Annotated in this window: 188 protein-coding genes and 4 pseudogenes (2 of these 192 only partly in view); 98 read left to right on the top strand and 94 right to left on the bottom strand. The window is 67.7% G+C overall.

The window, feature by feature from the left end:
- A protein-coding gene (locus CFB89_RS21955) for a GTP-binding protein (protein ID WP_089469712.1) crosses the window boundary here: on the top strand, positions 1–896 show its 3' portion. Its footprint begins 367 nt before the window's first position; only the last 896 of its 1,263 coding nucleotides appear in the window; its start codon lies beyond the left edge, outside the window; it ends in the stop codon at positions 894–896.
- Positions 897–1,083: 187 nt separating this feature from the next.
- A complete protein-coding gene (locus CFB89_RS21950) occupies positions 1,084–1,671 on the top strand; it encodes a LysE family translocator (RefSeq protein WP_089469711.1) in 588 nt (195 codons plus the stop codon).
- A 12-nt stretch (positions 1,672–1,683) separates the two neighbouring features.
- Here the strand turns inward: CFB89_RS21950 and CFB89_RS21945 are convergent, their stop codons facing one another.
- The gene (locus CFB89_RS21945; RefSeq protein ID WP_089469710.1) at positions 1,684–2,529 is read right to left on the bottom strand and encodes an AraC family transcriptional regulator; all 846 of its coding nucleotides are present in this window, start codon (positions 2,527–2,529) and stop codon (positions 1,684–1,686) included.
- 159 nt (positions 2,530–2,688) lie between these two features.
- On the opposite strand from CFB89_RS21945, the gene CFB89_RS21940 reads away from it, so the two are divergent.
- Positions 2,689–3,483, top strand: a complete 795-nt coding sequence (locus tag CFB89_RS21940; RefSeq protein ID WP_089469709.1) for an SDR family NAD(P)-dependent oxidoreductase — start codon at positions 2,689–2,691, stop codon at positions 3,481–3,483.
- Positions 3,484–3,531: 48 nt separating this feature from the next.
- Here CFB89_RS21940 and CFB89_RS21935 read toward each other — a convergent pair whose 3' ends face one another.
- From CFB89_RS21935 to CFB89_RS21915, 5 genes are all read right to left on the bottom strand, one after another.
- Positions 3,532–3,906, bottom strand: a complete 375-nt coding sequence (locus CFB89_RS21935) for a hypothetical protein (protein ID WP_089469708.1) — start codon at positions 3,904–3,906, stop codon at positions 3,532–3,534.
- Positions 3,907–4,127: 221 nt separating this feature from the next.
- Entirely contained in the window at positions 4,128–5,198 is a 1,071-nt protein-coding gene (locus tag CFB89_RS21930; protein ID WP_089469707.1) for an AI-2E family transporter, read from the bottom strand.
- A gap of 141 nt (positions 5,199–5,339) precedes the next feature.
- Positions 5,340–6,449 carry an NADH:flavin oxidoreductase/NADH oxidase gene (locus CFB89_RS21925; RefSeq protein WP_089469706.1) on the bottom strand — a complete coding sequence of 370 codons (1,110 nt, stop codon included), beginning with the start codon at positions 6,447–6,449 and terminating at the stop codon, positions 5,340–5,342.
- A 137-nt stretch (positions 6,450–6,586) separates the two neighbouring features.
- Entirely contained in the window at positions 6,587–7,273 is a 687-nt protein-coding gene (locus tag CFB89_RS21920; protein ID WP_089469705.1) for a type 1 glutamine amidotransferase domain-containing protein, read from the bottom strand.
- 362 nt (positions 7,274–7,635) lie between these two features.
- On the bottom strand, positions 7,636–8,664 hold the full coding sequence (locus CFB89_RS21915) for a substrate-binding domain-containing protein (protein WP_089469704.1): 1,029 nt from the start codon (positions 8,662–8,664) through the stop codon (positions 7,636–7,638).
- Positions 8,665–8,851: 187 nt separating this feature from the next.
- On the opposite strand from CFB89_RS21915, the gene CFB89_RS21910 reads away from it, so the two are divergent.
- Both CFB89_RS21910 and CFB89_RS21905 read left to right on the top strand, forming a co-directional pair.
- Positions 8,852–10,450, top strand: a complete 1,599-nt coding sequence (locus CFB89_RS21910) for a glycoside hydrolase family 68 protein (RefSeq protein ID WP_089469703.1) — start codon at positions 8,852–8,854, stop codon at positions 10,448–10,450.
- A gap of 167 nt (positions 10,451–10,617) precedes the next feature.
- Complete coding sequence (locus CFB89_RS21905) at positions 10,618–12,255, top strand: glycoside hydrolase family 32 protein (RefSeq protein WP_089469702.1); 1,638 nt, start codon at positions 10,618–10,620, stop codon at positions 12,253–12,255.
- A 67-nt stretch (positions 12,256–12,322) separates the two neighbouring features.
- On the opposite strand, the gene CFB89_RS21900 is transcribed toward CFB89_RS21905, so the two are convergent.
- Both CFB89_RS21900 and CFB89_RS21895 read right to left on the bottom strand, forming a co-directional pair.
- Positions 12,323–13,072 (bottom strand): SDR family oxidoreductase, encoded by a 750-nt coding sequence (locus tag CFB89_RS21900; protein ID WP_089470567.1) that lies wholly within the window; start codon positions 13,070–13,072, stop codon positions 12,323–12,325.
- 122 nt (positions 13,073–13,194) lie between these two features.
- Positions 13,195–14,112 carry a LysR family transcriptional regulator gene (locus CFB89_RS21895; RefSeq protein WP_089469701.1) on the bottom strand — a complete coding sequence of 306 codons (918 nt, stop codon included), beginning with the start codon at positions 14,110–14,112 and terminating at the stop codon, positions 13,195–13,197.
- A 165-nt stretch (positions 14,113–14,277) separates the two neighbouring features.
- Here CFB89_RS21895 and CFB89_RS21890 point away from each other — a divergent pair, with 165 nt between their 5' ends.
- The 3 genes from CFB89_RS21890 to CFB89_RS21880 all read left to right on the top strand — a co-directional run bounded on the left by CFB89_RS21890 (position 14,278) and on the right by CFB89_RS21880 (position 16,726).
- Positions 14,278–15,762, top strand: coding sequence for a PLP-dependent aminotransferase family protein (locus CFB89_RS21890; protein ID WP_089469700.1), 1,485 nt, complete (start codon positions 14,278–14,280; stop codon positions 15,760–15,762).
- Between the two features lie 96 nt (positions 15,763–15,858).
- Entirely contained in the window at positions 15,859–16,296 is a 438-nt protein-coding gene (locus tag CFB89_RS21885) for a carboxymuconolactone decarboxylase family protein (RefSeq protein ID WP_089469699.1), read from the top strand.
- A gap of 10 nt (positions 16,297–16,306) precedes the next feature.
- Entirely contained in the window at positions 16,307–16,726 is a 420-nt protein-coding gene (locus tag CFB89_RS21880; RefSeq protein WP_089469698.1) for a cupin domain-containing protein, read from the top strand.
- 108 nt (positions 16,727–16,834) lie between these two features.
- Here CFB89_RS21880 and CFB89_RS21875 read toward each other — a convergent pair whose 3' ends face one another.
- Positions 16,835–18,049, bottom strand: coding sequence for a porin (locus CFB89_RS21875; protein ID WP_089469697.1), 1,215 nt, complete (start codon positions 18,047–18,049; stop codon positions 16,835–16,837).
- Between the two features lie 483 nt (positions 18,050–18,532).
- On the bottom strand, positions 18,533–19,597 hold the full coding sequence (locus CFB89_RS21870; RefSeq protein ID WP_089469696.1) for a phytoene/squalene synthase family protein: 1,065 nt from the start codon (positions 19,595–19,597) through the stop codon (positions 18,533–18,535).
- Positions 19,598–19,977: 380 nt separating this feature from the next.
- Here CFB89_RS21870 and CFB89_RS21865 point away from each other — a divergent pair, with 380 nt between their 5' ends.
- Complete coding sequence (locus CFB89_RS21865; RefSeq protein ID WP_089469695.1) at positions 19,978–21,120, top strand: glycerophosphodiester phosphodiesterase; 1,143 nt, start codon at positions 19,978–19,980, stop codon at positions 21,118–21,120.
- A gap of 70 nt (positions 21,121–21,190) precedes the next feature.
- Here CFB89_RS21865 and CFB89_RS21860 read toward each other — a convergent pair whose 3' ends face one another.
- Together CFB89_RS21860 and CFB89_RS21855 are read right to left on the bottom strand one after the other, a co-directional pair.
- A complete protein-coding gene (locus tag CFB89_RS21860) occupies positions 21,191–22,816 on the bottom strand; it encodes a rhodanese-related sulfurtransferase (protein WP_089469694.1) in 1,626 nt (541 codons plus the stop codon).
- Positions 22,817–22,921: 105 nt separating this feature from the next.
- Positions 22,922–23,488, bottom strand: coding sequence for a cysteine dioxygenase (locus tag CFB89_RS21855; protein ID WP_089469693.1), 567 nt, complete (start codon positions 23,486–23,488; stop codon positions 22,922–22,924).
- 62 nt (positions 23,489–23,550) lie between these two features.
- Here CFB89_RS21855 and CFB89_RS21850 point away from each other — a divergent pair, with 62 nt between their 5' ends.
- Positions 23,551–24,468 (top strand): LysR family transcriptional regulator, encoded by a 918-nt coding sequence (locus CFB89_RS21850; protein WP_089469692.1) that lies wholly within the window; start codon positions 23,551–23,553, stop codon positions 24,466–24,468.
- A 79-nt stretch (positions 24,469–24,547) separates the two neighbouring features.
- On the opposite strand, the gene CFB89_RS21845 is transcribed toward CFB89_RS21850, so the two are convergent.
- A complete protein-coding gene (locus tag CFB89_RS21845; RefSeq protein ID WP_089469691.1) occupies positions 24,548–25,903 on the bottom strand; it encodes an acyl-CoA dehydrogenase family protein in 1,356 nt (451 codons plus the stop codon).
- 244 nt (positions 25,904–26,147) lie between these two features.
- Here CFB89_RS21845 and CFB89_RS21840 point away from each other — a divergent pair, with 244 nt between their 5' ends.
- From CFB89_RS21840 to CFB89_RS21805, 8 genes are all read left to right on the top strand, one after another.
- Entirely contained in the window at positions 26,148–27,233 is a 1,086-nt protein-coding gene (locus tag CFB89_RS21840) for an LLM class flavin-dependent oxidoreductase (RefSeq protein WP_089469690.1), read from the top strand.
- A gap of 42 nt (positions 27,234–27,275) precedes the next feature.
- Positions 27,276–28,115 (top strand): class II aldolase/adducin family protein, encoded by an 840-nt coding sequence (locus CFB89_RS21835; protein ID WP_089469689.1) that lies wholly within the window; start codon positions 27,276–27,278, stop codon positions 28,113–28,115.
- Between the two features lie 22 nt (positions 28,116–28,137).
- Positions 28,138–29,172: an ABC transporter substrate-binding protein gene (locus tag CFB89_RS21830; protein ID WP_089469688.1), complete on the top strand. Its 1,035-nt coding sequence runs from the start codon at positions 28,138–28,140 to the stop codon at positions 29,170–29,172.
- Positions 29,173–29,176: 4 nt separating this feature from the next.
- Entirely contained in the window at positions 29,177–30,274 is a 1,098-nt protein-coding gene (locus CFB89_RS21825; RefSeq protein WP_089469687.1) for an ABC transporter permease, read from the top strand.
- On the top strand, positions 30,268–31,089 hold the full coding sequence (locus tag CFB89_RS21820; protein ID WP_089469686.1) for an ABC transporter ATP-binding protein: 822 nt from the start codon (positions 30,268–30,270) through the stop codon (positions 31,087–31,089). The genes CFB89_RS21825 and CFB89_RS21820 overlap by 7 nt, the downstream gene beginning before the upstream one ends.
- A 50-nt stretch (positions 31,090–31,139) precedes the next feature.
- A complete protein-coding gene (locus tag CFB89_RS21815) occupies positions 31,140–32,324 on the top strand; it encodes a cytochrome c (protein ID WP_089469685.1) in 1,185 nt (394 codons plus the stop codon).
- A 33-nt stretch (positions 32,325–32,357) separates the two neighbouring features.
- Positions 32,358–33,311: an ABC transporter substrate-binding protein gene (locus CFB89_RS21810; RefSeq protein WP_089469684.1), complete on the top strand. Its 954-nt coding sequence runs from the start codon at positions 32,358–32,360 to the stop codon at positions 33,309–33,311.
- Between the two features lie 117 nt (positions 33,312–33,428).
- Positions 33,429–34,295: an MOSC domain-containing protein gene (locus tag CFB89_RS21805; RefSeq protein ID WP_089469683.1), complete on the top strand. Its 867-nt coding sequence runs from the start codon at positions 33,429–33,431 to the stop codon at positions 34,293–34,295.
- A gap of 83 nt (positions 34,296–34,378) precedes the next feature.
- Here CFB89_RS21805 and CFB89_RS21800 read toward each other — a convergent pair whose 3' ends face one another.
- Both CFB89_RS21800 and CFB89_RS21795 read right to left on the bottom strand, forming a co-directional pair.
- Positions 34,379–35,779: a sensor histidine kinase gene (locus tag CFB89_RS21800; protein WP_089470566.1), complete on the bottom strand. Its 1,401-nt coding sequence runs from the start codon at positions 35,777–35,779 to the stop codon at positions 34,379–34,381.
- A 151-nt stretch (positions 35,780–35,930) separates the two neighbouring features.
- Positions 35,931–36,605 carry a response regulator gene (locus CFB89_RS21795; protein WP_089469682.1) on the bottom strand — a complete coding sequence of 225 codons (675 nt, stop codon included), beginning with the start codon at positions 36,603–36,605 and terminating at the stop codon, positions 35,931–35,933.
- Between the two features lie 301 nt (positions 36,606–36,906).
- Between CFB89_RS21795 and CFB89_RS21790 the strand changes: the two genes are divergently transcribed.
- The 4 genes from CFB89_RS21790 to CFB89_RS21775 all read left to right on the top strand — a co-directional run bounded on the left by CFB89_RS21790 (position 36,907) and on the right by CFB89_RS21775 (position 42,195).
- Positions 36,907–38,007: an ABC transporter substrate-binding protein gene (locus tag CFB89_RS21790; protein WP_089469681.1), complete on the top strand. Its 1,101-nt coding sequence runs from the start codon at positions 36,907–36,909 to the stop codon at positions 38,005–38,007.
- A 107-nt stretch (positions 38,008–38,114) separates the two neighbouring features.
- A complete protein-coding gene (locus tag CFB89_RS21785; RefSeq protein ID WP_089469680.1) occupies positions 38,115–39,887 on the top strand; it encodes an iron ABC transporter permease in 1,773 nt (590 codons plus the stop codon).
- Complete coding sequence (locus CFB89_RS21780; RefSeq protein ID WP_089469679.1) at positions 39,880–40,947, top strand: ABC transporter ATP-binding protein; 1,068 nt, start codon at positions 39,880–39,882, stop codon at positions 40,945–40,947. The genes CFB89_RS21785 and CFB89_RS21780 overlap by 8 nt, the downstream gene beginning before the upstream one ends.
- A gap of 156 nt (positions 40,948–41,103) precedes the next feature.
- Positions 41,104–42,195 (top strand): porin, encoded by a 1,092-nt coding sequence (locus CFB89_RS21775; protein ID WP_089469678.1) that lies wholly within the window; start codon positions 41,104–41,106, stop codon positions 42,193–42,195.
- A 148-nt stretch (positions 42,196–42,343) separates the two neighbouring features.
- On the opposite strand, the gene CFB89_RS21770 is transcribed toward CFB89_RS21775, so the two are convergent.
- Complete coding sequence (locus CFB89_RS21770) at positions 42,344–43,306, bottom strand: zinc-binding alcohol dehydrogenase family protein (protein ID WP_089469677.1); 963 nt, start codon at positions 43,304–43,306, stop codon at positions 42,344–42,346.
- Between the two features lie 31 nt (positions 43,307–43,337).
- The gene (locus tag CFB89_RS21765) at positions 43,338–43,589 is read right to left on the bottom strand and encodes a hypothetical protein (protein ID WP_089469676.1); all 252 of its coding nucleotides are present in this window, start codon (positions 43,587–43,589) and stop codon (positions 43,338–43,340) included.
- A 96-nt stretch (positions 43,590–43,685) separates the two neighbouring features.
- Between CFB89_RS21765 and CFB89_RS21760 the strand changes: the two genes are divergently transcribed.
- Positions 43,686–44,477, top strand: coding sequence for a helix-turn-helix transcriptional regulator (locus CFB89_RS21760; protein ID WP_089469675.1), 792 nt, complete (start codon positions 43,686–43,688; stop codon positions 44,475–44,477).
- 79 nt (positions 44,478–44,556) lie between these two features.
- Here CFB89_RS21760 and hpaI read toward each other — a convergent pair whose 3' ends face one another.
- From hpaI to CFB89_RS21725, 7 genes are read right to left on the bottom strand one after another with little or no spacing between them, the layout of a single operon-like run.
- The gene (gene hpaI, locus CFB89_RS21755; RefSeq protein WP_089469674.1) at positions 44,557–45,363 is read right to left on the bottom strand and encodes a 4-hydroxy-2-oxoheptanedioate aldolase; all 807 of its coding nucleotides are present in this window, start codon (positions 45,361–45,363) and stop codon (positions 44,557–44,559) included.
- Between the two features lie 12 nt (positions 45,364–45,375).
- The gene (hpaH, locus tag CFB89_RS21750) at positions 45,376–46,179 is read right to left on the bottom strand and encodes a 2-oxo-hept-4-ene-1,7-dioate hydratase (protein WP_089469673.1); all 804 of its coding nucleotides are present in this window, start codon (positions 46,177–46,179) and stop codon (positions 45,376–45,378) included.
- A gap of 20 nt (positions 46,180–46,199) precedes the next feature.
- Positions 46,200–46,592, bottom strand: coding sequence for a 5-carboxymethyl-2-hydroxymuconate Delta-isomerase (locus CFB89_RS21745; RefSeq protein WP_089469672.1), 393 nt, complete (start codon positions 46,590–46,592; stop codon positions 46,200–46,202).
- A 44-nt stretch (positions 46,593–46,636) separates the two neighbouring features.
- The gene (hpaD, locus tag CFB89_RS21740) at positions 46,637–47,485 is read right to left on the bottom strand and encodes a 3,4-dihydroxyphenylacetate 2,3-dioxygenase (RefSeq protein ID WP_089469671.1); all 849 of its coding nucleotides are present in this window, start codon (positions 47,483–47,485) and stop codon (positions 46,637–46,639) included.
- 47 nt (positions 47,486–47,532) lie between these two features.
- Positions 47,533–48,996, bottom strand: a complete 1,464-nt coding sequence (gene hpaE, locus CFB89_RS21735; protein ID WP_089469670.1) for a 5-carboxymethyl-2-hydroxymuconate semialdehyde dehydrogenase — start codon at positions 48,994–48,996, stop codon at positions 47,533–47,535.
- A gap of 25 nt (positions 48,997–49,021) precedes the next feature.
- Entirely contained in the window at positions 49,022–49,786 is a 765-nt protein-coding gene (locus CFB89_RS21730) for a fumarylacetoacetate hydrolase family protein (RefSeq protein WP_089469669.1), read from the bottom strand.
- Complete coding sequence (locus CFB89_RS21725) at positions 49,783–50,472, bottom strand: fumarylacetoacetate hydrolase family protein (protein ID WP_089469668.1); 690 nt, start codon at positions 50,470–50,472, stop codon at positions 49,783–49,785. The genes CFB89_RS21730 and CFB89_RS21725 overlap by 4 nt, the downstream gene beginning before the upstream one ends.
- Positions 50,473–50,625: 153 nt before the next feature.
- Here CFB89_RS21725 and hpaR point away from each other — a divergent pair, with 153 nt between their 5' ends.
- Positions 50,626–51,066: a homoprotocatechuate degradation operon regulator HpaR gene (hpaR, locus tag CFB89_RS21720; RefSeq protein ID WP_089469667.1), complete on the top strand. Its 441-nt coding sequence runs from the start codon at positions 50,626–50,628 to the stop codon at positions 51,064–51,066.
- Between the two features lie 49 nt (positions 51,067–51,115).
- On the opposite strand, the gene CFB89_RS21715 is transcribed toward hpaR, so the two are convergent.
- Positions 51,116–52,327 carry an SDR family oxidoreductase gene (locus tag CFB89_RS21715; protein ID WP_089469666.1) on the bottom strand — a complete coding sequence of 404 codons (1,212 nt, stop codon included), beginning with the start codon at positions 52,325–52,327 and terminating at the stop codon, positions 51,116–51,118.
- Positions 52,328–52,963: 636 nt separating this feature from the next.
- Between CFB89_RS21715 and CFB89_RS21710 the strand changes: the two genes are divergently transcribed.
- Both CFB89_RS21710 and CFB89_RS21705 read left to right on the top strand, forming a co-directional pair.
- On the top strand, positions 52,964–53,311 hold the full coding sequence (locus CFB89_RS21710) for a DUF3564 family protein (protein WP_089469665.1): 348 nt from the start codon (positions 52,964–52,966) through the stop codon (positions 53,309–53,311).
- A 415-nt stretch (positions 53,312–53,726) separates the two neighbouring features.
- Positions 53,727–55,625: a penicillin-binding protein 2 gene (locus tag CFB89_RS21705; protein ID WP_089469664.1), complete on the top strand. Its 1,899-nt coding sequence runs from the start codon at positions 53,727–53,729 to the stop codon at positions 55,623–55,625.
- A gap of 27 nt (positions 55,626–55,652) precedes the next feature.
- Here CFB89_RS21705 and CFB89_RS21700 read toward each other — a convergent pair whose 3' ends face one another.
- The 4 genes from CFB89_RS21700 to CFB89_RS21685 all read right to left on the bottom strand — a co-directional run bounded on the left by CFB89_RS21700 (position 55,653) and on the right by CFB89_RS21685 (position 61,519).
- Positions 55,653–57,368 (bottom strand): cation:proton antiporter, encoded by a 1,716-nt coding sequence (locus tag CFB89_RS21700; protein ID WP_089469663.1) that lies wholly within the window; start codon positions 57,366–57,368, stop codon positions 55,653–55,655.
- 208 nt (positions 57,369–57,576) lie between these two features.
- Positions 57,577–59,004 (bottom strand): cytochrome c, encoded by a 1,428-nt coding sequence (locus tag CFB89_RS21695; protein WP_089469662.1) that lies wholly within the window; start codon positions 59,002–59,004, stop codon positions 57,577–57,579.
- Positions 59,001–60,779, bottom strand: a complete 1,779-nt coding sequence (locus tag CFB89_RS21690) for a GMC family oxidoreductase (protein WP_011547848.1) — start codon at positions 60,777–60,779, stop codon at positions 59,001–59,003. The genes CFB89_RS21695 and CFB89_RS21690 overlap by 4 nt, the downstream gene beginning before the upstream one ends.
- Positions 60,779–61,519, bottom strand: a complete 741-nt coding sequence (locus CFB89_RS21685; protein ID WP_089436363.1) for a gluconate 2-dehydrogenase subunit 3 family protein — start codon at positions 61,517–61,519, stop codon at positions 60,779–60,781. The genes CFB89_RS21690 and CFB89_RS21685 overlap by 1 nt, the downstream gene beginning before the upstream one ends.
- 635 nt (positions 61,520–62,154) lie before the next feature.
- On the opposite strand from CFB89_RS21685, the gene CFB89_RS21675 reads away from it, so the two are divergent.
- Positions 62,155–62,694, top strand: coding sequence for an RNA 2'-phosphotransferase (locus CFB89_RS21675; RefSeq protein WP_089470565.1), 540 nt, complete (start codon positions 62,155–62,157; stop codon positions 62,692–62,694).
- A gap of 19 nt (positions 62,695–62,713) precedes the next feature.
- On the opposite strand, the gene CFB89_RS21670 is transcribed toward CFB89_RS21675, so the two are convergent.
- Positions 62,714–63,130, bottom strand: a complete 417-nt coding sequence (locus CFB89_RS21670) for a DUF3995 domain-containing protein (protein ID WP_089469661.1) — start codon at positions 63,128–63,130, stop codon at positions 62,714–62,716.
- Positions 63,131–63,416: 286 nt separating this feature from the next.
- Here CFB89_RS21670 and ald point away from each other — a divergent pair, with 286 nt between their 5' ends.
- A complete protein-coding gene (gene ald / locus CFB89_RS21665) occupies positions 63,417–64,532 on the top strand; it encodes an alanine dehydrogenase (protein ID WP_089469660.1) in 1,116 nt (371 codons plus the stop codon).
- A 270-nt stretch (positions 64,533–64,802) separates the two neighbouring features.
- On the opposite strand, the gene CFB89_RS21660 is transcribed toward ald, so the two are convergent.
- The 3 genes from CFB89_RS21660 to CFB89_RS21650 form a co-directional block, all read right to left on the bottom strand.
- Positions 64,803–65,195 (bottom strand): TraR/DksA family transcriptional regulator, encoded by a 393-nt coding sequence (locus CFB89_RS21660; RefSeq protein ID WP_089469659.1) that lies wholly within the window; start codon positions 65,193–65,195, stop codon positions 64,803–64,805.
- Positions 65,196–65,582: 387 nt separating this feature from the next.
- Positions 65,583–66,989, bottom strand: coding sequence for an undecaprenyl-phosphate glucose phosphotransferase (locus tag CFB89_RS21655; RefSeq protein WP_089470564.1), 1,407 nt, complete (start codon positions 66,987–66,989; stop codon positions 65,583–65,585).
- Between the two features lie 11 nt (positions 66,990–67,000).
- The gene (locus tag CFB89_RS21650) at positions 67,001–67,783 is read right to left on the bottom strand and encodes a Crp/Fnr family transcriptional regulator (protein ID WP_089469658.1); all 783 of its coding nucleotides are present in this window, start codon (positions 67,781–67,783) and stop codon (positions 67,001–67,003) included.
- 916 nt (positions 67,784–68,699) lie between these two features.
- Here CFB89_RS21650 and CFB89_RS21645 point away from each other — a divergent pair.
- From CFB89_RS21645 to CFB89_RS21620, 6 genes are all read left to right on the top strand, one after another.
- Positions 68,700–69,482, top strand: coding sequence for a Crp/Fnr family transcriptional regulator (locus tag CFB89_RS21645; RefSeq protein WP_179233509.1), 783 nt, complete (start codon positions 68,700–68,702; stop codon positions 69,480–69,482).
- A 179-nt stretch (positions 69,483–69,661) separates the two neighbouring features.
- Entirely contained in the window at positions 69,662–69,913 is a 252-nt protein-coding gene (locus tag CFB89_RS21640) for an acyl carrier protein (protein ID WP_179233508.1), read from the top strand.
- The gene (locus CFB89_RS21635) at positions 69,910–71,106 is read left to right on the top strand and encodes an acyl-CoA dehydrogenase family protein (RefSeq protein WP_089469656.1); all 1,197 of its coding nucleotides are present in this window, start codon (positions 69,910–69,912) and stop codon (positions 71,104–71,106) included. Before CFB89_RS21640 ends, CFB89_RS21635 begins: the two co-directional genes overlap by 4 nt.
- Complete coding sequence (locus tag CFB89_RS21630) at positions 71,103–72,077, top strand: amino acid--[acyl-carrier-protein] ligase (RefSeq protein WP_089469655.1); 975 nt, start codon at positions 71,103–71,105, stop codon at positions 72,075–72,077. Before CFB89_RS21635 ends, CFB89_RS21630 begins: the two co-directional genes overlap by 4 nt.
- Positions 72,074–73,129, top strand: coding sequence for a DUF1839 family protein (locus tag CFB89_RS21625; RefSeq protein WP_089470562.1), 1,056 nt, complete (start codon positions 72,074–72,076; stop codon positions 73,127–73,129). Before CFB89_RS21630 ends, CFB89_RS21625 begins: the two co-directional genes overlap by 4 nt.
- Positions 73,130–73,158: 29 nt before the next feature.
- Positions 73,159–75,612 carry a glycoside hydrolase family 2 protein gene (locus CFB89_RS21620; protein ID WP_256979737.1) on the top strand — a complete coding sequence of 818 codons (2,454 nt, stop codon included), beginning with the start codon at positions 73,159–73,161 and terminating at the stop codon, positions 75,610–75,612.
- Positions 75,613–75,653: 41 nt separating this feature from the next.
- On the opposite strand, the gene CFB89_RS21615 is transcribed toward CFB89_RS21620, so the two are convergent.
- Positions 75,654–77,045, bottom strand: a complete 1,392-nt coding sequence (locus CFB89_RS21615) for a sigma-54 dependent transcriptional regulator (RefSeq protein ID WP_179233507.1) — start codon at positions 77,043–77,045, stop codon at positions 75,654–75,656.
- 1,189 nt (positions 77,046–78,234) lie between these two features.
- On the opposite strand from CFB89_RS21615, the gene CFB89_RS21605 reads away from it, so the two are divergent.
- Complete coding sequence (locus CFB89_RS21605; RefSeq protein WP_089470559.1) at positions 78,235–78,813, top strand: drug:proton antiporter; 579 nt, start codon at positions 78,235–78,237, stop codon at positions 78,811–78,813.
- Positions 78,810–80,387 (top strand): mannose-1-phosphate guanylyltransferase/mannose-6-phosphate isomerase, encoded by a 1,578-nt coding sequence (locus tag CFB89_RS21600; RefSeq protein WP_089469654.1) that lies wholly within the window; start codon positions 78,810–78,812, stop codon positions 80,385–80,387. The genes CFB89_RS21605 and CFB89_RS21600 overlap by 4 nt, the downstream gene beginning before the upstream one ends.
- 77 nt (positions 80,388–80,464) lie before the next feature.
- On the opposite strand, the gene CFB89_RS21595 is transcribed toward CFB89_RS21600, so the two are convergent.
- Entirely contained in the window at positions 80,465–81,748 is a 1,284-nt protein-coding gene (locus CFB89_RS21595; protein WP_089469653.1) for a nitrous oxide reductase family maturation protein NosD, read from the bottom strand.
- A 291-nt stretch (positions 81,749–82,039) separates the two neighbouring features.
- Between CFB89_RS21595 and CFB89_RS21590 the strand changes: the two genes are divergently transcribed.
- The 4 genes from CFB89_RS21590 to CFB89_RS21575 all read left to right on the top strand — a co-directional run bounded on the left by CFB89_RS21590 (position 82,040) and on the right by CFB89_RS21575 (position 86,836).
- Positions 82,040–83,086, top strand: a complete 1,047-nt coding sequence (locus CFB89_RS21590; RefSeq protein ID WP_089469652.1) for a glycosyltransferase family 2 protein — start codon at positions 82,040–82,042, stop codon at positions 83,084–83,086.
- 317 nt (positions 83,087–83,403) lie between these two features.
- Positions 83,404–84,552: a glycosyltransferase gene (locus CFB89_RS21585; protein ID WP_089469651.1), complete on the top strand. Its 1,149-nt coding sequence runs from the start codon at positions 83,404–83,406 to the stop codon at positions 84,550–84,552.
- Positions 84,553–84,573: 21 nt separating this feature from the next.
- A complete protein-coding gene (locus CFB89_RS21580) occupies positions 84,574–85,653 on the top strand; it encodes a glycosyltransferase family 1 protein (protein ID WP_089470558.1) in 1,080 nt (359 codons plus the stop codon).
- 130 nt (positions 85,654–85,783) lie between these two features.
- Positions 85,784–86,836 carry an acyltransferase family protein gene (locus CFB89_RS21575; RefSeq protein WP_089469650.1) on the top strand — a complete coding sequence of 351 codons (1,053 nt, stop codon included), beginning with the start codon at positions 85,784–85,786 and terminating at the stop codon, positions 86,834–86,836.
- 72 nt (positions 86,837–86,908) lie between these two features.
- Here CFB89_RS21575 and CFB89_RS21570 read toward each other — a convergent pair whose 3' ends face one another.
- Genes CFB89_RS21570 through CFB89_RS21560 form a run of 3 tightly spaced genes read right to left on the bottom strand, consistent with a single transcriptional unit; the run spans position 86,909 to position 91,793 of the window.
- Positions 86,909–88,246: an oligosaccharide repeat unit polymerase gene (locus CFB89_RS21570; protein ID WP_089469649.1), complete on the bottom strand. Its 1,338-nt coding sequence runs from the start codon at positions 88,244–88,246 to the stop codon at positions 86,909–86,911.
- On the bottom strand, positions 88,243–90,516 hold the full coding sequence (locus CFB89_RS21565) for a polysaccharide biosynthesis tyrosine autokinase (RefSeq protein ID WP_089469648.1): 2,274 nt from the start codon (positions 90,514–90,516) through the stop codon (positions 88,243–88,245). The genes CFB89_RS21570 and CFB89_RS21565 overlap by 4 nt, the downstream gene beginning before the upstream one ends.
- 59 nt (positions 90,517–90,575) lie before the next feature.
- Positions 90,576–91,793, bottom strand: a complete 1,218-nt coding sequence (locus CFB89_RS21560) for a polysaccharide biosynthesis/export family protein (RefSeq protein ID WP_089469647.1) — start codon at positions 91,791–91,793, stop codon at positions 90,576–90,578.
- 77 nt (positions 91,794–91,870) lie between these two features.
- Here CFB89_RS21560 and CFB89_RS21555 point away from each other — a divergent pair, with 77 nt between their 5' ends.
- Positions 91,871–92,323 carry a hypothetical protein gene (locus CFB89_RS21555; RefSeq protein WP_256979736.1) on the top strand — a complete coding sequence of 151 codons (453 nt, stop codon included), beginning with the start codon at positions 91,871–91,873 and terminating at the stop codon, positions 92,321–92,323.
- A gap of 161 nt (positions 92,324–92,484) precedes the next feature.
- On the opposite strand, the gene CFB89_RS21550 is transcribed toward CFB89_RS21555, so the two are convergent.
- Complete coding sequence (locus CFB89_RS21550; RefSeq protein WP_089469645.1) at positions 92,485–94,338, bottom strand: serine aminopeptidase domain-containing protein; 1,854 nt, start codon at positions 94,336–94,338, stop codon at positions 92,485–92,487.
- Positions 94,339–94,895: 557 nt separating this feature from the next.
- Between CFB89_RS21550 and CFB89_RS21545 the strand changes: the two genes are divergently transcribed.
- Both CFB89_RS21545 and CFB89_RS21540 read left to right on the top strand, forming a co-directional pair.
- Positions 94,896–96,155, top strand: a complete 1,260-nt coding sequence (locus tag CFB89_RS21545; protein WP_089470557.1) for an oligosaccharide flippase family protein — start codon at positions 94,896–94,898, stop codon at positions 96,153–96,155.
- A 502-nt stretch (positions 96,156–96,657) separates the two neighbouring features.
- Positions 96,658–98,859, top strand: coding sequence for a glycoside hydrolase family 3 C-terminal domain-containing protein (locus CFB89_RS21540; protein ID WP_089470556.1), 2,202 nt, complete (start codon positions 96,658–96,660; stop codon positions 98,857–98,859).
- Positions 98,860–98,939: 80 nt separating this feature from the next.
- Here CFB89_RS21540 and CFB89_RS35450 read toward each other — a convergent pair whose 3' ends face one another.
- Positions 98,940–99,062 carry a hypothetical protein gene (locus tag CFB89_RS35450; RefSeq protein ID WP_256979735.1) on the bottom strand — a complete coding sequence of 41 codons (123 nt, stop codon included), beginning with the start codon at positions 99,060–99,062 and terminating at the stop codon, positions 98,940–98,942.
- On the bottom strand, positions 99,062–99,640 hold the full coding sequence (locus tag CFB89_RS21535; protein ID WP_089469644.1) for a DUF4865 family protein: 579 nt from the start codon (positions 99,638–99,640) through the stop codon (positions 99,062–99,064). Before CFB89_RS21535 ends, CFB89_RS35450 begins: the two co-directional genes overlap by 1 nt.
- Before the next feature lie 129 nt (positions 99,641–99,769).
- On the opposite strand from CFB89_RS21535, the gene CFB89_RS21530 reads away from it, so the two are divergent.
- Positions 99,770–100,627, top strand: coding sequence for a LysR family transcriptional regulator (locus CFB89_RS21530; RefSeq protein ID WP_089470555.1), 858 nt, complete (start codon positions 99,770–99,772; stop codon positions 100,625–100,627).
- A gap of 361 nt (positions 100,628–100,988) precedes the next feature.
- Here CFB89_RS21530 and CFB89_RS21525 read toward each other — a convergent pair whose 3' ends face one another.
- Positions 100,989–101,774: a helix-turn-helix domain-containing protein gene (locus tag CFB89_RS21525; RefSeq protein ID WP_089469643.1), complete on the bottom strand. Its 786-nt coding sequence runs from the start codon at positions 101,772–101,774 to the stop codon at positions 100,989–100,991.
- A gap of 219 nt (positions 101,775–101,993) precedes the next feature.
- Here CFB89_RS21525 and CFB89_RS21520 point away from each other — a divergent pair, with 219 nt between their 5' ends.
- The 6 genes from CFB89_RS21520 to CFB89_RS21495 all read left to right on the top strand — a co-directional run bounded on the left by CFB89_RS21520 (position 101,994) and on the right by CFB89_RS21495 (position 110,895).
- Entirely contained in the window at positions 101,994–103,676 is a 1,683-nt protein-coding gene (locus tag CFB89_RS21520) for a cyclic peptide export ABC transporter (RefSeq protein WP_089469642.1), read from the top strand.
- Positions 103,673–104,503 (top strand): ABC transporter ATP-binding protein, encoded by an 831-nt coding sequence (locus CFB89_RS21515; protein ID WP_089469641.1) that lies wholly within the window; start codon positions 103,673–103,675, stop codon positions 104,501–104,503. The genes CFB89_RS21520 and CFB89_RS21515 overlap by 4 nt, the downstream gene beginning before the upstream one ends.
- Positions 104,500–105,474 carry an iron-siderophore ABC transporter substrate-binding protein gene (locus tag CFB89_RS21510; RefSeq protein WP_089469640.1) on the top strand — a complete coding sequence of 325 codons (975 nt, stop codon included), beginning with the start codon at positions 104,500–104,502 and terminating at the stop codon, positions 105,472–105,474. The genes CFB89_RS21515 and CFB89_RS21510 overlap by 4 nt, the downstream gene beginning before the upstream one ends.
- Positions 105,467–107,491, top strand: coding sequence for a Fe(3+)-hydroxamate ABC transporter permease FhuB (gene fhuB / locus CFB89_RS21505; RefSeq protein WP_256979734.1), 2,025 nt, complete (start codon positions 105,467–105,469; stop codon positions 107,489–107,491). Before CFB89_RS21510 ends, fhuB begins: the two co-directional genes overlap by 8 nt.
- 180 nt (positions 107,492–107,671) lie before the next feature.
- Positions 107,672–109,846 (top strand): TonB-dependent siderophore receptor, encoded by a 2,175-nt coding sequence (locus CFB89_RS21500; RefSeq protein WP_089469639.1) that lies wholly within the window; start codon positions 107,672–107,674, stop codon positions 109,844–109,846.
- 461 nt (positions 109,847–110,307) lie between these two features.
- Positions 110,308–110,895: a YigZ family protein gene (locus tag CFB89_RS21495; protein WP_089469638.1), complete on the top strand. Its 588-nt coding sequence runs from the start codon at positions 110,308–110,310 to the stop codon at positions 110,893–110,895.
- A gap of 146 nt (positions 110,896–111,041) precedes the next feature.
- Here the strand turns inward: CFB89_RS21495 and ppk2 are convergent, their stop codons facing one another.
- Positions 111,042–111,992: a polyphosphate kinase 2 gene (ppk2, locus tag CFB89_RS21490; protein WP_089469637.1), complete on the bottom strand. Its 951-nt coding sequence runs from the start codon at positions 111,990–111,992 to the stop codon at positions 111,042–111,044.
- A 270-nt stretch (positions 111,993–112,262) separates the two neighbouring features.
- On the opposite strand from ppk2, the pseudogene CFB89_RS35445 reads away from it, so the two are divergent.
- A pseudogene (locus tag CFB89_RS35445) lies at positions 112,263–112,449 on the top strand (alpha/beta hydrolase); the annotation flags it as partial.
- 83 nt (positions 112,450–112,532) lie between these two features.
- On the opposite strand, the gene ggt reads toward CFB89_RS35445, so the two are convergent.
- Positions 112,533–114,254 carry a gamma-glutamyltransferase gene (gene ggt, locus CFB89_RS21475; RefSeq protein ID WP_089469636.1) on the bottom strand — a complete coding sequence of 574 codons (1,722 nt, stop codon included), beginning with the start codon at positions 114,252–114,254 and terminating at the stop codon, positions 112,533–112,535.
- A gap of 398 nt (positions 114,255–114,652) precedes the next feature.
- On the opposite strand from ggt, the gene CFB89_RS21470 reads away from it, so the two are divergent.
- From CFB89_RS21470 to CFB89_RS21455, 3 genes are all read left to right on the top strand, one after another.
- Complete coding sequence (locus tag CFB89_RS21470; protein ID WP_089469635.1) at positions 114,653–115,177, top strand: metal-dependent hydrolase; 525 nt, start codon at positions 114,653–114,655, stop codon at positions 115,175–115,177.
- 286 nt (positions 115,178–115,463) lie between these two features.
- On the top strand, positions 115,464–119,972 hold the full coding sequence (locus tag CFB89_RS21460; RefSeq protein ID WP_089469633.1) for a DEAD/DEAH box helicase: 4,509 nt from the start codon (positions 115,464–115,466) through the stop codon (positions 119,970–119,972).
- A gap of 140 nt (positions 119,973–120,112) precedes the next feature.
- Entirely contained in the window at positions 120,113–121,384 is a 1,272-nt protein-coding gene (locus CFB89_RS21455) for an APC family permease (protein WP_089469632.1), read from the top strand.
- Positions 121,385–121,598: 214 nt separating this feature from the next.
- On the opposite strand, the gene CFB89_RS21450 is transcribed toward CFB89_RS21455, so the two are convergent.
- The 10 genes and pseudogenes from CFB89_RS21450 to CFB89_RS21415 form a co-directional block, all read right to left on the bottom strand.
- Complete coding sequence (locus tag CFB89_RS21450; protein WP_144030146.1) at positions 121,599–124,322, bottom strand: hypothetical protein; 2,724 nt, start codon at positions 124,320–124,322, stop codon at positions 121,599–121,601.
- A 19-nt stretch (positions 124,323–124,341) separates the two neighbouring features.
- Positions 124,342–125,127: a hypothetical protein gene (locus CFB89_RS34425; RefSeq protein ID WP_144030145.1), complete on the bottom strand. Its 786-nt coding sequence runs from the start codon at positions 125,125–125,127 to the stop codon at positions 124,342–124,344.
- Positions 125,128–125,353: 226 nt separating this feature from the next.
- Complete coding sequence (locus CFB89_RS34420; RefSeq protein WP_144030144.1) at positions 125,354–125,716, bottom strand: hypothetical protein; 363 nt, start codon at positions 125,714–125,716, stop codon at positions 125,354–125,356.
- Positions 125,717–125,772: 56 nt separating this feature from the next.
- Positions 125,773–127,140 carry an HlyD family type I secretion periplasmic adaptor subunit gene (locus tag CFB89_RS21445; protein ID WP_256979733.1) on the bottom strand — a complete coding sequence of 456 codons (1,368 nt, stop codon included), beginning with the start codon at positions 127,138–127,140 and terminating at the stop codon, positions 125,773–125,775.
- Positions 127,141–127,148: 8 nt separating this feature from the next.
- Positions 127,149–128,942, bottom strand: a complete 1,794-nt coding sequence (locus CFB89_RS21440) for a type I secretion system permease/ATPase (RefSeq protein ID WP_089469629.1) — start codon at positions 128,940–128,942, stop codon at positions 127,149–127,151.
- A complete protein-coding gene (locus CFB89_RS21435; RefSeq protein ID WP_256979732.1) occupies positions 128,942–130,357 on the bottom strand; it encodes a TolC family outer membrane protein in 1,416 nt (471 codons plus the stop codon). Before CFB89_RS21435 ends, CFB89_RS21440 begins: the two co-directional genes overlap by 1 nt.
- A gap of 558 nt (positions 130,358–130,915) precedes the next feature.
- Positions 130,916–131,212, bottom strand: coding sequence for an XRE family transcriptional regulator (locus tag CFB89_RS21430; RefSeq protein ID WP_089470553.1), 297 nt, complete (start codon positions 131,210–131,212; stop codon positions 130,916–130,918).
- A gap of 74 nt (positions 131,213–131,286) precedes the next feature.
- Positions 131,287–131,646: pseudogene (locus CFB89_RS21425) on the bottom strand (type II toxin-antitoxin system RelE/ParE family toxin).
- A 131-nt stretch (positions 131,647–131,777) separates the two neighbouring features.
- Positions 131,778–132,764: a pca operon transcription factor PcaQ gene (gene pcaQ / locus CFB89_RS21420; protein WP_089469627.1), complete on the bottom strand. Its 987-nt coding sequence runs from the start codon at positions 132,762–132,764 to the stop codon at positions 131,778–131,780.
- A gap of 77 nt (positions 132,765–132,841) precedes the next feature.
- Positions 132,842–133,579, bottom strand: a complete 738-nt coding sequence (locus CFB89_RS21415; protein WP_050010837.1) for a helix-turn-helix domain-containing protein — start codon at positions 133,577–133,579, stop codon at positions 132,842–132,844.
- 120 nt (positions 133,580–133,699) lie between these two features.
- On the opposite strand from CFB89_RS21415, the gene CFB89_RS21410 reads away from it, so the two are divergent.
- The 3 genes from CFB89_RS21410 to pcaG all read left to right on the top strand — a co-directional run bounded on the left by CFB89_RS21410 (position 133,700) and on the right by pcaG (position 135,846).
- Positions 133,700–134,266, top strand: a complete 567-nt coding sequence (locus CFB89_RS21410; protein ID WP_089469626.1) for a YiiX/YebB-like N1pC/P60 family cysteine hydrolase — start codon at positions 133,700–133,702, stop codon at positions 134,264–134,266.
- Between the two features lie 275 nt (positions 134,267–134,541).
- Positions 134,542–135,249 (top strand): protocatechuate 3,4-dioxygenase subunit beta, encoded by a 708-nt coding sequence (gene pcaH, locus CFB89_RS21405; protein ID WP_006489685.1) that lies wholly within the window; start codon positions 134,542–134,544, stop codon positions 135,247–135,249.
- Between the two features lie 3 nt (positions 135,250–135,252).
- Positions 135,253–135,846: a protocatechuate 3,4-dioxygenase subunit alpha gene (gene pcaG, locus CFB89_RS21400; RefSeq protein WP_089469625.1), complete on the top strand. Its 594-nt coding sequence runs from the start codon at positions 135,253–135,255 to the stop codon at positions 135,844–135,846.
- Between the two features lie 424 nt (positions 135,847–136,270).
- Here pcaG and CFB89_RS21395 read toward each other — a convergent pair whose 3' ends face one another.
- Positions 136,271–137,050, bottom strand: coding sequence for a helix-turn-helix domain-containing protein (locus CFB89_RS21395; protein ID WP_089469624.1), 780 nt, complete (start codon positions 137,048–137,050; stop codon positions 136,271–136,273).
- Positions 137,051–137,192: 142 nt separating this feature from the next.
- On the opposite strand from CFB89_RS21395, the gene CFB89_RS21390 reads away from it, so the two are divergent.
- Positions 137,193–137,972, top strand: coding sequence for an alpha/beta fold hydrolase (locus tag CFB89_RS21390; RefSeq protein WP_089469623.1), 780 nt, complete (start codon positions 137,193–137,195; stop codon positions 137,970–137,972).
- Positions 137,973–138,007: 35 nt separating this feature from the next.
- Here CFB89_RS21390 and CFB89_RS21385 read toward each other — a convergent pair whose 3' ends face one another.
- The 8 genes from CFB89_RS21385 to CFB89_RS21350 form a co-directional block, all read right to left on the bottom strand.
- Positions 138,008–138,835 carry a M55 family metallopeptidase gene (locus CFB89_RS21385; protein ID WP_089469622.1) on the bottom strand — a complete coding sequence of 276 codons (828 nt, stop codon included), beginning with the start codon at positions 138,833–138,835 and terminating at the stop codon, positions 138,008–138,010.
- Positions 138,832–139,914 carry a P1 family peptidase gene (locus tag CFB89_RS21380; RefSeq protein ID WP_089469621.1) on the bottom strand — a complete coding sequence of 361 codons (1,083 nt, stop codon included), beginning with the start codon at positions 139,912–139,914 and terminating at the stop codon, positions 138,832–138,834. The genes CFB89_RS21385 and CFB89_RS21380 overlap by 4 nt, the downstream gene beginning before the upstream one ends.
- A complete protein-coding gene (gene gsiD / locus CFB89_RS21375) occupies positions 139,914–140,807 on the bottom strand; it encodes a glutathione ABC transporter permease GsiD (protein ID WP_089469620.1) in 894 nt (297 codons plus the stop codon). Before gsiD ends, CFB89_RS21380 begins: the two co-directional genes overlap by 1 nt.
- Before the next feature lie 7 nt (positions 140,808–140,814).
- The gene (gene gsiC / locus CFB89_RS21370; RefSeq protein WP_089469619.1) at positions 140,815–141,735 is read right to left on the bottom strand and encodes a glutathione ABC transporter permease GsiC; all 921 of its coding nucleotides are present in this window, start codon (positions 141,733–141,735) and stop codon (positions 140,815–140,817) included.
- Between the two features lie 67 nt (positions 141,736–141,802).
- Positions 141,803–143,365, bottom strand: a complete 1,563-nt coding sequence (gsiB, locus tag CFB89_RS21365) for a glutathione ABC transporter substrate-binding protein GsiB (RefSeq protein WP_089469618.1) — start codon at positions 143,363–143,365, stop codon at positions 141,803–141,805.
- 102 nt (positions 143,366–143,467) lie between these two features.
- Complete coding sequence (locus CFB89_RS21360; RefSeq protein ID WP_089469617.1) at positions 143,468–145,372, bottom strand: dipeptide ABC transporter ATP-binding protein; 1,905 nt, start codon at positions 145,370–145,372, stop codon at positions 143,468–143,470.
- 26 nt (positions 145,373–145,398) lie between these two features.
- Complete coding sequence (locus tag CFB89_RS21355; protein WP_089469616.1) at positions 145,399–146,388, bottom strand: isoaspartyl peptidase/L-asparaginase family protein; 990 nt, start codon at positions 146,386–146,388, stop codon at positions 145,399–145,401.
- Positions 146,385–147,329 carry a MurR/RpiR family transcriptional regulator gene (locus CFB89_RS21350; protein WP_089469615.1) on the bottom strand — a complete coding sequence of 315 codons (945 nt, stop codon included), beginning with the start codon at positions 147,327–147,329 and terminating at the stop codon, positions 146,385–146,387. The genes CFB89_RS21355 and CFB89_RS21350 overlap by 4 nt, the downstream gene beginning before the upstream one ends.
- A gap of 471 nt (positions 147,330–147,800) precedes the next feature.
- Between CFB89_RS21350 and CFB89_RS21345 the strand changes: the two genes are divergently transcribed.
- From CFB89_RS21345 to CFB89_RS21325, 5 genes are all read left to right on the top strand, one after another.
- Positions 147,801–149,072 (top strand): MFS transporter, encoded by a 1,272-nt coding sequence (locus CFB89_RS21345; RefSeq protein ID WP_089469614.1) that lies wholly within the window; start codon positions 147,801–147,803, stop codon positions 149,070–149,072.
- A gap of 27 nt (positions 149,073–149,099) precedes the next feature.
- Positions 149,100–151,520 carry a glycoside hydrolase family 31 protein gene (locus tag CFB89_RS21340; RefSeq protein WP_089469613.1) on the top strand — a complete coding sequence of 807 codons (2,421 nt, stop codon included), beginning with the start codon at positions 149,100–149,102 and terminating at the stop codon, positions 151,518–151,520.
- Positions 151,521–151,624: 104 nt separating this feature from the next.
- A complete protein-coding gene (locus tag CFB89_RS21335; protein ID WP_089469612.1) occupies positions 151,625–152,812 on the top strand; it encodes a porin in 1,188 nt (395 codons plus the stop codon).
- 307 nt (positions 152,813–153,119) lie between these two features.
- On the top strand, positions 153,120–155,141 hold the full coding sequence (locus CFB89_RS21330) for a BCCT family transporter (protein ID WP_089469611.1): 2,022 nt from the start codon (positions 153,120–153,122) through the stop codon (positions 155,139–155,141).
- Positions 155,138–155,449 carry a hypothetical protein gene (locus CFB89_RS21325; protein ID WP_089469610.1) on the top strand — a complete coding sequence of 104 codons (312 nt, stop codon included), beginning with the start codon at positions 155,138–155,140 and terminating at the stop codon, positions 155,447–155,449. Before CFB89_RS21330 ends, CFB89_RS21325 begins: the two co-directional genes overlap by 4 nt.
- Before the next feature lie 101 nt (positions 155,450–155,550).
- Here CFB89_RS21325 and CFB89_RS21320 read toward each other — a convergent pair whose 3' ends face one another.
- Complete coding sequence (locus tag CFB89_RS21320) at positions 155,551–156,399, bottom strand: class I SAM-dependent methyltransferase (RefSeq protein WP_089469609.1); 849 nt, start codon at positions 156,397–156,399, stop codon at positions 155,551–155,553.
- A 161-nt stretch (positions 156,400–156,560) separates the two neighbouring features.
- On the opposite strand from CFB89_RS21320, the gene CFB89_RS21315 reads away from it, so the two are divergent.
- The 3 genes from CFB89_RS21315 (at position 156,561) to CFB89_RS21305 (ending at position 159,790) form a co-directional block, all read left to right on the top strand.
- Positions 156,561–158,024, top strand: a complete 1,464-nt coding sequence (locus tag CFB89_RS21315; RefSeq protein WP_089469608.1) for a metallophosphoesterase — start codon at positions 156,561–156,563, stop codon at positions 158,022–158,024.
- Positions 158,021–159,415 carry a cytochrome-c peroxidase gene (locus CFB89_RS21310; protein WP_089469607.1) on the top strand — a complete coding sequence of 465 codons (1,395 nt, stop codon included), beginning with the start codon at positions 158,021–158,023 and terminating at the stop codon, positions 159,413–159,415. Before CFB89_RS21315 ends, CFB89_RS21310 begins: the two co-directional genes overlap by 4 nt.
- Before the next feature lie 96 nt (positions 159,416–159,511).
- Positions 159,512–159,790: a hypothetical protein gene (locus CFB89_RS21305; protein ID WP_089469606.1), complete on the top strand. Its 279-nt coding sequence runs from the start codon at positions 159,512–159,514 to the stop codon at positions 159,788–159,790.
- An 84-nt stretch (positions 159,791–159,874) separates the two neighbouring features.
- Here CFB89_RS21305 and CFB89_RS21300 read toward each other — a convergent pair whose 3' ends face one another.
- Positions 159,875–161,359, bottom strand: a complete 1,485-nt coding sequence (locus tag CFB89_RS21300) for a PLP-dependent aminotransferase family protein (protein ID WP_089470552.1) — start codon at positions 161,357–161,359, stop codon at positions 159,875–159,877.
- 213 nt (positions 161,360–161,572) lie between these two features.
- On the opposite strand from CFB89_RS21300, the gene CFB89_RS21295 reads away from it, so the two are divergent.
- Positions 161,573–161,923: a hypothetical protein gene (locus CFB89_RS21295; RefSeq protein ID WP_089469605.1), complete on the top strand. Its 351-nt coding sequence runs from the start codon at positions 161,573–161,575 to the stop codon at positions 161,921–161,923.
- 217 nt (positions 161,924–162,140) lie between these two features.
- Here the strand turns inward: CFB89_RS21295 and CFB89_RS21290 are convergent, their stop codons facing one another.
- From CFB89_RS21290 to CFB89_RS35440, 4 genes are all read right to left on the bottom strand, one after another.
- On the bottom strand, positions 162,141–162,503 hold the full coding sequence (locus CFB89_RS21290) for a DUF1493 family protein (RefSeq protein ID WP_089469604.1): 363 nt from the start codon (positions 162,501–162,503) through the stop codon (positions 162,141–162,143).
- A 3-nt stretch (positions 162,504–162,506) separates the two neighbouring features.
- On the bottom strand, positions 162,507–162,938 hold the full coding sequence (locus tag CFB89_RS21285; RefSeq protein ID WP_089469603.1) for an STM2901 family protein: 432 nt from the start codon (positions 162,936–162,938) through the stop codon (positions 162,507–162,509).
- A 78-nt stretch (positions 162,939–163,016) separates the two neighbouring features.
- Positions 163,017–163,811, bottom strand: coding sequence for a DNA adenine methylase (locus tag CFB89_RS21280; protein ID WP_089469602.1), 795 nt, complete (start codon positions 163,809–163,811; stop codon positions 163,017–163,019).
- 58 nt (positions 163,812–163,869) lie between these two features.
- Complete coding sequence (locus tag CFB89_RS35440) at positions 163,870–164,058, bottom strand: hypothetical protein (RefSeq protein WP_256979731.1); 189 nt, start codon at positions 164,056–164,058, stop codon at positions 163,870–163,872.
- Between CFB89_RS35440 and CFB89_RS35800 the strand changes: the two genes are divergently transcribed.
- Both CFB89_RS35800 and CFB89_RS21270 read left to right on the top strand, forming a co-directional pair.
- A complete protein-coding gene (locus CFB89_RS35800; RefSeq protein ID WP_373559874.1) occupies positions 164,053–164,424 on the top strand; it encodes a phage virion morphogenesis protein in 372 nt (123 codons plus the stop codon). The genes CFB89_RS35440 and CFB89_RS35800 overlap by 6 nt on opposite strands.
- Positions 164,312–164,683 (top strand): phage virion morphogenesis protein, encoded by a 372-nt coding sequence (locus tag CFB89_RS21270; RefSeq protein WP_179233506.1) that lies wholly within the window; start codon positions 164,312–164,314, stop codon positions 164,681–164,683. The genes CFB89_RS35800 and CFB89_RS21270 overlap by 113 nt, the downstream gene beginning before the upstream one ends.
- 164 nt (positions 164,684–164,847) lie before the next feature.
- Here CFB89_RS21270 and CFB89_RS21265 read toward each other — a convergent pair whose 3' ends face one another.
- The 7 genes from CFB89_RS21265 to CFB89_RS21235 form a co-directional block, all read right to left on the bottom strand.
- Positions 164,848–165,270 (bottom strand): DUF6691 family protein, encoded by a 423-nt coding sequence (locus CFB89_RS21265; protein ID WP_089469599.1) that lies wholly within the window; start codon positions 165,268–165,270, stop codon positions 164,848–164,850.
- Between the two features lies 1 nt (position 165,271).
- On the bottom strand, positions 165,272–165,706 hold the full coding sequence (locus tag CFB89_RS21260) for a YeeE/YedE family protein (protein ID WP_089469598.1): 435 nt from the start codon (positions 165,704–165,706) through the stop codon (positions 165,272–165,274).
- On the bottom strand, positions 165,696–166,046 hold the full coding sequence (locus CFB89_RS21255) for a helix-turn-helix transcriptional regulator (RefSeq protein ID WP_089469597.1): 351 nt from the start codon (positions 166,044–166,046) through the stop codon (positions 165,696–165,698). The genes CFB89_RS21260 and CFB89_RS21255 overlap by 11 nt, the downstream gene beginning before the upstream one ends.
- 322 nt (positions 166,047–166,368) lie before the next feature.
- The gene (locus CFB89_RS21250) at positions 166,369–167,637 is read right to left on the bottom strand and encodes an FAD/NAD(P)-binding oxidoreductase (RefSeq protein WP_089469596.1); all 1,269 of its coding nucleotides are present in this window, start codon (positions 167,635–167,637) and stop codon (positions 166,369–166,371) included.
- Positions 167,634–167,867, bottom strand: a complete 234-nt coding sequence (locus CFB89_RS21245) for a 2Fe-2S iron-sulfur cluster-binding protein (RefSeq protein WP_012338331.1) — start codon at positions 167,865–167,867, stop codon at positions 167,634–167,636. Before CFB89_RS21245 ends, CFB89_RS21250 begins: the two co-directional genes overlap by 4 nt.
- A gap of 127 nt (positions 167,868–167,994) precedes the next feature.
- On the bottom strand, positions 167,995–169,122 hold the full coding sequence (locus CFB89_RS21240) for an FAD-binding oxidoreductase (RefSeq protein ID WP_089469595.1): 1,128 nt from the start codon (positions 169,120–169,122) through the stop codon (positions 167,995–167,997).
- The gene (locus tag CFB89_RS21235) at positions 169,119–170,051 is read right to left on the bottom strand and encodes a 4-hydroxyproline epimerase (protein ID WP_089470551.1); all 933 of its coding nucleotides are present in this window, start codon (positions 170,049–170,051) and stop codon (positions 169,119–169,121) included. The genes CFB89_RS21240 and CFB89_RS21235 overlap by 4 nt, the downstream gene beginning before the upstream one ends.
- Before the next feature lie 251 nt (positions 170,052–170,302).
- On the opposite strand from CFB89_RS21235, the gene CFB89_RS21225 reads away from it, so the two are divergent.
- The 5 genes from CFB89_RS21225 (at position 170,303) to ilvD (ending at position 177,995) form a co-directional block, all read left to right on the top strand.
- Positions 170,303–171,223, top strand: a complete 921-nt coding sequence (locus tag CFB89_RS21225; protein WP_089469594.1) for a dihydrodipicolinate synthase family protein — start codon at positions 170,303–170,305, stop codon at positions 171,221–171,223.
- A gap of 226 nt (positions 171,224–171,449) precedes the next feature.
- A complete protein-coding gene (locus tag CFB89_RS21220; RefSeq protein ID WP_089469593.1) occupies positions 171,450–173,075 on the top strand; it encodes an APC family permease in 1,626 nt (541 codons plus the stop codon).
- A gap of 83 nt (positions 173,076–173,158) precedes the next feature.
- Positions 173,159–174,751 carry an aldehyde dehydrogenase (NADP(+)) gene (locus CFB89_RS21215; protein ID WP_089469592.1) on the top strand — a complete coding sequence of 531 codons (1,593 nt, stop codon included), beginning with the start codon at positions 173,159–173,161 and terminating at the stop codon, positions 174,749–174,751.
- Complete coding sequence (locus CFB89_RS21210; RefSeq protein WP_089469591.1) at positions 174,744–175,766, top strand: Ldh family oxidoreductase; 1,023 nt, start codon at positions 174,744–174,746, stop codon at positions 175,764–175,766. The genes CFB89_RS21215 and CFB89_RS21210 overlap by 8 nt, the downstream gene beginning before the upstream one ends.
- Positions 175,767–176,135: 369 nt before the next feature.
- On the top strand, positions 176,136–177,995 hold the full coding sequence (gene ilvD / locus CFB89_RS21205) for a dihydroxy-acid dehydratase (RefSeq protein WP_089469590.1): 1,860 nt from the start codon (positions 176,136–176,138) through the stop codon (positions 177,993–177,995).
- 108 nt (positions 177,996–178,103) lie between these two features.
- Here ilvD and CFB89_RS21200 read toward each other — a convergent pair whose 3' ends face one another.
- Positions 178,104–178,982 carry an SH3 domain-containing protein gene (locus tag CFB89_RS21200; protein WP_089469589.1) on the bottom strand — a complete coding sequence of 293 codons (879 nt, stop codon included), beginning with the start codon at positions 178,980–178,982 and terminating at the stop codon, positions 178,104–178,106.
- Between the two features lie 33 nt (positions 178,983–179,015).
- Positions 179,016–179,456 carry a hypothetical protein gene (locus CFB89_RS21195; RefSeq protein WP_089469588.1) on the bottom strand — a complete coding sequence of 147 codons (441 nt, stop codon included), beginning with the start codon at positions 179,454–179,456 and terminating at the stop codon, positions 179,016–179,018.
- A gap of 297 nt (positions 179,457–179,753) precedes the next feature.
- On the opposite strand from CFB89_RS21195, the gene CFB89_RS21190 reads away from it, so the two are divergent.
- Positions 179,754–181,283, top strand: a complete 1,530-nt coding sequence (locus CFB89_RS21190) for a sigma-70 family RNA polymerase sigma factor (protein ID WP_089469587.1) — start codon at positions 179,754–179,756, stop codon at positions 181,281–181,283.
- 180 nt (positions 181,284–181,463) lie between these two features.
- Positions 181,464–182,345: a helix-hairpin-helix domain-containing protein gene (locus tag CFB89_RS21185; RefSeq protein WP_089469586.1), complete on the top strand. Its 882-nt coding sequence runs from the start codon at positions 181,464–181,466 to the stop codon at positions 182,343–182,345.
- 147 nt (positions 182,346–182,492) lie between these two features.
- Here the strand turns inward: CFB89_RS21185 and CFB89_RS21180 are convergent, their stop codons facing one another.
- On the bottom strand, positions 182,493–182,918 hold the full coding sequence (locus tag CFB89_RS21180; RefSeq protein WP_089469585.1) for a helix-turn-helix domain-containing protein: 426 nt from the start codon (positions 182,916–182,918) through the stop codon (positions 182,493–182,495).
- A 140-nt stretch (positions 182,919–183,058) separates the two neighbouring features.
- Here CFB89_RS21180 and CFB89_RS21175 point away from each other — a divergent pair, with 140 nt between their 5' ends.
- On the top strand, positions 183,059–183,556 hold the full coding sequence (locus CFB89_RS21175) for a DUF2938 domain-containing protein (RefSeq protein ID WP_089469584.1): 498 nt from the start codon (positions 183,059–183,061) through the stop codon (positions 183,554–183,556).
- 116 nt (positions 183,557–183,672) lie between these two features.
- Here CFB89_RS21175 and CFB89_RS21170 read toward each other — a convergent pair whose 3' ends face one another.
- Positions 183,673–184,113 (bottom strand): MarR family winged helix-turn-helix transcriptional regulator, encoded by a 441-nt coding sequence (locus tag CFB89_RS21170; protein ID WP_011547936.1) that lies wholly within the window; start codon positions 184,111–184,113, stop codon positions 183,673–183,675.
- A gap of 135 nt (positions 184,114–184,248) precedes the next feature.
- Between CFB89_RS21170 and CFB89_RS21165 the strand changes: the two are divergent.
- Positions 184,249–185,778 (top strand): annotated as a pseudogene (locus tag CFB89_RS21165) (DHA2 family efflux MFS transporter permease subunit).
- 28 nt (positions 185,779–185,806) lie between these two features.
- On the opposite strand, the gene CFB89_RS21160 reads toward CFB89_RS21165, so the two are convergent.
- Positions 185,807–187,321, bottom strand: a complete 1,515-nt coding sequence (locus CFB89_RS21160) for an acetyl-CoA hydrolase/transferase family protein (RefSeq protein ID WP_089469583.1) — start codon at positions 187,319–187,321, stop codon at positions 185,807–185,809.
- A 654-nt stretch (positions 187,322–187,975) separates the two neighbouring features.
- Here CFB89_RS21160 and CFB89_RS21150 point away from each other — a divergent pair.
- The 8 genes from CFB89_RS21150 to CFB89_RS21115 all read left to right on the top strand — a co-directional run bounded on the left by CFB89_RS21150 (position 187,976) and on the right by CFB89_RS21115 (position 196,767).
- Positions 187,976–188,671, top strand: coding sequence for a CDP-alcohol phosphatidyltransferase family protein (locus tag CFB89_RS21150; RefSeq protein WP_089469581.1), 696 nt, complete (start codon positions 187,976–187,978; stop codon positions 188,669–188,671).
- Entirely contained in the window at positions 188,668–189,477 is an 810-nt protein-coding gene (locus CFB89_RS21145; protein WP_089469580.1) for a 2OG-Fe(II) oxygenase, read from the top strand. Before CFB89_RS21150 ends, CFB89_RS21145 begins: the two co-directional genes overlap by 4 nt.
- Positions 189,474–190,475, top strand: a complete 1,002-nt coding sequence (locus CFB89_RS21140) for an HpnL family protein (RefSeq protein WP_089469579.1) — start codon at positions 189,474–189,476, stop codon at positions 190,473–190,475. The genes CFB89_RS21145 and CFB89_RS21140 overlap by 4 nt, the downstream gene beginning before the upstream one ends.
- A 35-nt stretch (positions 190,476–190,510) precedes the next feature.
- Positions 190,511–191,278 (top strand): NTP transferase domain-containing protein, encoded by a 768-nt coding sequence (locus tag CFB89_RS21135; protein WP_089469578.1) that lies wholly within the window; start codon positions 190,511–190,513, stop codon positions 191,276–191,278.
- Positions 191,275–192,960 (top strand): phosphoenolpyruvate mutase, encoded by a 1,686-nt coding sequence (gene aepX / locus CFB89_RS21130; protein ID WP_089469577.1) that lies wholly within the window; start codon positions 191,275–191,277, stop codon positions 192,958–192,960. The genes CFB89_RS21135 and aepX overlap by 4 nt, the downstream gene beginning before the upstream one ends.
- Positions 192,957–194,138 carry a phosphonopyruvate decarboxylase gene (gene aepY, locus CFB89_RS21125; protein WP_089469576.1) on the top strand — a complete coding sequence of 394 codons (1,182 nt, stop codon included), beginning with the start codon at positions 192,957–192,959 and terminating at the stop codon, positions 194,136–194,138. The genes aepX and aepY overlap by 4 nt, the downstream gene beginning before the upstream one ends.
- Positions 194,138–195,202, top strand: a complete 1,065-nt coding sequence (locus CFB89_RS21120; protein ID WP_089469575.1) for a 2-aminoethylphosphonate aminotransferase — start codon at positions 194,138–194,140, stop codon at positions 195,200–195,202. Before aepY ends, CFB89_RS21120 begins: the two co-directional genes overlap by 1 nt.
- Positions 195,203–195,621: 419 nt before the next feature.
- Entirely contained in the window at positions 195,622–196,767 is a 1,146-nt protein-coding gene (locus tag CFB89_RS21115) for a branched-chain amino acid ABC transporter substrate-binding protein (protein ID WP_089469574.1), read from the top strand.
- Between the two features lie 95 nt (positions 196,768–196,862).
- On the opposite strand, the gene CFB89_RS21110 is transcribed toward CFB89_RS21115, so the two are convergent.
- The 3 genes and pseudogenes from CFB89_RS21110 to CFB89_RS21095 form a co-directional block, all read right to left on the bottom strand.
- Positions 196,863–197,792: an asparaginase domain-containing protein gene (locus CFB89_RS21110; protein WP_089469573.1), complete on the bottom strand. Its 930-nt coding sequence runs from the start codon at positions 197,790–197,792 to the stop codon at positions 196,863–196,865.
- An 11-nt stretch (positions 197,793–197,803) separates the two neighbouring features.
- A complete protein-coding gene (locus CFB89_RS21105; protein ID WP_089469572.1) occupies positions 197,804–198,949 on the bottom strand; it encodes a threonine synthase in 1,146 nt (381 codons plus the stop codon).
- 241 nt (positions 198,950–199,190) lie between these two features.
- Positions 199,191–199,567 (bottom strand): annotated as a pseudogene (locus CFB89_RS21095) (transcriptional regulator); the annotation flags it as partial.
- A gap of 415 nt (positions 199,568–199,982) precedes the next feature.
- Here CFB89_RS21095 and CFB89_RS21090 point away from each other — a divergent pair.
- On the top strand, positions 199,983–200,807 hold the full coding sequence (locus CFB89_RS21090; RefSeq protein ID WP_089469570.1) for a multidrug ABC transporter ATPase: 825 nt from the start codon (positions 199,983–199,985) through the stop codon (positions 200,805–200,807).
- A 29-nt stretch (positions 200,808–200,836) separates the two neighbouring features.
- On the opposite strand, the gene CFB89_RS21085 is transcribed toward CFB89_RS21090, so the two are convergent.
- Complete coding sequence (locus CFB89_RS21085; RefSeq protein ID WP_089469569.1) at positions 200,837–201,988, bottom strand: acyltransferase; 1,152 nt, start codon at positions 201,986–201,988, stop codon at positions 200,837–200,839.
- Between the two features lie 331 nt (positions 201,989–202,319).
- On the opposite strand from CFB89_RS21085, the gene pip reads away from it, so the two are divergent.
- Positions 202,320–203,252, top strand: coding sequence for a prolyl aminopeptidase (pip, locus tag CFB89_RS21080; RefSeq protein WP_089469568.1), 933 nt, complete (start codon positions 202,320–202,322; stop codon positions 203,250–203,252).
- 10 nt (positions 203,253–203,262) lie between these two features.
- On the opposite strand, the gene CFB89_RS21075 is transcribed toward pip, so the two are convergent.
- From CFB89_RS21075 to CFB89_RS21040, 8 genes are all read right to left on the bottom strand, one after another.
- Positions 203,263–204,159, bottom strand: coding sequence for a hypothetical protein (locus tag CFB89_RS21075; RefSeq protein ID WP_256979730.1), 897 nt, complete (start codon positions 204,157–204,159; stop codon positions 203,263–203,265).
- A 74-nt stretch (positions 204,160–204,233) separates the two neighbouring features.
- A complete protein-coding gene (locus CFB89_RS21070) occupies positions 204,234–204,506 on the bottom strand; it encodes a hypothetical protein (RefSeq protein ID WP_089469567.1) in 273 nt (90 codons plus the stop codon).
- 177 nt (positions 204,507–204,683) lie between these two features.
- Entirely contained in the window at positions 204,684–205,724 is a 1,041-nt protein-coding gene (locus tag CFB89_RS21065) for a transglutaminase family protein (protein WP_089469566.1), read from the bottom strand.
- Entirely contained in the window at positions 205,718–208,324 is a 2,607-nt protein-coding gene (locus CFB89_RS21060; RefSeq protein WP_089469565.1) for a circularly permuted type 2 ATP-grasp protein, read from the bottom strand. The genes CFB89_RS21065 and CFB89_RS21060 overlap by 7 nt, the downstream gene beginning before the upstream one ends.
- A gap of 214 nt (positions 208,325–208,538) precedes the next feature.
- The gene (locus tag CFB89_RS21055; RefSeq protein WP_089469564.1) at positions 208,539–211,952 is read right to left on the bottom strand and encodes a DUF2126 domain-containing protein; all 3,414 of its coding nucleotides are present in this window, start codon (positions 211,950–211,952) and stop codon (positions 208,539–208,541) included.
- A gap of 93 nt (positions 211,953–212,045) precedes the next feature.
- Complete coding sequence (locus CFB89_RS21050; protein ID WP_089469563.1) at positions 212,046–213,053, bottom strand: transglutaminase family protein; 1,008 nt, start codon at positions 213,051–213,053, stop codon at positions 212,046–212,048.
- Between the two features lie 8 nt (positions 213,054–213,061).
- Entirely contained in the window at positions 213,062–214,003 is a 942-nt protein-coding gene (locus tag CFB89_RS21045) for an alpha-E domain-containing protein (protein ID WP_089469562.1), read from the bottom strand.
- 64 nt (positions 214,004–214,067) lie between these two features.
- Positions 214,068–215,483, bottom strand: coding sequence for a circularly permuted type 2 ATP-grasp protein (locus CFB89_RS21040; protein ID WP_089469561.1), 1,416 nt, complete (start codon positions 215,481–215,483; stop codon positions 214,068–214,070).
- Between the two features lie 581 nt (positions 215,484–216,064).
- Between CFB89_RS21040 and CFB89_RS21030 the strand changes: the two genes are divergently transcribed.
- The 10 genes from CFB89_RS21030 (at position 216,065) to CFB89_RS20985 (ending at position 229,684) form a co-directional block, all read left to right on the top strand.
- Positions 216,065–217,060 (top strand): LysR substrate-binding domain-containing protein, encoded by a 996-nt coding sequence (locus tag CFB89_RS21030; RefSeq protein WP_089469560.1) that lies wholly within the window; start codon positions 216,065–216,067, stop codon positions 217,058–217,060.
- 584 nt (positions 217,061–217,644) lie between these two features.
- A complete protein-coding gene (locus tag CFB89_RS21025) occupies positions 217,645–218,070 on the top strand; it encodes a hypothetical protein (protein WP_089469559.1) in 426 nt (141 codons plus the stop codon).
- Positions 218,071–218,122: 52 nt separating this feature from the next.
- A complete protein-coding gene (locus CFB89_RS21020; RefSeq protein WP_089469558.1) occupies positions 218,123–218,902 on the top strand; it encodes a hypothetical protein in 780 nt (259 codons plus the stop codon).
- A gap of 104 nt (positions 218,903–219,006) precedes the next feature.
- The gene (gene pgaA, locus CFB89_RS21015) at positions 219,007–221,526 is read left to right on the top strand and encodes a poly-beta-1,6 N-acetyl-D-glucosamine export porin PgaA (protein WP_089469557.1); all 2,520 of its coding nucleotides are present in this window, start codon (positions 219,007–219,009) and stop codon (positions 221,524–221,526) included.
- A 13-nt stretch (positions 221,527–221,539) separates the two neighbouring features.
- Positions 221,540–223,633, top strand: coding sequence for a poly-beta-1,6-N-acetyl-D-glucosamine N-deacetylase PgaB (gene pgaB, locus CFB89_RS21010; protein WP_089469556.1), 2,094 nt, complete (start codon positions 221,540–221,542; stop codon positions 223,631–223,633).
- Entirely contained in the window at positions 223,630–224,901 is a 1,272-nt protein-coding gene (pgaC, locus tag CFB89_RS21005; protein ID WP_089469555.1) for a poly-beta-1,6-N-acetyl-D-glucosamine synthase, read from the top strand. Before pgaB ends, pgaC begins: the two co-directional genes overlap by 4 nt.
- A complete protein-coding gene (locus CFB89_RS21000; protein WP_089469554.1) occupies positions 224,879–225,367 on the top strand; it encodes a Biofilm PGA synthesis auxiliary protein PgaD in 489 nt (162 codons plus the stop codon). Before pgaC ends, CFB89_RS21000 begins: the two co-directional genes overlap by 23 nt.
- A 118-nt stretch (positions 225,368–225,485) precedes the next feature.
- Positions 225,486–227,309 (top strand): glutamine--fructose-6-phosphate transaminase (isomerizing), encoded by a 1,824-nt coding sequence (glmS, locus tag CFB89_RS20995; protein ID WP_089469553.1) that lies wholly within the window; start codon positions 225,486–225,488, stop codon positions 227,307–227,309.
- Positions 227,306–228,571: a hypothetical protein gene (locus CFB89_RS20990; RefSeq protein WP_089469552.1), complete on the top strand. Its 1,266-nt coding sequence runs from the start codon at positions 227,306–227,308 to the stop codon at positions 228,569–228,571. Before glmS ends, CFB89_RS20990 begins: the two co-directional genes overlap by 4 nt.
- 276 nt (positions 228,572–228,847) lie before the next feature.
- Positions 228,848–229,684, top strand: coding sequence for a cytochrome c (locus CFB89_RS20985; RefSeq protein ID WP_089469551.1), 837 nt, complete (start codon positions 228,848–228,850; stop codon positions 229,682–229,684).
- 35 nt (positions 229,685–229,719) lie between these two features.
- Here the strand turns inward: CFB89_RS20985 and CFB89_RS20980 are convergent, their stop codons facing one another.
- A protein-coding gene (locus tag CFB89_RS20980; protein ID WP_089469550.1) for a Zn-dependent hydrolase crosses the window boundary here: on the bottom strand, positions 229,720–230,686 show its 3' portion. It continues 290 nt past the right edge of the window; the window shows 967 of its 1,257 coding nt (coding positions 291–1,257); its start codon lies off the right edge, out of view — the gene reads right to left on this strand; the stop codon is at positions 229,720–229,722.

Below are 230,686 nucleotides of genomic sequence, written 5' to 3'. Positions count from 1 at the left end.
AGACGTTCGCGTTTCTCGACCGGGACGGTTTCAGCCTCAGCGAGCTCGCGCGGCTGGACACGCTCGTCACGGTGGTCAACGGCGAGACGTTCGAGGACATGATCGCGTCGGCCGAACCGGTCACGCGCGACGCCCCGCCCGCGAACGACGGCGATGCCGATCCGCCACGCAAGCTGTCAGACCTGCTGATCGAACAAGTCGAATATGCGAACGTGATCCTCGTGAGCCGACTCGACCGGATCGGCCACGCGGGTTTCGAGCGGCTGCGCGCAATTCTGGCGTCACTGAATCCATCGGCGCGAATCCTGCCGATGCAGCACGGCAAGGTCGATCCGTCGGACGTCCTCGATACGCGGCGCTTCGATCTTCCGGCGCTCGTCGAATCGCCGGGATGGATGCAACGCATGCAGGCCGACGAACGCCCGTCGGAATCGGACGCGTACGGGATCGCGTCGTGGGTCTATCGCGAACGTGCGCCGTTTCATCCGGCGCGCCTGCTCGCGTGGCTGCGCCGCCCCTGGACCAACGGCCGACTGCTGCGCTGCAAGGGATATGTGTGGGCCGCGCACCGATACGCCGAAACCGCCCTGCTCGTGCAGGCCGGCGACACGTTCCAGTGGGGCTACGTGGGCCGATGGTGGCGGTTTACGCCGCCGTCGGACTGGCCGCAAGACGACTACCGTCGCGAGGGTGTGCTCAAGCAATGGGAGGAGCCGGCAGGCGATTGCCGACAGGAAATCGTGTTCATCGGGCAGTCGATCGATCACGGCCGGTTGCGTCGCGAACTCGATGCATGCCTGCTGACGGTCGAAGAAATCGACGCAGGGCCGGAGTCGTGGCGCCAGCTTCCGGAAGCCGACGCGTTCGACGCACTTGCGACGCCCGCCCGTTCGTGAAGCGACACTCGATGGCTTCGGCCGCCACGCCTGCGCCCTGTCGCTTTCGGTCGACCCGCGAGCGTTGCGCCCGGTTCAGCGTGACGTGAATCGCGGCCGCGCCGCCAAGGGCAGTTTTCTTCAATACGGGCCGACGCAACGCCCGTAGTCTCGATGCGACTTTCAACATGTCGCATGGAGACACCTGATGAGCATGCTGGTTTCGATGGCCGCGTTCGCGCTGGCCTCGTCGATCACCCCCGGTCCGGTCAACATCGTCGCGCTCAGCGCGGGCGCGCGCCACGGCCTCGGCGCGAGCCTGCGCTACGCGGCCGGCGCGACGCTCGGCTTCGTCGCGCTGTTCCTGCTGATCGGCCTCGGCCTGCACGCGGCGCTCACGCGCTGGCCCGTGCTGACGACGGCCACGCAGTGGTCGGGGATCGCGTTCCTGCTCTACATGGCGCTGCGGCTCGCGCTCGACGACGGCCGGCTGTCGGCCGATCCGGACGTGGCCGGCCCGTCGGCGGCGGCCGGCGCGGCGATGCAGTGGCTCAATCCGAAGGCGTGGCTCGCGTGCGTGGCCGCGATGGGCGCGTATGCATCCGACGGCGACCGCGCGCAGGTCTGGCAGTTCGCCGCGCTGTATCTGGTGATCTGCTTCGCGTCGATCGCCTGCTGGGGCTATGCGGGCGCATCGCTGCGGCACCGGCTCGCGAACGCGCGGCGCATGCGCGTGTTCAACCGGTTGATGGCGCTGCTGCTCGCGGGCAGCGCGCTGTTTCTGCTCGACGTGTAGCCGCCGTCGCGTTCAGCGCATCGCGCTGCGGTACTGCCCCGGCGTCGCGGCCGCGATTCGCCGGAACGCGCGCTGGAAATGCGCCTGGTCCGCAAAGCCGGCGTCGAGCGCGACTTCGGCGATCGGCCGGCCGCGGCGCAACTCGGTGCGGCCGTATTGCACGCGCCGATCGATCAGGAACGCATGCGGCGTCATCCCGTAACGCGCATTGAACGCGCGGATCAGGTACGACGGCGACAAGTCGGCCGCCGCGCAGATCGCATCGAGCGTGACGGCCTCGCGGCAATGGGCGGCGATGTAGTCGGCCGCGCGCGCGAGCTTCGCGTTGTCGTCCCCCGGCCGCGGGGCGAGCGGTTCGCGATCGAGCGCGCCGTGCAGCGCTGTGAAGAATTCGACCGCCGCGCTCTCCTTGCCGAGCGCATCGAGGCCGGGCGACACGAGCGTGCGGTAGAAGCCGCCAAATTGCGCGAACAGATCGCCGCGCTCGGTCAACTTCGGCGAAAACCCGTGAAAATCGCGGTTCGGATCGCGGCCCAGCGAATGCTGCAGCCGCGCGAGCCACGGCACGTCGACATAGACCATCCGGTACGCCCACGCATCGGGGCCGTACGGATTGCATGCGTGCACCTGCTCCGGATCGATGATCACGAGCACGCCGCGCCCGACGTGAGCGTGCGTCGCGCCGTTCACGTACGTGCTCGTCCCGCCGACGATCGCGCCCACCGAAAACGTGTCGTGCGTATGCTTCGCGTAGCAGATCGCGCGCCCGTCGTCGACGGTGCGCGCCTCGATGAACGGCAGCGCGCCATCGCGCCAGAACGGCGACGGTGCGGCGGATCGGTTGGCGGTACGGGTCACGCGGCGGGCTCCAGGTTCGAACGGCGAACGCTCACCGTACAAGACTGGGCGGCGCCGCGCAACAGCGAGCCGACGCCCGGCGGCTGGATCGCCTAAGCTTTGAATTCGGCCGCCGCGGCAGACGCGGCGGGTTCCCTTTCTCTTCCAACCGGTACACTCATGCAGATCGATCTGAAAGGCAAGACCGCGGTCGTTACCGCTTCCACCGCCGGCATCGGGTTCGCGATCGCCGAAGGGCTCGCGCGCGCCGGTGCGCACGTCGTCGTCAACGGCCGCAGCGATGCGTCGGTGCAGTCCGCGCTCGGGAAACTGCGCGACGCCGTGCCCGGTGCAAGCTTCGACGGCGTCGCCGCCGACCTGTCCGACGCGGCCGGCGTCGCGCGCGTCACGCAGCACACGCCGAACGCCGACATTCTCGTCAACAACGCGGGCATTTACGGCCTGAAGGCGTTCTTCGACATCGACGACGCCGAATGGGAACATTTTTTCCAGATCAACGTGATGTCCGGCGTGCGGCTCGCGCGGCATTACCTGAAAGGGATGATCGAACGCAATGCCGGGCGCATCGTGTTCATTTCGTCGGAATCGGGCCTGAACATCCCCGTCGACATGATTCATTACGGGTTCACGAAAACCGCGCAGTTGTCGATCGCGCGCGGCCTCGCGAAGCTCGCGGCCGGCACCCACGTGACCGTCAATTCGGTGCTGCCGGGCCCGACGATGTCCGAAGGCGTGCGCGAGATGCTGAAGGCGCAGGCCGACGAAACGGGCCGCAGCATCGACGACATCGCCGTGGAGTTCGTGCGCAGCGAACGTGCGAGTTCGATCATCCAGCGGCCGGCGACGACGGAGGAAGTCGCGAACATGGTCGTGTACGTGTGCTCGCCGCAGGCATCGGCCACGACCGGCGCGGCGTTGCGCGTCGACGGCGGTGTGGTCGACACGATAGCGTGACGGCCGTGACGGCCATATGACCCGCCCGCGCGGCGCGTGGCCGCCGCGCTATCGCGACGCGCGCTTGCCAGGCTGAAGCGTGCCCTTGCGATCGGCGTCCATGCAGGTATCGAAGCCGGACTGCGTGACGACGCCGGCCTTGTCGAACACAACGAAGTACGCCCGGTGATCGTTGCCGTGCTCGATGAAGTAGTTGTAGCAGACGCCGCTGCCGTTGCGGACCATCCAGACGCTGCGCGGGTTGCCGGCGGCGCGGACGACGTCGGCACGCGTCGCGCCGTGCCGCGACGCGGCCCGTGCCAGCGGCGTGCGCGAATACGAGAACGGCAACCACGAGTCGAACCACGCACAGCCGTGCAACATCAGGCAACTGGCGGCCAGGGACAGCGTCGCTGCGGGACGGGCCATCGGAATCAATCGCATGCTCGGGAAATCTGCTGCGCCATACCGGCGTGATCGAAAGCCCCATGCTACTCGACCTTTGGGTCCGGATCGAAAAGAAATGTAGAGATCTTTATCCGAATCCCCGCGTTTGCGGGCGTGCGCGCCGGTCGAATCGTCAGCGATCGTTGCAGCCGGCCCATGCTTGCGCGCGCAACCGCATTGCCGTGCCGTTGCGTCGAACCGATGCAACGGCCTCCGCGTCACGCGATCCATTCGGCCCACAGCATCGTCAGCACCGTCATCAGCGCGGGGCCGACGAACAGCCCGATCAGGCCGAACGTCTCGGCGCCGCCGAGGATGCCGAACAACACGAGCAGGAACGGCAACCGTGTCGAACCGCCGATCAGCACCGGCCGCACGAAATGCTCGGCGATGAACACGACGATGAACCCGAGCGCCGCGACCACGACGGCCCACATGGTCGCCCCCTGCACGAACAACCAGAGCGCCGCGCCGCAGAACACGACCGGCGCGCAGAACGGCAGCATCGCGGCGACCGCCGTGACGAGCCCGAGCAGCGCCGCGTGCGGCACACCCGCGAGCGCGTAGGCGATACCGAGCAGCGCGCCCTCGCCGAGCCCGACGACGACGAGCCCCGTCACCGTGCCGTACACGGCCGCGACCATGCGCTCGATCAGTTCCGCGCCGTTACGCCCGAACGCGCGCCGCGCGCCCTGCAGCAACGCACCCGACAGCTTGTGGCCCGCGCGCAGGATCACGAACAGCGTGACGAGCATGAAACCGAATTCGAGCAGCACATGCGCGAGCTTCGTGCCGAATTGCCGGCCGAACGCGATGAATTTCTCGCCGTTGACGCCGTGCATCGCGGTGGCCGCATGCAGCGGATGGCCGAGATTGGCCTGCCACCATTCGGTGATCTGCGCCGCGCCGTACGGCAACCGGTTGATCACGTCCGGCAACGGGATGCCGTTGTCCTGGATCGTGTGCAGCCACTCGCGCAGGTCGTGCGCCTGCGCGAACGCCTGGGTCGTCGCGACCGCCACCGGCAGCACGACGAGCAGCGAGATCGCCGCCGTGATGACGGTCGCGATCAGCGTCGGCCGATTGCGGAACAGCCGGTGCGATTCGAAGCATTTCAGCAGCGGCCACATCGCGATGGCGATCACGCACGCCCATGCGATGGCGGGAATGAAGTCGCGGATCACCCACAGCGCGAGCACCAGCAGCGCCGCATACAGCGCGATGCGGGCGACCTGCTGCGCGCGCGGCCGCGCGGCGGAATCGGAAGACGACGGGACATGTGCGCCCATGGCACCTCAGTCGAAATGAAAAAAATGGCGGTTCGTCCAGGCAACGGGCCTGGACGAACCGCCATTCTATCCATCGGCGCCGGATCGGCGGCACGCGCGATCGAAGCGCGGGCCACCCGGCGCCGTGCCGACGCGCGCCGCTCAGGCCACCTTGTCGACGATCCGGTAGCGCTCGAGCCAGTGCGCATACGGCGCGGGCAGCGTCCACGACGGACGCTCGACGCCGAGCTGCTTGGCCGCGTAGTACGGCCAGTGCGGGTCGGCCAGATGCGCGCGGCCGACCATCACCAGATCGAGCTGCTCTTTCTCCACCACGCGGTTCGCCAGTTGCGGCGTATCGATTCCCCACGCGGACGACACCGGCAAGCCGGCCTCGCGGCGCACGCGCTCGGCGATCGGCGCGAGGAACGCCGGGCCCCACGGAATCTGCGCGTCGGGCGTCGAGAAGCCGACCGACACGCTCAGCATGTCGAGCCCTTCCCGCTTCATCCGCTGCATGAGCGCGATCGACTCGGCGAGCGTCTCTTCGTCGCGGCCGTCGTATTCGATCACGCCCAGGCGCGCGGTCAGCGGCAGATGCTCGGGCCAGACCTTGCGAACGGCCGCGAGCGTGTCGACGAGGAAGCGGCCGCGGTTGTCGGCCGAACCGCCGTATTCGTCGGTGCGCTGGTTCGAATGCACGGAGAAGAAGCTCTGGCCGAGATAGCCATGCGCGAAGTGCAGCTCCAGCCATTCGAAGCCGAGGTCGCGCGCCCGCTGCGCGGAGGCGACGAAGTCGGCCTGCACGCGCGCGATGTCGTCGTGCGTCATTTCGCGCGGCACCTTCGGCAGGTGCGCACCGAACGGCACGGCCGACGGCGCGATGGTCTGCCAGCCGCGCGGATCGCCTTCGGCGATATGGTCGTCGCCTTCCCACGGGCGGTTCGCGCTCGCCTTGCGGCCCGCGTGCGCGATCTGGATGCCGGGCACCGCGCCGGCCGCCTTGATCGCCGCGACCGACGGCGCGAACGCCTCGGCCTGCGCGTCGTTCCACAACCCCGCGCAGCCCGGCGTGATGCGGCCTTCCGGCGACACGTCCGTCGCCTCCGCGATCACGAGGCCCGCGCCGCCGCGCGCGATGCCGGCCAGATGCACGTGATGCCAGTCGTTGACGACGCCGTCTTCGGCGACGTACTGGCACATCGGCGGCACCGCGATGCGGTTGCGCAGCGTGACATCCTTGAGTTTGAACGGTTCGAACAGGGCAGACATCCACGACTCCTTTGCTGGGTTCTGCAAAACGGGGGAATGCGCCGTGCGGTGCGCACGGCGCAACGGTGCGGGCCGTCGGCGGGCCGGCTGCGCCCGGCGACGGCAAGGACGAGACGCCGGCCGGGCCGGCGCCATGTTCAGCGGTGGCCGAGCTTCGCGAGCAGCGCCTCGGCCGCGGGCGCCGACGACGCGGGGTTCTGCCCGGTGATCAGCAGCCCGTCGGCGACGACATGCGGCGCCCAGTCGGCGCTGCGCTCGAATTCGGCGCCGTTGGTCTTCAGCATGTCCTCGACGAGGAACGGCACGACCGCGGTCAACTCGACCGCCGCTTCCTCGCTGTTGGTGAAGCCCGTCGCGCGCTTGCCGCGCACGACCGACTCGCCGGTCTGCGGGTTCTTCACGTGGCGCAGCACGCCCGGCGCGTGGCAGACCGCCGCGACCGGCTTGCCGGCCGCCAGCGTGCGCTCGATCAGGGCGATCGAATGCAGATCCTCGGCGAGATCCCACAGCGGGCCGTGGCCGCCCGGGTAGAACACCGCGTCGTAGTCGTCCGCCGACACGTCGGCCAGCTTGCGCGTCGACGCGAGTTCGGCCTTGGCCGCCGCATCCGCGTCGAAGCGGCGCGTCGCGTCGGTCTGGGCCGTCGGGTCACTGCTCTTCGGGTCGAGCGGCGGTTGGCCGCCCTTCGGCGACGCGAGCGTCAGCTCGATGCCCGCATCCTTGAACGTGTAGTACGGCGCGGCCAGTTCCTCGAGCCAGAAGCCGGTTTTCTTGCCGGTGTCGCCGAGCGTGTCGTGCGAGGTCAGGACAACCAGAATCTTCATGATCGGACACTCCTTCGAAAATGAACGGGGGAACGGGGCCGCACGTCGACGCGGCGCGCCTGTCGGTTAGTCCGCCCACGCGCGACAACGTGCGATTCATTCATTCCCATGCGATATACGCCTATTAGACCAGTCGTCTAGAAGCAACCGAAATAAAACGACGGCGTCCCGCTGCATGAACCTGCGGAGACGTCGCCGCATTCAGAAGGATGGATCATATCCTCGAATTAGACCGGTCGTCTAGAGGAACGCGTATTCGCCCTTGCCGGTGTCATGGCCTTTGCGACGGGGGCACAGTTCGGTAACGGCGGTCATCACTTTGCCGGCCGGCGTGCCTCCGCCGCCGCGCCGGCTACCGCCCGCTACCCGCGCAACGGCCCGTCCGTGTCACCCGCGTCGATTGCAGGCGCTTCGAGCCGGTGGTCGCGCACGCCGTCGTCGAGCAGACGCAGCATCAGTTCCGCCAGCACGCGGCCCGATGCGTGCCCGGTCGGCTGCACGACCGCCGTGACACGATACGGGTGCGCGATATCGGGCGGCACACCGTCATAGACGATCAACGACAGATCGGCCCCCAGGCGCAGGCCGCTGTCGACCAGCGCGCGAAACGCGCCGCCGCCCGCGAGATTGTTGTCGACCAGCAGCGCGGTCGGCGGCTCGGCCCGCGCGAGCAACGCCCGCGCCGCCTGCTGGCCGCCGTCGTGCGTAAACGGACATTCGACGAGCAGCGCCGGATCGGCCTCGATACCGGCTTCGCGCAATGCCTCCAGATAACCGGCGCGCCGCTGCGCGGCGAAAGTCAGCGCCAGCGGCGCGTTGATCATCGCGATGCGCCGATGCCCGAAACCGATCAGCCGGCGTACAGCGTCGCGCGCACCCGCCTCGTTGTCGAAATCGAACCACGCATACGAGCCGGCCGCCTGCGTGCGACCGTACGCGACATACGGAAACGCGCTCGCATGCAGATACGCGATACGCGGATCGTCGACCTGCGTGCGCGCGACGATCAGCCCGTCGACGAGCTTGCCGTCGACGATCCGCCGATAGGTGTCCAGTTCCGCGTTCGGTCGCGCGGACGCGATGATGAAGTCGAGATTGCGCTCGGCGAGCCGCTCGGTGATGCCCGCGACGACCTCGCCGAACCGCGGATCGCCGAGATCGCCGGCGCCGAACGGATAGACGATGCCGATCATGTCGGCCCGGCCGGTCGCCAGCCGGCGCGCGGTCGGATCGGCCACGTAGCCCATTTCCCGCGCGGCCTTCGCCACGCGCTCGCGCGTCGCCTCGCTGACGTCGTCGTAACCGTTCAACGCGCGGCTGACCGTCGTCCGCGACAGACCCAGCGCATCCGACAGCGCCTTCAGATTCACCTTCACCGTCATTCCTCGCATTCGCCGATCCGCCCGGCCGCACGATGTCCGGGACGCGCCGACCGGGTAATTGTTTCCAGTTGGTAACGATTACCGTCAAATAAATATCTTTTGCGTTCCAAACCGGTTTGAAATAGCATCCAAACCGGTTTGGACATCGATGCCCACTCAGCCGTTCACTTTCACCTTGCCAGGAAACAACGACGAGATGACATACTTTCCCCTTTTCCGTCCGGTCGCGACCAAACGTCTGCTGCTCGCTGGCGGCGCACTCGCCGCCTTCGCGTCCGTCGCGCACGCGCAGTCCGGCGGCACGGGCACGGGCGCGCCCGTGCCCACGCCTCATACGCAGCAAGCCTACGACCCCGAAGGCAACTTCACGATGCGCTGGACGCGCGCGGACATCCGCCAGATCGTCGCGCAATCGCACACCGCCGGCGCCGACAAGAACTCGCTGCCGCAAGCGCTGACGATGCCGGACATCCCGCAGGATTTCCCGCTGATCAACTCGAACGTGTGGGTGTGGGACACGTGGCCGCTGGCCGACCTGCGCGCGAACCAGCTCAGCTACAAGGGCTGGGAGGTGATCTTCTCGCTCACCGCCGATCCGCACGCGGGCTACACGTTCGACGACCGTCACGTTCACGCCCGCATCGGCTTCTTCTATCGCCGCGCCGGCGTTCCCGCGTCGCAGCGCCCCGCGAACGGCGGCTGGACCTGGGGCGGCCACCTGTTCCCGGACGGCGCGAGCGCCCGGGTGTTCGGCACCGCGCCGATGACCAACAACGCCGAATGGTCGGGCTCCGCGCGCCTCACGAACGGCAGCAACGTCAGCCTCTACTACACCGCGACGTCGTTCAACCGCTCGGCCCCGGGCGGCGCCGACATCACGCCGCCGCAGGCGATCATCACGCGCGCCGACGGCCACATCCACGCCGACGACAAGCACGTGTGGTTCACCGGCTTCGACGATCACAAGGCGCTGCTGCAGCCGGACGGCAACTACTACCAGACCGGCCAGCAGAACACCTACTTCTCGTTCCGCGATCCGTTCGTGTTCACCGACCCCGCGCATCCGGGCAAGACCTACATGGTGTTCGAAGGCAACACCGGCGGCCCGCGCGGCGCACGCACCTGCACCGAGGCCGATCTCGGCTATGCGCCGAACGATCCGAACCGCGAGGATCTCAACGCGGTGATGAATTCGGGCGCAGTGTATCAAAAGGCCAACGTCGGCCTGGCGGTCGCAACGAACCCGCAACTGACCGCGTGGAAGTTCCTGCCGCCGATCCTGTCGGCGAACTGCGTCGACGACCAGACCGAGCGCCCGCAGATCTACCTGAAGGACGGCAAGTACTACCTGTTCACGATCAGCCACCGCACGACGATGGCGGCCGGCGTCGACGGCCCGGACGGCGTGTACGGCTTCGTCGGCAACGGCATCCGCAGCGATTACCTGCCGCTGAACGGCGGCAGCGGCCTCGTGCTCGGCAACCCGACCGACTTCTCGGCGCCGGCCGGCGCACCGTATGCGCAGGACCCGAACCAGAACCCGCGCGAATTCCAGTCGTATTCGCACTACGTGATGCCGGGCGGGCTCGTCGAGTCGTTCATCGATGCGATCGGCCCGCGCCGCGGCGGCACGCTCGCGCCGACGGTGAAGGTGAACATCAACGGCACGTCGACGACGGTCGACCGCGCGTATGGACGCGGCGGCCTCGGCGGCTACGGCGACATCCCGGCGAACCTGCCTGCGACGGGGGCCGGCCACAACGACGGCAACGGTCAGGGCAATAACCAACAATAACGATCGTCGGTAAAGGCACGAGGTTCAGGAGGCGCGTATCGCGCGTGCCGCGTGCACGCCTCCGCTTTTTTCTTTCGACGTTTCTTTCGACCGGCGCGCATGCCGTCGCTGCAGGCGGCCTGCGCCCTCCTTTCCCGCTTCGTCCGACGAAGCGCCTCCGGCACCGCATGAAATCGACGTCTTTCCGTTTTTCCGCCCGCATCGTCCGGCTGCTGCTCGTTTGCATGGCCTGCACGCAGGCCGCCGCCGCGCCCTGCCCGACGCCCGCCGAACACGGCACGCCGCAATGGCGGCCGGCCCTCCATTACACGCCGCAGCGCAACTGGATGAACGATCCGAACGGGCTCGTTTACGCGAACGGCCGCTATCACCTGTTCTATCAATACAACCCGCTCGGCAACGACTGGGGCAACATGTCGTGGGGCCACGCGACCAGCACCGATCTCGTCCACTGGCGCGAGCAGCCGGTCGCGATGCGCGCGAACGCCACCGAGGAAATCTTCTCCGGCTCGATCGTCGCCGATACGCTGAATACGTCCGGCCTCGGCACACCGGGCCACACGCCGCTCGTCGCGCTCTATACGAGCGTCTACAAGCCCGGCTCGGGTCACGCGCCCGGCATACAGGCGCAGTCGCTCGCGTACAGCCTCGATCAGGGCACGACCTGGCAGCCGTATGCGCACAACCCGGTGCTGACGCTCGATCCGGAATCGAAGCAATTTCGCGACCCGAAAGTGTCGTGGTATGCGGCGGGCGGCTACTGGTTGATGACGACGGTCGTCGCCGATGCGCACGTCGTGAAGCTCTATCGTTCCGACGATCTGATCCACTGGTCGTTCCTGAGCGACTTCACGCTGCCCGACGTGCCGCATGCGGGCGCGCTGTGGGAAATGCCGGACCTCATACCGCTGCCGCTCGACGGCGATCCGAAGCGAATCAAGTGGGTCATGATCGTCAACGTGAATCCGTGGTCGATCGCCGGCGGCTCCGGCGCGATGTATTTCGTCGGCGATTTCGACGGCCGCACGTTTACGCCCGACCGCGTCGCCCCCGCCGGCTCCGATCCCGCGCAATTCCGGTGGGTCGATCACGGTGCCGACTTCTATGCGGCCGGCACGTTCTCCGATGCACCCGGCGCCCGGCCGGTCGCGATCGCATGGATGAGCAACTGGGATTACGCGGCAAAGGTGCCGACCGCCCCGTGGCGCGGCGCGACCACGCTGCCGCGCGAACTGTCGCTGAAGGCGATCGACGGCAAGCCGACACTCATCGTCGCACCCGCCGCCGCGTTCGACGCCTGGGCCGACGGCCGGCCGGCCGTGCATGAAGGCGACGTCACGGTGGATTCCGCTACCCGCCCGCTATCGGCCGCCACACGCGGCGTGGTCCAGCGCATCACGGTGACGCTCTCGCCGCGGCGTGCCGCGCGCGCCGGGCTGATCGTGCGGCGTTCGGCCGACGGGTCGATCGGCACCCGGATCGTGTACGACACCGCGAAACGCACGCTGACGCTCGACCGCTCGCGATCCGGCGACGCGAATTTCGCCGGCACGTTCAGCCGCGAACACATCGTCGATCTGCCGCTCGAACAGGGAAAACTGCGGCTCGAAATCGTCGTCGATCGCGGCTCGGTCGAAGTGTTCGCGAACGGCGGCCGCGTCGCGCTCACGGACCTGATTTTTCCGCCGCTCGAGGCCGATCGCGTGGCCGTGTTTGCCGAGCAGGGCCGTGCGACGTTTTCGGGACTGACCGTGACGCAGCTGGGAACCGGCGACGATACGCGTGGCGCGTGTACGCCCCGGTAGGTGCGGGTGACGGAGCCGCTCGCCCGGCAGCGCACTGGCCGGTTACGCACCCCGCCCGCCTCGCCCCTTAGAGCAACCCCATCCCGCCCGACGCGATGATTTCCGCGCCGACGATGAACGCGGATTCCGGCGCGCTCAGGTGCAGCACCGTCGACGCGATTTCATCCGGCGTGCCGAACCGGCCGATCGGGACGAGGCCCTTGATCTTGTCGGCCGTCGCGTCGAGCGTCGCCGCATCGAGCCCGAGCTTGCCGTACAGCGGCGTCTGCACGGGCCCGGGGCTCACCACGTTCACGCGCACGCCGTGCGGCAGCAGTTCGGTCGACAGCGTCTTCGCGAACGAATTGACGGCCGCCTTGCTCGCCGCGTACACCGACGAGCCGGGCATCCCGACATGCGCGTTGATCGAGCCGTTGATCACGATCGACGCGCCGCGATTCAGCAGCGGCACCAGCGACTGGATCTGGAAATACGCGCCCTTCACGTTGGTGTTGAACACGAGATCCCACATCGCTTCGTCGCTGTCGGCGAACGGCGCGAGTTTCGCGACGCCCGCGTTGACGAACACGGCATCGAGCCGCGCGCCGGCTGCGGCGATCGCGTCGGCCAGCGCGCGGGCCGACGCGACGCTGCCGGCTTCGTTGCGAATCGCGAGCGCGCCTTCGCCGAGCGTTTGACGGGCGGCTTCCAGCGTTTCGGCGTCGCGGCCGGTGATGATGACCCGCGCGCCTTCGGCCGCGAATGCGTGGGCGGCCGCCAGGCCGATGCCGCTGCTGCCGCCCGTGACGAGGACCGTCTTTCCTTCGAAGCGTTGCATGATGTTCTCCTGTGAACCGGTGAGTTGACCGTAAACACAGGATGCGCGCGGCGCGCGGCGTTGCCGTACGACCGACGCGACGAACATGTTCGAAAACGTCGAACATGTTGGTGCGGGCGCGTTCAGCAGAGCACGTCGATCCCGTCAAGCAGCCGCCGTGCGAGCCGCGGCTCGCGCAATTGCTCCAGCCACCATTGCAGCGCGCGACCGTCTCGGTCGTCGTGCCACGCGACGTACAGCAGATTCGGCTCGCGCGGGTCGGCCGTCGGTTTCTCGACCAGTTCGCCGCGCGCCAGCAGCGACGCGACCCGCCGGCGCGGCACCCAGCCGACGCCGAGCGCATCGCGCTGCGCGAGGATCTTCGCGCGCATCGACGGCACCGCGAGCACGGCCTGGCCGCCGAGCAGCCCATACGCGCGGCCGGCCGCGCGCCGCGACGAATCGGCGACGACGACCGATCGGTGCGCACCGATCGCGTCGCGCGTCAGCGCCCCGCTCGCGGCCGCCAGCGGATGGCGCGGCGATACCGCGAACACCCATTCCATCGCACCGAGTTCGAACCACTTGAGGCCCGGAATCGCCGGCGGCTCGTTGGTCGCGCCGACGACGAGATCCGCGCGGCCGTCGCGCAACGCTTCCCAGGTCCCGCCGAGCACCTCGTGCGTGAAGCGCAGCGATACGCCCGAATCGAGCGCATCGAACGCGCGGACGACCGACAGGAGCGTGTCGAACTCCAGCACCTCGTCGCTGACGATCCACAGCCGGTCCTCCCAGCCGCTCGCGACCTGCCGCACGCGCTGCGTCAGCCGGGCGACGTCGAGCGCCAGCCGCGCCGCCTCGTCGGCCAGCAATTGCCCGGCCGGCGTGAGCTGCAGCCGGTAGCCGCGGCGATCGAACAGCAGCGCGTCGAAGCGCGTTTCGAGCTGGCGCGCCGCGTGCGACACCGTCGACGGCGCCTTGCCGAGCCGCGCGGCGGCACGCGACAGGCTGCCGGTGGCGCGGATCGCGTCGAGCAGCGCCAGTTCGTCTTCGGACAGCATGAGGTCGCTCCACGGTGAGGTTTGTCGTGGATCGTAAGGCAGCCGCGCACGGCGGTCCAATCGCGTGATGGCGGCTGCGGCTGCGAGCCTCGAACCGCCGCCGGCACGGTCGACTTCCGGTATGCTGATCGACGCAAAATCCCAGGAATCGAGGTAACCACTGCGATGGACATCGCGATCCGCATCGAAGGCCGTCACGACCTGACGGGGCAAATCTTCCGGCAACTGCGCACGGCGATCGTCGACGGGCGTCTCGAAGGCGGGGCGCGGCTACCGTCGACGCGCGACCTCGCGAAACAGCTCGGCGTGTCGCGCAAGACGACGCTCGACGCGTTCGAGCGCCTCGTCGCCGAGGGCTACCTGACGACGCGCGCGGGCGACGGCACGTTCGTCGCCGACGGCCTGGCGCGCGTGCCGCATGCCGCGGCCGCGTCCGCGCCGTCGATCGTCGACGAGATGCCGCGCATCGACGCGGTCGATGCACGCGCACTGTGGAACGACCTGCCCGACGCGCTCGCGATGCCCGCGCCGCAGGACTCGCCCGGCTTCGACTTTCGCGGCGGCGTGACCGACAAGACGCTGTTCCCGTTCGACGCGTGGCGGCGCTGCCTGCATCACGGGCTGCGCCAGCAGGCGCGCGGCCCCGGCCAATACCATGACCCGGCCGGCGATCCGCAGTTGCGCGGCGCGATCGCGCGCTACGTCGGATTCAGCCGTGCGGTCGCATGCAGCTGGGACGACGTGCTCGTCACGCAAGGCGCGCAACAGGCGCTCGACCTGCTCGCGCGCGTCGTCGTCCGACCGGGCGACGTCGTCGCGGTCGAGGATCCCGGCTATCCGCCCGCGCGCGCCGCATTCGCGTCGCTCGGCGCGACGGTGATCGGCGTGCCGGTCGACGCGCAGGGCCTCGTCACGGAACGGCTGCCCGACGACGCGCGGCTCGTCTACGTGACGCCGTCGCACCAGTTCCCGCTCGGCATGCCGATGACGCTCGATCGCCGCGTCGCGCTGCTCGAATGGGCGCAGCGCCGCCGCGCGGTGATCATCGAGGACGACTACGACGGCGAATTCCGCTTCGAGGGCCGGCCGGTCGAATCGCTGAAGAGCCTCGACCGCACGGGCCTCGTCGCGTACGTCGGCACGTTCTCGAAGACGATCTTCCCCGAGCTGCGGATCGGCTACGCGATTGCGCCACGCGCGCTGCGCGGCGCGCTGGCCAAGGCGAAGCAGATCGTCGACTGGCACACGTGCACGCTGACGCAGGCGGCGCTCGCGCGCTTCATGCTCGAAGGCGATTTCGCGCGGCATCTCAAGCGCGTGCAGAAGCACTACGACGCGCGTCGCAAGATGCTGATCGCGCACCTGCGCGGCGAACTCGCGCCGTGGTTCGACGCGACCGTGCCGAGCGCCGGCATCCATCTGGCCGCGCACCTGAAACCGGGGCTCGACGAAGCGGCGCTGGTGCGCGCGGCGCGCGCGCAGGACATCGGCCTGTACGGGATTTCCGCGTTCCACGTGGGCGTGCCGGTGCGCGCGGGCCTGCTGTTCGGCTATGGCGGGATCGACGCGCTGCGCATCGACACCGCGCTCGCGAAGCTGGCCGGCTTGCTGGATGCCGGCATCGCGGGCGGGTCGCCACTGGCTACCTGAATATCCATGAAATTGGCTATTCAAGCAGGCCATTACGACGCTTAAAGTGGGTCCTGTCGCGCCACCCCGGCGCTACCCAACCGAAAAGGACCTGCCATGCAACCGCGCCTGAACTTCTATGCCGCCAGCCCGAATGCGATCAAGGTGATGCGCAACGCCGAGGAATTCCTCGCGAAGAGTTCGATCGAGAAGCCGCTCGCCGAACTCGTCCGCCTGCGCGCGTCGCAAATCAACGGCTGCGCGTTCTGCGTCGACATGCACACGACCGACGCGCGCAAGGGCGGCGAAACCGACCGCCGTCTCGCGACCGTCGTCACGTGGCGCGAAACGCCGTTCTTCACCGAGCGCGAACGCGCGGCGCTGGAATGGACCGAGGCGTTGACGCTGGTGGCCAGCAACCATGTGCCCGACGCCGTCTGGGAAGCCGTGAAGCCGCACTTCACCGACGAGGAGCTGGTCGACCTGTCGATGCTGATCGCGACGATCAACGCGTGGAACCGCCTCGCGATCGCGTTCCGCAAGATGCCCGAGTAAGGCGGCGACGATGATCCGCTCCACACTCCATCGCGTCGCGCTGTGCGCCGGGCTCGCGCTCGCCGCGGCGCTGCCGGCCGCCGCCCACGCGCACGACGCCGGCGACAGCGTGCACGCGATCATGCAGCAGGCCGTGCCCGAAGCGCCGGCCAAGCGCGTCGTCGTCGCGACGGTCGACTATGCGCCCGGTCAGACGTCCGAAGCGCATCGGCATCTCGGTTCGGTGTTCGCCGTCGTGTCGAAAGGCGAAGTGCTGTCGCAGGTGAACGGCGGCCCGCTGCGCCGCTATCGCGCCGGCGAAGGCTGGTACGAGCCGCCCGGCTCGCGCCATCAGGTGTCGCGCAACGCGAGCGCGACCGAACCCGCGCAACTCGTCGTGTTCGGGTTGACGGGCGAGCATCAGCCGCTGAAGTCGACGATCGATCCGTGATTCGACGCGACGGATCGTGCATCGGCTCGCGACGTAAACGAAAAAACCGGCCCGAAGGCCGGTTTTTCATACCGCATGCCGTGAGCGGCGCTCGCGCGCCGCGCGACATCAGAAGCGGTGGATCAGGCCGACGCCGACGCCGATCTGGTTCTGCTTCGAACCTGCGCCCACGCCGTCGCCGATGGACGTCGTTGCAGCGATGACCGCCGCGCCGTTCAGCGTGTTGCCGCTCGCGTGCTGGTACGCTTCAACCGCGTACAGGCCCGTGCGCTTCGACAGGCTGTAGTACTGCGACAGCGTGACCTGGTGGTACTTGGCCGAGCTCGAGATGCCGTTCGACTCGGTCGCACGCGTGTACGAGTAGCCTGCGGCGAAGTCCCACTGAGCCGATGCCTTCCAGTGCAGCACGGCGCCAGCCGTGTTGAAGATCGCCGTGTTGCGGAACGACGAGCCCACGCCCGGGATGTACTGGACGTTCGAGTACGACGCCGAAATGTCCCACGACGGCGTGAACTGGTACCCAGCCGTCACCGCGACGCGTTGTTGCGACTGTGCCGACTTGTAGCCGTTGTTGATCGACGATACGGCCTGTTCCGCACCGTTGCCGCTCGTGTCCAGACCGTTCTGCGCGGTCGAGTTCGCGCCCCACACACCGCCGCCGAGCGTCGAGTTGTTGACACGCTGATAGCCGACCGCGATGCCTGCCGGGCCGTTCAGGTACTGGATCGCCGCGCTCCACGTCGAACCGCGGTTCGTCGCGCCTGCGACGCCGCCGAACGAGTACGAACCGCCGACCGTGAAGCCGTAGAACTTCGGCGACATGTAGACGAGCGAGTTGTTCGCGCGGTAGCTGGTATCCAGCGAATCGATATCGCCCGGGTGCGCGCCGTAGTAGCCCGTCAGCCAGGTCGTCGGGCTGTACGGCGACAGCAGCGTGTAGTACGCGGTGTACTGGCGGCCGGCCGTCAGCGTACCGTACGTCGGGTTCGTCATACCGACCCATGCCTGGCGCGTGAAGATGCCGCCCGTCCACTGCGACGAGCCGTTAGCCGTGTTGACGCCGGCTTCCAACTGGAAAATCGCCTTCGTGCCGCCGCCGAGATCTTCGCTGCCCTTCAGGCCGAAGCGGCTGCCTGCCCACACGCCGGTGGACATCTGCACCTTCGAGTGACCACCCGAGGTCGCACCGACTGCCGACGAGTTGTTCTGCCAGGCGATACCGTTGTCGACGATACCGTACAGGGTCACGCTGCTCTGGGCGTGGGCGGCGGTAGCGGCTGCGAGACCGACTGCCGTCATGGCAAAAGCGACGCGCTTTTTCATTGATTCTCCGTCCTCAAAGAATGTTTCTTTTCTGGTGTGGTTTTATGACCGACACATGTGCGAGTACATGCCGACGCGATTCTGACGGATTACCGATTGTTTCCCAACATGTGCGGTCGGTCATCGTATGATCGACGCAACGCGCGGGTTCACCAAACGGTTACATGACACCTCAAAACGCTTGTGCGGCGGGCGCCTCCGGCATTTGCCGGTGAAAACCCTAGCTTTACATTTTTACAGGTGCAACGCGACCGCCCGATGTCGTCAGACGCCTTCGGCGACAAAATGTCTTACAAATGCGGGATCGAAGCTGACGCTGCGATTCACGCCGCCGCGCAGGATCGCCGACGTTCATGACACCCGCATTTCGAGACACGAAATCATGAAAACGTTTTTAGTCGGCGTGCCGGAAACCGGACGGATACGGTCCGGCGAACGCGGACCGGGAGGCGATGCCGGCGCGTATCGCGCCGGCAATCTTCGCTATTGCGTGGCGGGGCGCGCGAGCCGCGCGGACACCGCGTCGGCGAGCGCGGTCAGGCGCGCGCGGATCGCCGTGTTCGAACCGACCAGCGCCAGTGACGCCGCCATGATCCGGTAGACGCGCTTTCTCGGCACCTTGGCCGGCGTCGCCGGATCGAGCCACCCCGCGTGGCCGGCCAGCAGCTCGAGCGTTTCGAGGCCGATCATGATCGGCCACAGGCACGCGAGCCGCAGCCGCACGAAACGGCGCGGGATCGCGAGCGTATACAGGCATGCGTCGCGATACTGGTCGAGCGCGACGCGCAGCAGGTCGACCAGCACGCCCCGCGCGCGCGCCGAAGCCTCGGGCTGCAGCAGGTCGGCCACGACGAGCCCATGCGCGGCCAGCACGTCGTCGGGCAGGTAGCAGCGGCCGATGCGCAGGTCCTTCGCGCAGTCGCGCAGGATATTGGTCATCTGCAGCGCCTTGCCGAAACGGATGCCCTTCTCGCGCATGGCCGGCAGATCCCAGCGGCGCGCGGCGCGCGTGTGCATCCCCGTCATGTCGGTCCAGAACTCGCCGACGCAGCCGGCGACAAGGTACGTGTAGCGGTCGAGCATCTCGCGCGTCGGCAGCGATGCGACCTGCCCCGACTGCTCGTCCGGAAACGTGCGCAAGTCGAATTCCATCCCCGCCGTGAGCGTCGCGACGACCTTGCGGATCGACGCGCGATCGGCGTCCGGCTGCGCGCGCAGCAGCGCGAGCATCGGCTCCATCGAACCGAGCAGCAGGTGTTCGTGCGAATCGGTCTGCATCCGCGTCACGTCGTCGAGCGAACGCGACGGCGCCGCGCCGTCACCGAGCCGCTCGATGTCGTCGCGCAGGTCGGTCAGCAGCGCCGCGCGGCGGTCGGGCGCGACGAGCGCCGTGTCGGCGATCGTGTCGGCCGCGCGCGCAAGCAAATACGCGAGGCCGACCGGGTCGCGCATGCCGCCGGGCAGCACGCGCAGCGTCAGGTAGAAGGAGCGGGAAACGTTCTTCAGCAGCTCGCCGAGCAGATAGGCGGGATCGGTATGGGTCGTCATGGGTCGGGAAAAATCGGCAGGCGCGGGCCCCGGACGCACACGGGCGCCGGGCGCCCGCGCCGGCCCGCGAGTCGCCGCATCGTCGCGCCAGGCGGGCGGCGGCCCCGGTGCGGCGATGCAAAATTCCCGCAAGTTTAGTGCATCCGGCGCGCGGCTTCGCTGTGACGGCCGGAATGCGAGGCGCGCCCGCCTGCCGTCACGCGCGCCGCCGTGTATGTCGCCCCATCAAAACGAAAAAGAAAGGTCAAAGTAATACATATGTAACTATTCGATGCGACGATCGCGCACCGTTCGACACCATAGCCGGCGCCCCTGCCGGACCGCCGGCGCGAGCGCCCTTTTCCGGCTCCTTTCCGACTCCGTTTCGAAGGTTCATCGACATGCTCCTCCAGCGCCCGACCTCCCTGCGTTACGTCCCGTTCGCCTGCGCCGCCGCGTTCCTGCTCGCCGCGTGCGGCGGCGACGATCTGACGCGCGATCCCACGCAGCCGATTTCCGCGAAGGTCCAGGTGGTCGGCCATCGCGGCGCGAGCGCGCTGCGCCCGGAACACACGCTCGCGTCGTACCGCAAGGCGATCGAGGACGGCGCGGACGTGATCGAGCCCGACCTCGTGTCGACCCGCGACGGCATGCTCGTCGCGCGCCACGAGAACGAGATCTCGGGCACGACGAACGTGTCGACGCTGCCGCAGTTCGCGAACCGCAAGGCGACCAAGACGATCGACGGCGCGCAGTTGACCGGCTGGTTCACCGAGGATTTCACGCTTGCCGAGCTGAAGACGCTGCGGGCGCGCGAGCGCATTCCGCAGGTGCGCCCCGCCAACACCGCGTACAACGACCAGTTCGAGATTCCGACGTTCGACGAGATCGTCGCGCTCGCGAAGCAGATGTCCGCGCAGACCGGCCGCACGATCCACCTGTATCCGGAAACCAAGCATCCGACCTACTTCCAGTCGATCGGCCTGCCGCTCGAGGACCGCCTCGTCGACGCACTGTTGAAGGACGCATACACGTCGCGCACGGCGACCGTATACATCCAGTCGTTCGAGGTCGCGAACCTGAAGACGATCCGCAACCGGATCAAGTCGAGCCAGCCGAACTGGAAGCTCGTGCAGTTGATGGACGAAACCGGCCAGCGCCCGTACGACTTCGTGAAGGCAAACGACACGCGCACCTACGGCGACCTGTCGACGCGCGACGGGATGCGCGAGATCGCGACCTATGCGAACGGCGTCGGGCCATACAAGACGTCGATCATCGCGGTTGCCGCGGACGGCACGCTGCAGCAGCCGACGCCGTACGTGCGCTACGCGCACGAGGCCGGGCTCATCGTGCATCCGTACACGTTTCGCCCGGAGAACAACTTCCTGCCCGCGTCGCTCAAGGACGGCGGCACGCCGGCCACGCGCAACACGGCCGGCTCGGTGCGCGAGATCCAGGCTTACCTGCGCGCGGGCATCGACGGCTTCTTCACCGACGATCCGGCCGTCGGCCGCACGGCCGTCGATACGTTCAAGCGCTGATACGAAGCGCCGACCCGCATCGCGACCGGGCGCCGCGTACGACGCGCCGCACCTGGCTGCATCGCATCGGTCAGATCACGTTGAAGTGATGCGTGCCGTCACGCTTCAACTGGTCGACGAGACCGTATTCCCAGTCGAGATACGCCTGCATCGCGGCGGCCGCATTGTCGGTGCCTTCGTACGGGCGCCGATAGCGGTCGATGCGCGGCGACGCGAGACGGGTCTCGCCGCTCTCCAGCGGCAATCCGGCGTCGATCCACGCGGCGGTGCCGCCGGTCAGCACCCGGATGTCGGCCGATGCCGGCAGCAGCGCGCGGGCGTCGTCCGCCGCGAACCGCGCGAGCAGGCTCGATCCACACGTGAACACGTAGCGCTTCGCGGGCGGAATCGCCGCCAGCGCGCCGCGCAATTGCGCGCGCACGGCAAACCACGCGCCCGGAATATGACGCTTCACGTAGTTCGCGCTGGCCGTCACGTCGACGATCGCGAGTTCGCCGGCCGCGGCTTCCTTCAGCCAGCCGGCGAGCGTCGCGGGCGACACGTCGGTCGCGGGCGGCGTCGCCGGCACGTCGCGCGGCGGCTGGCCGCGCTCGGTGAATGCCGCGGAGCCGGCCGGCTCGACGACGCGCACGTCCCAGCCCATCTGCGCGAGCCACGATGCGGTCATGTCCGCGCGCACGCCGTCGTCGTCGGCCAGCACGATCCGCGCGCCGCGCACGGCCGCGTGATGGTCGATCTCCTGCACGAGCTGGCCGCCCGGCGTGCTCAGGAAGCCCGGCAGATGCCCAGCTTCGTATTCCTCCGGCGTGCGCACGTCGAAGCGGTACAGCGTGCGGCCCGGCTCGTCGAGCGCGGCGACGTCGGCCAGCGCGATGCGCGGCACCCCGGCGCGCTCGGCCACCGCGCGGGCGGCCCGACGCGCGTCGGCGCGTTGCGTCGCGTCGATCTCGTCCGGAAAGCGCCGTGCGGCGCCGCGTTCGAGCGCCTGGCCGGCGAGCGTCCAGCCGATCGTGCCGTTGCGCAGCGCGGCGACCGGGTTCGGCAGCCCCGCGTTGACGAGCGATTGCGTGCCGATGATGCTGCGCGTGCGGCCCGCGCAGTTGACGATCACCTGCGTCTTCGGATCCGGCGCGAGCGCCCGCACGCGCAGCACGAGCTCCGCGCCCGGCACGCTGGTCGACGTCGGGATGTTCATCGTCTGGTATTCGTCGAAGCGGCGCGCGTCGACGATCACGACATCGGCTTTCGCATCGATCAGCGCCTGTACCTCCTGCGCGGACAGCGACGGCGTATGGCGCTCGGCCTCGACCCATTCGCCGAACGACTTGCTCGGCACGTTCACGTCGATGAACAGTTCGCCGCCCCCGGCGACCCAGCCCGCGAGGCCGCCGTCGAGCTGCCGCACGTCGGTGTAGCCGAGGCGCGCGAGCGTCGCGGCCGCGCGCGGCGCGAGATCCTCGCCGCCTGCTTCGCCGAACACGACGATCGGCGTGTCGCGGCGCGGAATCCGCGTCCACGCGTCGAGTTCGAGCTTCGACAACGGAAAGTTGGCGGCCCACAGCGGATGGCCCTGTGCGTACGGATCTTCCTCGCGGACGTCGATCAGCGCGATCTCGTCGCGGGCAAGCAGGCGTGCGCGTACGTCCTGGTACGACGCCACGGGAAAGCGGGAAAGGGAATCGGCGGATTGCGTCACGATGGCTCTATGTTGAATACGTTGAAGTCGGTGAAGAAAACGGAACGGGGCGATCCTGGCCCTGGCGGCGCGCGCCCGCGACGGGCCGCGCGAGCGGGCTGTGCGTCAGGCATTCGAATAGCCCGACACGAACGGCTTCACGGTACCGTCGTCCAGGTACACCGCGCGTTCGACCTTGCCGATGTTCGCGCCGTACACGTGGATGCTGATCGACACGCGGTCGGCGAACGCGTTGGTCACGCGATGCACGTCGCCGATGCGCGGCGATACGGCCTCGACCTCGCCCGGCCGCAACCGCACGGCATCGCCCGCCGGCACCGGCCTGCCGGCCGCGTCGAACCGGTACGGCTGCGAGAACTCGCCGCCGCGCAGCATTCCGATCAGCCCCCACACCGTGTGGTCGTGGATCGGCGTCGCCTGGCCGGGCCCCCACACGAAGCTGACGATCGAGAAGCGCTCGTCCGGGTCGAGATGCAGCAGGTACTGCCGATAGCGCTCGGGATCGGGCTGCGCGAACGCGTCGGGCAGCCAGTCGTCGTGTTCGACGAGGGCGGCAAGCAGCGCGCCGCCCTCGTCGAGAATGCGCGCCTCGTTCGCGCCGGACACGAGCAGCGCATCCAGACCGTCGACGACCAAACGTAGCGGCGTCTGTTGCAGCGAAAGCGTACTCATCGGCCGTCTCCTCGAATATGATGGATCGTCATGATGCACCCGAAAGACCATGCAGAACAAACATGAAAATTAGCGATATCGACGCTTTTGCAGCGGTCGTCCGCTGCCAGACCCTGAGCCAGGCCGCGGCCGAGCTCGGGATGACGCAGCCCGCGATCACGCGGCGCGTCCAGAATCTCGAGGAGGCGCTCGGCGTGACGCTGCTCGACCGCAACACGAAGCCGCCACGGCCGACCGACATCGGCCGGCAGGTGTTCGAGCAGTGTCGCGCGATCCTGCGCGAGGTCGACGCGCTGCGCGAACTGACGGCCGGCGAGCAGCCGCCCGCCGGCGAATTCCGGATCGGTCTCACGCAAGGGCTCGGCGAGCTGATGCTGCCGGGCCTCATCGCGGACCTCTCCGCGCAGTGGCCCGCGCTCGCGACGCAGGTCACGACCGCATGGGGCGGCCTGCTCGTCGAACGTATCGCCCGCCGCGAGCTCGATGCGGCGCTCGTCTTCCTCGCCCGCGAAATGGTGCTGCCGGCGCAGGTCGAGGGCGAACGGCTGCTGGCCACGCGGCTCGTCGCGGTCGGCCGCAAGGGCGACTGGCCGCGGCGCAGCTACCGGCTCGCCGATTGCCACGCTCGCGGCTGGGTGCTGAACCCGGACGGCTGCGGCTTTCGGGCGGGCCTGCGGCGCGCGCTCGACGCACAGGGCCTGCCGATGCCGGTCACGCTCGATGCGTACGGCCGCGACCTGCAACTGCAAAGCGTTGCCAACGGCTTCGGCCTCGGGCTGATGCCGCTGCCGCTCGTCGAAGGCAGCCCGCTGCGCGATGCACTCGACATCGTGCCGCTCGCCGATTTCAAGCCGCAGATCGATCTGTGGCTGCTGCGCCGGCACGATACGGCGCGCCTCGACGCGCCGCTCGCGGCCGTCGCCGCGCATGCGCGCACGGCGTTCGCGCTGCCCGAGCAATCGCACGACAAGGCTGCTTGACGTTGCCTCGATGGCCGCGGCGGTCGCGCGATGCCTGCGTCGCGCCGCGCCGTTGCCGTGCGCGGCAACCCGGCCCGGCTCACGCATCGCGTCGATCGCGTTCGATCCCGGTACGTGACGTGGCGTCCGCTCCCGCGCTCGTCTGGCCGCGCGTCGCCGCGTCGAGCACCGCGCGCCCCGCCGCCACCGCGATCGCATCGTCCTGCGGCGTATGCACGCGGCTGCACAGCACATCGCGATAATGGCGTTCGAGCGGATTGCCGCGGCTCAGCCCGTGATTGCCCGACAGCTTCAGCGCCTGCTCGACCGTCCGGATCGCCTGCTCGGTCACGGTGCGCTTGACGAGGCCGCTGGTCGTCAGCGACGGCGCATTGCCGGCGTCGGTACGCGCGATGTGATCGTCGAGCAGCACACGGTTCGCGTGCAGCCAGCCCTCGATTTCGCCGACCGCCTCCTGCACGCGCGGCAGCGTCGCGAGCGGCGCGCCAAGCCCGCTCGGCGCACGCGTCGTCGCGAATTCGACGAGCCAGTCGCGCGACGCTCGCGCCACCGCGTCGTACAGGCTGCCGAGCAGCACGACCATCCATGCCTGTTGGTCCGCCTGCGCGTCGGCATCCGCATGCGTGGCGGACGATACGGCCCACGCGTCCGGCGCGCGCACGTCGACCGCATATTCGGCCGGCAGCGGCACCTCGTCGAACACGACTTCGTGGCTGCCCGACGCGCGCAGGCCGAGATGATTCCAGCTTTCGATCACGCGGATGCGATCGCCGTCCGCCTCGGGGTCGCGCGGCACGAGAAACACGCCGACCCGGGGCGCCGCTTCGTCGGTGCGCGCCCACACGGCCAGCCAGCGCAACGCCGGAATCCCGGTGCTGTAGAGCTTGTGGCCCGACAACCGCCAGCCGTCGCCATCGCGGCGCGCGATGGTGTCCGGCAGCCCGCCGCGCGACGGCGAACCGAGCGCCGGCTCGACGCGCAGCGCGTTGATCAGCGCGCCGTGCGCGACCGCGCTGTCGAACACCGCGCGACGCACCTGCGCGGGCCAGCGGTTGTCCGCGCGGCCGAGCGCGCGGTGCTGCAGATACGTCATCGTCAACACGAGCGCCGTCGCGGGATCGGCCCGCGCGACGGCCGCGACGATCCGGCTCGCCCGCGCCAGCGTCGCCCCTGCGCCGCCATGCCCGCGCGGCACGACCTGCGCGATCAGCCCGGCACGATGCAGCCGCGCGAAGTGCTCGTGCGGAAAGCGGCCGTCGACGTCGTTGCGGGCCGCATCGGCGGCGAGTTCGGGCGCGAGACGCTCGAGCAGCGCGGCAAGGCGCGCGTCGTCGTCCGTCTCGTCGGCGGCGTCGGCGGGTTGAGCGGCGTGCGCAGGCAGCAGGCGCAGCGAAGATGGCGGTGGCGGCGAGGAAACGGCAAGGCTGGCGGACATCGAAACGGATTCCCTGGGTAGCTCGAACACGGCGGCGAACGCGTCAGCGGCGGCAAATACGGCGCCAACGCGCGCCCGATCATTCGCGAGCCCACAGCGTATGCGCAACGCATACGGCCCCAAACCATGCAAATCTGATATTCAAATCGGGATTGATTATTTCCATTCCGCATGATCCCGGCGTTAACCTGCGCTCCATTCCTGCCCGGCCGTGCGCCGGGACATCCCTGCACCGGAGACCCAGATGAGCGTCGAATTCATCGGCATGATCCAGAGCCAGAAGCAGTCGGAAATCCACCCGGCGTCCGGCCCCGCGGTCGATCCCGACTATGTCCGCGACTTTGCCCGCGCCCACGAAACCGCCGGTTTCGACCGGATTCTCGTACCGCATCACTCGACCGGCCCGTCGGCGACGCTGACGATCGCATTCGCGGCGGCCGCGACCGAGCGCATCCATTTCATGCTCGCGCATCGTCCGGGCTTCACCGCGCCGACGCTCGCCGCGCGCCAGATCGCGACGCTCGACCAGTTCAGCCGCGGCCGGCTCGCCGTGCACTTCATCTCCGGCGGCTCGGACAGCGAGCAGCAGCGCGACGGCGATTTCCTCGATCACGACGCGCGCTATGCACGCACCGACGAATACCTCGGCATCCTGCGGCGCATCTGGACCGAAGCGCAGCCGTTCGATCACGACGGCGCGCATTACCGCTTCAAGCAGTGTTTCTCGGAAGTGAAGCCGTTCCAGCAGCCGCACGTGCCGATCTACTTCGGCGGTGCGTCGGAAGCCGCGCTCGCGGTGGCCGGCAAGCACGCGGACGTCTACGCGCTGTGGGGCGAATCGCTCGACCAGGTGCGCGACCTGACGACGCGCGTGCGCGCCGAAGCCGCGGAGCACGGCCGCCAGGTGCGCTTCTCCGTGTCGTTCCGCCCGATCCTCGCGGCGACCGAGGACGAAGCGTGGGCGCGTGCGCACCGCATCCTCGACGAAACGCGCCGGCTGCGCGAAGCGGCCGGGCTCGGCGCCGGCGGCCCGCAGCAGAGCGAAGGCGCGCGCCGCCTGCTCGCCGCGGCCGAGCGCGGCTCGCGCGTCGACAAGCGGCTGTGGACCGAGATCGCGAAGCTCACCGGCGCGCGCTCGAATTCGACGGCGCTCGTCGGCACGCCCGAACAGGTCGCCGACGCGCTGCTCGACTACTACGACCTCGGCGTGACGACGTTCCTGATCCGCGGCTTCGACCCGCTGGAAGACGCGATCGACTACGGCCGCGAACTGATTCCGCGCGTGCGCAGCGCCGTCGCCGCCCGCGACGCGGCACGCCGCGCCGCCTGAGCCTGACGGCGTCAACGGAGCCCACTGGAGCCATACGCGATCATGTCCGCCGTCCTGTCCTCGCCCCACCGTACCGCATCGGGCCTCGTGCTCGCCGATACGCCGCGCCAGCACTTCTGGTTCGATCCGCCCGCGCCGCGCATCGACGTCGCCGCCGAGCGCCGCCACCGGCAGGAGCGGCTCGCGGCCGCGTTCCGCCTGTTCGCACGCTTCGGCTTCGCGGCGGGCCTCGCCGGCCACATCACCGCACGCGATCCGGAGCTGCCCGACCATTTCTGGGTGAACCCGCTCGGCGTGCATTTCTCGCAGATCAAGGTCTCCGACCTGCTGCTCGTCAACGCGCGCGGCGAAACCGCGATCGGCCAGCGGCCGCTGAACAAGGCCGCGTTCGCGATCCATGCGGCGATCCACGAAGCCCATCCGCACGTGGTCGCCGCCGCGCACACGCATTCGACCTACGGCAAGGCCTGGTCGACGCTCGGCCGCCCGCTCGATCCGCTCACGCAGGACGCGTGCGTGTTCTACGAGGATCATGCGCTGTTCGACGACTTCACGGGGATGGTCGTCGACACCAGCGAAGGCGCGCGGATCGCCGATGCGCTCGCGAAGCCCGACGGCACCACGCACAAGGGCGTGATCCTGAAGAACCACGGGATCCTGACGGCCGGCCCGACGGTCGAGGCCGCCGCGTGGTGGTACATCGCGCTCGACAACGCCGCGCACACGCAGTTGCTGGCCGAAGCGGCCGGCACGCCGCAGCCGATCGATCGCGCGACCGCGCGCCATACGCACGGCCAGATCGGCGGCCCCGACGGCGCGCTGCATGCGTTCGACAGCCTGTTCGCGCGCGTCGTCGCCGACGAACCCGATCTGCTCGACTGAGCGCTACACCGGAGACCAGACCATGACCCAAACCACCGCACCCACGCCCGCCGACGCGCACGACGGCCAACGCCGCCGGCTGCTGCGCGCGGCCGGTGCCGCCGCGCTCGCCGTGCCGGCGATCACGCTCGGCCGCAACGCGCGGTCCGCGCCGCCGCTGAAGAAGCTCACGTTCGCGTGGAACCAGAACGCGTTCTGCCTGACGCCGATCGTCGTCGCGCAGGAGCGCGGCTTCTTCGAGAAAAACGGGCTGCAGGTCGAGCTGATCAACTACAGCGGCTCGACCGATCAACTGCTCGAATCGATCGCGACCGGCAAGGCCGATGCGGCAGTCGGAATGATCCACCGCTGGCTGAAGCCGCTCGAAGCCGGCTTCGACGTGAAGATCATCGGCAGCTCGCACGGCGGCTGCGTGCGGCTGCTGGGCGCGAAGGCGGCCGGCGTCACGACGCTGCAGGCGCTGAAGGGCAAGACGGTCGGCGTCAGCGATCTGGCCGCGCCCGGCAAGCACTTCTTCTCGATCCTGCTCGCGAAAAACGGCATCGATCCCGAGCGCGACATCACGTGGCGGCAGTATCCGGCCGACCTGCTCGGCGTCGCGGTCGACAAGGGCGAGATCCACGCGATCGCCGACGGCGACCCGAACCTCTACCTGCTCGAAAAGCGCAGCAACGGCGCGTACACCGAACTCGCGACCAACCTGTCCGGCGAATACGCGCGCAAGGTGTGCTGCGTGATCGGCGCGCGCGGCGACCTCGTGCGCAACGACCGGCCGTCGGCCGCCGCGCTCGCGCGCTCGATCGTGCAGGCCACCGAGTACACGCACGACAACCCGAACGAAGCCGCGAAGGTGTTCGCGAAGTATTCGCCGAAGATCAGCCCCGAGGATCTGCGCAAGCTGTACGCGACGCTCACCTACACGCATCACCCGACCAGCGTCGACCTGCAGCAGGAAATCGCGTTCTATGCGGACGATTTCCGCCGCATCAGCGTGCTGAAGAAGAGCACGGACCCGCAGCGCTTCGCGCAGCAGGTCTATGCGAACGTACTGGGGTAACGCGATGTCGACGATCGAACACGCTTCCGCCGCACGCACCGCATCGGCCCCGGCCGGCGACGCCGCGCACGCTACCGCCACCGCGCGCGCAGCCTGCACGGCCTGCGAAGCCACGCTGGCCGCCGACGCCCGGCGCGCGCGCGCCTGGCCGACCGGGATCGCCGCCGCGCTCGCATGGGCCGCGCTCGGCGCGCTCACGCAGCTGTGGCCGAACCGGATCGTCGGCTTCAGCGACTGGGCGTACACCGACACGTTCGGCACGGCCGCGTGGACGATCGCCGCGCTGCTGCTCGTCGCCGCGACGCTCGGCCATCGCGTTCCCGCAACCCGCACGCGGCTCGCCCGCTTGCGACCGGCCGGCCCGTGGCTCGTCGCGCTGCCGCTCGTGCTCGCCGCGTGGGAAATCGTCACCGCGAAAACCGGCTGGCTGCCGACGCCGTTCTTCGCGCCGCCGCAGGCGCTGATCGAGGTCTACGTCGACGACTGGCCGCGCCTCGCCGGCAGCGCCGGCAATACGCTGAAGCTGCTCGCGCTCGGCTTCGCGTACGGCGTCACGGTGGGCTTCGCGGTCGGCGTGTCGATCGGCTGGTCGCGCCGGATCGGCTACTGGGTCCATCCGGTGCTGCGCGTGCTGGGGCCCGTGCCGACCACCGCGCTGCTGCCGCTCACGTTCTACTTCTTTCCGTCGAGCTATTCGGCGGCCGCATTCCTGATCGCGCTCGCCACCGGGTTCCCGGTCGCGGTGCTCACGTGGTCGGGCGTCGCGAGCGTGAACAAGCAGTACTACGACGTCGCGCGCACGCTCGGCGCGAATGCGCGCTTCCTCGTGCTGCGCGTCGCGATTCCGGCCGCGCTGCCGCACGTGTTCGTCGGCATCTTCATGGGGCTGAGCGCATCGTTCACGGTGCTGGTCGTCGCCGAGATGATGGGCGTCAAGTCGGGGCTCGGCTGGTATTTGAGCTGGGCGCAGGGCTGGGCGTCGTACGTGAACATGTATGCGGCGCTGATCGTGATGGCGCTGCTGTTTTCCGGGTTGATCGCGCTGCTGTTCACGGTGCGCGACCGTGTGCTCGCCTGGCAGAAAGGAACCGTCAAATGGTAAGCGCCGCCGTACTCGAATCGTCCGTCGCAACTGTCGCGGCGCCGGCTGTCACGCCGGCGCGCGGCGCGCGCATCGACATCCGCCGCGTGAGCCATGCATTCGACAGCCCCGGCGGCGCGCTGCCGGTGCTCGACGACGTGTCGCTGTCGGTCGCGGCCGGCGAATTCGTCGCGCTGCTCGGCCCCAGCGGCTGCGGGAAATCGACGCTGCTGCGGCTCGTCGCGGGGCTCGACGCCGCGCGGCAAGGCACCATCGCGCAAGACGGCGTGCCGATCGAGCGCCCCGATCCGTCGCGCATCGTCGTGTTCCAGGATCCGACGCTGTACCCGTGGCGGCGCGTGCGCGCGAACGTCGCGCTCGGCCTCGAAGCGCGCGGCGTGGCGCGCACCGCGCAGCATCGCGTCGACGATGCGCTCGCGCGCGTCGGGCTGCAGGAATTCGCGAACGTGTTTCCGCACCAGTTGTCCGGCGGGATGGCGCAGCGCGTCGCGCTCGCGCGAGCGCTCGTCAACGATCCGCGCCTGCTGATCCTCGACGAGCCGCTCGGCAAGCTCGATTCGCTGACTCGGCTCACGATGCAGGCCGAGTTGACCGCGCTGTGGCAACGCGACGGTTTCTCCGCGCTGCTCGTCACGCACGACGTGGAAGAAGCGCTGTTTCTCGCGCAGCGCGTGATCGTGTTCGGGCCGCGCCCGGCACGGATCGTCGCCGAACTGCGCGTCGACCTGCCCTACCCGCGCCATCGCGGCGACCTGCGCCTCGCCGAATTGCGTCACGACGCGCTGCGGCATCTCGGGCTCGATGCGAGCTGGTAGATGCCGAGTGCCGTTCGACGTTTGACTGCGGTACGCCGGAGACGCGCGCGATGAACGCGCCGCCGTTCGCCGACTGGGCCATCGCGTTCCTGCAACTGCTGTATGGCGCGCAAATCGCGCTGGCGCGCGGGCTGCACGCGATCGGCCTGACCGGCGACGCCGACGGCCAGGCCGCGTGGCCGTGGGCACACCGCATGGCGCTCGAAACGCTGCGCATCGACGCCGGGCTCACGCGGCAGCTCGCGTTCGCCTGTGGCGTGACGGCGCTGGCCGTCGTGCTCGCCTGCATCGCGCTGGTTTCACGCAAGCGGCGTATCGCGACGGCCATCGCCGCGCTGGCCGTCGCGTGGTTCGCGCCGTGGCCGCCCGCTTCGCTGTGGCTCGCGCCCGCCGTGCCGACGAGCTTCCAGCGCGGCCCCGCGCCGTTTTCCGTGTCGAGCGTGATGCGCGGCGCGCACCTCTATACGCAACATTGCGCGGCCTGCCACGGCACGGACGGCCGCGGCGAAGGCCCGCTCGCGGCCACGCTCGCGCAATGGCCGCCGACCTTCGCCGGCGCATTGCTCGCGCGTCGCCTCGACGGCGAACTGTTCTGGCGCGTGCGTCACGGCACGCGGGACGAGCACGGCGCATCGACGATGCCCGGCTTCGCCGCGACGCTCGGCCCGCAGGACACATGGGCCATGCTCGACTACCTGAAGGCGCTCGCCGCCGGTAGCGGCGCACAGGCGGAAGGCGCGTGGCCGGTGCCCGTCCCGCTGCCGGCGCTCGACGTGCGCTGCGGTGACGCCGCGCCCCAGGCGCTCGAGCACTGGCGCGAAGGCCAGCGCGTGCGCGTCGTCGCGCTTGCGCCGGGCGCGACGCCACCGCAGGAAGATGCGCGCTGGCAGACCTTGCTCGTCACCGAACGCGGCGCGCCGGTGCCGCCGTCGGCCGGTACGCGTGCGAACTGCGTCGCGACGACCGCCGATGCGTGGCGCGCGTTCGCGACGATTACCGGCGTCGCGCCCGATGCGCTCGGCGGCACGCAACTGCTCGCCGATCGGCGCGGCTGGCTGCGGGCGCGCGCGTTGCCGGGCAGCGCCGGCTGGTCGGATGCCGACCTGCTGTGCCGCTCGGATGCGGCGGCTGTCCGGCCGTCCACGCCGGCCGCCCGCGGCGATGCATTGACCGCCCTGCTGCTGCGCGTCGACCAGGAACCCGTGCGCGACGTACAGGCCGGGCTCCCGCATTGAACCCACGAATCCTTCCTTCGACCGAACTTCACGATGAATCCGACCCGACGCCACTTCCTCGCCCAGGCGAGCGCCCTTGCCACGATCGCCGCCGCCCCGGCCGCCGTGCGCGCGCAATCGGGCGCACGCCCGCTGCTGCGCGCCAGCGACCAGAAAGGCGGGCTGCGCGCGCTGCTCGAAGCGGCCGGCGAGCTGCACGGCCTCCCGTACGACATCGCGTGGACCGAATTCCCGGCCGCCGCGCCGCTCGCCGAAGCGCTGAACGCGGCGGCCGTCGACTGCGGCCCGATCGGCGACGCGCCGGTGATCTTCGCGCTCGCCTCGGGCGCCCGCATCAAGGTGATCGGCGCGAACCGTTCCGATCCGTACGGCACGGCCGTGCTCGTGCAACCCGACGCCGCGCTGAAAGGCGCGGCCGACCTGAAGGGCAAGCGCATCGGCACCACGCGCGGCTCGATCGGCCATTTCGTCACGCTGAAGGCCCTCGATGCGGCCGGCCTGCCGCCCGATGCCGTGTCGTTCCGCTTCCTGCCGCCGGCCGACACGATGCTGGCGCTCGCCACCGGTTCGATCGACGCGTGGGCGACCTGGGAGCCCTATACCGCACTCGCCGAAACGAGCGGCCGCGCGCGCGTGCTCGTGAACGGCCGTGGACTGTGGTCGGGCCTCAGCTATCTCGCGGCGACCGACGCGACGATCGCCTCGAAGCGCGACGTGCTGCACGATTTCCTGCGGCGCATCGTGCGCGCGCAGGTCTGGTCGTACCGGCACGTCGACGCGTATTCGGCGGCGCTCGCGCGCATCATCGGCATTCCGCCGGCCGCCGCGAAGCTGCAGTTCGAGCGACGCGGCACGCGCTGGCAGCCGATCGACGCGACGGTGATCGCCCAGCAGCAGCGCACGGCCGACTTCTACCTGAAGGCCGGCCTGCTGCGCCAGCCGCTCGACGCGCGCACGACGTTCGACCCGGGCTTTCCGCTCGCGTGACGCGCAGCCGGCCACACGGCACGCCTGCGCCGGCCCGCGGCGCGCAACCGCCCGAACGGCGCTCGCGTGATCTGGCACAATCGCGATTCGATCATCCCGCCTTTGTCAGCCAGCGTCATGCCAGCCATCTCCGAACTCTTCGTCTACCCGATCAAATCCTGCGCCGGCATCGCGCTGTCGCGCGCGCAACTGCTCGAAACCGGCCTCGCGTACGACCGCCACTGGCTGATCACGACCCCGGACGGGATGATGATCACGCAGCGCACGCACCCGCGGCTCGCGCTGATCCGCCCCACGCTCGACAGCGATGCGCTCGTGCTGAACGCGCCGGGCATGCCGGAGATACGCACGCCGCTCGACGGCGACGCAAGCGCTGCCACGCCGAAAATGGCCGCGACCGTGTGGCGCGACACCGTCGACGCGATCGACACGGGCGCCGAGACGGCCGCGTGGCTCACCGAATTCGTCGGCACGCCGTTGAAGCTCGTGCGCTTCGGTGCCGACGCGCGCCGCGGCTGCAACCGCAAATGGACCGGCGACATCGATACGCATACGCAGTTCGCGGATGGCTACCCGCTGCTGGTGATCGGCCGGGCGTCGCTCGACGACCTGAACGCGAGGCTCGCCGCGAAGGGCGCGCCGGCGATTCCGATGAACCGCTTCCGTCCGAACATCGTCGTGTCGGATCTGGACGCGTATGAAGAGGATTTCGTCGAACATCTCGACGCCGAAGGCGCGACGCCCGTGCGGCTGCGTCTCGTGAAGCTGTGCACGCGCTGTCCGGTGCCGACGATCGATCAGGCCACCGGCGCGCCGAATCCCGAATGGCCGCACGAGCCGACCGACACGATGCAGACCTATCGCGCGAACCTGAACTACGACAATGCGCTGACGTTCGGCATCAATGCGATCGTCGTCGAAGGCGCGGGGGCGTGGCTCGAGGTCGGGCAGTCCGTCGAAGCGGAAATCGGCTTCGGCGACTGAGCATGACGGCGGGCGGCGCGTCGTTTGCGTCGCCGCCCTACCACCGTTCAGAGCAGTTTCCGCGCCCGATCGAAGCAGCCCCGCTACTGCGCCACCGCCGGCAGCACCACCGTCACGATCAAGCCGCCGCCGGCCGCATCGGCGAGCGTCACGCTGCCCTGGTGCACCCGCGCAATCTCCCGCACGATCGACAGCCCGAGCCCGGTGCCTTCGACCGTCTGTGTCCTGCTGCCGCGATGGAAGCGCTCGAACACCGCGTCGCGCTCGCCGGCCGGAATGCCTGGCCCGTTGTCGATCACGTCGAGCCGCGCCTGCTCGCCGTCGCGCGACACGCGCACCGTGATCACCGCATGGTCGCCCGAGTAACGAATCGCGTTGTCGATCAGGTTGCCGATCATCTCGCCGAGCAGGTCGGACTGGCCGAGCACGTCGACGTCGGCCTCGTGCTCGAAGCCGAGATCGATGTCGCGCGCGCGTGCGACGGGCGACCAGTCGAGCGTCACGCTGCGTGCGAGCCGGTGCAGCGCGACCGGCTTGTGCGCGACCGCGTGACCGCTGTCCGAATCGAGCCGCGACAGCGACAACAATTGCTGGACGATCTTCGCGGCCTGCCGCACCGCGCCGTTCGCGCGCCGCAGGTGCACGTTCGCGCGCGGCTGCTCGTCGGGCCGCAGCGCAAGTTCGACACCCGCCTGCACCGCCGCGAGCGGCGTCTTCAACTGATGAGCCGCATCGGCGAAGAAGCGGCGCCGCGCCACCTGCATCCGCTGCGTACGGCCGATGTACTGGTTGATCGAATCGACGAGCGGCGCGAGTTCGCTCGGCATCGCGCCTGTGTCGAGCGGTGTCGTGTCGTCCTCTCTGCGCGCGGCGACGGTGGCCGACAGCCGGTTCAGCGGCCGCAGCCCGCGCCCGACGCCGAGCCACACGATGCCAAGCGCGAGCACGACGAGCAGTCCTTCCTGCAGCAGCGACCCGATCAGGATCTCGCGCGCGAGCGCCTGACGCGCCTCGATCGTCTCGCCGACCATCACCCACACGATGCGCGACTGCGCGGTCGGCACGTCGTGCACTGGAATACGCAACGCGGCCATCCGCAATTGCTCGCCGCGATACACGACGTCGTAGTAGCGCGTGACGAACAGTGCGCCGTCGCCGGCGTCGCGGCCATGCGGCAGCGGCAGATCGGGATAGCCGGTGACCGTGCGGCCGTTGTCCTCGCGGATCAGGTAGTAGATCTTGCCGCCGTCGCTCGATTCGAGCATTTCGAGCGCGAGATACGGCAGGTCGACCTCGATCTCGCCGTCGTTGAGCCGCACGCCTTCGCGGATCGACTTCAGCGACGACGACAGCGTACGGTCGAACGCGACGTGCGCGGCGCTCATCGCACGCTGGTACGTGAGCCACGAGTCGAGCGCGAGCAGGCCGAGCAGCGGGAGCAGCAGCCACAGCGCGACCTGCGCGCGCAGGTTCGGGCGGGTCATCGTGCGGCTCGCCGGGCCGCCGCGACGGGCATCGCGGAGCATTCGCGGCGCATCGCCCTGCGCTCGCGCAGGAGGCCGGCGTCGCGAAGCCGGCCGGGGACGGCATGCGCCCCCTCGACGGACGGCGAATGACGGCGAGCGCGAAGGCGGATCACGCTTGCGCCTTCGCTTCGAGCAGGTAGCCCAACCCGCGCAGCGTGACGATCGCGACGCCCGAGTTCTCCAGCTTCTTGCGCAGCCGGTACACGTAGATCTCGATCGCATCGGCGTTGACCGATTCGTCGAGCCCGAAGATCTTCTCCGACAGCGTCTCCTTGTTGATCGCGCGGCCGTTGCGCAGGATCAGCACCTCGAGCACCGAGCGCTCGCGCGGCGTGAGCGACAGCGGCTCGCCCCCGAGATGAAAGCCGCGGTCGATACTGTCGTACGAAAGCGGCCCGCACTCGACGCGCGCATGCTCGTGCCCGAGGCTGCGCCGGATCAGCGCGCGGGCGCGCGCCTCCAGCTCCGTCAGCTCGAACGGTTTCGCGAGATAGTCGTCGGCGCCGAGATCGAGCCCTTTCACGCGGTCCTCGACCGACCCGTGCGCGGTGAGGATCAGCACCGGCACCGGGTTGCGGCGCGCGCGCAGCCGCCGCAGCACCTCCAGCCCGTCGAGCTTCGGCAGCCCGAGATCGAGGATCACCAGCGCGTAATCCTGCGTGCGCAGCACGTGGTCCGCCGCCTCGCCGTCGGCCATGTGATCGACCGCGAAGCGCGCGGCGCTCAGCGCGTCGTTCAGCGACTGGGCCAGGTTCGGGTTGTCTTCGACGAGCAGCACACGCATGGGGATTCCGGTAGGGTCAGCGACAGCCCGCTACATTACATGATCCTTTCCGTCTCCACGCCTCGCGCAAACACGGGTTGCGCGGGTGCATCGAACCCGCCGCGCGGAGCGCCGGCGGTGGCCGCTCAGCGCTCGGCAGCCGCGCCGCGCGCCGCGAAACCCGCGGCCGCCGCCGCGTCGACCTCGGGAAATCCATGACGCGAACGACACGTTTGCGAACGGGAATGAAAGCGGGCTGAAAGTGCCCCGCCCTTAACATCCGCGTCACTCGAACAACATCGACGCATCACTGGAGGAAGACATGCCGTTTGCACCGAAGCACCTCGCCGCCGCGCTGGCGGCCGTTCTGGGCGCTGCCGCCGGCAGCGCCGCCGCGCAGGTTCCCGCCGGCTACCCGGGGAACTACCAGGGCGTGATCGACGCCGCGAAGAAGGAAGGCAAGCTGATCGTCTACTCGACGACCGACACGGGCCTCGTGCGTCCGCTGATCAAGGACTTCGAAAGCCTGTACGGCGTGAAGGTCGAGTACAACGACATGAACAGCACCGAGCTGTACAACCGCTACATCAGCGAGAACGCGGCGAGCAGCACCAGCGCCGACGTGCTGTGGAGCTCGGCGATGGACCTGCAGGTCAAGCTCGTCAACGACGGCCTGATGGCGTCCTATGATTCGCCCGAAAGCCCGAACGTGCCGCAATGGGCGCAGTACCAGAAGCAGGCGTACGGCACGACGTTCGAGCCGCTCGCGATCGTCTACAACAAGCGGCTGATCCCCGCGAACGAAGTGCCGACGACGCGCGCCGACCTGATCAAGCTGCTCACCACGCAGGCCGACAAGTTCAAAGGCAAGGTCACGACCTACGACATCGAGAAATCGGGCGTCGGCTTCAACTACCTGACCCAGGACGCGCACGTGAACGAGAAGGTCACGTGGGAACTCGTGAAGGCGATCGGCGCGACCGGCCCGAAGCTGCAGTCGAGCACGGGCGCGATGATGGAACGCATCTCGTCGGGCGAGAACCTGATCGGCTACAACATCATCGGTTCATATGCGTACGCGAAGGCGAAGAAGGACAAGTCGATCGGCTACGTGTTTCCGAAGGACTACACGCAGGTCGTGAGCCGCCTCGCCACCGTGTCGAAGAAGGCGAAGAACCCGAACGCCGCGAAGCTGTGGGTCGACTACCTGCTGTCCAAGCGCGGCCAGACGCTGATCGCGAACCAGGCGAACCTGTATGCGATCCGTGCGGACGTGACCGGCGAGACGTCGGCCGCGAGCCTCACGAAGGAACTCGGCGATTCGCTGAAGCCGATCCAGATCGGCACCGGCCTGCTCGTCTATCTCGACCAGTCGAAGCGCCTCGCGTTCCTGAAGCAATGGCAGCAGGCGATCAAGCGCTGATCCGCTGAGCCGCTGACCCAGGCCGCCCGCCGCGCGTCGCGCGGGCGGCCCCTTCCCCTCACCGACTTCCTTGAGGCGGCCATCCGGATGGCCGCAGGGGCGAACTCATGCGTTCAACCAGCACACGCGGCACGGCACCGGCCGTTCCGCCCGCCACCGGCCCGCGCGACGCGATTCCCGCGCTGCCGGTCAGCAGCCTGCAGCCGCTCGCCGGCATGCTGCGCTGGATCGTCGTCGCGGTCCTGACCGTCGCGGTCGCGCTGCCGCTCGGCTTCATCCTGTTCCAGAGCTTCCTGTCCGCGCCGTTCTTCGACGCGAACAAGACGCTCGGCATCGACGGCTTCCGCTTCATCTTCAGCGATCCCGACTTCTGGTCGGCCGTGAAGAACTCGTTCATCATCGCCGGCGGGATGCTGTTCATCTCGATCCCGCTCGGCGGCATCCTCGCGTTCCTGATGGTGCGCACCGACCTGCCCGGCCGCCGCTGGCTCGAACCGCTGCTGCTCACGCCCGTGTTCGTGTCGCCGATGGTGCTCGCGTTCGGCTACGTGGTCGCGGCCGGCCCGGTCGGCTTCTACTCGGTGTGGTTCAAGGAACTGTTCGGGGTGCAGAGCGTGCCCTGGAACGTGTATTCGATCTTCGCGATCACGGTGATCGTCGGCCTCACGCACGTGCCGCACGTGTACCTGTATTCGTCGGCCGCGCTGCGTAACCTCGGCTCGGACGTCGAGGAAGCCGCGCGCGTGACGGGCGCCCGTCCGTTCCGCGTCGCGCTCGACGTGAGCCTGCCGATGACGATGCCCGCGCTGCTGTTCGCCGGCGTGCTGGTGTTCTTCCTCGGTTTCGAGGTGTTCGGCCTGCCGCTCGTGCTCGGCGATCCGGAAGGCCACCTCGTGCTCGCGACCTACCTGTACAAGCTGACCAACAAGCTCGGCGTGCCGTCGTATCACCTGATGGCCGCGGTCGCCGTGTGCATCGTCGCGATCACCTTCCCGCTCGTGCTGCTGCAGCGCCGCCTGCTGAAGACCGCGAACCGCTTCGTCACCGTGAAGGGCAAGGCCGGCCGCGCGACGGTGCTGCCGCTCGGCGTATGGCGCTGGGTCGCGCTTGCGATCGTCGCGCTGTGGCTGATGCTGACCGTGATCGTGCCGATCTCGGGCATCGTGCTGCGCGCGTTCGTGACCAACTGGGGCGAAGGCGTCGCGCTCGCCGAAGTGCTGACGCTGTCGAACTTCATCGAACTGTTCGAGCAGGACAACCTGGTGCGCGCGATCGTCAACACGCTCGGCATCGGCGTGATCGGCGGCGCGCTCGCGATCGGCTTCTACTCGCTCGTCGCGTTCGCCGGCCACCGCCGCCCCGACTGGGCGACCAGGCTGCTCGACTACCTCGTGCTGCTGCCGCGCGCGGTGCCGGGCCTGCTCGCCGGTCTCGCGTTCCTGTGGATCTTCCTGTTCGTGCCCGGCCTGCGCGAGCTGAAGAACTCGATGTGGAGCATCTGGATCGCGTACACGGTCGTGTGGCTCGCGTACGGGATGCGGCTGATCCAGAGCGCGCTGCTGCAGGTCGGCCCCGAGCTGGAGGAAGCCGGCCGCAGCGTCGGCGCGACGCGCAGCCGCGTGTCGCTCGACGTGACGCTGCCGCTCGTGCGTTTCGGCCTGCTCGCCGCGTGGCTGCTGATCTTCATGATCTTCGAGCGCGAATACTCGACCGCCGTCTACCTGCTGTCGCCCGGCACCGAAGTGATCGGCGCGCTGCTCGTGTCGCTGTGGGCGACCGGCGCCGTCGACCAGGTCGCCGCGCTCTCTGTCATCAACATCGCGATGGTCGGCGCCGGTCTCGGCGTGGCCCTGCGCTTCGGAGTGAAACTTCATGGATAAGCTCATCGTCGACGATCTGCACCTCAGCTACGGCGCCAACCCGATCCTCAAGGGCGTGTCGTTCGAACTGAAGGCCGGCGAAGTCGTATGCCTGCTCGGCGCGTCGGGCAGCGGCAAGACCACGCTGCTGCGCGCGGTGGCCGGCCTCGAACAGCCGTCCGACGGGCGCATCCAGCTCGACGAGCGCGTGTTCTTCGACAGCGCGCGACGCGTCGACCTGCCCGTCGAACAGCGCTCGCTCGGCCTCGTGTTCCAGTCGTACGCGCTGTGGCCGCACCGCACCGTCGCCGACAACGTCGGCTACGGGCTCAAGCTGCGCCGCGTGGCGCCTGCCGAACAGAAGCGCCGCGTGCAGACCGCGCTCGACCAGCTCGGCCTCGGCCACCTCGCCGAACGCTTTCCGCATCAGTTGTCGGGCGGCCAGCAGCAGCGCGTCGCGATCGCCCGCGCGCTCGTCTACAACCCGCCGGTGATTTTGCTCGACGAGCCGCTGTCGAACCTCGACGCGAAGCTGCGCGAGGAAGCGCGTGCGTGGCTTCGCGAACTGATCGTGTCGCTCGGGCTGTCGGCCCTGTGCGTGACGCACGACCAGACCGAAGCGATGGCGATGTCCGACCGCATCCTGCTGCTGCGCAACGGCCGCATCGAGCAGGAAGGCACGCCGGCCGAGCTGTACGGCGCGCCGCGCTCGCTGTACACCGCCGAGTTCATGGGCAGCAACAACCGGATCGACGCGCGCGTCGCCGCGATCGACGGCGAATGCGTGACGCTCGCCGGCGACGGCTGGGAGTTGCGCGCCGTCGCCCGCGACACGCTCGCGCCCGGCCAGGACGCCCAGGCCGTGATCCGCCTCGAACGCGTGCAGGTCGCCGACGGCCCGGGCGCGAACCGGCTGCAGGCCGACCTCGTCACGTCGATGTATCTCGGCGACCGCTGGGAATACCTGTTCCATTGCGGCGACATGCGTCTGCGTGCGTTCGGCCATGTGCCGCGCGCGGCCGGCAAGCACTGGATCGAATTCCCGACCAACGACTGCTGGGCGTTCGCGAAAGCGAGCTGACCCGACCGCGGCGCCTCGCGCGCCGCCGCGTAGGCAGTCGAGCGCATTCCTTTGCGACCCGCAGCGGCGGACGCTTCATCGCGTCCGCCGATGGCGCGCTGCGTACCCGTTTTCCGTTTCACCCTGCCCAAAACAAACCAAGGAGACACCGTCAAAATGAAGTCACGCGCAGAACGTTCGATTCGAGCAGCAGTCCTCACCGGTTCGGCCGCGGCCGCCTGTCTCGCCGCGCCGGCCGCGCACGCGCAGTCGTCGGTCACGATATACGGGATCATGGATGCCGGCATCGAATACGCGAACCATGCGGCGCCGGATGGCGGCAATTCGTTCAAGCTGAAGTCGGGCAACAAGAACACGTCGCGCTGGGGCCTGCGCGGCGTCGAGGACCTCGGCGGCGGGTTGAAGGCGGTGTTCCGCCTCGAAAGCGGGATCGATCTGGCGAACGGCGCGTCCGACGACGGCCCCGACTCGATCTTCGCGCGCCGTGCGACGGTGGGCCTGAAAGGCAAATGGGGCGAGCTGACGCTTGGCCGCAACTTCACCGTCACGTACGACTACATGCTGCCGTTCGACCCGATGGGTTACGCGCAGAACTACTCGTGGGCGACCTCCTCGATGGCGACCGGCGGCCGCAAGGACGGCCTGTTCACGCGCTCGTCGAACGCGGTGCGCTACGACGGCGAATTCAGCGGCTTCAAGTTCGGTGCGCTGTACGGTTTCGGCAACGTGCCGGGCAGCGTGAAGACCAGCTCCAAGTACGATTTCGCGATCGGTTACGAGACGGGGCCGCTCGCCGCCGTCGTCACGTTCGACCGGCAGAACGGCGCGGCCGACAGCATCACGCCGGCCGATGCCGTCAACTATATTCAGGGCATCCATGCGGGCCTGAGCTACGACTTCGGCAACCTGAAGACGATGGCCGGCTATCGCAATTACAAGCGCACGTTCCGCACCGCGGCGGCGAACCAGTTGAGCGACATGGTTTGGCTCGGCGGGTCGTACCAGTTCACGCCCACGTTCTCGCTGATCGCGGCCGTCTATCACCAGAACATCAAGGGCGGCACGGATGCCGACCCGACGCTGGTGTCGGTGCGTGCGCAATACGCGCTGTCGAAGCGCACGGTGCTGTATGCAGCCGGTGCGTTCGCGATCGCGAAGCACGACCAGAAAGTCGGCGTGTCGCGCGATTTCAACGGGTACGGCACCACGCAGGTCGGGGTCACGGCGGGGATTCAGCAGCGGTTCTGATCCCGGCGTGGCGGGGCGGCGGCGGGCAGTCGGCCGCCCGCCTGCCCGCTCTCACGCCACGCGCGACGGCACGACAGAAAACGACCAGCCGCCGCTGCGCGGCCCGATCTTCACCTCGCATCCGGTCCGCCGTCTGCCGATGCGCCGCTCACTGGCCGCGTATCGTGAACACCAACCGTACGACGCTGCTCGCATCGCCCCAATGTTCGCCGACCGCCGACAGCGGCACCGTGCGCGTGTCGATCGTCAGGCCCGCCGACCCGGCCGCTTCGAATACGCCGCGCACCGACGCCAGCAAGCCCGGCAACGACACGCTGCCCAGGCCGCTGCCCATCAGTTCGATCGCGGTCGCCCGCAACACGGCCCCCGGCAGCAGCACGTCCGCGCCGCCGATCGAGCCGATCTGCACGAAACGCAGCCGCCGGCCATCGGGCGTCGCCTTCGCGGCGGCCACCAGCAGCGTCTGCGCGCTGGCGCCCCACAGATAATCGAGCACGATGTCCACGCCCGCGCGGAAATGCGGTTCGAGCGCCCGCGCCAGATGCGCGTCGTCCTGCTGCAGCGACACCACGGCGTCCGCGCCGGCATTCAGCAACGCCTGCAATGCAGCCGCGTTGCGGCCCGTCGCGATCACCTTCGCCGCGCCGAGATGCTTCGCGATCCGTACCGCGAGCCGCCCGGACGTACCCGTCGCACCATTGACGAGCACCGTCTCGCCCGCGACGAACCGCGCGCGTTCGGTCAGCGCCGCCCACGACGACATCCCCGGAATCGCGATCGCCGCGGCGGTGACATCGTCGAGCGTGTCCGGCAGCGGCACGCACTGCGTATCGGGCACGATCGTGCGTTCGGCCATCGCACCGAACGGCACCGGCGCACCGAAGAAGTAGACGCGCCGGCCATCGTCGAGACGCCCCACGCCGTCGACACCGGCGACGAACGGATAGCGTCGATCCGACGAGTAATGCGTGCCGGCCGCGCGCCCCTGCGCGATGCGGCTCAGCGCGGAGGCCGTCACGTCGATCAGGCTGTGGCCCGGCGTCGCGCACGGCGGTTCGAACTCCGTATAAACCGGGCGCTGCCCAGCGCCTTCGACGACTGCTGCTTTCATACTGGTTCCTTCAATTCCGGAGGGTGGGGCTTTACCGCGCCTCGAGCCACGCGCGCAGCTCGGGATCGCGTACTTCCAGCACGTCGAACAGGCCAAGCGCACGCAGTGCAGGCAACGCATCGATCGCGTCGACCTCCGCGCGCGCCCGGTCCGCCGGCGCGGCGTTCGGGTCGATCAATACGCGCGCATTGACCAGAAACGCGCCGACGGTTCCTTTGCGGATCGTCGTTCCGCCGGCATCGACCTGATTGGCATGGTCGGGAAGCATTTGTTCGGCTCGCATCGCGTCTTACTCCGGTTGTCATCGATGAAACGCAGTGTAGGCGTGCGAACCCGGCCGATCTCCGGTATAACGGCCATTCGATACCGATATCCGGCCATGTCCGATCCACTCCTGCCCGCCCGTTTCGTCACGTCCGACGACGGCCCGTTCGTGGTCGCCGCCGTCCTGTCGCAGCGCGACCCGCGCATCACCGCGCCGCATTCGCATGCACGCGGCCAACTGGTCGGCGCGCTGAGCGGGCTGGTGACGATCGGCCTCGACGACCAGGAATGGGTCGTACCCGCGATCCATGCGATCTGGATTCCGCCGCATTGCCGGCATTCGCTGCGCTCGTTCGGGCCGATTTCGGGCTGGTCGGCGTTCGTCGCCGAAGCCCGCTGCGCGGCGCTGCCGACGACGCCGCGCGCGATCCGCACGACGCCGCTGCTGCGCGAAGCCGTGCAGCGCGCCGCAAGCTGGGACGATTCCGAACTCAATGCCGCGCAGACGCGGATCGCCGACGTGATCCTCGATGAAATCGCGGCCTCGGAAGCCGAAGCGCTGGGGCTGGTCCGGCCGCGCGACCCGCGGCTCGTGAAGATCACCGATGCGCTGGCCGCGGATCTCGCGGACGACCGGCGGCTGGAAGAATGGGCCGAATGGGCCGGCATCGGCGCACGGACGATGAGCCGCCGCTTCGTCGCCGAGACGGGGCTGACGTTCGCGCAATGGCGTCAGCAAGCCAGGCTGCTGCGGGCGCTGGAGCGCATCGCCGACGGCGTGCCGGTGACGACGATCGCGCTCGATCTCGGGTACGACAACGTGAGCGCGTTCATCGACATGTTCCGGCGTGCGCTGGGGACGACGCCGGGAAGGTATATGGAAGCGGCAAGGCACACGGAGGGGTAGGTGCCGCCATGCGCCTGTATGAAGCCGCACGGACGGCGAAAGGCCGGCGGTCGGAACACGAAAACCGCCCGCCGCTGCATCAATACGTGCCGTCGCCCTTCTTCACGACATCGCCGCGGCTGCCCCTGAACTGCGCGGCGAGCCGCTCCGCGCTCCGTGCCAGCAGCGTCGTATCGACGCCGACCGCGACGAACAACGCGCCCGCTTCCAGATAGCGCCGCGCGGCCGCCTCGTCCGCGCTGAGAATGCCCGGTGCCTTGCCGGCCGCCTCGATCGCGCGGATCGCACCGTCGATCGCAGCCTGCACATCGGGATGCCCCGGATGGCCGAGATGCCCGAGATCGGCGGCCAGATCGGCCGGCCCGATGAACACGCCGTCCACGCCGTCGACCCGCGCAATCGCGTCGATCGCATCGAGCCCCGCGCGCGTCTCGACCTGCACGAGCACGGCCATCTCGTCGTTCGCGCGATGCAGGTACTCGCCGACGCGATTCCACCGCGACGCACGCGCGAGCGCGCTGCCGACGCCGCGCATCCCGTGCGGCGGGTAACGCGTCGCGGCCACCGCCGCACGCGCTTCGTCCGCGCTCTGCACCATCGGCACGAGCAGTGTCTGCGCGCCGAGATCGAGCACCTGCTTGACGATCACCGGATCGTTCCACGGCACGCGCACGACCGGATGCGACGGATACGGCGCGATCGCCTGCAGTTGCGCGAGGATCGTCGGTACCGTGTTCGGCGCATGCTCGCCGTCGATCAGCAGCCAGTCGAAACCGGCGCCCGCGACCACTTCGGCGCTGTACGGATTCGCGAGGCCGAGCCACAGGCCGATCTGCGCGTCGCCGCGCGCGAGCGCGGCCTTGAAGACATTCGATGGAATCTGCATCGTTCGCTCTCCTCACTCGAAGTAGCACTGGATCGTCCCGAGCGGGCCGTAGTCGACGCTGAACGTATCGCCCGATCGCGCCGCGCACGGCCGTGTAAACGACCCGCCGAGCACGATCTGCCCCGGTTCCAGCGCGACGTCGAAACGCGCCAGCCGGTTCGCGAGCCATGCGACGCCGTTCGCCGGATGATTCAGCACGCCGGCCGCGACACCGGTTTCCTCGACCACGCCGTTGCGCGACATGATCGCCGCGACCCAGCGCAAATCGACGTCCTGCGGGCGCACCGGCCGGCCGCCGATCACGACGCCCGCGTTCGCCGCGTTGTCGGCGATCGTGTCGAACACCTTGCGCGGTCGTTTCGTATCGGGGTCGATCGACTGGCTGCGCGCGTCGATGATCTCGAGCGCCGGCACGACGTAATCGACCGCGTCGTACACGTCGAAGATCGTGCAGTTCGGGCCGGTGAGCCGCTTGCCGAGCACGAACGCGAGCTCGACTTCCACACGCGGCACGATGAAGCGGCCGGTCGGGATCGTGCCGCCGTCTTCGAAGAACATGTCGTCGAGCAGCGCGCCGTAGTCGGGTTCGTCGATCTGCGACGTGTTCTGCATCGCCTTCGACGTGAGGCCGATCTTGTGGCCCTTCAGCGTGCGGCCCTCCGCGAGCTTGAGGGTCACCCACGCGCGCTGGATCGCATACGCGTCGTCGATCGTGATGTCGGGATGGTCGAGCGAGATCTGGCGGATCTGCGTGCGCGCGCGCTCGGCATCGTGCAGACGGTGCGCGAGCTGGTCGATGAGGGCGGGTTCGAGCATGGTCGGATCGGGAATGGGGTTCAGCCGGCCCGCTTGTAGCGGGCGTGAATGTTGTTGTGCTTGTACGAGCCGCTTTCGCTGAACTCGGTCAGTTCCATCGACAGCGCGAGATAGCGTTTCGCGTACAACTCGGCGAAATGGGCCTTGAGCGCGTCGAACAGCGCGTCGCACGCGGCTTGCTTCGTTTCGTCGCTGCGGCCCGCGCCGATCTTCAGCGTCACGTGGACGAACGCGTCGTCCTCCGTGCCGTCGGCGACGCAGTAGTCGTGCAGCTCGATCGCGCGCGAACGGATGCCGCCGGTCGGGAACACGCCGCCCTGCGCGATCAGCGTCGCGTTGATGGTGCGCAGCAGCGCGGGAATGCGCGCGTCGTCGCGGATGTTCGCGGTGTATTCGACGACGATGTGTGGCATGGCAATGCTCCGGTCGGATTCGAAGGCGTGGCGGATGGCAACGCTCAGGGCAGCGGAAAGATCGCGTTGATCTGCCCGGTGCCCGAGCTCGCGAAATAGTCGGTGACGATCTCGACGGGCTGGTCGTAGCGATCCCAGCCGAGCAGCCCGAGCAGCATCGCCGTGTCGTGCATGCCGCCTTCGCCGTGGCAATGCACGTTGTACTCGGGCAGCATCGCGCAGAAGGTCTTGAAATCGCCCTGCTTCCACAGCTCGACCACGCGCAGGTCCACCTGCCGGAAGAATTCGCGGCTGATCTGGTGGATCGATTCCTCGGGGCTGCCGTTGTCGTTGAAGCGGTGCGACAGCGAGCCGCTCGCAAGGAACGCGACGTTCGAATCGCTCTTCTCGATCGCCTCGAGCAGCGCCTCGCCGAAGCGCCGGCTTTCGTCGAGCGTGTGCCACATGCACCAGCCCGCGATCGACACGACCTTGAAATGCTGGTCGCCGTTCATGTAGCGCATCGGCACGAGCGTGCCGTATTCGAGTTCGAGGCTGTCGATCTCGTGCGCACGCGTCGCGACGCCACGCTCGGTGGCCGTTTCCGCGATCAGCCTGCCGAGCGCCGGGTTGCCCGGATACGCGTACTGCATGTCGCGGATGAAATGCGGCAGCTCGTTGCTCGTATAGGTACCCGCGAACCGCGCATTGCAGTTCACGTGATAGCCCGCGTTGACGAGCCAGTGCACGTCCGACACGACGATCGTGTCGACGCCGAGCGCGCGGCAGCGCTCGCCGATCACCTGGTGGCCGCGGATCGCCGCTTCACGGCAGCCGTGATGCTTGCCGGGCAATTCCGACAGATACATCGACGGCACGTGCGTGATCTTCGCGGCGAGGGACAGTTTGCCCATCGTTCAAGTCTCCGTATGGTTCTTTGCGGCGAATCGCTCCGCGCCCGTCACACGCCCCAGCGCGGGACGTGATGCGAACCCATCGAGATGCACACGTTCTTGATTTCCGCGAACACCTCGAAACTGTACTCGCCGCCCTCGCGCCCGGTGCCCGATTCCTTCACGCCGCCGAACGGCTGGCGCAGGTCGCGCACGTTCTGGCTGTTCACGAACACCATCCCGGCCTCGATGCCCCGCGCGAGCCGATGCACCTTGCCGACGTCCTGCGTCCAGATGTACGACGCGAGGCCGTACGCCGTGTCGTTCGCGAGCCGCAGCCCGTCGTCTTCGTCGTCGAACGGGATGATGCACGCGACCGGCCCGAAGATCTCTTCCTGCGCGATGCGCATCCGGTTGTCGACGTCGGCGAACACGGTCGGCCGCACGAAGTTGCCGTGGCGCAGATGATCGGGCAGCCCGGCCGGCTTGTCCGCGCCGCCCGCGACCACGCGCGCGCCTTCCTGCTCGCCGATGCGGATATAGCCCGTCACCTTCTCCCAGTGCTGGCGCGTGATCATCGCGCCGAGATTCGTGCCCGGATCGGTCGGATCGCCGACCACCAGGTTGTTCGCGCGGCGCGCGAATTCCTGCACGAAGCGGTCGTAGATCGTGCGCTGCACGAAAATCCGCGAGCCCGCGGTGCAGCGTTCGCCGTTGATCGAGAAGATCGTGAACAGCGACGCGTCGAGCGCGCGGTCGAAATCGGCGTCGTCGAAGATCAGCACCGGCGACTTGCCGCCGAGCTCCATCGAATACTTCTTGAGGCCCGCGCGCTCCATGATCCGCTTGCCGGTGACCGTGCCGCCGGTAAACGACACCGCGCGCACGCCCGGATGCCGCACCAGCGCATCGCCGGCCGTCGCACCGTAACCCTGCACGACGTTCAGCACGCCCGGCGGGATGCCGGCTTCGAGCGCGAGCCGGCCCAACTGGTCGGCCGTCAGCGGCGACAGCTCCGACATTTTCAGCACGGCCGTATTGCCGAGCGCGAGGCACGGCGCCGTCTTCCACGTCGCGGTCATGAACGGCACGTTCCACGGCGACACCAGCGCACACACGCCGACCGGCTGGTACAGCGTGTAGTTCAGCATCTGATCGTCGACCGGATAGGTGCGACCGTTCATCTGCACGCACACTTCCGCGAAGAAATTGAAGTTCTCGGACGCGCGCGGAATCAGCTGCTTGCTGGTCTGCGCGATCGGCAGGCCGGTATCCTGCGTCTCCAGCGCGGCGAGCATCGGCACGTTCTTCTCGATCAGCTCGCCGAGCTTGCGCATCAGCTTCGCGCGCGCCTTCGCCGGCGTGTTCGCCCATTTCGGGAACGCTTCCTTCGCCGCGCGCACGGCCGCGTCCACCTCGGCCTCGCCGCCCGACGCGACGTCGGTGATGACGTCGCCCGTCGCCGGGTTCAGCGTCGTGAAGGTGTCGCGGCTCTCCACTTCGCGGCCGCCGATCCAGTGCTTGATGGTCATGTGCTCTCCTTCCTCGGCGGCGGCCTCAGCCGGCGCGATAGTAGTCTGCTTCGCCGACGATCGTGTTCACGAGCCGGCCGACCCCTTCGATTTCAGTCACGACCTCGTCGCCCGGCTGCGTGTCCGCCAGCCCTTCGGGCGTGCCGGTCAGGATCAGGTCGCCCGGCGAGAGCGTCATGAAGCTGCTGATGTGCTCGATCAGCGCCGGCACGTCGAACACCATGTCGCGCGTGCTGCCACGCTGCGTCTCCCGGCCGTTCACCGTCGTGCGCAGCGTCAGGTCGGCCGCGTCGCCGATCTCGTCGCGGCTGACGAACCACGGCCCGAGCGGCGTGCAGGTGTCGCGGTTCTTCACGCGCAGGTTCGGGCGGTAGTAGTTCTCGAGATAGTCGCGGATCGCGTAGTCGTTCGCGACCGTGTAGCCGGCCACGTAGTCGATCGCCTGCGCGCGGCTCACGTGGCGCGCGGGCCGGCCGATCACGACGGCCAGTTCGCACTCGTAGTGCATGTGCGCGGCGTCCGCCGGGCGCACGGTCAGCGACCGGTGGCCGACGAACGTGTTCGGTCCCTTCAGGAAGATCAGCGGCTCGCTCGGCGCGTTGAACGCGAGTTCCTTCGCATGGTCGGCGTAGTTCAGGCCGAGCGCGAAGGTCGTGCGCGGCGCGACGGGCGGCAGCCACGCCACGGCGTCCTCGGCCACCACGCGCCCCGTGTCGATGCGGATCGCGCCGTCGCCGGCCGGTTCGGCCGCATGCAGTGCGCCGTTGTAGATCACGCGCGCCGTCTTCATCGTGCCTCCTCCGCCATCAGCGTATGCCGCAACGTGCCGATGCCGGCCGCGGCGATCTCGATCGTGCTGCCCGCGCGGGCATGCGGTGCACCGCCCGCGACGCCGAGCAGCAGCACGTCGCCCGCGTCGAACGACATGAAGGCCGTCACGTCGGCGATCAGCTCGCGCACCGGGCGAATCAGCGTCGCGCTCGACGCGGACGCGGCCACCGCGCCGTCGATCCGCACCGTCAGCCCGATCGCGTCGACGTCGGCGAGCGCGGCAGCCGGCACGATCGCCGGGCCGAGCGGGCAGAAGCCGTCACGGCACTTGAAGCGCACGGCCGGACGGTAGTAATCGGGATGCGGCACCGACACGTCGCTCGCGAGCGTGAAGCCGTGCACGTAGTCGAGCGCCTGCGCGGCCGCCACGCGCGTCGCGCGCCGCGCGAACACGACGGCCACCGACGCGCCGATCTCCAGCGCGTCGACGCCGGCCGGCACGATGACGGCGGCGCCGTCGGCCGCATACGTGTTGGCGGATTTGATGTACAGGACCGGCGCCTGCGGCGGCCGGCCGTAAGGCGGTGCGTTCATCGCATCGCCGAGCGCGGCGAGCGCCGCGCGCTCGTTGAGCAGCGCGCCGTAGACGGTACCGATGGCGACCGGCAACGGCGGCGCCGCGGCGATCGTGCAAGACAGCTCCATGCGTCATTCCCCTGCCGCGCGTCGCGGCGCATCGTCAATACTTAATATCTTAAGTAAACAATCGGGTGCTGGCAACCTCGATTACCCTGATACGCGAAATTCGTCGGCTTCGGCTGTTAAGATTGATGCGTCCCCCGTCCTCTGCTCACCCTGATGAACCGTACGCTCGACCATCGCAACCTGGCCATGCTGCTGCTCGAGGCCCGCGAAACGCTGATGGGCCTGTTTCGCCCGATTCTCAAGGAATTCTCGCTGACCGAACAGCAATGGCGGATCATCCGCGTGCTCGATGGCGAACCGGTGCAGGCGCTCGAAGCCGGGCAGATCGCGAAACGGTGCTGCATCCTGAGCCCGAGCCTGACCGGCGTGCTGGAACGGATGGAACGCGACGGCCTGATCACTCGCACGCGCGCGCAGGAAGATCAGCGCCGGCTGCTGGTCAGCCTGACGCCGCAAAGCAGGAAACTGGTGACGGAAATCGGTCCGCGCATCGACGAGCAATATCGTCAGCTCGAAGCGCGATTCGGCCAGGACGGCCTCGAGGACATCTACCGCGCGCTCGACCGGCTCATCGAGCTCGGCAACCCAGCGTAAAGACGGCGCCCGCCACGTGCGGGAACGGGCGCCGGCACGACGCGGGCGGTCAGTGGACCGCGCCGCGCATCAGTTCGGTCACCGCCACGCCGCGCGACGTACGCATGCACTCCTCGACGTAATCGATGAACGGCAACGGCTCGAAATCGATTTCGTCGCGCACGCGGCGATTGTCGAACACGCGGTCGACCGTCGCGAATTCGCCGCAGCGCTGCAGCGCCCGGCCGATCACGCGCTCGAGCGCCGGATCGGGGCGCCCGAGCACGTCGCGCACGACGAGCGGCAGCTCGGCCGGCGCGCATGCCGCGTAGCGCGGCGCCCCCGTCATCCCCGCCGCCTCGTCCATCGCGCGCACGATCTGCGCGACCTGCGGCGCCTCGTCGCCGGCCGATACGTGATAGACGTCGTGCGCGAGCGTCGGCTTGACGGCCAACAGCATCGTCGCGCGCGCCACGTCGTCCACCGACACGATGTCGATGCGCGTCATCGGCCGCGCGGTGAAGCGGCGCGCCGCATGCGCGAGCCGGAACATCCAGAACGAATTCGGCGCGGGCCGCGTACCGAGCACCGTGTGGCCGACCACGTGCGACGGCCGCACGACGACGAGCGGCAGCCCGAGCGCGCGCAGGCGCTGCTCCGTCTCCGCCTTCGCGTGCAGGTAGCCGGCCGCGAGCACCGCGCCCGGCAGGCCGTCGTGGGACGGCGGCGCGACGTCGTTCCCCGCGCGCTCGGCCTCTTCCTGCACGATCCCGCCGCGGCCCGCATGCGCGTAAGCCGTACCGACGTACACGAAGCGTTGCAGGCGCGGCACACGCGCAAAGCGTTCGGCGAAGCGCACCGCATCGGCGATATCGGCCTGCAGATGCGCGCCGTCGGCCGGCGACGCATGGCCCGCGCAGTGAATCACGTGCGTCGCGCCGGCCAGGCGCGGCGCATCGGCGCCATGCCACACGTCGCCGAGCGCGCCGACGATCACGTTCGCATCGGTCAGGCGCGACGCCCAGTACGGCGCGAGCCCCGCGCGCAACGCGGCTTCACGCAGCCGCGCGACCGCATGGCCGCGGTCCTGCGCGCGCACGACGCAGACGATGCGTTCGAGCAGCCCTGCATTGACGAGCGCCGTCAGCACGGTGCTGCCGATGAAGCCGGTGGCACCGGTCAGCACCAGCCGGCCGACGTTCGCCGCCGCGACCGGTGCGCTGGCCGGCGATACGAGGCTCGTCCGCCAGTTGAGCGACAACGCGGTTTTCCAGATCAGCACGATAGTCTCCTTCGAAGAATCGGCCGGGCGGCGCGGCGCCCGCGGTTGCGGGCGGCGCCCGGCTCGCCGGCCGGCCGGGGCTGACGCGCGCCCCGGCGGCTCCCGATCGGGCGTGCGATCGCGTCGATCGCGCTCTGGCAAGAGGCGGCGGCAGCCGGCGCGGACGGGCGTCCGCGGCACAGGATCGGGAGGCTCCCAGTGTGGCGCCCGACCGCACGCAAGTCTGTCCCGAAAGTTTCGTGAAAGTGTGCCGATTTGTACGCGATTGTCGGAGTGTGTCGTGCCGGCCGCGTCAGATCGCCGAAACGTTCGCTCCGGCTGCATTCGACGCGTGCCGAAAGCCGCCGATCGCCCCGGCTTCGCCGACGGCCGTGCGCGACAGATCGCCGCGGCGGCCCGCCCCGTCATCCCATGTCCGGACCGCCGTGCGCGCCCGGCCGGCCACCGCTGTCGCCGGAATCGCCCGCCTGGGCTGACGCGTCGGGAATGACCATGAATCGTCAGACGTCCTTTCATCTGAAACCGAAATGGACGCAATACGGATTTATTGCGGATTATCACTTGCGTTTCACACCAGTCTATCTAGACTGTTCAAGTCAAAACGGTCGAATGTGTCTTTTTTCAGGAGACGATGCAATGCGCCTCACCATTCGGATTAATGGCAGCGAATCGGCAACCCGGCATTCCTTCGCAGTCTTGTGGGTCGATACTGACGAAGGTCTGTGGTCGCGCGAGGCACATCAGGGCATCGACCTTCCGACCTGGGGCAAGGTCCGCGACGTCGAGGGCGCGATGGCGCTCTGCGCAGCCGACAGCGGCAACGCCGTCTGCCAGCTGAAGGGGCTGTCGTTCGATGCGATGCGGCGCGAACAGGGCCCCGCGGTCCTCGCGGGCGAGCACCCCGACGGCGCGTGGCGGTTGCAGGCAGTGGATACCTGCACGACCGAGCCGGAATACCGGGAATTTATTTCCGTCGCCCGATAGGTATTATTGACATCTATCGTCTGCGGTTTTCGGGTTTATTCCGGTAGCAGTGATTTTCATTTCGATATTCAGCATCAATGGCGCCTCCGTTCGAGGCGCTTTTTATTTTCGAGATTAGAGAAATAATTGCCACGCGGGCAATTGATCGTCCGCCCGGGATGATCGCGACCGAGCAATGCCGGAGAGCGCGTACCCGGGTCGGCATGCGATGGATCGTCCGTGTTTCATCCTCCGCACTCACTGCGGAGTCCAGCGTCGGCCGGCTCTTCTCCCTTTCCTCCGTGTTTTCGCTGGCCTGCTCTGCGCCTTTTTGCGGGGCCTGAACATACTTTTCCCACACGGTGTTTACTCATTTATTACAATCCCATTATTCAGACTGACCAGCCGCCGTCCGGCGGCCCGACCCGGCCATTGCATGAGCGTGAAAAAGAAGACCCACCCTGCCGATCCGTACGCAGCGGCGACCAAGAATCCGATGCTCGCCGCGCGCCTGCCAATGTGGCGCTCGCGGCTGATCGTGGTCGTCGTGTTCCTCGCGTTCGCCGCGCTGATCGCGCGCGCTTTCTGGGTGCAGGTCGCGAACCAGGATTTCTACGTCGGCCAGGGCCAGAAGCGCTATCAGCGCACGATCGAGCTCGACGCGATGCGCGGGCGCATCGTCGACCGCAACGGCGCGATGCTGGCGGTCAGCCTGTCGACCTATGAAATCTGGGCGAACCCGAAACAGGTCGCCGACACCGATTACCCGCAGATCGCGAAGCTGCTCGACCTGCCGCTCGCCGAGGTGAAGCGGCGTCTCGGCAACGACAAGACATTCGTGCTGCTCAAGCGTCAGGTCGACGCGGACACCGCCAGCCGGCTCGACAAGCTCGCGATCGACGGCATCACGCAGATCGCCGATTCGAAACGCTTCTACCCGGAAGGCGAATCGGCCGCGCACGTGGTCGGCTTCACGAACGTCGAGGACAAGGGCCAGGAAGGTGTCGAGCTCGCGGCGAATGCGCGCCTGCAGGGCACGTCGGGCCAGCGCGAGGTGATCCGCGACCGGCTCGGCCGCATCGTGTCGGACACCCGCCCGCTCGTCCCCGCGCAGCACGGCGCGACGATCGAACTGACGATCGACCGCCGTATCCAGCAACTCGCCTTCAGCCAGCTCAAGGCGGCCGTGATCGAGAACAACGCGCTGGCCGGCAGCGTCGTCGTGCTCGACGCGCAGAACGGCGAGATCCTCGCGCTCGCGAACTATCCGACCTTCGACCCTAACGACCGCGCCCGCCTCACCGGCCAGCAATTGCGCAATCGCGCGGTGATCGACACGTTCGAACCGGGCTCGACGATCAAGCCGCTCGTCGTCGCGCTGTCGATCGACGAGCGCAAGGTCACGCCGAACACGATCATCAACACGTCGCCGGGCACCTACAAGATCGGCCCGGCGGTGATCCACGACACGTCGAACCACGGGTCGCTGACGGTGTCGCAAGCGCTGCAGAAGTCGAGCAACGTCGCGCTCGCGAAACTGGCGCTGAACCTGCCCGCCGAAACGATCTGGAACAAATACCAGGAGTACGGGATCGGCCGCGCGCCGGAACTGACCTTCCCGGGCGTCGCGTCGGGCCGGCTGCGCGGCTACAAGCGTTGGCGGCCGATCGAGCAGGCGACGATGGCGTACGGCTACGGGCTGTCGATGTCGCTGCTGCAGATCGCGCAGACCTACACCGCCTATGCGGGCGACGGCACGCTGCACCCGGTGTCGCTGCTGAAGAACGGCACCGACCAGCAGACGATCGACGCGCACCGCGGCCATCGCGTGACGTCGCCGCAAACGGCCGCCGCGATCCGCTCGATGCTCGAGATGGCGGTCGGCGAAGGCGGCACGGGGCGCCGCGCGCGCGTCGACGGCTACCGGATCGGCGGCAAGACGGGCACCGCGCGCAAGCAGGTCGGCGCGAGCTATGCGAAGGGCAAGTACCGCGCGCTGTTCGCGGGAATGGCGCCGATGAGCGACCCGCGCCTGATCGTCGCGGTGATGATCGACGAGCCGCGCGGCAAAGGCTACTACGGTGGCACGGTGGCCGGCCCGGTGTTCGCGTCGGTCACGAGCGGCTCGCTGCAGTTGCTCGGCGTGCCGCCCGATGCGCCGGTCGAACCGGAGAAGAACGCGCCGGCGCAGGCCGCCGCGGCGCAGAAAACGGTCGCGGCGCCGAAAGCGGCGGCGCCGGCAACGACGACCGTCACGCAGAAACCGTCGGCATCGTTGAAGACGGCCGCGCAATCCGGCGCCCCCGCGCCCGCGAAGGCAGCTACCGCCGGCTGACGATGCCAGGCGCGATGTCGCGCGCCGTCAATGCGCGGCCGCGACCGGCTTCGCCATCCGGCCGAGCACGTGCTCGGTCATCCCGCGTGCGAGTTCGGTCTCGCCCATGAACACGGTGCCGATGCCCTCGCTCGACAGCAGCGCGGCCTCGTCGCCGCTGTTCGTGCACAGCACGACCTCGAGCGCCGGGTTGAGCGTGCGCGAGATCTCGACGATCTGCCGCACGTCGAACACGTCGGGCAGCGTGACGACCAGCATCCCGGCGCGGGCGATATGCGCCTGCACGAGCACGATCGGCTCGATCGCGTCGCCCGACACGGCCGCGGCGCCGTCCGCGCGCAGCTTCTCGACGAGTTCGCGATTCTGCTCGACGACGACATAGGCGATGCCCCGCTCGTCCAGCGCATGCGCGATCCGCGTGCCGACCTTGCCGTAGCCGACGATCACGACCTGCCCGGTCAGATGCGTCTGCGGCGTCGACATCGGCAGCGCGGCGAGCGGATCGTCGCGCGCCTCGAGCTTGCGCGCGAACGCCGAATGCTTGCGGATCCACGCGAGCGCCGGATCGATCATCGCGAACAGCAGCGTGTTCATCGCGATCGAAATCAGCGCGACCGCGAGAATCAGGCTCTGCCCTTCGGCCGACAGCAGCCCGAGCGCACGGCCGAGCCCCGCGAGGATGAACGAGAATTCGCCGATCTGCGCGAGGCCCGCGCCGACCGTCAGCGCGGTGTTCAGCGGATAGCGGAACGCGATCACGAGCGCGACCGCCGCGAGCGTCTTGCCGATCAGCACGATCGCCGCGACCTCGATCACGTGCAGCGGCTCCTCGATCAGGACCTTCGGGTCGAACAGCATGCCGACCGAGATGAAGAACAGCACCGAGAACGCGTCGCGCAACGGCAGCGTCTCGTCGGCCGCGCGCCGGCTGAACTCCGACTCGCGCATCATCATCCCCGCGAAGAACGCGCCGAGCGCGAACGACACGTCGAACAGCTTCGCCGCGCCGAACGCGATGCCGACCGCCGCGGCAATCATGCAAAGCGCGAACAATTCGCGCGAACCCGTGCGCGCGACGAGCCACAGAATGCGCGGGAACACGCGCTTGCCGACCACCAGCATCAGCGCGATGAACGCGGCGACCTTCAGCATCGTCACGCCGAGCGTGCCCCACACGCTACCGCCGGCCGCGTGCGCGTCGCCGGGCGGCGTGCCGCCGAGCAGCCCCGCCACCGGCGGCAGCAGCACCAGCACAAGCACCATCACGAGATCCTCGACGACCAGCCAGCCCACCGCGATGCGCCCGTTGACCGTCTCGACGAGCCCGCGCCCTTCGAGCGCGCGCAGCAGCACCACCGTACTCGCGACCGACAGCGCGAGCCCGAACACGAGCGCCGCACCGAGGCTCCAGCCCCAGGTGAGCGCGAGCGCGCCGCCGAGCACCGTCGCCACGGTAATCTGGACGATCGCGCCCGGCAGCGCGATCTTGCGCACCGCGAGGAGATCGCCGAGCGAGAAATGCAGGCCGACGCCGAACATCAGCAGCATCACGCCGACTTCGGCGAGTTGCTGCGCGAGCGACAGATCGCCGACGAAACCGGGCGTGCCGGGGCCGATCACGATCCCCGCGAGCAGATAGCCGACGAGCGGCGGCATTTTCAGCAGCGATGCGAGGTAACCGAAGATCATCGCGAGACCGAAACCGGCCGCGAGCAACGCAATCAGGCTGACGTCATGAGGCATCCCCCCTCCCAAGCTCTTGTAACTATTTAGTAAGATTCAAGAGTGAAAGGATAAGGGATGAGGCGAAAGAATGGCGCGCAGCCGCGAAAATTTCACGCCGCTGCGCGCGGTGCGGGGTACAACCCCGGCGAAGGGAAAGGCGTCGCGGGTCCGGCCGCACGTCGACGTGGGGCGGCCGGCAGGCGGCGCTCACGCCCCGCCGCTCCCGTCAGCGCGACGCTTGCGGGAACCGCGCGCCCGGCGGCGGCTCGGGCCGTGTCGACGGTACGCTCTTGCGCACCTTCGCGACCTGCGCGGGCGTCACCGGCGCGCCCGTGTTGCCCCAGCTCGTGCGCACGAAGTTCGACACGTCCGCGACTTCCTGGTCCGACAGCCGCCAGCCGAACGGCGGCATCGTGAAGGTCGACGGCGCGGTGTGCGTGCCCTGCAGCGCGCTGCCTTCCAGCACGACGTGGATCAGCGACGTCGGATCGTCGCCCTGCACGACCGGGTTGCCGGCGAGCGCCGGGAACACGCGCGTGTAGCCGTGGCCGTCGCTGCGATGGCAGGCCATGCAGTTGTCGCGGTAGACGGCGGCGCCCGGCTTGCTCGCGTCGCCGGTCTGCAACGCCTTCGCCGCGGCCGCGTCGTACACGTGCGGCTGTTCGCCCTGCACGCGCGGCGGCAACGTCTTCAGGTAGCGCGCGATCGCGTTCAGGTCGTCGTCGGTCATGTGCTGCATGCTGTGACCGACCACGTCCGTCATCCCGCCGAACGCGGCCGTGCGCAGCGTACGGCCGGTCTTCAGGAACTGCACGATCTCGGTCTCGTTCCACGCGCCGAGGCCCGTGCGCGGCTCGCCGCGCAGGCTCGTCGGCACCCAGCCATCGATCGCGGCGCCGCCGGCCAGGAAGTCGAGGCCATCGGCGTCGGTCAGCCCGCGCTCCTGCATCGTCGGCGCGCGCGGCGTGTGGCATGCGCCGCAGTGGCCGAGCCCCTGCACCAGATACGCGCCGCGCGCGACCACCGGGTCGGTGTACGACGCCGCGTCGAACGGCTTCGGCGACGGCGCGAACAGCTTGCGCCAGATGCCGAGCGGCCAGCGCATCGACAGCGGCCACACGATGTCGACCTTGCGGTTCTCGTGCTCGACCGGCGCGACGCCGTGCATGAAGTACGCATAGAGCGCCTTCATGTCGTCGTCGGTCAGCCGCGCGTACGACGGGAACGGCATCGCCGGATACATCGTGTCGCCGTTCTTGCGCACGCCTTCGCGCACCGCGCGAGTGAAGTCCTCGTAGGTCCAGCCGCCGAGGCCCGTCTTCGCGTCCGGCGTGATGTTCGTCGAGTAGATCGCGCCGATCGGCGTGTCGAACTTCAGCCCGCCCGCAAAGGGCTTGCCGCCGCTCGCGGTGTGGCAGGCGATGCAGTCGCCTGCGCGTGCCAGATATTCGCCGCGCTTGACGAGCGCCGCGTCGGCGGACTGGGCGACAGGTGCGGCCGCCGGGCCCGAAGCCGCGGCCGGCGAGGACGCCGGCTGCGCGGACGCGGCGCCGCCCGCGAAACCGAATGCCGCCCATGCCGTGCCGATCGCCAGCGCGCGCCGCAGCGGGGAAACCGGGCGCGCCGCGTTGTGGTCGTTCATCGTCCTCTTCATACGGTCACCAGCGGGGCGGGATTCTTCAGGTATTGCTCGCGGATCGCACGTGCCGACCAGTAGGCCAGCGCCGCGATGATCCCGGTCGGGTTGTAGCCGATGCCCTGCGGCAGCGCCGATGCACCCATCACGAACACGTTGTGCACGTCCCAGCACTGCAGGTAGCGGTTCAGCACGCTCGTCTTCGGGTCGGTGCCCATGATCGCGCCGCCGACGAGGTGAGTCGTCTGGTACTGGCGCGAGTCGAAGTGCTTGCCGAACTCGCGCGTCGACACGCCGATCGCCTTCGGCCCCATCGCCTCCGCGATCTTCTTCATTTGCCCGGTCACGTACTGCGCCATCTTGATGTCGTTGTCCTTCCAGTCGAACGTCATCCGCAACAGCGGCTGGCCGTACGAATCGCGATAGGTCGGATCGAGGTCGAGATACACGTCGCGGTACGACATGTTGGTGCCGTGCGCGTCCATCGAGATCGTGTGCGCGTAGTTGTCCTTGACGGCCTTCTTCCACGCCGAGCCCCACTGCGGCGTGCCGGGCGGCGTCGCGATGCCGCTGATCGGCTTCACGCCGGCCTGGTTCACCCACAGCGGCGAACCGCCGACGAAACCGAGCGGGCCGTGGTCGAAGTTGTCCGCGTTGAAGTCGTCCACCGCGACGCCGTTGCCGCCCGCGCCGATGAACGGATTCGTGTAGGTATCCTTGTCGAAGAACGCCTTGATCGTCGACAGGTTCTGGTACGCGAAATTGCGGCCGACCACGCCTTCGCCCGAGATCGGGTCGTACGGCTTGCCGATGCCCGACAACAGCAGCAGATGCACGTTGTGATACTGGAACGCGGCCACGATCACCAGATCGGCCGGCTGGTGCACTTCGCGCCCGGCCGGATCGACGTAGGTCACGCCGGTCGCGCGCTTCTTCGTATCGTCGAGGTCCACGCGCAACACGTGGCACTTCGAGCGCAGCTCGAAGTTCGGCGCCTGCTTCAGCGCGGGCAGGATGTTCAGGTTCGGCGACGCCTTCGAATACATGTAGCACGCGTAGCCGCTGCAGTAGCCGCAGAAGTTGCACGGGCCCATCTGCACGCCGTACGGGTTCGTGTACGGCCCCGACGTGTTCGCCGATGGCAGCCGGTACGGATGCAGGCCGAGCGAGTGCGCGGCATCGAAGAAGCGCTGCGCCGAATACGTATTGAGCTGCGCGGGTAGCGGGAAGTTGTCGCTGCGGTTCGCCTCGAACACGTTGCCGTCGCCAACTACCTTGCCGCCGACCTTGTATGCCTGCCCCGACGTGCCGAACACCTTCTCGGCGAAATCGAAATGCGGCTCGAGCTCGTCGTAGGTCACGCCCGTATCCTGGATCGTCATCCCTTCGGGGATGAACTTCTTGCCGTAGCGCTCTTCATAGTGGCTGCGCAGGCGCAGCTCTTCCGGCGTGATCCGGAAGTGCACGCCCGACCAGTGCAGCCCCGCGCCGCCGACGCCTTCGCCCGGCAGGAACGCCGCGAGCTGCCGGTACGGCAGCGCGGTGTCCTGCAGGCCGTGGCGGATCGACACGGTCGTCTTCGACAGGTCGAGGAACAGCTTCTTGCGGATGTTGTAGGTCAGCTCGTCGATCGTGTTCGGATACGCGCCGTCCGGATAGGTGTCGCGATATTCGCCGCGCTCGAGCGCGACGACGTTCAGGCCCGCTTCGGTCAGTTCCTTCGCGAGAATCGCGCCGGTCCAGCCGAAGCCGACGATCACCGCATCGACGTGCGGCTTCTTGTCTGCGGCCATCAGCTGCGCTCCCCGTTGATCGAGACGGGGCCGTACGGATAGGGCTTGCCGCTCTGGTTGACGAAATCCATGAAGTCCGCGCGCGCGCCCGGGAAACCGATCATCTTCCATGCGGCCATGTCGCGATTGCCGCCATGCACCGGATCGCAGAAGTAGCCTTCGCGCGTGTTCTGCAGCAACTGGCCGAGAAACACGCCGGGCGGGACGTCGTCGATCTGCGCGCCGCCCTTCTCCAGCGCGCCGAGCACGGCGTCGCGCGTCGGCGCGTCGAGATCCGCGAACGCCTTGCCGTGCGCCTTCTCGCAATAACGGTTGACCGCTGCGATGCCGAGCCGGTAGATGTCGCGCGGCACCAGCTTCAACTGGTAGCCGAGCTCGGGCACGCCCTGCTGGAACGGCCCCTGCATGTACCACGTCGCGCCGTGCGCATACGGCGTCTCCATCTGGCGATCGATGAATTCGGGCACGCCGGCCTCGAGCGCGCCGGGGCCTTCGGCGTCGGCCGGAATCAGCCGGTCGACGGCGGCCTGGACGAACGCCCATTCCTTCGCATCGAAAAAAGTCGGCTTGTACGGCGCGCGGTCGGCGCTGGCCGCGGCAGTGGACGCGTTGCCGGCCGTCGTCGCGGACGGCGACGACGAGCGCAGGTCGCAGCCGGCGACCGACGCGATCGGCACGAGCGCGACCGACGTGCGCAGGAAACGACGACGCGAATTGGGTTTGTCAGGTGGCGTGGACATGGTCGGATGTTGATCGTTGGGGAGCGGGGTTCGGACGCGCGCATTCCGCACGCCGCGTGCCCGGCAGGCAGCCGTGCCGCAAGCGGCCGGTCGCCCTGTTCTTTCGTGTGTTGCGCGCAACGTCGATGCAGGCGTCCGGCCGCGATGCGCGGGACGCCGCCATTGCAGGCGCGCGGCGCGCCCGGATGCCGGCGGCGTGCACGCGAATCGACTTCTTCGCGGGCCTATCGTCGGACAAATACCAGCATCGGCTCGCATCTGCCCGTCATCGCCCATGACCCTTGTTCAACTTAGACGTCACATCGGCCCACGGCAAGCGCAACGCGCACGACCTTTTTTCGAGCCCGGCGACGCGTGCCGCGAATTATAAATGGAACCGGTTCCATTACTAGAGGATTCAATGCAATTCACTGCATCGAAATCGGCAACAATGGGGAATCCGGACGCCGGAATGTGCAAGGACGGCGAGATGGCGGACAGCATCGCCGGTCGGGCGAAGGATCGGGTGGCGGCACGCGCGTGTCGCTTTCCGGCGACGCCCGATCAGATGACGGCATCGAGTGGCAGCGCGCTCTGGGCCTCCGCATCTCACGAATACCCAGAAAAACAAATCGCCGGCACCGGATACGACCGGCATCAGCCAATTCCTGAGCTACCTGTTGCGCCACGAGCCGCAGGCCATCGGCCTGCAACTGGACGCCGAAGGCTGGGCCGATATCGATGAACTGATCGCGGGCGCCGCCCGACACGGGCGCCGGCTCGATCGCGCGACGATCGAAAGCGTGTGCGCCACCAACGACAAGCAGCGCTTCGCGCTGTCGGACGACGGCCGGCGCATCCGCGCCGTGCAGGGTCATTCGACGCCCGTCGTGCAACGCCGGTATCCGGCCGCGCAACCGCCCGAGCGCCTCTATCACGGCACGGCGACGCGCTTCCTCGATTCGATTGGCGCGCAGGGGCTGAAACCCGGCGCCCGTCATCACGTGCATCTGTCGGCGGACATCCGCACGGCGCTGGCCGTCGGCACGCGCTACGGCGTACCCGCGATCCTCGAAGTCGATGCGCGGCGCATGCACCGGCAGGGCCATACGTTCTTCGTCGCCGAAAACGGCGTCTGGCTGACCGATGCCGTGCCGGCCGAATACCTCGAGTCGATCGATACGCGCACGGCATGAGCCGCGCGCCAGTCGCCACTCACCCCGGCCAGAACATCGACGCGATCGACAACGCCAGCGCCGCGCACAGCGGCGAGTAATACAGCGTGTCCATCCGCGCGAAACGCGACCCGCGTATCCGTTTGAAGAAGCCGACATAGCGGAAATCGCCGACGGCCCGCACCGCGAAGATCAATGCGAGCGCAACGACCGCGAACGCGATCGTGCAGGGATACGCATTGCGGCCGAGCCAGCCGGCACGCGTGGCGACCACGCCTGCGCCGCCCAGCAGTGCCATCGCGACCGCAAGCGTGCCGACGGCAGTCGGCCGCAACAGCGGCACGCCGTCCTGCTCCGGAATGGCCGCACGCTTGCCCCGCCGCCCGCCGAACGCCCAGTAGACGTGCACGAGCGCGATGGCGCAAAGCGTCGGCACGCTGAAATACGCAGCGGTCATGTCGATCAATGTCCTCGTCTCGTCGTTTGCGCAAAGGATGTCGGCACACGGCCTCGCCCCGCGGCACGCAAGACGATACCGAAACCCGGCCGCGCGCGCATTGCGACTTCCGGTCGCAACCGGTCGCCGCGCATGCTGCGCTGCAGTGCGCATGAGCCGTCGCGCAGGCCGGCCGCTTGACTTCCCCCGAGGCACTACTACGCTGTTATTCCAGTACTGCGGTCGGCCCGCCGCTGGCAAGCGGCTGCCCGCACGACGACGACAACGAAGGCCATGGAGGCGACTCATGCTGATCGGTGTGCCGAAGGAGATCAAGAACCACGAATACCGCGTCGGCCTCACGCCGGCCGGCGCGCGCGAACTCACGCGGCACGGCCATCGCGTGCTCGTGCAGCGCGGCGCGGGCACGGCGATCGGCCTGCTCGACGACCACTACACGGCCGCGGGCGCGTCGCTCGGCGACGGCGCGGACGAAATCTTCGCGCGCGCCGACATGATCATCAAGGTGAAGGAGCCGCAGCCGGCCGAATGCGCGATGCTGCGGCGCGGCCAGGTCCTCTACACGTACCTGCATCTCGCGCCCGATCCCGACCAGGCCGCCGCGCTCGTGAAATCCGGCGCGGTCTGCATCGCCTACGAAACCGTAACGGGCCCGGGCGGCGGCCTGCCGTTGCTCGCGCCGATGAGCGAAGTCGCCGGCCGCATGTCGATCCAGGTCGCGGCGACCCACCTCGAAAGCCCGCGCGGCGGCCGCGGCGTGCTGATGGCTGGCGTGCCCGGCGTGCCGGCCGCGCACGTCGTCGTGCTCGGCGCCGGTGTGGTCGGCACCGGCGCGCTGCAGATGGCGGTGGGCCTGGGCGCGCGCGTCACCGTGCTCGACACCAACGTGAACCGGTTGCGCCAGCTCGATCTCGTGTTCGCCAACCGGATCGCGACCGTGTGCTCGAACGCGCATACGGTCGACGAAGCCGTGCGCGATGCCGACGTCGTGATCGGCGCCGTGCTCGTGCCGGGCGCATCGGCGCCGCGGCTCGTCACGCGCGACATGATCGCGACGATGCGCAAGGGCGCGGTCGTCGTCGACGTCGCGATCGACCAGGGCGGATGCTTCGAGACCTCGCATGCGACCACGCACGCGGCGCCGACCTTCGTCGTCGACGGGGTGGTCCACTACTGTGTCGCGAACATGCCCGGCGCGGTCGCGCGCACGTCGACCTTTGCGCTGAACAATGCAACGCTCGGCCATGCGCTCGCGCTCGCCGACAAGGGCTGGAAACAGGCGATGCTCGACGATCCGCATCTGCGCGCGGGCCTGAACGTGTGCGACGGCCACATCACGTACGAAGCGGTCGCGCTGGCGCTCGGCCTGCCCTACGTCCCGGCGACCGGCGTACTCGGATGACCTTGCCGGCATGCGTCGAACGCGTCGCGTGCGGCCGCGTTGCGTTCACGCGTCGTTCGAGCGGCTCCGCGTCGCGCCGCTGCCGTCCGCGCTGCCCGCACCGCCCATCGTGCGCGCCGGCAGCGGCCGCCGTTGCGCGAGCGTGCGCGTGGTCAGTAATGCGGCGTCAGCCAGCCGCGCCCGATCGACGGAATCCCCCGGGATTGTCGCCGTTCGCGATCATCGTCGGGATGTCGCGGCCATAGTCGGCGATCGTACGCACGCACGACGTCACAGCGATGCGCGCGGTGTCGTCGCGTAGCGCCGTTCGTAGAGCGACTGGCAATGCGTGCAGCGTTCGGCGGTCGGGCGCGCCAGCAAGCGCTGGTAGCCGACCGAGCCGTCGCAGTCGATGCATTCACCGTAACTGCCGTCGCGCATGCGCTGCTGCGCGCGGCCGATCGCGCGCAGCTCGGTCAGCTTCATGCCGATCAACGCATGGTCGACGTCGACGAAGAGGTCCGCGTTCGCCTCGTCGCCCTCGTCCGGCGCCGCGCCGGCAAGCTCCGCGTAGGATTCCGACGCGCGCTGGTCTTCGCTCGCACGGATCTCCGCGCGCAACGTCTGCTCGCTCTCGTTCAGCCGCTGCTTCAGCGTCTGCCGTTGTTGTGGGTCGAGCGACATGGCCGTCTCTCCTGTTCCGGGTTCCGCGCGAGACAAGAGCGGCGCGCGGTATCGCACCGGTGCGCGACGGCGCAGGCCTGACCTGCGCTGTCGCATCCGGATGGGCGGCCGGACGCGCGAAACGCCGGACGCATGCGACGCAGGATAAACCCATTGAACACGCGTGTGTTGACCGGAATCAGCGTGCCGTTCGCGCAGCGGCAGCGGTGCGAAAACTGGGGACGGACGCGCAATCCCGCCCGACGGCGCGCGCGGCGAAGCGCGTCGGCGTAACCGCAGCGCAGCAATTTCCGCGCGGTCGCCTCGCTTCTTTCCGCGCCCTCGAACCGCCATCGCGCGGTCGATACGATCGCTCGCGCGGCACGCCGCGGCAATCATTCGCGATCCTCAGAACGCGTTGCGCCCGATGAAGCCGCGCACCACCGTCAGCAGGATGATCTTGATGTCGAACCAGAAGCTCCAGTTCTGCATGTAGAACAGATCGAACTTCACGCGCGCCGCCATCGCCTCGACCTTGCGCGTTTCACCGCGATAGCCGTTCACTTGCGCCCATCCTGTGATGCCGGGCCGCACGCGGTAGCGGTACATGTAGCAGTCGATCAGTTGCCGATACAGGTCGTCGTGCTCGATCGCGTGCGGACGCGGGCCGACCACCGACATCTGCCCGAACAGCACGTTGAAGAACTGCGGCAGCTCGTCGAGCGACGTGCGCCGCAGGAACGCGCCGACGCGCGTGATGCGCGAATCGTTGCGCGACGCCTGCCGCACGACGCCCGGCTGCGCACGATGCACACGCATCGTCCGGAACTTCAGGATATCGAACTCGCGGCCGTCGACGCCCTTGCGACGTTGCCTGAACAGCACGGGCCCCGGCGACGACAACTTCACCGCGATCGCGAGCATCGTCAGCAGGGGCAGCAACGGAATCAGCACGCCGAACGCGAACAGCCGGTCGAACGCGAACTTGGCCCACAGCTCCGGCGCGGAGCGCGGCGTGGTCGCGAGATTGATCGCCGGCATGCCGAGCACGTCGGTCGCGGAACGATCGACCACCGCCATCTGCCGCACGTCGGGCAGCAGCCGCAACTCGACGAACTCGTCGCGCAACTCGCGCACGATGCGCTGGATCCGCCACTCGTGCGACATCGGCAGCGTGAGCCACACCTCGTCGATGTCGCCGCCGCGAATCCGGTCGCGCAACGCGTTCCAGTCGGCGATCACCGGTACGCCGCCGATGCCGCCCGCGGCGGCCGGCGCATCGTCGTCGAATACGCACGCGGCCGCGAAGGGGCCGTTCGGCGCGAGTTGCATCCGCTCGATCGCCACGCGCCCGTAAGCCGTTGCGCCGACGACGGCAACGCGGCGCTGGCGCGCACGCGAGTCGGCGCGCGTCAATGCGAGCGCCAGCAGCGCCGCGCGGCCGAGCAGCAGCACCGCGTCGCCGGCCAGCACCGTGCGCGCGATCCAGCGGGTCGTCACCGTGCCGCCGCGATTCATGATCCACATCGTGCCGGCCACCGTCAGCAGGCTCGCGCACACCACCGCCACCAGCGTGTGCGTCAGCACGTGCGCGCCGCCCTGCACCGCCACGCCGCCGCGCACGGTGCGCAGGTAGCGCGGCAGCAGCGCCACCGTCAGCACGCACAGCAGCGCGATCGCGCCGCGCTGCGCGTCGGACAGCGCATGCCAGCCGAGCCCCGACGCCGCCTGCGCGGCGAGCGCCCCGGCCAGCACGAGCACGACGTCGGCCGCCGCGATCGCGGCACGCCGGATCGCATTCGTTCCACCGGACATCGACTGCATCGTCACGCACCGTGTACGGGGAATCCGCGGTGCGCGTCCGGCATGCGCGGGCGAACCGTCGTCGGCCTCGCATGCTCGCGCGTGCCGAGCAACCGCCGATAGTCGGCGCGAATCAGGTTGTAGCATTCGCACGCGTGATGTTCGAGGCCGTCGCGGTCGAGCACCGTGATGCGGCCACGGCGTTGCCGGATCAACCCGGCCTCCTGCAGGTTTCCGGCCGCTTCCGTCACGCCCTCGCGCCGCACGCCGAGCATGTTCGCGATCGTCTGCTGGGTGACGGCCAGCTCGTCGCCGTCGATCCGGTCGTGCGCGAGCAGCAACCAGCGGCTGAGCTGCTCGCTGACCGAGTGATGCCGGTTGCACAGCGCGCTGCGCGAAATCTGCGCCATCGTCGCCTGACAGATGTTGAGCAACAGCCGGTAGGTCTGCGCCGACCGCTCGAATTCGGCGCGCATCACGCAGCTCGGCACGCGAAAGGCCATTCCGCCGATGCGCACCTCGACCCGGCTCGACGCGGCGATGCCGCCGACCAGCGTCCCCAGTCCGACCACGCCCTCGCGGCCGACCACCGCCACCTCGACCATCGCACCGTCCTCCATCAGGTGCTGCACCGACATCATCGCCGTCGTCGGAAAATGCAGATGACGCATCGGCTCGCCAACCCGGTCGAGCATCCCGGCCTTGATCCTGACCAGTTCGAGATGCGGGGCGATGGCGCGGATGCTGTCCTCGGGGAGGGCAGCAAGAATGGCGTTCGCCGAATAGCTCGAGTGAAGATGAAGCATGTCTGTATCCCTTTTATCGTCCGCGCCACCAGCAGTAGGCACGGAACTCGTTATCGCGATGCGCGCCCGGACATTGACAGCGGTTGCGGCCCACAACCCTGAATCCGACTGATCATCGGCTTGTCAACGCCGAATTAAGTCGACCGCCCCGTTTCGACACGCCATCCCGAATAAGCGATTTACGTGCCAATAGCCGCCCGTCCTTAATATATGAATCACGTCCGATTTAGAGCCCCCGAATAACCGACCCCAAAGCCGAAAAAAACGTCTCATTTCCGGACACTCCCCCATGCGGCGGACACAGCACGCATTCGACTGATCAATTCCCGCGCGCCGGATCAGGATGGTGGCGTGGCGGCCGTGACGCTTATCGTTCAAATACTTACGGCCGATTTTCAATTGTTTCCGTGATGTGCGGCGCAGCATTTCCCGGCGTCGCCGCAGCGCACACGCTCGTTTCAAACTGTCTCAAATTTGAATCGGCACACTAATTCCCGGCTCTGTCCACTACCGCACACATCACTCGCAAGCCATTGATATAAATGAAAAATCAGGCGAGCCCCATTTATTTGTCAAATAATGTTCAATGTCTTCTTGCCACTTTAGCTGTACGATTCGTCACGTTGTCCGATTGATTCCAGTCGACATAGAATGACGAGCAAGCTCACGATTCCATTTCCGGATGATTAATTCCAGAGAAAGGAATCCTTAAATCGATATAACGTTTGCGCCCAATCTAAATCGTCAAACTTTGTGAAATGGCCAAATGTGGAATTGGCTGAATTCAATTGCGTGCTAGCCTTTTTTGCGAGTATCGTCATTCCGATTTTTTGATCAACAAAGTCCGCACGATCGTGCGATTTCCATTCCGGACTTCGCCGAAGCGACGCGCGACCCCCACCTGCGAGGATGCGCCGTGACTCATCAGGCCGCCGAAGCCGTCGCCTATGCGAACGGCATGATCGAGCTTTCCCACAGCTTCGACGCCAACCGGTTTCTCGCGGCCATCGACCGCGACGAACTCGCCACGCTGAGGCCCCACCTGCAACTCGTTCACCTGAAATCCGGGCAGGTGCTGTGCGAACCCGGCGAAATGCTCGCCGCGGTCTACCTGCCGGTCACGACCGCGATTTCGCTGCAGTACGTGTCGTCCGGCGGCATGACGCTGGAAGTCGCGGAGATCGGCAGCGAAAGCGTGGTCTGCGACGACGTGATCGGCGGCAGCGGCCGGATGCCCTGCCGCGCGGTCGCGTGCCGCGACGGCTTCGTCTACCGGCTCGACCGGCGCGTCTTCGCGGCCGCGTTCGAGGCGTCGCCGGTGATCCGCCATCTCGTGTTCGTGTGCGTGCGGCTGCTGATGGCGCAAGTCGCGCAGATCACGTTCTGCAGCCGTCATCACGTGCTCAAACATCAGTTATGCAGATGGTTTCTGCTCGCGTTCGACCGCACGCGCAGCATCGAGATCCAGGTGACGCACAGCATGCTCGCGCAAATGCTCGGCGTGCGGCGCGAAACGGTCACGGACGCCGCGGGCGAAATCCAGAAGCTCGGCCTGATCCGGCAATACCGCAGCTCGATCGAGCTCGCGGACCTCGACGGCCTCGAGAAAATGTCGTGCGGCTGCCGCGCGATCGTGCGCGACGAGATGAAGCGCATCCTGTCGGCCGACTCCGGCGTGCCGGCCGCGTCGCGCGCGTGATCGGCGCGCCGGGCCGGGGCGGCGCTTCGACGCCGCCCGCGTGCCAGGTCAGCTGTTTGTAGGGTGGCGAACAGAACGCCGCGTCTGCCGATGGTTTACTGATGCCGGACTGCCGGGGGATGTCAGCGCTTGTCGCGCGTCTGCCCGAGCGGACGACACCACGCACGCCGGAGCAGCACGTGAAAAACGAAATCAGAACCATCCTGAAGCACGTCGCCCACCTCGAAGCCGCGATCGACTCGATCGGCGACGGGGACGACCTCTACGAAGCGGGCCTCTCCTCGCTCGATACGATCCAGCTGATGCTCGCGATCGAAAAGCAGTTCAACATCGAGATTCCCGACGAGATGCTGAACCGCAACCTGTTCCGCAGCATCGACGCGCTTGCGGACACGATCGTCACGCTGCAACGCACCGAGCACTCCGCATGAGCGCGCTGCTACCCGAACTCGCGTCCGACAGCGATTCGCATCGGCTCGACGAAGCCGCGCATGCCGTCGCGCAGATCGCCGCCCAGCACGCCGATGCGGTCGACCGCGACGCGCGCTGCCCCGTCGAGGCGATCGAGGCAATGCGCGTGCGCCGGCTGCTCGGCGCGATGGTGCCGGCCCATCTCGGCGGTGCCGGCGCGTCGCTGGAAGACATCGCGTCGGCCTGCTCGATCCTCGGCCAGGCGTGCGCCTCGTCGGCGATGGTGTTCGCGATGCACCAGATCCAGGTGGCCTGCATCGTCGACCATGCCGCCGACCAGGGCTGGCACAAGCTGTTCCTGCAGCAGATCGTGCGTCACCAGTGGCTGCTCGCGTCGGCCACGTCGGAAGACGGCGTCGGCGGCAACCTGCGCGCGAGCCAGTGCGCACTCGAGATCGACGGCGGCGGGTTCCGGCTGCACAAATCCGCGCCGACGATCTCGTACGGCGACTACGCGGACGGCATTCTCGCCACCGCGCGACGCGATGCGGACGCGCCGGCTTCCGAGCAGGTGCTCGTCACGCTGCTGCGCGACGGCTACACGCTCACACGCCGCGGCGAATGGGACACGCTCGGCATGCGCGGCACGTGCAGCAACGGCTTCGTGCTCGACGCGCAGGGCGCGGCCGTGCAATGCCTGCCGGTGCCGTTCGCGAAGATCGCCGAGGAAACGATGGTGCCGGTCTCGCACATCCTGTGGGCCGCGGTGTGGATCGGCGTGGCCGGCGACGCGTTTCATCGCGCGCATCAGTTCTTCCGTGCGCAGGCACGCCAGACCGACGGCGCGCCGTCTCCCGCCGCGCGGCGCATCGCCGAATCGCTCGCGCTGATGCAGGCGATGCAGGCGCGCGTCGACAACGTGCTGCGCCTCCACGCGAACGCGTCGGCGCGCTCGTGGTCGGCCGGCATGGCGTGGGCCGCCGAGATCAATACGCTGAAGACCTATGTGTCGGCGACCGCGCTCGAGGTCGCGCACCAGGCGATGATGATCTGCGGGATGGCCGGCTACAAGCAAGGCACGCCGTTCAGCATCGGCCGCCACATTCGCGACCTGCACGCGGCGCCGCTGATGATCAGCAACGACCGCATTGCCGCCAACACTGCGAGCCTGTTGCTCGCGCTGCGTCCCGCGACGCTGGAGAAACACACGTGAACGATCGCCTCGCCGTGCCCACCGCCCCCTCCGTTCCCGCCGACGCACCGCTCGACCGTGCGGGCGTCAATCCGCTGCGCGACGCGCTGATCGACGCGGGCCTGCTGGTTTCGACCGGCATCCAGGGCCTGTTCGGCCGCAGCGAGCGATTCGAGCGCGTGGTCGAAGCGCTCGACGCGTTCGTCACGCGCCTCGGCGCCGACCAGCAGGCCGAAGTGCTGCGCTTTCCGCCGGCGATGAGCCGCACCGAGTTCGAGCGCAGCGAATACATGAAGAGCTTCCCGCAACTGGCGGGCAGCGTGCATGCGTTCTGCGGCGACGAACGCCAGCATCAGCGCGTGCTGCAATGCCTCGATCGCGGCGACGACTGGACCGAAAACCAGAAGCCGACCTACGTCGTGATGACGCCGGCCGCGTGCTATCCCGTGTATCCCGTCGTCGCGCGCGCGGGCGCGCTGCCCGCCGACGGCCGGATCGTCGACGTGTTCTCGTACTGCTTCCGCCACGAACCGTCGCTCGACCCGACCCGCATGCAGTTGTTCCGGATGCGCGAGTACGTGCGGATCGGCACGCCCGAGCAGATCGTCTCGTTCCGCGAGACATGGATCGAACGCGGCACGCGGATGATCGACGCGCTGCGCCTGCCGAATGCGATCGATCTCGCGAACGACCCGTTCTTCGGGCGCGGCGGCAAGATCGTCGCGGATAGTCAGCGCGAGCAGAACCTGAAGTTCGAGCTGCTGATTCCGATCGAGCACGACGACCGGCAGACCGCGTGCCTGAGCTTCAACTACCACATGGACCACTTCGGTCTGCTGTGGGACATCCGCACCGCGACGGACGACGTCGCGCACACGGGCTGCGTCGGCTTCGGTCTCGAGCGGCTCACGCTCGCGCTGTTCCGCCACCACGGCTTCGACATCGACGCATGGCCGAGCGAGGTGCGCGACGTGCTGTGGGGCGCGCGATGAGGTTCGTTTCCCGCGACGGCGAAGACGCGTCGTTCGAGGACGTGCGCCACCGCGCGCGCCACTACCGGCCGCACCCGCTGCACAGTCAGGAGATGGTCTGGAAGCAGACCAACTGCTACGTCGACATGTGGCTCGAGGTGCTGCGGTGGTGGGGCCTCAATCCGTATGCGGCGCTGCCGTTTACGATCGCGCTCGATTTCGAGGGCGACCAGTTCACGTTCTTCAAGTTTCCGCACGACGAGCTGGAGCGACTCTACGGGATCGTCGTGCAGGAGCATTCGATCTACGAGCCGCTCGACCAGCACATCGAGACGCAGGTGGCGCGCGGCCACCTGATGATCGTCGAGGTCGACGCGTGGTTCCTGCCCGATACGCGCGGCGCCAGCTACCGCGCACAGCACACGAAGACGACGATCGGCATCGACGCGATCGACCGCGAGAAGCGCCAGATCGGCTACTTCCACAACAGCGGCTATTACGTCGCCGAGGATTTCGACTACGACGGGCTCATCGGCGGCAGTTCGCCGATGGCGCTGCCGCCGTACGTCGAATGCGCGAAGCGACGCTTTGCGCCGCTCGACGAACGCGCGCTGTGCGAAGCCTCGCTCGCCGCGTTGCAGCGCCACCTGCGGCGCCTGCCGGTCGTCGATCCGATCGCGGCGTTCCGCCGGCAGTTGCAGACCGATGCGCAGATCCTCGCGGAAGCGCCGCTCGAACGCTTCCATGCGTACTCGTTCAATTCGGTGCGGCAGCTCGGCGCGAATTTCGAACTGTTCGGCCACTATGCGCGCTGGCTGCAGGCGAGCGGCTGCACCGGGCCGTTCGCCGAGATCCGCGCCGCGTGCGATCGGATCGCGTCCGAAGCGATGGTGCTCGAATTCCGGCTCGCGCGCGCGTGCGCGCGCGGCAAGGAAGAGCGCGGCGATTCGACGCTCGAAGCGATCGAGGCCGCGTACGTCGACCTCATCGCGTGCGCGCGGCAGATCGGCGCGCCGCTGCGGCACGTGACGCCCGTGCGCGCCGACGCGGCGCCCGTGCCGGCCATGCGGTGACGCGCGCGCGCCCCCTGCCCGCGTGGTCGATGCGGGCGACGGCCGCGGGCGCCGTGCAAACGCCGCGCGACCTCCCCGCCAACCATGACGGCTGGATCGCGGCGCCGGTGCCCGGCACGGTCGCGCAGGCGCTCGCGCTGGCCGGCCGGCTCGACGAAGCCGCATCGCTCGACGAGCGCGACCATTGGTATCGACTCGAGCTGCGCGGGCGCGGGCCGCGCATCCTCCGTTTTCACGGCCTCGCGACGCTCGCGCAGGCCTGGCTCGACGACACGCCGATCCACAGCTCGGACAGCATGTTCGTTGCGCACGACGTGCCCGTGGCGCTCGACGGCACGCACCGGCTGACCGTCTGTTTCCGCGCGCTCGCGCCGCACCTGCGCGACGCGCGGGCGCCGCGGCGGGCGCGCTGGCGCACGCGCCTCGCCGAACCGGCCGCGCTGCGCACGATCCGCACGTCGCTGTTCGGGCATATGCCGGGCTGGTTTCCGCCGTATGTGCCCACCGGCCCGTGGCGGCCCATCGACGTGCTCGATCCGGCCGACGGGCCCGTTCTCGCCGATTGCACACTGCATGCACGCGTCGAAGGCGACACGGGCTGGCTCGAGGCGGAACTGACGTTCGCCGCGCCGCTGCCCGACATGTTCGCGGCGCGGCTGTCGTGCGGCGAACATCACGCGACGCTCGAACGGGCCGGCGCCGACCGGCTGCGCACGAGCGTCGCGATACCGAACGTGCGCCGCTGGTGGCCGCATACGCACGGCGAACCGGCGCTCTACGAGATCGCGCTGCATATCGGCGATGCGCGCCGGTCGCTGGGCTCGACGGGTTTTCGCACGATCGACGTCGACTCCGGCGACGACGGCAAAGGCTTCGGGCTACGCATCAACGGCGTGCCCGTATTCGCGCGCGGCGCATGCTGGAGCAGCGCCGCGCCACTCGCGCTGCACACGGACGATGCGACCTACGGCCGCCTGCTCGGGCTCGCGCGCGACGCCGGCTTCAACATGATCCGCGTCGGCGGCACGATGACCTACGAGGCCGACGCGTTCCACGCATGGTGCGACCGGCTCGGGCTGCTGGTCTGGCAGGACTTCGGTTTCGCGAACTTCGACTACGCGCTCGACGATCCCGCGTTCGCGGCCAACGTCGATCGCGAAGCGATCCAGTTCCTGTCGCGTCACGGCGCTTCGCCGTCGCTCGCGGTGCTGTGCGGCGGCAGCGAGATCGCGCAGCAGGCCGCGATGTCGGGGCTCGGGCCGAAGCAGCGTTTCCTCGAGCTGACGGCCGACAGGCTGGCCGGCCACGCGGCCGCGCACCGCCCCGATGTCCCCTACGTGCCCGATTCGCCGGACGGCGGCGTGCTGCCGTTCACGCCGCGCGAACGCGTGTCGCACTACTACGGCGTCGGCGCGTACCTGCGCCCGCTCGACGACGCGCGCCGCGCGGACGTGCGCTTTGCCAGCGAATGCCTCGCGTTCGCGAACGTGCCGTGCGATGCGACGCTCGCGGAACTCGGCTGGCCGGGCGTGCACGAACCGCGCTGGAAGGCGGCCGTGCCGCGCGACCCCGGCACGTCGTGGGATTTCGACGATATCCGCGACCATTATCTGCAGACGCTGTACGACGTCGCGCCCGACCGGCTGCGGCGCGAGGACCCGGCCCGCTATGTCGAGCTGTCGCGTGCGGTGGTCGCGGACGTGATGCGCGAGACGTTTTCCGAATGGCGGCGCACCGGTTCGCGTTGCGCGGGCGCGCTCGTGTGGCAGTTCCAGGACGTGATGCCCGGCGCCGGGTGGGGCGTGATCGACGCCGCGCACCGGCCGAAATCGGCGTGGTATGCGCTGCGCCAGGTGCTGCAACCGATCCAGGTGCTGCTCGTCGACGAAGGCCTGAACGGGCTCGACGTGCACGTGATCAACGAACGCCCAGCGCCGCTGTCGGCCTCGATCGAGCTGGTCGCGCTACGCGACGGCCGCACGCCGGTCGCGCGGGCCGGCTGCCCGGTGCGGATTGCCGCGCACGACACGGTACGGCTCGGCTCGGCCGAGCTGCTCGGCCGCTTCTTCGACTGGACCTACGCGTACCGCTTCGGCCCGTGCGAACACGATACGGTCGTCGCGACGCTGCGCGCCGACGACGGCACGCTGCTGTCGCAGGCGTTCCATTTCCCGTCCCGCACGCATCCGGCCGTGCTGGCGCGTCGCGAACCCGGGATCGAAGCATGCGTGTCGCGCACCGGTGCAACTTGGCACGTCGACATCGACACGCGGCACGTCGCCCGCCACGTGCAGATCGACGCGCCGGGCTTCATGCCGAGCGACGACTGGTTCCATCTCGCGCCCGGCACGCCGGCGCGCATCGCGCTCGTGCCGATACGGCCTGACGGGAAGCCGGCGGGAGCGAACGACAACGTCGCGCCCACGGTGGACATCCGCGCCGTGAACGCCGCGCGCGCGGTGCGCGCGACGCAGGCCGGCTGACACGACGCGCGCGGCAGCCGCGCGCATCGTGCCGCCGCGCATCAATCGGACGAGCCCGTCCCGCGCGGTCGCTCGATGCCGTACGCCTCCATCCAGCGATACAGCGTCGCGCGCGACACGCCGAGTTCGCGCGCCGAAGCGGCGACGCGCCCGCGCGTCCGCAGCAACGCGGTTTCGATCGCCTCGCGCTCGATCGACTTGCGGATGTCGGCGACCGACGGCGACGCCGCATCGAGACAATATTCGAGCTCGAGATCCTGCGCGGTGATCAGGCGCCCCTCCGTCATCACGACCGCACGGCGCACCCGGTTGATCAGTTCGCGGACATTGCCGGGCCAGTCGTGCTTGTAGAGCGCCGTGATCGCATCCGTCGAGAACCCGCGCACGCGATGGCGCGCATCGCCGCGGAAACGTTCGAGCATGTGGTGCGCGAGCAGTTCGATGTCCTTGCCGCGCGCGCGCAGCGGCGGCTGGTCGATGCGCATCACGCACAGCCGGTGGAACAGGTCGGCGCGGAAACGCCCTTCCTCCATCGCATCGCGCAGGTCGACGTGCGTCGCCGACACGATCCTGACATCGACCGGCACCGGATCGCTACCGCCAAGACGATGAATCGAACGCTCCTGCAGAAACCGCAGCAGGCTCGCCTGGCTTTCATGCGGCAGGTCGCCGATCTCGTCGAGCAGCAGCGTGCCGCCGTTCGCGGCCTCGACGTAGCCGATCTTGCGCGCGTTCGCGCCGGTAAACGCGCCGCGCTCGTAGCCGAACAGTTCGGATTGCAGCAGATGCGGTGGAATCGCGCCGCAGTTGACCGCGACGAACGGGCCGTTGCGCCGCTCAGAATGACGGTGGATCGCGACGGCCGTGAGTTCCTTGCCGGTTCCCGTCTCGCCGAACACGAACACCGGTGCGTCGGTGCGCGCGAAACGCCGCACCGTATCGAACAGCCGCAGCATCGCGCTGCAGGTGCCGACGATGCCCTTTTCCTCCGATTCGAGCTGTTCGCGATCGCGCGCGAACAGGCACTCCATGCCGTACGCATGGCCGACCGTATCGGCGATTCGCTGGTGCGACGCCGGCAGCGTGACGTAGTCGAAGCAGTAGTCGCGCAACAGCGCGCGCACGTTCGGCGAGGCCGTCTGGCCGACGTCCACGAGCGCCACCCAGACGACGTCGCGCATCGACGCGCAGGTCGACGCGATGCTGCCGATCGCATCGGCATGGCCGCCGCTCAAGTCGAGAATGCCGCAGGTAATTTCGCCCGACGTGTCGCGCAGCTCGTTCGCATGCGCGACGACCGTCACTTTCCAGTCGCGGCGCGACAATTCCTTTCGCAGCATCACGGACGGCGACTGCGTCCAGTAAATCAGCGGACGCTGCCCGTTACTGCTCCCCGCGCCGGCGCTCTTATCGCGCGTTATTGGCATATTCATAACGAACCGTCACTCTCTGCACTCCGCGAACCGTTCGCGTGCGCTACGGCCGGCGGCGCATGGCCGCCTTTCCGCGCTGCGTTTCCGCAGCTTTGGCGAAGATCGAAACTGCACACGGCGAAACCCCCGGAGGTCGAGCCGGATGTCATCCGGCCTCGTTGTCATCGAACTCGAACGGAATGCGCGGCTGCGGGAGCCATGACATTCCGGCTTTGAAGCGACCCGCCGTCAGGCGGGGCACGCCGGCAAACGGACAATCCGTCCGCATGTGCGTCGCGTCGTATACGACGGTCGCGCCCGATACGGAACCGGAAGGCCGCCAAACCGCGCCCGGATTGGCCGCCCCATTTCATCCGCACCTCAATTTACACCCCGTTTCGAGATGACCTTGTTACCAAAAGATAATCCTGAATCAGTCGGTTACGCTGCCCGTGACCCGGCGCTGCGCACTTTTGGCCACTGAGATTTGATTATCTCCGACCATTCCCGTCAATCAGTGGCAAATACTACTTTTCCGCAAGATTGATACTGTCGATTACCTGCGATTTTCACCGAAATCTCCCAAAAGTGCGTGGGACCGTCCGCCCGGACCGCATAATCGCGAGCGCCGCCGGGTCGCGGCATCGCATGGCGCCGGCGCGCGGGCTGCCCAGCCGTTACACGTCGTAATCACCGGCATCGCGCCGCGCCGCCTCTTTTCGGCGAATTCCCGCCGACAACCGTGGGTTCCAGGCGTCGGGCGCCCGGAACCAGCGCCGCGCGGTGCAGCACGACGGCCCTCCTGGCGATCGGCCGCCCCGCAGGTCTCGACCGGAAGCCGACGCACCGGCCGATCACCATGGCGGTGCAACCGCGCGACCGGCCCATCGAAAAACACCGCAATCCTCGGTCCCGCGTCCCGACGACCGGTTTGCGTCCGATGTCGGCCGGCGCGCTTCATTGCAGGCCGCCACGATCAACCCATTATGAAAAGGCACCGGCCCCGACGGTGTGTGCTACCGCACATTGCGACGCTCCGCGACGCCCACGTCGCCTCGTATCCCGCGCCGTGCATGCGAATCCGGAGCGTGAGTACGCTTTCGAACAGACCGCCACGCCACGCATCCGGATGATGAAGATCGCCGCGCCGCACGGAACGATCGCGTCCGTGCGGCGCGGCGTGCCGAAGGCATCACGCGAGGACAGCATCATGGAATGGCATTGTTGTGAATTCGAACATCTGAGCGCCGTCGATCTCTATGCAATCCTGCGCGCGCGCAACGCCGTGCTGGTGGTCGAGGATGCGCACACGCATCTCGACATCGACGGCAAGGACGTGGGCGCACTGCACGTCTATGCGAGCGTGCGCAACGGCGACACCACGGAAGTCGCCGCGTACGCACGCATCCTGCCTGGCGACGACATCGATCCGGACGTCGTGATCGACAAGGTGCTGACGAGCGAAAGCTGCCGCGACGACGACACGCTCGAACGCCTGATCGGGCGCGCGCTCACCGCCGCGCAGGCCGCATGGCCGGACACCGCGGTGCGCACGCACGTCCCGGCGCCGCGTCAGGCGTTCTACAAACAGTTCGGATTCCGCAAGGCCTACGGCCCGTATCTCGAACAGGGTGCGCCGTTCGTCGGCCTGGTACGATCGGCCGACCGTGCGGCCGGCGCGCTGCGTCACCTGCTGTCGCGGGCCGTTTCAGTCTCGCGCAACGACGACACGCGCGCCGACGGCCGCGCGCGCACCCGGCTGCCCGCCGATACCGGAGCGAACCGATGACCCGTACCCTTCGCCCCGTTCCCGAACCGGATCTGCCGAGCATCCTGCCGGTGATTCTCGCCGGCGGCTCCGGCACGCGGCTATGGCCGCTGTCGCGCGAGCAGTATCCGAAGCAGCTGATCGAGCTGGTCTCGAACGAGTCGCCGCTGTCGGCGACGGCGCGCCGCCTGAACGGCATCGCGAACGCGTCGCTCGGCGACACGCTGCTGCTCGTCTGCGGCGAACAGCATCGCTTCATGAGCGCCGAGCAAGTACAAGGCCGCTCGGCGCCCGCCCGCATCCTGCTGGAGCCGGCCGCGCGCAACACCGCACCCGCGCTGACGCTGGCGGCGCTCGACGCGAGCGCGCTCGCCGACGATCCCGTGCTGGCCGTGATGCCGGCCGACCACGTGATCGTCGATGTCGGCGCGTTCCAGGACGCGATCGCACGCGCGGCGCGCTATGCGCAGGAGGGCGCGATCGTCATGCTCGGCGTGCTGCCGCGCCGCGCGGAGACGGGCTACGGCTACATCCAGGTCGGCGAGCCGCGCTCGGGCCGCCACGGCAGCCAGGGCGGCTACGCGATCGGGCGTTTCGTCGAAAAACCCGATGCGACGCTCGCCGAACGCTATCTGCAATCGGGCGATTACTGGTGGAACAGCGGGATCTTCGTCACGCGCGCATCGGTCTGGCTGAAGGCGATCGGCGCGCTCGCGCCGGACATCCACGCCGCTTGCGAGAACGCGTGGCGCGCGGGTGTCGCCGACGATCCGTTCTTCCGGATCGATGCGGCGGCCTTCGACGCGTGCCCGTCGGATTCGATCGACTATGCGGTGATGGAGCGCCTCGCGGAACACGGCGAGCTCGGCATCGAAGGCATCGTGGTGCCGCTCGCGGCGGGCTGGTCGGACGTCGGCACGTGGGACGCGATCTGGGAAATCATGCCGAAGGACGATCACGGCAACGTCGCGCGCGGCCCGATCGTGTTCGAGGATACGCAGGACAGCCTCGTGCGTTCGGAAGGCCGCCTCATCGCGTGCGTCGGGATGAAGGACGTCGTCGTGATCGAGACGGCCGATGCGGTGCTGGTGGCGAACAAGCACGACGTGCAGCGCGTGAAGAACATCGTTGAACGCCTGAAGACCGACCGCCGCCCGCAGGCGAGCGAGCACCGCAAGGTGCAGCGGCCGTGGGGCCATTACGATTCGATCGATTTCGGCGAGCGCTTCCAGGTGAAGCGGATCGTCGTCGAACCCGGCAGGCAGCTGTCGCTCCAGATGCATTACCACCGTGCGGAGCACTGGATCGTCGTGCGCGGCACCGCGAAGGTGACGCGCGGCGCCGAGACGTTCCTGCTGTGCGAGAACGAATCGACGTATATCGCCGTCGGTGAAGTGCATCGACTCGAGAATCCCGGCCGGATTCCGCTCGAAATCATCGAGGTGCAATCGGGAAATTATCTCGGCGAGGACGATATCGTGCGGTTCGACGATCAGTATGGGCGGACAGTCGTCGGGACGGCTCAACCATCGTCAAGGACGACTTCCGCGCAGCCCACGCCGGTCGTACCGCTCTCGGCCGGAGAACCAGGCTGACGAGAAGGCGGAGGAACGCGACGCCGTTCGACCGCTGCATGCGAATCGCGCCGGCGCGTGGGCCGCGCACCGCACGATCAATCGACGCGTTGGGACCAGCGCGCCCGTCTGACGGATTCGCGCACGCGCGGCAGCAATGACGTATCGGCGCCGACGGCATCAGGCGCACCCGGCCGCGACAGGCGCGCGCTCGTGCACGGAGCGCCTCTTGCCCGATTGTTCGCAGACGCGCCCGCGGGCGCGCCGGTTGCGCACTCCGGTTCAGGTCCGACCCGCACCGGCATGCCGCCGATTCCCGACAGCCGGTTGTCCGCCAGCCGTATGTCCGAGACGTTGCCCCACAACCGAATGCCATCGAATCGCGCATTCGAAACGCGATTGCCGATCACGGTCACGCGCGACACCGAACCGGACCACGTGCTGACCTCGATCGCCGCTTGCTGCGTGAGCGGACGCGAATCGGTCCGGCCCGTCGCGGTCTGGATATCGGCAATCACGTTGCGCTCGATCCGGACGTCGGACGAGCCGACAGTGTGGTTGCTGTCTTCCTGCGCGACGAGAATCCCGGCGCTGACCTGCACGTTGCGCACGATGTTGTCCGAAATCGTAACGTCCGCGCCGCCGACCACGGTGATGCCACGGCCCCACGGGTTGCCCTCCAGCGAGTTGCCGGTAATCATCACGTTGCGGGTCAGCACGCCTTCCGCCTGGTAGCTCACCACGGCGATCATGTCGTCGCCGGTTCCGCGCACGACATTGCCCTGCACCAGCACGTTGTGCGAGCCGTGCGTCATGTGAATGCCGTCCGCCAGCGTCGACAGCACCTCGTTGCCGACGATCGCGACATCCGCGCCGCCGAACACGAAAATGCCCGCCCCTGCGCCGCCGTCGACGATGTTGTCGAGCACCTGCACGTCGCGCCCCGTTACCTCGATCTTCGTCGACCCGGGCGTCGTGAGACGCGTCGCGCCGGTTCCCGTGAGCCGGAACCCGACGAGCGTCGTACCGTCGCCGCGCAGCTCGATCGTCTGATCGTTCGGCGTTGTCGCGATCAACGTCGCGCCGAATCCCGACAGCACCACACGCGCCTGCCGCACGACGAGCGACCGGCTGACGACATAGCGCCCCGGTGCGAATACGAGCCGCTGCCCCGGCCGCAGCGCGTCGAGCGCGCGTTGCAGCGCGTCGCCCTGATCTGCCGCTGCGGGGTCCGGACGCACGTAAGCGTCCGGTACCGCCGCATCGAGCGCGGCCGGTTTGGTCGCGGAGGCCGCGTGCACGGCCAACTCCGGCCACGATAGCGCGGCCGCCATGCACATGCCGGCGACCACAATGCGCGACAGGCGTTGCAATTCATGCATATCTTACGTTTCCCTGGCAAGTCTTCGTGCGCGTCGAACCGCACGTGTCGACGGCCGACTGCGTGGCCTGCGCGCGAAGCCGACGAAAGCGGCGACGCTCCAACCTTGATTAGATCAGCGGTTCCGAACGGCTTCGGTGCGTCATCAGACCAAGCGCTCGGGCAGCGCGTCGACGACGCAATATTCCACGTGTGCGCGAATGCCCGAACGGTAGGCTCGCGAACTGTGCGCAGGCGCGCGATCCGTATCATGACCCCGATCGTCCGCGCGCCGCCCGTCCGACTTCCGCACATGACCGACCTGACCATCGCAATCTGCAACTACAACCACGGCAAGTATCTGCGCGACGCGATTGACTCGGCGCTCGCGCAGACCACGCGCGGCGTGCGCGTTCTGATCGTCGACGACGGGTCGACCGACGATTCGCGCGACATCATTCGCTCGTACGGCGAGCGCATTGCCGCGGTGTTCCAGGAGAATCGCGGTCAGGTTGCCGCGTACAACCGCGCGCTGGAGCATGTCACGTCGCGCTACGTCATTCTGCTCGACGCGGACGACCTGCTCTATGCCGACGCCGCGGCACGCGTGCTCGCCGCGTTCGCATCCGGCGATTTCGTGAAGGTCCATTTCCGTCTCGACGTGATCGCGCACGATGGCGTACGAACCGGCGCGAGCGTGCCGCAGTCGGTGGTCGATACGGATTGCGGCCGCCTGTTGCGCGCGGGCTGGCTGTACCCGTCGCCGCCTGCATCGGGCAACGCGTATCAGGTCGCTGCGCTGAAACGCATTTTTCCGGTGCCGGTCACTGCCGACAATCTGCATGGCGCCGATTTCTACGCGATCTACGGCATCGCACTGCTCGGTGCCGTCCACATGATCGATGCGACACTCGGCGGCTATCGCATGCACCAGCAGTCGAACGCAGGCGCGGCCGACGGCCCGGCCCTCGCGCTCGCCAATTCGGAAGACGCGGCAACGGGTGCACTGAAGGCCGAACGTCGCTGGTCGATCCTGCGCACGCTCGCCGGCATGCGGTTGCGTGAAGCGCTGCCGGTTGCCCCACGCGACTTCGCCATCGAGAAGGCACGCTTCGCGAGCACGCTGTATCGCGCGCCGTTGGCGCGTCGCTGGCGCTGGTTCCTGTGCGAATCGGGACGCTATTGGCATACCGTGCTGCGCAACCCGTTCTGGCGTCCGGCCAAGAAAGCGGCGGTCACCGTGTTGTCGCTCGCGTGTTTGCTGCCGTCGTCGACGCTGAGCAATCGTGCGATCCGCTATCTGTCCAATCCGCTCGCTCGCGTACGCAAGCCACCCGCCCAGCGCGCCGACGCGCGATGAATACCTTCCGGGCGCGATTGCGGCAGCCGATTCGCTCGTTCGGTTAGCCATCGCACCGAGTGCGCGCGGCATGCGCTCCACAATGGTCCGGACCAGTTGATGCATGCGTGACAGTAGACATTCGCGGCCGCGTCGCGTGTTCGTTCGACCAAGCACGACAAACCGGAAGCAATGGCGGCGGCGATCCCGCATCAATCAATCAGGAATGCGTAATGGATTGGACGTTCGGTGTGCGTGACTCGCTGACGACTTGACGATACGCCGCCCCATCGTCGCACAGGGCAACGAACAGCGCGACCGAATCGACAGACCGAGAGATGACCCGAGAAAAGATCGTTCATATTGCCGAAGCATTTGGCGGCGGCGTGCTGTCGATGCTCACCTATCTCGCCAATCATGCCGCCGCGGCCGGCGTGGACGTGACGGTGCTGCACTCGATCCGGCCCGAAACGCCGGCCAATTTCCCGACGCTGTTCCGGCCCGACGTGACGCTGGTCCATGTCGACATGGTGCGCGAGGTCAACGCCCGGCAGGATCTGCGCAGCGTGCACGCGCTCGTCCGTAACCTGCGCGACTGCAAGCCGACCGCGATTCATCTGCACTCGTCGAAGGCCGGCGTGCTGGGACGCATCGCCGCCCGGATCGCCGCCCCGAATGCAACGGTCCTCTACTCGCCGCACGGCCTGTCATTCCTGCGCTGCGACGTGTCGCCCATCAAGCAGTTCGCGTATCTGAGCTTCGAGCGCATCGCGGCGCGCATCGGCGGCACGATTGTCGCGTGCTCGGGCAGCGAGCTCGGCGAGATCAACGGGAAAGTCAGGCCGAGGTCGGCGGTCCTGGTGGAAAACGGCGTGAACGTCGCGGAGATTCCGGCCCGCCGTACGCGCGACGACCACAAGGTCGTGATCGGGATGAGCGGTCGCGCGTCGTTCCAGAAGAATCATGACGCATTCGTACGACTCGCCGACACGTTGCACGGCGCCGGCGTCGAGTTTCTGTGGATCGGCGGCAACGCGGCCGAGATCCCGGATTCCGCCGCGCGCGAGGCCGTCGCATGCAGCGGCTGGGTGACCCGCGAGCGCGCGCTGGCGCTGACGTCGGAACTCGACATCTATGTCCAGACCTCGCGCTGGGAAGGCATGCCGGTCGCGCTGATCGAAGCGCAGGTTGCCGGAATCCCGGCCGTGGTGACGAACGTCGTCGGCAATCGCGACGTGGTGATTCACGGCGTGACGGGCTATGTCGCGTCGACCCCCGACGAGATGGTCGAGTACGTGACCACGCTCCGCGACGATCGGCAGCTTCGCGAGCAGATGGGCGAGGCAGCACGAAATCGCGCCATTCAGCGGTTTTCGATGAGCGCGATCTTCCGGCAATGGCATGCGCTTTACGGACTCGGCACCGACGAGCCGCGCGTCGACACGCGCGACTTCAAGCCGGTTGCAGCGGATCACGTCAAAGCCTGATTTCGATATCCCCTTATGGACATGATCTCGTTCAAGAAATCGAAGCCACTCGTCTACAACGGCCGATTCACCACGCAGAAGACAACCGGCGTGCAACGCGTCGCACGCGAGCTGATCGCCGCACTGGTCAAATTTCAGCCGCAGGATCCGGTCACCGTGCTGGTGCCTCCGCAGCCCGGCATTGAGGTAAGCGGAACGAAGACGGTCAAAGTCGGCTTTTACAAGGGCGTGGTCTGGGAGCAACTGGTCCTCCCGTTGTTCGCGCGCCGCGGCCGCATCGTCAATCTCAGCAATTCGGCATCCATTTTCATCGGCAACCAGATCATCTACATGCACGATGCCGCGGTGTTCGACACGCCCGCGCATTTCTCGCGCCCGTTTCGCATGTGGTACCGGATCATGTTCTGGATCCTGGCGCGCACCTCCGTCTGCGTGCTGACCAACTCCTATTTCTCGCGGGATCGCCTCGCGCATCACTGCGGAATTGCCGCGGAGAAGATCAGCGTCGTGCCGCTCGGTGCGGATCATCTCGACGCCCTCGAACCGGACGCCAGCGTGCTCGACAAGCATGCGCTGACACCGAACCGGTTCGTGCTCGCGGTCAGCAGCATGAATCCCACCAAGAACTTCGGCCGGCTGATCGCGGCGTTCAGGCAGATCGACGATCCGTCGGTCGATCTCGTCATCGTCGGGATGCGGAACACCACCGTGTTCGGCAAGCAGGACCCCACGGCGGCGGCGGAACCGAACATCAAGTACGTCGGCTATATCAGCGACGAACAATTGAAGGCGCTGTATCAGAACGCCGCATGCTTCCTTTATCCGTCGATCTACGAAGGCTTCGGCATACCGCCTCTCGAGGCGATGCGCTACGGCTGCCCCGCGGTGGTCGGCAAATCGGCCGCCCTGCCGGAAGTCTGTGCCGATGCAGCGCTGTACTGCGATCCGTATTCGCAGGACGACATCGCGCGGAAATTGCGGAGCCTCCTCGATTCCGACGCACTCAGGGCCGAGCTCAAACGCAAGGGAAGCCTGCATGCGGAGAAGTATCGCTGGAGCCGAAGCGCCGAGATGATGAACGCGATATTCGAGCGGCTGTAGGACATCCGTCGGGCGGCACGACGACCCACTGTCGCCCAGCGCACTGTCCTGCGCATCGGCCCGCCATACAGTGAACGACTGTCCGATATCTCGGCGGTGCGGAACCTGACGGGCCGGCCGCCCCTTCATCATGACTGCTCGCGAAACCAGCCTCGATGTCGCCCGCGGCGCGGGAATCATTCTTGTCGTATACGGGCACGTGCTGCGCGGTGCCGTCTCCGCCGACCTCGTGCCGGCGGGCGCGGCCGACACGGCATTCGCGTGGAACGACTACGTGATCTACACGTTCCACATGCCGTTGTTCTTCTTCCTGTCCGGCCTGCATGTCTGCAGTTCGCTGCGCCGCACGCCGCACGGTTTCCTGTGGTCGAAGATCAGGACGATCGTGTATCCGTACCTGCTGTGGTCGATCGCCCAGGGCGCCGTGCAGATTGCAATGGCGTCGCACGGCACCAATCATCCGTTCACGCTGAACGATTTGCTCGCGATCGGCTGGCGACCGTTCGCGCAGTTCTGGTTCCTGTATGCGCTGATGCTCTGCATGCTCGGCATGCGGGCTTTCGCGGCGGCCATGCCGAACGTGACGCGTGCCCCCATGCCATCGCGGGCGCGCGTCTGGCTCGCCGGATGCGCGGTGCTCGGGCTGATGTTCGGCGCGGCGACGCAGTGGGGCATCCTGTCGATCACGCTGATGAACGCGCCGTTCTTCGTGGCGGGCGTCCTCGCGTCGCAGGCGTTACCCGGCTGGCTCGCGCGCAACAGCGGGCCAACCGCATGCGCCGCAACGGCAACGGCGTTCGTCGCCGCAGTCGTATTCGCTCACGGCTTCGGTAGTGCGACGAGCATCTGGGCGCTTCCCGCCGCGTTCTCGGGCATCGCGCTGGCGCTGCAACTCGCGCACCGGTATGCGTCACGGCCGGCACGCGCCGCATGGCTGGCGGCGATCGGTTGCGCATCGATGCCGATCTACCTGACCCACATCTTCGCGATGGCGGCCGTACGGATCGTGCTGATGCGCGCCGGCATCACCGATCTCGCAGTACACCTCGTACTCGGCACGCTGGCCGGTGTCGCGATTCCGATCGTCGTCTATCGGGTCGCATTGCGGACAGGGTTCGCGCCCATTGCCGGTTTCCCGTCGTGGCCAGGACGCGACACGGCGGTCCGCACGCGTACCGCGTGAGCGTCGGGATCGTCCGAGGGGCGGACGTCCTGCGAGTGGCTATGCCGTTGCACTGCCGTCCCGCCCGTTCGTTTACGCGGCGCGTGTCCCGCGTCCGGAGGCGGTCGCCACGCTCGCCGGCCGCTTCCCGAACCAATGGAACACGATGATCGGCAGCACGATCGGCAGGAAATTGCGTCCGCTGAACAGATTCGGCGTGCGCATGATTTCCATCAACGACACGTAGAGCACCGCGTGCGCGCAACACCAGAACCCGTTGCCGCTGCGCCAGCCCGCATAGCTGCGGCCGACCATCCAGCCGAGCACGGCCGCGTCGAGCAGCCCGAACCAGCCCCATTCATAGAAGTGGACAAAGATCCCGGACGGATTGTTGAATTCCGGGTCCGCGTAGCTGTTCAGAAACAGGTTGAAGCTGTCGCTTGAATCGAACCACGGCTGAAACGTCGCGCCGATCACCGGAAAGCGCATCAGCCAGTCGAACGTGAACATCGGATGGCCCTGCCCCCAGCCGAGCACGGCAAGCATCCCCGCACCGTTGTTCAGCGACGTCGAATAGTACAGGCCGAGCCGTTCGAGCGCGAAGTCGAAGATGTTGTCGTAGACGTTGACGTAATAGGCTTCCCATGACCGGTTGTACTCGTTCGCGATAAACAGCGCGAACAACAGCGGGATCGCCGCGTACGGCCCGAGCGTCAGCAGCCGCGCGTACCGGCCGTGCAGCCGGAACCGCACGACCATCAGCGCAAGCGGCATCACCATCTCGATCAACGCGAGGCGCTCCGCGAAGAGGAAGCTGCGCAGCAGCGTCAGCACCGCGAGCACGGCCATGTAGATCTTGTAGCGGTTCAGGCCTTTCACCGGTGTTCGGAACACGTAGAAATAGAGTGCGACGAACGGCGAGGTCGCCTGCGTGAACGAGCTCAACCCGGTGATGCGACCGATCTGCTGGAGCATGTCGTACGCGGTAGCCTGTCCGTGCAGGAACTCGAGCAGCAGCGCCGGACGCGCGATGACGCCGCTCATCATCACGAGGTTGCCGAACAGCGCGAGTGCAAACAGGCAATCGAGCACGCGCGGCGGCACCTCGACGGGCATTTCCGGCGGCCCGCGCCGCGTCCGCGCTTCGGCCGTCGCGAGCCACGCCGTCGCCGCCACCACCATCAGGAACAGCGCGCCGACGAACGCGTAGTAGCCGTCGAAATAGATTCGCGCGATCGACTTCTGGTCGCCCAGCAGGCTGAGCGACAGCAATCCGTACAAAGGCAGGATGAACATCAGCACGAGCCGGGCCGGATCTTCCCACCAGTAGCCCGTATAACCGCCCGCGGCACTGCGCACGCGCGCCGTCCTGCGCAGCGTCGCCGGGCCTTGTCGCGGCCCGGCCCCCACCCTGCCCGCTCGGCGGTTCATGACGGGCGTTCCGCCCGTTGCCGCGGCGCCATCATCCCCGCCAACCCGGCGGTGGCCTGATGCGTGTTCGCGTCGTTATAGCCGTAGTCGTACCGTCCCGGCGCGCCCTTGTAGTCGTTCAGGATCACGCCGCGCACGCCGATATGCGCGTGCTCGAGCCGCCGCGCGCTTTCGTCGAGTTCCGTCAACGTCGTCACGCCGCTACGCGCGACGAGGAACACGGTGCCCGTCAGGCGCCCCAGCACCAATGCATCGGCGACCGGGAGCAACGGCGGGCCGTCGAGCACGACCATGTCGTAGCGCGACGCGACCCGCTCGATCAGTTCCGCGAGCACGGGCTGCAGCAGCAGTTCGCCCGGATCGGGCACGACGTTGCCCATCGCGATGAAATCCAGGCCCGGTGCGACGCCGCGTTTGATTGCCTCGTCGAGCGTGTGGGTGCCCGCCACCACGTCGGACAGCCCTGGCGCGCGGCTATAGCGGAACCGGTCGTGCAGCGAGCCCTTGCGCAAGTCGGCATCGATCAGCAGGACGCGCCGTTTCGCGGCGCCCACGAGCGACGCGATATTGGCCGCCACGAACGACTTGCCGACGCCCGTCGTCGGCCCCGAAATCAGCACGACGGGATTCGATGCGGCCGGCATCGACAGTTGCAGCGACGCCCGGAAATTGCGCAGGCTTTCGAGCGCCGCGTCCTGCCCCTCGGCCTGCGTCGCCAGCATGTGGCGGCCGCGCCGGCGTACCTTTGATTGCAGCTCCGCTTGTGCCGCGATGGCGCTGTGCGGGACCGTCGCGAACACCGGCAAACCCGTCGCCCATTCGATTTCCTCCGCGTCGCCGATCGTGCCGACGACGCGCTGCCGGGCGATCACGATCGCCGCACCCGCCAGCAGGCCGACCATCAGCAAGCCGACCACCGCGACTCCGCGATGCGGACCGATCGGTTGCTCGGCGACCTTCGCCGTATCGACGATCCGCACGGTGCCCGTCTTGCTGGCACGCGCGAGAACCATCTGCTGGCGCGTATTGAGCAGGTTCGTGTACAGCGCGGTGTCGACGGCCACGTCGCGCTGCAGTTGCAGCACGCCCTGCTCGACGCCCGGCAGTTGCTGGATCTGCTTGCGGGTCGTGTCGAGCGAGCGCTGCGCATCGGCGAGCTGCGCATCGACGGCCACGATGGCCGGATGCTTCGGCATGAAGCGCGTCAGCAGTTCCTCGCGCTGCTGCTGCAGCGTCTGCACACGCGTCTCGATGTCGACCGACTGTTGACGCAATGCCAGTGCCTCATCGCTCGTATTGACCGTCCCGTGCGATGCCCGGAATGCGTTGAAACGGCTCTCCGCCGCTTCCAGCTGCGCCTTCAATTGCGGCAACTGGCCGTCCATGTACCGGATCAGCTTGTCGGCCGCCTCGGACTTGCGCTGCGTGTTCTGCGCCAGATACGCATCCCCGATCGCGTTCAGCACACGGCTGTCGTGCACGGGATCGATGCCGTCGAGCGTCACGCCGATCATGTTCGACTGCTTGCCGCGCTCCGAGATCAGCGCGTTCTTCTGCAGCCACGTCGTCGCCTCCTCGTCGCTGTAGCGCGTCAGGTCGAAGCGTGCGCCGGGCTGGCCGGCCACGTCGCGCACGAACACGTCGATCGGCCCCTGCGGCGTCTCGACGTGCAGCGGCTGGCCGATGCGGCCCTGCCATACCGGTCCTTTCCGGCCGAAAAAGCCCGTGCGCTGCAGCGTGTAGGCGCCGTCGTCGCCGACGGTCAGCGCGAAGCGCTTGCCGAGCAGGCGCTTGGGCACGTCGAAGGTCGGCACGTCGATGCGCTCGGTGCCGTACACATATCCGCCCGGCAACGGCGACGACAACCCGTCGGCCGCGTTCACCAAGCGCCAGCCGATCAGCGGCAGGTAATGCGGCCGTGCGTCGAGGGCGAGGTTCGTGCTATCGATCGCGCGGTCGAGCACCGCACGGGATTTGAGCACCTCGATCTCGGTCGATGCATCGGTCTTCAGATCGAACACCGACGACGGATCGCCGGGCGGCGACGTCTGCTTCGAATCGGTCGGGCTTTGCTCGACCTGGAACAGGATGTCGGAGCGGTAGACGGGGGCCGCGAACAGCGCATACAGGCCGCCCGCGAGCGCGCCCGCGAGCGCGGTGCAAACGATCAGTCGCCGGCCGCCGTACAGCATGCTCCAGTAGCGGCGCACCGGATAGGACGGCCGCAAAATGCGCCCGCTGTGCGGGTCAGGCAGGGTCGAAGTGTTCATACAGCATCAGTCCCGTATGGCGCGACGCACGGTCGCGGTCACGAAATCCGCCTCGTGCATCACGGCGAAATGGCTTTCGCCGTCAGAGCCCCTTGCGCGGACGACGGAATCAGCAGGTTCACGACGCGGCTCCAGCGCACCAGCGACGACGCATCGACGAACACGACGTCGCGCCGCTCGAGCGGAAACTGATCGGCGAGCGCGAACGACGCGGGCGAGCTGCCGTCGAGGTGGTACACCCGCGGGCGGTTGTCGGGGCCGCGGCGCACGACGAACACCTGGCGCGCGTCCGACGTGTACTGACTCACGCCGCCCGTGTCGCCGAGCGCTTCGCCGAGGCTCATCCGGCCGTCGGTCAACGTCAGCGTCGCGGGCCGCGATACCTCGCCGAGCACGAATACCTTCGCGTCGCTCGTCGCGCGCACGCGCACGAGATCGCCGTCGCGCAACAGGATGTTCGACGGGTTCACGCCCGCCGCGATCAGTGCAGGCAGGCTCACGTTGACGGTCGTGTCGCCGCGCGTCACCGAGACCTGCGAGCGATCCGCCGTCGGCGTGAAACCGCCCGCGCGGTCGATCGCCTCGGGCAGCGTCATCGGCATGTCGTTGACGATCTGCAGACCCGGCGTGCGCACTTCGCCGTCGAGATAGACCCGCTTGCTGCGGTAGCTCTGCACGCGCAACGCGAGCTGCGGCTTGCGCACGTATTCGCCGAGCCGCTTCATCAGCAGCGCGCGCGCCTCTGCCTCGGTCAATCCCGCCACGTGCACGAGGCCCGCGTATGCGAACTGGACGTTGCCGGTCGCGTCGACCGTATAGCCCGTCGCGACCGAGCTCGCGCCGACACCGTCGCCGCCGCCGACCGTCTGTGTCGTCGGCAGGTTCAATTCGGGATGGTCCCACACGACGATGCTCAGCACGTCGCCGGGGCCGATCGTGTACGGCGTCGGCTTGCCGAACAGTCGGCGGATCTCCGCGTCGACGTTGGCCGACCGCCCCGCCTGGTGCTGTGCGACGAATGCCGGCGTGATCTCGATCAGATCCTCGCTCGACACGTTCTGCACGCCGTCGAGGCCGCCCGAACCCGAGGCGTCGGCGCTCACGCGCGCATTCGCGTCGCGCTCGGCCGGCGCGCGGTAAGTCATGCCGGGCGACAGCGCACATGCGCTCAGCGCGCATGCGGCCGCCACGATCGCCATACGCGACAGCCACGGTGCGCGACGGGCGCCGGGCCGCGGCGCGCCGCGCATCGATTCCGGTTGCGTGGTGATTGACATGGTGTCCTTCCAAAACTGTGCGGTAACCCGCCAAACGCGGCGAATTCCGGCATTACGCTTGCCCAGCGCGGCTTGTATTGCATGGCCGCACCGCCCTCTTCACCGCACGTCACTCCGTACGATCCGCCATGAACTTCTCTTCGTCGCTTACGCCGTTCGTCTGCATCGTGTCGACCGGCTTCCTCTGCACCGCCGGTGCACAAACGCTGTCCGGCACGCCTGCCGACACACCGCCCTTCGCGTCGTCGACGCTCGTTGCCTCGGTGTCGCCACAACGCTCGGCGCAAGCCGCCGACGCAGTCACGGCTGCCTCCGCGGCGACAGCGCCCGCGATCGCTCGTTCAGCCGCGAGCGCCGCCGTCCAGCCCGACACGCGGGCCCGCATCGCGTTGCGCCGGCCGCTCGTGCCGACTCGGCCACATCGCGCGCAGGTCGCCAATGCACCCGCCGACGACGTATGGCGCAGCGACACGTTGTACGCATCGCCCTACGCGAAATCACCGTATGCGAAGCCGGGCGATCGGGACTGATCGATCCCGGCCGGTCATGCCGCGGCACCGCCGTGCATGCATCGATAAGGGATTGGACACCACGGCGAACGGCGCGTCTGTGAGCGACCCCACCGAACGTCGATCTTCATACGGAGCGGGGATCGCGCCCCAAAGCGGCGATGCATACGGCACCGCGCGCCTCACGGGCTGCCGACCGACACGTTTGCGTACGATCCCGCAGCCGCTTCGCGCGCGACGGGATCGGCAACGTGCACGGCCGGCCGCGTCAAGTCGCGACCGAGCGCCTGCAAGCACCGCTCGATCACGATGTCCGTGCCGACCGCGCCGTACACCGCGTGATCGACCTGCGGCTCGAGGTGCAGCCGTACGTGACGCGAGCATCTGAACGCATGCTCGATCGCGCCGAAGTGGCGCCGGACATCGTCGATGCCGGGATCGAGCGCGCCATACACCAGGGTCGTCCGGACATTGCGTTGCGCAAGCACATGCATCACGCCGCGTGGTGTGCCGGCGCGCGGCTTCCAGCCGACGCGCGCGGCCGCCTCCTTCACCGGTACGCTGACCCGCGCAACCGCATTGGCGGCGACGGCGCGCACGATCGGCCGCAAATCGCGCCGTTCGCGCACGAGGCGTTTCCACTTCTGCCAGTCGCGCACCGACAGCCAGTAGCCGCGCACGGAGTTGTTCCGCTGCTTCTGCACCGCGTCGAGCGAGAGCCCGGCCGGCCACACGAAGCGCGCCAGGTTTATCGCGATCACGCCGCCGAGCGAGGGTGTCTTCACGGCCGCATGCAATGCCGCATAGGCGCCGGAACAGATGCCGGCCGCGATCACGTCAGCATGGCCAAGCGCACGCAGCCAGTCGGCGGCGGCCGCCACGTCGTCGCTCGACTGCGCCGAATACACGACACCCGACTGGTCGTCGAGCGCGGCCGGCCCGCTGTCACCGACGCCGTTTACGTCGATCCGCAGCGTCGTGACGCCGGCGCGTGCGAGCGTCCGCGCGAGACGCACGCTGAAGCGCCCTTCGCCGCTACGCGGATTCGTCGACGTATTCGCGATCACGAGCGCCGGAGCGGCGGGATTCGCCGGCCCCGTATCGGCGGGACGGCACAGTACGCCGACCAGTCGATCCGGCCCCACGGCGACGACCTGCTCGGTCATGTCGGTCATGTCGAGCGCGGCGGCCGATTCGCCGTTCCATGGTGGATCGTGCCGCCATGTCGGGTCGACGCCGGCGGCCGTGCGCGGCACGCGTTCGCCGATCCAGCGCGCGAGCGTGTCGATGGCCGCGAGCGGCAGGCGCGAACGCGTACCGTCCAGCATCGTCGTCGGCCATTCGCGGAACGGATCGGCCGCCACGCTCACGCCTCGCGCGAGCAGCGCGTCGCGTAACGCAGGTCCGTCCTGATCGGGCTGGATCAGCAGCATCGCGCCAGGCAGCCTCGGAGCATCGCGCACGACGTCGCACAGGTCGACCGCCTTCAACGCAGCGACGAAATCATCCGGAAAGCGGTGCCCTAGAACGTTCATGCAAGGCTCGTCACGATGGGCGACTCGAATCGCAGGCGACGTGACGTCGAGCCACTGGCGATGCACGAACGACAACTCGCGAAGGTAAGCGCGTCCGCGCACGGCCGGCGCGAGCGCCACCAATGCGTCGACGCGCGGCGACGGATGCTGCTCGTCGCCCGCGGCGGCCAGCATCGCGAACAGCGCGCCCGCGCGGATTCCGACGAGCGTCAGCGATGCGACACCGACCTGGTCGCGCAGCAGATCGATCGCATCGTGAATGCTGCCGATGGTCGCGGCGTGCCGATCGGCGTCACGATCGTCGCCCGCGGAATCGCCGGTGCACGGATAGTTGAATCGCAACACCGTGACGCCGTCGCGGGCAAGGCGCTCGGCGATCGCCCGCATGAGCTTGTGCGTCCACGATGCCTCGTGTCCCAACGATTCGCACAGGATCACACCTTGTGTCGTCTGTCCTTCGTGCAGCCACCCCACGCAGCTGCCGAACGTAATCGGCTTCAATCGGTACTCCTCGGATCGGTATTTTTATCGGACGCGGACAAGCGTTCGGGCCGCTCCACCGGCATGAGCGATCCACGCTCGTGCGAGTCGTCGATGCACGCGTGGCAGCAGCCCCCGCCGCGCCCCTGCGCGGCCCGCCCGGTTCCATGCGTTGCCCTGCTCGCCATGCACGCGGGAGGTGACGTTGCGTGACCGAGGCATCGTCAGGCGGTTTGCACCGTGAACCAAAACAGTGCGATCGATTAAAGCACTCGGTCCGCGCGCCCTTCGGTGCGGCAGCTTACAAATAGATTCATCGCCGTCGCGACACGACAACGCACGACGACGCGCGCGGTGTCGGGATTCATGCCGCGCGCCCGAACGGAATCCGTGAACGGTAGGCTCGCGAACATAGTCGTCCCGTGCGGCCCGTATCATGGCCGCCATACGATGTGGCCGTGCCCGGCGACGCCGGACCGCCTCCAACCCATGCAATCCGGGTCAGCGCCGGCCGGATGCACGCGCGCACCGCGGCCTCATGCCGCCGCACTGCGACACTCACGGCGCCGACCGAGCGAATGTCAAACCTCAAGAAGAATTTCCTGCTGCTGCTGACGTTGCAGATTTCGATGTACGCCGTGCCGCTGCTGATCGCACCGCTGCTGACGCACGCCCTCGGGCCGGAGGGCTACGGGCAGCTCGCGTTCTCGCTCGCCGTCATCGCGTATCTCACCAACTGCACGAGCTACAGCTTCGACCTGACCGCCACGCCACGCATCGCGCTCGCTCGCGACAACCGCGCCGAACGCTCGCGCATCTTCTGGGCGACGCTATACGCGCAGATCGGCATCGCGGTGATCTGCTTCGTCGTGCTCATCGCGCTGACCTTTGCGGTCGAGCGCTTCGGCGAAGACCGCGACCTGCTGCTGATCGGGTTCGGGATGGTCGCCGGCGTGGCGTTCACGCCGGGCTGGTATTTCCAGGGAATGGAAAAGCTGCGCGCGCTCAGCATGATCCTGTTCGTCGGGCGCATCCTGAGCCTGCCGGCCATGTTTGCGCTCGTGCACAGCCCGGCGGACATCGACCGCGCGATGATCGTCAACGCCGCGGTGCCGACGCTGTCCGCGATCGCGCTGGCAGCCTATCTGTACTTCAACCGTGAAATCGACTTCGTGCGCGTCGGCACGGCCGACATCGCCGAATCACTGAAAGGCGGCTGGCAGGTGTTCCTCGCGTCGACGTCCATCGCGTTTTATGCGTCGACCAACACCGTGCTGCTCGGCTTCGTATCGGGCAACGTCGCGGCAGGCTACTTCGCCGCCGGCGACAAGCTGATCCGCGCGGCGCTCAGCATGCTGCAGCCGCTGAAGGCCGCCACCTATCCGCGCATCAGCTACCTGATGCGGCACGCGCGCAACGACGCGTTCTCGTTCCTGCGCAAGCTGTTCGTCGTTCAGGTCGCGATGGTGCTCGGCATCTCGCTCGCGATTTTCTTCGGTGCGCCGCTCGCCGTGCGGATCCTGTATGGCCCGTCATACGAACCGACGGTCCAGGTGCTGCGCTGGATGGCCTTCATTCCGTTCATGGCCGGCATGACCGACCTGTTCGGCGTGCAAACGATGCTTCCGCTCGGGATGAAGTCGGCATTCACGCGCATCCTGATGTCATCGGGCATTCTGAACATCGTGCTGGTGCCCGTGCTCGCCAGGTTCTTCGCCGAGCGGGGCGCCGCCGTCGCCGTGCTGACGGCCGAGGCCGCGGTCGCCGCGGCACTCGCGACCGTCGTCTATCGCGCCGGGATTCCGATGCCCGGCAGTCCGGTCGCTCGACGCGGCTAGCCCATCGTCGCTGCTGCGCGGCTTTCCCCACGAGGCGGCCGGCATCCCGATGCTGTCCGTTCGATGCGCGCGCAACGAACCGTGCCGTACGGGCATACACGCCCCAACCTTCCGCCCCCTCCGAACGCCCGCGCACAGGTACTTCTTACTCCGCCGCGCATACCCGATCGGGAACGATGACCGCCTTTTCGCCCCACCGCTCGCCCCTACGAAATAAAGATCACACGGATCGGTAGAAACACCGATGCTGTAGTCAAACTACATTCGTACGATTAGTCGCTGCAGAGAATCGCTACATCCGATTCGTCAGTGCCGGACGGTCCGCGTCGCCGTCCGCGTTGGTCGATCGAGCCCAACCGGCCGTAACGATTCCCCGCCTGGCCGGCATGCCGACGCGCCACCATCCTGCATCGCCAGCCGAATGCGTCCGGTGCGAATCCATCGGGCGTACGCAGCTCCAGACATCATTCGAACAACCGGCAATACGATCATGGAGAGCAACATGCGGGACACACTCTGGCCGGCCGTCGTGCTGGCAGCGACCCTCTGCACCACGGCCTACGCCGGCGACGCCGATTTCAATGCGCAGGGCGACGCGACCGACACGTTCGCGTCGGCCGCCGCGCAACGGCGCGCCGACTTGCTCGTGCGCAAGATGACGCTCGACGAAAAACTTCAATTCATTCATTCGCAATACGAAATGTTGAAGGTGCCGGGCGGCGGCGCCGGCTACATCCAGGGCGTGCCGCGGCTCGGCATTCCCGATCTCAACATGGTCGATTCGGCGACCGGCTCCGGCAGCACGTCGCAGGCCAGCACGACGTTTCCGGCCACGATCGCGGTCGCCGCGAGCTGGGATCGGCGGCTGTCGTACGACTTCGGCAAGCAGGTCGCGATCCAGTTGCGCGCGCAAGGATTCGGCATGGGCCTCGCCGGCGGCACCAACCTCGCGCGCGAGCCGCGCGGCGGCCGCCTGTTCGAGTATCTCGGCGAGGATCCGCTGCTCGCCGGCGACCTGCTCGCCGAACGCACGCTCGCCACGCAGCGGCAAAAAATCATCGCCACGATCAAGCACTACGCGGGCAACGAGCAAGAGCACGGCCGGATGGGCGGCAATACGCAGATCGACGAACGCACGTTGCGCGAGCTGTACCTGCTCCCGTTCGAGATCGCCGCGAAGCGCGGCCGGCCCGGCAGCGTGATGTGCAGCTACAACCGCCTGAACGGCGCCTATGCGTGCGAGAACCCTCACCTGCTGAACGACGTGCTGAAGAACGAGTGGGGCTTCCAGGGCCAGGTGCAGTCCGACTGGGGCGCCACGCACAGCACCGCCGCCGCGATCAACGCCGGCCTCGACGAGGAAGAAGACGTCGGGCCGAGCGTGTACCTGACGCCGGCGGCCGTCAAGCAGGCGATCGCGAACGGCTCGGTGTCGACCGCCCGCCTCGACGACATGGTGCGACGCAAGCTCGCCGTGATGATCCGCGTCGGCGTGATGGACGATCCGGCCCAGGGCGGCGGCACGATCGACTTCGCGGCCGGCAACCGGTTCGCGCAGGCGGCCGCCGAGCAGTCGATCGTTCTGCTGAAGAACGATGGAAACCAGTTGCCGCTCGTCGCGTCGGCGCTGTCGCGTATCGCCGTGATCGGCGGCCATGCGGATGCGGCCGTGCTGTCCGGCGGCGGCTCGGGCAACACGCGCGACCCGGTATCGGGTTCGTTCGCCGGCTGCGGTGGCCTCACGTTCGGGTCGTCGACCGGGTGCAGCTGGTGGCGCAATCCGTGGCTCAAGGTCGACGTGCCGATCGTCGCGGCGATCCGCGCGCTGGCGCCGGCCGCGCAGGTCACGTATGCGGGCAACAGCGATCAGCAGTCGCCGTTCCGCGCGTACACGCAGCAGGAAATCGATCAGGCCGCGGCGCTCGCGGGCCGCTCGGATGTCGCGGTCGTCGTGGTCGCGCAGCCGGCCGGCGAGGATTTCGGCGATCTGCAGAGCCTGAGCCTCGCGAACCCATCGAACCAGGATGCGCTCGTCGAAGCCGTCGCGCGCGCGAATCCGCATACGATCGTCGTCGTCCAGAGCGGCAACCCGGTGCTGATGCCGTGGAAGGACAACGTGTCGGCCATCGTCGAGGCGTGGTATCCGGGCGAAGCCGGCGGCAAGGCGATCGCGAACGTGCTGTTCGGCGCGGTCAATCCGTCGGGCAAGCTGCCCGTGACTTTCCCGGCGCGCGATCAGGACTCGCCGACGTGGGGACAAAACGGCACGTTCGACACCGACCCGGTGTACGCGGAAAAGCTGGACATGGGCTACCGCTGGTATGACGCGCGCAACATCAAGCCGATGTTCGAGTTCGGCTACGGCCTGTCGTATACGCACTTCGCGTATTCGGGTCTGTCGGTATCGAAGCAATGGGACGGCTCGCTGAGCGTCGCGTTCACCGTGCGCAACGACGGGCGCGTGGCCGGCGCGGAAATACCGCAGGTCTATCTCGGCGTGCCGTACAAGGACGAGCCGCCGAAGCGGCTGGTCGGCTGGGAAAAGATCCGGCTGAATCCGGGCGAGGCGCGGCGTGTGCGCGTGACCGTTTCGCCGCGGATGCAGAGCGTCTGGGATACATCGCGCAACGGATGGAAGGTCGTGCCGGGCGGAACCGTGTATGTCGGCGCGTCGTCGCGCGACATCCGCTTGCAGGGCCATTGAGCAAGCCGCGATGAAGCGACCGGGGCGCCGTGCATCGCATGCGCGGCGCCCCTCGTGAACCACCACTGCGCTGAAGCGCGTTATCTGAACAGCAGCGCGAGCATCGTCGCAAGCGCCGCAATCGCGGCGATGCCCGCCACCACACCCGCCAGATGCGCGGCAATCACCACGCCGGCCGGCAGTCGCGACACGATGCCGGCCATTACACGCTGCCCGCTTCCAGTGTGTCGAGCAGCGGCCTCGCCAGATGCAGAACCTGGTACACCGTGCCCGCGCCGCCGTCGACCGGTTCATGTTCCGTCACGAGCGCACGCGTCAGCCGCCAGCGCAGCGGATCGAGACTGACGGCCGCCGCGACCACGCCCTGCCGAGCCGCCGCGTCGCGATTGCGCGCGATCTCCCGCGCCAGTGCCGCATCGAGATCGGCGTCCGCCGGAATCTCGATCGTTTCCAGACGCGCGAAACGTCCCGTCGACGCACGGCCCTTGCGCGCATCGAGCGCGACCTGGGTGTCGATCGGCGCACGGCCGAAGCCGTCCGTCACGGCCCGATAGCGGCCGTCCGTCACGAACCGCGCGAACGCCTGTTCGTTGCGCCACAGGTAAAACGACGCGTAACCGTTTTCCGTCGCGCCGTGGCGGCCCGCCTCACGCAGCAGGAATCCCTTGAACAGCAGGTCCGGCGTGTCGTCCCACAGGCGGCCGCGCTCGCGCACGCGCTGGCGAATGACGTCGAGGTCGTAGTCCGCCGGCAGGCGGTGCGCATAGTACGCGGTCAGCATGATCGACTCCTGGCAAGGAAACGGACGGCATTCCGGACGACATGAAAGCAGCGTAGAGGACCTTGAACCATTTGAAAATACGATGGCAGAATATTTCAATGATTCGATTTCGAAATGACCGAGGGTGCGATGAAAACGCTCGACATCGAAGCCGTCCAGGCATTCGTGCTGACCGCCGATCTCAAGAGCTTCACGCGAGCAGCGGAAGCACTGGACACCACGCAGTCCGCGGTGAGCCTGAAGATCAAGCGGCTGGAAGACGGGCTCGGCCGCCGCCTGCTGGAACGCACGCCGCGGCAGGTTCGCCTGTCGGCCGACGGCACCGCGTTCCTGGAGCCGGCGCGCGAACTGGTGGCCGCCCACCACGGCGCAATCAGCGCGTTCGGCACGAGCCAGCGACGGCTGGTGATCGGCGTCAGCCACCATGTCGTCGGCGCCGATCTCCCGATGCTGCTGCGACGGATGAGCGAAGCGGAGCCGGCGCTCGTGCTGGAGATCCGCGTCGCCGCCTCGCGCGACGTGCTCGACGCATTCGATCGCGGCCAGCTCGATGCGGCCGTGGCGCTGCAGCACGACAGCCGGCGGCTCGACGGCGAAACCATCCTGTCGGAGTCGTTCGGCTGGATGGCGGCGGCCGATTTCGAATACCATCCGCCGCAACCGCTGCGGCTCGCCACGCAGGCCGAGCCGTGCAGCGTGCGCCGCATGGCGGTCGGCGCGCTGGACGAAGCCGGCGTCGCGTGGACGGAGGTGTTTGTCGGCGGCGGCGTGGCGACGATCGGTGCGGCGGTGTCCGCGGGCCTGGCCGTCGCGGCGCTCGGGCATCGCGTAGCACCCGCCGGCACCGTCGACGTGGGAACGCGCTACGGACTGCCGCCGCTGCCGACGCGCGACGTGGTGCTCTACTCGAGCCTGACCGATGCGCGCGCCCGGCAGGCGCTGCGCACGCTGGGGGCGGCGCTACGGTCGTCGGTCGGTGTGCGGTGAGGCCGCGCGCGGCATCGAAATCCTGTTCTCGACGAGTACGCGCCCTGCTCCGCGCTGTCGCGACCGAAGACCGCCGCAGGGATGATTCATTCCAACGATCGAGGATCCCCGATCGTGGGCGCTGGCTCGTTATCGAGCACTCGCCGTTCAATTTGATTTGCCGGAATCACGGCCCCCTCCGACACGGCTGCTGCGACGACGCCCGCGCCGAACCTTCCGGGGACAGGAAGCAAGAGGCATCGAAGGCGTGTCTGTTCCCCGAGCGCGTCGACACCGCGGCCGTTTCAACGTCGACGCAGCTGAATCCATCCGCCGCCGACGGCGGTCGCTGCATCGCCAGGCCGGCCCGAATCACGCGTGCTCAGCTCGCGGCGAGATATCGCTGCGGCGATGCGCCCGTGATCCGTCGGAACATGACAATGAACGCGCTCGCGCTGCGATACCCGAGATCTTTCGCCACCCGCGCCACCGACTGGCCGAGCGCGAGGCGTGTGATCGCTTCCGCGACGCGCATCTGCTGCCGCCAGGCCACGAACGTCAGCCCCGTCTCGGCATGCAGCCGGCGCGCGAGCGTACGGCCGCTCGCGCCGAATTGTTGGCCCCAGAAGTCCAGTGTGAGATCGCTCGCGGGGTCGTTCATCATGTGCTCGCACAGCTTGAGCAGGCGCTCGTCGCGCGGCAGAGGCACACCGGGCTCGGCGAGGCTCGGCGTTTCCGCAAGCACTTTCATCAGCAACGACGCGGCGAGCCCGGCACGGCTCGTGGCCGTATAAGTATCCGCGCCGTCGACGACCGTGAGCGCGAGCTCCCGCAGCAACACCGACACGGCGATGACCGCCGGTTCTTCCCAGGGCCACGGAAATACTTCGGGCTCCACATAGACGCTGCATAGCGCGGTTTCGCCCACCGCGTGCAGCTCGTGATCGACGTCCGACGGCAGCCACACCGCCCGCGACGGCGGGAGCGTCCATGTGCGGGCCGGCGTGAGCACGCGGACGACGCCCCTGGCGGCAAAGACGAGCTGGCCATGGCGATGCTGATGCCAGGCAACGCGTTCGCCTTGACGGTAATTCACGAGGGTGGCGGCCACTTGGCGCGGTAGCGGCACCCGCGCCAGCGGATAGCGCTTGAGCAGAAAGGCCTTCATCGGGGTCGGTCGAAAGGAAGTGAGCCATGATATTTCAGATTTACCAAATTTTGTCAAAAAATCGATATTGCCTGTCTACCTTTCGACTGCGTGAGGCATTAATCTCCTTATCCATCAATGGCTACGGCCGAATCCTGCCCTCTACTTTTAATACGTCTCATTCTCATATATGAGACACCACACGTGCCACCAGCACGTCCGCACGACCTTCGACGACTCATGCCTCTGATTGCCTCATTGATCCGCTATTCACGCTGGCTGCTGCCCGTCGCGCTGCTCACGAGTCTCGCGAGCGGCTTCGCGAACGCGGCGCTCGTGGCACTCATCAATCAGGCGTTGCAAGCGTCGGGCACACAGCTGATGGAGCTGGGCATGCGCTTCGCCCTGCTCGCCGCACTCGTGCTCGTGACACGCATCGGCTCGCAGGCGCTATTCATGTATCTCGGTCAACGCGTCAAGGCGCAACTGCGCATGCAGACGATCGGACGCATTACCGCCGCGTCGTTCCGCGATCTGGAGCGGTGCGGCTCGGCCCGTGCGATGGGCGCGCTGACCCAGGATCTCGACAGCATCGTCGTGTTCTTCGTGAGCCTGCCCTCCATTGCGATGCAGGGCGCCGTGATCGTCGGCTGTCTCGCATACCTCGGCACGCTGTCGCTGCCGATCCTCGTGGTCGCGCTGGGCGTGCTCGGCGCCGGCACGCTCGGCACACAGCGGGTGAGCACCCGGGCGCTACGTCATCTGCGCGCATCGCGCCACCGCGAGGACAAGCTGCTGAGCCAGTTTCGTGCGTTGTTCGATGGCGCCAAGGAACTCAAGCTGCATCGCGCGCGCGCGAACGCGTTCGTCGGCAGCGAGCTCGCCCCGCACGTGGAAGCGGTGCGCGTGCAGCGCACGCGCGGCTACGTGCTGCACGCGCTCGCGGCAAGCTGGGGCAATTTGCTGCTGTTCGGCTTCGTCGGCCTGACGACTTTCGTGCTCGCGCATCTGTTCGGCGCCGACGCGCACGTCATGTCGGGCTACGCGCTCGTGTTCCTCTATCTGATCATGCCGGTCGAAGGGCTCCTCGCGGCGCTGCCGTCGCTCAGCTCGGCCCGCATTGCGTTCGAGCGCATCGGCGAGCTCGAAGCGGCGCTGCCGGCCGAACCGGGCAATCACGCCGATTCCGCCACCGCACCGGCCCCAGCCGAAGGATTCTCGCGCATCGTGTTCGAAGGCGTCGAACATCGCTATGTGCGCGAAAGCGACGACGGCCTGTTCACGCTCGGGCCCATCGACCTGACGTTCGATGCGGGAGAGCTCGTGTATCTCGTCGGCGGCAACGGCAGCGGCAAGACCACGCTCGCGAAGCTGCTCGTCGGCCTTTACGCGCCCGAGCGCGGCCGCCTGCTCGTCGACGGCGTCGCCGTGGACGACGCGACGCGTGCCAAGTATCGACAGCGTTTTTCGGTGGTCTTCAGCGATTTTCATCTGTTCGATTCGCTGCTCGGCCTGACCGGCGAACGCGAAGGAATGGCGCGTGCGTTGCTCGTCGCGCTGCAACTCGACCACAAGGTGCGCATCGAGCGCGGCACGTTCTCCACGCTCGCCCTTTCTCAAGGTCAGCGCAAGCGCCTCGCGCTGCTGGTCGCCTTTCTGGAGGACCGACCGTTCTACGTCTTCGACGAATGGGCCGCCGACCAGGACCCGGCCTTCAAGGACGTGTTCTATCGGACGCTTTTGCCCGCGCTGAAGGCGAACGGCAAGACCGTGCTGGTCATCACGCACGACGATCGCTACTTCGATCTCGCCGACCGCCTCGTCAAGCTCGAGAACGGGCGAATCGCCGCGATGACCGCGAACACGGCCGGCCCGGACAATGCGCGGCGTACGGGCGGCAGCGACATGGCGAGCGCGGCATGAGCCACATCGTGCGCGACGAAGCAGCCGGCGCCACCTGCGGCAACACCGGCAATGCCGCGACGTTCTCGCTCGAACGCGTGTCGTACGTCGCCGGCGGCCGTCCGCTGCTGCAAGCGATCGATCTCGCGATCGAACCCGCATGCGTGACCGGGGTGCTCGGGCACAACGGTTCGGGCAAATCCACGCTCGTCAAATTGCTCGCTCGCCAGCTCGCTCCCACTGCCGGCACGATTCACTACGCGGGCAAGCCGCTCGCCGGCTGGGGCGCACGCCAGTTCGCGCGTCAGGTCGCGTATCTACCGCAGCAGACGCCGCCCACCGACGGCATGACCGTGCACGAACTGGTGGCCCTCGGGCGTTATCCGTGGCATGGCGCGCTCGGACGCTTCGGGGAAGAAGACGCCGCGCACGTCGAGCACGCGATGCGTGCAGCGGATGTGCTCCGTCATGCCGATCGTCCCGTCGACGTACTGTCGGGCGGCGAGCGTCAGCGTGCATGGCTGGCGATGCTGGTCGCACAGGACTGCCGCTGCATGCTGCTCGACGAACCGACGTCGGCGCTCGACCTCAACCATCAGCTCTCCGTGCTCGAACTCGTGCGCACGCTCTGCGCGACGCGGGCGATGAGCGCCGTCGTCGTTCTGCACGACGTGAACATGGCCGCGCGGTTCTGCGACAGTATCGTCGCGCTGCGCGAAGGCCGCCTGCTGATGCGCGAGCACGCCGCCGACATCATGGACCCGGCGCACCTCGAATCGATCTACGGCGTACCGATGCGCGTGAGCGCCGATCCGGTCAGCGGACGGCGTCTGGGGTTTCCGGCATGAAGCTGCTCGTTGCCAATCCGCGCCGCCGGCAACTGCTCGTCGCGCTCGCCGCGCTCGCCGGCCTGGGCCCCCAGCTCTCCGCGCAATGCGTCGCTGCGGCGGCCACACGGGTCCCGCACCGCATCGTCGTGCTCAACTGGGAACTCACGGAAACGCTGCTCGCGCTCGGGCGCGCGCCCGTCGGCATTCCGTTGCCCGACTGGTACGCGAGCGGCATCGTGACGCCGCCGTTGCCGCCCGGCGTCGCCGACGTCGGCCTGCTCTATCAGCCGAATTTCGAAGTGCTGCTGGCGCTCGCGCCGGATCTCATCATCGTCACGCCAGCGCATGCGGCGTTGATGACGCCGCTACGACGCATCGCGCCGACGCTCACGCTGGGCACATACATGAACGCTGCACGGCCTCTCGAGGTACTCTGCGACGAGACATCCGCGATGGCGCGCGCGATCGACGCGCCGCAACGCGCCACCGAGCTGATCGCCGCCGCGCAACGGGAGTTCGTGTCGGTGGCCGCCCGGATCGCGAACACCGGAGCTCGCCCGGCGCGAGCCGTGATCGTCGCCGAAGCACTCGACGAGCGACATCTTCGCGTCTATGGCACGGGTAGCCTGTTCGACGACGTGCTCGCGCGCATCGGTGTCGACAATGCTGCCCATCCTCGCGACGCGACGAGCCGTGCGGCCTCCACGCCGTGGCGCACCTCCGTGACCGGTTCAGCCACCGTCGCGCTGGAGCGCCTGTTCGACGTCCCGCACGCGGACATTCTGCTGATCGGTCCGCTGCGCGCCGCCGTGCGTGCCGCGCTGAACCAAAACCCGTTGTGGCGCGCGCTGCCAGCCGTGCGCGAGAAACGCGTCGCGGTGCTGCCGGTGATCGCGGCCTTCGGCGGACTCGTGTCGATGCGCCGCTTCGCCGCGGCCGTCTCGATCGCCCTCGCCACACCGGAGCACGACGGAGGCGGCCTTGCGTAACCTCGTGCTGGCCGGACCCGCCGCGCGGACGAGCGATCGGCGCCTGGCGCTGGTCGGCGCCATGGTCGTACTGGCCGCGTGCCTGACCGCCACGGACGTGCATCGCGCACTGGCGGGCACGCCCTTGTGGCGCGCGCTCGCGGCCACCGCCGACACGCAGGACGTGGGAGCCTTGCTCGTCCACTACAGCCTGCTGCCGCGCGTCGCGATGACGCTGCTGTGCGGCGCCGCGCTCGGCCTGGCGGGTGCGCTGATGCAACAGGTGCTGCGCAATCCGCTCGCGGAACCCATGACGCTCGGGGTGTTCCCCGGCGCGTATCTCACGCTGTCCGTCGCGACGATCTGGATGCCCGGCTGGTTGGCCGTCGGTCGAAGCACACTGGCGCTTGCGGGCGGCGCGGCCGCGATGCTCGTGGTGTTCGGGCTGGCATGGGTGCAACGTATGTCGCCGCTCGGCGTGATCCTCGGCGGCATGGTGGTGAACATGTACTGCGGCGCAATCAGTCTCGCGATCTCGGTGGTGCATTTCGACAGGCTTGCGGGCTTGCAGATCTGGGGCGGCGGCGCGCTCGACCAGAACGGCTGGCAACCGACGCTGCATCTGGGCATGCAGCTCGCCGCCTGCGCGGGCGGCGCCGCGCTGCTCTGTCGCCCGCTGAGTCTGTTCGATGCAGGCGACACGACAGCGCGCCATCTCGGTGTCGCGGTCGGATGGGTGCGCGGCGCCGCGCTGTTCGTCGCGGTCGCGCTCACGGCGTTCGTGGTCGCCGAAGTGGGTGTCATCGGCTTCATCGGCCTGGCCGCGCCGTTGCTGGGCCGCCTGGCCGGCGCGCGGCAGTGGCGCGCGCGACTCGTGTGGTCGCCGCTCATCGGTGCGGCGCTGCTGTGGCTGACCGATGAAATCGTGCGCGCGGTCGCGCGGGCCGACATGTTTTCCGCGCACGTGATCGCGACCGGAAGCGCGACCGCGATCGTGGGCGTGCCGTTGCTCGTCGGGTTGCTGCCCCGTTTGCGCACGCGGCCCGATGCGCATGCCGCAGCAGGCCCCCGGCATGATCGTCGCGCGCCTCGTGCGACGGCGCTGGCGTGGATCATGCTGCTACCGCTCGCATGCCTGCTGTCGCTGGCGGTCTCTCGTGGCCCCACCGGCACGAGCGTCGCAACGCTCACGCAAATCGAAAGCCTGCTGTTCTGGCGCGTACCCCACCTCGTCGCGGCGCTGGCGGCGGGCGCTCTGCTCGCAGTCGCGGGAACCCTGCTGCAACGCATGAGCGCGAATCCGATGGCGAGTCCGGACGTGCTCGGCGTCGGTTCCGGCGGCATGTTCGGCATGGTCGCCGTGCTGTTCATGAGTCACCGCCTCGTCCCCGCCGCGCTGGTGGCAGGCTGCGTGGCCGGCACGTTGGCGACGTTGGTGCTGCTCGTCTGGTTCGGACGGCGCGCGCGATTCGCGCCCGAGCGCCTGCTGCTCGTCGGGCTGTCGATCAGTGCGCTGTTCAACGCGGTAGTCGGCGCGCTGATGTCAAGCGGCGATCCGCGCGCGGGCGTGCTCGTCGATCTGCTGATCGGCTCGACCTACTACGTCGCGCCCGACATCGCATGGAGCGTCGCGGCACTGGCGCTCCTCACGCTCGCCGTCGCACCGCTGACCGGACGCTGGCTCGCCGCGCTTGCGCTCGGCACGGACGTCGCGGCGAGCGTCGGCGTGCCCGTGGGTCGCGCACGCTTCGCCTTGCTGCTGCTGGCGGCCCTGTCGACGGCGGCGGCTACCGTGATCGTCGGGCCGTTGTCGTTCGTCGGGCTGATCGCGCCGCATATCGCACGGTTTTCCGGTGCACGCCGCCCCGTGCCGCAGCTCTATCTGGCCGCAACGCTCGGCGCGCTGCTGATGGTGGCGGCGGACTGGCTCGGGCGGCAGATCGCTTTTCCGCAGGAAATCGCGACCGGCCTCGTCGCCACGCTGCTCGGCGGACCATGGCTCATCGCGCTCGTGATGCTGCGCGGGTTGCGGCGGTAATTGCGTCACGGGTCGCCAGATCGACCACGATGTCGGTCCGGCAGCTGTTCGGTAGTGCATTGATTCAAAGATAGACGAGCCCTTCAGATGCCCGTCGATAACGATCGTCCCCCCCATTTTTCAACCCGCCGCTGGCGGGAGAAAGCAGTTCGACGTTTTTCAACCTCGGGATGATCAACCATGACAACGAGAATAGACCACCCGCGCGCGCGGCCCACGACGACGGGACGCTGCAGCCGCGCCCCGCTCGCCTTTTCGGCGCTGTGCCTCGCCTCCTCGTGGGCGAACGCGCAAGGCACGCCCGCGCCGGTCGGCGACGTGCTGCCCGTCTTGACGGTGGTGGGCGCAAGGGACGCCGATGCGACCACCGAAGGCAGCGGCAACTACGCTGCAAAGTGGGCCACCATCGGCGGAAAAGTCGCGCAATCGATCAAGGAGACGCCGAACTCGGTCTCCGTGCTCACGCGCGAGCGGATGGACGACCAGAACGTCACGACCATCCAGCAGGCGTTGCGCACCGTGACCGGCGTCAGTTCGATCGACTACGGCGACGGCACGGCGTACTTCCGCGCGCGCGGCTCGCAGCTCGGCATTGAATTCGACGGGGTTCCGACGCTCAGCGGCCTGCAGTACCAGTTGCAATTCGATCTGGCGATGTACGACCGCGTCGAAATCCTGCGCGGCCCGGCAGGCTCGATCGATGGCATGGGCGAGCCGGGCGGCGTCGTCAATCTCGTGCGCAAGCGCCCTCAGGATCAGTTCCACCTCGGCACGGAAACGCAGGTCGATTCGTTCGGCAGCGTGCGCCAGATGATCGACGTCACCGGGCCGCTGAACAAGGACGGCACGCTGCGCGGACGCGCCGTTCTCGTGGGCGGCACCGGCATGCAATCCATCGAACGCACGCGCAGCAAGGAGGTGATGGCCTATGGTGCGCTCGATTGGGATCTCACGCCGCGCACGACGCTGTCGCTCTCGGGCGGCTATCAGGTCTCGCCGATCTCCGGCATCGATTACGGTGCGGGCGGCGTGCTGAACAGTACGCGTACCGCACTCACCGGGCGCGTGCCGAGCGAATATACGCGGAACTTCAGTCCGAGCTGGAACTATGCGTACACCTCGTTGCAAGAGGTCAACGCCAACCTCGTGCATCGGTTCGAAAGCGCGTGGCAATCCTCGACCACGCTGTTCTACCGCCACGAACTCTCCAAGGCCTACTACGCGTACTCCGGCCCCGGCGCGACCGCAAACGGCCTCGCGCGCTTCGGAGACCAGCGGCAGCGCACGAGCTATGACTGGTTCGGCACGGACACCAACGTCTCGGGCCCGATCCGCCTCTGGGGGCAAACGCATACGCTGACCATCGGCGCGAACTACGCCGTGATGACGTCGGGCGCGCAATCGGGTTTCCGCGCGTTGAGCGGCCCGTACGGTGGCGCCTACAGTCTCTACGATCCCGATGCGGTGCCGGCCGTGGACGTACCGTACACGTTCGGCACGCGTCACCGCACCGTGCAATACGGCGTCTATGCGCAGGCGCGTATCAAGCTCGCCACGCCGCTGACGCTCGTGCTCGGCGGCCGCGAGGCGTTCCTGCAAGACCGCACGCAGTCGACATTGCCGAGCGTCGCGGACTGGACGACCAACGCACAGGTCGATCATCGCTTCCTGCCGTCCGCCGGCTTGCTGTGGGACATCGTGCCGTCGCTGACGGCCTATGCCAACTATGCGCGTTTCCTCGATGCGCAAACGCAAGGCACGTACTCGGGGCCGGGCCTGCCGCCCCGCTCGGGAGAGCAGTACGAAGTGGGCATAAAGAGCAGCCTGCTCGATGGCCGCCTGAATGCGAACGCCGCGCTGTTCCGCATCAACGACGCCAACCGCGCCGTGGCCGACCCTGCCCATCAGTTCTATTACGTATCCGCAGGCAAGGCGCGCAATCAGGGTATCGAGCTCGAACTCACCGGCCAGCCGACGCCGGACTGGAATCTCTATGCGGGCTACACGTATCTGAACGCACACTACGAGAACGACTCGCCCGATCTCACCGACGGCACGGATCCGAAGCATCTGTTCAAGCTGTGGACCCGGTATACGCTGTCGCAAGGCCCGTTGCGCGGATTCTCGTTCGGGGGCGGCATGCTCGCGCAAACGCGTATTTCGCGCGGCGTCGAACAGGGTGCCTATGCGGTTTTCGACGCACAAGCGGGATATCGTTTCAACAAGCACGTGACGGCGTCGTTGCAATTGAATAACGTGTTCAATCGCAGGTACTACATTCGCCCGCCCAGCACCTATTACAGCGTATTCGGCGACGCACGCAACGTGATGTTGACGGTGCGGTCGGATTTCTAGGTGCCCGCCGCGCGACGAATACGCCGCGCGACGGTCGGCCCCATCGTCCGGCGGCCCTCGCCCGGGGCATAGCATGGCGGAACCGGGCTCACGGCGATTCGTGAAGCCGTCGCGAGCAGCGATGCGGTCCGAACAACCGTGCCGCGCGTCTCGGCGGCAGGAGCGCCCGGCCACGCAATGTCGACGGGGGCGATGCGTCAATTTCCGGTAACTCGCCGTCCGGCACGTTCGTCAACGCGGATGCCTCCTGCGCCGTTCGTCGAAAGACGACGGCGAATTCCGATGGATCGCGCCGGGTCCGCCGGATGCATCCGGCCGTCATGCATCGCCGCGCGCCACGGTAAAATTCCGTCTTCGCCCCGCGCTTATGCAGACGCTATCCATCCGTCCCCGGGCCCACGTCAAAAGCATCGACCAGCCATCATCGCCTTGATTTCCCTCCACTTTCCGCGTCGCGACGCATGAGTTACTCGCTCGCCACCTCGTACATCCGCGAACTCGAGATCCGCAAGAGCCGTTTCATCGCGTACGCGGTTCCGGTCGAGGACCGCGATGCCGCGATGCAGGTCCTGCAACGCCTGCGCGACGAGCACCCGGCGGCCACACACGTGTGCTGGGCGCTGCTGGCGGGCGGCCAGTCGGGCATGTCGGACGACGGCGAGCCGTCGGGCACGGCGGGCCGGCCGATCCTCGAAGTGCTGCGCCATCACGATCTCGACGGGGTGCTCGGCGCGGTCGTGCGTTACTACGGCGGCGTGAAGCTCGGCGCGGGCGGGCTGGTGCGTGCGTACACGGATGCGATCGCGTCGGCGCTGCTCGATGCCGAGCGCGTCGAGCGCATTCGGTACACGCGGCTCGCGATCGAGATCGGCTACCCGGAAGAGGCGCGCGTGCGTCGCTGGATCGAACAGGCCGGTTACGCGCTAGTGGACAGCGCATACGGAATGACGGTGAAGCTCGTGATCAAGCTGCCGGAAACGGCCGAAGCCGCGGCAAGAGCCGAACTGTTCGATCTGACGCAGGGGCGCTCGGGGTTTCCTGATCTCTGAGCCGTTGCGACGACAGCCCGCGCGGCCCGCGCGTACGCTGTACTCGTACTGCATGCATTCGAACCGCCCCGCTCCGCCAGACCTAAAAAAAACGCGCCGCATACCGCGGCGCGCTTCGTCACATGGCGATCGACCCGGCGAACCGCTCAATAAACGTCCGGCACGATCATGTTGTCCGGCACCGGCCGGCGGATGTAATCCTCGTGATGCTCGCGCTGCGGCAGATCGATCGTCGGGCGCGGCACCTCGTGATACGGCACCTGGCCGAGCAGATGGTGAATGCAGTTCAGCCGCGCGCGCTTCTTGTCGACGGCCTGCACGACCCACCACGGCGCCTCGGGAATATGCGTGCGCTGCAGCATCTCTTCCTTCGCGGCCGTGTAAGCCTCCCAGCGGCGGCGGCTTTCGAGGTCCATCGGGCTCAGCTTCCACTGCTTCAGCGGATCCGCGATCCGGCTCTGGAAGCGCAGCTCCTGCTCGTGGTCGGTGATCGAGAACCAGTACTTGACGATCTGGATCCCGCTGCGCACGAGCATCTTCTCGAACTCGGGCACCGACCGGAAAAATTCCTCGTACTCGTCGTCGGTACAGAAATTCATCACGCGCTCGACGCCCGCGCGGTTGTACCAGCTGCGGTCGAACAGCACGATCTCGCCGCCAGCCGGCAGATGCGCGACATAACGCTGGAAGTACCATTGCGTGCGCTCGCGGTTGTTCGGCGCCGGCAGCGCGGCCACCCGGCACACGCGCGGGTTCAGGCGCTGCGTGATGCGCTTGATCGCACCGCCCTTGCCGGCCGCGTCGCGCCCCTCGAAAATGACGACGAGCCGGTGCCCGGTGTTCACGACCCAGTCCTGCAGCTTCACGAGCTCGCCCTGCAGCCGGAACAGCTCGCGGAAATATTCCTTGCGCACCTCGCGACGCTCGGGCGAGAACAGCAGGTCCTCGCCGTCGTCGAAGCGGCGGTCGTCGAGCTCCATCTCGAGTTCCTCGTCGTAGGCGTCGACGAGATCCTCCTCGAAACGGCGCTGGCGCGCTTCCATCGGGTCCGTATCGGTGCGGTTGTCGATCTCGGTGCGGGTATCGTTGTCGCCCATGGGGCCTCCTTCCATCATTGACGCAGCCAAACTCGTCCATTATCCCAGCGTCGCGCGTCAAATTCATGAAAACGGGCGGCCACGCCCGTCCGGAGCGGGGCGCGAACGTCACGCCAGCCCGCCCGCGTGACGCCCTCCGGTTCGCCGCGCATCAGTCGGGCGGCGGCAACACGACCGTATCTTCCGACCCGAACGCAGCCGTCCTGCGAACGCAGCGCCAGCTTCCGGACCGGCAGCCCGGTCTTCCGGCCGACGAGCAATACGTGCGCCGCGCCCGCGATCTCGGCAGACGCCGACCGAACGCTCGGCGCCGAACACTTTCTGCCGCTCTTTGCCGCGCTGTTCCCGCCCGCGCCGAGCGAGCGGCTGGCGGGCGGGCGTCGGGCACGGCTGCTTCGAGGATGCGCCCGAAGCCATTGCCGCGCGGATCGCGGGTTTCATCCGAGCGGCCGGCTGAAAAAATTCGGCAGCCGGATCGAAACTCCGGCCGCCGAACGGCGCGCGCGGCCGCTGTCGCCGACGCGCACGCATCGCTTCACGTCAACGAATAATCCGCGTCACGCCCCGCCCGCGCGGATCGGCCATCGCTTCCGGCGTCTTGCCGTCGATCTTGATGACCTGGATGTCGCCGCTGAAATCCTGTCCCTTCAGCGTGTAACCGCGCGCCTCGATCTGCTTCGCGAGTTCGCCTTCGATCGGGTGGTACGGCTCCCAGAAGATCGTGTTCGGCGGCAGCAACTGGTGGTGGAAACGCATCGCGCCGACCGCTTCCTTCAACGGCATCCTGAAGTCGTAGATGTTGTTGATCACCTGGAAGATCGACGTGAAGATGCGCGAGCCGCCCGGCGTGCCGATCACCAGCGACACCTTGCCGTCCTTCGTCATGATCGTCGGCGACATCGACGACAGCGGGCGCTTCTTCGGTTCGATCGCGTTCGCGTCGCTGCCGACCACGCCGAACATGTTCGCGACGCCCGGCTTCGCGGAGAAGTCGTCCATCTCGTCGTTCAGCACGATGCCCGTGCCGTCGGCGATCACGCCCGAGCCGAAATAGCCGTTGATCGTGTACGTGTTCGACACCGCGTTGCCCCACTTGTCGACCACCGAGAAGTGCGTCGTTTCGGCCTTCTCCGGCATCGTCGTGCCGAGGCCCGGCTGCACGCTCTTCGTGTCCGACGGCTCCTTCGGGTTGACCTCGGCCGCGCGCTTCGCGATGTACGCGTCGTCGGTCAGCTGCGCGATCGGCACCTTGTAGAAATCGGGATCGCCGAGATACTGCGCACGATCGGCGAACACGCGCTTCTCGATTTCCGCGACGAGGTGGATGTACTGCGGCGAGTTGAGCTTCACGCCGTCGAAGTCCTGCTTGAGGTCGGCCTTCATCTTCAGCAACTGCACGAGGCCGATGCCGCCGGAACTCGGAGGCGGCGCGGTGATCACGTCATAGCCGTTCCACTTCGCCTGTACCGGCTCGCGCCACACCGCGCGATACTGCGCGAGATCCTCGGTCGTGATCAGCCCGTTCCCATCGCCGGTCTTCATCGACGCGGCGATCAGCTCGGCCGTCTTGCCCTTGTAGAAGCCTTCCGCGCCGCCGTTCGCGATGCGCGTCAGCACGTCGGCGAGATCGGGCTGCTTGAAGTTCACGCCGGCCTTCAGCCCGGAGAAGTACTTGTCGAAGTTGGTCTTGCCGCCGAATTCCTTCGATGCGTCGACGCCGCGCTGCGCGAGCTGTTCGTCGACGACGAAGCCGTCGCGCGCATAGTGGATCGCCGGCGCGAGCACCTGCTTCCATTTCAGCTTGCCGAAGCGCTTCTGCGCTTCCCACATGCCCGCGACCGTGCCCGGCACGCCGACCGCGCGCGGGCCGTACAGGCTCATCCCCTTGACGACGTTGCCGTCCTTGTCGAGGTACATGTCCTTCGTCGCGGCGAGCGGCGCGCGCTCGCGGTAATCGATGAAGTACGGCTTGCCGTCCTTGTAGATCGTCATGAAGCCGCCACCGCCGATGTTGCCGGCTTCCGGATACGTGACGGCCAGCGTGAACGCGATCGCGACGGCTGCGTCGATCGCGTTGCCGCCTTCCTTGAAGATCCGCTCCGCGGCATCCGCGCTGTATTTGTCGGCGACCGCCACCGCCGAGCTCGTCAGGACCGCGGGCTGCGGCCCCTTCGCGTACGCGGGCGCGTTCGGCAGGAAACCGATGCCGGCCACCGTCGCCAGCACGGCGGCGGATGATTTGAAGCGATTCAGCGTAGTCATTGCATGTCCCCCATGTGGATCTCCTTCAGGCACGACAAGCACCTGATCCGTGGATGGCCGCTGGCGCGCCGGCAGCCATATGCCGGCTTCGTAGTATAGGGGCACAAAAAGGGTCGAACACGCGACGCGCGACGAAAGCGTGCCGCGTATGTGCGGCCGCTCACGTTGCGGCGCCGCGACGCACACGTGGAGCGCCCGACACCGCCTGCCGTGCGCCCCGTCGCGCAATGCACAAAACCGAAAGTTGCGAACCGCGCGGCATGCCATGCGCTGCGCACCAAAAAATATGCAAACGAGCCGCGCGCGGCACAGGCCGATCTGCGAAGATAGCGCCCCGCTTGCGTGCCGCATCATCGTTTCGTGCACGCGCCGCTTCACGTTTCTTCGTCTCGCTCCCTATGGCATCACACAATGCGCATCACGCGTCCGGCTTCGCGGCCGGCGTCACCGCCGCCGTCCTCGTCGCGCAAACCGGCGCAACCGGCCCGTGGCACTCGGGCATGCTCGCCGCGTTCGCGGCGGGCGTCGCGGGCGGCACCGCGCCCGACTGGCTCGAAGTCGCCTGGTGGAGCCGCAAGCGCCGCCTGTGGATCACGCATCGCACCCTCACGCACTGGGGTATCGGCTGGGTCGCGCTGCTGGCGCTCGGGTGGCACGGGCTCGTCCATCATCCGCATCCGCTGTGGGCCGCACCGCTGTTCGGCTTCGCCTGCGGCGGCGTGATGCACCTGCTCGCCGACTGGCCCAATCCGCTCGGCGTACCGTGGATCTGGCAGCGCCACTCGCTCAACCTGTGGAACAGCGGGCATTGCGACCTGATCGTGGTGGCCGCCGCCTGGGGCGGCACGCTGTGGCTCGCGCAGTCGCTGTGGTCGCGTACGCCGCTGCTCGAACACTGGCTCGGCTGGCTGCAGCGCGTCTAGGAACGGTTCGCGCTCATACGCTCATAACGCACGATCCCTCGTTTGGGAAAATTCAGTCGTGGGGCTGGCCCCCGGTTGCAATTCGACACAATTCGGCACGCGCTCGCGTACCGGCAGGCACGCAACTTTCCGTCCCATTGAAAGCACGGTGCAGGCCCCCATCTGAATCGCAATCGTCGGCACGCATGCCCGGCACGCGCGCGCGACGTCTGGCACACTGACGATTCGATTCGCGTTCGATGCGTCCGCACGTCGCACCTCGCTCGCACCCTATTTCAACGCTCCGATGGACGTCACAGCTACCCGCCCTGCCACCCGTGCGCTCGACGTGTTCCACCCGGCCGTCGCCGCGTGGTTCCGCCGCACGTTCGCCGCGCCGACCGGCGCGCAGGCGCTCGCGTGGCCGCACATCAAGGCAGGCCGCTCGACGCTCGTCGCCGCGCCGACGGGCTCCGGCAAGACGCTCACCGCGTTCCTGTGCGCGCTCGACGATCTCGTGCGCGATGCGCTCGCGCACGATGGCACGCTGCCCGACGCGACGCTGGTCGTCTACGTGTCGCCGCTGAAGGCGCTGTCGAACGACATCCACGTGAACCTCGACGCGCCGCTCGCCGGCATCGCGGAATCGCTCGCGCAACTCGGTCTGCCGGTGCCCGCGATCCGCACCGCGGTGCGCACCGGCGACACGACGCAGGCCGAGCGCGCCGTGCTGCGCAAGCGCGCACCGCACATCCTCGTCACCACACCCGAATCGCTGTACGTGCTGCTGTCGTCCATGTCGGGGCGGCAGATGCTGTCGAACGTGCGCTCGGTCATCGTCGACGAAATCCATGCGCTTGCGTCGTCCAAGCGCGGCAGCCATCTCGCGCTATCGCTCGAACGTCTCGACGCGCTGGTCGGCCACGCGCTGCCGCGCATCGGGCTGTCGGCCACGCAAAAGCCGATCGACGCGGTCGCGCGCTTCCTCGTCGGCGGGCCGGCCGACGCGCCGCGCGACTGCGCGATCGTCGACACGGGCCACACGCGCGAGCGCGATCTCGCGCTCGAACTGCCGAACGTGCCGCTCGAACCGGTGATGGCGACCGACGTGTGGGAACAGGTGTACGACCGCATTGCCGGGCTCGCGGCCGCGCATCGCACGACGCTGGTGTTCGTCAACACGCGCCGCACCGCCGAGCGCGTGGCGCGCCATCTTGCCGACCGGCTCGGCAAGGATGCAATCGCCGCGCATCACGGCAGTCTCGCGAAGGAGCACCGCTTCGACGCCGAGCAGCGCCTGAAGCGCGGCGAACTGAAGTTGCTCGTCGCGACCGCGTCGCTCGAACTCGGCATCGACATCGGCGACGTCGATCTCGTCTGCCAGGTGGGTTCGCCGCGCGGCATCGCGCCGTTCCTGCAACGCGTCGGCCGCTCGGGGCACCATGTCGGCGGCGTGCCGAAGGGGCGGCTCTTTCCGCTGTCGCGCGACGAACTGGTCGAATGCGCGGCGCTGCTCGACTGCGTGCAGCGCGGCGAACTCGACGCGCTGCGCATTCCCGAAGCGCCGCTCGACGTGCTCGCGCAGCAGATCGTCGCCGAAGTCGCGTGCACGGAATGGCAGGAAGACGCGCTGTATGCGAGCTTCACGCGCGCCGCGCCGTACGCGCGGCTGACGCGTGAACGCTTCGACGAAGTGATGAAGATGCTCGCCGAAGGGTTCACGAGTCGCCGCGGCGTGCGCGGCGCGTACCTGCACCGCGACGTGGTCGGCGGCACCGTACGCGGGCGCCGCAACGCGATGATGACCGCGACGACGTCCGGCGGCACGATCCCCGACATGGCCGACTACGCGGTGCTGCTCGAACCGCAGGGCATCCAGGTCGGCACCGTCAACGAGGATTTCGCGATCGAGAGCCTGGCCGGCGACGTATTCCAGCTCGGCAACCAGTCGTACCGGATCATTCGGGTGGAAACGGGCCGCGTGCGCGTGGAGGATGCGCAGGGACAATCGCCGAGCATTCCGTTCTGGCTCGGCGAGGGACTCGGGCGCAGCGACGAGCTGTCGGCGGCGGTCGGCCGGCTGCGCGCGCGGCTCGACGCGCTGTTCGCGGACGGCGACCGGCATCCGCGGGCCGATGCGGCGAAGCACGCGAACGTCACCGAGGCCGGCAAGACGACCACCCGCGGCAAACCCCGAAAAGCGGCCACCGAGACTGACGCGCTGTCCGCCTCGCCCGACAACGCGCCCGGCGGCACCGCGCTCGCCGCCACCGAAAGCCGTCTTGCGCCGGCGCTGCGCTGGCTCGTCGAGGATCTCCACCTGTCGCCGGACGCGGCCCGCCAGATCGCCGACTACCTCGCGCGCACCCGCGCCGCGCTCGGCGCCTTGCCGACGCAGGACACGCTCGTGATGGAGCGCTTCTTCGACGAATCGGGCGGCATGCAGCTCGTGATTCATTCGCCGTTCGGCAGCCGGATCAACCGCGCATGGGGGCTCGCGCTGCGCAAGCGCTTCTGTCGCAACTTCAACTTCGAACTGCAGGCCGCCGCGACCGACGACGCGATCATCCTGTCGCTGTCGCTCGCGCACAGCTTCGCGCTCGACGAAGTGTGGCGCTACCTGCGTTCGGCCAACGCCGAGCACGTACTGATCCAGGCGCTGCTCGACGCGCCGATGTTCGGCGTGCGCTGGCGCTGGAACGCGACCACCGCGCTCGCGCTGCCGCGCTTCACCGGCGGCCGGCGCACGGCGCCGCAATTGCAGCGGATGAAGAGCGACGATCTGCTCGCGACCGTGTTCCCCGATCAGGTCGCGTGCCTCGAGAACGTCGTCGGCGAACGCGAGATTCCGCATCACCCGCTCGTCGATCAGACGCTCGACGACTGCCTGCACGATGCGATGGACACCGACGGCTGGCTCGCGCTGCTGCGCCGAATCGAGAGCGGCGCGATCGAACTCATCGCGCGCGACTTGCCCGCGCCGTCGCCGCTGGCGGCCGAGATCCTGAACGCGAAGCCCTATGCGTTCCTCGACGATGCGCCGCTCGAAGAGCGTCGCACGCAGGCCGTGCAGTCGCGCCGCTGGAGCGATCCCGAATCGGCCGACGATCTCGGCGCGCTCGACGCCGACGCGATCGACGCGGTGCGCGACGAAGCGTGGCCGCTCGTGCGCGACGCCGACGAAATGCACGACGCGCTGCTCACGCTCGCATGCGTCGCCGACAGCGAGGCGCACGCGCACGCAGGCTGGCCCGAGCGGCTCGCGGAACTCGCGGAACGCCGCCGCGCGACGAAGCTCGCGACGCCGGGCGGCGCCGCGCTGTGGGTGCCGGTCGAGCGGCTCGTCTGCGTGCGCGCGCTGCACCCGGACGCCCGCGCGACACCGGCGCTCAAGGTGCCGGCCGCGTGCGCGCAGCCTTGGGAAGCCGATGCGGCGCTCGTCGACGTGATCCGCGCGCGGCTCACCGGCTTCGGGCCGCTGACGCTCGATGCGATCGCCGCGCCGCTCGGCCTGCCGCCCGCGTCGGTGGCGACGGCGCTCGCGGCGCTGGAGCGCGAAGGCTACGTGATGCGCGGCCGCTTCACGCCGGGCGCGACGACCGACGAATGGTGCGAACGTCACCTGCTCGCACGCATTCATCGCTATACGGTGAAGCGGCTGCGTCGCGAGATCGAGCCGGTCGAGCGCGCCGATTTCATGCGCTTCCTGTTCCACTGGCAGCACCTGACGCCCGACACGCGCGGCACCGGCCGCGACGCGCTGGCAGCCGTGGTCGAACAGCTCGAAGGCTACGAGGCCGCGGCAAGCGCGTGGGAAGACGCACTGCTGCCCGCGCGGCTCACCGACTACACGGCGGGCGGCCTCGACGAGCTGTGCCGCTCGGGCAAGCTGGTGTGGACCCGCATCGGCGCGCCGGCGCGCGCGGCCGGTACGCCCGTGAAGACCACACCGATCGTGCTGCTGCCGCGCCGCCATCTTTCCGCGTGGCAGGCGCTGCGCGACCCTGATGCACAACCGGCGCTATCCGCACGCGCGACGCAAGTGCGCGACACGCTCGCCGCGCACGGCGCGATGTTCTTCGATGCGCTGCTCGACGAGCTGCACATGCTGCCCGTCGAACTCGAACAGGCGCTCGGCGAACTCGTGTCGGCCGGCCTCGTGAACGCGGACAGCTATGCGGGCCTGCGCGCGCTGCTGAAGCCGGCCGTCAAGCGCAGCGCGACGTATGCGCCCCGCACACGACGCGGCGGCGCGCTGATCGGCGGGATGGACGACGCCGGCCGCTGGGCGCTCGTGCAGCGTCATTCGCAGCCCGACGACGACGCGCACGCATCGAAACGCCGCCTCGCCACGACCGATCCGGACGCGCTCGAACATATCGTGTGGACGCTGCTGCGCCGTTACGGCGTCGTGTTCTGGCGGCTGCTCGAACGCGAAGCCGACTGGCTGCCGAGCTGGCGCGAACTCGTGCGCGTGCTGCAGCGCCTCGAGGCACGCGGCGAGATTCGCGGCGGTCGCTTCGTCGCCGGGCTTGCCGGCGAGCAGTTCGCGCTGCCCGAGGCCATCCCGATCCTGCGCGAACTGCGACGGCAACCGGGCGACGGGCAATACGTGTGCGTGACGGGCGCCGACCCGCTGAATCTCGCCGGCACGCTGCTGCCCGGCGACAAGGTGCCGGCGCTGGCCGGCAATCGCGTGCTGTTCCGCGACGGCGTGCCCGTCGCATCGCTGGTATCGGGTACGTTCCACTACGCGCCCGACCTGTCGCCCGCCGCGCGCGAGGACGCACGCCTGCGGCTCGCGCGCGCCTGCTGACATCGGCTGACACGCACGCGATACCCGACTACTAATCGCCGGGCCGCGCGAGCGCCATCGTTCGGGTAGCATCGAACGATCGACCGCGCGGGCTTGCGCGCGTCGCCCACACAAAACAAGACTTCCGGAGACTGCCGCTCATGCCTTCGCATGCCGATTCGCCCGTTGTCCATCACGCGGGTTCGCTGACCATTTTTCAGGGTGCCGCGCTCTATATCGGCGCGGTGCTCGGCACCGGCGTAATCGCGCTGCCCGCGCTCGCCGCCGAAGTCGCGGGGCCGGCCTCGCTGCTCGCGTGGGCGGCGCTCGTCGTACTATCCGGGCCGCTCGCGGCCACCTTCGCCGCACTCGGCGCCCGCTATCCCGATGCGGGCGGCGTGTCGACCTACGCGCGGCGCGCATTCGGCCCGAAGGCCGCGGCCGTCGTCGGCTGGTGCTTCTATTTCGCGGTGCCGGCCGGCGCGCCGGCCGCCGCGATGTTCGGCGGCGCATACGTCGCGGCCGTCACGGGCGGCGGACACACGACGATCGTCGTCACGGCCGCCGCGCTGATCGCGACCGTGTCGGCCGCGAACGCGTTCGGTGTCACCGTGTCGGGCCGCATGCAGCTCGTGTTGTCGGCGCTGCTCGTTACGTTGCTGCTCGCAGCGGTGCTTGCGTCGGCGCCGCACGCGCGCACCGCGAACCTGCATCCGTTTGCCCCGCACGGCTGGCTCGCGGTCGGCCAGGCCGCCGCGCTGCTCGTGTGGAGCTTCGCCGGCTGGGAAGCGATCACGCATCTCGCCGCCGAATTCCGCCGGCCCGCGCACGACATGCCGCGCTCGGCCGGCATCGCGGTCGTGGTCGTCGGGTTCCTGTATCTGTCGGTTGCCGCCGCGAGCGTGACGGTGCTCGGGCGTTCCGCGGGCGCATCCGGCGCGCCGCTCGCCGAACTGATCGCGGGCGGCATCGGCGGCCATGCGCAGGCGCTGGCGGCCGCCGCCGCGCTGCTGCTCACGCTCGGCACGATGAACGCGTATTTCGCGGGCGCGGCCAAGCTCGGCGCGGCGCTTGGACGCGACGGCGCGTTGCCCGCATGGCTCGCACAGGGCAGCCAGGTGGGCGGCGTGCCGCGCCGCAGCCTCGGCGTGATCGCCGTGCTCGCGGCCATCGCGCTGGCCGCGACGGCGCTGTCGGACGTCGGGCCGAAGCCGCTCGTGCTCGTGACGTCCGGATGTTTCGTGATGGTGTACGGGCTCGGCGCGGCGGCCGCGCTGAAACTGCTGCCGCGTGGCGGCATCGCGTATCGCTGCGCGTGGATTTCGCTGATTGCGGTGGTCGGGCTGTTCATGACGACCGGCTGGTACTTCCTGTTCCCGCTGCTGCTTGCGGGCGGTGCGCTGCTTTATCTGCGGATGGCCGGGCAATCGTAGAGCAAAATGCAGTCGCCATCGCTTGAAAACGCGAAAGTATCACCTCGCCGGCCGACGTTGACTGCAACACCAAAGTTTCCCACCGGTTCTCACGCTTTTACGAGGCACATTAATGTTGTCGCTGGCTTCGACTCGGCGAAGTTCCACGTTACCTAGTCGAGCAATACCGCAGGTATGTCCTCGACGAGACATACCTGCGTGCACATTGAATCAATCAGATCTGGAAACCACAACTCCATTGAACAGAGGGGAAGTCGCTACTACTGGGAATATAGATGGCGTTGTTCTGGATCAAGTGCCCGTCGCCGGTATATTTCGAACTGCCGGTCAAGTATCCCGACGAATCATAGCTTTTTGCGTTGTACGTTCCATCGCTGTTGTATGTGAACTTTGAGAACCCGGTAAGCTTGCCAGTTGATGTGCTAAATCGGTCAGCTTCGATCTGACGCCCCAGATCATCGAATATGTCACGCTCGAAAAGTTTTCCATAGGAGTACTGATAATAATCGTAAATAATATGATTTACACCGAAAAGTGCAACCATTTCATCCGCACCGTCAAACATGTGAGCGACGAAACTATTGTCAGTGGAAAAATCGTACCGATGCGTCGCTCGTCCGTTAGAGTAAAAAATATCCTGTGTCTTGAACCCGTTCGCATTAAAGGTCGCATATTCTGTCATCTTGCCATTGGTGCCGAACAGTGCTGCGAACTGTGAGCCATCGCTATTAAAGACATGAGAAGCGTAGCTGCCGTCGAGATTGAAGTCGATCTGCTTGGTTGCCTTTCCGTCCGCACCAAAGAAAATATCCTGCGTCTGGACACCGGCTGCATTGAACTTCGCATACTCGCTCACTTGACCATTGATGCCGAAAAACGTCGCTGTTTGTGAACCATCGGCAGCAAAGTCGTACTTCGTGTAGCTCTTGTCGAGGTTGAAGTTGTACTGCTGCGTGGCCTTGCCGTTTGCGCCGTAGAAGATGTCCAGCGTCTTGAAGCCGTTGGCGTTGAACTTCGCGTATTCGGTCATCTGACCGGTCGTGCCGTACAGCGATGCGCTCTGCGAACCGTCGGCAGCGAAATCGTATTTCGTGTAGCTCTTGTCGAGGTTGAAGTTGTATTGCTGCGTGGCCTTGCCGTTTGCGCCGTAGAAGATATCCAGCGTCTTGAAACCATTGGCGTTGAACTTCGCGTACTCGGTCATCTGGCCGGTCGTGCCGTACAGCGAGGCGATCTGTGAACCGTCGGCAGCGAAGTCATATTTCGTATAGCTCTTGTCGAGGTTGAAGTTGTATTGCTGCGTGGCCTTGCCATCCGCGCCGTAGAAGATATCCAGCGTCTTGAAACCGTTGGCGTTGAACTTCGCGTACTCGGTCATCTGACCAGTCGTGCCGTAGAGCGAGGCAGTCTGCGAACCATCGGCGGCGAAGTCGTATTTCGTGTAGCTCTTGTCGAGGTTGAAGTTGTACTGTTGTGTGGCTTTGCCATCCGCGCCATAGAAGATGTCCAGCGTCTTGAAGCCATTGGCGTTGAACTTCGCGTACTCGATCATCTGGCCAGTCGTGCCGTAGAGCGAGGCAGTCTGCGAACCGTCGGCAGCGAAGTCGTATTTCGTGTAACTCTTGTCGAGGTTGAAGTTGTACTGCTGTGTGATCTTGCCGTTCGCGCCGTAGAAAATGTCCAGCGTCTTGAAACCATTGGCGTTGAACTTCGCGTACTCGATCATCTGGCCAGTCGTGCCGTAGAGCGAGGCAGTTTGCGAACCATCGGCGGCGAAGTCGTATTTCGTGTAGCTCTTGTCGAGGTTGAAGTTGTACTGTTGTGTGGCTTTGCCATCCGCGCCATAGAAGATGTCCAGCGTCTTGAAGCCGGCGGTATTGAATTTTGCGTATTCGACGATCTTGCCGTTCACACCATACAACGTTGCGGTCTGCGAGCCATCGGCGCTGAAGTCGTACTTCGTGTAGCTGTTGTCCAGCCGGAAGTCGTACCGCTGGGTGGCTTTCCCGTCAGCCCCATAAAATACGTCCTGGAGCTTGAACCCCGTATAGTCGAATTTTGCTTGTTCCTGGATTTGGCCGTTGGGACCGAACAGGGACGTCGTCACGGCACCTTTCAACGAAAGGTCGCCATTCACCATCACCCATCCGCCGTTCAGCAGCGGAATGCCCTTTGTATCAATCGTGAATACTGCCTGGCCATCAACTGTGAAGCTGGTGTACTTGATCATATCGCCCTGGATTTTCTGCCAGTCGACGAGATTCGGATCCATGCCGGAATGCTGGAGAATCCACCAGTCCGCGTAATATTGGGTGTAGGTCAGATATTTGGCAATGGACGGCGGGAGCGTGCCGTAGTATTTCCCTGCGGCGTCGACAAACGCCGTACCGGGATTTGCGAGCGCCTGAGCGGCAGCGGATCCCCACGTTACATTTTTGACGTCGATACCGGCCGACTCCGCCAGTTTATTCAGTTGCAGCGTCAGACGACTGTCGGATAAGTCCGAATGCATGTGACCGGTCGCGCCACCAGTTAGGCCCAACTGGATTGCAACGATGTATTCGGAAAGCAGCGCCACCCCTTCGTTCGTCAAGCCATTGGCAACGGCCTGATCGGGATTCAGCGCAAGCGAACCGCCCATCCCGCCTGGCAGCAGCGCGTGCCCAAGTTCGTGAGCCAGTGTGGTGGCAAAAATATTTGCCGGTTCGCTCCATGTAGGATCGAAGGCGATGACCCTGTCAGTAGGGTTAGCGTAAACCCCTTTACCTATCTCCCCGGTTACGAAAATCCAGCCATCCAAATTGCCGAAAGCATTCAGTTCGCCAGCCAAGAAAGAAGATTTTTTCGCAGCCTCGATAATTGCGTTATATTTTACGGAATTAAATCCAAATCCATCAGCAAGCTTTTTAAGAGCTTTTTTATTGAGATCAACCGCCAATTTAAATCCCCAGTTTTATTTATTTTTTGATATCAATGATAATGCGAGAAAGTTCACCAGCCGGATTAAATCCAACGGTGATTGTCTTATCGATATGACTATCTACAATCTGGCACCGCCACGTTTCGTTTCCGTGGGGAGCAGTAGCTGCACCCGGACCGCCGTGGGGAGATGGCTGCGGAGGCACGCGCACAAATTCACTTTTGAATATCTTTTGAGCTGCATTAAAGTCAGGGCCGCCCTCATACATCCCAAAATTTATCACTGCCGTTGTCACACCAGATTGATTAATTGTCTTTCCGCCTACAAAATTGGCACCAGGAATTGATCCTCCAAAAGCCTCTGGTACTTTTCTTCGCGGAATCACCGAACCCGGCACACTCGCCATAATCGAAATTTGTCGATCCGCGCCGTTAACGTCGTCGAATATACTAACCTCCTCGAGATTAAATATATTTTTCAGATTCTCTTCGGTATAGAACGCATCTTGCAGCAGGAGGTCGCCGTCAAAAATCACCTTGAGGTTCTGAACGAACTCAACAGGAGTTTTCGGTCTGGAAATCATTTGCGCCACCTCTTTTCCACCTTGCAACGAAACGGACTGATTGGTCGGCGAACTCGCTTGTTGCGCGGTATTCAGACGGCTGGTCAATACGGGAGCCATTTGTGGTGCGTCATCAGGTTGTGCATAGCGCAGACTTCCCGGCAACGCGGCCGGCAGGTCGGACGCCGGCACCGGCTGCGCACAACTTATGTTGCTTGCCACGGTAGCGGTCGCCACTGCGGTTGCTGTAATAGCTTTCATCAATACCTTTCCTCTAAAAACCACGTTAATAGAATGGCGCAAAACCTGCTCTGCTTCGTGTCAGGGACATAAAAGCCCTCAAACGTGCACGAGCGGTGGCGCTCAAATTTTTCAAATAAATTCGCTCCTTGACAATTTTACGCTGGAGAACATTACTTCACCACCCGCAATAATTGCTTTTTCTACTCCCCTTGCTTGCGGCGGCACATTAGTTATGCCCCATGCATTATGGAATCGACATTGCCCGCGATGGAGGCAAATAAGGATTCCCCGGCATGCCGAAACCGGATCTCGAAAGATTCTCTTGCGCCCGGCGGGCATTTTTAATATTCTCGATGGTCTGCCGCTCGTTCCTTAATCGCATCAACTCTGCCTGTTTCATACGCGCCGATGCATTTATGCAACGAGTGATCGAGAGACGTTGCTGAAACGTCAGATCTGCCGTGTCAAGCGGGTACCCGTCCGCCTGACGAATCTGGCACCCAAGCTCAGCGCGTGGCGCTTCTTCGGCATGACCTACCGGGATCAATTCGATGTCTGATAACAACAGAACCGCAACAAACAGACCAGCAGATTTTCGTGTCTTCATGAGAGCCTTAACTCGGAACAATAAATACCGGGCACTTTCGAGATGGCATCGCAGGATTAATCCCGCATCGATTTGCGAATCCCGTCCCTAACCGGTTCAAGCAGGTAATCGAATGCCGAGCGCGCATGCGTGCGGATATACACCTCGGTCCGGAGCCCCGGCCCGAGTGCGACCGGCTCCTTGGCGAGACGGTTGGCCTTTTCCAGTGCTTGCGCCGGCACCTCGACCCGGACCACGTAGAAGCGCGTGCGCTTATCGCTGTCGGTCAGCGCGTCTGCCGAAATGTATGTGACCTTGCCGTCGAGCATCGGCGTGGTGCGCGAGTTGTAGGCCGTCAGCCGAACGTCGGCATGGCTGCCCGGCGCGATCTCACGCACGTCATCCGGTCGGATATTCGCTTCCACGATCAACGGCGCCCCTTCGGGGACAACATCAACGATCGGCTCGCGAGGCGCGATTACTGCGCCGATCGTATGTACCTTCAGGCCGACGATCGCACCGTCGACCGGCGCGGTCACGCGGGTACGGGCAGACTGATCGCGAGCTGGGCGTAGCCGCTCGCCAATCTGAATCGCGCGCGTGGTCGCTTCCTTAAGCTGGTCGTCGGCCGCCTTCACATAGTCGTGACGCAGCCCGGCAATTCGGAGTTCGAGATCAGTCTGCCGCTGCTTCGCGCGGCTCAGATCGGCGGCGCCTGACTGGACGCGCGACAGTGCATCAGCCTCGGCCCGCCGCAAATCGAGCACCTTCGTTTCAGCAACGAAACCTTCCTGTTGCAACGTTTCGTTGGTCCGCCGTTGCTGGCGCGTCATGTCGTAGCTGCGGTTCATCGTCTGAATCAACTGCGAACTGATCGCGATTTCCTGGCGGGTCTGTGCCAGTTCGGTGCGCAGCATCGTGCTTTGGTCGACGAACGCACGCCGGCGCGCGATGAACAGCGAAGACTCGCGTGCCAGCAACTCGGCGACGCGCGGATCGTCGCGCTGTTTCTCCAGCGCAGCCGGGAACGCCAGCGTTTCCTTCAGTTCGCGCTCGGCGGAAAGGCGTGCGATCTTTGCCTGTTCCGCATCAAATTGCGCTTGCAACGCCGATAATTCGGCCGCCGGACTCACATTGTCCAGCACAACCAGCACTTGGCCCGCCTTCACACGGTCGCCATCCCGGACCAGGATTTGCTTCACGATCCCGCCTTCCAGGTGCTGCACTGTTTTACGTTCGCCTTCGGTGCGCACCGAGCCCTCTGCGACGACGGCGCCAGAAATCGGCGCGAGCGCGGCCCACACCCACATCAAACCCAGACCGACGACGACCCCGGCGACGCTGGCGCAGATCAACCGGCGCGGCAACGGCAGCACGCTGCCGTCGGATGCCACGGACGCAGGCCGCCAGCGTTTCAGACTTTCGCTCACACGAAGTAAGGGCATGGATGTTCTCATCGGTTGCCTTCCATCGCCGGATCAAGCGTTGGCACCCGGGCGGCCTGCAACGAAGACCGGCTTGCCTGCAACGCGGCGAAATCGATTCCCTGCGGTAAGCCGCTGGCGTCGTCGGTTTGCCCATTCGCTGGGCACGAGCCACTATCGGCCTGCTCCGGTCCAGATGGCATTTCAAGCCGTTCCATTTGACCATCTTTCAGCCGCAATATCCGGTCAGCCAGTGCGAGCAGCGACGGCCGGTGGGTGACCGCGATGATGGTCATTCCATCGGCTTTCAGATGGCGCAGCACGCGTTCGAGCGCGGCTTCCCCCATCGTGTCGAGGCTCGCATTGGGTTCGTCCAGCAGCAGCAGGGCAGGCTCGCCGTACAGAGCGCGCGCGAGGGCGATGCGCTGACGCTGGCCACCGGACAACAACTCTCCCGCGTCACCGATCAGCGTCTCGTATCCATCGGGGAGATTCAGGATCATCTCGTGAACCTCGGCTCGCTTCGCCGCGCGCACGATCGCGGCCGAATCGAGCGGGAGCGGCTTCGCGGTCCGGGCGATGTTTTCCGCGACGGTGCCTGCGAACAGCTCGACGTCCTGCGGCACGTACCCGAGATACCGGCCCAGGGAAGATCGGGGCCACTGCGCCATGTCGGCGCCGTCCAGCCGCACCGCACCTGCCTGCGGTCGCCACAACCCCGCGATGACCCGCAGCAACGTCGATTTACCGGACGCGCTAGGCCCCGTGATCACCAGCGTCTGGCCCGCCGCCAGCGTGAAATTGATACCGCGCAGCAGCAGCCCCAGACCTGGCGTTCGCGACGGCACGCTGAACGCGATCTGCTCGACCCGAATTTCGCCGGTGGGCGGTGGCAACGCGATCGGTTCGGCCTCGGTCTGGCTGACCAGCAGTGCCTCTAGGCGAGGCCATGCCTCGCGCAGTTCGCCGGCCTGCCTCCAGTTGCCAATCAACTGTTCGATCGGCGCCAACGCCTTACCGAGCAGGATGGTCGTAGCCAGCATCACGCCCGGCGTCGCATGGCCCGAAATCACCAGCCATGCGCCGGCCGCCATCATGATCACCTGGATCGCCTGCCGCAGCCCCTTGGTCAAGTCGCGATAAAACGCGCTGCGATCCGACACGTCGCGCTGTGCGGCGATGTAGTCGCGCTTGCGTACATCCCAGGCACCCACCAGGTTTTCCGTCATGCCGAGTACGGTCATGACTTCGGCATTGCGGATGAGGTGCTGGTAGAACGCATCACCCTCCCGCTGCCGCGCAAGGTAAGACTCGATACCCTTGCGCGTAAGCCGGTCGTTGACCATCGCGACACTCACCAACAGCAGTGCGCTGAGCACCGCGATCAGCGCCAAAGACCAATGAAAGAGGCCGATGACGGCTACGTAGACCACCAGCCAAGGCGCGTCGAAAAACGCAATCACGCCCGACCCTGCGAGAAACGCCCGCAGCGTATTGATGTCACCCTGACTCGCGAGCGCGCGCGATGGCAGCCGATAGGCGCGAACGGAAATCTGCGTCTGCAACGCGAGTCGCTCGAGCCGGTTGCCGATTCGCACGCCCAGGTCCGACAAGATCCGGCTGCGGGCAATATCGACGCCGATATTCATCCCGAGTGCGATCGCCATGAAGGCCATCAACATCAGCAGCGTTTGAATGCTCCGGCTCGGTAGCACGCGGTCGTAGACCTGCAGCAGATAGATGGTCGGCGTCAGCAGCAGCAAGTTTGACGCGATACCGAACGCGGCCGCGATCACCAGATGGCGCCTGATGAGTTGATACATCAGTGTCCTCCCGATGCGCCGGAGCTCGCGATGCGGGCAGGCGTGTGCTCGACCAGCATCGTATCGAGTGCCGCAAGGTCGGCCTCGCCCAGGTCGGCGGTGCTCGCTTTCAGCTTGAGCGCTTGGGCGAGCGTTTCAGTACGGGCGCGCGCAAAGTCGCGCTGAGCCCGGTAGAGCTTGTCGCCTGCGTCGAGCACGTCAGCATTCACGCGAACGCCGACCCGGTAGCCGGTCTGATTCGATCGCAATGCGACCGTGGCGGAGCGCACCGCGCTCGCCAGCGCATCGGTCTGCGCCAGTCCCCGTGTGACGCCCAAATACGCGTCGTGGGCCGTGAGCCGGGCACTCCGCTGGGCGTCGTCCAGATCTTCGCGAGCCTTGTCTTCCAGCGCGAGCGCTTCGCGAATCTTGCTGCGGGTCATCAGGCCGTCGGTCAGGGGCAACGAGATCTGGACGCCGACGTAGCCGGAGCTGCCGCGGCTCGCGCCGGTGTAGAAGTTCGTCTGTCCATTGATAAACGCCGCGTTGCCGTTGCTGGCATTCCCGACCAGCGAGACGGTGGGATAGTCACCGGCGCGCGCCTTGTTTCGCTCGCGGCTGGCGAGTTGGATCGCGATCATTTTCCGACGCACCCCATAATCCGCGGTGGCGGCCGTGTCCATCCACTGTTGTAGGTCCTCGGGCGCCACGGGCGGCAGATGTGCATCGCCGCGCCATCCGTCTACTCTGTCGACAGGATGGCCGACAATCTTCTGGAGCGCCGCGTAGCTGGTATCGCGTTGCGTTTGCGCGGCGACTTCATCCGCTCGCGCAGCATCGAAGCCGGCCAATGCCTCGTTCGTATCAACGATGGTCGCATCGCCCAGTGCGAAGCGGCGTTTCGCAAGCGCCAGTTGTTCCGCGACGGCCTTGCGGTGGCCGATGGCAAGCGCAAGGTCGTCCTGTGCATTCAGCGCGGCCAGATAGGCCTGGGCAACGCGAAGGAGCAAGTCCTGCTTCGCTTGAGCCAACGCAAGATCGGCATCCATCGCAAGGAGTTGGCCTTGCTGCCAGTTTTCCCAGGCGGCCCAATTCAAGAGTGGCTGGTTCAGTGTCAAGGTGAAGCCATTTGTCGAATAGCCGGGTATGGTCTGGCCTGGAATCTGCATGCCATTGCGATAGATGACCTGCTGGATACCAACTTGCGGCAACAGTCCCGCTCGCCCCTGCGGGGATTTTTCGATTCCCGCACGCCATGCAGCTTCTGCACTCCTGAACGTAGCATCTTGGGCAAGCGCCTCGCTAGCGAGATTTGCCAGACTCGACGCGTTGGCATACGGAGCCGATATGATCACAAGAAAGCTGGAAATTGCGTTCAGCGCATTGCGCGCAGCGTGCCGAGGACGCCAGCCCTTGAGGTTGGATTCTCGTGACATGCCCCCATCTGTTCGGCTGTGCCAACTGCAGTTGCTCATCGTTTTCCTTTATTTGCGCATCCACTGCAGTTGAGTCCAGCGCAAACGTTTGTCTTGCTGAGCACAGTTGCACGTCACATTGCAGATCTTTTCGAGTGTATAAAAAACATCAATTGGTAAGAATAGAACGAATCCGAATTCCTTTAGAGATTCACTCGAAAGAATCTGAAAATCCAAGCAATTTGAACGTTAGTCGCACTCGATTAATATGCAATCGACCGGTCTTAGACATCGCCCAAAAGGCAAGCGGCCTCGGACATCGCAACCCGACGCCGGGATCGCGCTGAAGGCGCATTAGGTATGTCGGGTAACAGCGACTTTCTATAGTGGTTTGAATAACCACGGTAGGGTGTGCCGTGCAGGAGCAATTTGAATCTTCAATCCAATCAATTTGCGACACGACAGCGGAAATGAACGCCACCGCGAATCGGCAAGCCGCCGCGCCCTCCATGGGACTCACCGGAAAACAGCGTGAGCCTCCATCGGAAATCGGCTGCCCGCCGGTTCACCGGGCACGCGTCAGGCCGGCACCAGCTCGAAGCTGAGCCGTTTGCCGAGCGCGGTGGCCGCGCTCGCGAGCGTCGCCAGCGTGAGGCTCGTGTCGGTTTCGTCGAGCAGACGGTTGAGCGCGGCGCGGCTGGTTTTCATCCGCGCGGCCATCGCCGTTTTCGTGATGTGCTGCGCCTTCATTTCCTGCCCGATCTGCCACGCGATCACGCGCTTGATCGCGGTGGCGGTGGCCGCTTCGAGATTGCCGTCCGCTTCGAGGAAGGCGTCGAAATCGCTGCCGATATGCGGATTGTTCGTGGTCGTCATGTCGTACTCCAGGTGCATGGCGTTGCCGGCTGCCCGACCGTCGGAGACGGTGCGTTCCGGCGCAACCGGGGAATTCAGATGGCGTGCGTCAGCGCTTTCAGGCGCGCGACGGTGACGTCGAGATCGTCCGACGGCGTGGCCCGCGACTGCTTGAAGAAGCCGTGCAGCAGCACCATCGTGTCGCCCACGACGGTAAACAGCACGCGTGCGCTTCGCCCCGGCACGGCCACGCGGATCTCCCACACATTCTTCGCCATCTTGCGGACCAGCGGCATGCCGAGCGGCCAGCCGAGTTGAACGGTCTTGATCTCTTCGCCGATCGCCCTTCACTCCACGCGCCCGAGCGCGTCGAGCCATTCGCGCACCGGCTCGTTGCCGCGGGCCGTCCGGAAAAACCGCACACCGAGCGTGACCTGAATCTGCTGTCTCGCCATCGTCTTGTCGTCCATCGTATCAAAAATGGTACGATATGCCAAGCACCCCGATGACGGCTACTGGCCGGATGGCCGATCCTGCAGCAAGAAAGAGAAAGGGATCGGCCCGGCGCATCGCCAGGCCCGATGGATCAACGCTTGCCGCGAGCAGGCTTGCGCGCCGCGTGTGGCGCCCGCTGCGGGCGCGCATCGCCGAACCGCGACCGTGCGATGTCGCGCACCGCGTCGATCAGCGTCCGCGCGACCGGCGACGGCTGCGCATCGGTACGCAGCACGAGCCCGACCGGCTCGTCGGTGCCCGCCGACGGCAGCGGCAGGCCCGCCAGCGCACCTGCCGACAGATCGTATTCGGCCGCATAGAGCGGCACGAACCAGACCGCGTCGTTCTCGAGCGCCAGCGCGCGCGCGACCGATACCGACAGCACCTCGATGAATGAATCCAGCGGCGGCGCGCCGCATGCGCCGAGCAGTTGCTCGGCGGACTGGCGAATCAACGTGCCGAACGGCGGCAGCACGACCGGATAGCGCGCCAGCTCGGCGGCCGGCGCCGTGCTCGCGAGCAGCGGATGCCCGGCGCGCACGACCGCGACGAGCGGCTCGTTGTACAACTGCTCGAACGCGAGCCCGATCATCCGCTCGGGCTCCGACAGCCGCCCGATCGCGCATTCGATCGCGCCGGATTTCAGACGCTCGAGCAACTCGGCGTTCGCGGCCGTCGCGATCCGCACGACGATGCGTGGCCAGCGCGCGGTCAGCGCCTTCATCAAGGCCGGCGCGAGCGAGGCCGCGACGGTCGGCAGCATGCCGATTTCCAGCGTCGCGGCGGCGGCCCCGCCCTCCCGCGCCAGCAGCCCGACGCCCTGCCGCAGCGCCAGCACGCACGCGTTCGCATGCGGCATGAACAGTTGCGCTTCGCGGGTGGGCTGCGCGCCGTGCCGGCCGCGCTCGAACAGCTTCACGCCGAGGATCGCCTCCAGCTCGGCGATCGTCTTGGACACGGCCGGTTGCGTGATCGACAGGCTTTCAGCCGCCTTCTGCACGCCGCCCAACTGCGCGACCGCGAGAAAACACTGCAGGTGCCGGAATTTGACGCGGCCGTCGGCGATACGGTTATTCATAACGAGCAGTTATGCGAATGACGATGAATCGCCATTTTGCATAACTTTCCGGAAAGGCCCAAGCATCCGGCGCGGCGTCACGCATGGCGCCGCAGCGCATGGAATCCGGTCGGCTCCCAGATCCGCTTCGCGATCAGCAGGGCCGTGCCGTGCTTCTGCCCCAGCGGCGCGGAGGACGACTCCGCATGCAGCGCCGCCGCCTTGCTGGCGAGCCTCCGCAGCTCCTGTTCGAGCTCCGCGGCAGCTGCATCCGTCAGCATCCCCTGCAGGAACGTCATCGTCTCGCCCGGGCCGTCGAAGCGGCTGCCGAGAAAATCGTCGAGCACGTGCGCATGGAAATAACGGCGAATCGGCCCGCCCGGCAGCCAGTCGAAATCGCGCGCGACGCGCACGCGAATCCGGTCGCCGGGCAGCAGCGCGATCACGTTCATCCGGTCGAGCATCAGCAGATATTTCACGCACTCGGCCTGCGTGAGCCGATAGGCCGACACGATGTCCTGCACGGTCCAGTAGTTGATCGCGCAAACGGCGACGAGCAGCAGCTTCTCGTCCGACACGAGCAACGCCTCCTGCTGCTCCGTCAGCACGCGCAGGCGCGGCGCGGACGCCGACGCTTCCTGCACGAGTTCGGCGAGCGTATAGCCGAGCAGTTGCGCGATCTCCGCGACACGCTCCAGCGTGAAGCGGCCGCTCGCGAACAGCCGCTTCACGCTCGTCTCGGACACGTCGAGCGCACGCGCGACATCGCGGTAAGTCATTCCCTGCGCCTTCAGCTGGCGCTTCAGCGTTTCGATGAGTTGGGCGGTCTCGGTCATGGCAGTATCAAAAAATGATGCTCGAGGTCGGATATTAGGCTACTCGCGCATCCACATCAGCACTTTGGGTTACTTGTCTGCATAATCCGCTCCGTCCTGTCACGCAACGACGGAGCCGAAATGACCGCCCGAATCGACACCACGCCCTGCGAACCGCGCCGCGCCACCCCGCGCGATGCACGCGACACCGATCGCACGATGCCGCTCGCCACCATCCGCACGCTGGCCGCCGGCGCGCACGTCGGCGATCTCCTGTTCATCCGCGCGCCGGCCAGTGGGCCACAGGCCGCGGCTGGCGCGGCCGGCACGTGGGCCAACCGCTTCGGCATCGTCGTCGATACGTCGGGCGACGAACCGCTGATCGCCGAACCCACCGCGTTCGCGTGGACCAAGCTCACGCCGCTGTCGCGCTTCGTCGCCCGCACCGACGGCGGACGCATCGCGCTGGCACGCCGCGTCGCGGCAGCGTCGGCCGACGCGCAGCGCCACGTCCATGCGCTGGCCGAACAGCGAATCGATGCGCTGTTCGGCAGCCGCCTCGCCCTGCGTGCGCGGCGCGGCTTCTGCGCGCGGTACGTGGCCGACGTGCTCGGTGCCGGCCACGCGTCGACACCGTCGGCCCTGCTGCGCAGCGGCACGCTGGCGCTCGAATTCGACGGGATCGTCTTCGATCCCCGCCACCCATGACGACGGGCACGCTCGGGGAGACCGCATAACAACGAGAACGAACGATAAAAAACAGCGACGGGCTGGCTGGAGGGCCGTGCACGGGGTCGTCACCGACGACGCGAAGCCCGATCGTTTTTTCCGCCGGACAGGCTGCCTGTCCGGCGGAATTTTCATTGGAGGCACCACCATAACGAACGGTTATGCGATTCGCGAAAAAAGGTCATTTTGCATAACTTTCCGGATTGGCTAAAGTCGTGCCATCCACTTCGCGAAAAACTGACAGGAGACGCCCGATGGATTCCCCCACGATCCTCACGCCGCGCGACTGGCCGTCGCATCCGGCCTATGTTCACCCCGAGTACCGTTCGTCCGTGAAGCGCGGCCCGACCCGCCCGCTGATCCCCTTGAAGGAGAAGCTGCGCGACCAGTACGCGCCCGTCTACGGCGCGGAAGATCTCGGCGCGCTCGACCACGACCTGACGAAGAATGCCGTGAAGAACGGCGAGCCGCTCGGCGAGCGGATGGTCGTCACCGGCCGCGTGCTCGACGAGGGCGGCAAGCCCGTACGCAACACGCTCGTCGAGGTGTGGCAAGCCAATGCGGCCGGTCGCTACGTGCACAAGGTCGACCAGCACGACGCGCCGCTCGATCCGAACTTCCTCGGCGCAGGCCGCTGCCTGACCGACGACGAAGGCCGCTACCGCTTCCTGACGATCAAGCCCGGCGCGTATCCGTGGGGCAACCATCCGAACGCGTGGCGCCCGAATCACATCCACTTCTCGCTGTTCGGCGATTACTTCGGCTCGCGTCTCGTCACGCAGATGTACTTCCCCGGCGATCCGCTGCTCGCGTACGACCCGATCTTCCAGGGCACGCCCGAGGCCGCGCGCGACCGCCTGATCTCGCGCTTCTCGATGGACATCACCGAAGAAGGCTATGCGCTCGGCTACGAATTCGACATCGTGCTGCGCGGCCGCGACGCCACCCCGATGGAGCGCTGAACCATGACGACGCTGAAGCAAACCCCTTCGCAGACAGTCGGCCCGTACTTCGCGTACGGCCTGTGCCCGCAGCAATACGACTACGACCTGAAAAGCCTGTTCACGCCGACGATCGCCGCCGCGCACGCCGAAGGCGAGCACGTGCTGCTGGTCGGCCAGGTGTTCGACGGCGACGGTAACGTCGTTGGCGACGCGGTGCTCGAATTCACTCAGGTGGACGGCGCGGGCCGCTATCCCGCGTCGCGCGACGACATTGCGAAATCCGGCTTCACGGGCTTCGCGCGGGTCGGCACGGGCACCGATCCGCAGCAGCGCTTCGTCGTCGAGACGGTGAAGCCGGGCCGCGTCGCCGCCGACGAGGCGCCGCACATCAACGTGACCGTGATGATGCGCGGGATCCTCACCCATGCGTTCACGCGCGTGTACTTCGACGACGAAGCCGCCGCGAACGCGGCCGACCCCGTGCTGAACGCGGTGCCGGCCGAGCGCCGCGCGACGCTCGTCGCGAAACGCGACGCGCAGCCGGGCCGGCCGGTCGTCTACCGCTTCGACATCCGCATGCAGGGGCCGGACGAAACCGTGTTCTTCGACGTTTGACACATACGCCGGCGCGCGCCGGCTTCACCTGCAACCGCACCGCCGCGTGGCGCGATGCCGATCGGTATCGCGCCACGCGGCGTTTGGGCGATCCGTCGCCGGCATTCGATGGTGCGCCGCACCGTGACGCGCGGCGCGCGGGGATGGCTGTCGTCATCGGGTTCCCGCCCCGATATCGAACACGCAATCGGCGCGCATGCTGCGGCAGCACATGAATCGTCGGGTCGACACGATATCGTTTGCGCGTTATGCAGCGTATTCTTTGCTATCCGCAACAAGCCGGCAGGATTGAATCGAACGAGGAAACAATGACAGGTGTCATGCGCGGCGCTGCCCGACCAGCGGCGCGCGCATTTTTCAGACAGAGTGCCTTTAAACGCGTCTGGCCGAAGTTGGCGGACGCGTATTTTTTTGCGGCAACCGCTTAGCGACGACTCTCCAGATACCGGCTCGGCGTGTCGCCCAGAATGCGGCGAAACGCCGACGTGAACGCACTCGCGCTCGCGTAGCCGAGATCGAGCGCGACGCGCGTCACCGGCTGCCCGTCGGTCAGGCGGGCAATTGCAGCGAGCATGCACACCTGCTGGCGCCACGCGGCAAAACTCACGCCCGTCTGCGCGCGGAACTGCCGCGTGAACGTGCGGCGGCTCACGCCCGCGGCGGCCGCGACCCGATCGAGATCGGCCGCGATCGACGGCGCCGCGAACAGGTGCCGGCACACCTTCGCGAGCCGCGCGTCGGCCGGCAGCGGCGCATGCAGCGACAGGCGCGGCATCGTCGCGATTTCCGCGACCAGCAGATCCATCAGCTTGCCCGCGCGGCCATCGACGTCGTACATCGCCGGCAGGTCGATCGCATCGTCGATCAGTTGCCGCAGCAGCGGCGACACGCCATACACGCCGCACTGCGCGGGCAGCCCGGCCGCCTGAGCGGCGGCGGTGGACACGAACGTGTTGAGCATCGTGACCGGGCCGGTCATCGTCATTTCGTGCCGCACGCCGGCCGGCACCCAGCACGCGCGCTGCGGCGGCACCAGCCAGCGGCCGTGCGGCGTCGACATGCTGATCGTGCCGCGCGACGCGAACGCGAATTGTCCGCGCACGTGCGCGTGTTCCGGAAACGTCGTGCCCGCCGCAAAGTCGTTGGCGGTCACGACCACGCTCCGGGGAATGTGTTCGTAGGGATCTAGCAGCGTATTTCTCACGGCCCGAATTCCATCATCAATGACCCGATATCGAAGGCGGGTCGCCTTCGAACGATCTACGATCCGCTCCACCGTTGCGCCATCTCGCGGCCGCAACACCCGCCGGCCCGGTCGGCCGGATGGCAACCTCATCGGAACGAATATGCCGAATACGTTTCATCGCGTGGGGGACGGCCCCCACCCTGTTCTCGTGCTGCACGGCTGGTTCGGCGACGCCCACGCGTTCGAACCGCTCGAAGCGTGGCTGTCGCGCGAGCGCTTCAGCTATGTATTCATGGACTACCGAGGTTACGGCCGTATGCGCGACGCCCGCGGCGATTACACGATCGACGAGATCGCCGCCGACACGCTCGCGCTCGCCGACGCGCTCGGCTTCCCGACCTTCAGTCTCGTCGGCCATTCGATGGGCGGCATGGCGATCGAGAAGATCGCCGCCATCGCACCCGATCGGGTGCGCGCGCTCGTGGCGATCGCCCCCGTGCCGTGCGGCGGCCTGCCGTTCGACGCCGAGCGACGCGCACTATTCGAGCGGGCCGCCGATCACCTCGCCGATCGCCGGACCATCATCGACCGCAGCACCGGCAACCGGCTGCCCGCCGCCTGGATCGAGTGGAAAGCCGCGTATTCGGCCGCCTGTTCGTCGGCGCGGGCATTCGGCGCGTACTTCCGCGCGTGGGCCGATACGGATTTCAGCGCGGCGATCACGGGCATCCATCCGGTAAAGGTCCTGATCGGCGAGCACGATCCGGCGTTCGACGCGGCGCTGATGGCCCGCACCTACCTGCGGCGCTATCCGCTCGCCACCGTCGATGTGCTGCGCAATGCGGGGCATTATCCGATGAACGAAACGCCGCTCGCGCTGGTTGCGGCAATGGAAGCATTCCTGCTCGCCGCGACGGCCCGCGCCGTCGCGATCGGCTGACCGGCCGCGCGCCGGCGGCATCGTCGCGGCACGCATCACCGGAGCATGAACGACATCGCCGACAGGCTGTTCAGCGTGCGCACCGCGTGCTCGACCGACGGGCCGTCGAAGCGCAGCGTCACCGCATCGACGCGCTCGAGCGACGGCAGCACGCAGAACAGGTCGGCGAGCGCGACCGTCTGCACGCGCAGCGTGCAAGCGGCCGGCGTGGGCCGATGCGTGCCCGCGCGCACGCCGGACGACAGCGCACGCGCGACCGTTTCCCGTGCGGCGGCCGCAATCCGCGCGCACGACGCCGACGGCGTGAGCGTCTCGCCGCTCGATGCGCCGCCGGCCGTCTTGACCGTCTCGAAACGCGCGTCCGGAAACAGCGGCTGCGTTTCCTCGGCGAACACGTCGTCGCCCGTGGCGAGCGCGACATGCGCGCCGTATTCGCGCGCCAGCGCGCCGTACAGCCCGGCTTCGCCGAGCTCGACGCCGTTGAGCCACACCTGCGTGAACGCAAAGCTGTTGATCGTGTGCGCGAGCACGCCGCGCGTCTGCGATTTCGCGTGATAGCCGATCATGAACACGAGATCGGGCTGCTGTTCGACGCCCGTCATCATCCCGAGCGTGCGCGGCTTGCCGAGCACGACGCGCGCCCGCGCATCGAGCCCGTCGGGCAGCAGGTTGCGAAAGCCGCCATGCGAATCGTTGACCCAGACGGCCTGCGCCCCACCGGCAAACGCGCCTTCGATCGCCGCGTTGGCCTCGGCGGTCATCCAGCGGCGCGCGCGCTCGTATTCCGGGTTGCCGGCACGCGTCTGCTCGGTCGCGAATACGCCGGCGACACCCTCGATGTCGGTCGAAATCAGGATCTTCATGACAGGGTCGAACGTCCTTCGTTGTATGCGTTGAACCACCGGTCGAGATCGGGCACCGCGTCGCGCAGCGATTGCCGCACGTGGCCGTCGCGCCCGATGACCGTTACCGCCTGCAGCAACGCGTCGGCGATCGCATGCTCGACGCTTTCGGCCGCGGCCATGAACAGCGGATCGAGCGCCGCGTCGGCCACGAGGGCCGGCAGCGCGATCGTCGATGCGTCATGCGCAATCGTGTAGGCGGTCGAGAAGGCGAGCGCGAGGTCGCCGCTGCCATGCCCATAGACGGAGCCCGTGCGGGCCAGCCCGGCTCCCGCGCGGCGCGCGAGCCGCGACAACTGCCGCGCGTCGAGCGGCGCGTCGGTCGCCAGCAGCAGAATGATCGAGCCCTGCTCGGGCGCCGCCGCGTGGGCGGCTTCGACCGCGCGCCGTTGCGCGACGATGCGCCCGAGCGGCACGCCGCCGAGCGTCAGCATCGGCAGCCGGCCGAAATTCGCGAGCACGAGCGCGCCGACCGTATAGGGGCGGCCGGCCGCGACGGCCACGCGCGACGCGGAACCGATCCCGCCTTTCAGGTCGAAGCACGACATCCCGCGCCCGGCGCCCACCGCGCCGCGTGCGACGTCGCGCGACGCCGCGCGGCACGCGTCGTCGTAATGCGCGGCGGTGACCGCGAACGCCTGGATGTCGTTCAGGTAACCGTCGTTGCACTCGAACACGAGCGGATTGACGGTCGGCCAGTCGCGGCCGATCCGCGGATTCGCGGCGATCGCCGCGCGGATCTGCGCGTGGGCGACCGCGCCGACGCCGAACGTATTGGTCAGCGCGACCGGCGTATCGAGCGTGCCGAGTTCGTCGACCTGCACGAGCCCGACGCTCTTGCCGAAACCGTTGATCACGGCCGCCCCCGCCGGCACCTTGCTGCGGTACACGTCGCCCGGATGCGGCTTCACGACGGTCACGCCCGTCTGCACGTTGCCGGCGTCGAGCGTGCAATGGCCGACCGTCACGCCCGGCACGTCGGCGATCGTGCCGCGCGGGCCGGCCGGCAGTGTCGCGGTCCACATCGGCGCAGCCCGCATCAACGGCGCTCCAGCTTCGGATCGAGCGCGTCGCGCAGCCCGTCGCCGAGCAGGTTGAACGCGAGTACGGTCAGGAAGATCGCGAGACTCGGGAAGATGGCGATGTGCGGCGCCGTCACCATGTCCGCGCGCGCCTCGTTGAGCATCGCGCCCCACTCCGGCGTCGGCGGCTGCGCGCCGAGCCCGAGGAACGACAGGCTCGCGGCGGTGATGATCGACGTGCCGATCCGCATCGTGAAGTAGACGACGACCGACGACACGGTGCCCGGCAGGATGTGCCGCATGATGATCGTCCAGTCGGACGCGCCGATGCTGCGCGCGGCCTCGACGTAGGTCATGTGCTTGAGCATCAGCGTGTTGCCGCGCACGAGCCGCGCGAACGCAGGGATGCTGAAGATCGCCACCGCGCAAATCACGTTGATCATCCCGTTGCCGAGGATCGCGACCACGCCGATCGCGAGCAGGATGCCCGGGAACGCGAACAGCACGTCGGCGACGCGCATCGTGATGCGGTCCCACCAGCCTTCGTAGTAGCCGGCGAGCAGCCCGAAGAACGTGCCGATCACCGCGCCGAGCGCCACCGAAAAGAAGCCGGCCGCGAGCGAGATGCGCGTGCCCGCGACGATCCGGCTGAAGATGTCGCGGCCGAGCGAATCGACGCCGAACCAGTGCACGGCCGACGGCCCCGCGTTCAGCGCGTCGTAGTCGAAATAGTTTTCCGGATCGAACGGCACGATGTGCGGGCCGACGAACGCGAGCACGACGAGCGCCAGCACGAAGCCGCCCGCGACGAGCGCGACGGTCTGCTTGCGGAACTTGCGCCAGAATTCGCGCCACGGCGTGCGGATCGCGGTCGGTGCGGCCGGCGCCGCGGGCTGGACAGTCGCGTTCATGCTGGCCTCACTTGAACCGGATGGTCGGGTTGATGACCGCGTACAGCACGTCGACGGTCAGGTTGATCAGGATGAATTCGAGCGAGAACAGCAGCACGATCGCCTGGATCACCGGGTAGTCGCGCATCGTCACCGCGTCGACCAGCAGGCGCCCGAGCCCCGGCCAGTTGAACACGACCTCGACGACGATCGAGCCGCCGAGCAGGAAGCCGAACTGCAGCCCCATCATGGTGACGACCGGGATCATCGCGTTGCGCAGGCAGTGCTTGAGCACGACCATCGGCTCGTGCACGCCTTTCGCGCGCGCGGTGCGCACGAAGTCCTCGTTCAGCACCTCGACGAACGACGCGCGCGTGAAGCGCGCCATCACGGCCGCGACCGCGGCGCCGAGCGTCAGCGACGGCAGCACGTAGCTCTTCCACGTGCCGTCCGGCACGACCGGCAGCCAGCCGAGCTTCACCGAGAAGATCTCCATCAGCAGCATGCCGAGCGCGAATGCCGGAAACGAGATGCCCGACACCGCGAGCGTCATGCCGAGCCGGTCGGGCCAGCGGTTGCGCCAGACCGCCGACGCAATGCCGATCGCCATGCCGAACAGCGTCGACCACCCCATGCTGACGAGCGTCAACAGCAGCGTCGGCATGAAGCGCTCGCCGATCTCGGTCGACACCGGCCGCTTGCTGCGCGTCGACACGCCGAAATCGCCGTGCGCGATCTTCGCGAAGAAACGCGCGAATTGCGCCGGCAGCGGCCGGTCGAGCCCGAGATCGGCGCGCACGAGCGCGACGGTCGCCTCGTCGGCTTCGGGGCCGGCCGCGAGCCGCGCCGGGTCGCCCGGCAGCAGATGCACGAACAGGAACACCAGCACCGCGACGATCGCGAGCGTGGGCAGCAGGCCGAACAGGCGCTTGACGAGGAAATTCAGCATGGGACACCGATCGAATCAGCGCACCGGCGGCTCGCGCCGCCGGCACTGCGTGGCGGGCAAACCGCCGTCATTTCAGCGAGATCTCGTCGAAGTTGAACGAGCCGTCCGGCATCACGTACGCGCCCTGCAGCCGCTTGCTGCGCGCATACACGATCTTCTCCTGCACGAGGAAGATCCACGGCGCGTCGGCCCAGATCTGCTTCTGCGCATCGGCGTAGAGTTCGGCTTTCTTCGCGCGGTCGACCGTCTCCAGCGCCTTCGTCAGGTCGCCGTCCACCGTGTCGTTCTTGTAGTACGCGGTGTTGACCAGCTTCGGCGGCGCCGACGCGCCGGCCAGCAGCGGCGTGATCGCCCAGTTCGCTTCGCCGGTCGACGACGACCAGCCGATGTAGTACATCCGCACCGGCGCCTTCGCCGGATCCGGCGCGCTCTCGACCTTCGCGACGCGTTCGCCGGCTTCCAGCGCCTGCACCTGCACCTTCACGCCGACCTGCGCGAGCTGCTGCTGCACGAACTGGATCGCCTTCTGCGACGTCGAGTTGTTATACGCGGACCACAGCGTCGTCTCGAAGCCGTTCGGATAGCCGGCTTCCTTCAGCAACGCACGCGCCTTCGCCGGGTCGTACGGCCACGGGCCGAGCTTCGTCGCGTAATCGACGCCCTGCGGCACCACGCCGGTCGACGGCGTCGCGAAACCGGAGAACGCGACCTTCGCGAGCGCTTCCTTGTTCACCGCGTAGTTCAGCGCCTGGCGCACCTTCGGGTTGTCGAACGGCTTTTGCAGCATGTTCAGCGACACGTAGCGCTGCACGATCGACGGCCGCTCGACGACGTCGACCTTCGGGTTGCTCTTCAGGTCCGCCGCCTGCTCGAACGGAATGCGGAACGCGAAATCGGCCTCGCCCGTCTTCATCAGCGCCGCGCGCGTGTTGTTGTCGACCACCGGCTTCCAGTCGATCGCGTCGATCTTCGGATAGCCCTTCTTCCAGTAGCCGGCGAACTTCTTCACCTTCAGGTCGTCGGTCTGCTTCCACTCGACGAATTCGAACGGCCCGGTGCCGACCGGATGCAGCGCGATGTCGCGGCCCCACTTCTTCAGCGCGGCCGGCGAGATCATCACGGCCGACGGGTGCGCGAGCGTGTTGATGAACGCCGAGAACGGCTCGCGCAGCGTGATCTTCACCGTGGTCGGATCGACCACCTCGGTCTTCTCGATCACGCGGAACATGTTGTAGCGCTTCAGGTGGTTCGCGGGATCGGTCACGCGGTCGAAGTTCGCCTTCACGGCCGCCGCGTTGAAATCGGTGCCGTCGTGAAACTTCACGCCCGAGCGCAGCTTGATCGTGTACGTCTTCGCGTCGGGGCTCGCTTCGTAGCCGGTCGCGAGCACGTTGACGAGCTTCATGTCCTTGTCGAAGCCGAACAGCCCCTGGTAGAACGACTTGACGACCGCCTGCGACACCGTGTCGTTCGCGTCGTACGGGTCCATCGTCGTGAAGGTCGAATCCACCGCCATCACCGCGGTCTGCTGCGCGAACGCGGGCAGCGCGGCCGACAGCGCGAACGCGCCGGCGAGCGCGACGAAGCATGCGCGCGGACGAAACATCGGAAACGGATGCTGCTTGTTCATGTTGCTGGGCTCCTATCGGTGAATCGGTGACGCCTCACGGGCGTTTCGGTTTCGACTGCCTGCTGGTTCGTGCGCCGTCATCGCAACGCACGGTTTCATCACTCAATACGCACCGCCGACACGATGCGTCGCGACGTAATGATCGGGACCGACCGCGACGAGCGGCGCGACGACCGGCTCGTCGCCGGCCGCGCGGATCGGGCTCGGAATCTCGTCCGCCGCGAGCTGGCGCGGCGCATGCCGGCGCGCGGGGTCGGCCACCGGCACCGCACTCATCAGCTTCTTCGTGTATGGATGCTGCGGCGCCTCGAACACCGCGCGACGCGGGCCGATCTCGACGATCTGGCCGAGATACATCACCGCGACGCGATGGCTGATGCGCTCGACCACCGCCATGTCGTGCGAGATGAACAGGTACGCGACGCCCAGCTCGCGCTGCAGGTCGAGCATCAGGTTGACGATCTGCGCCTGCACCGACACGTCGAGCGCCGACACCGACTCGTCGGCGATCACGACCTTCGGGTTCAGCGCGAGCGCCCGCGCGATCGCGATGCGCTGGCGCTGGCCGCCCGAGAATTCGTGCGGATAGCGGCGCGCGGCTTCCGGCGGCAGGCCGACCTTGTCGAGCAGCCAGTCGACGCGCGCCTGTGCTTCACGGCCGCTCGCGACGCCGTGCACGAGCAGCGGCTCCATGATCGAGAAGCCGACGGTCAGGCGCGGGTTCAGCGACGCGAACGGGTCCTGGAAGATGAACTGGATGTTCCGGCGCAGCGCCTGCAGGTCCGGGCCCTTCAGCGCGCTGATGTCGCGGCCGTCGAATTCGATCGAGCCGCTCTGCGATTCGACGAGGCGCAGCAGCGAGCGGCCGGTGGTCGACTTGCCGCAGCCCGATTCGCCGACGAGCGCGAGCGTCTCGCCCGCGCGCAGCTCGAAGCTCACGCGCTCGACCGCATGCACGTATTGCGACACGCGGCCGAACACACCGCTCTTCACCGGAAAACGCGTGACGAGATCGCGCACGCGCAGGATCGGCGGCGCGGCATGATCCACCGGCGGTTGCGCGTCGTTCGCCGCGGACGCCGTGGTCGGGGCCATGGCCGGCGCGTTCGTGCCGTCCACCTTCAGCAACGGGAATTTCTCGGGCGCGTCGGTGCCCTGCATCGAACCGAGCCGCGGCACGGCCGCGAGCAGCGCCCGCGTGTAGCGATGCGCGGGCGTCGCGAAGATGCGGTCCGACTCGCCCTCCTCGACCTTCTCGCCGCGATACATCACGAGCACGCGGTCGGCCACTTCGGCCACCACGCCCATGTCGTGCGTGATGAAGATCACGCCCATGTTCATTTCGTCCTGCAGCCCGCGCACCAGTTGCAGGATCTGCGCCTGGATCGTCACGTCGAGCGCGGTCGTCGGCTCGTCGGCGATCAGCAGCGCGGGCCGGCACGACAACGCCATCGCGATCATCACGCGCTGCCGCATCCCGCCCGACAGCTGGTGCGGATAGCGCGCGAACACGCGGCGCGCTTCGGGGATGCGCACGAGATCGAGCAGCCGCAGCGCTTCCGCGCGTGCTTCGGCCGCGCTCTTCGACTGGTGCAGCGCGATCGCCTCGCTGATCTGGTCGCCGACCGTAAACACCGGGTTCAGCGACGTCATCGGCTCCTGGAAGATCATCGCGATGTCCGCGCCGCGGATGCCGCGCATCGTCGCGGCACTGGCCCGCGCAAGATCGACCAGCGCGCCGCCACGTCGCCGGAACGCGATGCGGCCGCTCGTGATCTCGCCGCCGCCGTGCTCGACGAGCCGCATCAGCGCGAGCGACGTGACCGATTTGCCCGAGCCCGATTCGCCGACGATCGCGAGCGTCTCGCCGCGATCGACGTGAAACGACACGTTGCGCACCGCGTCGAACGTCGCGTTTTCGCGGCGGAACGTGACCGACAGGTCGTCGACGGCCACCACGCGCTGCTCGGGCAGCGCCAGGGGCGACGGGTTACGGCTCGAAGTCATGGCGTCTCTCCTCGTGCGATCCGCAATCAGGCCGCATCGTCGCGGTAGATGCCGACGACCGGCGCTTCACCGACGCGCGCGTAGCCGCGGTACATCCCTTCGGTGTTGAACGGCATCGCGACGTTGCCCCGTGCGTCGACCGCGATGATCCCGCCGCGGCCCGCGAGGCGCGGCAGCTTGTTCATCACGACGTCGTGCGCGGCGTCCGCGAGCGACGCGCCGCGATACGCGAGCTGCGCGGCCACGTCATGCGCGGTCGCGAGCCGGATGAACATCTCGCCGGTGCCTGTCGCGGAAACGGCGCAGGTCGCGTCGTCCGCATAGCAGCCGGCGCCGATGATCGGCGAATCGCCGACGCGCCCCGGCTGCTTGTTCGTGATGCCGCCCGTCGACGTCGCCGCCGCGACGTGACCGTTCAGGTCGCACGCGACCGCGCCGACCGTGCCGTGCTTGCGGTCCGGATCGAGCGGCTCGGCGGCCTGTGCGGCGCCGCCGAACGCGAAGCTGGCCGCATCGTGGTCGAGCATCATGCCGGCCGCCGCGCGCGCCTTGACCCACTGCGCATGCCGCGCTTCGGTGTCGAAGTAGCCGGGTTCGGCGAGTTCGAGCCCTTGCGCGGCCGCGAACGCATCGGCGCCCGCGCCGGCGAACAGCACGTGCTCGCTCGCCTCCATCACGCGCCGTGCGGCGAGCACCGGATTGCGCACGCGGGTCGCGCAGCAGATCGCGCCGGCGCCGAGCGTCGCGCCGTCCATGACCGCCGCGTCGAGTTCGTGCTTGCCTTCGGCCGTATAGACGGCGCCGCGCCCGGCGTTGAACAGCGGACAGTCCTCGAGCATCCGCACCGCGACGGTCACCGCGTCGAGCGCGCTGCCGCCGTCGGCCAGCACCTGTTGCGCGGCCTGCAGGATCGCGGTGAGCTCGGCGCGGTACTGGCGTTCGGTGTCGGTATCCATCGCTTCGCGCAGGATCGTGCCTGCGCCGCCGTGAATCGCGACGATCGCGGGTGAAGTCATGATTTTTTCGGACGGGGGGAAGAAGGGTTGGCGGCCGGCAGCGCCACTTGCGGCTGCACGAGCCACGGCAGCAGGAATTCGGTCATCTCGGCCGCGGATTTCGCGGATCGGTGCGTGCGCAGCGCAACCGCATCGATCAGCGCCTCGATCATCGTCAGCACGGCCGCTTCCGACGTGGCCGCGAAACGTCGCTCGGCCTTCACGTACAGGTTCAGCGACGCGATCGGCGCGAGCGGCGATTGCGGGCCGTCGGTGATGCCGAGCACGCGCGCGCCGCGCGCCGCCGCACGGCGGGCCAGCTCGATCGTGTCCTTCACGTAGCGCGGAAACGCGAGCGCGATCACGAGATCGCGCGAATCGGCCGTGTACAGGCGTCGCGCCGCGTGCGAAGGCCCGCCGAGCAGCGCGAGCGACTGCACGCTGTCATGGCAGACGGACAGGCCGTGCTCGATCAGCCCGGCGAGAAACGCGCTCGACCCCGCGCCGAGAATCAGCACGCGTCGCGCACCGACGATCGCCTCGACCGCCGCCTCGACGTCGGCCGCGTCCAGTTGCGCGCGCGTGTTCTCGATGTTGGCGACAGCCTGGTCGAATACCGCATCGATCCAGACCGCGTCGCGTACGCCGGATTCCTGCTCCTGCGCGGAACGCAGCCGTTCGACCGGCCCGAGCGTGGCCTCGAAGCCGCGCACGAGCGCCGCGCGCATCGCCGGATAGCCGTCGAAACCGAGCGCCTTCGCGAAGCGGTTCGCGGTGGCGATCGACGCATTCACGGCCTGCGCGAGTTCGTCGATCCGCATCGTCGCCGCGCGAAACGGGTTCGCGAGCACGAATTCGCCCATGCGCCGGTGAATCGGCGTCATCAACGGCATCGCCGCCGCGATCCGCTCGGCGATCGCGGGTTCGTCGTGACTGACATCGGGCGGAACGAGAGGCGTCATGCGAAGGGTTGTTGCAAGGTTCGATGAAAATGAATTTACACAATCCGCCAACAGAAAAGAAATAAATTTTCATCCGGGTTGTCGCAGTTCATCCTGCGTCCGTCGACCGTTCGGACGAGCGGTCGGCCCCGCCGCACGGGCCTTTGACGGGCGAGCGCCCCGCGCCGCCGCTCGCGGTCGCCGCGCGCCCATCGGGAAAACCCCGAGTACGTTCGTACGAATGCAGATTCACGTTGACCGGATTCGCATTCGAACATAGGATGTTCGAAAATGATCAGTCGTCAGATAACATCGCAACTCGATGACGGCGAAATGTTCGCTCGAACACCTTGATTTCGATATGAACCGGGAAAGCCGGCGCACATCAAGATCGGACATCGTACGAATCAAAAACGAAACAAGCCATTCCTCCGGATGGCCCTCATGGACCGGGCAGGCGCCGCGCGCCGCCCTCCCTGACAGGAGACAGCAGTGAAGACAGTCAAGGCGTTGCGCTGGTGGATCATCGTGCTCGTGTGTCTCGGCACGATCCTCAACTACCTCGCACGGAATTCCCTCGCGGTGCTCGCGCCCGAGCTCAAGCAGGTGTTCGCGATCTCGACGCAGCAGTACTCGTACATCGTCGGCGCGTTCCAGATCGGCTACACGATCATGCAGCCGGTGTGCGGATTCATCGTCGACCTGATCGGGCTGCGGCTCGGGTTCGCGCTGTTCGCGATGCTGTGGTCGGTGGTCGGCGTCGCGCACGGCTTCGCATCCGGCTGGCTGTCGCTCGGCATCCTGCGCGGCTTTCTGGGGCTGTTCGAGGCCGCCGCGATTCCGTCGGGGATGAAGGCCGTCGCCGAATGGTTTCCCGATCGCGAGAAATCCGTCGCGGTCGGCTACTTCAACGCGGGTACGTCGCTCGGCGCCGCGATCGCGCCGCCGCTCGTCGTGTTCATCTCGATGCGGTTCGGCTGGCAGGCCGCGTTCATGGTCACCGGCGCGCTCGGGTTCGTCTGGGCAGCGCTCTGGTACACGCAGTATCGCTCCCCGGCCGACCATCCGCGCATCACGCAGCAGGAGCGCACGCTGATCCGCGACGGCCAGGCGACGATGCCGCCGGTGTCGAAGCGCCGCATCCGCGACGTCGTCACCGCACGGCGCTTCTGGGCGATCGCGCTGCCGCGCTTCTTCGCGGAACCCGCGTGGCAGACCTTCAGCTTCTGGATTCCGCTGTACCTCGCGACCGAGCGCCACATGCCGCTCACGCAGATCGCCGTATTCGCGTGGATGCCGTTTCTCGCGGCCGACCTCGGCGGCATCGCGGGCGGCTACCTGTCGCCGTACCTCGCGAATCGCTTCAAGCTGCCGCTCGTGTGGTCGCGCGTCGCCGGCGTCGCGCTCGGCGCGGTACTGATGCTCGGGCCCGCGATGATCGGGCTCGTGTCGTCGCCGTACACGGCGATTGCGCTGTTCTGCGTCGGCGGCTTCGCGCACCAGATGATCTCCGCGCTCGTCAACACGCTGTCGGCCGACGTGTTCGATCCCGAGGAAGTCGGCACGGCAAGCGGCTTCGCCGGGATGGCCGCGTGGATCGGCGGCCTCGGCTTCTCGTTGCTGGTCGGGGCGCTCGCCGACAAGATCGGCTACGCGCCGCTGTTCGCGTGCCTCGGCCTGTTCGATCTCATCGGCGTCACGCTGCTCGCGCTGCTGATCCGCGGGCAGTCGAAGCAGGAACGCCTGCTCGCGCAGCACGCCTGACCTCCGTTTTCACCAGGAATCGCATTCATGACTTCGCTTCTTCATCCGCCCGTGTTCCGCGTCGCCAGCCACCACGCGAACCGCGTGCTGCTCGCGTCGGATACCGGCGCCACCGTCGAAATCTTCGTGCTCGAGGACGACATCGTGCGAGTGCGCGTGCTGCCCGATGCGACGGCGCGCACCCCGCGCACGTGGACGATCGCGCCCGGCCTCGACGACGTGCCGCTCGACGGGCGCGACCGCCTCGACCTGAGCGGCTTCGCGCTGCCCCACTACGACTTCGTCGAAGACGACGACGCCGTACGCATCGAAACCGCGCAGGTCCGGCTCGCGGTGCGCCGTCAAGGCGGCCATTGCACGTGGTCGATGCGCGGCGCGGACGGCACATGGCGCGTCGCGCTCGCCGACCGCGCGACGCAGGCATACAACTTCGGCTGGTGGGACGATCGCGCGTATCACTACGTCGCCCGCGAGCGCGGCGACAAGGTATTCGGCCTCGGCGAACGCGCGGGCGAACTCGACCGCACGGGCGCGCGCTTCGAGATGCGCAACATCGACGCGATGGGCTACAGCGCGAAGCACACGGACCCGCTGTACAAGCACATTCCGTTCTACATCACGTGGTCGCCCGATGCGTGCCAGGGGTTCGGGCTGTTCTACGACACACTGTCCGACTGCGCGTTCGACATGGGCCGCGAGCTCGACAACTACCACGGGCTCTATCGCTATTTCGTCGCCGAGCACGGCGATCTCGACTACTACTTCATCGCGTCGCCCGCTACGCCGCTCGCGGCCGCGCGGCGCTTCACGTGGCTGACCGGGCGCCCCGCGCGCACGCCGAAATGGGGGCTCGGCTATTCGGGCTCGACGATGAGCTACACCGACGCACCGGACGCGCAGCAACAGATGAATCAGTTCGTCGAGCAGTGCGACGCGCACGACATCCTGTGCGATTCGTTCCACCTGTCGTCGGGTTATACGTCGATCGGCACGAAGCGCTACGTATTCAACTGGAACCGCGACAAGTTTCCCGACGCGAAGGGCTTCGTGCAGCACTACCGCGACCACGGCATCCGCCTGTGCGCGAACATCAAGCCGTGCCTGCTGCGCGACCACCCGGCCTTCGACGACGCCGCGCGACGCGGGCTGCTGATCCGTTCCGCATCGGGCGAGCCCGCGTGGGTGCAGTTCTGGGACGAAGTCGGCGCGTACATCGACTTCACGCAGCCGGACGCCTACCGCTGGTGGCAGGAGCAGGTCACGTCGGCGCTGCTGGAATACGGGATCGAATCGACCTGGAACGACAACAACGAATACGAGATCTGGTCGCCCGACGCGATCGCGCACGGTTTCGGCCAGCCGTTTCCGGCGCGCGAAGCGAAGGTGCTGCAGACGATGCTGATGATGCGCGCGTCGCGCGACGCGCAGCGCGCGCATGCGCCGGCGCGGCGGCCGTTCCTCGTGTCGCGCTCCGGCGGCGCCGGCATGCAGCGCTACGTGCAGACGTGGTCGGGCGACAACTCCACGTCGTGGGAGACGCTGCGCTACAACCTGAAGATGGGCCTCGGGCTCGCGCTGTCGGGCGTGTCGAACATCGGCCACGACATCGGCGGCTTCTCCGGCCCCGCGCCGTCGCCCGAATTGCTGCTGCGCTGGGTGCAGTTCGGCATCTTCATGCCGCGCTTCAGCATTCATTCGTGGAATGACGACGGCACCGTCAACGAACCGTGGATGTACCCGGAGATCACCGCGCAGGTCGCGGCGCTGATCAAGCAGCGCTACCGGCTGCTGCCTTACCTCTATCACCTGCTGTGGCTGTCGACGACGCGCTACGAGCCCGTGCTGCGGCCGACCCTCGCCGATTTCCCCGGCGATGCGCGCTGCTACGACGCCTGCGACGACATGATGCTCGGCGACGCGCTGCTGGTCGCGCCGGTCGTCGAGCCCGGCCAGACCGAACGCACGGTGTACCTGCCGTCGGGCGCACGCTGGACGTGCTGCGCGAGCGCGCAGTCGTTCGACGGCGGCGCGAGCGTGACGCTGCCCGCGCCGCTCGACACGCCGGTGATGCTGCTGCGCGAAGGCCGCGTGCTGCCGCTGAACGTCGCCGAACAGCATTTTGGTGCGCGCGCCGACACGCGCGGCTTCCTCGTCGCACCGCGCATCGAGGACGGCGTCGCATACGGCGAATGCATCGAGGACGACGGCGAGACGGAAGCGTGGCGCGACGGCGAATACGGACTGTGGTGCATCGAGACCGGCCGCGAGGCGTCGGGCGTGCTCGGCGTGTCGGTCCGCTGGGACGGCCGCCTGGTACGCCCGGCCCACCGCATCGAGATCCTGCTGCCCGCGTCGCTGCAAGGCCCGGTTGCGGTGCGCGGCGCGCGCGTCGAGCAGGATGCGCGGGACGGGGCATGGCGCCGCCTCGTCGTCGCGTTCGACCACTGAGCCAACCCGATCAGGCGGGCCGTTCGCGCGGCCCGCCGCCTGCCACAGAGGAGGCATTCAACCTCCCGCCCCCTTGAAAAGATGAAGAGACACGGAGATCGACAATGAAAGCACCCGTCAACCGTTACGCAATCCTGATCTTGTCGGCCGCGTCGCTCGGCACGACCGCTGCCCATGCGCAGAGCAGCGTCACGCTGTACGGCGTCGTCGACGATTCGCTCGCGTACGTGAACAACCAGCAAGGGCACTCGAACATCTACATGCGCGACGGCAATCTGTATGCGTCGAAGTTCGGGCTGCGCGGCGACGAGGATCTCGGCGGCGGCACGCACGCGATCTTCGACCTGCAGGCCGGCTTCAACCTGAATACGGGCGCGCAGGCCGCCGCCGGCACGATGTTCAATCGCCAGGCCTTCGTCGGCCTGCGCAACGCCAGCTACGGCACGGTAACGGCCGGCCGCCAGTACACGCCCTACTTCCTGTTCGTCGGCCCGTACGCGTCGAGCAGTTGGCTGACCGGCGCGACCGGTGCGCATCCGGGCGACATCGACGGACTCGACACGACGATCCGCGTGAACAATTCGGTTACCTACACGTCGCCGACCTTCGCCGGGCTGACCGCGAGCGCGATGTACGCATTCGGCAGCATTGCCGGTGCGACCGGCAAGGGCAACACGTTCAGCGCCGCGCTGCGCTACGCGAACGGGCCGATCGGGATCGCGGCCGGCTACCTGCGGATCAACAGCTCGGGCTCGTCCGCGGGCTTCCTGAACCCGGCCACCGCGTCGTCGGGCAGCTTCGCGGTGTCCGTGCTGAACCAGGGCTACCTGACCGCGAAGGCCGTCGAGCAGGTCGCGGCGGCCGGCAACTACACGCTCGGCGACCTGACGATGGGGCTCAACTATTCGAACGTGAAGTATCTGCCGGGCAACGGCTCGACCTTCACCGACACGGCCGTGTTCAACACCTACGGTGCGCTTGCCGCGTACCGCTTCACGCCGGCGTTCTCGGTGGCCGGCGCATTCGCGTACACGCTTGCATCAAAGGCGAACGGCGTCGCGAACGCGGCCCGCTATCAGCAGTACTCGCTGAAGGAGTCGTACAGCCTGTCGAAACGCACGACGCTCTATGCGCTGCAGGCGTACACGCATTCGAGCGGACGGACGCTCGGCGCGCAAGGCGCCGGCCATATCGTCGACGCGGCGCCGATCGTCGGCGATTCGCAGCAGCTCACGCCGTCGACGACGCACGGCCAGTTCGTCGGCATGGCCGGGATCGCCGTCACGTTCTGAACCCGCCGGACGGCGCCTTTCGCGCGCCGTCTTCTACCTGGGCGAGGCGCATGCCGTGCGCACCGTCCGGGCGTCCGACATGCATTCGCCGCCGCGTTTGCCCCGCCTCGCCGACCCACGCGCGCGCCGCGCGGGTTTTCTCGATCTCCCCGATACCTTACAATTCGTCAGGTTTACCCTTCTGCATGCCCTCTTCTTGCAGTCCTGACACCGCGGTACACTCGACGCACGCCGTATCAGGGTCCGACGCGCCACAGGCGCGCCGGGCGGCGTTGCGCCTCGTTGCGCCCACAACTGGATACCCGCCATGCCGGATTCCCGTCCCACGCCCCGCACGACATTCAAGCCGCAGGTCGTCTTGCCGGCGCTCGCCGTCATCGGCGCGCTGCTCGTCGTGTGCGCACTGCGCCCGAGCGAAGCCGGCGCGCTGTTCTCCGCCGGCCAGCAATGGGTCATCGCACGATTCGACTGGTTCTACGTGCTCGCCGTCACCGGCTTCCTCGTGTTTCTCGTGCTGATCGCCGCCAGCGATTTCGGCAATATCCGGCTCGGCCCCGACGATGCCGAACCCGAATTCAGCTTCGTGTCGTGGACGGCGATGCTGTTCGCGGCCGGCATGGGCATCGGCCTGATGTACTTCGGCGTCGGCGAGCCGATGCAGCATTTCCTGAAGCCGCCGACCGTCGATCCCGGCACGCCCGCCGCCGCACGCGAAGCGATGCTGATGACCTTCTTCCACTGGGGCTTCCATGCGTGGGCGATCTACGGGCTGATGGGGCTCGTGCTCGCATACTTCGGCTTTCGCTACAACCTGCCGCTGACGCTGCGCTCGGGCCTGTATCCGGTGCTGCGCGAGCGCATCAACGGCTGGATCGGCCACACCGTCGATGCGTTCGCGCTGGTCGGCACGGTCGCCGGCATCGCGACGACGCTCGGCTACGGCGTGATGCAGCTGAGCGCGGGCCTGCATACGGTCGCCGGCTGGGACACGGGCGGCAACCTGTTCCGCATCGGGCTCGTCGCGGTCGTCGTGATCCTCGCGGGCGTGTCGGCCGCGACCGGCCTCGACAAGGGCGTGCGCCGGCTGTCCGAACTGAACCTGCTGCTCGCGTTCCTGCTGCTCGCATTCGTGGTCGTGGCGGGCCCGACGGCGTTCCTGCTGCGTGCGCTCGGCGACAACATCGGCCAGTACCTGTCGAGCCTCGTCGACCTGTCGTTCCGCACGTACGCGTACGCGCCGCCGCGCGAGGAAGGCTGGTTCGGCGGCTGGACGATCCTCTACTGGGCGTGGTGGGTGTCGTGGTCGCCGTTCGTCGGCATGTTCATCGCGCGCATCTCGCGCGGCCGCACGATCCGCCAGTTCGTGATCGGCGTGCTGCTCGTGCCGACCGCGTTCAACCTCGTCTGGATGACCGTATTCGGCAACAGCGCGATCTGGCTCGATACGCACGGCGCGGCCGGCGCGCTCGCGCAAACGGCGACCAACGTCGATGCGCTGCTGTTCCGCTTCTTCGATTTCCTGCCGTTGCCGCAACTGCTGTCGATCGTCGCGATCGTGCTGATCGCGGTGTTCTTCGTGACGTCCGCCGATTCGGGCGCGTTCGTGATCGACCAGATCGCGACGCGCGGCAACGCGCATTCGCCGGTCTGGCAGCGGCTGTTCTGGGCCGCGCTGCTCGGCGTGACGGCCGCCGTGCTGCTCGTCGCGGGCGGACTGGGCGCGCTGCAGGCGATGACGCTGATCGCCGCGCTGCCAGTCGCCATCATCATGCTCGCGCTCTGCTACGGGCTGTGGCGCGGGCTCGCGGCCGACCGCGCGCACTATTCGCAGGACGTTGCGCCTGCAACGAGCTTCTGGACCGGCCAGCACTGGCGCCATCGCCTGACGCACATCCTGCGGCAGACGACCGAGACGGAAGCGCGCCAGTTCGTCGCGGAAACGGTCGAACCCGCACTGCGCAAGGTCGCCGACGAGTTGCGCGCGAGCGGCGTCGATGCGCACGTGCAACGCGACAGCGACGATGCGGTGCGGCTGACCGTGCCGACCGCCGAACACCGCGATTTCGTGTACGGCGTGCGCGTCACCGCGAAATCCGCGGCCGCGTTCCTGTTGCGCGAGGCCGCCGAGCCGGACGAATCGCGTGCACACGTGTACGGCATCGTCACGTTCTTCGAGGACGGGCGGCTCGGCTACGACGTCGAATACCTGCGCGGCGACGAAGTGATCGCCGACGTGCTGCGCCAGTACGAACGCTACGTGTCGCTCGCGGCAGACAAGCGCACGCATCTGCTGAGCCGTGCGCCGGGGCACGCGACGGAGTCCGAATGAACGGGCTGCTGCACAGCCGCGCTGCCGACGTCATCGCGCTCGGCACGCTCGCCGTGCTCTACCTCGGCGGCGCCGGCGTCGCGCTGTGGCGAATCCGCGCCGCGGCGCCGCTCGGCAAGGTCTACTGGATCGTCTGCGCGGCGCTGCTGGCCGGCGGCGCCGTCGCGATGGGCGGCAACCTGTCGCCGGTGCCGAACAGCGGCGAAATGCCGCCCGGTTTCGCGCTCGGCGCCGAAGCCGTCCTGCTCGGGCTCGCGCTGGTGGCCGGTGGCTGCGCGTGGCTGATGCTGCGTGCGCGCAAACACTGACGCACGCAGGTCGCGCAGCCCCGGCTTCATCACGCGGGCACGGCCACATGCGGGGCGAACGAGCGGCCATGCCCTTCCTCATCCGCTGCTTTCACACTAAGTCATGCGGACGGCGCACGGGCCGTCACGAGCCAGCACGCCGCGTCGAAACGCACTTCGGCGCCACACACGTACCGCTCGAAAGCCGCGCGCATCGTGTCGATCACCCGCCGCCGCGTCGCCTCGTCCGTCTCCCGCAACGCAAGGCCGACCGGGCCCAGCCGGGCAATGTAGTCGTCCAGCGCGGACGCAGGCAGCACGCACACCCGGTCGACCGGATCGATCGCAACGTCGGCCCAGCCGCTGTCCGACAGCACCGACGCGATCCGCTGGCGGTCGCCGAACGCGAACTGCCCCGGCGCGCCGGGCTGCCGCGCGGGCAGGTTCGGCAGCAACGGCGCAGCCGCCCGCTCGGCCGTCGTCATGAACGGGTTGTCGGCCGCGCCGCGCCACGCGACGAACCGCATCTGCGCGCCCGGTTGCGCGGCCTGCCGCAGCTTCGCGAACGCGCGTACCGGGTCGTCGAAGAACATCACGCCGAGGCGCGACACGATCAGGTCGACGCTCGCCGGTTCGAATGCGTGCGTCTGCCCGTCCGCGCACACGAACCGGACGCGCAGGCCGCTGCGTTCGGCACGCGCGCGTGCGGCGTCGATCATCCGCGCCGAAATGTCGATGCCCGTGCACTGCGCGTTCGCGCCGAGCCGCCGCGCGATCGCGAGCGTGACCGCGCCCGTGCCGCAGCCGACGTCGAGCACGCGGGTGGCCGACGACGCGGCCGCGGCATCCGCCAGCAGCGTTTCGAACGGCTCGAACATCCGGTCCAGCAGCGCCTGCGCATCGACCCATGCGCGGCCAGACGGACCGTTCCATAACGCCGATTGCGCTTCGTTGGGCCGGTTGGCTTCCATCGTCGATCCCCTTCGATTCATTGATGACGAACCGGACTGTGCTGCTTCAAGCCGGCTTGAAGTCAAGGTCGGCCGATATGCGCCCCGCCACGCCTACGTTTTCACATTTCTTACATTCTCGCTGCGTATCGTTGACGACTTTCCTACGGTGCGCCTCTCCCATGCGACGACTCCTCACGCGCGCGCTGCTCGTGCGCTGCGCTCCCCTTGCTGCCCTCGCCGCGCTGTCCGCGTGCTCGAATCACATCGATACGCCCGACGATCCAGCCAGCGCGTCGGCCAACGTCCAGGCCGCATGGGTCGAGATCGGCGAGGCGAACCAGGCGATCGCGCGCGTGATCACGAACTACACGCCCGCATCGGCCGGCGATCCGTCGTGCCCGCAACTGACCGTCGACGGCAAGGTATCGCGCATGGCGCTGCGCGCGGGCGCCGCGACCGTCGCCCAGCGGCCGACCGCGAGCGACCCGGCCGATTCGAAACCGTCGAGCTTCCCGGTGTCCGTCTGCGAAACCACGCTGCCGGCCGGCGCACAGGCGGCTAGCGTCGCGGGCCGCACGCTGCCGCTGCCGAAAGCGCAGCCGCAGCGCGTCGCGATCATCGCCGACACCGGCTGCCGGATGAAGAAGGCCGACAACGCATGGCAGGCGTGCAACGACGCCGCGGTCTGGCCGCTCGACACGATCGCGGCCAGCGTCGCGAAGCTGTCGCCCGATCTCGTGCTGCACGTCGGCGACTACCACTATCGCGAGAACGCGTGCCCGCCCGACATCGCCGGCTGCAAGGACAGCCCGTGGGGCTACGGCTGGGATACGTGGCAGGCCGACCTGTTCCGCCCGGCCGCGCCGTTGCTCGCGAAGGCGCCGTGGGTCGTCGTGCGCGGCAACCACGAGGAATGCGCGCGTGCGGGCCAGGGCTGGTTCCGCTTCCTCGACCCGCGCCCGTATTCGGCCGCGCGTTCGTGCGACGATCCGGCCAACGACACCAACGCGAACTATTCGGAGCCCTATGCGGTGTCGCTCGGCGGCGGCTCGCAGGTGATCGTGTTCGACACCGCGAAGGTCGGCCGCACGCCGCTCAAGACGACCGACGCGCAGTTCGGCATCTACCAGAAGCAGTTCCAGACGGTCGCGGCGCTCGCGTCGAAGGCCGGCATGACGACGACGATCTTCACGAACCATCATCCGATCCTCGCGTTCGCGCCGATCGCCGGCAGCACGCCGGCGCCGGGCAACCTCGCGCTGCAGTCGGTGATGTCGAGCCTCAACGCGCAGGCGTACTACCCGCCGGGCGTGCACGTCGCGCTGCACGGCCACGTGCACGATTTCCAGGCGATCGACTTCTCGTCCGGGCACCCGGCGACGATCGTGTCCGGCAACGGCGGCGACAACCTCGACGTCGCGCTGCCCGACCCGTTCCCGGCCGGCCTGACGCCCGCGCCGGGCGCGGTGATCGAACGGCTGTCGCACAACAACAGCTTCGGCTTCCTGATCATGGAGCGCAACGCCGCGCCGGCGACGGGCTGGACGTTCCATGCGTATTCGGCGGCCGGCAAGCTGCTGGCGTCGTGCAATCAGTCGGGCAGGACGCTCGCCTGCGACAAGACGGGGTTCATCGCGCCGTGACGGAAGAAGTTCGATGTGACGCCCACGGCGGGCGCGGCCGGCAGACGCTGCACACGCTTGCCGCCACCCTGCTCGCCGGCCTGGCGCTCGCAGTTCACGCCGCGCCGGCCGAAACGGTCCTGCTTCCCGGCGCGCCGCCGTCGCGCGTCGTCGACACGATCGGCAACTGCACGCCGCAGGTGACGGGCAAGGTCGACTCGGCCGCCGCGCGCTTCGCGCCGGACCCGACGCTCGTCGCGCTCGGCCGCCGAATCTTCTTCGACCCGCGGCTGTCCGAGCCGCGCGGCATGTCGTGCGCGGGCTGCCACGATCCGGGCCGCGCGTTCGCGCCGACACTGTCGGCCGCATCGCTCGCGGGGCCCGGCGTGCCGGAAGGCAGCCGGCCCGGACGCTTCAGCCAGCGCAATGCGCCATCGCTGCTCTATGTGCGCTACGTACCGCGCCGCCACTTCTACCAGGACGACGATGCGCCCGCGCCGTCGCCGTTCGGCGGCCTGTTCAGCGACGGTCGCGCGGATACGCTTGCCGAACAGATCCGCGGGCCGCTGTTCGATCCGAACGAGATGAACAACCGGTCGCCGGCCGCGCTGCTGCGCAAGGTCGATGCGACCGAACTCGCGACCGATCTCGCCGCGCGCTTCGGCGCGCCGGTGCGGCGCGATCCCGAGCAACTGGTGCGCGCGCTGGGTGCGGCCGTCGAAGCCTATCTGCAGAGCGACGAGATGGCGCCATTCACGTCGCGCTTCGACGCATTCCTGCGCACGCGCAAGCCGCTCGCGCCGGCCGAGATGCGCGGCCTCGCGCTGTTCCGGAATCCGGACAAGGGCAATTGCATGACCTGCCATACGCTGTCGGACACGTCGAGCCGACCGGAACGCTCGCTGTTCACCGATTTCGGCTACGACGCGATCGCCGTGCCGCGCAATCGTGCGCTGCCGGCGAACCGCGATCCGCGCCATTTCGACAACGGGCTGTGCGACACCGCGCGGCGGCTGCGCTGGCCCGAGCCGACGCAATGGTGCGGCTACCTGCGCACGCCGGGGCTGCGCAACGTCGCCCTCAAGCAGACGTTCATGCACAACGGCGTGTTCACGACGCTGCGCGACGCGGTCGCGTTCTACAACACGCGTTCGACCGATCCCGGCTTCTGGTATCACGGCGCCCAAACGTTCGACGACGTGCCGGCCGCCTATCGCGGCAACATCAACGTCAATTCGACGCCGATGAACCGCCGGCCCGGCACGCCGCCCGCGCTGACCGATGCGGAAATCGACGACATCGTCGCGTTCCTCGGCACGCTGACCGACGCGCGCTATACCGGCCGGGCCGCGCCGGCCGCCGCTACGGCCCCGGCGGCCCGGGTTGCGCGCACCGCCGCGCCGGTGCGCTGACCCTGGCCGAACGGCCAGCCGACGCGCCCCCGCTTGCGGTTCGCGCAAACACTGGTTATATTTACAGTACTGTATTTATGAACAGTGAGGTGCGCGATGGAACATCTGGTCCGTATCGTCAACGACACCGATCGCCAAGTGCTGGCGTGGCTGCGTGCCCAGGTCGGCGATGCCCGCGTCGAGCGCGCGGCGCGTCAGCTCGGGCATACGCGCAAGCCCTTTCCGTCCGCCGTGTGCCGGTATCTGGGCATGAGCGCGCCGGCCACGCTGCGCCCGGCGCCCGCCCGGCCGCGCGCGGCACGCGATTTCTCGGTCGGCGATCGTTACCTGTCGCTGATCCGCCAGCACCTCGCCACGCACACGGTCGGCCGATGAAATGGCGGCGGCTTGCCGCTTCGGTACCGCGTCCGGCCGGAGCACTCGCGTATTCGGAAATCCGGCCCGCTGCCGCCGTCACGCTTACGCGGCCGCCATGGCTTCCCGTACGAGGCGGCCGAGTGTGTCGAACGCCGCCTCGTGCGCCGCATCGAATACGCGCGTGCAGGCGAGCCGGATATAGCCGTCGAAACGGTCCGAATTCGAGAAGATCGAACCGGGCGCGATCTTGACGCCATGCGCCAGCGCCGCGTCGAACAGTGCATCGGAGCGCACGCCTTCCGGCAACGCGATCCACAGCAGCATCCCGCCCAGCGGCTGGTTCATTCGCGTGCCGGCCGGGAAATGCCGCGCAATTGCGTCGATCGTCACGTCGCGCTGCACACGCAATTGTTCGCGGAACCGGTGCAGGTGCCGATCGAACGCGCCCGAGCCCACGAATTCAGCGGCGACGGCCTGCAACAGCGCGGCGTTATGTCGGCTGTGCGCGAATTTCAGCATTCTCGCGCGCGCATGCCAGCGGCCCGCACTCATCCAGCCGAGCCGCATCCCGGGGGCCAGCACCTTGTTGAACGACGGGCAGTAGATCACCGTGCCGTCGCGGTCCCATGCCTTGACCGGCCTGACCGCCTGCGGCGCCTCGACGAGTTCGCGATAAGGCTCGTCCTCGATCACCGCCACGCCGTGGCGCGAGCACAGCACGACGAGCTCGGCCTTGCGCGCGTCGGGCATCACGCAGCCGAGCGGGTTTTGCAGGTTCGGCACGACGACCACGGCCCGGATGTCCGGATAGGCAGCCAGCGCCACGTCGAGCGCCTCGATCGACAGGCCCGTCGTCGGGCTTGCCGGGATTTCGAGCGCCTTCAGGCCGAGGCTTTCGAGCAACTGGATCAGGCCGAAGAAGGCCGGCGATTCGATCGCGATCGTGTCACCGGGCCGCGCGACCGCCCGCAATGCGAGATTCATCGCATCGACGCCGCCGCTCGTCGACATCACGTCGTCCTGCGTCAGCGTCACGCCGTAAGACAACGCGCGTTTGGCCATCGTCTGCCGGAATTCGGGCGAACCGCCGACGGGCCCCGCGTCGGTCAGCAACGTGGGCTTGCGCCGCAGCAGCCGGATCGCCAGCGCCTGCAGGCGCTCGGTCGGATATAGCGTGGCGTGCGCGGATGCGCCGCCCAGATTCAATGCATCGGTCGCCGCGTTCGCACGGTCGATCACGCGCGATACGCGTTCGTGCAGCCCGGCGAACGGCGGCTCGACGCTCAACGGCGGCCCGTCGCTTTCCGGCAGCGCGTCGAGCACGGCCGCTGCGCGGCGGCGCACGAAGTAACCCGAGCGCGGCTTCGCGTCGCACCAGCCCGCATCCTCTAGCCGCCGAAACGCCTGGATCGCGGTCGACAGGCTCACGCCGTGCTGCGCCATGCACGCGCGGACCGACGGCATCCGGTCGCCGGGCGCCAGCGTGCCGGCCGCGATGATGCGGCGGTAATGTTCGGCGAGCCGTTCGTAAAGCGGCTCGCCGTCCATCGGCAAAGGCGTGCGGGATGCGTCGGCGAAAATCGTCATGCAGGCCATCGTGCCCGCGGCATCCAGCGCACGCCAGATACAGATCCGGGGAAAACCCACCGATACAGCAGCCCGAAATCATCACCTGCACCGCAACAGATTCCCGTCCCCTGAATCTGCCGTGCGCACGTCCGTTTCCTTAACCTGATTGCATGCTGTCGCCTCGTCGTCGCGAGGCCGCCCAACCGGAGCAACCGGGGAAAAGGAATCACCATGCGGACGCAACACCTCCGGCTCGACGCCGGGCAAAGCCACTTTGCGTGGTTCGACAAGGGCAGCCAGTTGATCGTGCTGGACGGCGCGCTGGCGGTCACGCTGTGCCACGGCGGCCTCGACTGGTTGCCCGATGTACCGCAATACATTCGCCGCGAACTCGACGAAGGCGAATGCCTGACGCTCGAAACCGCCGGTCATGTCGCGCTGTCGGCTCGCGGCAGTCGCGTGGTCAGCACGACGATCGTGGAACCCTCGGGTCGAAGCGGCATGCTCCCGGTGTGGCGCGGCATCCTGCGCCGGCTGTCCGGGAAAGTGCACGGCGGCCGTCACGTGAGCGAGCATTTCTGACATCGCGACTCGCCTGCCGCCGGAAACACCGGGAAGTCATCGCATCATCGCGGCGACCGACGAACGCATGATGTTCCGGGCAACCTGAAGCCGCGCGCGATAAATGCGCTGGCTCAAGCGCGATAAATAGGTAGGTGGGAAAATTTCGCGTGGCGTAATTATATTTCCGCCCATGAAAAAGACCGGTCGCGTCGCCGACCGGTCCTGCCAAATACGATCACTTCCTTGCAGCAGCCTCGATCGCGTCCGTGTCCCACTTCCCGCGTCGCGTTGCCTCGGCCAGCATGCCCAGGGTCAACGGGTGGCGCTTCGGCGGCCGGAGCCGCTTCACGAACAGCCCGATGAGGGACGACAGCAGTTCCTGACCTTCCGGGCCGAAATAACGCCGGTACGGGAACCCCTCGGCGTCGACGTTGAATGTCTTCGCCCAGTTGTCGATAAACTCGACACCGTCAAGGCCAGTCACGCCGAGATCCTCCTCAAGCCGTGTCTCCGGCTGGAGATTCAGCTTGCCGAACAACGGCCGACCAAGCTCCTTGCGAGCGAAGGCTTCAAAACGTTCCCAGGTATCGTCTTTCATGGTTCAGAGCACCCGGTCTTCGGGCTTCACCAGTCGGTTGTAGGTCATCACGGTGTTGCGCATGATCAGGTAGGCATCGCGCGCCAAGAACACCTCGCCTACGATGGGAATCGTCCGGCCGACCCACGCACCGAGGCGGTGGGTGAACGAGATCCGTATACCGGACAGCCCGACGCCCGTGATCATCGGCAAGCGAAATGGCAGCGTCTGAGGAAACAGTTTGCGGGCGGCAAGCGAGGCGACGGAAGTGCCCGGCGTAGCCCCGGCGACCTTGCCAGGGACAGGGACGTCACCCTGACCGAGCAGCATTGCCGACGCGGCGGCCAGATCGTCCAAACCGAGCTGCTTGCGCGTCTCGTCGAACGCTACCAGGGCGAAGACGTCGACAGGACGCAGATTGTGCCAAGTACCGTACGTGTATCGATTTTCACTCATTCATTTTTCTCCTGAACCAGCAAGGGCGCTGCTCTCTCAGCGTGTACCTCTTGGGAAGGCGCTACTTTACCGCATCGCCTAGAACAGCCCGGCCGGCACCGCCGCTCGGTCCCAGCTGTAGACGATCAGCTCGCCGCGCACGGCATCGCGGCCGCTCTTGCCGACCGTGTAGCTCAGGCTGGTTTCTTCCATCTCGAACCCATCGAACACGCGCCGGATATCCGGATGGTCGTTGATGCTGACCATGATCTTGCCGGCGCAAGTTCGCATGGTGGCCGCCATCTGTTCGTATTCCTCGAATGGGAACGCGACACCGTAGCCCTCGGTCTGCCAGTACGGCGGATCGCAGTAGAAGAACGTGTGCGGCCGGTCGTAGCGGGTGATGCAGTCGCGCCACGACAGGTTCTCGACCGTGGTGCCCTGGGCGAGCCGAAGATGGGCGGCCGACACGCTCTCTTCGATGCGCAGGAGGTTGATTGTCGGGGCTGTGGCCGCCGTGCCGAAGGTTTGCCCCTCGACCTTGCCACCGAACGCATGCTGCTGCAGGTAGTAGAAGCGCGCGGCGCGCTGGATGTCGGTGAGCGTTTCCGGGACCGTCTCCTTGTGCCACTTGAACACCTGCCGGCTCGCCAGCGCCCATCGGAATTGGCGCACGAATTCCTCGTAGTGGTGCTGGATCACCCGGTAGAGGTTCACGAGTTCACCATTGATATCGTTGATGACCTCGACCTCGGCCGGATGCCGCAGAAAATACAGTGCGGCGCCGCCAGCAAAGACTTCGACATAGCAGCTGTGAGGCGGGAACCGAGAGAGCAAGGTGTCTGCTAGTCGGCGCTTTCCGCCAATCCAGGGGATGATGGGTTGAGCGTACATTTTTGAAAGTCGTTTTCGTGTCGTTAAACAATGGCAAGGATTGACGGCGGGCACATCGTCATGGGATGACGACATCCAGAACGTCATCCTCGATCGCCACAGGTGCGCCAGCCGCGACCGGCAGAGCATGGATGCGCAGCCGCGTACCTGGAGCGTACGCCGGCAGCAACAGCTCGGAACCAATGACCGTCAGCCGGCCGGCGATCGGCATCTGCTGCTCCGGCCCGCCGTTGATCGCCACATGCACGTCGGCGCCGACCGCGCCGTTGTCGTCGACATCGGGGACGCGCTGGCGAAGCTGGATGCAGCTGATCGTCTGCTTGGCGGGACGGTCGATCTATATCGAGAGATCGCGGGCATGCTTGAGAGCACGACGAGAGCCAATTTCGAGGCTCAGGGTCGGCCCGCGTGGGTACCGCTGGCAAAATCCACGGAGAGAGAGAAGCTGAAGCGCAACAAGGGGAGCAGCGTCCTGAAGATATTGCAGGATCGCGGAACCCTTGCCGGAAGCATTTCGGCCGACTTCGGGGGCGGACCACGCGCTCATTGGTGTCGCCACACCATACGCGGCTATTCATCAGTGCGGCGGAACCGTTACCCATCCGGCACGTAGCACCAAGGTGCGGCTCCGGACTGACGCCAAGGGGAGCCTCGCCCGGCAGGCCGATCACAAGAATTTGGCGGTCTTCGCCCGGTACTCCCATAAACGGGTGCGGGAGAGCTGGCACGAGGTCGGGGAGTACAACGTCAAGATTCCGGCCCGGCCGTATCTGCCGTTTAGCGGGCCACCGAACGCGCCCGTCCTGCAGCCCGAAGCCGAGCGCGGCATTGAGGCGATTGTGGATAAGTTGCTGCGCCAGGCGTTCGAGTGACGATCGCGGCCGCGCGCCGCGCCTTTTACCACACGAAACGTAATTTCAAAGCGGTGCCGATAAATCCAGCCAACGGCCCACGGAATCCCGGATTTATCGCACCGACCCCCTTGGATTTATCTCACTCCCCATCAGCAACCGTACCCAGCGAGCGCACCCCTGCCTCACCGCCCATTCCGCCGGCGCTCGATCCACTCGAACACCGCCATCCCGGCCAGCATCGCGACGACGAACCCGATCCCCTTGGCCGACCCGAAGCCGATCGACACGATCGCGGGCCCCGGGCAGAACCCGGCAATCCCCCAGCCGATGCCGAACACGGCGCTTCCGGCGACGAGGCGCACGGTAATCGTCCGGGCGGCCGGCAACTGCATCGGCAGGCCGAGCCACGACCGTGTCCGGCGCTTCGCCCACGCGAACGCGAATACCGCGACGCCGATCGCGCCCGCCATCACGAACGCGAGCGACGGATCCCAGCGGCCCGCCAGGTCGAGAAAACCCAGCACCTTCTGCGGATTGGCCATGCCCGATACGATGAGGCCGATGCCGAACAGCAATCCGGCCAGAAACGCGAATCCTGCCTGCATGTCAGCCTCCCGGCACGTGCAGCCGCACGAAGACGGTCGCGAACCCCGCGACCATGAAAATCGCCGTCGCGACCACCGAACGCAACGCCCCGCGCGATATGCCGCATACGCCGTGACCGCTCGTGCAGCCGCCCGCGTACCGCGTGCCGATCCCCACCAGCAGCCCGGCCGCCAGCAATTCCGGCCAACTGGCGTCGACCTGCGGCGTCAGGCCGCTCCCGGCGAAACGCATCGCGACGGGCGCGGCGATCAACCCGGCGACGAACGCGACACGCCAGCCGCGTGCTGCGCCGCCCGCCGTCAACAAGCCGCCGACGATCCCGCTGATGCCGGCAATCCGGCCGTTGAACGCCACGAGCCACGCGGCGGCAAGCCCGATCAGCACGCCGCCGGCCAGCGACAGCCAAGGCGTGAAATGAAGCGCATCAAACTGCATCGCCCGCCTCCTTCGCGGTCGCCCCGCAAAATTGTTCGTACAGCACGCCCATCACCGCGACCACGGCCGGACTGTCGAGCGAATAGCGGATGGACTTGCCTTCTCGGCGCGTGCGGACCAGCCCGTTGTCCCGCAACACGCCGAGCTGCTGCGACAGCGTCGGTTGACGGATGTCGAGTCGCGCCTCGAGATCGCTCACGCCGCGCTCGCCCTGAGACAGTTCGCACAGCAGCAGCAGCCGGTCGGGATTCGACATCACCTTGAGGAGCGTGCACGCCGATTCGGCGGCGGTGCGCATCTGCTCGGGCCCGGGCAACCCGGCGGGAAAATCGTCGTTCATCGGAGCGGGAATACGATTAAAGAATGAATATTATATAACTTTATATATTGTTTTATCCCGCTGCTTGCCGAATCGGCAATCCGAGCGCCCTTCCTTCTATCAGGCCTGCTTGCCCACCATCCCGTCGGCAGCCACCGCGCATACCGCACCGGCGCGAACCACACGGAGCGCCAGCCCTGCAACCGCCGCGATCACGCATGGCGCGGCAACGACGGCGAACGCGGTCGACGGCATTGCGTCACCCGCCATCGATGCGACGTGAAGGAAGAGTGAAGACGCGGCCCGCCCTGAACCGGGCCGCTTCACCGCGGCGCTGCACGCGTCATGCGCCGTCGCAAGGCCCCGTACCGTCGAGCATCAGCGTGCCGACCCGCGCGGGCACGAGCGGCGTGCGCGGCGCTGGCGGCGTCCAGCCGAACAGCGCCTGCGCGGCCGCGCCGCACACGCGGCCCTGGCATGCGCCCATCCCGCAGCGCGACTGCAGCTTGGCGGCCGTCCAGCCCGGTTCGCGTGCGACCGCATCGAACCGCACGTCTTCGCAACGACACAGCAGCGTGTCGGGCCGCGCGAGCCGGCGGATCGGTTCGCGGATCGCGAAGCGCTCGCGTACCGCATCCGCGAATGCCTGCCAGTGCGCGCAACGTGCGACCAGCGCGGCCAGTCGTGCGGTCTGCCCCGTCGCCGCGTATCCGGCGATCTCGCCTTCAACCATCGCCAGCTCGCTGCCACCGACGCCCGTGCACTCGCCCGCCGCGAAACATCCGTCGCGGCTCGTGCGCTGGTGCGCGTCGACCGCCACCGCGCCGTTTTCGATCCGGCAGCCGAGATGGCGCGGCAACACGGTATTCGGCACGAGACCGAAGCCGCACGCGAGCCGGTCGCAGTCGACGTCGAATTCGCGATCGCGTTGACGGATCCGCACGCGTTCGAGCCGCTGGTCGCCAAATGCCTCGACGACGTGCGCATCGGGCCGATACGCGGCCGTGACGAGCTTCGCGGCCTGCGCGAGCTTCGACGGCCAGCGCCACAGCCCCGCACCGAAGCCCGCCACGTCGCCCCATGCCGCCTGTTCGAGCACGTGCGACACGCGCGCGCCGGCCTGCCGGGCCGTCGCCGCACTCGCCAGCAGCAGCGGCCCGCTGCCCGCGATCACCGTGCGCTGCCCGCGCACGTCGAGCCCGTACTTGATCAGCGCCTGCAAGCCGCCCGCGCCGGTCACGCCCGGCAGGGTCCAGCCCGGAAACGGCAGCAACAGCTCGCGGGCGCCGCAGCAGAGAATCAGCGTCCGGAAATCGAGCAGCAACCCGCGTTCGTCGTCTTCGAGCAGCAGCGTGCCCGGCTGCGTTTCGGCGACGATGCGCGTCGCCGCGAGATGCGTGACGTTCGGCCGCCGCAGCACGGCGAGGCGTTCGGCGGCGGCCGGCGTCGGTGCGGCCGCGGCCGGCTGCCGCCAGATCTGCCCGCCCGCGCGCGGGTTGTCGTCGACGATCGCAACGGTCGCGCCGCTTCGCGCGGCGGCCCGCGCGGCCGACAGCCCGGCCGGGCCCGCGCCGACGATCGCGACGTCGACGCTCAGTCGTTCCTGTTTCATCGCGTGCGCTCCACCTGCATGCCGTCGCGGCACAGCGTCTGGCACGCCAGCCGGCGCCGGCCGTCGATCGTCATCCGGCATTCCTGGCAGATGCCCATTCCGCAAAACGGCGCGCGCGCCGCACCCGTGCACGACACGCGCGTCGTGTCGTCGCCGCTCGCCGCGACGGCGGCCGCGACGGTCGCGCCGTCGGCCACCGTCAGCGCGCGGCCGTCCAGATGAATGATCATGTCAGCCTCCGCCGGGCCGCCCCAAGGAGGCTGACAACCCACTCGCGAGGCGCCTTGCATGGGACCGGAGTAAGCGCTGAAGCGCCACCTCCGGTCGCCAGCGAACGCAGTGAGCGTGGGGGTCGTTTCATGTCAGCGCTCCGGTGACGAGGGACGCGGTCAGGAAGCGTCCCGGCAAATACGGTTCGATATCGATGGGCGGCCGCTCGCCGGCCATCAGCGCGGCGACGAGCCGCGCGCTGCCCGGCGCGGTCGTCACGCCGAGCCCTTCGTGCCCGACCGCGAGCCACACGCCCGGCCGCGCCGGGTGCTCGCCGAGCAGCGGCAGGCCGTCGGGGCTCGCGCAGCGGAGGCCGGTCCACGCACGGATGCCGTTCAGGTCGGCCAGATCCGGCAGATAACCGACCGCGCGGCGCAGCATGCGCGCGAGCACCGGCGGCTCGACCTGCGCGTCCTCGGTGTCGAACTGGCGCGACGAGCCGATCAGCAGCTGGCCGGTCGGCCGCGGCTGCACGTTGAACGCGACCGAGGTGCCATCGCTGGCGTGCGCGCTCGCCGCATAGCCGAGCTCGACGAGCTGGTGCGACACGTGGCCCGGATAACGATCGGTAATCAGCAGATGGCCCTTTTTCGGGCGCAGCGGCAGTTCGGGCAGCAGCGTGCGCGCCGCGACGCCGTTCGCGACGATCACACGCTCCGCGCGCAGCACGTCGCCGCTCGCGAGCGTCACGCTCGGGCCGTCGACCGCGACCGCCCGCTCGCGACGCAACGTCACGCGCGGCGCGCGCTGCAGCAGCCAGTTCGCGGTGACGGGCGCATAGAGAATCGCATCGCCCGGAATCTTCAGCGCGCCGCCGAGGCCCGCGCGCAGCATCGGCTCCAGTCGCGCGAGCGCCGCCGCATCGATCAACTCGCCGGCCACGCCGTGCGCGCCGAGCGCCGCCTGCTTCGCGCGCGCGAGATCCATCTCGTGCGCATCGGCCGCGAGCCACAGCGTGCCGCAGTTGCGATACGCGCAGCCGTCGGGCATCTCGCCGCTCAACGCGCGCCACAGTTCGATCGAGTAATGGCTCAGCGCGAGCTCGGCCGCGTTGTCGTCCATCGCGACGAGGTGCCCCATGCCCGCGCCGGTCGCGCCGCCGCTCGCGTCGTCGACGACGAGCACGCGCAGCCCGCGCTGCGCGAGTTCGTGCGCGCACGCCGCGCCGACGATGCCGGCGCCGATCACGACGACGTCGGTCTTCGTTTCGCTCACGCCCCGATACCCCAGCCGAACGGATCGTCTTCCTCGATCAGCAGCGTCGCTTCCGCGCTCAGGTGCGCGCTGCCGCGGATCGTCGGCACGATGCCGCCGTCGGCCAGCTCGTAACTTGCATGAAACACGCTGCCGATCACGCTCGCCTGCCGCCACACGGCGCCGGGCGCAAGCTTGCCGTCGGCCGCGAGGCACGCGAGCTTCGCGCTCGTGCCGGTGCCGCACGGCGATCGGTCGTACGCGAGGCCCGGGCACAGCACGAAGCTACGGCTGTCGTGCGCGGGATCGTCGGCGAACAGCTCGATGTGATCGATCTCGCCGCCGTTCGCGCCGGTGATGCCCGCGCGTTCGAGCCCTTCGCGCACGGCCGACGCATATGCGGTGAGCGCCGCGACGTTGTCGCCGGCGACACGCTGCCCGTGGTCGCTGATCAGGAAGAACCAGTTGCCGCCCCACGCGACGTCGCCCTTCACGGGGCCGTATCCCGGCACGTCGACCACGACGCCCTGCGCATGGCGATACGCGGGCACGTTGCGCACGCTGACCGACAGGTCGTCGTGCAGCGTCGCCTCGACGGTGCCGACCGGCGTCTCGATCCGGTGCACGCCGGGCGCGATGCGCCCCATGTGATGCAGCGTGCGCACGACGCCGATCGTGCCGTGCCCGCACATCCCGAGATAGCCGCTATTGTTGAAGAAGATCACGCCGGCCGCCGCGTCGGCCGACACCGGGTCGCACAGCAGCGCGCCGACCAGCACGTCGCTGCCGCGCGGCTCGAGGATGCACGCGGTGCGGTAACGGTCGTGCTCGCGCGCGAGCACGTCGCGTCGCTCGGCCATGGTGCCGTTGCCGAGCGACGGAAAGCCGGACACGACGAGCCGAGTGGGTTCGCCGCCCGTGTGCGAATCGATGATCTGGATGCGCTTCATCATGAGCCGTCCGAAGTGGGGAAAGGAGCATAGCTTCCTCCGTCGCGCGTCCGTCCGCTTGTGGCTTTTCGATGAGGACGACGACGAAATCGGCACAGTGCGACGCGCCCTTCGCGCCCCTGCCGGCCGCTGTGCCGATTTCGTCATTTTGCTCCGCGATACGACTCAAGCGTGATGGGCGTTTGCGCGGCGATACTGGTTGCCACACCGACATACCCGTCGGCCGACCGATACGAACGTAGGAGATTTCAGTGAGCCGAAACGCCATTCAGTGGACCGGGGTTTTCCCGGCCGTCAGCACCCAGTTCAAGCCGGACTTTTCCCTCGACATCGACGCCACGCACCGCGTGGTCAAGAACCTGGTGAACGACGGCGTGTCGGGCCTCGTGGTCTGCGGCACGGTCGGCGAAAACACGTCGCTGTCGACGAGCGAGAAGCTCCAGGTGATCGAGGCCGCACGCGACGCGGCCGGCGGCAAGATTCCGGTGATCGCCGGCATCGCCGAATTCACGACCGAATTCGCGCGCAATACGGTGCGCGAAGCGCAGCGCGTCGGCGTCGACGGCGTGATGGTGATGCCCGCGCTCGTCTACTCAGCGAAGCCGCACGAAACCGCCGCGCACTTCCGCGCGGTCGCGACGAGCACCGACCTGCCGGTGATGGTCTACAACAACCCGCCGATCTACAAGAACGACGTGACGCCCGACGTGCTGATCGCGCTGCAGGATTGCGAGAACATCGTCTGCTTCAAGGATTCGTCGGGCGATACGCGCCGCTTCATCGATCTGCGCAATGCGGTCGGCGATCGCTTCGTGCTGTTCGCGGGCCTCGACGACGTCGTGGTCGAGAGCATCGCGGTCGGCGCCGAAGGCTGGGTGTCGGGCATGTCGAACGCGTTCCCGAAGGAAGGCGAGACGCTGTTCCGCCTCGCGAAGCAGAAGCGCTTCGACGAAGCGCTCGCGCTGTATCGCTGGTTCATGCCGCTGCTGCACCTCGACGCACGCCCCGACCTCGTGCAGTGCATCAAGCTGTGCGAGGAACTGGTCGGCCGCGGCAGCGCGGTCACGCGCCCGCCGCGCCTCGCGCTGCAAGGCGACACGCTCGCGGAAGTGAAGGCCATCGTCGCGAAGGCGCTCGACACGCGCCCGGCGCTGCCCGACGTCGGTCTCTGATCGACGCCCTGCGGCGGCGCACGGGTTTGCACCGTGCGTCGCCGTCCGCGGTCCGGCATGGCTCGCGGCCCCGCTCACCCCGGCGCCACCCCGCGCCGCGCGTGAACGGGCCGCGGCCCGCCCCGGTCGTTCGAACCGGGCGACGCCGGCCGGCAGGCGTGCGCACTGCTCCGTCGGAGCGCGCGCCACGCGCGCCTGCACCGACATTCCCCCAGGAGACACGCCCATGCCAGGCCAAGGCAATGCACACCCGTCTGTCCCGCTTTCCCGTTCCGCGCACCCCGGCGCGGGTCACGGCAAGTTCAAGAAACAGCTGTCGCTGACCGATCTCACGTTCATCGGTCTGGGCGCCATTTTCGGTTCGGGGTGGCTGTTCGCCGCGAGTCACGTATCGACGATCGCGGGCCCGGCCGGCATCTTCTCGTGGCTGCTCGGCGGCTTCGCGGTGCTCCTGCTCGGCATCGTCTACTGCGAACTCGGCGCCGCGCTGCCGCGCGCGGGCGGCGTGGTGCGCTACCCGGTGTTCTCGCACGGCCCGCTGCTCGGCTACCTGATGGGCTTCATCACGCTGATCGCCTTTTCGAGCCTGATCGCGATCGAAGTCGTCGCCGCGCGCCAGTATGCGGCCGCGTGGTTTCCGGGCCTAACGGTCGAAGGATCGAGCGACCCGACCACCGTCGGCTGGCTCGTGCAGGCCGCGCTGCTCTGCTTCTTCTTTTACCTGAACTATTCGAGCGTGAAGACGTTCGCGAAGGCGAACAACGTCATCAGCATCTTCAAGTTCGTCGTGCCGCTCGCGGTGATCGGCGTGCTGTTCACGTTCTTCAAGCCCGCGAACCTGACCGTGCACGGCTTCGCGCCGTTCGGCATGCCGGGCATCGAGATGGCCGTGTCGGCCGGCGGCATCATCTTCGCGTATCTCGGGCTCACGCCGATCGTGTCGGTCGCGAGCGAGGTGCGCAATCCGCAGCGCACGATCCCGATCGCGCTGATCCTGTCGATCCTGCTGTCGACGCTGATCTACGTGCTGCTGCAACTCGCGTTCATCGGCAGCATTCCCACCGACATGCTCGCCGCCGGCTGGCACGACGTGAGCAAGGCGTTCTCGCTGCCGTACCGCGACATCGCGCTTGCGCTCGGCGTCGGCTGGCTCGCGGTGATGGTCGTCGCCGACGCGATGATCTCGCCGAGCGGCTGCGGCAACATCTACATGAATGCGACGCCGCGCGTGGTCTACGGCTGGGCGAAGACGGGCACGTTCTTCAAGGTGTTCACGCGCGTCGACGAAGCGTCGGGCATCCCGCGCGCGGGCCTGTGGCTCACGTTCGGCCTCGCGATCTTCTGGACGCTGCCGTTCCCGTCGTGGGAAGCGCTGATCAACATCGTGTCGGCCGCGCTGGTGCTGAGCTATGCGGTCGCGCCCGTGTCGGTCGCCGCGTTGCGCCGCACCGCACCTGACCTGCCGCGGCCGTTCCGCGCCAGCGCGTTCGGCCTCACCGGCCCCGCGTCGTTCGTGATCGCCGCGCTGATCGTCTACTGGTCGGGCTGGAGCACGGTGTCCTGGCTGCTCGGGCTGCAGATCGCGATGTTCGTCATCTATCTCGCGTGCCGCCGCTGGGTGCCGACCGCGCACCTGAGCCTCGCCGAGCAGGTGCGTTCGTCCGCGTGGCTGATCGCGTTCTATGCGGCGATGATCGTGCTGTCGTATCTCGGCGGCTTCGGCGGCACGGGCCGGCTCGCGCATCCGTACGACACGGTCGTCGTCGCGGCCGTCGCGCTCGTCATCTACTACTGGGGCGCGAATACCGGCGTGCGCGCCGACAAGCTGCAACTCGACGACGACGAGGACTGACGCGCCCGCGCACTTTCCCGTCCTTTTCCCCTTCCATCGGCCGGGCGCACCACGCCCGGCCCTGCTTTTTTCCGAGGAAAACCATGCAACTCACAGGTCAGCTCCTGATCGGCCAGTCGGCTGTCACCGGACAGAACGGCACCCTCCACGCAATCGCCGCCGCCACCGGCGAACCGCTCGACCCCGCGTTCGGCGGCGCGAGCCTGCACGATCTGGAAACGGCGTGCGCGCTCGCCGACGATGCGTTCGACACATATCGCGAAACGTCGCTCGAAGCGCGCGCCGCGTTTCTCGACGCGATCGGCCGCCGCATCATGGCGCTCGGCGACGACCTGATCGAGCGCTGCGTCGTCGAAACGGGGCTGCCGCGTGCGCGCATCGAAGGCGAACGCGGCCGCACGGTCGGCCAGCTCGCGCTGTTCGCGTCGCTGGTGCGGGACGGCGGCTTTCTGGACGCGCGGATCGACCCGGCGCGCCCCGAGCGCAAGCCGCTGCCGCGCGTCGACCTGCGCCTGCGCAACGTCGCGGTCGGGCCGGTGGCCGTGTTCGGCGCGTCGAACTTCCCGCTCGCGTTCTCGGTGGCCGGCGGCGACACGGCGTCGGCGCTGGCGGCCGGCTGCCCGGTGATCGTCAAGGCGCATTCGGCGCATCCGGGCACGTCGGAACTCGTCGGCCGCGCGATCCAGCAGGCCGTGCGCGAATGCGGGATGCCGGCCGGCGTGTTCTCGCTGCTGTTCGACGCGTCGCGCGAGATCGGCCAGGCCCTCGTCGCCGACCCGCGCATCAAGGCCGTCGGCTTCACCGGCTCGCGCCGCGGCGGCGTGGCGCTGATGCATATCGCGGCGGCGCGAGCCGAGCCGATTCCGGTCTACGCGGAAATGAGCTCGATCAATCCCGTGCTGCTGTGTCCCGCCGCGCTGGAGGCCCGTCACGACACCATCGCACCGCAGTTCGTCGCGTCGCTCACGCTCGGCGCCGGCCAGTTCTGCACGAATCCGGGCCTCGTGCTCGCGGTCGACGGCCCCGCGCTACGCGCGTTCGAAGCCGCGGCGGCCGACGCCGTGCGTACCGTAGCCGCGCAGACGATGCTGACACCGGCCATCCACGCGAGCTATGCGCAAGGCGTCGCGGCGCTGCGCGATCACTCGGCCGTCGGACTGCTGGCCGAAGGCGTCGGAGGCGGCCCCCATCAGGCCCGCGCGGCGCTGTTCGCCACCTCCGCCGACGCGTTCATCGCCCACCCCGAACTGCGCGACGAAATGTTCGGCCCCGCGTCGCTGATCGTGCGCTGCCCGGACGCCGACACGTTGCATCGCGTGCTGAAATCGCTCGAAGGCCAGTTGACGATCGCCGCGCATCTCGCCGACGGCGACGCGGCGCTGTTCGCCGCGCTGCGTCCGACGCTCGAACGCAAGGCCGGCCGCATTCTCGTGAACGGCTTCGGCACGGGCGTCGAAGTCGGCCACGCGATGGTGCACGGCGGCCCGTTCCCGGCGACGTCCGACACACGCACGACGTCCGTCGGCGCGCGCGCGATCGAGCGCTTCCTGCGCCCCGTGTCGTACCAGGACGTACCGGACGCGCTGCTGCCGGACGCGCTCCGCAGCAGCAATCCGCTGCACGTGCCGCAACGCATCGACGGCGTGCCCGCCGCGCGCGAGGTGGAGCATGTCTGAGCACACCGCCGAAGTCGTGCTGTCGCTCGACGAAGTCCACGCGCTCGCGCTGCGCGTGCTGACGCACCACGGGATGTCCGACGCGCACGCGCGGGCCATCGCCAACGTGATCACGCAGGGTCAGCGCGACGAATGCCATTCGCACGGCGTGTACCGGCTGCTCGTCTGCGTGCGCTCGCTGAAGAAAGGCAAGGTCGATCCGCAGGCCGTGCCGACGTTGCGCAAGCTGTCGTCGTCGATCGTCGCGGTCGACGCGCATCGCGGCTTCTCGCTGCTGAGCTTCGAAACCGGGCTGCCCGTGCTCGTCGAGATGACGAAGCAGCACGGCATCGCCGCGATGACGATCAACCGCTGCTACCACTTCTCCGCGCTGTGGCCCGAGGTCGAGGCGATCGCGGCCGAAGGGCTGGTCGGCATCGCGATGAACCCGAGCCATAGCTGGGTCGCGCCGGAAGGCGGCCGCGAACCGGTGTTCGGCACCAACCCGATCGCGTTCGCGTGGCCGCGCCCGGGCGGCGAGCCGTTCGTGTTCGATTTCGCGACGAGCGCGATCGCACGCGGCGACATCGAACTGCACGCGAAACAGGGCAAGGCGATTCCGGCGCACTGGGCGATCGACGCGGACGGCCAGCCGACCACCGACCCGAAGGCCGCGCTGCAAGGCGCGATGCGCACGTTCGGCGGCCACAAGGGCTCGGCGCTCGCGGCGATGGTCGAGCTGCTCGGCGGCGCGCTGATCGGCGACATGACGAGCCGGGAATCGATGGACTTCGACGAAGGCGTCGGCGCGACGCCGTGCCACGGCGAACTCGTGATCGCGTTCGATCCGAAGGTGTTTCTCGGCGACGATCTCGACGCGGGGCTCGCGCGCGGCGAGCGGATGTTCGAATCGATCGTCGCGCAGGGCGCGCGGCTGCCGTCGCAACGGCGCTTCGACGCCCGCGCGCGCAGCATCGCGAACGGCGTGCGGATTCCGAAGCCGCTATACGACGAGATCCTGACGCTGCTCGACTGACGCGCGATCGAGCGGCGCGACGCGGCTCCGTCGTCGGGGCAACCGGCGATGAAGCCGCCGCCCGGTTGCGCCGGGGATGGCCTGCGTCGGGCCGCTACCTGCTTGGTGGGCTTGCTGGCCTTGCTGGCCTTGCTGGCCTTGGGGGCCTTGGGGACCTTGGGGACCTTGGGGGGCCTTGGGGCCTCGGTGCACTCGGCCGCCCCACCCGCGCCGCTCGCCCGCTCCCGCCGCCGCCGCGGGCCCGGCGGCTGTGGGATAATCGTGGAGTTTGCCCAGGGCGCAGCTCAAGAGGTTGTTCGCACGGGCGCGAGAGAGGCCTTTATTCCGGTGCCTCCACCCTTTTCCCGCGATATTTCTTCAGCCATCACCATGCCCACTTACCGTTCCAAAACCTCCACCGCCGGCCGCAACATGGCAGGTGCGCGCTCGCTGTGGCGCGCCACCGGCATGAAAGACGACGATTTCTCGAAACCGATCATCGCGGTCGTCAACTCGTTCACGCAATTCGTGCCCGGGCACGTGCACCTGAAGGATCTCGGCCAGCTCGTCGCGCGCGAAATCGAGGCCGCAGGCGGCGTCGCGAAGGAATTCAACACGATCGCGGTCGACGACGGCATCGCGATGGGCCACGACGGCATGCTCTATTCGCTGCCGAGCCGCGACATCATCGCCGACTCGGTCGAATACATGGTGAACGCGCACTGCGCGGACGCGATGGTGTGCATCTCGAACTGCGACAAGATCACGCCGGGGATGCTGATGGCCGCGATGCGCCTGAACATCCCGGTGATCTTCGTGTCGGGCGGCCCGATGGAAGCCGGCAAGACGCGCCTCGCGAACCCGGTCACCAAAGCCATCGAACTGAAGAAGCTCGACCTCGTCGACGCGATGGTGATCGCGGCCGACCAGTCGTATTCGGACGCCGACGTCGCCGAAGTCGAACGCTCGGCGTGCCCGACCTGCGGCTCGTGCTCGGGCATGTTCACCGCGAACTCGATGAACTGCCTGACCGAAGCGCTCGGCCTGTCGCTGCCCGGCAACGGCACGGTGGTCGCCACCCACGCCGACCGCGAACAACTGTTCAAGCGCGCCGGCCGCCGCATCGTCGAACTGACGCGCCAGCATTACGAGCAGGACGACGAACGCGTGCTGCCGCGCTCGGTCGGCTTCAAGGCATTCGAGAACGCGATGACGCTCGACATCGCGATGGGCGGCTCGACCAACACGATCCTGCACCTGCTGGCGATCGCGCGCGAAGCCGGCATCGACTTCACGATGAAGGACATCGACCGCCTGTCGCGCATCGTGCCGCAGCTGTGCAAGGTCGCGCCGAACACGAACAAGTACCACATCGAGGACGTGCACCGCGCCGGCGGCATCATGGCGATCCTCGGCGAACTGGACCGCGCCGGCAAGCTGCACACCGACGTGCCGACCGTGCACGCGCCGACGCTGAAGGATGCGCTCGACCAGTGGGACATCGTCCGCACGCAGGACGAAGCGGTCCGCACGTTCTATCAGGCCGGCCCGGCCGGGATTCCGACGCAGGTCGCGTTCAGCCAGAACACGCGCTGGCCGAGCCTCGACCTCGACCGCGCCGAAGGCTGCATCCGCTCGTACGAACATGCGTTCTCGAAGGAAGGCGGCCTCGCGGTGCTGACGGGCAACATCGCGCTCGACGGCTGCGTGGTGAAGACGGCCGGCGTCGACGAAAGCATCCTCGTGTTCGAAGGCTCGGCGCACGTGACCGAATCGCAGGACGAAGCGGTCGAGAACATCCTGAACGACAAGGTCAAGGCCGGCGATGTGGTGATCGTGCGCTACGAAGGCCCGAAGGGCGGCCCGGGCATGCAGGAAATGCTCTACCCGACCAGCTACATCAAGTCGAAGGGGCTCGGCAAGGCGTGCGCGCTGCTGACGGACGGCCGTTTCTCGGGCGGTACGTCGGGTCTGTCGATCGGCCACTGCTCGCCCGAAGCGGCAGCGGGCGGCGCGATCGGCCTCGTGCGCGACGGCGACCGGATCCGCATCGACATTCCGAACCGCACGATCGACGTGCTCGTGTCGGACGAGGAACTGGCGCGCCGCCGCGACGAGCAGAACGCGAAGGGCTGGAAGCCGGCGCAGCCGCGTCCGCGCAAGGTGTCCGCGGCGCTGAAGGCGTACGCGAAGCTCGTCATGTCGGCCGACAAGGGCGCGGTGCGCGATCTGTCGCTGCTCGACGACTGACGCGTGACGGCCGGTCGTGCGAACGGCCTGCCCCGCCCGATCGCAAAGCCGCTCTCCGGAGCGGCTTTTTTTCGTCCGAAGCCCGGCGCGCCCGCGGCGCCGGCGCGATCAGTGCCGGGGTTCGTCCGGGCCGCCGCCACCGCCGCCGTGGTTACCGCCGCCCTGCGGCCGCGCATAACCGCCGCCGCCCCCGCCGCCCTGCCGCACGGGCGGCATCGTGCGGACCTCGCCGCCCGGCGCGGGCGGCGGGCGCAGTACGGCCGGCGGCGGACCGGCGGGACGCGCATTGCCCGCTCCACCCGGCATCGGCGTCGGCGCGGGCGCCGGACTGGCCGGTCGCGCATTGCCGGCCCCGCCCGGCATCGGCATCGGCATCGGCATCGGCATCGACATCGGCATCGGCATCGGCGTCGGCGCGGCCGGCGGCGGCATGCGGTTCGCACCGTTCCAGCCGCCGCGCGTCGCCGACGGCCGCGTGTCATGCACGGGCGGCGGGCCGCCCGGCGCGACCTGCATCGGCGCGCCCGGTTGCGGACGCCCTTGCCCAGGCGGCATGCCTCCTGGGCCGAGCCTCGGCTCGGGACGATGCGCCCACCGATCGCGCTCGGGATACCACGGGCGGTGCCGGTAATAGCGATCCCAGTACGCGCCGATCGCGAATCCGGTCACCGGCACGCCGATGATCGCGCCGTACTCGAGCAACGGCACGTAGCTGCCCTGGTACGGATAGTCGAGCAACTGCGCATCGATCCAGCCGCGCACGCCCGGCAGCGCGACGTCGCACCACGTGTAGTCGCTCAGGCAGCCGAATACGTCCAGCGCGGTGCCGGGCGGAATCTGCGCGACCACCGGATAATCGGGCGCCGGCCCCGCAAACAACTCGGCCGGCGAGTTCGTGTAAGCGCTGTTCTGCGCATCGGCCACGCCCGGCGCGGCCACGAAGCCGGCCAGGACGACACACAGACTTCGGATAATCGTGTTTCTCATGATGCTCTCCCGCGCAGCGCCGCCGCGCGCCGGTCAGTGTCGATGGCCGCCGCCCCAGTGGCCACCACCCCCGCGGCCCCCGCCCCAATGCCCGCCGCCCCACGGACGATGCCAGTAGCCACCTCGCCCGCCCCAGTATCCGCCACCGCCCCAGCGGCCCCAGAAGCCGATCGTCACGGGCGGCCCGTACCAGCCGGAGTAGTACGCCGGGTAGTAATACGGATACGGCGGCGGCACGTAGGCCGGGGCGACATACACCGGCACCGCCGTGCCGGCGTCCACCTGCGCCTGCGGCACGGTCGACGGGGGTGGACCGGGCGCAGTCGGTGCGGCCGGGATCTCGCGCTGCGTCACCGTGGCGGGCACCGGCGCGTAATAAGGTGCATAACCATAAGGGCTCGTGTAGTAGCAGCCGCCAAGCGTCAATGCGGCCAGCGCGACGACGGCGGGCCTCGCGGCGGAAATCGGGTTCATCTCGTACTCCGGCAGAATCCGCGCGCCGCCGCCGGGCGCGCGCGTGACTCTAGCTTACGTCCGCTGCAGATTTCCGCGCGTATGATCGGTTACTTTTTGTTTCCTGCTCCGGAAGGCTGCGCGGGCACGCCGCGTGCTGGCCCGTCCGCGGCGCCGGCGTTGAAGTTGGCGCAAATGCCCTCAACTTGAACGATGTCGGGCTGACCGGCGCGGACGGGCGTCCGCGACCCACCGGCAACCGCAAACCGGCGAGCTTCGGCCCGCCCTGACAGGAACGCGGCTCGCGCCGCCATCGACATGACTACGCCACGCCCCACTCCCCGGGCGGACACACCGCTCGATCCGATCATCCAGCTGCTGGCGCTCGCCGGCGAGCAGGGTTATCTGACGCACGCCGACCTCGTCGACGCACTGCCGCCCGAAAGCGACAGCCCCGACGCGCTCGAGGTCGTGCGCGCCGCGCTGGCCGACATCGGCATCGCGGTACTCGACGAGCCGGCCGTGCCTGCACCGTTCGCCGGCGCGGCGCCGGCCGAGGTCGATCGCGACGCGCTCGACGAAGGCCGGGCCATGCTCGGCGACCTCGCGCGCGGCACGAGCGCGTCGACCGATCCGCTCGCGCTCTACATGCGGCGCATGCACGCGGTGCCGCTGCTCACGCGCGAAGGCGAAATCGTGCTCGCGCGCGAGATCGAGACGGGACGACACCAGGTACTGCATGCGATTGCCGGTTATCCGCCCGCGGTCGACGCGCTGCTCCAGCGCCATCGCGCGACGGGTACAAGCGGATCGTCCGATGAAGAGGATGGCGAAACGCCCGCGCCCGCCCGCTACGACGCGCTGCACGCAGCGGTATCGGCGTTGCGCGGCGCATTGCATGCGCAGGGCAGCCGTTCGGCCGAGTACCGCGACGCCCGCAACCATGTGGCGACCCTGCTCGGTTCGCTCGCGTGGGTGGCGCCGGCCGTCGACGACGCGAGCCGTGCCGTGCGCACGCTCGCAACCGCCCGCGACGATCCGTCGGCGGCCGACGACGCCGCGTGCTTCGACGCGGTCGCGCGGCGCGCACTCGCAGCCGCGTTGAGCGACGGCCAGCAGAAAGTGCGCGATGCCACGCGCGCGATGCTGGAGGCGAACCTGCGGCTCGTGCTGTCGATCGCGCGCAAGTACCTGAACCGCGGCGTCGACCTGTCCGACCTCGTGCAGGACGGTTGCCTCGGCCTGATGCGCGCGATCGAGAAATTCGAATACCGGCGCGGGTTCAAGTTCTCGACCTATGCGACCTGGTGGATTCGCCAGGCGATCGCGCGCGCGGTCGCGGATCGCTCGCGCACGATCCGCGTGCCGGTGCACGTCGGCGACCAGTACCAGCGCGTGCAGCGGCATGCGCTGCGCTTTCGCCAGCGCACCGGCCGGCGGGCCACGCCGGCCGAGCTCGCGGCCGAAGCCGGCCTCGACGAAGGCAAGGTGCGCGCGGTGCTCGCGCTGCCGGCCGAGCCGGTCTCGCTCGACACGCCGCTGCCCGACGCGGACACCGGCCTCGTGGAGCTGATCGAGGATCAGGCATCGGCCAGCCCGTTCGAGCAACTGGCCGACACGCGCATGCGCGAATGCGTGCGGGCGCTGCTGCGCTCGGTCACGCCGACCGAGGCCGACGTGCTGCGCCGGCGGTTCGGCCTCGGCGGCGCCGAACCCGACACCTACGACGCAATCGCGCAGGATGCGGGGATGTCGCGCGAGCGCGTGCGGCAGATCGAGAAACGGGCGCTCGCCGCGCTGCGTACGGCCGCCGAGGCCGAGAACGCGCAGTCGTTTCTCGACGCGTAACCGCCTCGCGCAGCGCACGGTCATGCCCCATTCCGGCACGACCGTGCGCTGCGCGCCTGTGTTACGTTTGCCATTGACGCGCATCAAGTTTCCTTGATCGCGCGTCGCGACAATGGTTGACAGCCGACCGGCGCATCGTTCGCCGCGTCCATTCCGTTTGAGCTTTCCGGGTCCCTTGCCATGCAGTCGACCGTCAGCCAGACGTACGAGGAAAACCGGCCTGTCGCGGCCTGCCTGCGCGAGGCCGCGCAGTGGCTCGTCGACCAGGGCGCGAACCCTTACCGGGCCGCCGCATACCGCGCGGCAGCCGATACGGTCGACGCGCTCGACCGCGACATCCGTACCGTGTTCGACACCGGCGGCGTCGAGGCGCTCGGCGGGCTGCCCGGCATCGGCGCGGGCGTCGCGCAGGCGATCGCCGAACTGCTGGTGACGGGGCGCTGGCGCCAGCTCGACCGCTTGCGCGGCGACGCGGAACGCGCGTCGGCCTTCGAAGCGGTGCCGGGCATCGGCCACGCGCTCGCGCTGCGCATTCACGATGCGCTGCACATCGATACGCTGGAGGAACTCGAGCGCGCGGCCCGCAACGGCCAGCTCGAAACGATCGCGGGCGTCGGCCCGCGACGCGCGGCCGGCATCCGCGCCGCGCTCGACGACGTGCTGAGCCGCCGCCGGCGCTGGCAAGGTCACATGCAACACGCGGGCCGCGGCACGGAACCGCCCGTCGAACTGCTGCTTTACATCGATCGCCAGTACCGCAACAAGGCGGCGGCCGGCGTGCTGCCGACGCTCGCGCACCGGCGCCTGAACGCGGACGGTTACGTGCCGCCGCCCGTGATGCACATGACCAAGGGCGGTTGGCATTTCACGGTGCTGAGCCAGCATGCGGCCATGCGCACGCCGGAAGCCGAGCGCCCGACCGACTGGGTTTCGCTCTACTTCTACGACGCCGTGCAATGCGAGCATCAGCGCACCGTGTTCACCGAAACGGACGGCGCGCTCGCCGGCAAGCGGATCGTGCGCGGGCGCGAGATGGAGTGCCGCGTGTATTACGCGGGGTGAATCAGGCGTCGGCGGTTTCGCTAACGTCGAAGGCGGTACGGGCGGCATCGCCTTCTCACGATTCGGCGCGTCGCCGCCGTTAGGTCGCACGTCGCCGCCCTCCTGCCGAACCGCTACCGTATCGCCCGCCTCGCGCCCGCTCGCCGCCTACGCACCTTCCGCCTTCGCGCGGCGCGCCGGATGACGATGCGCGGCAATGCGCAGCAGCTTCTGGAACGACGGGCATTCGAGATGGTTCGCGGCCGGGCACACGGCCGCATGCCGCAGCGCATCGCGCACCGCGCCGAGACGGCGGATCGTGCGGTCGAGCTCGTCGGCCTTCCCGTCGAGCTTCGCACGATCGATCGCGGGCCGCCCGTCCGCGCCGACCATCGCGAGGATGTCGTCGAGCGAGAAACCGGCCTCGCGGCCGAGCGCGATCAACGCCAGGCGTTCCAATACCGACGCGTCGTATTGCCGCCGCAGCCCGTGCCGGCCGATCGGAACGATCAGCCCCTTTTCCTCGTAATAGCGCAGTGTCGACGCGGGCAATCCCGTGCGCCGCGCGACGTCCGCAATATCCAGTCGGCTCATGCTTGACCTCAAGTGAACTTGAAGCTGCAAGATAGTCGCCCGAGTCCATGAAGACAAGCCCGGCCCATCATGAAACCGCTGAATCCGCGTCGTATTCCGCTGTACTGCATCCCCATCGCCGCCCGCTGTGGAGGGGCGCGATGAGCATGCCCGACGTCCTGCTCGAACTGCCGTTGATCGGCGCGGGGGCCACGCTCGTGATGGATCTGTGGACGCTGTTCCGGCGGCGCGCGTTCGGCATTCCGTCGCTCGACTACGCGCTGGTCGGCCGCTGGCTCGGCCACATGACGCACGGCCGGTTCCGGCATGCGTCGATCGTCGCCGCCGCACCCGTGCGCGGCGAACGCGCACTCGGCTGGATCGTGCATTACGCGATCGGCATCGCGTTCGCGGCACTGCCCGTGCTGATCGCCGGCCCCGCGTGGATCAGCGCGCCGACGCCGCTTCCCGCGCTCGTCGCCGGGCTCGCGAGCGTGGTCGCGCCGTTCTTCGTGATGCAGCCGGCGTTCGGCTTCGGCATCGCGGCGTCGCGTACGCCGCAACCGGGCGTCGCGCGCCGGCGCAGCGTCGTCACGCATCTGTCGTACGGGGTGGGGCTCTATCTCGCGGCGTACACGCTCGCGGCGCTGGCCGGATGACCAGCGTGCCGGCGTACGCTCAGCCGCCCGTGCGACGCGCCTTCACTATCGTTCTACGCGCGGCCGAGACTGCATAAAGCATTCTCGCTGCCCTGTGCACCGACCGGGCGCCCACGTCACTCGCCGCCGCAGTCGATCAGGTTGCGGCGCACGCGCCCGAGCAACCGCACCAGCGTATCGCGCTCGTCGGGCGTGAAGCCGCGCAGCCCGTCGTCGGCGACCGTATCGCCCACCTCCAGCATCTGCGGAAAGATCTCGCGCGACTTGTCGGTGAGCCGGATCACGAACGCGCGGCGGTCGTCGTCGTTCGCGATGCGTTCGATCCAGCCATAGCTTTCCATCCGATCGAGCAGCCGCGTGAGCGAGATCGGCGTGATCTCGAGCCATTCGGCGAGGCGTGCCTGGTTCATCTCGCCCTTCCACGTCAGGTACGCGAGCACGCGGCTTTGCGCCCGCGTCAGCCCGATGCGCTTCGCGCGCCGGTCGAACAGGCGTCCGTTCAGCCGGGCCACGTCGGCGATCAGGTAACCGATCCGGTTCTCGTAGGTCTTGTCCATGCGGCGATTATAGGGTCAACCCGGAACCGGCCCACGGCTCGCGCCCCGGACATAAGCGGATCTATAATAAGCACACTTATAATTTGCGCCACACCGGATCGCCGACCACGCCGACCGCCCCACGGAGACACCCGTTTGAACCCCGCCGCCGACGCCCCCGCCGCGCCCGCCCTGAACCGGCCGATGCTGACCTTGTCGATCATGCTCGCCACGCTGATCCAGACTCTCGACAGCACGATCGCGAACGTCGCGCTGCCGCACATGCAGGGCACGCTATCCGCGTCGCAGGACGAGATCACGTGGGTGCTGACCTCCTACATCGTCGCCGCGGCGATCGCGACGCCGCTCACGGGCTGGCTGTCCGACCGGTTGAGCGTGAAGCGGCTGCTGATCGTGTCGATCGCGGGCTTCACGGTGGCGTCGGCGCTGTGCGGTCTGTCGGAGACGCTCGTGCAGATCGTCGGCGCGCGATTGCTGCAAGGCGTGTTCGGCGCCGCGCTGGTGCCGCTGTCGCAGTCGATCCTACTCGACATCAACCCGCGCGAGAAACAGGGCCAGGCGATGGCGATCTGGGGGATGGGCGTGATGGTCGGCCCGATCCTCGGCCCGACGCTCGGCGGCTGGCTCACCGACAGCTACAACTGGCGCTGAGTGTTCTTCATCAACGTGCCGATCGGCGCATTCGCGCTGGCCGGCGTGATGACCTTCCTGCCCGGGCGCCCGCCGCGCCCGCACGTGAAATTCGACGCATTCGGCTTCGCGACGCTTGCGCTCGCGATCGGCGCATTCCAGGCGATGCTCGACCGCGGCGAACAGCTCGACTGGTTCGGTTCATACGAGATCCGCATCGAGGCGCTCGTCGCGGCGCTCGGCTTCGCGTTCTTCCTCGTGCATACGGCGACCGTCGGCAAGGCGTCGTTCTTCAAGTCGGAACTGCTGCGTGACCCGAACTTCGCGACCGGCACGCTGTTCATCTTCGTGGTCGGCGCGGTGCTGTACGCGACCCGCGCGCTGCTGCCGCCGATGCTGCAGAACCTGATGGGCTACCCGGTCGCGACGACGGGCCTCGTCACCGCGCCGAGCGGCGCCGGCACGATGATCGCGATGCTGTTCGTCGGGCGATTGTTGAAGTACGTGGACGCGCGGGCGCTGCTGTTCGCCGGGCTGGCGATTTCCGCGCTCGCGCTGTGGCAGATGATGCAGTACACGATCGTGCTGTCCGAGGCGGACATCGTGTGGCCCGGCGTGATCCAGGGCTTCGGACTCGGGCTCGTGTTCGTGCCGCTGAGCGCGCTGTCGTTCTCGACGCTGCCGCCCGAGCTGCGCGCGGACGGCACGGCCACCTACAGCCTGATGCGCAACATCGGCAGCAGTATCGGCATCTCGATCGTGCAGACGCTGATGACGCGCAATACGCAGGTCGCGCATGCCGACCTCGCGACCCACGTCACGCCGTTCGACCCGGCCGTGCAGGTGCTGGCCGGCAGCCGCGTCGACATCGCGCTGCTCGACCGCACGATCAACCAGCAGGCGGCGATGATCGCGTACCTGAACGACTTCAAGCTGATGTTCGTCGCGACGCTGCTGATGATCCCGCTGTTGCTGCTGATCCGCCCGCCGCAGAAAACGGCGAGCGTCGACGTCGCGCATGCGGCGATGGATTGACGGGCGCATGCGCCCGCCCCAGGCCCCGTCAGGCCTTCATCGAGCCAGTGCGCACGTAGCGCTCGTGCCACGACAGCGCCTCGGCGAGCAGATGCGGGGTGTGCTTGCCGAAACTCTCGCGCGACGCGCGCTCGAAATAGTCCTCGAGCATCGGCCGGTAGTCCGGGTGCGCGCAGGTCGCGATGATCTTGCGCGCGCGCTGCTTCGGCGACAGGCCGCGCAGGTCGGCCAGCCCCTGCTCGGTGACGACCACCGCGACGTCGTGCTCGGTATGGTCGACGTGGCTCGCCATCGGCACGACGCGCGAGATCGCGCCGCCCTTCGCGGTACTCGCCGACATGAAGCACGACAGATAGCCGTTGCGTGCGAAGTCGCCCGAGCCGCCGATGCCGTTCTGGATCTTCGTGCCCATCACGTGCGTCGAGTTCACGTTGCCGTAGATGTCGGCCTCGATCATCCCGTTCATCGCGATGCAGCCGAGCCGGCGCACGAGTTCCGGATGGTTGCTGATCTCCTGCGGGCGCAGCACGATCTTCTCGCGGAACGTCGCGATCTCGTCGGCGAAACGCTGCACGGCGGCCGGACTCAGCGACAGCGCGGTGGCCGACGCGAAGCTCAGCGTGCCGTCGTCGAGCAGGTCGAGCATGCCGTCCTGGATCACCTCGGTGTAGGCCGTCAGGTTCGAGAAGCCGGCCGAGCTGAGTTCCGCGAGCACCGCATTCGTGATGTTGCCGACGCCCGACTGCAGCGGCAGCAGGTTTTCCGGCAGGCGGCCGCGCTTCACTTCGTGGCGCAGGAAGTCGATCAACTGCAGCGCGATCTGCTTGGACGTCGCATCCGGCGCGGAGAATGCATTGCTGCGATCGGGCGCGTCGGTCTCGACGATCGCGACGATCTTGTCGGCCGGGCAACGCAGATACGGCTCGCCGATCCGGTCGTCGCTCTTCGTCAGCGGAATCGGCTTGCGGTGCGGCGGCAGCGCGGTGCCGTAGTAAATGTCGTGCATCCCGTCGAGGCCGAGCGGCTGGCGCGTATTCACTTCGAGAATCACGTGCTTCGCGCGCTCGAGCCAGGTCTTGTTGTTGCCGATCGACGCGGACGGGATCAGCAGCCCGTCCTCGCGGATGCCCGCGACTTCGACGATCGCGACGTCGAGATCGCCGTACAGCCCGAACCACGCGTATTGCGCGACGTGGCTCAGGTGGACGTCCTGGTAATCGACTTCACCGCCGTTGATCTTGTCGCGCAGCGTCGGGTCGGACTGGTACGGCAGCCGCATCGAGATGCCGTCGGTGCGGGCGAGCGCGCCGTCGAGTTCGGGTGCGGTCGACGCGCCCGTCAGCACGTTGATCCGGAAGTCCTCGCCGCGCGCGTGCGCCGCGTCGATGTGGGCGGCAAGCGCGGCCGGCACGGCCTTCGGATAGCCCGACCCGGTGAAGCCGCTCATGGCGACGGTCATGCCGGGGCGGATCAGCGCGGCGGCTTCGTCGGCGGTGCGGACGAGCGAACGCAGGGCGGGAGCGAGGATGCGTGAAGAAGACATGGCTGGTTATCTGACGCTTTGGTCTGTCGTTGACGTCGCGGGGGGTGTCTCCTGAGCGACGCGAAGCCCTTGAGGCCGCGAGGGGCGGCCCGGCACCACGGGCACGGTCGGAGTATCGCAGAGGCCATCGCCGCGAAATGTCCGCCGGATGCAAAAGATCCTTGCCGGATTTGCCGGGTATCGAACGAGCGTTCTGTGACAGGCGATCCGCCCGCGCCGGACGCGCGCGAAAGGGACGCGAAAGCATCGGGCGAATCGCCGGTTCGCGATCGCCGGCCGTCGCGTATCGATCGGCCGATTTGAATCGACATTGACGACCTTTGGCTCGGTAATCGCCGATACCCGCCCGGCGCGGCCGATTGTCGCCCGATGCGGTTTTTCCGGCGCTGACGGAGATCAAGCTCGCACGGGCTGCGCCACACCCGCCGGGCGGCGCGAAAAACACCGCCTCGTCGGCCCGCGAGGGCCGTCCGGCCTTGACAGGCGCGCGACGCGAACCACACTGGAAGACGGACCCGGCCGCCGGGTTGGCCACGTCGTTCGCAGGTGCGTTTTTGAACCGGCCGATGCCTGCAAGACGCGGTAACACTCCCGCATGTCAGGACATTGATCGAATAAAAAGCACCAAATTACAATTCCGTATATATTTCGCCGATGGACCAAAGAAAAACCGCCAAACGCCCCGAGCCGCCCCCGCCACGCACCTGGGATGCGCGGCTCGCGCGCTCGCTTGTCCGGCCGCTCGTCGATACGCCGGTCACGCCGAATCACCTCACCACCCTTCGTCTGCTGATCGGCCTCGCCGGCGCCTGGTGCCTCGCGCACGGCGGCTTCGGCTGGAGCAATGCAGGCGCGTTCCTGATCGTGCTGTCGAACTTCGTCGATCACACCGACGGCGAACTCGCGCGCATCAGCGGCAAGTCCAGCAAGATCGGTCATTTTTACGACCTCGCGGCCGATGCGCTCGTCACGGTCGCGCTATTCGTCAGCATGGGCGTCGGCATCGTCGCCCAGGGCGGCCAGATGGCCGCGTCGCCGGTGCTGCTCGGCGCGGTCGCCGGCGCGGCCGTCGCGCTGATCTTCTTCCTGCGCATGCGGATCGAATCGATCGCCGGCAAGGCCGGCACCAAGCAGGCGTTCGCCGGCGGCTTCGAGACCGAAGACGTGCTGTACCTGCTGCCGATCGTGACGCTCGTCGACGGCGTCGAGCCGTTCCTGCTCGCGGCGTCGATCGGCGCCCCGCTGTTCGCCGCCTGGGTCGTGATCGACTGGTGGCGCATCGTGCGGCGCGGCAACCTCCCGCAGAACCCGGCCGCGCAGAACCCAACCGAAATCCAGGCTTCCAAATGACTCCTAGCACGCGCGACGATTCCGTGCTGAGCCCGGCACGCCCCGCGCCCGTGCGCGCGGCCGTGGCCGATCCCGATCGCACCGTGGCCGACCGCGTCGGCCAGCTCGACCTCGACCGCCTGCGCGGCGACTACACGCGCCAGGGCTCGTTCCTCTACCTCGACACCTTCCTGCCGGCCGACGCGCACGCGAAGCTCGCGAACGCCGCCCGCGCGATGCAGGCCGGCCTGAACCGCAACTACCTGCCCGGCCACAAGCAGGGCGGCAGCGTGAGCCGCCATACGATCGACGAGCAGGCGCCGTACATCGCCGAGCTGTATCGCTCGAAGGCGCTGATCGGCTTCCTCGAGAAAATCACGGGCGACAAGCTGATGCTGTCGCCGGACGACGATCCGCACGCGTACGCACTGTATTACTACACGAAGCCCGGCGACCACATCGGCTGGCACTACGACACGTCGTACTACGATGGCCGCCGCTACACGCTGCTGATCGGCGTGATCGACGAATCGTCGTGCCGGCTCGACTACGAGCTGCATACGCGCAACCCGGACGTGCCTGACCAACCGGGCTCCGTGCAGATCGCCGACGGCGGCATCGTGCTGTTCGACGGCGACAAGCTGCGCCACCGCATCACGCCGCTCGGCCAGAACGAGATGCGCGTGTCGCTCACGTTCGAATACGTGACGAACCCCGGCATGCGGCCGTGGAAACGCTTCATCTCGAACATGAAGGACGCGATCGCGTATTTCGGTTTCCGCCAGGTGTTCAAGCAACTGGCCACGCGACGCACGAGCGGGTCATGACACGCGCGGGCCTGATCCTGCTGTCCCTCGGGACCGCACTCTTCGTCGCACTGCTGGCCTGGCAGGGCGTCGGCGCGGTGGCGTCCACGCTGCTCGCGGCCGGCTGGGGCCTCGCGCTCGTCGCGGCGTTCCACGTCGTGCCGCTCGCGATCGACGCGGTCGCGATCTCCGTGATGTTCCGCCGCGGGCAGCCGGGCGCCGAGTTCGGCAACGCGCTGCGCGCGCGCTGGGTCGGCGAATCGGTGAACAGCCTGCTGCCCGCCGGGCAGATCGGCGGCCCCGTGCTGATGGTGCGCTACCTCGCGCAGCGCGGCACGCGGATGGCCGACGCGGCCGCCGCCATGACCGTCGGCACGACGATGCAGGCGCTCGCGCAGATGGCGTTCGCGCTGATCGGCATCGCCGCGTTCAGCCTGTATGCGACGCACGAGTCGGTCGCGTACCTGCGCACGCCCGCGCTGATCGCCACCGGCGTGCTCGGCGCCCTCGCCGTCGCGTTCTACGCGGCGCAGCGGCGCGGGCTGTTCGGCCGCGGCCTGCGTCTCGCGTCGAAGCTGCTCGGCCCGCGCGACTGGTCGTCGCTGGCCACGCGCGCCGACGCGATCGACGACGCGGTCGGCGCGCTGTACCGCGATCGCGCGAAAGTCGCGAAGACCTTCGCATTCAGCCTCGTCGGCTGGATCGTCGGCACCGCGGAAGTGTGGCTCGCGCTGCACTTCCTCGGGCACCCGGTCAGCTGGCTCGACGCGCTGCTGCTCGAAAGCGTCGGCCAGGCGATTCGCGGGGCGGCCTTCGCGATCCCGGGCTCGCTCGGCGCGCAGGAAGGCGGCTACCTGCTGCTCGCGCCGCTGGTCGGCCTGCCGCCCGACGCGGCGCTCGCGCTGTCGCTCGCGAAGCGCGCGCGCGAACTCGCGCTCGGCCTGCCCGGCCTGCTCTATCTGCATTTCAGTGAAAGAAACTGGCAGCGGCGCCGTGCGCCGCAGCCGCTCGCCGACTGATCGTTCAGATCGCCGGCTTTTTGGTTGGAGAACCCATGCGAGCCATCATTCTTGCGGCAGGCCTAGGCTTGCGCCTGCAACAACCGCCCGAGGCGCAGTTCCCGAAGTGCCTGCTGCGCTTCGACGACGTGTCGCTGCTCGAGCGCCATCTGCGCGTGCTCGACGCCGCGGGCGTCGACGAAATCGTGCTCGGGCTCGGCTTCCAGCACGAGAAAGTCGAGCAGGAGCTGAAGCGCCTCGGCCGTACCGCCGAGATCGTGATCAACGACCGCTACGACCTCGGCAGCGTGCTGACCGTGCATACCGTCGCCGATGCGATGACGCGCGGCGGCGACGTGCTGCTGATGGACGCGGACGTGCTGTACGACGAGAACATCCTGCACGCGCTGGTGGCCGATGCCGACAAGACGGTCGACCGCCTGCTGATCGACCGCGACTTCGAGGCCGGCGACGAGCCCGTCAAGCTGTGCCTGAAGAACGGCGTGCCGGTCGAGCTGCGCAAGCAGCTCGCGGTCGACCTCGACTACGACACGATCGGCGAATCGGTCGGCTTCTTCCGCTTCACCGAAGGCACCGCGCGCCGCCTCGCGACGATCGTCGCGGGCTACGTCGACAGCGGCCGCGCGAACATGCCGCACGAGGAAGCCGTGCGCGACCTGCTGCTCGAAGGCGGCCATTCGTTCGACGTCGCCGACGTCACCGGCTCGCCGTGGATCGAGATCGACTTCCCGAACGACGTCGCACGCGCGACGCAAGACATCCTTCCCCTGATTCAACGCACCACTGCCGGAGCCGCACGATGAACGCACGCGAACCCAACTTCACCGAATCGCGCAGCGCGCGCCTGCGCCGCATGCTCGTCAGCAGCGATCTCGAATTCCTGATGGAAGCGCACAACGGCCTGTCCGCGCGGATCGTCCGCGAGGCCGGCTTCAAGGGCATCTGGGCGTCGGGCCTCGCGATCTCCGCGCAGTTCGGCGTGCGCGACAACAACGAAGCGAGCTGGACCCAGGTCGTCGACGTGCTCGAGTTCATGGCCGACGCGAGCGACCTGCCGATCCTGCTCGACGGCGACACCGGCTACGGCAACTTCAACAACGTGCGCCGCCTCGTGAAGAAGCTCGAACAGCGCGGCATCGCGGGCGTGTGCATCGAGGACAAGCAGTTCCCGAAAACCAACAGCTTCATCGGCGGCGAGCGCCAGCCGCTCGCCGAAATCGACGAGTTCTGCGGCAAGATCAAGGCCGGCAAGGATTCGCAGACCGATCCCGACTTCTCGATCGTCGCGCGCGTCGAGGCGCTGATCGCGGGCTGGGGGATGGACGAGGCGCTGCGCCGCGCGAACGCGTACGCGGAAGCCGGCGCCGACGCGATCCTGATCCACAGCAAGCTGTCGCGCCCGGACGAGATCCTGCAGTTCGCGCGCGAATGGAGCGGCAAGGCGCCGCTCGTGATCGTGCCGACCAAGTACTACAGCACGCCGACCGACGTGTTCCGCCAGGCCGGCATCAGCACCGTGATCTGGGCGAATCATCTGATCCGCGCGTCGGCATCCGCGATGCAGGCGACCGCGCGCGAGATCCACGAAAGCGAAACGCTGATCAACGTCGAGGACCGCGTGGCATCGGTCAACGAGATCTTCCGCCTGCAGGACGCCGACGAGTACTCGGCCGCCGAGCGTATCTACCTGTCGTCGTCGTCGCGCGCGTCGAATGCCGCAATCGTGCTTGCCGCGAGCCGCGGCAAGGGCCTCGAAGCCGTGACCGAAGACAAGCCGAAGGTCATGCTGCCGGTCGCCGGCAAGCCGCTGCTGCGCTGGCTCGTCGACGGCTTCAAGACGCACGGCGTGAACGACATCACCGTGGTTGGCGGCTATCGCGCCGATGCGATCGATACGTCGGGCATCAAGCTCGTCGTCAACGAGCGCCACGCGCAGACCGGCGAGCTCGCGTCGCTCGCATGCGCGGCCGAACGCCTGACCGGCGACACCGTGATCTCGTACGGCGACCTGCTGTTCCGCAGCTACATCGTGCGCGACCTCGCGGAGAGCGAGGCCGAGTTCAGCGTGGTGGTCGATTCGTCGCTCACCGAGACCAACCAGAGCGTGCGTGACTTCGCCCTCTGCTCGGCGGCCGACGACCGCGGCCTGTTCGGCCAGAAGACCTATCTGCAACGCGTGTCGAGCGACGTCGCGGCGGGCACGCCGCACGGCCGCTGGATCGGTCTGCTGAACGTGCGCGGCGCCGGCGTCGATCGCCTGAAGGCGATGCTCGCGACGCTGCAGGCGCGTCCTGACTTCGACACGCTCGACATCCCGTCGCTGCTGAACGAGCTGATCGCCGCCGGCGAGAAGATCGAGGTGCAGTACGTGCACGGCCACTGGCGCGGCGTCAACGATCTGGAAGACTTCCGTCGCGCGGGCGACTTCGCGCACGGCCAGACGCCGCTGTCCGAACCGGGCGCCGGCAACGGGGGCGCGCAATGATCGAAGCGGCCCAGTTCGTCGAGGCCGCGCGCGAACGCGGCTTCGACTGGTACGCGGGCGTGCCCTGCTCTTACCTGACGCCGTTCATCAATTACGTGCTGCAGGACCCGACGCTGCACTACGTGTCGGCCGCGAACGAAGGCGACGCGGTCGCGCTGATCGCGGGCGCGACGCTCGGCGGCAAGCGCGGGATCGCGATGATGCAGAACTCCGGGCTCGGCAACGCGGTGAGCCCGCTCACGTCGCTCACGTGGACGTTCCGCCTGCCGCAGTTGCTGATCGTCACGTGGCGCGGCCAGCCGGGCGTGGCCGACGAGCCGCAGCACGCGCTGATGGGCCCGATCACGCCGGCGATGCTCGATACGATGGAGATTCCGTGGGAGACGTTCCCGACCGACCCCGAACAGGTCGGCCCGGCACTCGACCGCGCGATCGCGCACATGGACGCGACGGGCCGCCCGTATGCGCTCGTGATGCAGAAAGGCAGCGTCGCACCGTATGAACTGAAGGCGAACCCGGCCGCGAAGCCGCGCGCGCACGTCGCCGCCCAATCGTCGTCGCGCGCCGCATCGGCCGACGCATGGCCCACCCGTCACGACGCGCTGCAGCGCGTGATCGCGCATACGCCGGTCGATTCGACCGTCGTGCTCGCATCGACCGGTTTCTGCGGCCGCGAACTCTACGCGCTCGACGATCGCCCGAATCAGCTTTACATGGTCGGTTCGATGGGCTGCGTGACGCCGCTCGCGCTCGGCCTCGCGCTTGCGCGCCCCGACCTGCGCGTGGTCGCCGTCGACGGCGACGGCGCCGCGCTGATGCGCATGGGCGTGTTCGCGACGCTCGGCACCTATGGCCCGGCCAACCTCACGCACGTGCTGCTCGACAACGGCGCACACGAATCGACGGGCGGCCAGGCAACGGTGTCGCAGCATGTGTCGTTCGCGGGTGTCGCGGCCGCCTGCGGTTACGCGTCGGCGGTCGAAGGCGATACGCTCGACGTGCTCGATGCGACGCTGGCCGCGTCGGGCGATGGCGCGCAATTCGTTCGCGTGGCGATCCGCACGGGCGTGCCCGACGGCCTGCCCCGCCCGACCGTCACGCCGGTCGAGGTCAAGACGCGTCTGATGCGGCACATCGGCGCCGAGCAGGCCGAAGCCCACGTTGAAGGAGCCCATTGATGCTGCTGCTGAATCCCGGCCCGGTCACGCTCACCGAACGCGTGCGCCGCAGCCTGCTGCAACCCGATCTGTGCCATCGCGAAGGCGAATTCTTCGACCTGCAGGATGAAGCGCGCGCGCGCCTCGTCGCCGCGTACGAGCTCGATCCGGCCGAATGGGCCGCCGTGCTGATGACGGGTTCTGGCACGGCCGCCGTCGAGAGCATGATCGCGGCGCTCGTGCCGCAGGACGGCAAGCTGCTCGTGATCGAGAACGGCGTGTACGGCGAGCGGATCACGCAGATCGCCACGCAGTACGGCATCGCGCATGACGTGCTCAAGCATGAGTGGATGCAGGCGCCTGATCTCGCGCAGATCGCCGCGAAGCTCGATGCGGGTGGGTACTCGCATGTCGCCGTGATCCATCATGAAACGACGACGGGCCGGCTGAACGATCTCGATGCGATCGCCGAAGTCTGTCGTGCGCGCGGCGTGAAGATGCTAGTCGATGGCGTCAGCAGCTTCGGCGCGGAAGCGATCGATTTTGCAGGCGGCGTCATCGATGCGGTTGCCGCGACCGCGAACAAGTGCCTGCACGGCGTGCCGGGCGCGGCGTTCGTGATCGTGCGCCGCCGCGCGCTCGTGAAGGCCGCGAGCCGGACTTACTACCTCGATCTCGGGCGGCTTGCGAAGCTGCAGGATCAGCGGAATACGCCGTTTACGCCTTCCGTGCATGCGTATTACGCGCTCGTCGAAGCGCTGCGTGAGTTCGACGAGGCCGGCGGCTGGCGTGCGCGGCATGCGCATTACAAGGCGCTGGCCGATCAGGCGCAGGCCGGGCTTGCGGCGCGCGGAATGCCGCTGGTGTTGCCGGAAGGTGAATCGTCGGTTGTTCTGCGTGCGTATCGGTTGCCGCAGGGTGTGACGTACGAAGCGCTGCACGACGGGCTGAAGGCGCGCGGCTTCGTGATTTATGCGGGGCAAGGCGGGCTGTCGAAGGAACTGTTCCGGATCTCGACGATGGGCGCGATTCAGGCGGCCGATGTCGAGCGGTTGCTGGAAGGGTTTACGGCGCTGACGCGGTAAGCGTTGTCCGTAACTTCGTCGACGAAAGGCCCGCAAGGGCCTTTTTTGTTGTTCGCGATGTCAAGCACCTGCCTGCCTGAGATGGGCGTTTTTCTCCCTATCGGCCCGCCTCTCATCTATCGGTAAGCAGTTCAACCTCCGCTCGACACCGAACGAAAACCACGGGTTTACCCCTACAATACATTTTATTTAATTCTAGATAATCTTTCTAGAAAGGGGAGTCCATGGGATAGGCCGATCACTGACCGGCGACCAGGCTCCCGATCCAAGCGCTATGCAATGCTAATCAGTTTGCCCTCTGGTGATGGGCTGCTCTGACGAATACTCACATTCGAAAATGTCGCCAATGTCGTGACTTCGATAGGAGACGCCGTATGCATTTTTCAACAGCAACCCAGTTCCACAAGAGGCTCACGCATATGAAACTTCAACTCAAACCGATCAACGCCGCGCTGACGCTCGCCTGCGTTGCCATGGTCTACGGTCAAGCCGCGCTCGCCGACGTGATCGTGAAGATCGGCAGCGCCGAACCGCTGACCGGCAACATTGCGCACATGGGTCAGGATGCGGCCGATGGCGCCAAGCTCGCCGTCCAGCAGATCAACAAGGCCGGCAATCTGGTCATCGGCGGCCAGAAGGTCATCCTGGAGGTCGACTCGCTGGACGATCAGGCCGACCCCAGGATCGGGACGAATGTCGCGCAGAAGCTGGTCGACGACGGCGTCGTGGCGGTGATCGGCCACCTGAACTCCGGCGTATCCATTCCCGCGTCCAGGATCTACCGCGACAACGGCGTCACCCAGATCACGCCGGGCTCCACCAATCCGCAATACACGCTGCAAGGCTACAAGACCGCCTTCCGCGTGATCGGCACCGACGCCCAGCAGGGCCCCGCTCTCGCGAAGTACGCCAAGAGCCAGAAGGTCAGGACGGTCGCCATCGTCGACGACGCCACGGCCTACGGCCAGGGTCTTGCGGACCAGTTCGAGAAGACCGCCAAGGCGGAAGGCATCCAGGTGCTATCGCGCGATGCGACCAACGACAAGGCCACCGACTTCAAGGCCATCCTGACCAAGATCAAGGCCGAACGCCCCGACGCCATCATGTACGGCGGAGAGGACGCCACCGGCGGCCCCTTCGCCAAGCAGGCCATGCAGCTGGCGCTCCGCGCCAGGATCCTGGCGGGCGACGGTGTCTGCACGACCGATCTGGCCCGGCTGGCCGGCGACGCCGCCGACAACCTGGTCTGTTCGGCCGCGGGCGGCGATCTGTCCGCGATGGCGGGCAGCGCCGCGTTCGCCAAGGAACTGAAGGCCGTGTACGGCCACGATCCGGTGGTCTACTCGCCGGTTGCATACAGCGCCGTCTACGTAATCGTCGATGCGATGAAACGCGCCAATTCGGTCACGCGCGCCGGCATCCTGTCCGCCATGCCCACGACCAACCTGAACACGCTGATCGGCAATATCCGGTTCGACGAGCACGGCGACCTGAAGAACAGCACCATCTCTCTCTACAAATACGTGAAGGGCAAACGGACCCTGCTGGAGGTCGAGAAGATGTGAACGAAGCGGGGCCGACGCGGGAGCCGCGAGCCCCCGCGCCGGCGCCGCAGCCGGTGGATCTTTGCCGGGCTCGTTGAATAACCGCCGGGCGCTGCTCAGCGCCCGGCCTTTCCGCCACGATTGGCACGACCCAGCTCGGCCATGAGGCGAATGCGTGCCTTTGATGCGTTCAGACCGTCATAACCCACGGTGGTCAGGCCGAGGGTGTGGGCGCGATCATACGCGTACTTGGTGACGGCTGGATTGACCCGGAAGCCATGGGCGCAGCGTGTCGACAGCACGACGGGGATATGCGTCGCGGCTTCGCTCAGAAGTCGCTCCGACTGCGCCGAGAAACCCCCTGCACCCTTGCCGGCCACGACGATACCGTCGAGTTCGGAGATATCCGGAAAACCCACGAGCGGCCCGAAGGTCTCCATGACGATCGCAACGCGGGCGCCGAGGTCCGATACATCGAGTTCCGCGTAACTGTCGTCCACGGCTCCTGAACCTGTGAGCGTAACGATGTCGGCCTCGATGGAGCCGCGGATCGCCGTTTCCGGGCCGAAGGGCTGAATGGCCTGCGGCCATACCTTGACGATCGAGACCGGATCGAAAATCCGTCCCGCGAAGGCCACGAGGGCGCTCGCGCCCTTCGGCATGGCGCGTGCCAGATTGGCAGCATCCGCCAGATTGCGCGGACCGTCGGCATTGGCGTTGCCGCCGGGGATCGCCGCCCCGGTCAGAACGACCGGCCGGTCACGATCAAAAAGCAGCGCGGCGGCATAGGCGACGTCTTCCATTGCGTCGGTGCCGCAACACATGACGAAAGCGTCGCTCTCGCGATCCTGCCGCATGACATCACGCGCCCGGCAAATCGACGCGAAAGTCAGATCGCAGCTATCGACAGGATCGATGTCGTGTCCGATCCAGTCCGCCTGACCGCTCGAGACGATCAGATCGCGTGCCAACAGACGCTCGATCGCCCCATCACTCTGGTAGTTTTCCGTGATGGTGCCGCCGCAATTCAGGAATCCGATTTTCATGAGGATGGCCTTTAGACAGACGTGTCGCCAATTTCCGAATACATATCCGCGATGGCTTCGGCGTTCTTGATACCCGTGCCCGTCAGCAGGACAACCGTTTCCTCTCGCGCCCGAATCGTCCCAAGCTGGATGAGCCGGTCGAATCCTGCAACCGCGGTGGCCGAAGTCAGCTCCGGCAGAAGGCCCAGTCGCGCCATCCGCCTGAGCGCTTCGACGATCGCTTCTTCTTCCACGGCCACGGTCGTGCCGCCCGTCTCCCTGACGGCGTTGACCACTTGCGCCAGCCGCAGAGGATGGGCGATGGCCGTCCCCTCGGAGACCGTCTTTCGAACCTCGCGCGGAACGGGCGCCGTGACGCCCGCCTGGAAGCTGGCATCGATAGGCGAACAGTTCAATGGCTGGCAAACGAAGAGCCTGGGCATTTTGTGAATCTGACCCGCGCGCATCAGTTCCGAGAACGCCAGATAACAACCGAGTACGTTACTGCCCGCGCCTGCAGGCATGACGATGTTGTCCGGCGCCTGGAAGTTGAAGTCTTCCCAGATCTCGTAGCCGACCGACTTGGTCCCTTCGAGAAAAAATGGCTGCCAATTGTGGCTGGCGTAGAAGATGCTCGCGGACTGCCGGACGGCCTCATCCTCACACGCCTGTCGAGGCCCGTCGACGAGTTGCACCTCCGCCCCATAGGCGCGCATTTGCGCGATCTTCGCGGGCGACGCGTAGGCGGGCGCCAGAATTTTCACGCGCATCGCGCCTGCCGCGCCATACGCAGCCACCGACGCGCCGCCGTTGCCCGAACTGTCCTCCAGAACGGCCGTGACACCTTGCTGCCGCAACATCGAGAGCATCACCGTCGTGCCGCGATCCTTGAAGCTGCTCGTGGGGCTGAACCACTCCAGCTTGAAATGCGGCCGGTGGTCGCCCCACGTCTTCTGGATCAACGGGGTGCACCCTTCCCCCATGGAGATGGGGGACGCGATCTCGACCGGAAGCGACGCGCGATAGCGCCATTGGGAGCGCAGGCGTCGGTCGACGTCGTCCCGGGAAATGCCGGCCAGCGGCGAGATCAGGAGCGGCCTGCGGTCGTCCGAACACCACCGAGGCGTATCCAGCGGATAGGTGGCGCCGCTGAGCGGCTCAACATAGTGCGATTTCATGTTTTCCGACTCCGCTTTGGCACATTACCCGATCGCTGCGGAAGCAAGACGATCATGGCTATGACGTTGGGGCGAAACACGCGGGCCGCGCGCTGTCCGTGCAGTACGAACGCCTCGCGCACTGCCTCGATCACGTCGCCCGGTATGAGCAATGGATGGACGACATGCTGGTCGACGACGAGTCGCGTGGCTTCATTTGACATCGCTATACACCGTTGCGCGCGAGACGCCCAGGTAGACGGCGAGCGAGCATGTTCTGAAATCCTCGAAACACCGTGAGGTCCACGTTCAGGCACAACGCGGCGATGTAGTCGCCTTTGGCGTCCTTGATGCCGATGGACGTGCTCTTCACCTGGCGACCATCCGAAAACTGATTCGGATAGTCGGCGATGATCTGCTCGTAAGCTGAGTCCATGATCCGCGCCAGTCCTAGTTCGGTCGCAGGCTGTCCGACTTCTCGACCCGACAGATTGTTGCGGATCGCGAGCACCGCGTGCTCCGGGTCGAGGAGGTCATGAACCACGACCTCGGTAAAGGGAACGAAGGTCCGGGCCAGGCCTTCGCGACCGGTTTGATCTGCCCTGGCAGGAGCTGCTGGTCGGGAGTCTTCTTCGGCATGCTCGGTCCACTGGTTTCCTTGGGCATGCCGGGTAGTTTGGCCATTGCTAGACTTTTTGTCAAACTCACAACAATTTGTCCAGATGAAAATCTCGGGCAGGGTTCGGCAAGGAGCGCCAGCTTTAGAGGTCTTTGGGGCGGCGACCCGTCTACTGGCCACCCGGCCAGATCAATGAAATGGAAGCACCGGCCGCCAGGCCATGGAAGGTCTTGCTTCGCGCAATGTTGCTAACATTCAGTTCGATGTTGTCGATCGGGCGGCCTTTGCCTCGAATGCTTGTCCTTGCCACTTTCCTTGTGTTTGTCGAGAAGCAACGAGATGGACCGTGACACCGATGACGACGTGGCGTTCTGAAGAGGTTCGTTTCCGGCCGTTAAGCGGCGTCCACAGCCATCCGTAAAAAGCGCTCTCCTCATGCCCCCGAGAATCATTCGTTTTGTTCCACTGCTGGCGCTTGCCGCCGCCCCCCTCGCTCACGCCGCCGACAGCCAGGCTTGCAGCGACGAAACCGTCACGGCCGTCGCCCGCTGGGCCGGCATCGCGAGCGCACGCATCGCCACGCGCGACGCGGACCGGCTCGTCGTCGCGTCAGCGTGCAAGGCCATGCCGAACGCACCGGGAACGACGATCGCGGCCGTCGCGTTCGATTCGCTGCCGAAGAGCAAGAACCCGGACGAAAGCAAAAAGGTGCAGGTCGTCGCGCTCGTCGAGGGCGGCAAGGTCGTGGCGGCCGATCGGTCGCTGGTTGAAGAGGATGCGGCGACGGAGATCGGCGAGAACAGCTATCGGATCGACACGGCGCCCTACCGTTTGTCGCCCGACGTGCGCGCGTTCGGCGTCGTGTTTACCAGCAGCGCACGCGGACCGAGTTGCCCAGATGCCAACGCCGGTGAAGAGTTGACGCTGTGGGTGCGCGAAGGCGACCGTATCCGCCCGGTGTTCGGTACGAATCTGTACGGCTGGGTCAGCGTCGAAGGCGACGCCTGCGGCCCCGGTGCCGGCGATGCGCGCAGCGAAGAGGCCCGCATGGCCATCGCAGTCGAGAAAACGTCGAGCCATGGCTTCGCCGATCTATCGATCACGGCACACATCACGAAGACGCAGCGCAAGAACGGCGATTACTCGGATACGGGCAAGCGCACGGTGCGCACGATCGTCCGCTACGACGGCAAGTCCTATGGAATCGACATGTTCCGGAACTTCTGGTATTCGCCGGCCGCGATGAAACTTTTCAAGTAACGCCATGGGCACGACGTCACTCCGCCCGCCTACTCCGCCACCTTCGGCCCGATCGCATCGGTCGGCGCCGGCATCCGCAACGCGTCGTCCCGCACGCGTCGCGCCTCGCGCGCCGTATAGCGATCCTTCAGCCGCAAGAACGGTTTTTCGACGAGGAAATAGCTGGCGGTCGCGGCCATCAATGCCCACACGATACCGAGCGGGAACCCATGCGGCACAGGCAATCGCGGGTTCGCAAAAGGCTGCTGCCACAGATACAGGCTGAACGAGATCGTGCCGACGAACACCACCGGCCTGGCGCGCAACCAGCGCGCGCACCAGAACTCGCCGCGAAAATTCAGCACGACGATCACGATCGCGATCAGCGCGGCTTCGAGCGTCACGCCATATGTCGCATTCCAGAAGCCGCCGAGCCGGTGTTCGGCGAGCGGCATGCCGAGCAGCACGACGAAGACGAGCGCCGTCACGATGCGCGCCTCGTTCCGCCACGAAGCGATCCACGCTTCGAGACGTTCGCGGTTGAGCGACGCATAGCAGCCGATCAGGATCGGATCGACACCCGTATGCAGCATCATCCCGAGTTGTCCGCGCAGCGCGGGCGCGACGAAATACGTGGTCGCACGCACCAGCGGCACGATCAGGATCAGTGCGGCCAGCCAGCGCGTGCCGGCGCGGCGGATGCCGAACACGAACAGCAGCGGCCAGAACCAGTAGAACTGCTCCTCGAGCGCGAGCGACCAGAAATGGCCGAGGTACCACGCGCCGTCCGGATGCAGCGCGTTGTCGCCGGTCAGCCCGAACCACGCCGAGTAATTCCACAGGTGTAGCGCAGCATAAAGCCACTGCCGGCGATCGACGTCGAACCCGCCGGCGAACGCCACGATCGCGACGGCCGCGAGATAGACGTAGCAGGCCGGCCAGATCCGCAGCGCGCGGCGCACGTAGAACGACGTCAGCGCGATGCCGCCCGTGCGCGCGAACTCGGCGCGCAGCACGTTGGTGATCAGGAAACCGCTCAGCACGAAGAAGATCAGCACGCCGAGCCGGCCGTCGGCGATCAGCCGCAACGGCGCGTACCAGCCGGTATAGCCGCCGGGCAGCACATGCTCGGCATGACCGACGACGACCATCGCGACCGCGACGGCGCGCAACCCGGTCAACTGCGTGACGCGATGGTTCATCGGCTGGTTTCCGTTGGCACGGTGAAGGAGCGGGAACGGGCCGGCGCCCAATCAGCCTGCCGACCTGCCGCCGGATTTTGTATGAAAAATATCGGAATGAAATTGCTTCAAAAATCCACGTGATACGTACCGTCGACGAGGCGACGCCGCGCCACGACGCACCAACGTCCGCCGCGACGAATGGGCATAATGACAAACCTTGTCCGGCGGCGGCCGGTCCGATGCCCACGCAACGATTTTTGCGGCGCAGCAATCTCCGCGGCACCGTACCGGCCCGCACACCGGCCCGCGCCTCGTCGGCGCCCTGTCGCCCCTCATCCGGAGTCTGCCTGTGTATCCACCGATCGAACCTTACGCCCACGGCCACCTCGACACCGGCGACGGCCACCGCCTCTACTGGGAGCGCTGCGGCAATCCGGCCGGCAAGCCCGCCGTGTTCCTGCACGGCGGCCCCGGCGCCGGCTGCGGCCCCGACCATCGCCGTCTGTTCGATCCCGAGCGCTACGACATCCTGCTGTTCGACCAGCGCGGCTGCGGACGCTCGACGCCGCATGCGAGCCTCGAGAACAACACGACGTGGGATCTGGTCGCCGATATCGAACGCCTGCGCGAAATGGTCGGCGCCGAGCAATGGCTGGTGTTCGGCGGCTCGTGGGGCAGCGCGCTGGCGATCGCGTACGCGGAGACGCACCCGGAACGCGTGAGCGCGCTGATCGTGCGCGGCATTTTCACGATGCGTCGTGCGGAACTGCTGTGGTACTACCAGGAAGGCGCGTCATGGCTGTTCCCCGATCACTGGGAAGACTTCCTCGCACCGATTCCGGAAGCGGAGCGCGGCGACCTGATGGCCGCCTACCATCGCCGACTGACCGGCGACGACGAAGCCGCGAAGCTCGAAGCCGCGCGCGCGTGGAGCATCTGGGAGGGCCGCACGATCACGCTGCTGCCCGATCCCGCGCTCGCCGCGCACTTTGCGGACGGCCATTACGCGCTCGCGTTCGCGCGGATCGAAAACCACTACTTCGTGAACAAGGGTTTCGTCGAGGAAGGCCAGTTGCTGCGCGACGCGCATCGCCTCGCCGGCATCCCGGGCGTGATCGTGCAGGGCCGCTACGACATCGCGACGCCGGCGCGCACCGCATGGGAGTTGTCGAAGGCGTGGCCGGATGCGACGTTCGACATCGTGCCGGGCGCCGGGCACGCGTACAACGAGCCGGGGATTCTGGAGGCGCTGGTCGCGGCGACGGACCGGTTCGCGAGCTGACGGCTCGGTATCAGCGAGTCGTTTCCCGGCGCGTCGACTCCGCTGACGCGTCGGGATGGAGGCCTTGCTCCCAGTCACTCCGTTTCGGCGGCTTCGTCACGCGAATCGACACCAGCGCAACGCAGAACGTGAGGGCCGCGTACTGCGTGATCGGACTCCACGGAATCGCCACACGCGAATATTCGTGCGGCATGTAGCGAATCAGCGACGTCGCCACCGGCACGTAGCTCAACAGCATGGACAGCATCGCGATGACGGACGTCATCAACGACATGCCGCAATACCATGCGCGCTGCCCGCGCGGCGCAACGGCGGTGCCGAGGAGCAGCGTTGCCGCGGCCGCAATCAGCAAATCCATCGGCGGCGTATTCGGCAACACGTAGCCGAACGTGCCGGTGCGCATCGTCGCGTACGCGATCGCCCAGTAATGCAGCGTGGACGACGCAACCAGCAGGCCGACGGACGCGAAGCGCCGAGCGGTCGGCGCTGTCGTGGCGTGCGGCAGGCTCAGAAAGTCATTGCTCGTCCGGTTGTATATCAGCGCGAACGTCGCAAGACCCAGCGGCAGCGCAATGACCACCGTGATCCACGACGACAGCATCAGCATCGCGGCACTCAACGCGATCCAGACCGCCACGTTGAGCGTTCGCCCCCAGCGGCGACGCAATGCAAGCGCGACGTGACCGATGAGGCCTGCAAGCATCGCCGCGAACGACACCCCCTGCAGCGCCCAAAGCTGCGACGACCACGACGAAAGCGCGGCCAGCGACCGGTCGTGCAGGATGAACCTGGCGAACGGGACGAAGGCCAGCAAGGCCGTGACGTTTTGCAGGATGCCGTGATACGCGATCACGCGAATCGTCGTATAGCGGCGAGTACCAGGAATGGCGGCGTCGGTCGTGGACATCGGACAGGCAGGAATGAGCGGATCGGACCCGCAGCATACTCCTCGATCCGCCCCCTTCGCAGCCGCCTATGGCATCACAGGGCGGCTTCGACGATCGTCCGGCCGCTGATCGCCCGCTCGACGAGCTGTTCGTCGCCGACCTTTCGGATCGCGTCGTCGAGCAGCCCTTCCGGTTCCTCGGTCGCGACCTTCAGCAGGCCCGATAGCCCGCGCGCATCGAGCACCACGAGCGTTTCCATCGAATCCGCACGGCTCACGAGCACGCGGCGGAATGCCGGGCCCGCGCCGAAGCTCGCGCAAAGCTCGATCGTCTCGTTGCCGAGCGTGTAGTCGAAGTTCTTGATCATGTCCGCCGCCGTTGCATGAAAATGGCGACGCGCGACGGCGCGGCGCCGTGACGTCGACGCACCCGCGCGTGCCGCCGGCGCGCCGGACCAGAGGCCGGACCGTTCGCCGACATCGCCATGGTAGGCGTGCAGAATTAACGAAGACTTAAAGCGGGCGAGCCCCGTCCTGCGGTACCGTCAAGCCGCATCGAGCGGCTCGACCGTCACGCCGACCTTCAGCTCCTGATCCGCGCCGCCGCCGCGGATCACGCCGCGCAGCGGCGTCACGTCGGCATAATCGCGGCCGACCGACAGCATCACGTAGTCGTCGCCTGGCGCTCGATCGTTGGTCGGATCGAGTTGCAGCCAGCCGCCGTCCTCGGGCCACGCCGGGTCGTACACGTCGACCCACGCGTGCGACGCGTCGGCGCCGATCAATCGCGGCTGGCCGGGCGGCGGCTGCGTGAGCAGGTAGCCGCTGACGTAACGCGCGGCCAGCCCGAGCGAGCGCAGCGCGCCGATCATCACGTGCGCGAAATCCTGGCAGACGCCCTTGCGCAGCCGCAATGCGTCGAGCGCCGACGTCGTGATGTCGGTGCTGTTCGGCGTGTACGCGAAATCGGCATGCACGCGCCGCATCAGGTCCCACGCCGCCTGCACGAGCGGGCGTTGCGGCGTGAAGCTCGCGGCCGCGTACGCGGCGAGTTCGGGGTCGCACGCCACGTGCGGCGACGTGAACACGAACTCGCTCGCCGGGTCGTATGGCTGCCCCGCGCGGAACCGCAGGCGGTCGCGCACGGCCTCCCATGCGGTGGCATGCGCGGCGTCCGGGTTCGCGATCGCAGGCGGCGGCGCGCCGCGCGCGCCGAGCGACCATACGGGCGACGTCACGCGCACGGTGCTGCGGCTGCGCACTAGCAGCGTGTCGTGCGGCAGGTTCAGCGCGAACGACGCGCGCGCATTGCCGAACGCGTCGACTTCGGTACAGACCGATTCCGGTGCGGGTTCGATGTCGAGCGAGAACGACAGCACCTGCTGGCGCGGGGTCGCGAGCGGTTGCAGGCGTGCCTGGTGCTGCGCGGATTCGACGCGCGCCGCGTACCGGTATTCGGTGTCGTGCGTGACACGCAGCAACCGGCCCGGCGCGACGGCGGCCGGTGCGGCCGCAGCCGGGGCGGCTGCCTGCCGTGCGGCGCCGGAACCGGGCGGCGTCCTGGCCGCGCCTTTCGTCGTCACCATAGCGTCCTGCCCGCCTCGCGCACGTGGCTGAAATAGCGCTCGCCGATCCGGTTCGACAGTTCCCAGACGGCCTTCACCGCCGTGTCGAGCGCGGCGAGCAGCTTGTCGTGCCGGCCGTCTTCGGCGGTCTCGCACAGCTCGTGCAGCGACCACGCGGGGATGTCCGGAACCGTCTCGGCCAGCTCGGACAGCGCGTAGCCTTCGCCGCGCTCGACCTTCGTCAGCCGGCCGCGCAGCGCCTGCACGACCCAGCCGAGCGAGCGCGGGTTGTCGGTATCGAGCACGACGAGCGACAGCAACGGCGCGACGTCGAAGCCGCGCTGGAATCGCGAGCGGAACGTGATCGTGCTGTCGAACAGTTCGAGCACGAGTTCGAAGCCGTCCTGACGATGCACCGCGCCTTCGTCGAACGCGAACTTCAGCACGCTGCACAGGAAGTCGAGCCGGTCGATCTGCCGGCCGATCGACAGCAATCGCCAGCCGTCGTCGCGCGTCATGTTGTCGGTCTGCGCGCCGGTGATCGCGCCGAGCAGCAGGCCGAGGCGCTCCAGCAACTGCAGCGCGTCGTTGCCGACCTGCTCCTCCGCTTCCTGCTGCCCTGCGCTGTCGGCGAACAGTTGGGTCGCGTCGTCGATCAGCCGCCACTGATCGCTCGACAGCCGTTCGCGGATCGCGGCAGCCGCGCCGCGCATGCCGAACAGGCACGACGCGATCCCCGACGTGCGGTCGGCGCCGCGCGTCAGCGACGTCGCCAGCTCATGCTGGAACGCGCGCGGCGCATCGACGGCGTGCGGCGCGTCGGCCGCGATCAGCCCGGTGTCGCGGCACAACGTGTCGATCAGTTCCAGATGCGCGGGGCTGTCGACGTCGTCCTCGCCGCGCAGACGTTCGAGCGCGGCGCGCGCCAGGCGCATCAGGTTGGTCGCGCGCTCGGTGTAGCGGCCGAGCCAGAACAGGTTCTCGGCCGCCCGGCTCGCGATCGCGCGGGGCCGTTCGACGAGGTCGTCGGGGCCGAGGTGCGTCTGCAGCAGCGTCGTCGAATCGACGATGCCCTCGGTCATCACCCACGTGTCGACGGTGCTGCCGCCGCGCGGCATCGGCGCATTGAACAGCGTGTCGCGCGTGCCGACCCGCGACAGCCCGCCCGGCAGGAGCCGCCAGCGCTGCGCGCCGTCGGCGAGCGCGAACACGCGCAGCAGCAGCGGCTTCGGCACGATGCGCGCGCTGTCGTTGCCGTCGGGCGCGTCGGGCCGCGGCCACGTCGGCGCCTGCGACAGCGGCAGGTCGGCCTGCACCGTGTAATGTTCGGGCTGCGCGAGAATCCGCGCGCGCCATGCCGCCAGTTGCGCCTGCGTGAGCCGCGCGCCGATCACCGGCTCGAATGCACCGCCTTCCTGCACGTCGGGTGGATAGGTTGCCTTGACGATGCCGCGCGCGACCTGCGGCAGCGCATCGTCGCACGCGGCCGCCTCGCCGCACCACCACGAATGCACGGCCGGCAGCGTCAGCGTTTCGCCGAGCAGCGCTTCCGCGAGACGCGGCATGAAGCCGAGCATCGCCGGCGACTCGAGGAAGCCCGAGCCCGGCGCGTTCGCGAGCAGCACGTTGCCCGCACGCACGGCCTGCAACAGCCCCGGCACGCCGAGCATCGAATCGGGCCGCAGTTCGAGCGGATCGAGCCAGGCATCGTCGACGCGCCGCAGGATGCCGTGCACCGGTTCGAGCCCGCTCAGCGTCTTCAGGAACACGCGGTTGTCGCGCGCGGTCAGGTCGCCGCCTTCGACCAGCGTGAGGCCGAGATAACGTGCGAGATACGCGTGCTCGAAATAGGTCGCGCTGTGGGGCCCCGGCGTCAGCAGCACGATCCGCGAATTCTTCGCGGCGGGGCTGAGCGACTGCATGCTCTGCAGCAGCGCACGGTACGCGGACGCAAGCCGCTGCACGCGCAGCCCGCGAAACCCGCGCGGAAAGAGCCGCGACACGATCAGCCGGTTCTCGAGCAGGTAGCCGAGCCCGGCCGGGCCCTGCGTGTGCTGCGCGACGATCCGCCATTGGCCGTCGGGGCCGCGCGCGAGATCGAACGCGACGACGTGCAGCCAGGTATCGCCCGGCACGCGCGCGCCGCGCATCGCGCGCAGATAGCCCGGGTGGCCGGTGACGAGCGCGGGCGGCAGCAGCCCGCGCGCCAGGATCGTCTGCGGCCCGTACAGGTCGGCCAGCGTCGCATTGAGCAGCCGCACGCGCTGCAGTACGCCGCGCTCGATCCCGACCCAGTCCTCGGGCGTGACGATCAGCGGCAGCAGGTCGAGCGACCATGGGCCGACCGCTCCGTCGCCGGCGCGCTGCTCGTGCAACTGGTAGAACAGGCCGTTCTCGCGCATGCGCCGGTGCAGCGCGTCGGCGCGGCGGTCGAGGTCGGCCACGCCGTCGCTGCCAACCGACGTGAAGAAGCTGCGCCACGCGGGCGCCAGCGCAGGCGCGGTCAGGCCGGCCGCGCTGCCGCGCAGTTCGTCGTAGCGGCCGGCGGCGGCCGGCGTCGCGAGCGCGGCGGCCAGTTCGGCGGCGTCCGGCTGCGCGCCGGTATCGAAAAGCGTGGGCATCGCGTCGAAGGCGGCGGGATGGTCGAGGTCAATGGGCGGCACGATGTCGTTCCGTCGTCAGGGTGCGGCCGCGCATGCGCGCCGCCAGTCAGGCGGCAAGCCGCAGCGCGGAACCGCATTCTGCCCGCATCCTAGCATTCCGGCGGGGCCGCGACCGCCCGGTGCGCCGGGCAGTCGCGAACCGCGCATCGTCGTCCGCCCTGTCATCGATCGATCACGGCCGCCGCAAGTCGAGCGTGAACGGGAATTCACGGCTCGGTGAGGCCGCCGCGACGTCCATCCTGCCCGGCGTGTGCCCGATCTCGACGAAGCGCGCGAGCCGGCGGCTCTCGGCCTCGTACGCATTGACCGGGAACGTCGCGTAGTTGCGCCCGCCCGGATGCGCGACGTGATACCGGCAGCCGCCAAGCGAGCGTTGCAGCCACGTATCGACGATGTCGAACGTGAGCGGCGCGTGCACGCCGATGGTCGGATGCAGCGCCGACGGCGGCGACCAGGCCTTGTAGCGCACGCCCGCGACGTATTCGCCGACGGTGCCGGTCGGCTGCAGCGGCAACGCGCGGCCGTTGACGGTCACGACGTGCCGGTTGTCGTTCAGCCCCGTCACGCGCACTTCGAGCCGTTCGACCGACGAATCGACGTAGCGCACCGTGCCGCCTGGCGCACCCTCCTCGCCCATCACGTGCCACGGTTCCAGCGCGCCGCGCAGCGACAGCTCCATCCCATTCACCGCGATCTGCCCGAACAGCGGGAAGCGGAATTCGAAGTGCGGCGCGAACCACGCCGGGTCGAACGCGAACCCGGCGTCGCGCAGCTCGGCCAGCACGTCGTCGAAATCCATCTGAAGAAATTCCGGCAGCATGAACCGGTCGTGCAGCGCGGTGCCCCAGCGCGTGAGCGGCGTCGTGTACGGCGCGGCCCAGAAGCGCGCGACCAGCGCGCGCAGCAGCAGTTGCTGCACGATGCTCATCCGCGCATGCGGCGGCATCTCGAACGCGCGCAGTTCGAGCAGGCCGAGCCGGCCGGTGGACGAATCGGGCGAATACAGCTTGTCGATGCAGAACTCGCTGCGGTGCGTGTTGCCCGTCACGTCGATCAGCAGGTTGCGCAGCACGCGGTCGACGAGCCACGGCGGCATGTCCTGCCCGAACAGCAGCTTGTTGCGCTGGATTTCCGCGAACGCGATGTCGAGCTCGTAGAGCTGATCGTTGCGTGCTTCGTCGACCCGCGGCGCCTGGCTCGTCGGCCCGATGAACAGCCCCGAGAACAGGTAGGACAGCGACGGATGGTTGTGCCAGTACGCGATCAGGCTCGCGAGCAGATCGGGGCGGCGCAGGAACGGGCTGTCGGCCGGCGTCGCGCCGCCGAGCACGAAGTGGTTGCCGCCGCCCGTGCCGACGTGCCGCCCGTCGACCATGAACTTCTCGCTGCACAACCGCGATTGCCACGCGGCGTCGTAAAGGAATTCAGTGTGGTCGACGAGTTCGTCGAAACTCGCGGCCGGGTGGATGTTCACTTCGATCACGCCGGGATCGGGCGTCACCTGCAGCAGCTTCAGCCGCGCGTCGCGCGGCGGCGGATAGCCTTCGAGCACGAGCTTCACGCCGAGCGCATGCGCGGTCAGCTCGATCGCGCCGAGCAGGTCGAGATAATCCTCGAGCGCGGCGAGCGGCGGCATGAACAGGTACAGGATGCCGTTGCGCACTTCGACGCACAGCGCGGTGCGCGTGATCCATGCGGCCGATTCGAAGCGCTCGGGCCGGCGATGCGGGTCCGCGGCGCCCGGTCGGCCGTGCGCGGCCGCGCCGTCGTCGCGCCACTGCATCACGGTCTGCGCGGACGCTTCGCGATGCACGCCGGCCAGATACCGCGGCGCGTCGGCCGGGCCCGCGTAGCGGGCGCGAATGGCGGCGGCGTCCGGCAGCACGTCGCGCGGCGCGAACGGATCGCGCTCGACGAGGTACGGATAGTCGGCGCGCGCCGCCCACGGCAGCGAATCGAGCGGCAGCCGATAGCCCATCGGCGAATCGCCCGGCACGAGATACATCCGCTCGTCGCGGAAGAACCACGGGCCGGTCTGCCAGCGCGGCCCGTCGAGGCTTGGCTCCCCGTCCGTGCGCTTCACCGGCAGCACGTAGCCGACCACGCTGTCGAGCTGCTGCTCGAACACCTTGCGCAGTCGCGCGCGTTCGAGCTCGTCGTCCAGGCGCGCGTCGAACGGATCGACGTTGACCGGCAGCCGGCGCTCGCGCCACAGGTAGTACCAGACGTCCTCGTAGCCGGGCTGGATGAATTCGCCGGTCAGGTTCAACCGCGCGGCGAGCGCATCGATGAAGCGCTTCGCGTCGCCGGTGGTGTACGACGACGGCTCGCGCTCGTCGGCGAACAGCGACGGATCGTGCCACACGGGCTGGCCGTCCGCGCGCCAGAAGATCGACAGCGCCCAGCGCGGCAACTGCTCGCCCGGGTACCACTTGCCCTGCCCGAAATGCAGGAAGCCGCCGTCGCCGTATTCGGCGCGCAGCCGCTGCACGAGTTCGGTCGCGTAGCCGCGCTTGGTCGGGCCGAGCGCATCGGTGTTCCACTCGGCGCCGTCGCGATCGTCGATCGACACGAAGGTCGGCTCGCCGCCCTGCGTGAGCCGCACGTCGCCGGCGGCCAGCGCGCCGTCGACCCGCGTGCCGAGCGCGAGCACGGCTTCCCACTGCGATTCGGTATACGGCTTCGTCACGCGCGGCGATTCGTACACGCGCGTCACGCTCATCTCGTGCTCGAACGACACCTCGCACTCGTCGATCAGCCCTTCGACCGGCGCGGCGCTCGTCGGCTGCGGCGTGCACGCGAGCGGAATGTGCCCTTCCCCGGCGAGCAGGCCCGACGTCGGATCGAAGCCGATCCAGCCGGCGCCCGGCAGGTAGACCTCGCACCAGGCATGCAGGTCGGTGAAATCGACTGACGTGCCGCTCGGGCCGTCGAGCGATTTCACGTCGGGCGTGAGCTGGATCAGGTAGCCCGACACGAAGCGCGCGGCGATGCCGAGATGGCGGCACAGCTGCACGAGCAGCCACGCGCTGTCGCGGCACGAGCCGGACGCGAGTTCGAGCGTTTGCGCGGGCGTCTGCACGCCGGGCTCCATCCGCACGAGATAGCCGATGTCGTGCTGAAGCTGCTGGTTCAGCGCGACGAGGAAGTTCACGGTGCCGGCCGGCGTGCGGTCGACGCCGTCGAGATACGCGCGAAACAGCGGCGCGGCGCTCGTCTGCGGATCGCATGCGAGATACGGCGCGAGTTCGGTCTTCAACGCGTCGTCATAGCTGAACGGATATTGCTCCGCGCTCGCTTCGAGAAAGAAGTCGAACGGGTTGTACACCGACATCTCGGCGACGAGATCGATCGTGATCTCGAAGTGCTCGGTGCGCTCCGGAAACACGAGCCGCGCGAGATAGTTCGAGAACGGATCCTGCTGCCAGTTGATGAAGTGCTGCGCGGGCTCGACCGTCATCGAATACGCGAGGATCGGCGTCCGGCAATGCGGCGCGGGCCGCAGTCGCACGACCTGCGGGCCGAGGTTGACGAGCCGGTCGTAGCGATAGCGGGTGGTGTGATGCAGCGCGACGTGGATGGACATGGGAGCTCGAGTCGGGTTGGGCCGGCCGCGCACGCCGCGTCGATTGCGACGCGGCGGCCCGGCATGGCGGATGCGGCGAAGGCGCGCCGCGGGTCAGACGAGTTCCGGCGTCTGCACGACGCTGATCTCGACGCCGACGGCCGTCGCGCCGAGCCCCGTCACCGGCTGCGCGTCTCGATGGTCGAGACCGACCGCGATGCGCACGTAGCGTTCGTCCGGGCAACGGTTCATGAACGGGTCGAAACCGACCCAGCCAAGGCCTTCGACGTATGCCTCGGCCCATGCATGGCCGGCCGGCTGCTGCGTCAGCACCGTGGGCTGCGGCTGCGCGCCGAGCGCCGCGTGCGGCCGCCCCTGCGATTGCGACTGCGATTGACCTTGCGACTGCGATTGCGCGGCATGCGATGCACCGAGCACCTGCTGCATCCCGTCGCCGCTCTGCAGCGCGAGCGCTTCCTCATCCTCGACGTCGGCCCCATTCTGCTTCGCGTCGGCGATGCGCTGCATCGCGCTGTCGGCCAGCACGTAACCCGAGATGTAGCGCGCGGGGATCTTCAGTACACGAGCGGCCGCGATGAACGCGTGCGCATGGTCGCGGCTCGTGCCCTCGCCGCTTTGCAGCGCGGTTTCCGCATCGACGGGCGCGTCGGCGGCCAGGTTCGGCGCATACGCGATGCGGCCGTGCACTTCCGTCATCAGCCAGTGCAATGCGTCGAGGCCGTACGGCTCGATCGGCAGCGCCTGCGCAAGTGCGCGCACGGTATCGCCCGCCTTCGTGAGCGCGGTCTCGCGCTCGAAGATCCACGGCGGCGCATAGCCTTCGGGATTGCCGACGATACCCGCCCGGTCCTGCGTCTCGACGACGCCGGCCGCCACGACGACGACCTCGGCCTTCTCGCCGCGATCGTGGCGCACGAGGTCGATCCGGTTGCCGAGCCCGTCGGCGTAAGACAGCGTCGGCTCGACGCCGTCGATCGTGACCTGCCACGCGCGCACCGTCTGCCCGGGGCCCGACTGCGGCCGCAGCCGCAACCGTTGCAGTGCATGGGTGGCCTGATCGTCGAACTGATAACGCGAAATGTGTCGGATGGCGAGTCGCATGGCAAGTCTCAGTCGAAGTTGTAAGCCTGGGCGATTTCGAGCCCGAGGCTGTTGTTGCGGCCGATGAAGTCGGTCAGGAACTCGTGCAGGCCGCTCTTGAAAATCCGCTCGACCGACGTATCGGACAGCATTTGCAGGATCTTCGTGGCCGTGTCGTGACACGGGTGTGTCACGCCGTAATCCTTCGCGAGCAGGTTCAGGCTCGACACGACGCGCCCGTAGCAATAGCGCAGCGAACGCGGCATGCGGCCGTTCAGGATCAGGTAGTCGGCGATGTTCAGCGGTTTGTACTGCACGTCGTACACCCAGCGGTACGAGCGATGCGCGGCCACGCAGCGCAGGATCGTCTCCCATTGGTAGTTGTCGAGGATCGTGCCGACGTGCGACACCGACGGCAGCAGCAGGTGGTATTTCACGTCGATGATCCGCGCGGTGTTGTCCGCGCGTTCGATGAAGGCGCCGATCTGCGCGAAATCGAAGATCTCGTTGCGCAGCATCGTGCTGTAGAAGCTGCCGAGGATCAGCGCGGTTTCGCGCTTCACTTCGTCGAGCACGGCCGGCAGTTCGCTTTCCGGCACCGGCTGCGCCAGTGCGCGGCGCAGCGCGAGCCACGCGCCGTTTACGCTTTCCCACGCCTCTCGCGTCAATGCCGTGCGCACCATCCGCGCGTTCGAGCGCGCGGCCTCGATGCACGACAGCACGCTCGACGGGTTGTCGCGGTCGCGCAGCAGGTAGTCGGTCACGGTATCGGCCGCATACGCGTCGTATTTCTGCCGGTAGCCGTCGTCCGCGCCCGAGCTGACGAGCACCGACGACCATTCGGCCGGCGCGTCGGCCGTGCGCGTGAGCGCCATCCGCAGGCCGGCATCGACGATGCGCGCGATATTTTCCGCGCGCTCGATATAGCGGTACATCCAGTAGAGACCGCTTGCAGTACGTCCCAGAAGCATCTCGTGTCCACTCCGTCTTCGTTCGGTTCGCGCGCCGGCTCCGGCGCGCGCGGTCGTGCCCGGCTCAGTCGGCCAGCACCCAGGTGTCCTTGGTGCCGCCGCCCTGGCTCGAGTTGACGACGAGCGATCCTTCCTTCAGCGCGACGCGCGTGAGCCCGCCCGGCGTGATGCGGATCCGGTCCGACACCAGCACGAACGGCCGCAGGTCGACGTGGCGCGGCGCGAGGCCGGCGTCGGTCAGGATCGGCGTCGTGGACAGCGCGAGCGTCGGTTGCGCGATGTAGTTCGCGGGACGGGCGCGCAGCTTCGCGGAAAACGCGTCGAGTTCGGCCTTCGACGCGCACGGCCCGACCAGCATCCCGTAGCCGCCCGAGCCGTGCACTTCCTTCACGACCAGTTCGTCGAGATGCGCGAGCACGTACTTGAGGCTGTCGGCCTCGCCGCAGCGCCAGGTCGGCACGTTCTCCAGCAGCGCCTTGCGGCCCGTGTAGAACTCGACGATCTCGGGCATGTACGAGTAGATCGCCTTGTCGTCGGCGATGCCGGTGCCCGGTGCGTTCGCAATCGTGATGTTGCCGGCGCGGTACACGTCCATGATGCCGGCCACGCCGAGCACCGAATCGGGGCGGAACGTGAGCGGATCGAGGAACGCGTCGTCGACGCGGCGGTACAGCACGTCGATCTGCCGGAAGCCTTCCGTCGTGCGCATCGCGACGCGGCCGTCGACTACCTGCAGGTCGCTGCCCTCGACGAGGTGCACGCCCATTTGATCGGCGAGGAACGAATGTTCGTAGTACGCGGAATTGTGGATGCCGGGCGTGAGCACCGCGATGGTCGGGTTGTCGGCGTTGCCGCCCGGCGGGCACACGGCCGCGAGCGACTGGCGCAGCATCTGCGGATAGGTTTCGACCGGACGCACCTTGACCTGCTGGAACAGCTCGGGGAAGAGCTGCATCATCGTTTCGCGGTTTTCCAGCATGTACGACACGCCGGACGGCGTGCGTGCGTTGTCCTCCAGCACGTAGAACTCGTTTTCGCCGGTGCGCACGATGTCGACGCCGATGATGTGCGTGTAAACGTTTCCGGGCGGCCGGAAGTCGATCATCTCGGGGATGAATGCCTCGTTGTGCGCGATCAGGTGTTTCGGCACGATGCCCGCGCGCACGATTTCCTGGCGGTGGTAGATGTCGTCGAGGAACGCGTTCAGCGCCATCACGCGCTGCTCGATGCCGAGCGACAGCCGGCTCCATTCCGCCCCCGAGATGATGCGCGGGACGATGTCGAACGGAATGAGCCGCTCGGCGGCCTCCGCGTCGCCGTAGACGGCGAACGTGATGCCCGTCCTGCGGAACACGCCTTCCGCGTCGTGGGCCTTCTGGGCGAGGCTCGCAGGGTCCTGCGTGTCGAGCCATTGTTTCAGGCGCGCGTAAGGCGCCCTCACCATGTCGCCGGATTGCAGCATTTCATCGAATGGCTTCATCGATCTTCTCTCCATCGATCGTTTTCCCCGGCATTGCGCATGCCGGACCGGCGTACTGATTGCTTTGCAAGGAACGTGCCTTGCTCGATCCCTTCGATATCCCCCTGTTTCGCGCCGCCCAGGCACGCCTGCGCGGCATCGCGCACCACAACGGTGCAACGGCGGACGCGACGGGCGCTCGCGGTGCGTCGCGAGCGCGCACGGCCGATGCTGCGCCGCATCCGACGAACATAGTTCCCCCGCGTGTCACGAATGTGCAATCTGCACTGCACCAAAAACGGCGAGCCGGGCCCCCGGAACGACCGTGAACGGGCGGGCCGGCACGCACACGGCGCAGCCGGCCCTGGGAAAGCGCCGTCCAGGCGGCCGGGACAGTCCGACGGGTGAACTGTCCGGTTAACTGGTCCGGCCCCTCAACGCTATGCAGCCGTAATCCCGCCGACAACGCCCATGCATATTTCGACTGACACCGATCGAAAAAAAACATCGGCCCGACCGGCGCGATGCGGGGTACGCTAGAACGTTGGTGCAGCAGACGGCGCCGCCTTTCAGGCGCCCGACTATAAAAAGCGAAGATCGAAATGGAAGCAAAGTGGCTGGAAGATTTCCTGAGCCTGGCGGATACCAAGAGCTTTTCCCGGGCCGCGCGTCACCGGCACCTGACGCAGTCGGCGTTCAGCAGACGAATCGCCGCCCTCGAAACCTGGATGGACGCGAAGCTGGTCGACCGGAGCATCAACCCGGTCGCGCTGACGCCCGCCGGCCAGATGTTCCGCGGGCTCGCCGCGGACATCCTGCGCAGCATGTATGCGGCGCGCAATCTCGTGAACGGCTACGACCAGTTCGCGGCGAGCGACCAGGTCGTGCGCTTCGCCGTCGCGCACACGCTCGTGTTCACGCTGTTTCCCGAATGGCTCAAGCAGCTCAATAGCGAGGTCGGCCACGTGACCGCCCGCGTCAATGCGGTCAACGTGCCGGAAGGCGTGCAGCAACTGGTCGAAGGCGAATGCGACCTGCTGCTCGGCTATCACCACCCGCAGTTGCCGATCGTGCTCGATCCGAACCATTTTCCGTTCGTCAGCCTCGGCGTCGAGCGGATCCTGCCGGTGTCGTCGCCCGACGCGCGCGGCAAGCCGGTGTTCCAGCTGCCCGGCACGGCCGACGCGCCGCTGCCGCTGCTCGCGTATTCGTCGGGCGCATTTCTCGGCAACATCGTCGAGATGCTGCTGCTGAACGCGACCGAGCCGTATGTGCTGCACCGGTGTTTCGAGACGCACATGTCCGAGGCGCTGAAAGGCATGGTCGTGGCCGGACACGGCATCGGCTGGCTGCCTGAAAGCTGTGTCGCGAAGGAGCTCGCGGACGGCACGCTCGTGTGCGCGGGCAGCGGCGACTGGATCACCGAGCTCGAAATCCGCCTGTATCGATCGGCGCGCAAGCGCGGGCTCGCGGCCGAACAGCTGTGGGCCTACATCATGAACCGGCCGCGCACGGCGCTCGACGGTGCGATCGGTATTGAAGAGGCGGCCGCGCCGCCGATGCGCGGCGCGCGGCGAAGCGCGGGCGGCAGCCGCTGACCGCGCATTCGATAATCCTGCCCGACTCCATAAAATCCCTCGCCGACCTGTAATCGATCTGGAGAAAACGCAAACGTTTGCGATTCACGTCGTATTTTTTACTGCTTTCCGTATTAAGTAAGAATATTCAGCCTTATTTTCAGGCAGAAATACCTTGTTACACAAGTTTCCAATTACCTATAACCACTGGAATCATAGAAAATATCGCACCCTCATTTCTCAATCCGTGACCTGTATCCCGACATTCATCGATTCACCTTGAATACAGACGCAATAGTTTCTTTTATCAGTCGTTATTCTTCGGCATGAAAGTCGATACCTCCGACGTGATTCAAAGCGTGCTCGATCATCGCTACCGGCGAGCAATTTCCATGATCGGAATTATCGACTTTATTCAGAATTAATAAATCCTCACCAATCTTCCTTAATCCTATTTAGATAGGATCTTTTCACCTCGTCCCATTCGGGCCACACGCGGTTGTTGGTTCAAAAACCATCGTGTATCAATAGCGTGTCGCAAAAAGAACGTTGGCAAATTCGACTCGACGTCGATGCGCGTCATCGCGTCTGGACGGGAGATTGCAATGTCACCCTCGCTTCGACAGCAGGCTCGCCCTTTCCTCGGCATCGCGCTTTCCACGCTGTGCATGAACGCCCTGGCCCAGACACCGGCGGCCGCGTCGCCGGCGTCCGGGCCGGGGGCAAACCGGTACGTGATTTCGTATATCTGCGGCGATGCGCGGATCGACGGCACCGCGCCGCTTCCGCCTGACGGGCGCCCGTACAACCTGGGCGTGTCGTTCCTGTCGGGGAGCACCGGACAGCCACTCTCCAACGTGCAGGTGCGCCTGCGCCGGCATGGGCGCGTGCTCGTCGAATTCAATGCACCGGGGTCGCGCTGCCTGTTCAGCGTGCCGGATGCGAGCTACCGCGTCGAAGGGACCTATCAGGGCGCAACCCAGTTCGCGATCGTCGAGACGGGCACGCTCACGACGCAGTTGCGATGGTGAGCGTCGCGCCGATCGCGTCATTCGTCCAACGTATCGAATCAAGGAGTCTTGCATGTCCCGTGCAGAACGACCGGACGACTCGCCCGCCCGTGAGCCGGAACCCTCGTGGGGTCCGGGAAAGAATGCGGCGCTCAGCGTCGCCGCATTTGCCGCGATCTTCGGCGCCTTCGCGTATGTCGAGCGAGACACGAGGGTCGGCCATGCGAGCGTGACGCACGATATCGCCGGCGTGATCGAAAACGCCGTCGGCAAGTACCGCGAGTTCATCGTGGCGGCGACGGGCGGCGCGTCCGGCAAGGCAGCGCCCGCGGGCTCGACGGCGCCAGCCGGCTCGATAGCGGCCGTCGCGCAGGCCGGGCCGGTTCCGCCGTCTGCCTCGGCGACGCCCGCCATGTCGGCCGCAGCCGCACCGCCCGCACCGCCGCCAACGACGAAGGCCCGTGCCGACGTGAAACCCGCACCGCCCGCGCACGTGCCGGCGACGACGCTCGCCGCCGAGCCGCATGCCGCCTCGACCGTCAGACGCACGGCGCGCCCGGGCGACGCGCACCGGACGTCACGTTCGCAGGCGCTGGCGCGGACGAGAAAACGCCCCGCCCCCTTGCCGAAACAGCAACCGCAGTCGTATCTCGCCGGCACGTCGCACATGGAAAACGCCCGCGTCACGCACGACGAGCTGGAAGGCGCCCGCGCGCTGGCCAAGGCACGCTGGTGCGCACAGATCGACGAATGGAGCTGTGTGGAGCAAAACGCGAGTCGCGCGCTCGCCATCGACCCGACGAACAGCGAATCGCGCGCGCTGCTTGGACAGGCGATCCGCAATCGCCTGTGAGCCGGTCGAATGCCGCCGGGCCTCGCCGCCCGGCGGGACGACGGCCGGTGACGCCCGCCGTCGGGCGTGCAACGGATGTGAACGTTTCACAGTGAGGAGACATCGTGGCTAACAATCGTCAACAACAATGCACCACCGTCGTTCCGCCGACCCGGCGGATCCTCCTGCATGCGCCGCTGCTGTGCCTGCTCGTCGCGTCCGGCCCATGCCTTGCCGCCGAAGGCGACGCGAAGCCGCGGGTCGTCCATGGTTCGGGTACGCAGCCTCCTCAAGCGCCGACGCCGATCGCGCGGGCCTCGGATGCGTCGATGCAGATAGCCCATGGAGCGGCTCCGGCGATGCCGACCACGGTCGTGGTGGACCCCGATGCGTCGCAGCCGAGCGCACCATCATCGGATGCACCCATGCTGCTTGCGCAGGCATTCGTCGACACCGCGCCGCCGGATGCGCCGGCGCCACGTGCGCGTACGTCGGATGCCCCACAGCAACTCGCCCAAGCCGCGCCCCCCGCCTCGCCGGATACGCGCACTACGCCGACGCTCATCGCGCAGGCATCCGGCACGCCGATGCCGAATTCGCCCGCGCCCGTGACCCAGCCATCCGGCGCCGAGCCGCCATCGTCCCGGCAACCGAATTCGCAGTCGCCGGGCGCGCAGCTCCCCGGCGAGCCGATCCAGCGATCGCAAGGACCCGACGTCGAGGTGCCGAATGCGCAGGCGCCGAATCTGCGCACCGCCGACGTCGCGACGGTGCGCAACGACGTGTTCGGTCTTGCCGCGAGCGGCGGCGCGGTCAAGGCGCTCGAAGAAGCGAAGGCCCGGCCCGATGCGTTCTCCCCCGTCGACATCGCGCAACTGGAAGAACTGTCGATTCGCCAGCAAGTGCGCGGCGGACGCGACAAGTCGCGTTCGATGACGAGTTCGGACCGCTTCGACGGCATCGACAACGCCCTGCGCGAGGCGGACGACCTCGACAAGCGGATCCCCCCCACGCCCGAGTACACCCCGGTCCGCACCGCACTCGCGGGCGACCGGGTCGTCGCCCTTGCGGCGCGCGGCGACATGAAGCAGGCCGTCGCGACGTTCGAGACGATTCCGTCCAACGCGGAGATCTCGATCGACGCGCTCGCGGCCGTCGGCGATGCGTACCTGTACCTGAGCGAACCGGCCAAGGCGAACGCCGTCTACGCGCGGGCGCTGCAGCAGGCCACCGCGTCGCCGACCGATCGCGCGACCCGCGGCTTCCAGTACGGCGCCCGCACGCAGCCGATCGAGCTGCGCGAAGGGCTGTTCTGGTCGTACGTCGACCAGGCGCGCGCGCCGGAAGCGAAGCAGGTGCTCGACGACATGGAGAAATCGCTGCCGCCGGTCAAGCAGGTGACCAACGTCGGCCCGGGAGAAAGCGACTATCTGCGCTACTACCGGCTGCGCGCGCAGTACCTGATCTTCACGGGACACGTCGATCAGGGGATCGCCGCGCTCGAAGCGCTCGAGCAACAGGTGCCCTTCAATGCGGAAATCCGCGCCGCGCATGCCGACGCCGTGTCGGGCCAGTCGCATCCGCGCCAGGCGATCTCGATGTATCGCGCGTCGCTGACCGATCATCCGGACAGCGTCGAAATGCTCGCGGGCCTCGGCCGCGCATCGCTCGTGGCGGACGACTACGCGAGCGCGAAGACCGTCGACCAGACGCTCGGCGATACGTTCCCGGACAGCGGCGCCGTGCGCGGCTTCAAGCGCGACTACAAGGCCTACCGCAGCCCGGTGTTCACGACCGACCTGAGCTTCGAGCACGGCAACAGCGCGCTGGCCGACAACAGCTTCACGTCGGACAGCTATGTGTATTCGCAACCGTTCGGCGACAACTGGCGCGTGTTCTCGCACACGTTCTACGGCTTCGCGCAGACCGACGGCGGGAATCTCAGCCGCACGCGCACGGGCATCGGCGGCGACTACCGGCACGGGCCGCTCACGGTGCTGGGCGAAGTCACGCGCTCGCTGGGCTCGGACGGCCGAACCGGCGGCCGCGGGACGATCGCATACGCGCTGAACGACTACTGGACCGTCAGCGCGGGGCTCGACACCAACGACAACTCGCTGCCGTGGAAGGCGTATGCCACGCACATCTGGGGCCGCTCCGCGAACGTCGAGGTCGTGTATCGCCAGAACGACCGGCGCGAAGTCAAGCTGAGCTACGGCGTGAGCCGCTACAGCGATTCGAACTTCCACCAGGAGATCTCGGCGACCGCCACCCAGCGCGTGTACACGGCCGCGAACCAGCTCGTCAACGTCTCGCTGAATCTGGGCACGGACAGCAACACGCGTCAGGACGCGCCCTACTTCAGCCCCGGTCGCGACTACGCGGCCGCCGCGACCGTCATGCATCAGCTGACGCTGTGGAAGAAGGGCGACATGGGGCTGCGACAGCGCGTGTCGGTGTCGGGCGGCGTGTACAACGAGCGCGGCTTCGGCACCAGCCCGCTGTGGAGCGCGCGCCTCGAGCACGCGTGGACGTTCAAGCACGACATCACGCTGAGTTACGGCGTCGAGGTCAGCAGTCACGCATACGACGGCCAGCGCGAGCGCTCCGAAACCGGCTTCCTGTCGCTCAACCTGCCGTTTTAGCAAGGAGCTCTGAATGCAATCCAGACGGACCTTCATATGCGGATGCCTTGGCACGTTCGCCGCCTGTTCGCTGTTCCCGAGCGTGACCGGCGCCAAGATGATCGACTTGCTGCCGCCGTCCGATCCGGCCGACGGCAAGACGTTTCGCGTGATCTGCATGCACGACGTGCGCGACAACCTGATGGCGTCGTTTTCGTCGCCGTCGGCCATCATCGATCCGTTCGCGGTCGACACCGGCACGCTCACCGCGATCTTCTCGTGGCTGCAGACCAACAATTACCACACCATCACGGTCAAGCAGATCGAGGAATCGCGGCGCGGCGGCAAGCCCCTGCCGCCGCGCTCGGTGCTGCTCACGTTCGACGACGGCTTCCGCAGCCACTACACGAAGGTGCTGCCGCTGCTGGAGCGTTTCAAGTATCCGGCCGTGATGGGCCTCGTCACCGCGTGGATCGACACGCCGCCGGATACGCCGATCCGCATCAGCGACAAGGTTCAGGTGCCGCGCGACTACTTCCTGTCGTGGGACGAGGTGAAGAAGCTCGGGCAGTCGGAATTCGTCGAGCTCGGCTGCCACACCCACAACCTCCATCACGGCGCGGTCGCGAATCCGCAAGGCAACGAGCTGCCGGCGACCACGTCGCATCTCTACCTGCAAGACCAGAAACGCTATGAGACCGACGCGGAATTCCATGCACGCGTGCACGACGACCTGCAGACGTGCGTCCGGCAGATTCGCGAACGCACCGGCATCGTCGCGCGCTCGATGGTGTGGCCGTACGGCGCGGAAAACCAGCCCGTGCGCCAGATCTCGACGTCGCTCGGCATGGACGTCCAGTTCAGCCTCGACGCCGGCCCGAATACGCCTGACGTGCCGCTCGACCGGCTGAGACGGATCCTGATGATGTACGACGTCGACATCGGCGGGTTCGAGCGCTCGATGCGCGAGCCGGCGTCGAACCGCGGCGACGTCGACGTGCCCGAGCGCACCGTGCAGGTCGATCTCGACCAGGTCTACGATCCCGATCCCGCGCGGCAGGAAACGAATCTCGGCAAGCTGATCGAGCGCATCTACCGGATGCAGCCGAAATCGGTGTACCTGCAGGCGTATGCGGACCCGAAGGGCACGGGCGTGGCCGAAGCGGTGTATTTCCCGAACCGGCACCTGCCGATGCGTTCCGACCTGTTCTCGCGCGCCGCATGGCAACTCAATACGCGCGCCAACGTGCAGGTGTACGCATGGATGCCGGTGCTCGCGTTCCGGCCACCGGCCGACAAGCAGCGCGGCCTCGAGGCCGTCACCGCATACGGCGGCGCGCCGGCCCGCGAGAACGGCACGCGCGTGTTCCGGCTGAGCCCGTTCGATCCCGATGCGCGACTGATGATCCAGCAGATCTACGAGGATCTCAGCAAGCACGCGTCGTTCAGCGGCATCCTGTTCAGCGACGATGCGGTGCTCGACGACTACGAGGACGCGAGCCGGCATGCGCTGCGCGCGTATTCGCAATGGGGGCTGCCGGCCGACGTCGGCAAGATCCGCGAGAACCCCGATCTGATGAAGCGCTGGACGCGCCAGAAGACGCGCTACCTGATCGACCTGACCCGGCAGCTCGAACAGATCGTGCTGGCCCATCAGAACGTCGGCGACGTGCTGACCGCGCGCAACATCTTCGCGATGCCGGTGCTCAAGCCCGAATCGGAAGCGTGGTATGCGCAGAACTACGACGATTTCCTCGCCGCCTACGACTACGTCGCGCTGATGGCGATGCCGTACATGGAACAGGCGAAGGACCCGGAAGGCTGGCTCGACCAGCTCGTGAAGGCGGTACGCACGAAGCAGCGCGGGCTGCAACGCACCGTGTTCGAACTGCAGTCGTACGACTGGCACGGGCGGAAGGCGGTGCCCGCCAGCACGCTGCTCGCGCAGATGCGCCGGCTGCGCGGCGAGGGGGCCGTGAATTTCGGCTACTACCCCGACAACTTCCTGAACGGCCAGCCGGAGCTCGACGCGATGCGCGACGTGATGTCGCTGAAGTCGCGCCTCGACCCCACCTCGATCAACGCGCTGATGCAGATGCAGCACACGCAGGGAACCAAGACGCCATGACCTCCCACAGCCTCATCCAGCGCCTGCAGGATTTCGTCTTCTACTATCCGTTCTTCATGTCGTATCTGTGGATGATCGGTGGCGTCGTGCACTACTTCCTGCTCGAGGAAGGCCGCGAGCTGTCGACGCGCACGATCGCGTCGAGCGGCATCCCGAAGGTCTCGATCGTCGTGCCCTGCTTCAACGAAGCCGCGAACGCGCGCAGCGTGATCACCCATCTGAATGGGATGCAGTATCCGAACTACGACATCATCGCGGTCAACGACGGCAGCAAGGATCGCACGGGCGAGATCCTCAATGCGCTGGCCGTCGAGATCCCGAGGCTGCTCGTGATCCATCACGCGCGCAACGAAGGCAAGGCGGTCGGGCTCACGACCGCGGCGGCCGTGTCGAATGCGGAGTACCTGCTGTGCATCGACGGCGACGCGCTGCTCGCGCACGACGCGATCGGCTGGATGCTCGAGCACTTCCTGACCGACCCGGGCGTCGGCGCGGTGACCGGCAACCCGCGCATCCGCACGCGCACGTCGCTGCTCGGCCGCATGCAGGTGGGCGAATTCTCGTCGATCGTCGGGCTGATCAAGCGCACGCAGCAGGTGTACGGCCGCATCTTCACGGTGTCGGGCGTGATCACGATGTTCCGCAAGACCGCGCTCGCCGACGTCGGCTACTGGAGCTCCGACATGCTGACCGAGGACATCGACATCAGCTGGAAGCTGCAGTGCCGCGACTGGCGCATCGTGTACGAGCCGCACGCGCTCAGCTGGATCCTGATGCCCGAGACGATCAAGGGCCTCTACCGGCAGCGGCTGCGCTGGTCGAAGGGCGGCATCCAGGTGCTGCTCAAGTATGCGGGCACGCTGATGCGGCCGACGCAGATGATGATGTGGCCGCTGTTCGCCGAGTACCTGATCGGCATCGCATGGGCGTACTCGATGACGTTCATCCTGCTGCTCGCGCTGATCGACGTCGTCTACCCGCTTCCGCCGAACTGGCATGTGTCCGTGGTGCCGCACTGGCACGGGATGCTGCTGGTCGCGACCTGCATCCTGCAGCTGATCATCGGCAGCATGATCGATCGTCGTTACGACGAAAAACTCCTGATGTACTTCCTTGACACCATCTGGTACCCCGTCGCGTTCTGGCTGATCAGCATGATCACCACCGTCGTCGCCCTGCCCGCCGTCGTACTGCGGGGCCGCGGCAAGCGCGCCGTTTGGGTCAGTCCCGACCGAGGCATTCAACATGAAGAACGCGCCGATTATTGATCTCTCCCTGCGCGCACCGCGCGACATGATCGCCGAACGCGGCAGCATCGTCGGGCCCGTGCTCGTCGCGTGGTTCCGCCTCGTGCGGCCCGCGCTGGTCGGGGGCGTATGGGCATCGATCTGCATTTATACGTACCGCTACCTGTTGCCGTTCAACGAGGCCGAGATGCCGATCGAACAGATCGTGTTCTACGTGACGAGCATCGCGCTGATCGCCGGCACGATCGTCATGTGGCTGATCGCGGGGCGCGTCGTGCATCCCTTCGCCTATCGGTTACGCGTATCGAAGATGCTGCGGCGCTCGGCCAGCGTGAAGGTGCGCTCGGTGCCGCCGACCGCGTTCGCGAGCGCGCGCCGGCGCGGCGCGCGGCGCACGACGCGCATTCTCGTCGCGTCGCACGATGCGAACGGGTCGATCTCGGGCATCGAGTGGATCGCACACGCGGAGCCGCAACCCCGCGAATAGCTCGCCGAAGACGTGTCGCGCCGGGCGCGACGCCTGCCGCGCGACGCGGCACCGCTTCTGACAACGTGCTGGCGCGCGTCGCGCGCCTGCCGGCAATTTCCTGGAGACGAGGTGAATCATGTGCGGAATCGTCGGAGCAAGCGGCCTGAACAATCAGGTGCCGCAACTGGTCAATGCGCTGAGCCGGCTCGAATATCGCGGCTACGATTCGTGCGGCATCGCCGTGCAGGGCGACGGCCGCCTGCGCAGCGAACGCACGCTGCGACGCGTGACGGACCTGCAGGATCGCGTGCTGACGCTCGGCCTCGAAGCGCGGACCTGCATCGCACATACGCGCTGGGCGACGCACGGCGCACCGTCTGAAATGAACGCGCACCCGATCATGTCGGGCGACACGATCGCCGTCGTGCACAACGGGATCATCGAGAACCACGACACGCTGCGTGCCGAACTGAAGCAACGCGGCTATACGTTTCGCGGACAGACCGACACCGAGGTCATCGCGCATCTGATCCACAGCCTCTATCGCGACGACCTGTTCGAGGCGGTGGTGCGCGCCGTCAAACGGCTGCACGGCGCATACGCGATCGCGGTGCTCGGCGCGCGCGAGCCGCAGCGCCTCGTCGCCGCGCGCGCCGGCTCGCCGCTCGTGATCGGCATCGGCGCCGAGCAGAACTACCTCGCGTCCGATTGCGCGGCGCTCGGCGACCTGACCGACCGCTTCGTGTACCTGGAGGACGGCGACGTCGCGCTGATCACGCCGGATCGCATCGCCGTGGTCGATGCGGGCGGGCAGGAAGCGCGGCGCCCGTTGTGCGAGGTGAAGGCGCGCGCGGACGACGCCGCGCTCGGCCCGTACCAGCACTTCATGCAGAAGGAAATCTTCGAGCAGCCGAAGGCGATCGACAGCACGCTCGACGGCATCGATGCGATCTCGCCGGCGCTGTTCGACGCGACGGACGGCACGCGCGCGCTGCTGTCGCGGGTCAGAAGCGTGTTACTGCTCGGCTGCGGCACCAGCTACTACGCGGGGTTGACCGCGAAGTACTGGCTCGAAAGCATCGCGGGCGTGCCTGCGCAGGTCGAGATCGCCAGCGAATACCGCTACCGCGACACGGTGGCCGATCCGCGCACGCTCGTCGTCGGCATCTCGCAGTCGGGCGAAACGGCCGACACCATCGGCGCGATCGAGCAGGCGCGCGCGATGGGCCAGGAATTGTCGATGGCGATCTGCAACGTCGCGACCAGCACGATCGCGCGCAACGCGCCGCTGCGGTTCCTGACGCGAGCCGGAGCCGAACTTGGCGTGGCGTCCACCAAGGCGTTCACGACGCAGCTCGTCGCCCTGTTCTTGCTGACGCTGACGCTCGCGCAACTGCGCGGCCGGCTCGATGCCGTGCAAGTCGCGACGCACCTGAAGCAATTGCGCGCGCTGCCGGACCGCATCGGCCACGCGCTCGCGCTGGAAACGCAGATCATGGGCTGGGCCGCGAAATTCGCGCGCACCGAGAACGCGCTGTTCCTCGGCCGCGGCATCCATTTCCCGATCGCGCTGGAAGGCGCGCTGAAGCTCAAGGAAGTGTCGTACATCCACGCGGAAGGCTATGCGGCCGGCGAGCTGAAGCACGGGCCGCTCGCGCTCGTCACGAGCGCGATGCCGGTCGTCACGATCGCGCCGGACGACCGCCTGTTCCAGAAGCTGAAGTCCAACATGGCCGAGGTGCGTGCGCGCGGCGGCCGGCTCTACGTGCTGGCCGGCAATCAGCTCGAAATCGACGCCGACCGCGACACGCACCTGATCCGCGTGCGCGAATCGGGCGACCTGCTGTCGCCGATCGTCAACGTGATCCCGCTGCAACTGCTCGCGTATCACGTCGGCTGCGCGCGCGGCGCCGATGTCGACAAGCCACGCAACCTCGCGAAATCGGTGACCGTCGAATGATCCGGCGAACGCGCCCGGTACGGGCGCTCACGCGGCTGGCCGCGGCCGTGCTCTGCGGCGCGGGCGGCGTCGGCGCGGCGTCGCCGGGCTTGGCCGGCGCGCCGGCCGTGCATACGGTCACCGTGTCGAGCGCCCCGTCGCCGCGAGACAGCGGCGACCCGCGGCGCTTCATGCACGGCATCGGCGTGGCCGACGCCGGCGACGGCAAACGCTGGGTGTTCTTCAGCAGCTCGGGCATCGTGCCGCGCGGTGCGTTGCGCAGCGGCAACTGGCCGCACAACGTGTACGTCGGCGAATGGCGGCCCGGCGAGCCGCGCCTGCTGCACGTGCGCACGTTCATCAGCCGCCCCGAGGCGCAGGAACCCGTGTCGATCGCGCAGAACGCGCGCGGCGACATCTTCGTCACGTTCGAGGACGGCTGGAACGCGCCGCAGGAAGTCAGCCAGCGCTATGGCGTCTACCGACGCGACCTGAAGCCGATCAAGCCCTACCCGAACGACGTCGAATCGGGCGGCCATTCGGGGCACGTCGCGACGGTCGCCGACCGCTTCGTCGTGTTCTATTCGGCCGACTGGGTCAACGGCGGCGGGGTCGACAACCTCGGCAGCGGCAACGGCGTCTACCTGAAAACCTACGACGCGGCCGGGCGCGTGCTGAACCACGTCGCGGTCGCGCCGCACCGCCGCGAGTGGTGGCCCGTGATCGCGGGCTCGCCGCGCAACGCACTGCTGGTATGGCAGAAGTTCATCGAAGGCAGCACGGACGCGATGCTCGAATATGCGATGTTCGACCCGGTCACCGCGAAGCTGCAAACGTTCGGATCGCTGAACGGCGCGATCCAGTACTACGTGTATTCGGCCGCCTATGTGCCGGAGATCGACCGTTTCATCGTCGTCACGACGACGGCGGACGATCGCGGCGTCGCGACGCTGATCGCACCGGACGGCCGCCGCACGGCGACGCTCGATTGCCTGCCCGCATCGGTGCGCGAATCGGACATCGGCGTGTCCGGCACGCACGCGTACGTGCCGACCCGCGACGGGCGGCTGCTGACGCTCGCGCTCGCGCCGGCGGACATCGCGGTGAGCGGCGTACAGCGCTCGCCGATTCCGTGGGGCTCGACCGGCATCGCCGGTTTTCCGGCACGCGGCACGGCGATGCATTTCGTGTCGCTGACGCCGTCGGGGATGCGCGAAGCCGATGTCGAACCGAAGCAGGACACGCCGATGCCGAGGAAAGACGTGTCGTGCTCGAATCATTGACGGTGGGCCGGTAACGCCATGTCGTCGTGAACGCGGGCGGGCCGCGTGTCGCCGGCGTGCGCTTCGTCTTCCGCGGCCCGAACTGCGCTGCGCCCCCGCTTCGCCAACTCGGTAGTCGGACGCGCCGTCGCGGGCCTGCCGACCACGACCGCCGTGCCTTTCCTCTGTCGAATTCGCCAGCGCCGCCCGTACCGGATAGACTGTCGCCCGATTCCTTCCATCGGCCGCGGCGTCCCGCCTCCTGCCGCCGCCGGAACGCCCCTTCCCGGAGAACGAATGCTGAAGCGCCAGTGGTTTTCGCTCGTGCTGCTGACGGTTTGCCTGCTCGGGCAACGCGCGTCGGCCCAGTCCACGCTCGAACTCGACACCGACGGCACGGCCCGCACCCTCACCCGCCAGACGCTGCTCGCGCGCGCCGATGCGACCGACATCCACGTGCCGCGTGACATCGCATACGGCCGGCCGATGACGTTCCGCGCGGTACCGTTCGCCGCGCTGCTCGGCGACACGCCGCTGCCGGCCGACGGCGTGCTCGAAACGCGCGCGGCCGACGGGTTCGCCGCGCAACTGCCGCTCGATCTCGTGCGCCGCCGCGCGCCGGCCGGCGCGACCCCGTGGCTCGCGATCGAGGACCCGGCTCATCCGTGGCCGAAGCTGCCCGGCAAGCAGGTCGGCGCGGGGCCGTTCTATCTCGTCTGGCTGGGGCCGGACGCGTCGTCGGTGCGCGGCGAGCAGTGGCCATACCAGATCGTGCGCATCACGATCGAATCGTCGCCGCTCGCGCGCTGGCCGTCGCTCGCGGTCGACGCCGCATTGCCGGCGAACGATCCGGCCCGCGCGGGCCAGCGGCTGTTCGTCACGCAATGCCTCGCGTGTCATCGCATCGACGGCGCCGGCAGCAGCCGCGCCGGCCCCGACCTGAACACGCCGATGAACCCGGTCGACTACTTCCAGCCCGCCGCGCTGCGCCGCTACATCCGCAACCCGGCGTCGGTGCGCGACTGGCCGGGCCGCAGCATGCCGGCGTTTCCGCCCGATCAGCTGAGCGATCGCGAACTCGACCAGATCGTCGCGTATCTCGCGTATATGGCGCGGCGCAAGGCGGCAAAGTAACGCGCGTGGCCGCCGCCCGGCCGCACGCGTCGCGCTTACGCTTCCCGCGCGCTCTGCAGCACCGCGCGCAACAGCACGTCGGCGCCGGCCGTCGCCCATTCCGGCGTAATCGCTTCGGCCTCGTTGTGGCTCAGCCCGTCGACGCACGGCACGAAGATCATCCCGGTCGGCGCGACACGCGCGACATAGCACGCGTCGTGGCCCGCGCCGGACACGATGTCCATGTGCGACAGCCCGAGCGAGCGCGCCGCATCACGCACCGTGTCGATGCAGCGCGGCGCGAACGGCACCGGCGCATACGTGAAGATCTGCTCGATCCGCGCGCCGAGGCCGGCTTCGTCGGCCACACGTGCGAGTTCCGCGCGCAGCGCCGCGTCCAGTTCGTCGAGTACCGCATCGTCGGGGTGACGGAATTCGACCGCGAAGAAGCAGCCGCCCGGCACCGTGTTGCGCGAATTCGGCCGGGCCTCGATCATCCCGACCGTTGCGCGCGCATCCGGTGCGTAACGGCGGCCGAGCAGTTCGATGAACGAGATCATCCGCGCCGCGCCGACCAGCGCGTCGCGACGGAACGCCATCGGCGTCGTACCGGCGTGCGCGTCGACACCGGTAAGCGTCACCTCGTACCAGCGCTGCCCCTGCCCGGCCGTCACGACGCCGATCGTCTTGCCGGCCCGCTCGAGAATCGCGCCCTGCTCGATATGCAGTTCGTATGCCGCGTGCACCGGATAGCCGCCGACCGGCTCCGCGCCCGCGTAGCCGATCCGTTCGAGTTCCTCGCCGATCGTCCGGCCCGCGCCGTCGGTGCGCGACAGCCCGTATTCGAGCGTATAGACGCCCGAGAACACGCCGGCCGACACCATCGCCGGCGCGAAGCGCGAGCCTTCCTCGTTGGTCCAGATCACGACGTCGATCGGGCGCTCGGTCTCGATGCCCACGTCGTTCAGCGCGCGCACGACCTCGAGCCCGCCGAGCACGCCGTAGATGCCGTCGTAGCGGCCG

This window comes from Burkholderia sp. AU16741, assembly GCF_002223345.1.
Taxonomy (GTDB): Bacteria; Pseudomonadota; Gammaproteobacteria; order Burkholderiales; family Burkholderiaceae; genus Burkholderia; species Burkholderia sola.
The sequence above is the reverse complement of the archived record's forward strand: the minus strand, read 5'-3'. Positions and strand labels throughout refer to the sequence as shown.

Bases quoted from the DNA above. Each gene is read 5' to 3' on its own strand.
- CFB89_RS21605 (WP_089470559.1), top strand. From the start codon at position 78,235: ATGGAATGGCATTGTTGTGAATTCGAACATCTGAGCGCCGTCGATCTC.
- CFB89_RS21085 (WP_089469569.1), bottom strand. From the start codon at position 201,988: ATGAACCATCGCGTCACGCAGTTGACCGGGTTGCGCGCCGTCGCGGTC.
- CFB89_RS21825 (WP_089469687.1), top strand. From the start codon at position 29,177: ATGTCGACGATCGAACACGCTTCCGCCGCACGCACCGCATCGGCCCCG.
- CFB89_RS21220 (WP_089469593.1), top strand. From the start codon at position 171,450: ATGCCAGGCCAAGGCAATGCACACCCGTCTGTCCCGCTTTCCCGTTCC.
- CFB89_RS21160 (WP_089469583.1), bottom strand. From the start codon at position 187,321: ATGTCTTCTTCACGCATCCTCGCTCCCGCCCTGCGTTCGCTCGTCCGC.
- CFB89_RS21700 (WP_089469663.1), bottom strand. From the start codon at position 57,368: ATGCCTCATGACGTCAGCCTGATTGCGTTGCTCGCGGCCGGTTTCGGT.
- CFB89_RS21765 (WP_089469676.1), bottom strand. From the start codon at position 43,589: ATGCGAGCCGAACAAATGCTTCCCGACCATGCCAATCAGGTCGATGCC.
- CFB89_RS21650 (WP_089469658.1), bottom strand. From the start codon at position 67,783: ATGCTTCATCTTCACTCGAGCTATTCGGCGAACGCCATTCTTGCTGCC.
- hpaD (WP_089469671.1), bottom strand. From the start codon at position 47,485: ATGGGCAAACTGTCCCTCGCCGCGAAGATCACGCACGTGCCGTCGATG.
- CFB89_RS21915 (WP_089469704.1), bottom strand. From the start codon at position 8,664: ATGCGAGGAATGACGGTGAAGGTGAATCTGAAGGCGCTGTCGGATGCG.
- CFB89_RS21770 (WP_089469677.1), bottom strand. From the start codon at position 43,306: ATGAAAGCAGCAGTCGTCGAAGGCGCTGGGCAGCGCCCGGTTTATACG.
- CFB89_RS21030 (WP_089469560.1), top strand. From the start codon at position 216,065: ATGGAAGCAAAGTGGCTGGAAGATTTCCTGAGCCTGGCGGATACCAAG.
- CFB89_RS21200 (WP_089469589.1), bottom strand. From the start codon at position 178,982: ATGAGAAACACGATTATCCGAAGTCTGTGTGTCGTCCTGGCCGGCTTC.
- CFB89_RS21055 (WP_089469564.1), bottom strand. From the start codon at position 211,952: ATGTCCATCCACGTCGCGCTGCATCACACCACCCGCTATCGCTACGAC.
- CFB89_RS21210 (WP_089469591.1), top strand. From the start codon at position 174,744: ATGTCTGAGCACACCGCCGAAGTCGTGCTGTCGCTCGACGAAGTCCAC.
- CFB89_RS21235 (WP_089470551.1), bottom strand. From the start codon at position 170,051: ATGAAGCGCATCCAGATCATCGATTCGCACACGGGCGGCGAACCCACT.
- CFB89_RS21870 (WP_089469696.1), bottom strand. From the start codon at position 19,597: ATGACGACCCATACCGATCCCGCCTATCTGCTCGGCGAGCTGCTGAAG.
- CFB89_RS21090 (WP_089469570.1), top strand. From the start codon at position 199,983: ATGCCCCCGAGAATCATTCGTTTTGTTCCACTGCTGGCGCTTGCCGCC.
- CFB89_RS21300 (WP_089470552.1), bottom strand. From the start codon at position 161,359: ATGACGATTTTCGCCGACGCATCCCGCACGCCTTTGCCGATGGACGGC.
- CFB89_RS21920 (WP_089469705.1), bottom strand. From the start codon at position 7,273: ATGAAGATTCTGGTTGTCCTGACCTCGCACGACACGCTCGGCGACACC.
- CFB89_RS21020 (WP_089469558.1), top strand. From the start codon at position 218,123: ATGTCCCGTGCAGAACGACCGGACGACTCGCCCGCCCGTGAGCCGGAA.
- gsiC (WP_089469619.1), bottom strand. From the start codon at position 141,735: ATGCTGAATTTCCTCGTCAAGCGCCTGTTCGGCCTGCTGCCCACGCTC.
- CFB89_RS21170 (WP_011547936.1), bottom strand. From the start codon at position 184,113: ATGGACAAGACCTACGAGAACCGGATCGGTTACCTGATCGCCGACGTG.
- CFB89_RS21840 (WP_089469690.1), top strand. From the start codon at position 26,148: ATGAGCGTCGAATTCATCGGCATGATCCAGAGCCAGAAGCAGTCGGAA.
- CFB89_RS21525 (WP_089469643.1), bottom strand. From the start codon at position 101,774: ATGAAGGCCTTTCTGCTCAAGCGCTATCCGCTGGCGCGGGTGCCGCTA.
- pgaC (WP_089469555.1), top strand. From the start codon at position 223,630: ATGACCTCCCACAGCCTCATCCAGCGCCTGCAGGATTTCGTCTTCTAC.
- CFB89_RS21045 (WP_089469562.1), bottom strand. From the start codon at position 214,003: ATGCTTCTGGGACGTACTGCAAGCGGTCTCTACTGGATGTACCGCTAT.
- CFB89_RS21445 (WP_256979733.1), bottom strand. From the start codon at position 127,140: ATGCCCTTACTTCGTGTGAGCGAAAGTCTGAAACGCTGGCGGCCTGCG.
- CFB89_RS21355 (WP_089469616.1), bottom strand. From the start codon at position 146,388: ATGACTTCACCCGCGATCGTCGCGATTCACGGCGGCGCAGGCACGATC.
- CFB89_RS21515 (WP_089469641.1), top strand. From the start codon at position 103,673: ATGAGCCACATCGTGCGCGACGAAGCAGCCGGCGCCACCTGCGGCAAC.
- CFB89_RS21285 (WP_089469603.1), bottom strand. From the start codon at position 162,938: ATGAGTGAAAATCGATACACGTACGGTACTTGGCACAATCTGCGTCCT.
- CFB89_RS21535 (WP_089469644.1), bottom strand. From the start codon at position 99,640: ATGCTGACCGCGTACTATGCGCACCGCCTGCCGGCGGACTACGACCTC.
- CFB89_RS21250 (WP_089469596.1), bottom strand. From the start codon at position 167,637: ATGAAACAGGAACGACTGAGCGTCGACGTCGCGATCGTCGGCGCGGGC.
- CFB89_RS21690 (WP_011547848.1), bottom strand. From the start codon at position 60,779: ATGGCCGCAGACAAGAAGCCGCACGTCGATGCGGTGATCGTCGGCTTC.
- pcaQ (WP_089469627.1), bottom strand. From the start codon at position 132,764: ATGAATAACCGTATCGCCGACGGCCGCGTCAAATTCCGGCACCTGCAG.
- CFB89_RS21890 (WP_089469700.1), top strand. From the start codon at position 14,278: ATGGACATCGCGATCCGCATCGAAGGCCGTCACGACCTGACGGGGCAA.
- CFB89_RS21265 (WP_089469599.1), bottom strand. From the start codon at position 165,270: ATGCAGGCAGGATTCGCGTTTCTGGCCGGATTGCTGTTCGGCATCGGC.
- hpaE (WP_089469670.1), bottom strand. From the start codon at position 48,996: ATGACCATCAAGCACTGGATCGGCGGCCGCGAAGTGGAGAGCCGCGAC.
- CFB89_RS21935 (WP_089469708.1), bottom strand. From the start codon at position 3,906: ATGCGATTGATTCCGATGGCCCGTCCCGCAGCGACGCTGTCCCTGGCC.
- CFB89_RS21470 (WP_089469635.1), top strand. From the start codon at position 114,653: ATGGCATCACACAATGCGCATCACGCGTCCGGCTTCGCGGCCGGCGTC.
- CFB89_RS21435 (WP_256979732.1), bottom strand. From the start codon at position 130,357: ATGTCACGAGAATCCAACCTCAAGGGCTGGCGTCCTCGGCACGCTGCG.
- CFB89_RS21560 (WP_089469647.1), bottom strand. From the start codon at position 91,793: ATGTCAATCACCACGCAACCGGAATCGATGCGCGGCGCGCCGCGGCCC.
- CFB89_RS21810 (WP_089469684.1), top strand. From the start codon at position 32,358: ATGAATCCGACCCGACGCCACTTCCTCGCCCAGGCGAGCGCCCTTGCC.
- CFB89_RS35800 (WP_373559874.1), top strand. From the start codon at position 164,053: ATGCACGTCGGCGCCGACCGCGCCGTTGTCGTCGACATCGGGGACGCG.
- ppk2 (WP_089469637.1), bottom strand. From the start codon at position 111,992: ATGGGCGACAACGATACCCGCACCGAGATCGACAACCGCACCGATACG.
- CFB89_RS21290 (WP_089469604.1), bottom strand. From the start codon at position 162,503: ATGAAAGACGATACCTGGGAACGTTTTGAAGCCTTCGCTCGCAAGGAG.
- CFB89_RS21520 (WP_089469642.1), top strand. From the start codon at position 101,994: ATGCCTCTGATTGCCTCATTGATCCGCTATTCACGCTGGCTGCTGCCC.
- CFB89_RS21330 (WP_089469611.1), top strand. From the start codon at position 153,120: ATGCCGGATTCCCGTCCCACGCCCCGCACGACATTCAAGCCGCAGGTC.
- CFB89_RS21175 (WP_089469584.1), top strand. From the start codon at position 183,059: ATGAGCATGCCCGACGTCCTGCTCGAACTGCCGTTGATCGGCGCGGGG.
- CFB89_RS21835 (WP_089469689.1), top strand. From the start codon at position 27,276: ATGTCCGCCGTCCTGTCCTCGCCCCACCGTACCGCATCGGGCCTCGTG.
- CFB89_RS21705 (WP_089469664.1), top strand. From the start codon at position 53,727: ATGAGCGTGAAAAAGAAGACCCACCCTGCCGATCCGTACGCAGCGGCG.
- CFB89_RS21315 (WP_089469608.1), top strand. From the start codon at position 156,561: ATGCGACGACTCCTCACGCGCGCGCTGCTCGTGCGCTGCGCTCCCCTT.
- CFB89_RS21385 (WP_089469622.1), bottom strand. From the start codon at position 138,835: ATGAAGATCCTGATTTCGACCGACATCGAGGGTGTCGCCGGCGTATTC.
- ggt (WP_089469636.1), bottom strand. From the start codon at position 114,254: ATGACTACGCTGAATCGCTTCAAATCATCCGCCGCCGTGCTGGCGACG.
- CFB89_RS21585 (WP_089469651.1), top strand. From the start codon at position 83,404: ATGACCCGAGAAAAGATCGTTCATATTGCCGAAGCATTTGGCGGCGGC.
- CFB89_RS21335 (WP_089469612.1), top strand. From the start codon at position 151,625: ATGAAAGCACCCGTCAACCGTTACGCAATCCTGATCTTGTCGGCCGCG.
- CFB89_RS21655 (WP_089470564.1), bottom strand. From the start codon at position 66,989: ATGTCCGGTGGAACGAATGCGATCCGGCGTGCCGCGATCGCGGCGGCC.
- CFB89_RS21120 (WP_089469575.1), top strand. From the start codon at position 194,138: ATGCTGCTGCTGAATCCCGGCCCGGTCACGCTCACCGAACGCGTGCGC.
- CFB89_RS21950 (WP_089469711.1), top strand. From the start codon at position 1,084: ATGAGCATGCTGGTTTCGATGGCCGCGTTCGCGCTGGCCTCGTCGATC.
- CFB89_RS21865 (WP_089469695.1), top strand. From the start codon at position 19,978: ATGCTCCTCCAGCGCCCGACCTCCCTGCGTTACGTCCCGTTCGCCTGC.
- CFB89_RS21255 (WP_089469597.1), bottom strand. From the start codon at position 166,046: ATGAACGACGATTTTCCCGCCGGGTTGCCCGGGCCCGAGCAGATGCGC.
- CFB89_RS21940 (WP_089469709.1), top strand. From the start codon at position 2,689: ATGCAGATCGATCTGAAAGGCAAGACCGCGGTCGTTACCGCTTCCACC.
- CFB89_RS21430 (WP_089470553.1), bottom strand. From the start codon at position 131,212: ATGACGACCACGAACAATCCGCATATCGGCAGCGATTTCGACGCCTTC.
- CFB89_RS21390 (WP_089469623.1), top strand. From the start codon at position 137,193: ATGCCGAATACGTTTCATCGCGTGGGGGACGGCCCCCACCCTGTTCTC.
- CFB89_RS21325 (WP_089469610.1), top strand. From the start codon at position 155,138: ATGAACGGGCTGCTGCACAGCCGCGCTGCCGACGTCATCGCGCTCGGC.
- CFB89_RS21350 (WP_089469615.1), bottom strand. From the start codon at position 147,329: ATGACGCCTCTCGTTCCGCCCGATGTCAGTCACGACGAACCCGCGATC.
- CFB89_RS21455 (WP_089469632.1), top strand. From the start codon at position 120,113: ATGCCTTCGCATGCCGATTCGCCCGTTGTCCATCACGCGGGTTCGCTG.
- hpaI (WP_089469674.1), bottom strand. From the start codon at position 45,363: ATGCAGATTCCATCGAATGTCTTCAAGGCCGCGCTCGCGCGCGGCGAC.
- CFB89_RS21845 (WP_089469691.1), bottom strand. From the start codon at position 25,903: ATGTCCGCCAGCCTTGCCGTTTCCTCGCCGCCACCGCCATCTTCGCTG.
- CFB89_RS21190 (WP_089469587.1), top strand. From the start codon at position 179,754: ATGACTACGCCACGCCCCACTCCCCGGGCGGACACACCGCTCGATCCG.
- CFB89_RS21795 (WP_089469682.1), bottom strand. From the start codon at position 36,605: ATGCGTGTGCTGCTCGTCGAAGACAACCCGAACCTGGCCCAGTCGCTG.
- CFB89_RS21930 (WP_089469707.1), bottom strand. From the start codon at position 5,198: ATGGGCGCACATGTCCCGTCGTCTTCCGATTCCGCCGCGCGGCCGCGC.
- aepY (WP_089469576.1), top strand. From the start codon at position 192,957: ATGATCGAAGCGGCCCAGTTCGTCGAGGCCGCGCGCGAACGCGGCTTC.
- CFB89_RS21510 (WP_089469640.1), top strand. From the start codon at position 104,500: ATGAAGCTGCTCGTTGCCAATCCGCGCCGCCGGCAACTGCTCGTCGCG.
- CFB89_RS21195 (WP_089469588.1), bottom strand. From the start codon at position 179,456: ATGAACCCGATTTCCGCCGCGAGGCCCGCCGTCGTCGCGCTGGCCGCA.
- CFB89_RS21495 (WP_089469638.1), top strand. From the start codon at position 110,308: ATGAGTTACTCGCTCGCCACCTCGTACATCCGCGAACTCGAGATCCGC.
- pgaB (WP_089469556.1), top strand. From the start codon at position 221,540: ATGCAATCCAGACGGACCTTCATATGCGGATGCCTTGGCACGTTCGCC.
- CFB89_RS21575 (WP_089469650.1), top strand. From the start codon at position 85,784: ATGACTGCTCGCGAAACCAGCCTCGATGTCGCCCGCGGCGCGGGAATC.
- CFB89_RS20985 (WP_089469551.1), top strand. From the start codon at position 228,848: ATGCTGAAGCGCCAGTGGTTTTCGCTCGTGCTGCTGACGGTTTGCCTG.
- CFB89_RS21875 (WP_089469697.1), bottom strand. From the start codon at position 18,049: ATGAAAAAGCGCGTCGCTTTTGCCATGACGGCAGTCGGTCTCGCAGCC.
- CFB89_RS21855 (WP_089469693.1), bottom strand. From the start codon at position 23,488: ATGAGTACGCTTTCGCTGCAACAGACGCCGCTACGTTTGGTCGTCGAC.
- CFB89_RS21830 (WP_089469688.1), top strand. From the start codon at position 28,138: ATGACCCAAACCACCGCACCCACGCCCGCCGACGCGCACGACGGCCAA.
- CFB89_RS21185 (WP_089469586.1), top strand. From the start codon at position 181,464: ATGCAGTCGACCGTCAGCCAGACGTACGAGGAAAACCGGCCTGTCGCG.
- CFB89_RS21925 (WP_089469706.1), bottom strand. From the start codon at position 6,449: ATGTCTGCCCTGTTCGAACCGTTCAAACTCAAGGATGTCACGCTGCGC.
- ilvD (WP_089469590.1), top strand. From the start codon at position 176,136: ATGCCCACTTACCGTTCCAAAACCTCCACCGCCGGCCGCAACATGGCA.
- CFB89_RS21050 (WP_089469563.1), bottom strand. From the start codon at position 213,053: ATGCGACTCGCCATCCGACACATTTCGCGTTATCAGTTCGACGATCAG.
- CFB89_RS34425 (WP_144030145.1), bottom strand. From the start codon at position 125,127: ATGAAAGCTATTACAGCAACCGCAGTGGCGACCGCTACCGTGGCAAGC.
- CFB89_RS21800 (WP_089470566.1), bottom strand. From the start codon at position 35,779: ATGACCCGCCCGAACCTGCGCGCGCAGGTCGCGCTGTGGCTGCTGCTC.
- CFB89_RS21730 (WP_089469669.1), bottom strand. From the start codon at position 49,786: ATGAAGACGGCGCGCGTGATCTACAACGGCGCACTGCATGCGGCCGAA.
- gsiB (WP_089469618.1), bottom strand. From the start codon at position 143,365: ATGAACAAGCAGCATCCGTTTCCGATGTTTCGTCCGCGCGCATGCTTC.
- CFB89_RS21620 (WP_256979737.1), top strand. From the start codon at position 73,159: ATGCGGGCGACGGCCGCGGGCGCCGTGCAAACGCCGCGCGACCTCCCC.
- CFB89_RS21070 (WP_089469567.1), bottom strand. From the start codon at position 204,506: ATGATCAAGAACTTCGACTACACGCTCGGCAACGAGACGATCGAGCTT.
- CFB89_RS21500 (WP_089469639.1), top strand. From the start codon at position 107,672: ATGACAACGAGAATAGACCACCCGCGCGCGCGGCCCACGACGACGGGA.
- pcaH (WP_006489685.1), top strand. From the start codon at position 134,542: ATGGATTCCCCCACGATCCTCACGCCGCGCGACTGGCCGTCGCATCCG.
- CFB89_RS21410 (WP_089469626.1), top strand. From the start codon at position 133,700: ATGACCGCCCGAATCGACACCACGCCCTGCGAACCGCGCCGCGCCACC.
- CFB89_RS21110 (WP_089469573.1), bottom strand. From the start codon at position 197,792: ATGAAAATCGGATTCCTGAATTGCGGCGGCACCATCACGGAAAACTAC.
- CFB89_RS21000 (WP_089469554.1), top strand. From the start codon at position 224,879: ATGAAGAACGCGCCGATTATTGATCTCTCCCTGCGCGCACCGCGCGAC.
- CFB89_RS21745 (WP_089469672.1), bottom strand. From the start codon at position 46,592: ATGCCACACATCGTCGTCGAATACACCGCGAACATCCGCGACGACGCG.
- CFB89_RS21215 (WP_089469592.1), top strand. From the start codon at position 173,159: ATGCAACTCACAGGTCAGCTCCTGATCGGCCAGTCGGCTGTCACCGGA.
- CFB89_RS21540 (WP_089470556.1), top strand. From the start codon at position 96,658: ATGCGGGACACACTCTGGCCGGCCGTCGTGCTGGCAGCGACCCTCTGC.
- CFB89_RS21105 (WP_089469572.1), bottom strand. From the start codon at position 198,949: ATGAAATCGCACTATGTTGAGCCGCTCAGCGGCGCCACCTATCCGCTG.
- CFB89_RS21600 (WP_089469654.1), top strand. From the start codon at position 78,810: ATGACCCGTACCCTTCGCCCCGTTCCCGAACCGGATCTGCCGAGCATC.
- CFB89_RS21340 (WP_089469613.1), top strand. From the start codon at position 149,100: ATGACTTCGCTTCTTCATCCGCCCGTGTTCCGCGTCGCCAGCCACCAC.
- CFB89_RS21115 (WP_089469574.1), top strand. From the start codon at position 195,622: ATGAAACTTCAACTCAAACCGATCAACGCCGCGCTGACGCTCGCCTGC.
- CFB89_RS21060 (WP_089469565.1), bottom strand. From the start codon at position 208,324: ATGCCCACGCTTTTCGATACCGGCGCGCAGCCGGACGCCGCCGAACTG.
- CFB89_RS20990 (WP_089469552.1), top strand. From the start codon at position 227,306: ATGATCCGGCGAACGCGCCCGGTACGGGCGCTCACGCGGCTGGCCGCG.
- CFB89_RS21025 (WP_089469559.1), top strand. From the start codon at position 217,645: ATGTCACCCTCGCTTCGACAGCAGGCTCGCCCTTTCCTCGGCATCGCG.
- CFB89_RS21065 (WP_089469566.1), bottom strand. From the start codon at position 205,724: ATGGTGACGACGAAAGGCGCGGCCAGGACGCCGCCCGGTTCCGGCGCC.
- CFB89_RS21595 (WP_089469653.1), bottom strand. From the start codon at position 81,748: ATGCATGAATTGCAACGCCTGTCGCGCATTGTGGTCGCCGGCATGTGC.
- CFB89_RS21150 (WP_089469581.1), top strand. From the start codon at position 187,976: ATGGACCAAAGAAAAACCGCCAAACGCCCCGAGCCGCCCCCGCCACGC.
- CFB89_RS21460 (WP_089469633.1), top strand. From the start codon at position 115,464: ATGGACGTCACAGCTACCCGCCCTGCCACCCGTGCGCTCGACGTGTTC.
- aepX (WP_089469577.1), top strand. From the start codon at position 191,275: ATGAACGCACGCGAACCCAACTTCACCGAATCGCGCAGCGCGCGCCTG.
- CFB89_RS21135 (WP_089469578.1), top strand. From the start codon at position 190,511: ATGCGAGCCATCATTCTTGCGGCAGGCCTAGGCTTGCGCCTGCAACAA.
- CFB89_RS21725 (WP_089469668.1), bottom strand. From the start codon at position 50,472: ATGGAGCTGTCTTGCACGATCGCCGCGGCGCCGCCGTTGCCGGTCGCC.
- CFB89_RS21180 (WP_089469585.1), bottom strand. From the start codon at position 182,918: ATGAGCCGACTGGATATTGCGGACGTCGCGCGGCGCACGGGATTGCCC.
- CFB89_RS21075 (WP_256979730.1), bottom strand. From the start codon at position 204,159: ATGTCCACGACCGACGCCGCCATTCCTGGTACTCGCCGCTATACGACG.
- CFB89_RS21685 (WP_089436363.1), bottom strand. From the start codon at position 61,519: ATGTCCACGCCACCTGACAAACCCAATTCGCGTCGTCGTTTCCTGCGC.
- CFB89_RS21820 (WP_089469686.1), top strand. From the start codon at position 30,268: ATGGTAAGCGCCGCCGTACTCGAATCGTCCGTCGCAACTGTCGCGGCG.
- CFB89_RS21885 (WP_089469699.1), top strand. From the start codon at position 15,859: ATGCAACCGCGCCTGAACTTCTATGCCGCCAGCCCGAATGCGATCAAG.
- CFB89_RS21380 (WP_089469621.1), bottom strand. From the start codon at position 139,914: ATGCGGGCTGCGCCGATGTGGACCGCGACACTGCCGGCCGGCCCGCGC.
- CFB89_RS21140 (WP_089469579.1), top strand. From the start codon at position 189,474: ATGACACGCGCGGGCCTGATCCTGCTGTCCCTCGGGACCGCACTCTTC.
- CFB89_RS21635 (WP_089469656.1), top strand. From the start codon at position 69,910: ATGAGCGCGCTGCTACCCGAACTCGCGTCCGACAGCGATTCGCATCGG.
- CFB89_RS21305 (WP_089469606.1), top strand. From the start codon at position 159,512: ATGGAACATCTGGTCCGTATCGTCAACGACACCGATCGCCAAGTGCTG.
- CFB89_RS21790 (WP_089469681.1), top strand. From the start codon at position 36,907: ATGCCGTTTGCACCGAAGCACCTCGCCGCCGCGCTGGCGGCCGTTCTG.
- CFB89_RS21850 (WP_089469692.1), top strand. From the start codon at position 23,551: ATGAAAATTAGCGATATCGACGCTTTTGCAGCGGTCGTCCGCTGCCAG.
- CFB89_RS21245 (WP_012338331.1), bottom strand. From the start codon at position 167,867: ATGATCATTCATCTGGACGGCCGCGCGCTGACGGTGGCCGACGGCGCG.
- pcaG (WP_089469625.1), top strand. From the start codon at position 135,253: ATGACGACGCTGAAGCAAACCCCTTCGCAGACAGTCGGCCCGTACTTC.
- hpaR (WP_089469667.1), top strand. From the start codon at position 50,626: ATGAACCGTACGCTCGACCATCGCAACCTGGCCATGCTGCTGCTCGAG.
- CFB89_RS21040 (WP_089469561.1), bottom strand. From the start codon at position 215,483: ATGAAGCCATTCGATGAAATGCTGCAATCCGGCGACATGGTGAGGGCG.
- CFB89_RS21260 (WP_089469598.1), bottom strand. From the start codon at position 165,706: ATGCAGTTTGATGCGCTTCATTTCACGCCTTGGCTGTCGCTGGCCGGC.
- CFB89_RS21625 (WP_089470562.1), top strand. From the start codon at position 72,074: ATGAGGTTCGTTTCCCGCGACGGCGAAGACGCGTCGTTCGAGGACGTG.
- CFB89_RS21530 (WP_089470555.1), top strand. From the start codon at position 99,770: ATGAAAACGCTCGACATCGAAGCCGTCCAGGCATTCGTGCTGACCGCC.
- CFB89_RS21670 (WP_089469661.1), bottom strand. From the start codon at position 63,130: ATGACCGCTGCGTATTTCAGCGTGCCGACGCTTTGCGCCATCGCGCTC.
- CFB89_RS21805 (WP_089469683.1), top strand. From the start codon at position 33,429: ATGCCAGCCATCTCCGAACTCTTCGTCTACCCGATCAAATCCTGCGCC.
- CFB89_RS21710 (WP_089469665.1), top strand. From the start codon at position 52,964: ATGCGCCTCACCATTCGGATTAATGGCAGCGAATCGGCAACCCGGCAT.
- CFB89_RS21760 (WP_089469675.1), top strand. From the start codon at position 43,686: ATGTCCGATCCACTCCTGCCCGCCCGTTTCGTCACGTCCGACGACGGC.
- CFB89_RS21580 (WP_089470558.1), top strand. From the start codon at position 84,574: ATGATCTCGTTCAAGAAATCGAAGCCACTCGTCTACAACGGCCGATTC.
- CFB89_RS21785 (WP_089469680.1), top strand. From the start codon at position 38,115: ATGCGTTCAACCAGCACACGCGGCACGGCACCGGCCGTTCCGCCCGCC.
- CFB89_RS21775 (WP_089469678.1), top strand. From the start codon at position 41,104: ATGAAGTCACGCGCAGAACGTTCGATTCGAGCAGCAGTCCTCACCGGT.
- CFB89_RS21280 (WP_089469602.1), bottom strand. From the start codon at position 163,811: ATGTACGCTCAACCCATCATCCCCTGGATTGGCGGAAAGCGCCGACTA.
- CFB89_RS21780 (WP_089469679.1), top strand. From the start codon at position 39,880: ATGGATAAGCTCATCGTCGACGATCTGCACCTCAGCTACGGCGCCAAC.
- CFB89_RS21880 (WP_089469698.1), top strand. From the start codon at position 16,307: ATGATCCGCTCCACACTCCATCGCGTCGCGCTGTGCGCCGGGCTCGCG.
- CFB89_RS21145 (WP_089469580.1), top strand. From the start codon at position 188,668: ATGACTCCTAGCACGCGCGACGATTCCGTGCTGAGCCCGGCACGCCCC.
- CFB89_RS21545 (WP_089470557.1), top strand. From the start codon at position 94,896: ATGTCAAACCTCAAGAAGAATTTCCTGCTGCTGCTGACGTTGCAGATT.
- glmS (WP_089469553.1), top strand. From the start codon at position 225,486: ATGTGCGGAATCGTCGGAGCAAGCGGCCTGAACAATCAGGTGCCGCAA.
- CFB89_RS35450 (WP_256979735.1), bottom strand. From the start codon at position 99,062: ATGGCCGGCATCGTGTCGCGACTGCCGGCCGGCGTGGTGATTGCCGCG.
- CFB89_RS21660 (WP_089469659.1), bottom strand. From the start codon at position 65,195: ATGTCGCTCGACCCACAACAACGGCAGACGCTGAAGCAGCGGCTGAAC.
- CFB89_RS21360 (WP_089469617.1), bottom strand. From the start codon at position 145,372: ATGACTTCGAGCCGTAACCCGTCGCCCCTGGCGCTGCCCGAGCAGCGC.
- CFB89_RS21570 (WP_089469649.1), bottom strand. From the start codon at position 88,246: ATGAACCGCCGAGCGGGCAGGGTGGGGGCCGGGCCGCGACAAGGCCCG.
- CFB89_RS21295 (WP_089469605.1), top strand. From the start codon at position 161,573: ATGCGGACGCAACACCTCCGGCTCGACGCCGGGCAAAGCCACTTTGCG.
- CFB89_RS21440 (WP_089469629.1), bottom strand. From the start codon at position 128,942: ATGTATCAACTCATCAGGCGCCATCTGGTGATCGCGGCCGCGTTCGGT.
- CFB89_RS21910 (WP_089469703.1), top strand. From the start codon at position 8,852: ATGACATACTTTCCCCTTTTCCGTCCGGTCGCGACCAAACGTCTGCTG.
- CFB89_RS21900 (WP_089470567.1), bottom strand. From the start codon at position 13,072: ATGCAACGCTTCGAAGGAAAGACGGTCCTCGTCACGGGCGGCAGCAGC.
- CFB89_RS21895 (WP_089469701.1), bottom strand. From the start codon at position 14,112: ATGCTGTCCGAAGACGAACTGGCGCTGCTCGACGCGATCCGCGCCACC.
- CFB89_RS21695 (WP_089469662.1), bottom strand. From the start codon at position 59,004: ATGAAGAGGACGATGAACGACCACAACGCGGCGCGCCCGGTTTCCCCG.
- ald (WP_089469660.1), top strand. From the start codon at position 63,417: ATGCTGATCGGTGTGCCGAAGGAGATCAAGAACCACGAATACCGCGTC.
- CFB89_RS21905 (WP_089469702.1), top strand. From the start codon at position 10,618: ATGAAATCGACGTCTTTCCGTTTTTCCGCCCGCATCGTCCGGCTGCTG.
- CFB89_RS21320 (WP_089469609.1), bottom strand. From the start codon at position 156,399: ATGGAAGCCAACCGGCCCAACGAAGCGCAATCGGCGTTATGGAACGGT.
- hpaH (WP_089469673.1), bottom strand. From the start codon at position 46,179: ATGCTCGAACCCGCCCTCATCGACCAGCTCGCGCACCGTCTGCACGAT.
- CFB89_RS34420 (WP_144030144.1), bottom strand. From the start codon at position 125,716: ATGAAGACACGAAAATCTGCTGGTCTGTTTGTTGCGGTTCTGTTGTTA.
- gsiD (WP_089469620.1), bottom strand. From the start codon at position 140,807: ATGAACGCGACTGTCCAGCCCGCGGCGCCGGCCGCACCGACCGCGATC.
- CFB89_RS21815 (WP_089469685.1), top strand. From the start codon at position 31,140: ATGAACGCGCCGCCGTTCGCCGACTGGGCCATCGCGTTCCTGCAACTG.
- CFB89_RS21415 (WP_050010837.1), bottom strand. From the start codon at position 133,579: ATGACCGAGACCGCCCAACTCATCGAAACGCTGAAGCGCCAGCTGAAG.
- CFB89_RS21565 (WP_089469648.1), bottom strand. From the start codon at position 90,516: ATGAACACTTCGACCCTGCCTGACCCGCACAGCGGGCGCATTTTGCGG.
- CFB89_RS21615 (WP_179233507.1), bottom strand. From the start codon at position 77,045: ATGAATATGCCAATAACGCGCGATAAGAGCGCCGGCGCGGGGAGCAGT.
- CFB89_RS21590 (WP_089469652.1), top strand. From the start codon at position 82,040: ATGACCGACCTGACCATCGCAATCTGCAACTACAACCACGGCAAGTAT.